Source organism: Pseudomonas fluorescens group sp. PF-1, assembly GCF_054481335.1.
In genome coordinates, this window is the sequence record NZ_JBTMNG010000001.1 from 2,071,325 (window position 1) to 2,298,386 (window position 227,062).

The 227,062-nt window shown below is 60.1% G+C and carries 210 protein-coding genes and 9 pseudogenes (2 of these 219 cut by a window edge); 120 read left to right on the forward strand and 99 right to left on the reverse strand.

All coding sequences use genetic code 11. From position 1 onward, the window contains the following. Positions 1-557, forward strand: partial view of a LysR substrate-binding domain-containing protein gene (locus ACX3YD_RS09900; RefSeq protein ID WP_458959821.1) — the 3' portion only. It extends 322 nt beyond the left edge of the window; only the last 557 of its 879 coding nucleotides appear in the window; the start codon falls outside the window, past its left edge; its stop codon occupies positions 555-557. 191 nt (positions 558-748) lie between these two features. Here the strand turns inward: ACX3YD_RS09900 and gloA are convergent, their stop codons facing one another. Continuing rightward, positions 749-1,171: a lactoylglutathione lyase gene (gene gloA, locus ACX3YD_RS09905; protein ID WP_458959822.1), complete on the reverse strand. Its 423-nt coding sequence runs from the start codon at positions 1,169-1,171 to the stop codon at positions 749-751. Positions 1,172-1,663: 492 nt separating this feature from the next. Between gloA and ACX3YD_RS09910 the strand changes: the two genes are divergently transcribed. The 6 genes from ACX3YD_RS09910 (at position 1,664) to ACX3YD_RS09935 (ending at position 8,093) form a co-directional block, all read left to right on the forward strand. Beyond that, positions 1,664-2,854 carry an aromatic ring-hydroxylating oxygenase subunit alpha gene (locus ACX3YD_RS09910; RefSeq protein WP_458959823.1) on the forward strand — a complete coding sequence of 397 codons (1,191 nt, stop codon included), beginning with the start codon at positions 1,664-1,666 and terminating at the stop codon, positions 2,852-2,854. Positions 2,855-2,962: 108 nt separating this feature from the next. Beyond that, entirely contained in the window at positions 2,963-3,949 is a 987-nt protein-coding gene (locus ACX3YD_RS09915; RefSeq protein WP_458959824.1) for a PDR/VanB family oxidoreductase, read from the forward strand. A gap of 25 nt (positions 3,950-3,974) precedes the next feature. Beyond that, positions 3,975-4,850 (forward strand): NAD-dependent epimerase/dehydratase family protein, encoded by an 876-nt coding sequence (locus ACX3YD_RS09920; RefSeq protein ID WP_458959825.1) that lies wholly within the window; start codon positions 3,975-3,977, stop codon positions 4,848-4,850. Positions 4,851-4,866: 16 nt separating this feature from the next. Next, complete coding sequence (locus ACX3YD_RS09925; RefSeq protein WP_458959826.1) at positions 4,867-5,478, forward strand: hypothetical protein; 612 nt, start codon at positions 4,867-4,869, stop codon at positions 5,476-5,478. Positions 5,479-5,619: 141 nt separating this feature from the next. Continuing rightward, positions 5,620-6,804, forward strand: a complete 1,185-nt coding sequence (locus ACX3YD_RS09930; protein ID WP_458959827.1) for an oxamate carbamoyltransferase subunit AllG family protein — start codon at positions 5,620-5,622, stop codon at positions 6,802-6,804. Continuing rightward, on the forward strand, positions 6,801-8,093 hold the full coding sequence (locus tag ACX3YD_RS09935; RefSeq protein WP_458959828.1) for an amidase: 1,293 nt from the start codon (positions 6,801-6,803) through the stop codon (positions 8,091-8,093). Before ACX3YD_RS09930 ends, ACX3YD_RS09935 begins: the two co-directional genes overlap by 4 nt. 167 nt (positions 8,094-8,260) lie before the next feature. On the opposite strand, the pseudogene ACX3YD_RS09940 reads toward ACX3YD_RS09935, so the two are convergent. Then, a pseudogene (locus tag ACX3YD_RS09940) lies at positions 8,261-8,739 on the reverse strand (IS5 family transposase); the annotation flags it as partial. Between the two features lie 83 nt (positions 8,740-8,822). Between ACX3YD_RS09940 and ACX3YD_RS09945 the strand changes: the two are divergent. After that, entirely contained in the window at positions 8,823-9,839 is a 1,017-nt protein-coding gene (locus ACX3YD_RS09945) for an IS110 family RNA-guided transposase (RefSeq protein WP_458959829.1), read from the forward strand. 251 nt (positions 9,840-10,090) lie between these two features. Here the strand turns inward: ACX3YD_RS09945 and ACX3YD_RS09950 are convergent. After that, positions 10,091-10,588: pseudogene (locus ACX3YD_RS09950) on the reverse strand (IS5 family transposase); the annotation flags it as partial. 970 nt (positions 10,589-11,558) lie between these two features. On the opposite strand from ACX3YD_RS09950, the gene ACX3YD_RS09955 reads away from it, so the two are divergent. Beyond that, the gene (locus tag ACX3YD_RS09955; protein ID WP_458959830.1) at positions 11,559-11,753 is read left to right on the forward strand and encodes a hypothetical protein; all 195 of its coding nucleotides are present in this window, start codon (positions 11,559-11,561) and stop codon (positions 11,751-11,753) included. 64 nt (positions 11,754-11,817) lie between these two features. Next, entirely contained in the window at positions 11,818-12,303 is a 486-nt protein-coding gene (locus ACX3YD_RS09960; RefSeq protein ID WP_458959831.1) for a hypothetical protein, read from the forward strand. A 550-nt stretch (positions 12,304-12,853) separates the two neighbouring features. Here ACX3YD_RS09960 and ACX3YD_RS09965 read toward each other — a convergent pair. The 3 genes and pseudogenes from ACX3YD_RS09965 to ACX3YD_RS09975 form a co-directional block, all read right to left on the reverse strand. Beyond that, a pseudogene (locus ACX3YD_RS09965) lies at positions 12,854-14,211 on the reverse strand (transposase). A 218-nt stretch (positions 14,212-14,429) separates the two neighbouring features. After that, positions 14,430-15,875, reverse strand: a complete 1,446-nt coding sequence (locus ACX3YD_RS09970) for a tyrosine-type recombinase/integrase (RefSeq protein ID WP_458959832.1) — start codon at positions 15,873-15,875, stop codon at positions 14,430-14,432. A gap of 286 nt (positions 15,876-16,161) precedes the next feature. After that, a pseudogene (locus ACX3YD_RS09975) lies at positions 16,162-16,368 on the reverse strand (integrase); the annotation flags it as partial. 96 nt (positions 16,369-16,464) lie between these two features. Here ACX3YD_RS09975 and ACX3YD_RS09980 point away from each other — a divergent pair. Further along, positions 16,465-16,629 (forward strand): annotated as a pseudogene (locus tag ACX3YD_RS09980) (transposase); the annotation flags it as partial. Positions 16,630-17,813: 1,184 nt separating this feature from the next. Here ACX3YD_RS09980 and alr read toward each other — a convergent pair. Then, the gene (gene alr / locus ACX3YD_RS09985; RefSeq protein WP_458959833.1) at positions 17,814-19,043 is read right to left on the reverse strand and encodes an alanine racemase; all 1,230 of its coding nucleotides are present in this window, start codon (positions 19,041-19,043) and stop codon (positions 17,814-17,816) included. A gap of 262 nt (positions 19,044-19,305) precedes the next feature. On the opposite strand from alr, the gene ACX3YD_RS09990 reads away from it, so the two are divergent. After that, positions 19,306-19,491 carry a phage tail assembly chaperone gene (locus tag ACX3YD_RS09990; protein WP_458959834.1) on the forward strand — a complete coding sequence of 62 codons (186 nt, stop codon included), beginning with the start codon at positions 19,306-19,308 and terminating at the stop codon, positions 19,489-19,491. Positions 19,492-19,795: 304 nt separating this feature from the next. Continuing rightward, a pseudogene (locus tag ACX3YD_RS09995) lies at positions 19,796-19,981 on the forward strand (transposase domain-containing protein); the annotation flags it as partial. Here ACX3YD_RS09995 and ACX3YD_RS10000 read toward each other — a convergent pair. The 3 genes from ACX3YD_RS10000 to ACX3YD_RS10010 form a co-directional block, all read right to left on the reverse strand. Further along, a complete protein-coding gene (locus tag ACX3YD_RS10000; RefSeq protein ID WP_458959835.1) occupies positions 19,919-20,323 on the reverse strand; it encodes a hypothetical protein in 405 nt (134 codons plus the stop codon). The pseudogene ACX3YD_RS09995 and the gene ACX3YD_RS10000 sit on opposite strands and share 63 nt — an antisense overlap. A gap of 106 nt (positions 20,324-20,429) precedes the next feature. Beyond that, a complete protein-coding gene (locus tag ACX3YD_RS10005; protein ID WP_458960402.1) occupies positions 20,430-20,987 on the reverse strand; it encodes a histidine phosphatase family protein in 558 nt (185 codons plus the stop codon). Between the two features lie 17 nt (positions 20,988-21,004). Next, complete coding sequence (locus ACX3YD_RS10010) at positions 21,005-22,057, reverse strand: SDR family oxidoreductase (RefSeq protein WP_458959836.1); 1,053 nt, start codon at positions 22,055-22,057, stop codon at positions 21,005-21,007. A 116-nt stretch (positions 22,058-22,173) separates the two neighbouring features. On the opposite strand from ACX3YD_RS10010, the gene ACX3YD_RS10015 reads away from it, so the two are divergent. From ACX3YD_RS10015 to ACX3YD_RS10030, 4 genes are all read left to right on the forward strand, one after another. Continuing rightward, the gene (locus ACX3YD_RS10015) at positions 22,174-23,055 is read left to right on the forward strand and encodes a LysR family transcriptional regulator (protein ID WP_103405591.1); all 882 of its coding nucleotides are present in this window, start codon (positions 22,174-22,176) and stop codon (positions 23,053-23,055) included. A 170-nt stretch (positions 23,056-23,225) separates the two neighbouring features. Beyond that, the gene (locus ACX3YD_RS10020; protein WP_458959837.1) at positions 23,226-23,618 is read left to right on the forward strand and encodes a LysR substrate-binding domain-containing protein; all 393 of its coding nucleotides are present in this window, start codon (positions 23,226-23,228) and stop codon (positions 23,616-23,618) included. A gap of 79 nt (positions 23,619-23,697) precedes the next feature. Further along, complete coding sequence (locus tag ACX3YD_RS10025; RefSeq protein ID WP_458959838.1) at positions 23,698-23,979, forward strand: hypothetical protein; 282 nt, start codon at positions 23,698-23,700, stop codon at positions 23,977-23,979. Next, entirely contained in the window at positions 23,980-24,129 is a 150-nt protein-coding gene (locus ACX3YD_RS10030; RefSeq protein ID WP_458959839.1) for a hypothetical protein, read from the forward strand. Between the two features lie 525 nt (positions 24,130-24,654). Here the strand turns inward: ACX3YD_RS10030 and ACX3YD_RS10035 are convergent. The 7 genes from ACX3YD_RS10035 to ACX3YD_RS10065 form a co-directional block, all read right to left on the reverse strand. Next, entirely contained in the window at positions 24,655-25,251 is a 597-nt protein-coding gene (locus ACX3YD_RS10035; RefSeq protein ID WP_458959840.1) for a sarcosine oxidase subunit gamma, read from the reverse strand. A gap of 3 nt (positions 25,252-25,254) precedes the next feature. After that, a complete protein-coding gene (locus ACX3YD_RS10040; RefSeq protein ID WP_103405588.1) occupies positions 25,255-28,152 on the reverse strand; it encodes a 2Fe-2S iron-sulfur cluster-binding protein in 2,898 nt (965 codons plus the stop codon). Next, complete coding sequence (locus tag ACX3YD_RS10045) at positions 28,149-28,448, reverse strand: sarcosine oxidase subunit delta (protein WP_047530859.1); 300 nt, start codon at positions 28,446-28,448, stop codon at positions 28,149-28,151. Before ACX3YD_RS10045 ends, ACX3YD_RS10040 begins: the two co-directional genes overlap by 4 nt. Before the next feature lie 13 nt (positions 28,449-28,461). After that, entirely contained in the window at positions 28,462-29,703 is a 1,242-nt protein-coding gene (locus ACX3YD_RS10050; protein WP_103405587.1) for an FAD-dependent oxidoreductase, read from the reverse strand. Continuing rightward, entirely contained in the window at positions 29,685-30,590 is a 906-nt protein-coding gene (gene folD, locus ACX3YD_RS10055; RefSeq protein ID WP_130207761.1) for a bifunctional methylenetetrahydrofolate dehydrogenase/methenyltetrahydrofolate cyclohydrolase FolD, read from the reverse strand. Before folD ends, ACX3YD_RS10050 begins: the two co-directional genes overlap by 19 nt. Continuing rightward, positions 30,587-31,453, reverse strand: a complete 867-nt coding sequence (purU, locus tag ACX3YD_RS10060; protein WP_458959841.1) for a formyltetrahydrofolate deformylase — start codon at positions 31,451-31,453, stop codon at positions 30,587-30,589. The genes folD and purU (ACX3YD_RS10060) overlap by 4 nt, the downstream gene beginning before the upstream one ends. Before the next feature lie 240 nt (positions 31,454-31,693). Further along, positions 31,694-32,293, reverse strand: a complete 600-nt coding sequence (locus ACX3YD_RS10065; RefSeq protein ID WP_103405585.1) for a helix-turn-helix domain-containing protein — start codon at positions 32,291-32,293, stop codon at positions 31,694-31,696. Between the two features lie 285 nt (positions 32,294-32,578). Here ACX3YD_RS10065 and glnT point away from each other — a divergent pair, with 285 nt between their 5' ends. The 5 genes from glnT to ACX3YD_RS10090 all read left to right on the forward strand — a co-directional run bounded on the left by glnT (position 32,579) and on the right by ACX3YD_RS10090 (position 38,519). Further along, positions 32,579-33,913, forward strand: coding sequence for a type III glutamate--ammonia ligase (glnT, locus tag ACX3YD_RS10070; RefSeq protein ID WP_047530849.1), 1,335 nt, complete (start codon positions 32,579-32,581; stop codon positions 33,911-33,913). A 134-nt stretch (positions 33,914-34,047) separates the two neighbouring features. Next, complete coding sequence (locus ACX3YD_RS10075) at positions 34,048-34,953, forward strand: class II glutamine amidotransferase (protein ID WP_103405583.1); 906 nt, start codon at positions 34,048-34,050, stop codon at positions 34,951-34,953. 11 nt (positions 34,954-34,964) lie between these two features. Further along, positions 34,965-35,648: a GltB/FmdC/FwdC-like GXGXG domain-containing protein gene (locus tag ACX3YD_RS10080; protein WP_103405582.1), complete on the forward strand. Its 684-nt coding sequence runs from the start codon at positions 34,965-34,967 to the stop codon at positions 35,646-35,648. Positions 35,649-35,668: 20 nt separating this feature from the next. Next, positions 35,669-36,991 carry an FMN-binding glutamate synthase family protein gene (locus ACX3YD_RS10085; RefSeq protein ID WP_047530843.1) on the forward strand — a complete coding sequence of 441 codons (1,323 nt, stop codon included), beginning with the start codon at positions 35,669-35,671 and terminating at the stop codon, positions 36,989-36,991. A 202-nt stretch (positions 36,992-37,193) separates the two neighbouring features. Next, a complete protein-coding gene (locus tag ACX3YD_RS10090; protein WP_103405581.1) occupies positions 37,194-38,519 on the forward strand; it encodes an ammonium transporter in 1,326 nt (441 codons plus the stop codon). Between the two features lie 86 nt (positions 38,520-38,605). Here ACX3YD_RS10090 and ACX3YD_RS10095 read toward each other — a convergent pair whose 3' ends face one another. From ACX3YD_RS10095 to ACX3YD_RS10135, 9 genes are all read right to left on the reverse strand, one after another. Then, complete coding sequence (locus ACX3YD_RS10095) at positions 38,606-39,541, reverse strand: bifunctional 5,10-methylenetetrahydrofolate dehydrogenase/5,10-methenyltetrahydrofolate cyclohydrolase (RefSeq protein ID WP_458959842.1); 936 nt, start codon at positions 39,539-39,541, stop codon at positions 38,606-38,608. Between the two features lie 52 nt (positions 39,542-39,593). After that, a complete protein-coding gene (locus tag ACX3YD_RS10100; protein WP_198131726.1) occupies positions 39,594-41,273 on the reverse strand; it encodes an APC family permease in 1,680 nt (559 codons plus the stop codon). Between the two features lie 162 nt (positions 41,274-41,435). Continuing rightward, positions 41,436-43,778: a DUF1989 domain-containing protein gene (locus ACX3YD_RS10105; protein WP_458959843.1), complete on the reverse strand. Its 2,343-nt coding sequence runs from the start codon at positions 43,776-43,778 to the stop codon at positions 41,436-41,438. A 15-nt stretch (positions 43,779-43,793) separates the two neighbouring features. Next, positions 43,794-45,161 carry an NAD(P)-binding domain-containing protein gene (locus ACX3YD_RS10110; RefSeq protein ID WP_458959844.1) on the reverse strand — a complete coding sequence of 456 codons (1,368 nt, stop codon included), beginning with the start codon at positions 45,159-45,161 and terminating at the stop codon, positions 43,794-43,796. Between the two features lie 39 nt (positions 45,162-45,200). Continuing rightward, entirely contained in the window at positions 45,201-46,067 is an 867-nt protein-coding gene (gene purU / locus ACX3YD_RS10115) for a formyltetrahydrofolate deformylase (RefSeq protein ID WP_458959845.1), read from the reverse strand. A 31-nt stretch (positions 46,068-46,098) separates the two neighbouring features. Further along, positions 46,099-47,229, reverse strand: a complete 1,131-nt coding sequence (locus ACX3YD_RS10120) for an aminomethyltransferase family protein (protein WP_103405575.1) — start codon at positions 47,227-47,229, stop codon at positions 46,099-46,101. Positions 47,230-47,263: 34 nt separating this feature from the next. Beyond that, positions 47,264-48,277, reverse strand: a complete 1,014-nt coding sequence (locus ACX3YD_RS10125) for a heme-dependent oxidative N-demethylase family protein (RefSeq protein ID WP_458959846.1) — start codon at positions 48,275-48,277, stop codon at positions 47,264-47,266. Between the two features lie 9 nt (positions 48,278-48,286). After that, positions 48,287-49,213, reverse strand: coding sequence for a PDR/VanB family oxidoreductase (locus tag ACX3YD_RS10130; RefSeq protein WP_458959847.1), 927 nt, complete (start codon positions 49,211-49,213; stop codon positions 48,287-48,289). Next, positions 49,210-49,722 carry a dimethylamine monooxygenase subunit DmmA family protein gene (locus ACX3YD_RS10135; RefSeq protein ID WP_103405572.1) on the reverse strand — a complete coding sequence of 171 codons (513 nt, stop codon included), beginning with the start codon at positions 49,720-49,722 and terminating at the stop codon, positions 49,210-49,212. The genes ACX3YD_RS10130 and ACX3YD_RS10135 overlap by 4 nt, the downstream gene beginning before the upstream one ends. A gap of 220 nt (positions 49,723-49,942) precedes the next feature. Between ACX3YD_RS10135 and ACX3YD_RS10140 the strand changes: the two genes are divergently transcribed. From ACX3YD_RS10140 to ACX3YD_RS10155, 4 genes are all read left to right on the forward strand, one after another. Further along, positions 49,943-51,091 carry an ATP-binding protein gene (locus ACX3YD_RS10140; RefSeq protein ID WP_458959848.1) on the forward strand — a complete coding sequence of 383 codons (1,149 nt, stop codon included), beginning with the start codon at positions 49,943-49,945 and terminating at the stop codon, positions 51,089-51,091. After that, positions 51,060-51,731 carry a response regulator gene (locus ACX3YD_RS10145; protein ID WP_047530823.1) on the forward strand — a complete coding sequence of 224 codons (672 nt, stop codon included), beginning with the start codon at positions 51,060-51,062 and terminating at the stop codon, positions 51,729-51,731. Before ACX3YD_RS10140 ends, ACX3YD_RS10145 begins: the two co-directional genes overlap by 32 nt. After that, positions 51,732-52,493, forward strand: coding sequence for a PAS domain-containing protein (locus ACX3YD_RS10150; RefSeq protein WP_458959849.1), 762 nt, complete (start codon positions 51,732-51,734; stop codon positions 52,491-52,493). It begins immediately after the preceding gene. An 88-nt stretch (positions 52,494-52,581) separates the two neighbouring features. Next, the gene (locus ACX3YD_RS10155) at positions 52,582-53,022 is read left to right on the forward strand and encodes a GNAT family N-acetyltransferase (protein WP_103405571.1); all 441 of its coding nucleotides are present in this window, start codon (positions 52,582-52,584) and stop codon (positions 53,020-53,022) included. 389 nt (positions 53,023-53,411) lie between these two features. Here ACX3YD_RS10155 and ACX3YD_RS10160 read toward each other — a convergent pair. Together ACX3YD_RS10160 and ACX3YD_RS10165 are read right to left on the reverse strand one after the other, a co-directional pair. Beyond that, positions 53,412-54,401, reverse strand: a pseudogene (locus ACX3YD_RS10160) (methyl-accepting chemotaxis protein); the annotation flags it as partial. Between the two features lie 300 nt (positions 54,402-54,701). After that, positions 54,702-54,977: pseudogene (locus ACX3YD_RS10165) on the reverse strand (PAS domain-containing protein); the annotation flags it as partial. Positions 54,978-55,358: 381 nt separating this feature from the next. Here ACX3YD_RS10165 and ACX3YD_RS10170 point away from each other — a divergent pair. Then, positions 55,359-55,655, forward strand: coding sequence for a DUF2513 domain-containing protein (locus ACX3YD_RS10170; RefSeq protein WP_103405569.1), 297 nt, complete (start codon positions 55,359-55,361; stop codon positions 55,653-55,655). A gap of 24 nt (positions 55,656-55,679) precedes the next feature. Here the strand turns inward: ACX3YD_RS10170 and ACX3YD_RS10175 are convergent, their stop codons facing one another. Then, positions 55,680-56,009, reverse strand: a complete 330-nt coding sequence (locus ACX3YD_RS10175) for a hypothetical protein (RefSeq protein WP_458959850.1) — start codon at positions 56,007-56,009, stop codon at positions 55,680-55,682. Positions 56,010-56,206: 197 nt separating this feature from the next. On the opposite strand from ACX3YD_RS10175, the gene ACX3YD_RS10180 reads away from it, so the two are divergent. Beyond that, on the forward strand, positions 56,207-56,437 hold the full coding sequence (locus tag ACX3YD_RS10180; RefSeq protein ID WP_458959851.1) for a hypothetical protein: 231 nt from the start codon (positions 56,207-56,209) through the stop codon (positions 56,435-56,437). 200 nt (positions 56,438-56,637) lie between these two features. Here ACX3YD_RS10180 and ACX3YD_RS10185 read toward each other — a convergent pair whose 3' ends face one another. Genes ACX3YD_RS10185 through pchA form a run of 5 tightly spaced genes read right to left on the reverse strand, consistent with a single transcriptional unit; the run spans position 56,638 to position 61,219 of the window. Continuing rightward, positions 56,638-57,009 carry a c-type cytochrome gene (locus tag ACX3YD_RS10185; RefSeq protein ID WP_458959852.1) on the reverse strand — a complete coding sequence of 124 codons (372 nt, stop codon included), beginning with the start codon at positions 57,007-57,009 and terminating at the stop codon, positions 56,638-56,640. A 60-nt stretch (positions 57,010-57,069) separates the two neighbouring features. Beyond that, positions 57,070-58,638, reverse strand: a complete 1,569-nt coding sequence (locus ACX3YD_RS10190) for an FAD-binding oxidoreductase (protein WP_090463253.1) — start codon at positions 58,636-58,638, stop codon at positions 57,070-57,072. 13 nt (positions 58,639-58,651) lie between these two features. Further along, positions 58,652-59,344: a hypothetical protein gene (locus tag ACX3YD_RS10195; RefSeq protein WP_458959853.1), complete on the reverse strand. Its 693-nt coding sequence runs from the start codon at positions 59,342-59,344 to the stop codon at positions 58,652-58,654. Positions 59,345-59,354: 10 nt separating this feature from the next. Continuing rightward, positions 59,355-59,690, reverse strand: coding sequence for a c-type cytochrome (locus ACX3YD_RS10200; protein WP_047530808.1), 336 nt, complete (start codon positions 59,688-59,690; stop codon positions 59,355-59,357). Between the two features lie 53 nt (positions 59,691-59,743). Continuing rightward, positions 59,744-61,219: a 4-hydroxybenzaldehyde dehydrogenase gene (pchA, locus tag ACX3YD_RS10205; protein WP_458959854.1), complete on the reverse strand. Its 1,476-nt coding sequence runs from the start codon at positions 61,217-61,219 to the stop codon at positions 59,744-59,746. Between the two features lie 51 nt (positions 61,220-61,270). On the opposite strand from pchA, the gene ACX3YD_RS10210 reads away from it, so the two are divergent. Beyond that, on the forward strand, positions 61,271-61,420 hold the full coding sequence (locus ACX3YD_RS10210; RefSeq protein ID WP_458959855.1) for a hypothetical protein: 150 nt from the start codon (positions 61,271-61,273) through the stop codon (positions 61,418-61,420). A 253-nt stretch (positions 61,421-61,673) separates the two neighbouring features. Further along, a complete protein-coding gene (locus ACX3YD_RS10215) occupies positions 61,674-63,515 on the forward strand; it encodes a sigma-54-dependent Fis family transcriptional regulator (protein WP_103405563.1) in 1,842 nt (613 codons plus the stop codon). Between the two features lie 82 nt (positions 63,516-63,597). Here ACX3YD_RS10215 and ACX3YD_RS10220 read toward each other — a convergent pair whose 3' ends face one another. After that, the gene (locus ACX3YD_RS10220) at positions 63,598-64,533 is read right to left on the reverse strand and encodes a SphA family protein (RefSeq protein ID WP_458959856.1); all 936 of its coding nucleotides are present in this window, start codon (positions 64,531-64,533) and stop codon (positions 63,598-63,600) included. A gap of 209 nt (positions 64,534-64,742) precedes the next feature. Continuing rightward, entirely contained in the window at positions 64,743-65,633 is an 891-nt protein-coding gene (locus ACX3YD_RS10225) for a helix-turn-helix domain-containing protein (protein ID WP_103405561.1), read from the reverse strand. A 202-nt stretch (positions 65,634-65,835) separates the two neighbouring features. Here ACX3YD_RS10225 and pobA point away from each other — a divergent pair, with 202 nt between their 5' ends. From pobA to ACX3YD_RS10315, 18 genes and pseudogenes are all read left to right on the forward strand, one after another. Then, positions 65,836-67,023: a 4-hydroxybenzoate 3-monooxygenase gene (gene pobA / locus ACX3YD_RS10230; RefSeq protein ID WP_458959857.1), complete on the forward strand. Its 1,188-nt coding sequence runs from the start codon at positions 65,836-65,838 to the stop codon at positions 67,021-67,023. Between the two features lie 61 nt (positions 67,024-67,084). After that, on the forward strand, positions 67,085-67,321 hold the full coding sequence (gene tatA, locus ACX3YD_RS10235) for a twin-arginine translocase TatA/TatE family subunit (protein WP_458959858.1): 237 nt from the start codon (positions 67,085-67,087) through the stop codon (positions 67,319-67,321). 631 nt (positions 67,322-67,952) lie between these two features. Further along, a complete protein-coding gene (locus ACX3YD_RS10240; RefSeq protein ID WP_458960403.1) occupies positions 67,953-68,540 on the forward strand; it encodes a methyl-accepting chemotaxis protein in 588 nt (195 codons plus the stop codon). 521 nt (positions 68,541-69,061) lie between these two features. Then, complete coding sequence (locus ACX3YD_RS10245; RefSeq protein ID WP_090463227.1) at positions 69,062-70,054, forward strand: SphA family protein; 993 nt, start codon at positions 69,062-69,064, stop codon at positions 70,052-70,054. A 116-nt stretch (positions 70,055-70,170) separates the two neighbouring features. Continuing rightward, on the forward strand, positions 70,171-71,145 hold the full coding sequence (locus ACX3YD_RS10250; protein WP_090463224.1) for a helix-turn-helix domain-containing protein: 975 nt from the start codon (positions 70,171-70,173) through the stop codon (positions 71,143-71,145). A 140-nt stretch (positions 71,146-71,285) separates the two neighbouring features. Then, positions 71,286-71,645, forward strand: coding sequence for a c-type cytochrome (locus ACX3YD_RS10255; RefSeq protein WP_458959859.1), 360 nt, complete (start codon positions 71,286-71,288; stop codon positions 71,643-71,645). A 608-nt stretch (positions 71,646-72,253) separates the two neighbouring features. Beyond that, positions 72,254-73,807, forward strand: a complete 1,554-nt coding sequence (locus ACX3YD_RS10260) for an FAD-binding oxidoreductase (RefSeq protein WP_458959860.1) — start codon at positions 72,254-72,256, stop codon at positions 73,805-73,807. Positions 73,808-74,994: 1,187 nt separating this feature from the next. Beyond that, positions 74,995-75,606, forward strand: coding sequence for a methyl-accepting chemotaxis protein (locus ACX3YD_RS10265; protein ID WP_458960404.1), 612 nt, complete (start codon positions 74,995-74,997; stop codon positions 75,604-75,606). Positions 75,607-75,823: 217 nt separating this feature from the next. Beyond that, entirely contained in the window at positions 75,824-77,266 is a 1,443-nt protein-coding gene (locus ACX3YD_RS10270) for a carotenoid oxygenase family protein (protein ID WP_458959861.1), read from the forward strand. Positions 77,267-77,439: 173 nt separating this feature from the next. Beyond that, entirely contained in the window at positions 77,440-78,918 is a 1,479-nt protein-coding gene (locus tag ACX3YD_RS10275) for an aldehyde dehydrogenase family protein (RefSeq protein WP_458959862.1), read from the forward strand. 95 nt (positions 78,919-79,013) lie between these two features. Continuing rightward, positions 79,014-80,909 carry an FAD-dependent monooxygenase gene (locus ACX3YD_RS10280; protein ID WP_458959863.1) on the forward strand — a complete coding sequence of 632 codons (1,896 nt, stop codon included), beginning with the start codon at positions 79,014-79,016 and terminating at the stop codon, positions 80,907-80,909. Between the two features lie 523 nt (positions 80,910-81,432). Further along, positions 81,433-81,804 (forward strand): metalloregulator ArsR/SmtB family transcription factor, encoded by a 372-nt coding sequence (locus ACX3YD_RS10285; protein ID WP_047530794.1) that lies wholly within the window; start codon positions 81,433-81,435, stop codon positions 81,802-81,804. Positions 81,805-81,850: 46 nt separating this feature from the next. Beyond that, positions 81,851-81,985, forward strand: a pseudogene (locus ACX3YD_RS10290) (arsenical-resistance protein); the annotation flags it as partial. Further along, a complete protein-coding gene (arsH, locus tag ACX3YD_RS10295) occupies positions 81,978-82,694 on the forward strand; it encodes an arsenical resistance protein ArsH (protein WP_103405556.1) in 717 nt (238 codons plus the stop codon). The pseudogene ACX3YD_RS10290 and the gene arsH, both read left to right, overlap by 8 nt. A 182-nt stretch (positions 82,695-82,876) precedes the next feature. Continuing rightward, positions 82,877-83,881 (forward strand): ArsJ-associated glyceraldehyde-3-phosphate dehydrogenase, encoded by a 1,005-nt coding sequence (locus ACX3YD_RS10300; RefSeq protein WP_458959864.1) that lies wholly within the window; start codon positions 82,877-82,879, stop codon positions 83,879-83,881. Positions 83,882-83,890: 9 nt separating this feature from the next. Next, positions 83,891-85,111, forward strand: a complete 1,221-nt coding sequence (arsJ, locus tag ACX3YD_RS10305; RefSeq protein WP_103405554.1) for an organoarsenical effux MFS transporter ArsJ — start codon at positions 83,891-83,893, stop codon at positions 85,109-85,111. A 373-nt stretch (positions 85,112-85,484) separates the two neighbouring features. Beyond that, positions 85,485-86,369 (forward strand): transcriptional regulator CynR, encoded by an 885-nt coding sequence (gene cynR, locus ACX3YD_RS10310; RefSeq protein WP_090463194.1) that lies wholly within the window; start codon positions 85,485-85,487, stop codon positions 86,367-86,369. 69 nt (positions 86,370-86,438) lie between these two features. Continuing rightward, entirely contained in the window at positions 86,439-86,603 is a 165-nt protein-coding gene (locus tag ACX3YD_RS10315) for a glutathione S-transferase C-terminal domain-containing protein (protein WP_458959865.1), read from the forward strand. Here ACX3YD_RS10315 and ACX3YD_RS10320 read toward each other — a convergent pair whose 3' ends face one another. From ACX3YD_RS10320 to cynS, 3 genes are all read right to left on the reverse strand, one after another. After that, positions 86,604-87,266 carry a carbonic anhydrase gene (locus ACX3YD_RS10320; RefSeq protein WP_103405552.1) on the reverse strand — a complete coding sequence of 221 codons (663 nt, stop codon included), beginning with the start codon at positions 87,264-87,266 and terminating at the stop codon, positions 86,604-86,606. A 41-nt stretch (positions 87,267-87,307) separates the two neighbouring features. Continuing rightward, complete coding sequence (locus tag ACX3YD_RS10325) at positions 87,308-87,556, reverse strand: DUF2790 domain-containing protein (RefSeq protein ID WP_047530776.1); 249 nt, start codon at positions 87,554-87,556, stop codon at positions 87,308-87,310. Positions 87,557-87,660: 104 nt separating this feature from the next. Further along, complete coding sequence (gene cynS / locus ACX3YD_RS10330; protein WP_047530774.1) at positions 87,661-88,128, reverse strand: cyanase; 468 nt, start codon at positions 88,126-88,128, stop codon at positions 87,661-87,663. Positions 88,129-88,503: 375 nt separating this feature from the next. On the opposite strand from cynS, the gene ACX3YD_RS10335 reads away from it, so the two are divergent. Together ACX3YD_RS10335 and ACX3YD_RS10340 are read left to right on the forward strand one after the other, a co-directional pair. Next, positions 88,504-88,959: a cupin domain-containing protein gene (locus ACX3YD_RS10335; protein WP_103405551.1), complete on the forward strand. Its 456-nt coding sequence runs from the start codon at positions 88,504-88,506 to the stop codon at positions 88,957-88,959. A gap of 185 nt (positions 88,960-89,144) precedes the next feature. Then, positions 89,145-90,071: a Gfo/Idh/MocA family protein gene (locus tag ACX3YD_RS10340; RefSeq protein ID WP_458959866.1), complete on the forward strand. Its 927-nt coding sequence runs from the start codon at positions 89,145-89,147 to the stop codon at positions 90,069-90,071. A gap of 180 nt (positions 90,072-90,251) precedes the next feature. Here the strand turns inward: ACX3YD_RS10340 and ACX3YD_RS10345 are convergent, their stop codons facing one another. The 5 genes from ACX3YD_RS10345 to ACX3YD_RS10365 all read right to left on the reverse strand — a co-directional run bounded on the left by ACX3YD_RS10345 (position 90,252) and on the right by ACX3YD_RS10365 (position 93,221). Next, entirely contained in the window at positions 90,252-90,458 is a 207-nt protein-coding gene (locus ACX3YD_RS10345) for a hypothetical protein (RefSeq protein ID WP_047530768.1), read from the reverse strand. Between the two features lie 196 nt (positions 90,459-90,654). Next, positions 90,655-91,083: a hypothetical protein gene (locus ACX3YD_RS10350; protein WP_458959867.1), complete on the reverse strand. Its 429-nt coding sequence runs from the start codon at positions 91,081-91,083 to the stop codon at positions 90,655-90,657. A 135-nt stretch (positions 91,084-91,218) separates the two neighbouring features. Further along, positions 91,219-91,632, reverse strand: coding sequence for a VOC family protein (locus ACX3YD_RS10355; RefSeq protein WP_103405548.1), 414 nt, complete (start codon positions 91,630-91,632; stop codon positions 91,219-91,221). A 91-nt stretch (positions 91,633-91,723) separates the two neighbouring features. Then, positions 91,724-92,383 (reverse strand): TetR/AcrR family transcriptional regulator, encoded by a 660-nt coding sequence (locus ACX3YD_RS10360; protein WP_458959868.1) that lies wholly within the window; start codon positions 92,381-92,383, stop codon positions 91,724-91,726. Continuing rightward, positions 92,370-93,221, reverse strand: coding sequence for a 3-hydroxybutyryl-CoA dehydrogenase (locus ACX3YD_RS10365; RefSeq protein ID WP_103405546.1), 852 nt, complete (start codon positions 93,219-93,221; stop codon positions 92,370-92,372). Before ACX3YD_RS10365 ends, ACX3YD_RS10360 begins: the two co-directional genes overlap by 14 nt. A gap of 167 nt (positions 93,222-93,388) precedes the next feature. On the opposite strand from ACX3YD_RS10365, the gene ACX3YD_RS10370 reads away from it, so the two are divergent. Together ACX3YD_RS10370 and ACX3YD_RS10375 are read left to right on the forward strand one after the other, a co-directional pair. Continuing rightward, a complete protein-coding gene (locus tag ACX3YD_RS10370) occupies positions 93,389-94,429 on the forward strand; it encodes an AraC family transcriptional regulator (protein ID WP_103405545.1) in 1,041 nt (346 codons plus the stop codon). Next, entirely contained in the window at positions 94,426-96,240 is a 1,815-nt protein-coding gene (locus ACX3YD_RS10375) for an ABC transporter ATP-binding protein (protein ID WP_458959869.1), read from the forward strand. Before ACX3YD_RS10370 ends, ACX3YD_RS10375 begins: the two co-directional genes overlap by 4 nt. A gap of 3 nt (positions 96,241-96,243) precedes the next feature. Here ACX3YD_RS10375 and ACX3YD_RS10380 read toward each other — a convergent pair whose 3' ends face one another. From ACX3YD_RS10380 to ACX3YD_RS10390, 3 genes are all read right to left on the reverse strand, one after another. Beyond that, entirely contained in the window at positions 96,244-97,197 is a 954-nt protein-coding gene (locus ACX3YD_RS10380; RefSeq protein WP_458960405.1) for an alpha/beta hydrolase, read from the reverse strand. 180 nt (positions 97,198-97,377) lie between these two features. Next, the gene (locus ACX3YD_RS10385; protein WP_458959870.1) at positions 97,378-98,376 is read right to left on the reverse strand and encodes an NAD(P)H-quinone oxidoreductase; all 999 of its coding nucleotides are present in this window, start codon (positions 98,374-98,376) and stop codon (positions 97,378-97,380) included. Positions 98,377-98,518: 142 nt separating this feature from the next. After that, entirely contained in the window at positions 98,519-99,748 is a 1,230-nt protein-coding gene (locus tag ACX3YD_RS10390) for a YbfB/YjiJ family MFS transporter (protein WP_458959871.1), read from the reverse strand. Between the two features lie 115 nt (positions 99,749-99,863). Here ACX3YD_RS10390 and ACX3YD_RS10395 point away from each other — a divergent pair, with 115 nt between their 5' ends. Continuing rightward, positions 99,864-100,739 carry a LysR family transcriptional regulator gene (locus tag ACX3YD_RS10395; protein WP_458959872.1) on the forward strand — a complete coding sequence of 292 codons (876 nt, stop codon included), beginning with the start codon at positions 99,864-99,866 and terminating at the stop codon, positions 100,737-100,739. A gap of 42 nt (positions 100,740-100,781) precedes the next feature. Here ACX3YD_RS10395 and ACX3YD_RS10400 read toward each other — a convergent pair whose 3' ends face one another. Further along, positions 100,782-101,504, reverse strand: coding sequence for a pirin family protein (locus tag ACX3YD_RS10400; protein WP_458959873.1), 723 nt, complete (start codon positions 101,502-101,504; stop codon positions 100,782-100,784). A gap of 257 nt (positions 101,505-101,761) precedes the next feature. On the opposite strand from ACX3YD_RS10400, the gene ACX3YD_RS10405 reads away from it, so the two are divergent. Next, on the forward strand, positions 101,762-102,712 hold the full coding sequence (locus ACX3YD_RS10405) for a GlxA family transcriptional regulator (RefSeq protein ID WP_449105880.1): 951 nt from the start codon (positions 101,762-101,764) through the stop codon (positions 102,710-102,712). Between the two features lie 157 nt (positions 102,713-102,869). Further along, positions 102,870-104,354, forward strand: coding sequence for an ATP-binding protein (locus ACX3YD_RS10410; protein WP_458959874.1), 1,485 nt, complete (start codon positions 102,870-102,872; stop codon positions 104,352-104,354). Here ACX3YD_RS10410 and ACX3YD_RS10415 read toward each other — a convergent pair. Then, the gene (locus ACX3YD_RS10415) at positions 104,319-107,123 is read right to left on the reverse strand and encodes an ATP-binding protein (RefSeq protein WP_458959875.1); all 2,805 of its coding nucleotides are present in this window, start codon (positions 107,121-107,123) and stop codon (positions 104,319-104,321) included. The two genes, ACX3YD_RS10410 and ACX3YD_RS10415, sit on opposite strands and share 36 nt — an antisense overlap. Positions 107,124-107,481: 358 nt before the next feature. On the opposite strand from ACX3YD_RS10415, the gene ACX3YD_RS10420 reads away from it, so the two are divergent. After that, entirely contained in the window at positions 107,482-108,078 is a 597-nt protein-coding gene (locus ACX3YD_RS10420; RefSeq protein ID WP_103406807.1) for a flavodoxin family protein, read from the forward strand. Between the two features lie 13 nt (positions 108,079-108,091). Continuing rightward, a complete protein-coding gene (locus tag ACX3YD_RS10425) occupies positions 108,092-108,916 on the forward strand; it encodes an alpha/beta fold hydrolase (protein WP_047530737.1) in 825 nt (274 codons plus the stop codon). Positions 108,917-109,023: 107 nt separating this feature from the next. Here the strand turns inward: ACX3YD_RS10425 and ACX3YD_RS10430 are convergent, their stop codons facing one another. Next, positions 109,024-109,440: a helix-turn-helix domain-containing protein gene (locus ACX3YD_RS10430; RefSeq protein WP_103406809.1), complete on the reverse strand. Its 417-nt coding sequence runs from the start codon at positions 109,438-109,440 to the stop codon at positions 109,024-109,026. 227 nt (positions 109,441-109,667) lie between these two features. On the opposite strand from ACX3YD_RS10430, the gene ACX3YD_RS10435 reads away from it, so the two are divergent. The 5 genes from ACX3YD_RS10435 to ycaC all read left to right on the forward strand — a co-directional run bounded on the left by ACX3YD_RS10435 (position 109,668) and on the right by ycaC (position 114,940). Further along, entirely contained in the window at positions 109,668-110,588 is a 921-nt protein-coding gene (locus ACX3YD_RS10435) for a LysR family transcriptional regulator (protein ID WP_103406810.1), read from the forward strand. Positions 110,589-111,388: 800 nt separating this feature from the next. Next, the gene (locus ACX3YD_RS10440; protein WP_130207898.1) at positions 111,389-111,805 is read left to right on the forward strand and encodes a DoxX family protein; all 417 of its coding nucleotides are present in this window, start codon (positions 111,389-111,391) and stop codon (positions 111,803-111,805) included. Next, positions 111,798-112,409: an antibiotic biosynthesis monooxygenase gene (locus tag ACX3YD_RS10445; protein ID WP_103406812.1), complete on the forward strand. Its 612-nt coding sequence runs from the start codon at positions 111,798-111,800 to the stop codon at positions 112,407-112,409. The genes ACX3YD_RS10440 and ACX3YD_RS10445 overlap by 8 nt, the downstream gene beginning before the upstream one ends. Next, positions 112,406-114,244: an amidohydrolase gene (locus ACX3YD_RS10450; RefSeq protein ID WP_458959876.1), complete on the forward strand. Its 1,839-nt coding sequence runs from the start codon at positions 112,406-112,408 to the stop codon at positions 114,242-114,244. The genes ACX3YD_RS10445 and ACX3YD_RS10450 overlap by 4 nt, the downstream gene beginning before the upstream one ends. 69 nt (positions 114,245-114,313) lie before the next feature. Beyond that, positions 114,314-114,940, forward strand: coding sequence for an isochorismate family cysteine hydrolase YcaC (gene ycaC / locus ACX3YD_RS10455; protein WP_047530725.1), 627 nt, complete (start codon positions 114,314-114,316; stop codon positions 114,938-114,940). A 221-nt stretch (positions 114,941-115,161) separates the two neighbouring features. Here ycaC and ACX3YD_RS10460 read toward each other — a convergent pair whose 3' ends face one another. Together ACX3YD_RS10460 and ACX3YD_RS10465 are read right to left on the reverse strand one after the other, a co-directional pair. Beyond that, entirely contained in the window at positions 115,162-116,589 is a 1,428-nt protein-coding gene (locus ACX3YD_RS10460) for a mechanosensitive ion channel domain-containing protein (protein WP_458959877.1), read from the reverse strand. Between the two features lie 66 nt (positions 116,590-116,655). Continuing rightward, the gene (locus ACX3YD_RS10465) at positions 116,656-117,675 is read right to left on the reverse strand and encodes an alpha/beta hydrolase (RefSeq protein WP_103406815.1); all 1,020 of its coding nucleotides are present in this window, start codon (positions 117,673-117,675) and stop codon (positions 116,656-116,658) included. Positions 117,676-117,835: 160 nt separating this feature from the next. On the opposite strand from ACX3YD_RS10465, the gene ACX3YD_RS10470 reads away from it, so the two are divergent. Beyond that, positions 117,836-118,753, forward strand: a complete 918-nt coding sequence (locus ACX3YD_RS10470) for a LysR family transcriptional regulator (RefSeq protein WP_458959878.1) — start codon at positions 117,836-117,838, stop codon at positions 118,751-118,753. Between the two features lie 116 nt (positions 118,754-118,869). Here the strand turns inward: ACX3YD_RS10470 and ACX3YD_RS10475 are convergent, their stop codons facing one another. From ACX3YD_RS10475 to gspG, 3 genes are all read right to left on the reverse strand, one after another. After that, positions 118,870-119,496: a hypothetical protein gene (locus ACX3YD_RS10475; RefSeq protein ID WP_458959879.1), complete on the reverse strand. Its 627-nt coding sequence runs from the start codon at positions 119,494-119,496 to the stop codon at positions 118,870-118,872. 160 nt (positions 119,497-119,656) lie between these two features. After that, positions 119,657-120,844 carry a type II secretion system F family protein gene (locus ACX3YD_RS10480; RefSeq protein ID WP_103406644.1) on the reverse strand — a complete coding sequence of 396 codons (1,188 nt, stop codon included), beginning with the start codon at positions 120,842-120,844 and terminating at the stop codon, positions 119,657-119,659. A gap of 14 nt (positions 120,845-120,858) precedes the next feature. Beyond that, positions 120,859-121,293 carry a type II secretion system major pseudopilin GspG gene (gspG, locus tag ACX3YD_RS10485; RefSeq protein ID WP_047530712.1) on the reverse strand — a complete coding sequence of 145 codons (435 nt, stop codon included), beginning with the start codon at positions 121,291-121,293 and terminating at the stop codon, positions 120,859-120,861. Positions 121,294-121,499: 206 nt separating this feature from the next. Between gspG and ACX3YD_RS10490 the strand changes: the two genes are divergently transcribed. The 22 genes from ACX3YD_RS10490 to ACX3YD_RS10595 all read left to right on the forward strand — a co-directional run bounded on the left by ACX3YD_RS10490 (position 121,500) and on the right by ACX3YD_RS10595 (position 146,912). Beyond that, a complete protein-coding gene (locus tag ACX3YD_RS10490) occupies positions 121,500-122,108 on the forward strand; it encodes a lytic transglycosylase domain-containing protein (RefSeq protein ID WP_458959880.1) in 609 nt (202 codons plus the stop codon). A 206-nt stretch (positions 122,109-122,314) separates the two neighbouring features. Further along, positions 122,315-128,122 carry a manganese-oxidizing multicopper oxidase MnxG gene (gene mnxG, locus ACX3YD_RS10495; protein WP_458959881.1) on the forward strand — a complete coding sequence of 1,936 codons (5,808 nt, stop codon included), beginning with the start codon at positions 122,315-122,317 and terminating at the stop codon, positions 128,120-128,122. Positions 128,123-128,274: 152 nt separating this feature from the next. Next, positions 128,275-130,227, forward strand: coding sequence for a YncE family protein (locus tag ACX3YD_RS10500; protein ID WP_458959882.1), 1,953 nt, complete (start codon positions 128,275-128,277; stop codon positions 130,225-130,227). 13 nt (positions 130,228-130,240) lie between these two features. Then, entirely contained in the window at positions 130,241-130,897 is a 657-nt protein-coding gene (locus tag ACX3YD_RS10505) for an SCO family protein (RefSeq protein WP_458959883.1), read from the forward strand. Next, on the forward strand, positions 130,894-131,520 hold the full coding sequence (locus ACX3YD_RS10510) for an SCO family protein (RefSeq protein WP_103406639.1): 627 nt from the start codon (positions 130,894-130,896) through the stop codon (positions 131,518-131,520). Before ACX3YD_RS10505 ends, ACX3YD_RS10510 begins: the two co-directional genes overlap by 4 nt. 9 nt (positions 131,521-131,529) lie before the next feature. Continuing rightward, a complete protein-coding gene (locus ACX3YD_RS10515; RefSeq protein WP_458959884.1) occupies positions 131,530-133,080 on the forward strand; it encodes an ABC transporter substrate-binding protein in 1,551 nt (516 codons plus the stop codon). Positions 133,081-133,093: 13 nt separating this feature from the next. After that, positions 133,094-134,047, forward strand: coding sequence for a peptidylprolyl isomerase (locus ACX3YD_RS10520; RefSeq protein ID WP_458959885.1), 954 nt, complete (start codon positions 133,094-133,096; stop codon positions 134,045-134,047). 223 nt (positions 134,048-134,270) lie between these two features. Continuing rightward, a complete protein-coding gene (locus ACX3YD_RS10525) occupies positions 134,271-134,804 on the forward strand; it encodes a response regulator (RefSeq protein ID WP_103406636.1) in 534 nt (177 codons plus the stop codon). Positions 134,805-134,888: 84 nt separating this feature from the next. After that, the gene (locus ACX3YD_RS10530; protein ID WP_458959886.1) at positions 134,889-136,595 is read left to right on the forward strand and encodes a GspE/PulE family protein; all 1,707 of its coding nucleotides are present in this window, start codon (positions 134,889-134,891) and stop codon (positions 136,593-136,595) included. Next, positions 136,576-137,379, forward strand: coding sequence for a hypothetical protein (locus ACX3YD_RS10535; protein ID WP_103406634.1), 804 nt, complete (start codon positions 136,576-136,578; stop codon positions 137,377-137,379). The genes ACX3YD_RS10530 and ACX3YD_RS10535 overlap by 20 nt, the downstream gene beginning before the upstream one ends. A 1-nt stretch (position 137,380) precedes the next feature. Next, positions 137,381-137,926: a PilN domain-containing protein gene (locus ACX3YD_RS10540; protein WP_103406633.1), complete on the forward strand. Its 546-nt coding sequence runs from the start codon at positions 137,381-137,383 to the stop codon at positions 137,924-137,926. After that, positions 137,913-138,461: a pilus assembly protein PilO gene (locus ACX3YD_RS10545; RefSeq protein WP_458959887.1), complete on the forward strand. Its 549-nt coding sequence runs from the start codon at positions 137,913-137,915 to the stop codon at positions 138,459-138,461. Before ACX3YD_RS10540 ends, ACX3YD_RS10545 begins: the two co-directional genes overlap by 14 nt. After that, positions 138,461-138,979 (forward strand): hypothetical protein, encoded by a 519-nt coding sequence (locus ACX3YD_RS10550; protein WP_130211337.1) that lies wholly within the window; start codon positions 138,461-138,463, stop codon positions 138,977-138,979. The genes ACX3YD_RS10545 and ACX3YD_RS10550 overlap by 1 nt, the downstream gene beginning before the upstream one ends. After that, positions 138,976-140,811 carry a secretin N-terminal domain-containing protein gene (locus tag ACX3YD_RS10555; protein WP_458959888.1) on the forward strand — a complete coding sequence of 612 codons (1,836 nt, stop codon included), beginning with the start codon at positions 138,976-138,978 and terminating at the stop codon, positions 140,809-140,811. Before ACX3YD_RS10550 ends, ACX3YD_RS10555 begins: the two co-directional genes overlap by 4 nt. Positions 140,812-140,813: 2 nt before the next feature. Further along, positions 140,814-141,287, forward strand: coding sequence for a type II secretion system protein (locus ACX3YD_RS10560; protein WP_047530670.1), 474 nt, complete (start codon positions 140,814-140,816; stop codon positions 141,285-141,287). A 4-nt stretch (positions 141,288-141,291) separates the two neighbouring features. Further along, complete coding sequence (locus ACX3YD_RS10565; RefSeq protein WP_047530667.1) at positions 141,292-141,666, forward strand: type II secretion system protein; 375 nt, start codon at positions 141,292-141,294, stop codon at positions 141,664-141,666. Continuing rightward, complete coding sequence (locus ACX3YD_RS10570) at positions 141,641-142,180, forward strand: type II secretion system protein (protein WP_458959889.1); 540 nt, start codon at positions 141,641-141,643, stop codon at positions 142,178-142,180. The genes ACX3YD_RS10565 and ACX3YD_RS10570 overlap by 26 nt, the downstream gene beginning before the upstream one ends. Then, entirely contained in the window at positions 142,177-142,566 is a 390-nt protein-coding gene (gene csgE, locus ACX3YD_RS10575; protein ID WP_047530662.1) for a curli production assembly/transport protein CsgE, read from the forward strand. Before ACX3YD_RS10570 ends, csgE begins: the two co-directional genes overlap by 4 nt. Continuing rightward, positions 142,563-142,982 carry a curli assembly protein CsgF gene (locus ACX3YD_RS10580; RefSeq protein WP_103406629.1) on the forward strand — a complete coding sequence of 140 codons (420 nt, stop codon included), beginning with the start codon at positions 142,563-142,565 and terminating at the stop codon, positions 142,980-142,982. The genes csgE and ACX3YD_RS10580 overlap by 4 nt, the downstream gene beginning before the upstream one ends. Positions 142,983-143,013: 31 nt before the next feature. Continuing rightward, positions 143,014-143,877: a CsgG/HfaB family protein gene (locus ACX3YD_RS10585; RefSeq protein ID WP_458959890.1), complete on the forward strand. Its 864-nt coding sequence runs from the start codon at positions 143,014-143,016 to the stop codon at positions 143,875-143,877. A 1,379-nt stretch (positions 143,878-145,256) separates the two neighbouring features. Beyond that, positions 145,257-145,574, forward strand: a complete 318-nt coding sequence (locus ACX3YD_RS10590; protein WP_458959891.1) for a DUF6124 family protein — start codon at positions 145,257-145,259, stop codon at positions 145,572-145,574. 243 nt (positions 145,575-145,817) lie between these two features. Next, complete coding sequence (locus tag ACX3YD_RS10595) at positions 145,818-146,912, forward strand: RHS repeat-associated core domain-containing protein (protein ID WP_458959892.1); 1,095 nt, start codon at positions 145,818-145,820, stop codon at positions 146,910-146,912. A 111-nt stretch (positions 146,913-147,023) separates the two neighbouring features. Here the strand turns inward: ACX3YD_RS10595 and ACX3YD_RS10600 are convergent, their stop codons facing one another. Genes ACX3YD_RS10600 through ACX3YD_RS10615 form a run of 4 tightly spaced genes read right to left on the reverse strand, consistent with a single transcriptional unit; the run spans position 147,024 to position 152,649 of the window. Beyond that, positions 147,024-148,472 carry a curlin gene (locus tag ACX3YD_RS10600; protein ID WP_103406627.1) on the reverse strand — a complete coding sequence of 483 codons (1,449 nt, stop codon included), beginning with the start codon at positions 148,470-148,472 and terminating at the stop codon, positions 147,024-147,026. A gap of 27 nt (positions 148,473-148,499) precedes the next feature. Next, a complete protein-coding gene (locus ACX3YD_RS10605; RefSeq protein WP_458959893.1) occupies positions 148,500-148,961 on the reverse strand; it encodes a curlin in 462 nt (153 codons plus the stop codon). Positions 148,962-149,020: 59 nt separating this feature from the next. Next, positions 149,021-151,267 (reverse strand): Ig-like domain-containing protein, encoded by a 2,247-nt coding sequence (locus ACX3YD_RS10610; protein ID WP_458959894.1) that lies wholly within the window; start codon positions 151,265-151,267, stop codon positions 149,021-149,023. A gap of 35 nt (positions 151,268-151,302) precedes the next feature. Next, positions 151,303-152,649, reverse strand: a complete 1,347-nt coding sequence (locus ACX3YD_RS10615; RefSeq protein WP_458959895.1) for a hypothetical protein — start codon at positions 152,647-152,649, stop codon at positions 151,303-151,305. A 290-nt stretch (positions 152,650-152,939) separates the two neighbouring features. On the opposite strand from ACX3YD_RS10615, the gene ACX3YD_RS10620 reads away from it, so the two are divergent. From ACX3YD_RS10620 to ACX3YD_RS10640, 5 genes are all read left to right on the forward strand, one after another. After that, complete coding sequence (locus ACX3YD_RS10620) at positions 152,940-154,388, forward strand: ATP-binding protein (protein WP_458959896.1); 1,449 nt, start codon at positions 152,940-152,942, stop codon at positions 154,386-154,388. 185 nt (positions 154,389-154,573) lie between these two features. Then, positions 154,574-157,378: a multicopper oxidase domain-containing protein gene (locus ACX3YD_RS10625; RefSeq protein ID WP_103405476.1), complete on the forward strand. Its 2,805-nt coding sequence runs from the start codon at positions 154,574-154,576 to the stop codon at positions 157,376-157,378. A 17-nt stretch (positions 157,379-157,395) separates the two neighbouring features. Then, positions 157,396-158,511, forward strand: a complete 1,116-nt coding sequence (locus ACX3YD_RS10630) for an SCO family protein (RefSeq protein ID WP_256590342.1) — start codon at positions 157,396-157,398, stop codon at positions 158,509-158,511. 101 nt (positions 158,512-158,612) lie between these two features. Next, complete coding sequence (locus ACX3YD_RS10635; protein WP_458959897.1) at positions 158,613-160,106, forward strand: sensor histidine kinase; 1,494 nt, start codon at positions 158,613-158,615, stop codon at positions 160,104-160,106. After that, on the forward strand, positions 160,075-161,505 hold the full coding sequence (locus ACX3YD_RS10640; RefSeq protein ID WP_103405473.1) for a sigma-54-dependent transcriptional regulator: 1,431 nt from the start codon (positions 160,075-160,077) through the stop codon (positions 161,503-161,505). The genes ACX3YD_RS10635 and ACX3YD_RS10640 overlap by 32 nt, the downstream gene beginning before the upstream one ends. Positions 161,506-161,608: 103 nt before the next feature. On the opposite strand, the gene ACX3YD_RS10645 is transcribed toward ACX3YD_RS10640, so the two are convergent. After that, on the reverse strand, positions 161,609-161,992 hold the full coding sequence (locus ACX3YD_RS10645) for a hypothetical protein (protein ID WP_458959898.1): 384 nt from the start codon (positions 161,990-161,992) through the stop codon (positions 161,609-161,611). Between the two features lie 178 nt (positions 161,993-162,170). Here ACX3YD_RS10645 and ACX3YD_RS10650 point away from each other — a divergent pair, with 178 nt between their 5' ends. Then, on the forward strand, positions 162,171-162,974 hold the full coding sequence (locus ACX3YD_RS10650; RefSeq protein ID WP_458959899.1) for a class I SAM-dependent methyltransferase: 804 nt from the start codon (positions 162,171-162,173) through the stop codon (positions 162,972-162,974). Between the two features lie 32 nt (positions 162,975-163,006). On the opposite strand, the gene ACX3YD_RS10655 is transcribed toward ACX3YD_RS10650, so the two are convergent. The 3 genes from ACX3YD_RS10655 to ACX3YD_RS10665 form a co-directional block, all read right to left on the reverse strand. Beyond that, positions 163,007-163,306 (reverse strand): addiction module antidote protein, encoded by a 300-nt coding sequence (locus tag ACX3YD_RS10655; RefSeq protein WP_090319312.1) that lies wholly within the window; start codon positions 163,304-163,306, stop codon positions 163,007-163,009. A gap of 2 nt (positions 163,307-163,308) precedes the next feature. Beyond that, entirely contained in the window at positions 163,309-163,602 is a 294-nt protein-coding gene (locus ACX3YD_RS10660) for a type II toxin-antitoxin system RelE/ParE family toxin (protein WP_458959900.1), read from the reverse strand. Between the two features lie 123 nt (positions 163,603-163,725). Next, positions 163,726-164,517 (reverse strand): ChbG/HpnK family deacetylase, encoded by a 792-nt coding sequence (locus ACX3YD_RS10665; RefSeq protein ID WP_458959901.1) that lies wholly within the window; start codon positions 164,515-164,517, stop codon positions 163,726-163,728. Positions 164,518-164,828: 311 nt separating this feature from the next. Between ACX3YD_RS10665 and ACX3YD_RS10670 the strand changes: the two genes are divergently transcribed. The 5 genes from ACX3YD_RS10670 (at position 164,829) to ACX3YD_RS10690 (ending at position 171,119) form a co-directional block, all read left to right on the forward strand. Further along, positions 164,829-165,497, forward strand: a complete 669-nt coding sequence (locus tag ACX3YD_RS10670) for an ABC transporter ATP-binding protein (protein ID WP_458959902.1) — start codon at positions 164,829-164,831, stop codon at positions 165,495-165,497. 1 nt (position 165,498) lies between these two features. After that, entirely contained in the window at positions 165,499-167,970 is a 2,472-nt protein-coding gene (locus ACX3YD_RS10675) for an ABC transporter permease (RefSeq protein ID WP_458959903.1), read from the forward strand. Then, complete coding sequence (locus ACX3YD_RS10680) at positions 167,960-169,033, forward strand: lipocalin-like domain-containing protein (protein ID WP_458959904.1); 1,074 nt, start codon at positions 167,960-167,962, stop codon at positions 169,031-169,033. Before ACX3YD_RS10675 ends, ACX3YD_RS10680 begins: the two co-directional genes overlap by 11 nt. 163 nt (positions 169,034-169,196) lie before the next feature. Further along, the gene (locus tag ACX3YD_RS10685; protein ID WP_103405465.1) at positions 169,197-169,790 is read left to right on the forward strand and encodes a hypothetical protein; all 594 of its coding nucleotides are present in this window, start codon (positions 169,197-169,199) and stop codon (positions 169,788-169,790) included. 651 nt (positions 169,791-170,441) lie between these two features. Then, positions 170,442-171,119, forward strand: coding sequence for a type 1 glutamine amidotransferase domain-containing protein (locus ACX3YD_RS10690; RefSeq protein WP_458959905.1), 678 nt, complete (start codon positions 170,442-170,444; stop codon positions 171,117-171,119). Positions 171,120-171,207: 88 nt separating this feature from the next. Here the strand turns inward: ACX3YD_RS10690 and hglS are convergent, their stop codons facing one another. The 3 genes from hglS to ACX3YD_RS10705 form a co-directional block, all read right to left on the reverse strand. Further along, positions 171,208-172,590, reverse strand: a complete 1,383-nt coding sequence (gene hglS, locus ACX3YD_RS10695; RefSeq protein ID WP_458959906.1) for a 2-oxoadipate dioxygenase/decarboxylase HglS — start codon at positions 172,588-172,590, stop codon at positions 171,208-171,210. A 104-nt stretch (positions 172,591-172,694) separates the two neighbouring features. Continuing rightward, positions 172,695-173,651, reverse strand: coding sequence for an alpha/beta fold hydrolase (locus ACX3YD_RS10700; protein ID WP_047530608.1), 957 nt, complete (start codon positions 173,649-173,651; stop codon positions 172,695-172,697). Positions 173,652-173,673: 22 nt separating this feature from the next. After that, complete coding sequence (locus tag ACX3YD_RS10705; RefSeq protein ID WP_458959907.1) at positions 173,674-175,128, reverse strand: flavin-containing monooxygenase; 1,455 nt, start codon at positions 175,126-175,128, stop codon at positions 173,674-173,676. A 190-nt stretch (positions 175,129-175,318) separates the two neighbouring features. Between ACX3YD_RS10705 and ACX3YD_RS10710 the strand changes: the two genes are divergently transcribed. Then, the gene (locus ACX3YD_RS10710; protein ID WP_458959908.1) at positions 175,319-176,392 is read left to right on the forward strand and encodes a diguanylate cyclase; all 1,074 of its coding nucleotides are present in this window, start codon (positions 175,319-175,321) and stop codon (positions 176,390-176,392) included. 253 nt (positions 176,393-176,645) lie between these two features. On the opposite strand, the gene ACX3YD_RS10715 is transcribed toward ACX3YD_RS10710, so the two are convergent. The 4 genes from ACX3YD_RS10715 to ACX3YD_RS10730 all read right to left on the reverse strand — a co-directional run bounded on the left by ACX3YD_RS10715 (position 176,646) and on the right by ACX3YD_RS10730 (position 180,009). Then, positions 176,646-177,515, reverse strand: coding sequence for an isocitrate lyase/PEP mutase family protein (locus ACX3YD_RS10715; RefSeq protein ID WP_047530601.1), 870 nt, complete (start codon positions 177,513-177,515; stop codon positions 176,646-176,648). Positions 177,516-177,651: 136 nt separating this feature from the next. Then, positions 177,652-178,686, reverse strand: a complete 1,035-nt coding sequence (astA, locus tag ACX3YD_RS10720) for an arginine N-succinyltransferase (protein WP_458959909.1) — start codon at positions 178,684-178,686, stop codon at positions 177,652-177,654. Between the two features lie 61 nt (positions 178,687-178,747). Further along, positions 178,748-179,764: an arginine N-succinyltransferase gene (locus ACX3YD_RS10725; RefSeq protein ID WP_458959910.1), complete on the reverse strand. Its 1,017-nt coding sequence runs from the start codon at positions 179,762-179,764 to the stop codon at positions 178,748-178,750. A 113-nt stretch (positions 179,765-179,877) separates the two neighbouring features. Continuing rightward, positions 179,878-180,009, reverse strand: coding sequence for a hypothetical protein (locus ACX3YD_RS10730; protein ID WP_458959911.1), 132 nt, complete (start codon positions 180,007-180,009; stop codon positions 179,878-179,880). 293 nt (positions 180,010-180,302) lie between these two features. Between ACX3YD_RS10730 and ACX3YD_RS10735 the strand changes: the two genes are divergently transcribed. Beyond that, positions 180,303-180,878, forward strand: a complete 576-nt coding sequence (locus ACX3YD_RS10735; protein WP_103405457.1) for a histidine phosphatase family protein — start codon at positions 180,303-180,305, stop codon at positions 180,876-180,878. Next, the gene (cobF, locus tag ACX3YD_RS10740) at positions 180,875-181,630 is read left to right on the forward strand and encodes a precorrin-6A synthase (deacetylating) (RefSeq protein WP_458959912.1); all 756 of its coding nucleotides are present in this window, start codon (positions 180,875-180,877) and stop codon (positions 181,628-181,630) included. The genes ACX3YD_RS10735 and cobF overlap by 4 nt, the downstream gene beginning before the upstream one ends. A gap of 54 nt (positions 181,631-181,684) precedes the next feature. Here cobF and ftrA read toward each other — a convergent pair whose 3' ends face one another. Continuing rightward, on the reverse strand, positions 181,685-182,659 hold the full coding sequence (gene ftrA, locus ACX3YD_RS10745) for a transcriptional regulator FtrA (RefSeq protein WP_103405455.1): 975 nt from the start codon (positions 182,657-182,659) through the stop codon (positions 181,685-181,687). Positions 182,660-182,760: 101 nt separating this feature from the next. On the opposite strand from ftrA, the gene ACX3YD_RS10750 reads away from it, so the two are divergent. Then, on the forward strand, positions 182,761-183,195 hold the full coding sequence (locus tag ACX3YD_RS10750; protein ID WP_047530586.1) for a rhodanese-like domain-containing protein: 435 nt from the start codon (positions 182,761-182,763) through the stop codon (positions 183,193-183,195). A gap of 98 nt (positions 183,196-183,293) precedes the next feature. On the opposite strand, the gene ACX3YD_RS10755 is transcribed toward ACX3YD_RS10750, so the two are convergent. Next, entirely contained in the window at positions 183,294-183,938 is a 645-nt protein-coding gene (locus ACX3YD_RS10755) for a type 1 glutamine amidotransferase (protein WP_103405481.1), read from the reverse strand. A gap of 320 nt (positions 183,939-184,258) precedes the next feature. Between ACX3YD_RS10755 and ACX3YD_RS10760 the strand changes: the two genes are divergently transcribed. From ACX3YD_RS10760 to ACX3YD_RS10770, 3 genes are all read left to right on the forward strand, one after another. Further along, complete coding sequence (locus ACX3YD_RS10760; protein WP_047530580.1) at positions 184,259-185,038, forward strand: ABC transporter substrate-binding protein; 780 nt, start codon at positions 184,259-184,261, stop codon at positions 185,036-185,038. Between the two features lie 137 nt (positions 185,039-185,175). Then, a complete protein-coding gene (locus tag ACX3YD_RS10765) occupies positions 185,176-186,288 on the forward strand; it encodes a succinylglutamate desuccinylase/aspartoacylase family protein (RefSeq protein WP_458959913.1) in 1,113 nt (370 codons plus the stop codon). A 147-nt stretch (positions 186,289-186,435) separates the two neighbouring features. Then, a complete protein-coding gene (locus tag ACX3YD_RS10770) occupies positions 186,436-187,152 on the forward strand; it encodes an alpha/beta hydrolase (RefSeq protein ID WP_103405453.1) in 717 nt (238 codons plus the stop codon). Positions 187,153-187,155: 3 nt separating this feature from the next. Here ACX3YD_RS10770 and ACX3YD_RS10775 read toward each other — a convergent pair whose 3' ends face one another. The 4 genes from ACX3YD_RS10775 to ACX3YD_RS10790 all read right to left on the reverse strand — a co-directional run bounded on the left by ACX3YD_RS10775 (position 187,156) and on the right by ACX3YD_RS10790 (position 189,917). Next, a complete protein-coding gene (locus ACX3YD_RS10775) occupies positions 187,156-187,728 on the reverse strand; it encodes a DcrB/PsbP domain-containing protein (protein WP_103405452.1) in 573 nt (190 codons plus the stop codon). 233 nt (positions 187,729-187,961) lie between these two features. After that, the gene (locus tag ACX3YD_RS10780) at positions 187,962-188,288 is read right to left on the reverse strand and encodes a putative quinol monooxygenase (RefSeq protein ID WP_458959914.1); all 327 of its coding nucleotides are present in this window, start codon (positions 188,286-188,288) and stop codon (positions 187,962-187,964) included. A 27-nt stretch (positions 188,289-188,315) separates the two neighbouring features. Continuing rightward, the gene (locus tag ACX3YD_RS10785) at positions 188,316-188,990 is read right to left on the reverse strand and encodes a glutathione S-transferase family protein (protein ID WP_458959915.1); all 675 of its coding nucleotides are present in this window, start codon (positions 188,988-188,990) and stop codon (positions 188,316-188,318) included. Positions 188,991-189,122: 132 nt separating this feature from the next. Then, on the reverse strand, positions 189,123-189,917 hold the full coding sequence (locus ACX3YD_RS10790; RefSeq protein ID WP_458959916.1) for a hypothetical protein: 795 nt from the start codon (positions 189,915-189,917) through the stop codon (positions 189,123-189,125). Positions 189,918-190,171: 254 nt separating this feature from the next. Here ACX3YD_RS10790 and ACX3YD_RS10795 point away from each other — a divergent pair, with 254 nt between their 5' ends. Continuing rightward, on the forward strand, positions 190,172-191,491 hold the full coding sequence (locus ACX3YD_RS10795; protein ID WP_103405447.1) for an Nramp family divalent metal transporter: 1,320 nt from the start codon (positions 190,172-190,174) through the stop codon (positions 191,489-191,491). A 58-nt stretch (positions 191,492-191,549) separates the two neighbouring features. On the opposite strand, the gene ACX3YD_RS10800 is transcribed toward ACX3YD_RS10795, so the two are convergent. Further along, positions 191,550-192,452, reverse strand: a complete 903-nt coding sequence (locus tag ACX3YD_RS10800; protein ID WP_458959917.1) for a LysR substrate-binding domain-containing protein — start codon at positions 192,450-192,452, stop codon at positions 191,550-191,552. A 114-nt stretch (positions 192,453-192,566) separates the two neighbouring features. On the opposite strand from ACX3YD_RS10800, the gene ACX3YD_RS10805 reads away from it, so the two are divergent. Continuing rightward, entirely contained in the window at positions 192,567-193,169 is a 603-nt protein-coding gene (locus tag ACX3YD_RS10805; protein WP_103405445.1) for an NADPH-dependent F420 reductase, read from the forward strand. Between the two features lie 99 nt (positions 193,170-193,268). Here the strand turns inward: ACX3YD_RS10805 and ACX3YD_RS10810 are convergent, their stop codons facing one another. Genes ACX3YD_RS10810 through ACX3YD_RS10820 form a run of 3 tightly spaced genes read right to left on the reverse strand, consistent with a single transcriptional unit; the run spans position 193,269 to position 195,862 of the window. Then, positions 193,269-194,450: an acetyl-CoA C-acetyltransferase gene (locus ACX3YD_RS10810; RefSeq protein WP_458959918.1), complete on the reverse strand. Its 1,182-nt coding sequence runs from the start codon at positions 194,448-194,450 to the stop codon at positions 193,269-193,271. A gap of 11 nt (positions 194,451-194,461) precedes the next feature. Continuing rightward, positions 194,462-195,127 (reverse strand): CoA transferase subunit B, encoded by a 666-nt coding sequence (locus ACX3YD_RS10815; RefSeq protein WP_047530552.1) that lies wholly within the window; start codon positions 195,125-195,127, stop codon positions 194,462-194,464. Between the two features lie 36 nt (positions 195,128-195,163). Further along, positions 195,164-195,862 carry a CoA transferase subunit A gene (locus tag ACX3YD_RS10820; protein ID WP_090462978.1) on the reverse strand — a complete coding sequence of 233 codons (699 nt, stop codon included), beginning with the start codon at positions 195,860-195,862 and terminating at the stop codon, positions 195,164-195,166. A gap of 175 nt (positions 195,863-196,037) precedes the next feature. On the opposite strand from ACX3YD_RS10820, the gene ACX3YD_RS10825 reads away from it, so the two are divergent. Continuing rightward, positions 196,038-196,940 carry a LysR family transcriptional regulator gene (locus tag ACX3YD_RS10825; RefSeq protein WP_047530549.1) on the forward strand — a complete coding sequence of 301 codons (903 nt, stop codon included), beginning with the start codon at positions 196,038-196,040 and terminating at the stop codon, positions 196,938-196,940. A gap of 124 nt (positions 196,941-197,064) precedes the next feature. Here ACX3YD_RS10825 and ACX3YD_RS10830 read toward each other — a convergent pair whose 3' ends face one another. Beyond that, the gene (locus tag ACX3YD_RS10830) at positions 197,065-197,910 is read right to left on the reverse strand and encodes an NAD-dependent protein deacetylase (RefSeq protein ID WP_458959919.1); all 846 of its coding nucleotides are present in this window, start codon (positions 197,908-197,910) and stop codon (positions 197,065-197,067) included. Positions 197,911-198,018: 108 nt separating this feature from the next. Then, complete coding sequence (locus ACX3YD_RS10835; protein ID WP_103405441.1) at positions 198,019-199,065, reverse strand: class I SAM-dependent methyltransferase; 1,047 nt, start codon at positions 199,063-199,065, stop codon at positions 198,019-198,021. A gap of 426 nt (positions 199,066-199,491) precedes the next feature. Here ACX3YD_RS10835 and ACX3YD_RS10840 point away from each other — a divergent pair, with 426 nt between their 5' ends. From ACX3YD_RS10840 to ACX3YD_RS10850, 3 genes are all read left to right on the forward strand, one after another. Beyond that, a complete protein-coding gene (locus ACX3YD_RS10840) occupies positions 199,492-200,346 on the forward strand; it encodes an HvfB family MNIO-type RiPP peptide maturase (protein WP_458959920.1) in 855 nt (284 codons plus the stop codon). Further along, the gene (locus ACX3YD_RS10845) at positions 200,324-201,082 is read left to right on the forward strand and encodes an HvfC family RiPP maturation protein (protein ID WP_458959921.1); all 759 of its coding nucleotides are present in this window, start codon (positions 200,324-200,326) and stop codon (positions 201,080-201,082) included. Before ACX3YD_RS10840 ends, ACX3YD_RS10845 begins: the two co-directional genes overlap by 23 nt. 364 nt (positions 201,083-201,446) lie before the next feature. Next, positions 201,447-203,072: a methyl-accepting chemotaxis protein gene (locus ACX3YD_RS10850; RefSeq protein ID WP_103405438.1), complete on the forward strand. Its 1,626-nt coding sequence runs from the start codon at positions 201,447-201,449 to the stop codon at positions 203,070-203,072. A gap of 48 nt (positions 203,073-203,120) precedes the next feature. Here the strand turns inward: ACX3YD_RS10850 and ACX3YD_RS10855 are convergent, their stop codons facing one another. Then, positions 203,121-204,440: an ATP-binding protein gene (locus tag ACX3YD_RS10855; RefSeq protein WP_458959922.1), complete on the reverse strand. Its 1,320-nt coding sequence runs from the start codon at positions 204,438-204,440 to the stop codon at positions 203,121-203,123. Then, positions 204,437-205,177, reverse strand: coding sequence for a response regulator (locus tag ACX3YD_RS10860; protein WP_047530534.1), 741 nt, complete (start codon positions 205,175-205,177; stop codon positions 204,437-204,439). Before ACX3YD_RS10860 ends, ACX3YD_RS10855 begins: the two co-directional genes overlap by 4 nt. 305 nt (positions 205,178-205,482) lie before the next feature. Between ACX3YD_RS10860 and ACX3YD_RS10865 the strand changes: the two genes are divergently transcribed. The 3 genes from ACX3YD_RS10865 to ACX3YD_RS10875 all read left to right on the forward strand — a co-directional run bounded on the left by ACX3YD_RS10865 (position 205,483) and on the right by ACX3YD_RS10875 (position 207,355). Further along, positions 205,483-205,746 carry a DUF2790 domain-containing protein gene (locus tag ACX3YD_RS10865; RefSeq protein ID WP_103405436.1) on the forward strand — a complete coding sequence of 88 codons (264 nt, stop codon included), beginning with the start codon at positions 205,483-205,485 and terminating at the stop codon, positions 205,744-205,746. Positions 205,747-205,793: 47 nt separating this feature from the next. Then, positions 205,794-206,048 (forward strand): hypothetical protein, encoded by a 255-nt coding sequence (locus tag ACX3YD_RS10870; RefSeq protein WP_458959923.1) that lies wholly within the window; start codon positions 205,794-205,796, stop codon positions 206,046-206,048. A gap of 89 nt (positions 206,049-206,137) precedes the next feature. Beyond that, on the forward strand, positions 206,138-207,355 hold the full coding sequence (locus ACX3YD_RS10875) for a cytochrome c biogenesis protein DipZ (protein ID WP_458959924.1): 1,218 nt from the start codon (positions 206,138-206,140) through the stop codon (positions 207,353-207,355). Between the two features lie 6 nt (positions 207,356-207,361). Here ACX3YD_RS10875 and ACX3YD_RS10880 read toward each other — a convergent pair whose 3' ends face one another. Next, positions 207,362-208,330: an AraC family transcriptional regulator gene (locus ACX3YD_RS10880; protein ID WP_207291546.1), complete on the reverse strand. Its 969-nt coding sequence runs from the start codon at positions 208,328-208,330 to the stop codon at positions 207,362-207,364. Positions 208,331-208,517: 187 nt separating this feature from the next. Between ACX3YD_RS10880 and ACX3YD_RS10885 the strand changes: the two genes are divergently transcribed. Both ACX3YD_RS10885 and ACX3YD_RS10890 read left to right on the forward strand, forming a co-directional pair. Beyond that, positions 208,518-208,787, forward strand: a complete 270-nt coding sequence (locus ACX3YD_RS10885; RefSeq protein ID WP_103405433.1) for a DUF4242 domain-containing protein — start codon at positions 208,518-208,520, stop codon at positions 208,785-208,787. A 37-nt stretch (positions 208,788-208,824) separates the two neighbouring features. Beyond that, positions 208,825-209,643 carry a class I SAM-dependent methyltransferase gene (locus ACX3YD_RS10890; RefSeq protein WP_458959925.1) on the forward strand — a complete coding sequence of 273 codons (819 nt, stop codon included), beginning with the start codon at positions 208,825-208,827 and terminating at the stop codon, positions 209,641-209,643. 70 nt (positions 209,644-209,713) lie between these two features. Here the strand turns inward: ACX3YD_RS10890 and ACX3YD_RS10895 are convergent, their stop codons facing one another. Next, on the reverse strand, positions 209,714-210,100 hold the full coding sequence (locus ACX3YD_RS10895) for a DUF488 domain-containing protein (protein ID WP_103405431.1): 387 nt from the start codon (positions 210,098-210,100) through the stop codon (positions 209,714-209,716). Positions 210,101-210,104: 4 nt separating this feature from the next. Then, positions 210,105-210,827, reverse strand: a complete 723-nt coding sequence (pcsA, locus tag ACX3YD_RS10900) for a phosphatidylcholine synthase (RefSeq protein ID WP_103405479.1) — start codon at positions 210,825-210,827, stop codon at positions 210,105-210,107. 261 nt (positions 210,828-211,088) lie between these two features. On the opposite strand from pcsA, the gene ACX3YD_RS10905 reads away from it, so the two are divergent. Beyond that, complete coding sequence (locus tag ACX3YD_RS10905; protein ID WP_458959926.1) at positions 211,089-211,826, forward strand: tellurite resistance TerB family protein; 738 nt, start codon at positions 211,089-211,091, stop codon at positions 211,824-211,826. A 104-nt stretch (positions 211,827-211,930) separates the two neighbouring features. On the opposite strand, the gene ACX3YD_RS10910 is transcribed toward ACX3YD_RS10905, so the two are convergent. Then, the gene (locus tag ACX3YD_RS10910) at positions 211,931-212,389 is read right to left on the reverse strand and encodes a cupin domain-containing protein (RefSeq protein ID WP_103405429.1); all 459 of its coding nucleotides are present in this window, start codon (positions 212,387-212,389) and stop codon (positions 211,931-211,933) included. A 181-nt stretch (positions 212,390-212,570) separates the two neighbouring features. On the opposite strand from ACX3YD_RS10910, the gene ligD reads away from it, so the two are divergent. Further along, on the forward strand, positions 212,571-214,661 hold the full coding sequence (ligD, locus tag ACX3YD_RS10915; protein WP_458959927.1) for a DNA ligase D: 2,091 nt from the start codon (positions 212,571-212,573) through the stop codon (positions 214,659-214,661). Here the strand turns inward: ligD and ACX3YD_RS10920 are convergent, their stop codons facing one another. The 6 genes from ACX3YD_RS10920 to ACX3YD_RS10945 all read right to left on the reverse strand — a co-directional run bounded on the left by ACX3YD_RS10920 (position 214,662) and on the right by ACX3YD_RS10945 (position 220,046). Then, complete coding sequence (locus ACX3YD_RS10920) at positions 214,662-215,351, reverse strand: DUF3313 family protein (protein ID WP_458959928.1); 690 nt, start codon at positions 215,349-215,351, stop codon at positions 214,662-214,664. It abuts the gene before it with no gap. A 48-nt stretch (positions 215,352-215,399) separates the two neighbouring features. Beyond that, positions 215,400-216,668 carry an OmpP1/FadL family transporter gene (locus ACX3YD_RS10925; protein WP_103405426.1) on the reverse strand — a complete coding sequence of 423 codons (1,269 nt, stop codon included), beginning with the start codon at positions 216,666-216,668 and terminating at the stop codon, positions 215,400-215,402. A gap of 76 nt (positions 216,669-216,744) precedes the next feature. Continuing rightward, complete coding sequence (locus tag ACX3YD_RS10930) at positions 216,745-218,361, reverse strand: arylsulfatase (RefSeq protein WP_458959929.1); 1,617 nt, start codon at positions 218,359-218,361, stop codon at positions 216,745-216,747. A 258-nt stretch (positions 218,362-218,619) separates the two neighbouring features. Next, positions 218,620-218,898, reverse strand: coding sequence for a DUF3303 domain-containing protein (locus tag ACX3YD_RS10935; RefSeq protein WP_458959930.1), 279 nt, complete (start codon positions 218,896-218,898; stop codon positions 218,620-218,622). Positions 218,899-219,105: 207 nt separating this feature from the next. Further along, entirely contained in the window at positions 219,106-219,645 is a 540-nt protein-coding gene (locus tag ACX3YD_RS10940; protein WP_103405423.1) for a phosphohydrolase, read from the reverse strand. Beyond that, positions 219,645-220,046 carry a hypothetical protein gene (locus ACX3YD_RS10945; protein WP_103405422.1) on the reverse strand — a complete coding sequence of 134 codons (402 nt, stop codon included), beginning with the start codon at positions 220,044-220,046 and terminating at the stop codon, positions 219,645-219,647. Before ACX3YD_RS10945 ends, ACX3YD_RS10940 begins: the two co-directional genes overlap by 1 nt. A 143-nt stretch (positions 220,047-220,189) precedes the next feature. Between ACX3YD_RS10945 and ACX3YD_RS10950 the strand changes: the two genes are divergently transcribed. Continuing rightward, positions 220,190-220,519, forward strand: coding sequence for a hypothetical protein (locus tag ACX3YD_RS10950; protein WP_103405421.1), 330 nt, complete (start codon positions 220,190-220,192; stop codon positions 220,517-220,519). 136 nt (positions 220,520-220,655) lie between these two features. Further along, positions 220,656-221,072: an organic hydroperoxide resistance protein gene (locus tag ACX3YD_RS10955; protein ID WP_103405420.1), complete on the forward strand. Its 417-nt coding sequence runs from the start codon at positions 220,656-220,658 to the stop codon at positions 221,070-221,072. A gap of 76 nt (positions 221,073-221,148) precedes the next feature. Here ACX3YD_RS10955 and ACX3YD_RS10960 read toward each other — a convergent pair whose 3' ends face one another. The 5 genes from ACX3YD_RS10960 to ACX3YD_RS10980 form a co-directional block, all read right to left on the reverse strand. Then, the gene (locus ACX3YD_RS10960) at positions 221,149-221,850 is read right to left on the reverse strand and encodes a VIT1/CCC1 transporter family protein (protein ID WP_103405419.1); all 702 of its coding nucleotides are present in this window, start codon (positions 221,848-221,850) and stop codon (positions 221,149-221,151) included. Positions 221,851-221,913: 63 nt separating this feature from the next. Further along, the gene (locus ACX3YD_RS10965) at positions 221,914-222,879 is read right to left on the reverse strand and encodes an FAD:protein FMN transferase (RefSeq protein WP_458960406.1); all 966 of its coding nucleotides are present in this window, start codon (positions 222,877-222,879) and stop codon (positions 221,914-221,916) included. Further along, entirely contained in the window at positions 222,869-225,049 is a 2,181-nt protein-coding gene (locus ACX3YD_RS10970; protein ID WP_103405417.1) for a PepSY domain-containing protein, read from the reverse strand. Before ACX3YD_RS10970 ends, ACX3YD_RS10965 begins: the two co-directional genes overlap by 11 nt. A gap of 25 nt (positions 225,050-225,074) precedes the next feature. Next, complete coding sequence (locus ACX3YD_RS10975) at positions 225,075-225,545, reverse strand: DUF2271 domain-containing protein (RefSeq protein WP_047530486.1); 471 nt, start codon at positions 225,543-225,545, stop codon at positions 225,075-225,077. 88 nt (positions 225,546-225,633) lie between these two features. After that, positions 225,634-225,957 (reverse strand): PepSY domain-containing protein, encoded by a 324-nt coding sequence (locus ACX3YD_RS10980; protein ID WP_458959931.1) that lies wholly within the window; start codon positions 225,955-225,957, stop codon positions 225,634-225,636. Between the two features lie 132 nt (positions 225,958-226,089). Here ACX3YD_RS10980 and ACX3YD_RS10985 point away from each other — a divergent pair, with 132 nt between their 5' ends. Together ACX3YD_RS10985 and ACX3YD_RS10990 are read left to right on the forward strand one after the other, a co-directional pair. Beyond that, positions 226,090-226,749: a response regulator transcription factor gene (locus tag ACX3YD_RS10985; RefSeq protein WP_103405414.1), complete on the forward strand. Its 660-nt coding sequence runs from the start codon at positions 226,090-226,092 to the stop codon at positions 226,747-226,749. Then, a protein-coding gene (locus ACX3YD_RS10990; RefSeq protein ID WP_103405413.1) for an ATP-binding protein crosses the window boundary here: on the forward strand, positions 226,746-227,062 show its 5' end (the start). 1,024 nt of this gene lie beyond the right edge of the window; 317 of the gene's 1,341 nt are visible here — the first part of the coding sequence; its start codon is at positions 226,746-226,748; the stop codon falls past the right edge of the window. The genes ACX3YD_RS10985 and ACX3YD_RS10990 overlap by 4 nt, the downstream gene beginning before the upstream one ends.

The following is a 227,062-nucleotide window of genomic DNA, read 5'->3' on the forward strand; positions in this document are numbered from 1 at the left end:
TGGCTCCACGACTAAATGCATTTTGGAGCATCCATCCGCAAATTGAGATTGATCTGATTCATAGCATAAAAATGCCGAATTTTATGATCGACAATATCGACTTGGCGATTGTCTGGGGCAAGGGCAATTGGCCGGATATGGTGTCACAGCGCATATTGCCCGGTAATTTGACAGCGATTTGCAGCGCTAGTTTACTGCAGGAGAAAGGCCGGCCAGAAGCACCGACGGATTTAGAGTGCTTCACATTGATTCACGATGAAGATAGAACAGCATGGGGTGATTGGCTGAGAATGTCGGGTGCTTCTCATGCTAAGTTTCATAGTAATCTTAGCATTGATGATACTAACGTTAGAGTGCAATCGACTCTGAATGGCCAAGGGGTGATGTTGGGTTGTCCTGCATTGCTTAAGCGAGAGCTGGAGCAGGGTGAGTTGGTGCAGTTATTTGATATGTGTCTGGATACATATGGGTATTATCTTGTGTATCCGAAGAAGTTACAGTTAACAAAGCAAATGGAGATATTCGTGAACTGGATCCTGCTACAGGCTGGTGGTTAAGGTTAATAGTCGTTTTTGACTATGTTCACAGTTTCGTGCTAATTGTCAGGTAGATTAGTAGTGCGCACAAGTAGATGGGGGTGAATAGACTCATGGCGACAGCGCTTCCTGCTCTGCAGCTTTAGGTTTTATATATAAATTTCAGGCTGTTGAATGGGCTGAGCGCTTTATTTAGAGTTCAGTGCGTATTTTTAGCACGAATCGGTTTTAATGATAGGTTCGTTTAGCTCAATAATGTATCCGTCCGGGTCCAAGACAAAGCCAAGCATCCGGGTTCCGTGATTCATCGCTTTAGCCGGACTTTTAATGGTGACGCCTTGATGTTCAAGATATTCCATTGCAATAGTGACATTTTCAACATTAAATGCCAAATGACCGTATCCAGAACCTTTTTCATAAGGGACGGCGGTATCCCAGTTATAAGTCAGTTCCAGCGTTGTGGTTTCGTTTTCCGGACCAAAACCAACGAATACATTAGTGAATCTCCCGTCCGGGTAATCATTCCTTCTCAGCAGGCTCATGCCCAGGATGCGCACATAGAAATCTAACGATTGCTCAAGATCTGCAACCCTGATCATGGTGTGATCTAAGCGAAACTTTATTGGCCGCTTCATTGTTAATCTCATTTATATAGAGTGTATTTTTAAATCAGGGTAGAACCACTGAAGAGCACTTGGTTGATGGGTTTGCCTTTTATTCAACTATCAGCGCGAAATATTCTGGTTCGATACAACTGAATTGTTCCAAATAAATACCCCTCCATCATCGACGCTATAACCAAACCTGCTCTGATCGGATGAATCCAGAATCATCGCCGACACCCGGACGTCCCTCCTCACTTTGCGGATGATGCCGCTCGAGGAAACCCACCCAGGCCCCGATTTGATCCAATCCCCAAGTCAATTCACCTCGATTCGTATTTTATCGAATTTCCATCTGATTGAATGTTTAGTTTTTCTCATCGATACCTGAAATTTGCTTTGTTACGGTCCGGATTTTTTTTTGAGAGTATTTAGCTCGAAATCATAGTTAATTTGATTGCTGTGAAAAAACAATAAAGACAGTGCGAATTTTATACATTTAGCCGTATGAGAGGATCCAGCCAGATGACTAAAAAACTAACAAAAAGCCCGATTGCGATTTCTGAGTTCGACGCCAGTTATGATACAGGTGGGGTCGTTTATTCTCTCCCGCCTCAGTGCTATTCATCAGAAGAATTTTATCAATTTGAGCTGAATGCGGTTTGGGGGCATGAATGGTTTTGCGTCGGTAGGGCTAATGATATTCCAAATGCAGGCGATTATTACACGATCAATATGAGTAATGATCCGCTGATTGTAATCCGCGATCGTAGCGGTTCAGTAAATGTGGTGTCTAATGTTTGCCAACATCGTGGTATGCGTATTGTCGAGGGGCGGGGAAATGCTCGACGGCTCCGTTGCCCGTTACATGCATGGGTTTACAGCACCGGCGGTGAGCTTATTTCTGCACCGGGCTTGAGCGATAATGATGATGAACAGTTCAATGTTAAAGATGTCTGCCTGCCTAAGATTCGTACAGAGCTCTGGGAAGGCTTCATCTTTATCACCCTTGATAAAGATTTACCGCCGTTGAGTGATCGCCTCGCCCACCTGGGAGAACAGCTGAGTAACTATAAGATGGCTGATCTGCGGGCGTGTGAACCGTTGCAAATGGAAGAGTTTGACTGGAACTGGAAAATCTTTAACGACGAATGTTATCACTGCTCTGTTCTGCACAGCAGTTCTTGGGGTGAGATGTATCCTCTGCCAGCGGGTTCTGTCGATGAAAGTGTCAAGTTTAATAATGTCGGTAAAGGTCTGGTTTCTTATAATCTTATCAGCCCTCATAAAGACGCTGCTCCGACCCATACCGGTACGATTCTCTTTCCTGCACTGGAAGGTTTGACTGATGAAGAGCGTAGTCAATTGACTTACGTGACGATTGCACCGAATCTGCTAATTGTCGCGATGCCTGACAAAGTTAAGTATTTCCTCTGGTTGCCCAAGGGGGTGAATAAATCTTATTACGGTGTGTCATGGATGTATCCGGAATCGACGTTGAAAATGGATGATTTTCATAAGCACTTTCAACAGGAACATGATGATTTGTGGCCTGTAATGCAAGAGGATTTGTTTGCATGGAAGGGCTGTCAAGAGGGTTACAACTCTCAGTTTGCAGCGCGTGGCCGCTTGACACCAGAGGAGCAGGTTATTAAGCGGTTGCAGAACTGGTTGATCGAGAAGTATCGCGCAGAACACCAAGCAGCTGCTTCATAAAATAAATCTAACTGATGGGTTGGGTCGATTATTTTTCACTGAGTCAGCTCTACCTAGATTTTACTATTTGTCTGGTTACAAATCAGAGCGTTATACACGGGTGATCTCATGGCCAAAAGCAATGAACTGATGCTCAAAGTCGCTGCGAAGGTAAAACTGACACACGATATTGTTGGTCTGACATTGGTCTCTGTCGCGGGTGAGGCACTGCCGCAATGGCGGCCGGGTAGTCATATTGATTTGACGTTGAACGCTGCCGCTGACAATGAGGATGATTTTGCCAACGAAAAAATAATGCTGCGGCAGTATTCCTTATGTGGAGACTATCACGACAGTAGTCGTTGGCAGATCGCTGTATTGCGTGAGGAAAATGGACGCGGAGGTTCGCAATTCATTCACGAACATCTCCGCGAGGGTGACACTCTAAAAGTATCTGTACCCCGCAATCACTTCGCGTTCGAACCACGTGAAAAATGTTTGTTTATTGCCGGAGGTATCGGTATTACGCCAATTTTGCCGATGATTCGTCAAGCCGATGCAGAGGGTATGGAGTGGCGGTTGGTGTATCTGGCACGCGATCGCACCCGCATGTCTTTCCTCGATCAATTAAAACTCTACGACCAGTCTCGGATTTACCTCAACTGTGATAAAGAAGATGGTCTTATCGATCTGCCGGCATTAATGGCGACCTGTGATGAATATACTTCAGTGTATTCCTGTGGCCCGAAACCTTTACTTGATGCTTTAGACGCTCTGCACGATAAACAGTCGACCTGGACGTTGACTATTGAACGTTTCGCCGCCAGTGGCCCGGTGGATGTCACTGGAAAAGCGTTTGATGTCGTCATCAATAGTACCGGTCAACGAATTCGTATTCCGGCCAATATATCAATCCTGGCTAAGTTGCGGGAACACGGGTTTAAAGTTAAAAGTTCCTGTTGTGACGGCGTTTGTGGAACGTGTGAGACGGCTGTGCTTTCCGGAATTCCAGATCATAGAGACTCAATACTCTCTGAAGATGAAAGGGCGGATAATGATCATATAATGGTCTGCGTCTCTCGCGCCCTGTCCAGTGAACTGGTTTTGGATTTGTGATTTCAATAATAACTTAGGTAATGCTATGTCTATTAAGTACGTTGTTGTTACAGGTGGTTCCGGACGTGTCGGTGGCTACGTGGTTCGTCAGCTGTTGAATAACTATGAAGTCATTGTTGCAGATTTGGTGCCAGGTGATATTAATGCTGGCTATGTAGAAACCAATGTATTGGAGTTGGATCAGCTACGTGCTGCCTTTAAGGGGGCTGATGCAGTGGTGCATCTGGCAGCGTTGGATTATGACTTGAACTGTGCTCCAGAGCACTACGTTGATGTCAATGTCCGAGGTACCTGGCATGTGTTACAGGCGGCCTCTGAAATGGGCGTAAAAAAAGTCGTGCTGTGCTCCAGTGTGTCCACCTGTGGTTTGTCTGAGATGCGTGCCGACTGGAAGCCAGAATTTTTGCCAGTGGATGAAAGTCACGAAAACAAACCGGTTCAGGCCTATAGCGTCAGTAAGCTCGTCATGGAGCAGATGGCAAAGAGTTTTGTCGACGGCACAGATATGGATGTGATTTGTCTGCGTCCGCTGGCAGTAGTGTTGAATGAAACATTGGACAAATATATTGAATTTGTCGATACGCCAGGACGCAATTGGTTATTCTATTACGTGACCGCTGAAGATGTGGCTACTGCTTTTGAGGCGGCTTTGAAAGTAGAAGGATTGCGTTTTGGTACCTTCTTCCTCAGCGCGGATGATACTTCTCATCCGCAACCTACGCTGAAATGGTATCAGCACGTTATTGGCGACCTGCCGATTATTAAAGCACCACGACGCTATCAAGAGAATCCTCGGGCATCAATCTTCAGCAGTGCTAAAGCGAAGGAGATTCTCGGCTGGCAGCCTACTTCAAACTTCGATGAACTGCGTGCCCACGCCAATCGTCAGTCGCAAACATAATAAAAGGAAATAAATCATGAGCTCTACTCGTGCTGGTACAGTCGATTGGACCGGTGATAATCCATTCATCTATCTTAAGACAGATCCGGAGGGTAATTGGTCATCACTCTCTCTTTATTTTCGAATTGCGGCATCTTATTATGGTCGTGGTCAGGCTATTTTGGTGCTTGAAAATCCGTATCAGCTAGAAGATGACAGCGCGGTTCGTCTGTGTCTGACTGATAACCTGAAATTGGCGCGTTATCTTATAGAGCACTTCGTTCGTCGCTTTGGTCTATTCCGCGCTGCTGTAGCTCTCGATAGACTGGAGTATATTGCCGATGCACAGTTTAATACAGAGGCGGATTATCCAAGGCATGTAACTGAAACTGCTTATTCTCCGAGTAAGGAAACGACGTTGAGCATGGTCTGGAATAATCTGCAAGATACGTTTGCTGTAGTGCTACCGCCAGAAGAAACCCAAACAGGCGAACATGAAATGTTTTGTGTATTCCAACCGGCCAGTAGTGCTGTGGTTGAAGTCAATGGCCTACCCATCGCCGGTAATACTGTCGAGCGTGATTTCTTCGGCCGTCGGGCACACTCAGCGTCTATGGCTAATAGCGAAAGTTGGGTTAGCGTAGGCTGAAACGTTGAAATTTGTTAATAAAATTTTCTGTATTAATCTGGTGCTCAACAGCTTCAATAGGGCAATTTGCCTGCCGGATTAATGTTATCAATGTCAAGAGCCTCTGATGCTTGATAGGCATTCTGATACTGGAGAACGATGATGATGAATATTATTGCCGATCAGAAAGCATTTTCCAAAGTGAACCGATGTGATCCTCAGTGGAGCGGAATGTGTCGGGTCAACGAAATATTGAGTGATGATCGAAAATTATTATTGCACGCCGGACCACCGTTTCCATCGATAGATAAAATCCCTGTGCCGGTCATGAATTCACTGTGTATCGGTGCGATTTATGAAGGTTGGGCAGAAGACTACATTCAGGCACGTGAGAAGATCTTCAATGGTGAAATCATCGCCGAACCAGCTCAGGATCATGACATTGTAGTGCCGTTGGCAGGTGTCGTCTCACCCTCAATGATGCTGATGATTATTACGGACAGTCATAATCCACATGCCCGCAAATATTCGGTGCTAAATGAAGGGATGGTGCATTGCACCCGACTCGGTAAACTCGATCCGGCTTTGCAAAACCATCTTACCTGGCTTAATGGGCCACTCTCTGAGTGGCTGAGTAAGCGCCTTGTTCAGCCGATTAATTTATTGCCGATTATCTCAGCGGCTTTAGCACTGGGTGATGATTGTCATGGTCGTACTATTGCAGGATCGGCACTGGTAGTTGAACAGTTGGTGCACGTAAGTGGTGATGAAATATCGGAAGAAATCAAAGTGTTTTTTCAGGCTTCGCCAGCATTTTCCCTGAATATCTGGATGGCTGCCAGTAGCCTGATGTTGGCTGCAGCGGAAGGAGTAGAAAACTCGTCTCTTATTACCCGCGCCGGTGGTAATGGGTATGAGTTTGGTGTGCAGTTTGCATCAAAACCAGGTCGTTGGATAACGATGCTAGCGCCGCAAGTGAAGGGTGATATTGAGTTGGCCCATGCTGCTCGAACGGCCGTCGGAGCTATCGGAGACAGCGCGGTGGTCGATTTTATGGGGCTGGGTGGTCAGGTTTTGAATACGGCTACAGCTTCTTATGACAATCTGCGTGCTTACCTGCCGGCAGATGCGCTGACTCGTCCTGATAAAGCACTGGTCGGCCCCATTGACGGTTTCGGCGGTCGTCGAGGCGTGACGAGTGCGCGTCAGGTTGTGGGCAATGAAGGTGGTCCGATGGTGCTGCTCGGAATGATCGATGATCGCGGCGACGTAGGTCGGATCGGTGGTGGGGTTGTCGATGTGCCGGTCGCATTCTTCCATTCTGCAATGCGAGAGGTGGGTTTATGAGTTTTTATAATAGAAGACTGCATACGCTAAGTTTATGCCAAGCTCTGGCCGGCATTCAGCGAGGAGATATTTCCACAGTCGATTTGATTCATGCTTGCTACGATCAAATTGAGGCCAGGGAAGGGCAGGTGGGAGCCTGGCATTTTTTATTGGCGCGTGAACATTACCTTGAGATGTACGAGGCAAAGCGTGACTTTTATGACTCGAGTAGGCTTAAAGGTTTGCCCATTGGTATCAAGGATATTATCGATACGGCCACTATGCCCACAGAGATGGGATCACAAATCCATGTTGGACGCCGTCCTCTGGCCGATGCCTCCTGTGTCACTCTTTTACAAAATGCCGGGGCTATCGTGCCCGGAAAGACGGTGACGACTGAATTTGCTTATTTCAAGGCGGGTAAAACAGTAAACCCCCAAGATTTTCTCCGTACGCCGGGCGGTTCCTCAAGTGGTTCGGCCGCCGCTGTAGCAGATTTTATGGTTCCAGCTGCGCTTGGGTCGCAGACAGCAGCTTCTGTGATCAGGCCTGCTGCCTATTGCGGCGTGGTGGGTTATGTCGGCACTTGCGGCGAATATTCTCTTCGTGGCGTACAGCCCTTGGCGCAATCTTTGGATTCGTTAGGTTTATTGGCTCGTTCGGTTGAAGATATCGGACTGTTGCGATCGGTGCTGCTGAATCGTGCTCAGATAGCACCAACATTGCATAAGCCACGCCGTATCCTGATCTGCCCAGGAGCGAATGTAGGTGATACCGATCCGGCAATGGTAGATGCGATGATTCGCATGACTCAGGCTATTCAAGATCAAGGTGTTGAAACCGAAGAGCTGGATAGCTGTGATCTGCTGAAGCAGCTTGTAATTTATCACCATAAGATTTTGGCTTATGAGGCGTTTCGTAATCTGAATGAGGAAGCGCAGCAGCTGGATAAAGTCAGCCCTCAGTTCCGTGATTTGATGTTGTTGGGGCAGACGCTCAACCATGCCGAATATTTGAGTGCACTGGAATCCGTCCATAAGATTGGTCATTGGTTGTGGACACATCATTCTGGCTTCGATGCCATTCTGGCGCCCGCAGCGCCGGGTGTAGCCCCCAAAGGTCTTGAAAGCACAGGGCAGCCCCATATGAGCAGACCATGGCAGGCACTGGGCTTGCCGGTTATTACGCTGCCAGGGCAGGTAGATGACGACGGTATGCCGTTGGGCGTTCAGCTAGTTGGTAAAGCTCGTCAGGATGACATATTGATTGATCTGGCCTGCTGGGCTGAAGGAATTCTTAAACTTGGGTGAGTCCAACTACGGCACTGCTTGGGATGGTCTGAAGTAGCCATGTGTTTCTGGCTGACTTCGGTCACCGCCGATTTTGAACGTGGCGAGTCGATCCAAAACGCTCAGATCACTCACTCATTCCTGTTTTTTTAGCCGCTGCGAGCACCTCGCGGCGGCTATTCCCCACATTACAGGCGCACCTCTACTGCATTGCTCAGTAAATGTCGACGGGCTATCCACAGATTCGACAGCGCAAACAGCGTCACCAGCTGTGCCGTGTTCTTGGCCAGGCCACGGAAGCGCGTCTTCACATAAACGAACTGGTGCTTGATCACCCGGAACAATGGGATGGACTCCCCCTTACCTGCGCCTTGGCTTTTTCGATCTTGCGCTTGATTTTGTACAGGACGCTGCGCTTGCCCAATTTCTGGTAGGTGCTGCGCCGGGCGGCAATCTGCCAGATGACCTGGCGACCTTCATGCTCGGGGCGTTTCTCCACTCCGGTATAACCGGCATCGGCACAGACCACGTTTTCGTCGCCGTGCAGCAGCTTATCGACCTGCGTGACATCGGCCACATTGGCCGCCGTGCCCACCACGCTATGCACCAGGCCCGACTCGTCATCCACACCGATATGGGCCTTCATGCCGAAGTACCATTGATTGCCTTAATGAGATGGTCAGCCCGGTTCGAGAAATCCGGTGAGTCTAGACTTACCGTGTTTCTCTCTTTACCGAAGGAGGATCTCTCATGAGTACCGTGACGCTTCTGGGTATCGACATCGGCAAGAACACCTTTCACCTGCATGGCCAGGACGGCAGAGGAAATCAGCTCTTGCGCAAGAAACTAAATCGCAGCCAGTTATTGCCGTATCTGGCGCAGTTGCCGAACTGCAAAATTGCCATGGAGTCCTGCGGAGGTTCGCAGTGGCTGGCTAGGCAGATCGAAGGCTTAGGCCATCGCGTGCAGTTAATTGCAGCGCAGCATGTGAAAGCCTACGTCACCGGTAACAAGAATGACTTTATCGATGCAGAGGCCATCTGCGAAGCCGCGTCGCGCCCCAGAACCCGCTCGGTTGCGGTAAAGACCCTTGAGCAGCAGATCCTGTCGACTGAGCACAAGCTGCGAAAGTCTTGGGTAGATAATCGCACGCGAATCATCAACCAGATGCACGGCTTTCTGCTGGAGTTCGGCATCATTTTCCCCATTGGGAATGCTGCTCTGGAACAGGTGCCGGCGTTAATGGAGCGCCATGAGCTGCCGATTCGACTGTGTAATGCAGTTGAGCGAATGCTGCTCGATATTCAACGCCTGACGAGAGATATCAAGGCGATTGATGTCGAGATCAAGCAGCAATTGTCTGAGGACGCCGCAGGCATGCGCTTGTTGAGCATCCCCGGCATCGGCCCTCTCACCGCGAGCGCGCTGGTGGCCGACGTCGGCGACGCTTCGACGTACAAAAGCTCACGCGACTTTGCCGCCTCACTCGGGTTGGTACCTCGACAGTATTCAACCGGCGGCAAGACGAGCTTGCTCGGTATCAGCAAGCGCGGCGACAAGTATCTGCGCTGCCTTCTGGTGCAAGGCGCTCACGCCTTGATGATCCGAATTGACAAGCGAAACGATGCCCTCGGGGCTTGGGTGAGAAACCTTTTGGCGCGCAAGCCCCCAAACAAGGTCGCCTGTGCGCTGGCCAACAAAATGGCAAGAATCGTCTGGGCTGTATTAGCCCGAGGCGGGAGCTACAACGCTCAACAAATGGCTTGATCCAACCGAGTGACTACCGGCTTTTGCGACGACAGTGATGATGACGATAAACGGCAGACATCCCGACTGAAATCCTGAAGACCAAGATAGCTTTTTTGCAGCTGGTGCCTTTATCAAGGACAGTGGGGAGCGACTTCTCATCAAGGGCCGAGCAATAATCACTGTGCTCACCATGAGCCCGGATACATTAGCGCAAGCATGCTTTACCGTTTATCAAAGCTGGGTTGCAGGAGGCGGGCTGACCATACATTCTTGGCCTGGTGCATTTCCGGGTCGCGCTTGCCGTCCTGGTTCTTGGTCGAACTCGGCGCATGAATCAGCGTGGCATCGACGATGGTGCCCTGGCGCAGCGACAGGCCGCGATCACCCAGGTAGCCATTGATCACGCCCAGAATTCCTGCCGCCAGCTCGTGCTTTTCCAGCAGGCGACGGAAGTTGAGGATGGTGGTTTCGTCGGGAATGCGCTCCAGGCTTAGCCCAGCAAACTGGCGCATAATAGTGGTCTCGTACAGTGCCTCTTCCATCGTTGGAACGCTGTAGCCGAACCAGTTTTGCATCAGATGGACACGTAGCATCGCCATCAGCGGATAGGCCGGACGACCACCATCACCCTTCGGGTAGTGCCGCTCGATCAGAGTAATCAAACCCTTCCACGGCACCACCCGATCCATCTCGATCAGGAACAACTCTTTACGGGTCTGCTTGCGTTTGCCGGAGTACTCGACATCAGCGAAAGTCATTTGCTTCATCGGAAAACTCGGCGGGTGGAGTCTGGGTATTTTGCCAAAGTCAGGAAGTCTTCTTCAGATGTTTCCCTAGGGAAACCTTCAGCTCTATCGAATGCTCTGCCCGCAATGCCGAGCTCGGCAGATTCGCAGCCGAAGCGACGCTTGAGTCTGATCCCGGTGGCAGGGGGCAAGAGTATTGATCCAGTTTCTCGGCGAGATAGTTTTAGTCTTCACATAATCCCAAACGTTGACGTTTACATCTGCTCTTTGATTACGGCCCTGGGTAATTCTGACGAGGATGAGTAGCTAAGCTGCTTTCTGGGGGCATAGGATCGACGGAAGGATGGGAAACGCCGAAGTAGAAACCATCGAGGAACCGAAACCTGACCAACATCGTTTCAACGCAGCTGAAAAAATTTCAGAAGATGTTGAAAAACTACGTCGACACAATTCAGCAGTACGAGCTTTTCAGGCTTGCGCACATTGGGATTACTCGCGCCAGGGCTAAATGTCGGTGGCTGATTCGTCCGGAGCAGGAAGGTGAGGCAACACTGATTCGGGCCTCGATCAGGATCAAAGCCGCTGGCGGCTTCCTCAAAGACATGCGGACCTGAAGGAAGGGAAGAATATGCGGACAATCAGCCACGAAGAGCACGTCCTAGAACAATATGGTCCTCGCGACATTAGCTGGCGCCGGGCTACAGACGACTGCCTGGCTGAAGCTGGTCATCACGCATACGTTGGTCGGCATCAAGAAGCACTTCATTTGGCTCAGGATGCTTGGGTGAGCACACATGGAAATATGCTCGGCATTCGGTTCAGGGTGCGGAGTGTGAAGATCAGTATTTATGGGCTGCATCCGATAGCTGAGCTGGAATACTGGGAGAGACATTGGTCACGGGTACTAGTTATGCCCAGTGGTATTTCGGCTGGTGGCACGGATATGGTTGGGTGAGAATCTGCACTCCCCCAAGTGAATAGGAGTTGATTGATGGCCAAGGCTTCAGAGGCGCCAATCGATGCGCCGAAAAAAGGCGAGCAATGGGTAAGGCTGGATAGTGATTCCACCTGCCGGGTGATGTGTGACCCTGTTGAGGGTTATGTGATGGCCCGATACAAGGGCGCGATTCCGTGGGTCATGCATGTGAACGACTGGGCCAAGACCTTCAAGCGCACTGAAAAGTAGATATCTGGGTTACTGCCCGCACCCAGAAGCTTCTGGCGTGGCGCCGGCACAGGATAGAGAGGAGTTGAAAGTGGACGAGTTATTAAGCCGCGTTCAAGAATTGCACGGGCAGAAGATCTCCCGGAGCAGGGCAGCGAAAGCGTTGAGTATTCCGGTGTGGAAACTCGATATCCTGATCAGCCACTTGGGCCTCAATTGGCAGCGTCGAATCCAGGGCGGCACCGTGGAAATCAACGGTATCGTCGATTCGTGGGCCGGGCACAGTGAGCGATTGGGCATACCGGTTGGTGCGCTTCGGTGGCGCGTGAAAAATCGCGGCACCATTGAAAAGGAAGAGGTGGCGCCAGTGACCGAACAAGAGGCCAGACAGTTCACTGATCTACGCAAGGCTGGCCTTCCGGCGTGGGCAGCCGCAGCACGGGTAGGGCGCCCCTACGCGAATCTGCGTGCGGCGGCGATCAAGTACTGCGAGGATTATGCGGTAGCGGTCATCGACGCGCCCCGGATCAGACGATCGCTTGAAGAAATTCAGGCGACCAAGGCCGCCTGATTCTGTTGGTTTTTATACGGAGGTCACAAGAGCTGGTAGCACGCGGATTTGATTGCCGAAGTAATGCATATCGACGCTCGTTCACCCCCGGCCGACGCTTTTTCCTTCTTTAAGGCCACTGGGTTACCTATCGCCGCTGACACGGCGCCGCGCACCTGGAAGTTGCCTTCGGCTGTTACGACTGTGGTGGTAGTGAGCCGGTGCGACGGCGAACCCTGAGTATTCGTTATCGAGCGCAAGCGCACCTGTAGACTCGAAACTAAAGCAGCAAACGTCATGCGTTTGGGTCGATTTATTCGTAGTTTACAGGTGCATGTTCCACCCTCGCTGACAGCTACCTGCCAACCGTTACCAGTATCGGTGAAGGTGGGACGGACTATCTATATTGGGTCGATTCTGTTGAAAAAGTCGGATTTTCCGCTCGCCTGAACTCAGGCACGGCTACCACTGGAGAACCTACTCGCCACATTGAGTGGTTTCTCGGCCCTTCGTTGACCGTTGCTGCTCTGTTATTGGGTTAATTTGAGGTTTTTGCTTCGCGCAGGCGCACCTATCCTGTGACCGGTGGACCTTGAGAAGTAAATTTGGCCAGCCGTCGCAGGTTCTGCACCGCAGCGCCCAGCGTGAATTCATCGGTCGCGCCACTCATGCCACGTAGTCTCAGGCGATCCAATATCAGGATGCGTTTGAGGTGGGCAAACAACATTTCGACTTTTTTACGCTCGTGACGGGAGCGCACGTACGCAGGTGTCGCTGCGATTCGCCGAGCCACATCACGCGCGGCTTCATGGACGCTGCGAGCGATCTTGCGGAGCGCAGTATTCGGGCAGTATTTGGCTTTCATCGGACAGGCAACACAGTCGGTCTGCCGGTATCGGAAGATGATGGTGTTGGCTTTGGTGACGTGCGAACGCTCGTTCTTCAAGGCTCGCAATTCGCTACGTAGCGCATTGCCGGCCGAACAGCGGTATTCCTCAGCCTCTTCATTCCAGTGGAAATCGTTGCTCGAAAAACTGTCGTTCTTGCGCTCGGTTTTGTCCCACACTGGCACATGCGGCTCGATGTCCTTTTCCTCCACCATCCAGGCCAGCATCGGCGCGGTTCCATAAGCGGTGTCGCCAATGAGGCGCTCCGGCTAGATGTGGAACTGCGCTTCAACGCGATCGATCATCGTCTTGGTGCTCTCGATTTCTGCGGTTCGATGAGCCGGTGTGGGTTCCACATCCATGATCACGCCGTGCTCGGTATCGATCAGATAATTCGTGGAGTAATCGTAGAACGCTGGGCCGCCTGGAGCAGCGGTCCAGCGGGCCTGAGGATCCGTCAGCGACAGGCGCTTCGGTAGCGTTTCGGCCAAAGCCTCTTCATCGAGGACTTCAAGGTACTCACGAACGGGCGGCTGCTCAGGGCCGGATCGCTCCAGTTGACCGGTTCATCACCCGGTACGCCGCGCTGCCGACTCGCATCCGCGTCCACGGCAAAGCCTTCGCCTTTGACCTGGCCTGCGTCTATGCAGTGACGCAGCACTTCATTGAACAACCAGCGAAAGAGATCACTGTCCCGAAAACGGCCGTGTCGGTTCTTGGAAAAGGTCGAGTGATTAGGACTTCATCTTCAAGGCTCAACCGGCAGAACCAGCGATAAGCCAGGTTCAAATGGGTCTCTTCGCACAACGCCGCTCGGAGCGAATGCCCGAGCAATAGCCCACGATCAGCATGCGAATCATCAGTTCCGGATCAACCGATGGACGCCCGATCGGGCTATAAAAATCGGCGAGGTAAGGGCGCGCAGGTCGCTCAGATCGAGACACCGATCAATGCGGCGCAGAAGGTGATTGGCTGGGATGTGATCTTCGAGGTTGAACGAGTAAAAAAGTCGCTCGTGCCCACTCGATAACTGTTCCATCATGCTGTGCGATCCCCGCCGGCCAATGCAGAGATTTTGCCGCAGGCCAGACTGGGGAACAACTTTTTCAACAGAATCGGCTATTGGATGCTGACTGAGAGTGCTATTGATTCCAAGTTGTTGATCGATATGGGGCTCTGCGGCTCACAGTACCAGAATAATCCGACCTTTCATTCGAATTAGATTGGCCTTCTCAAGGCTGACTTGTGCCAAATATTCGGTCAAACGTGTTTAATTGGCACCACTTCCTCGGCATCGGGATTGGTCAACTTTTCCAAGCGTTCCCCTAGTAAGCGCCAGGCGTTACGCTTTTCGTTGGCGTAGTCATGGTGCAAGTAATGGCGGCGTACTTTGGATCCGCCTAATAGATGATTTTGGCAGCGGTCGATAATTTCCAAGGTGACGCCAAGTTCCTGCATCATCGTCGCGCCCGTGCGGCGCAAGTCGTGTGGTGTCCATCCACCTTTGGTACCATGGTTCAACACCAGCGTGTTGTCATGGCGGCGGCCAGATAGGGGCTTACTACGGTTCTTGAATTTCTCTTGCCGGTCGCCCACACGTTTGGATATGCTTTTGAGATCAACATGGCCGATGTTTTTGGTGGCGGGGAACAGGTACGGGGACTCGCCTGTCAGGGTATTCAGTTCCTTGAACTGACGCAGGGCGAACGCAGAAAGAAAGACATGATGGTCTTGCCGCTTGCCTCGGTGACCTTTGGTGTTTTCGGCTGGGAGAAGCCACGTTCCATTTTCTAGATCGACGTGTTGCCACTCACTTTTTAGCAATTCACCGATGCGGCAGAGGGTACTCAGGCATATCCACAATGCGAGCTGGGCTTTTCGTTCCAAGGGACGCACGCCGGAATATTTTTGGCCGGCTGGCAGGACGGCATAGTCGCGCTCCATGCTCTCGAAAATGTCGCGCAACTCCCTGATTTCATCCGCAGACAGAACCCGATCACGCTGTTCCTGGTAGGCGTAGTCGAGCAGCTTTTCGACTTCCACCAGTTCGGCTGGGTTTCCGTCAATCATTAAGACGCGCCAGGGCTTTCGCTTTTCCGCCCAGCGCAGCATTTGACCCATATCATTGTTCAGGATGACCACGCCCCGGTTCAGGCCGCGTGCTCGTAATGTTCGTAGCACTGCGAGCAAATCCTTCTCGGTCAAATCTCGCAGAGCTTTCTTGCCGATGAAGGGCAGCACGTTCTTACCAAAGCTGCGCCTCAACTCTGCATTGCCGTCCTGACGGGCTACACCATCCTTTAGCCACTCGTCGAAGAGGTCGGCTACTGTCAAATTTTCGGTGGCCTTGCGTTCAGCTTCGGCAATGATGGCCTTGTTGGTTGCCTGCTCTTTAATCCGGTTAGCCTTCTTCTCGTCGCTGGGATTGATGCCTGCGGCCACCCTCTGGCGTGCCCAGTCACGTTCGCTGCGGATGCTGGCTATCCCGGAGCTAGGGAATGTTCCGCATTGATGCCACGCTACCTTGCCGTTCCAGCGAAATGCGTATTTAAAGCGGATGCTGATTGAGCCGTCCGCATTGATGCGAATCTCTCCAGATAGTCCGCCCCCGTCGCTAATAGTGTCGCCTTTCCAATCAGCAGGGATGACTTGCAGTTCTTTTACTTTCCACTCTCCACCTTTGCCTGCTTTGGGGTATCTGGTCATATCGATCTCAGGGGTAAACAAAGGGGTAAACAGAAATGGTAGCTAATGCTGGGCGTTTATGAGGGTTGATAGACAAAGTTTCTAGTATTTAACCTTTAAATAGCTGGCTTTAAGCGGTCTGTCGGTGTTTCTGGACGTCCAGTGAGAACCATAAGTTAATGGCATGGGGTGCTAGGGGTCGAGTGTTCGAATCACTCCGTCCCGACCATATTTACTGATTAAAATCAGGCACTTAAGCCGATCACTTAGATCGGCTTTTTTGTGTCCGCGCAAAACTGGCGCAAAACTATCCGGTGATTTCGCTGATATTCAGGTCCGGAATCGCCTCTGACCAGATGATTTCTTCGTGGTCGCGCTGGTAGTTTTTGGTCATGCCCTCGCTCGCATGACCTGCGATTTTCTGACCGTCCTTTCCGGCTTTCTTGTATAGGTGCAGTGATAACGCTCGCACTTCGTGGAAGCCAGGCATCTCTTCTTCCTTCCATCCTGTGAATCGCCCCGGGTTTTCTAGGCATATCGGTCTTCCCTGTGGACTGCCCCCGGCACCGTAGACATCTCCAGCCTATGATTTGAGCATAGGAGGAAGTTTATGAGCACCCAACGATTCACGCCGGAATTCAAGGCAGAGGCCGTCAGGCAAGTCATTGAGCGCGGATACTCCGTTGCGGAAACAGCCGAGCGCCTCGGCGTTTCAACCCACAGCCTATACAAATGGGTCAAAGCCGTGACGCCTGACAAAACCGAGAAACAGGCCATCAAGTCGCCGGCCCCGGTGAGGTTCCTTCATGCGGCTGTAGTCACGCGGGCTATGCCGAAGCTGCCGTGCCAGGAAGGAAAGTGCTCGACGAACACATTGCCTGCCGGGTGGTACTTTTTGCGTGATGGAGCTGTGGCCAAGTTGCCGAACCCCTAATCCGAAGCTTGACGATATAAAATGCCCGGCACATGTCCGGGCCTTTTTTGGGGCGAGCAGTACCGACTGGCCTGCAATTGCAAACTTGCGCGTATCAAGAATCAGCATTCAATCCATTTGAATTCGTGACTAATGATCTCCTTGATTTTTTCACTTGAGCCGTATTCGTTGTAGTCAGCTTTTGAATTGTGAATCAAGCCAGTGGTCTAGCTCAGACACTGAATGGCGTTCGCGCATAGGCACGTGACTGAGGCTGTCTGCGATCTTGAGTCTATTTTGGTGCGTCGTCTCATAACCTCTTGTTATTAAAAACGTTTCAATATACTCAGATACACTGATGATCTTATTGTCAGAGGTGAACACTGCATTGAAACCTGGTTTGTCTCGCGAATCGTTTTGATCTTTATATTCCAATTTGCTCACCTTTTTAAAAAGGGAATTTGGTTTCCCTATTTAAAATATGATCCTGTTTCTCTGAGTTGACTCAAAAGTCAGTTATTTTATTTTTTAATGGGTGTCAGGCAGCGTGTCAAAAATGTAACGTTCTTTATATGACTCTTTCGAACAACGAAAAGCCAAGAGGGTCCTGCTGGAAGGCCTTTGGCTTCGTTGCGGTATCGGCGGCTGTCGTGGTCATGGTGATGACGCTGCCCAATGAACCAACACGGCCTCGAGCATCTGCGGCGGCGCCTTCGTCGTGTGCTGGCTGGGGATACGACGCGTAGGCCTGATCGCCATCAGTGGGCTGATCTTTCTGGCGCGCGCCTGGTTCAAGTGGGCCGAGATGCGCCGGAACCTGAATGAGGCGAATCAGTAATCCGCGGCAGGTCGCAAGAATGCGGGCAACGTGGTTTATCCGTTGCCGGTGTCGCGTTGAGTCAGCGGGGGAAAAGGCATGATGGTTACCCTCCGACAAGAGAAAAGCGAGTTTTCTCCTGTCGGACCCTGTTGGGCATTGGAGCTGTCAGCGCTCTTCAAAGCTGTACGCTAATGAGCGCGCCCTCTGCTTTACGATATTGGCGGGATTACTTCTCGACCAGGATTTTCGGGTTGGCACTGCCCCAGACGGTGTAGAGGTCGGCCAGTAGCGCACCGTTGATCTCTTCGACTTCAGCCTGGCTGACTTCGCTTGCGCCTTGTTTGCCAAATAACACCACTTCATCACCCGCCTTGACGTCGGGTGCCTCCGTGACATCAACCATCACTGTGTTCATCGAAACCTTGCCCACCACTGGCACACGATGACCATTGATCAACACCACGCCTTTATTGGTGAACACACGGCGATATCCATCGGAGTAACCGACCGTGATGTTGGCCAGCTTTGAATCACGACTCAGGGTGAACGTGCGGTCGTAACCCACTGTGTTCCCGGCAGGGTAGCTATTGACCGAGGCCACATGCGACTTGAACTGCATCACGCGTTGATACTCAGTACGCGAGAGGACGGTATCGCCAAACAACGCGCCGCCCGTGCGCACCATGTCCAGGCGCGACTCGGGTACTTCCAGGGTGGCGAAGGAGTTAGCTGCGTGCAGGGTTATCTTGCTGCGGTCGAGTTGCGCGACATCCATCAGCCAGGCGGCTTGCTCATTGAAGGTAGCCAGCCCTTTACGCACATCGTCCTTATCCTCCACGGCGAAGTGGGTCATGATCGCTACCACTTCGATATTTGGCAGTTTGGTGATCGCTAGCGCGTCTTGTTTACCCAGCTGGGTGGCCATTTCAATGCCGTTACGGCTCATGCCGCTTGAGTTGAGGCCGATGTGCACCTGCAATTTTCGACCATGTTTATGTGCAAGATCGGCCGCTTGGCGGGCGAAATCGAGATTGCCAACCAGTTCTTCGACGTTGTACTGCAGAGCATTTTCGAGCTCCCCCAGGGAGGCGGTGCGAACACGGATCAACTGACCTTTAAATCCGCTTTCTCGAACCACTCGCGCCTCTTCATTACTGGCGACCGCCACACAGGGTACACCCAGCGCAATCACCGACGGCATCACCAACCCTATGCCATGACCATAAGCGTCGGCCTTCAGTACCGCGCAGAGTTTCGACTTGCCAGCCAGTTCGGCTTGCAGGGTTTGGATGTTGTGCTCGAGCGCGGCCTTGTTGATTTCAATCCAGGCATTACTGATTTGAGCCGTCAGCTCGGTATTGCCGTTTGTGAGTGACAGTGGTGGCGCCGCTTGGACCTGGCTCTGCAAAAAGATCAGGCCGAGAGACAACGCTAGAGCAGTACGGGTAAAGGGCATTTGAAACTCTCCATGTAATCGGTGTTTTTTTTATTATTCCGGTACCGATTATTGGAAGGCTGTGTAAGTTACCGTTGTACGCTGGGTTCAAAGATGTAAAAACATGTAAGGAATTTGTTCGCGCTCACCTGGGCCCTATGCGATGGCATCAGGCGATTTGCCGCCAAGACCATTTTGAGTGTAGATCAGATGTCTGAAACCAAAATCAACGGCGCATTGATGGCTGACCAAGCACAAACTTCGGGAGCTGGATATTCCGGCCATGCCCGAGGACATGGGCTATCTGGCCGGCTTGTACTGGGAGCTCAAACGCACCAGCGATCCGCTGACCTGGCAGGAAATGGACGCCTGGACGCGGATGATGCATCGGCAGATCGAGCCGGAAGAGGTCCGGGCATTGATGAAGATGGACGGTATTCACTGCCAAGTGATGAATGAGCCCGAATAGTTATTGCGATATCGAGCCTGCCGCTTTTAGGTAATGTTTCAACATCACGTGGATCTGTTCTTCATAACCCGGCTCAGGTTCAGTGCTTAAATCAGGGCCAATCTCTTGCATAACCTGCGCGAACAGCGAAGCGTCGAGCGCATTGGAGCGTCGAAGCGTTTCAATGAGAGCGAAAATCGCATAGGTGGCAGCAACTCCATTGGCCTTGGCGTACAGGGGATTGTCTGCATACTCGAGGGCATTTTTGACTATCTCTCAGCAACGGGAGCCACCAAGCTACTACGGGGTAGTAGCGCGCTGCCGCCTGATCCAGTCGGCGCGCATCAATGGGCACGATCCATATACTTATCTGAAGGATGTGCTGACGCGGCTGCCGACGCAGCGAGCAAGTGAAGTCGGGGAGCTTCGGTCCCATCATTGGAGTGCTTCACCATCGAACCGGATTAGCGAGTGCTACGCAGCGAATGGTGCGTCTCCAGGCAATAGGTGAGAGTAGAAGCACCGCAATAAGAAACGCCACTTGCGACAGATAGAAAGGCTCCAGCCACTGCTGTTTCAGTGCGACGTAATAGGTGTTATGGGCCACGTCAGCCAAAATAATTGCTGCGGTGAGGATTATTCCTATCCGTGGTTTTTTGAAAAGGAGCAGTACCGCCAGCGGGTCAAAAAAAGTCAGTGCCCCCCAGAAAACACGGCTAGCCCAGTACGCGCTGTTCCCATAGCCGTAGTCCCAGAACAACCCATGCTGAAAATCTGCTCGGATGTGATTGGCGGTTGCGATCAAAAGGCAACAGGCGAACAAAGCTCGGATAGCGAATGACAACCTTGGCATAGCTTGGTCTGCTCTGGTGAAGTGATCCTATGATAGGGGGATCAACCAACGTCGACAGCAATGCCTTGCGTCAGTACGCCTGGGTGAATGCGTCGGGGGCGTACGATCAGCCGATCTCCGTTTGTACATCATCATATTGATATACCGAAGCACTCCAATATCGGCTGCCGTTACGTCGTTGGCGAGTCCACCCGTTTGCCAGCAGTCGTTGGGAAATCATTCGATTCATAACGCCATGACCGACTAGCAGAACCGGCCCTTCACAGGCAAGGGACTGCAGTCGTTGAGTTGCCGCGCTGGCGCGCCGCCTCGCGGCGCCGAAGGATTCGACGCCGCTCGAATAACCGCACAGCCATAAGACTCGAAAGATAAATGCCCAAGAAAACGGCGATAGTCGGGGAAATCTCCAACGACCATTAGGCAGTTGTGCTTCGCAGAAAAGCGCGTCGACGACAGCAGGCTTCAGCCCGAGCACCTCGACAGAGGTCAGCGCACGAGGCGCGCTGCTTGAAACAATCATGGTGGCGGCTGCGGCGAGTCGCAGGCTGGCGTCCGGAGCGGAATGGCGGATGATTTCGGATCGGTTGTATTGCTCGATCCAGTCTCTCATCTCGCGCATTGAGATTTTTTCGGTCGTAGCCATATTTGGCTGGCCGTGACGCATCAGGATTATTGTCTTGCTCACAGTTTGTTTTTGTCCTCGTTATTCTTAAACCAGCCATGTAGCCGATACCACGCCACAGTGTCAAAAATGGTCTGCTCCAGCACTCGAAAACTCAGGCCGAGATCTTGTTCACTCTTATGGTGGTTAAAACAGGTACGGTGCTCCTCTCGTATCAATAGGCGCAATGTCGCCATGCTCAGCAAAACAGGCTTGCCGGTAAGGCGCGCGTAGACTTCCTGCACCGCCGCCAAGAGGTATAGTGCGGGCCGTGGCAGTTGCCTGATAGGGGTTTTGACGCCCGCTATACGGCCCAGGACCGGTACCAACTGGCGCATGGTTAAGTTCCGACCTGCCGCGAGATAGCGTTCTCCTCGTCGTCCATGTTTGGCCGCGGCAATCTGAGCCCATGCCACATCACGGGCATCGACCACCGAGAAGGTGCCGGGAATCAGCCCGGGCAACTTGCCGTTGACGACATCCTTGACCAATTGTCCCGAAGAGGTCGGGCCCATATCGCCAGGTCCCCACATCCAGCCGGGCAGAACCATGCAGGCATGCATTTGAGGATGGGTTTCAAGAAACGTCAAGACAACACGGTCAGCGAGGATCTTGCTGCGGTAGTAGTCATCCGCATCGGCTTCGGACCGCAGACATGTCTCATCGATAGAGGTGCCGGGTTCCCCGTCGAGCACGGCAATCGAAGAGGTATGGATAAAACGGCGTATCCCCGCGCGGTAGGCCTGGTGAAGCAACTCTCGCGTACCGGCGACATTGATCTTTTCGAGTTCTTCCCAGTGGCGACCACCCTTGTAGTTATCGCGAAAGAACGCCGCCGTATGAAACACGGTATCGCAGCCTTGCAGCGCCGATGCGAACGCGTCGATATCGGCCATGTCACCCACGACCAGTTCCACACTCGGGAGGTCGTTGAACTGCTGCTCGCCTTTGTCTCTTGAACGGACGAGAGCTTTGACGGCGTAGCCACGTGCGTCCAGTTCCCGCACCAGGTTGTTTCCCAGCAAGCCGGTTGCGCCAGTGACGAATGCGTTGCGCGTGGGACCCGTAGTCATACATTCCATTCCAGTCGTTTCGAAGGCCTGTAGATATACCGTTGAGGCCGGTCCTGAAAAACAGCGACTACTGCATAATGGTTTTGCATATATGCAGACCAAGGAGGGTGGGAGGTATGGCGTTGCAGGCAAATTGGGATGATCTTCGTCTGCTGTTGGCAGTCTCGCGGCGTGGCAGTTTTCTTCAAGCTGGCCAACTGCTAGGTATCGCGGCGTCCACCGTGTCCCGTCGCCTGACCCAACTGGAAGCTGCCCTGGGTGAGCCGCTCGTTGAGCGAGGCGTTGAAGGCTGCTGGTTGACCTCGCGGGGCCAATCCCTGGTGGAAGTCGCACTGGCTGCGGAAGCGGGCTTGAGGCGTCAAACAACGGCGGACCTGTCCGGGGAGCGCGCAGAGCTATATGGCAGTGTCCTGGTCAGTGCCGGTGAGGGGTTTTCTTCTTGTGTGTTGGAGGCCGCTAGTCGTTTTACTTCCCTGCATCCGCGCTGCTCCGTGGAGTTACTGGTCACCGCCGACTTTCACAAGATCGTTCGCGGTGTGGCGGATATCGCTATACGCACAGCGCATCTGGGCGAGCCATCGCTGATTTATCGACCCATAGGCAAGCTCGCCTACGGCGTCTTCGCTGATGCAGGGTACCTGAAGCGATCTCCAGAGGTGACCCCGGCAACAGCGGTCAACATCGCCTTGCTTCCTCCGCTGGATATGTTGCCTCAAATGCGTGCCGCAAAGGCTGCGGGTCTGGACCGTGCACACATCCGCGTGAACTCGTTCGCCGTACAACTGGAGTCGGTGAGGCAAGGTATGGGCGTGGCTGTATTGCCGCGTATTCTGGCGAAGGACCTGACTGAGTTGTTCCCTGAGCTTGAACTCCCAGAGATGGAGGTCTATCTGGTAACCCGGCCTCAGGCGTTGAAACAGGCGCACATCAGATGCTTCTTTGACATCCTGGAGCAGGTATTGCTCGAAGGCCTCTGCGTTGAAAACGTCGAAAATTAAAGGTGGCGCGCATGCGCCCCTAAGCTATGTCGGTCGCAATCGGCGTTAAGCGAGCCATTGCGCAAGCTCCAGGCCTTCACCGGGGTTACGTTGCTGGAACGGGGTAAAAAAGCGTAAGGCCGACACCGGCTGGCGAACGCTTATTGGTCCATACACGAGACATGCTTGCCTTGAGTGATCGTGCCCTTGAAAGCGTGCGTGGCGTGGCCTTTGTCGGCGAGTTGCGGCTCGCCATCACCGACTACTTTCTGCCCAGCTCGATCGCCGACCTCTTGAAGAAACTGCGAGTACGCTATCCGCACCTTCGCTGGCATGTTTCGGTACGCAACAGCATGCAAATCGAGAGCGGGGCGGATTCAGGTGAATTCGACATCGGCCTTTCAATGCGAATTCTCGACGGGCGGAGGTCTGCCGGTCGGCGCAACATTTGCCGGTATTGCCGGAAGTTGAGTTCAGTCTGTTGCCACTCGTCCTGGCGAGTCGCACTTGGTCGGTGCCGTAAGGGAAAGGTTGAATCGCGCGATGACGCTCTGTTGATTCTTCGGACCCTTGGCTTCAACTGATCTTCGCCGCTGGCGTGATTCGTTGAAGTGGGGTATTTGCGTTCGGCCGGCTCAAGGTGATCCGGGTATAGGAGGCAGAGTGACGATTTCCAGCGATACGCTATCCAGGCTTTCCAGTGCAGTAGAGGTGTTGGCAACTGCGGAGGGCAGCAGAGAGCATCGCGCTAAAGTGGCATTGAGCTTTTTGTCAGCGATCGACGGGGCGGAGTTTGTCGGTGATCCCGCCGAGGTTCACTGGAACTACATTGAGTCAGTCGCTGAAGCGATCGCTAACGGAACTGCCGAAAAGGGCCTGGTTGGAAGGTATATCAGTGCGATTTGGCTGGCGTTCAGTGCGCATTGTCCTATCCAGGTTCGATAGGTGAGTGTGGGTCAGTCAACGCTCAACGGCGTGGCCTCGACGGTGCGTGCCTTTGTGCTGGTCAGCTTTGATCGGGAGGCTGTGCTTCTCGGTGCAGTGGCCGGCGGTTCGATCACCGCCGAAAAGCCCGAACAGGGGTGGCCCCTATGAGCCGCTTTGTCACCACGGCCAGGCACCAGCGCGCCAACGAATACCAAGACCCCGACCCGTTCGGGGTTTTATTCGTCTGGAGATGGAAAAAACGAAGCCCCGGCGATTCGTGGTCGCCAGGGCTTCTCATCCCTTCAAGCATCTCAACATGGCGGAATGTGAAAACAAGATAGCAGGCTAACTAATAAGAGTCACGATCAGTCCATTGATTTCAGTATTTTTGGATAGCTTCAATCTTTGAAGAAAGCCCGCCAAGTGCGGTTTTTTTCGCCTGAAGAAAAGAATGCGCGCGTCACCCAAGGCCATTGGGACGCCCTGATGAGCTTCACCTGCAAACTGGGCGCGGCAGACCTTGGGTCGTCCAATCTATTGCATCGACCGGTTGAGTCGACAGCTTAGCGTTTCACGTTGAGCGGATGTCACTGCCACCTGATGCAAATGGCACGCTATGACAGTGCATCCGTTTTTGGACGAGACGTTAAATGATGAAGTCCCAGTTCGCCGCCAGAACGTTGTGCTAAAGCGTCAGACGGTCGTCCCATCCATTGCCAGCCCGGAAAACTCCTGCATGGCATCCAGCAACGCCTCTCGGAAATACACCTTTGACGCCCGATCGCAGAGGATGTGCAAGCTTGCCAGCTGCGCCGTACTTGAGTTGATCACGATCACGTTGATCCGTGCCGCAGAGGTTTGCGCCACTGTACCCGGGCCGAACGCCTGCGGGCTCAAGTCGACGCCGCAGAGTTTGGCCATCACCTCGCTCAGGTGTTCGCCCGTCAGTTGAAAGCAGGCGTGGCTGTCCTGACGCGGCAGCAGATAGTTGGCCTGGTGGTCCAGTTCCCACCGGGCTTCTTCGTCGGCGATGCGTTGGCCCTGATCCTCGGGACTGCCCAGCAGTAGGTACTCGGTCTGGGACAGGCGCGCTACCTGACTGCCATCGGCTTGAATCACCGCGCGGTTGGGCGCATCGGGCAGGACGAAGCGGCGGCTGCGCAGGTACTCGGCACTGTGGGCGCCGCGGAAACCGACCCGGGGCAGGTCGGTCAAGTCGGCCAGGCGGCACCCCGGCAACGGCGTCAGGGCTTGCCGGGTGATGCTGTGTTGTTCTCTCAGACTGGTCATGACTCAAAGCTCCTGGCGTTGGTTGTCGGGATCGAAGAAGGGTAACTGCACCACCTCGGCCTGGACCACGATGCCACCCTCGACGCGGATTGGAATGCGCTGCCCCGGCGTGCTTTGGTCGATGCCGGCGTAAGCCAGGCCGATGATCTTGCCCAGGCTTGCGGAATATTCGCAGGAGGTGACGTTGCCGCTGATCTCCGGGCCGTTAAGCACCAGATGGCCTTCCAGCGGTTGCAGGCTGTCTTTGGGCAGGCTGAAACCCACCAGTTTGCGTTTCAGTGGTTGGGCTTCGAGGATATCCACCGAGCGCCGGCCGACGAAAAATGGCTTGTTGCGACTGACCGCCCAGCCCATGTCGATTTCTGCCGGATGGGTCATGCCATCGGTGTCCTGGCTGATGATCACATGGCCTTTTTCCAGGCGCAGCAGACGTTGGGTTTCGACGCCGAAGGGACGGATGTCGTGTGCTTTTCCAGCCTCGATCAGCGCGTCCCAGAGTTTAAGCCCGTGGCGCGCGGGTACATGGATTTCATAACCCAGTTCACCGACGAACCCGACCCGCAATAACCTGGCCTTGATACCGGCAACCGTACCCTGGCGGACGCCCAGATAAGGGAACGCTTCGGCGCTCAGATCCAGATCGGTACAGACTTTCTCCAGCACCCGGCGTGAATCCGGACCGGCAACATTGACCGCGCAAATGGCCGCGGTGACGTTGGCGACGTCCACGTCCAGGCGCCATTGTGCGTTCCACTTGAGCATTTGCTGATAGATGCGGTCGACGCCGCTGGTGGTGGCGGTGACGTAGAAATGGTTCTCGGCGAAACGAGCGCACACACCGTCATCGATCACGACCCCATGCTCATTGGTCATCAGCGCATAGCGCGAGCGGCCGACCGGCTGCTTGAGGAAGGCAAAGGTGTACATGCGGTTGAGCAGTTCGGCGGCGTCCGGGCCTCGCACGTCGAGACCGCCCAGCGTCGACACATCGATAATCCCGACCTTGTTGCGCACATGCAGTGCTTCGGCCTGCATACAGGCGTCGCGATCCCTGGCAGTGCCATAGTAGGCCGGCCGCTGCCAGATCCCGGCGGGCATCATCTTCGCCCCGGCTTGTACATGCCGGGCGTGCATCGGTGTTTGCCGGTACGGATCGAACGCTCGACCGGCTACGTGCGCCAGCTTTTCCGCCACAAACGGTGGGCGTGCCGTGGTGACTCCGGTTTCGCTGATGTTGCGTTGGGTTGCCCAGGCGACCAACCGCGCGGTTGGCAGCGCCGAGTGACGTCCCTGGGAGGGGCCCATGCCCACGGTGGAGTAACGCTTGACCAGTTGCACATCGCGATAGCCAATCCGCGTGGCATTGACGATGTCCGCCACTTGCAGGTCCTCGTCGAAGTCGACGAAGTCCTTGCCCTTGGGGTGAGGGAAGATCGGCCAGTTGAAGTTGACCCGAACCTCGCTGCCCAAGGGTGCACGTTGTGCGCTGACTGCCAGCCCTAGCGCGAGCGCGGCATCAGCGCCGGCATTCACGCCATCGGCGATCACGTTGTCCAGGCGGTGGCGACCATTGACCGAGCCTGCAACCGCGAGGTTTTGCGGCAGGCCACTGAGGGTGAATTCGGCGCGCTGATCGTCGTAGGCGAGTTTGCCGCCCGCCTGACAGAGCAATTGATAGACCGGCATGTAACCGGCGGACATGCACAGCAAGTCGCAATCCAGGCGTTGTCCGCTTTCTGCGACCTGACCCTGGGCGGTGATCTTGCGCACCACGACGCCGTTGATATGACGCATGCCTTTCTCGTGCAGCGCTTCATACACGGTGCTGTTGCGCTGGCAAGGGATCTTGCGCTGGGCCAGTGCCTGCAGCATGGACTCATCGCCGGGACCATGACGCAAGTCCACCACGGCAGCGACTTCCACGCCCTGATCGTATAGATCCAAAGCGGCGAGGTAACCGTCATCATTACCCGTCAGCACCACCGCGCGCTTGCCCGGCTTGACCGCATACAACTTCATCAAGCGTTGCGCAGCGCTGGTCAGCATCACGCCCGGCAAATCGTTGTTGCGAAACACCACCGGCTGGTCGAACGCGCCGCTGCACACCAGGCATTGGCGGGCACGCACCTTGTACATGCGCTTGCCCTGGATGACCGGCAGGTAGTTGTCGGTGAACCAGGCATTGCAGGTCGCGTCGGTCAGGATCCGGATATTGGCGTGTTGCTCCACCGCAGACAGTAGCTCGCGACGCAGGTCTGTGGCTCTTTTGCCTTCGATATCGAAACGGGCATAGGTCAACGACCCTCCGAGAATCGGTTGTTGTTCGATGAGCAACACCTTCGCCCCGGCATTGGCCGCTGTCAGCGCCGCCTGCAGCCCGGCTGGCCCGGCACCGATTACGGCAATGTCGGTGAACAGGTACGCCTTGTCGTAGTACTCGGGCTGGAACTTCAGGTCGAGTACACCGAGGCCGGCCTTTTTGCGAATGATCGGCTCCCAGACTTTCCACATGCCCTTGGGCTTGTAGAAGGAGCGGTAGTAGAAGCCCACCGGCATGAATTTGGAAAACTTGCCCAGGTAGGCGTCACGGTCGTTGTCCAGCGAGCCGTTGACGTTCTGCGCCGTGACCTGCAAGCCGGCCGACAGCGCGTATGCATCGGCCAGCACATTAGGCTCCTGGGGCAATTGCACCAGGCTGTTGGCGTCTTGTCCGGCCATGGTCAGCGGGCCGCGCGGCCGGTGGTATTTGAACGAGCGCGAGATCAGGAAGCGACCATTGGCCAACAGGGCGCTGGCGATGCTGTCACCTTGCAGGCCTTGATAGCGATGACCGTCGAAACTGAAATCCAGCGGCTGATCACGGTCGATCAGCAGGCCCATCGGGGCGGGTAGGCGGTTCATCCTGCGATCTCCTTGGCGGCGCTGAAGTCGACGCGGGCGGTGAAAAGTTCTTTGGGGTCGAAGGTACGAAGAATTTCATCGCTGACGGTGTGACGCTCCGCCAGAAACCAGTAGCTCGACGGCGTATGCATCCACCATTCGCGTACCACTCCAGCGAGGTTGTCGGTGTTGAACACGTAGTCCGCCCATTCGGCATCGGTGCAGCGGACGGGATCGGGCATGGGCTTGAACTCGCCGCCATAAGTGAATTCGCTGATGTTGCGTGGCCCGTTGAGCGGGCAATTGATGATTTTCATGGTCCGCTCTCCGTCAGTGGCTGGCCGCCGTAGCGCCCATTTCGTTGACTTGCTGGAAGGTCGAAAAGCGCTCGAGGCCGAAAGGCTTGATCAGATCCGGCACCTTGCCGCCGCTGGCCACCAGTTCTGCCATGGTCTTGCCGCAGATCGGTGTCGCCTTGAAACCCCAGGTGCCCCAACCGGCGTCGAGGTAGTAATTTTTTACCGGTGAAAGCCCCATGATCGGGCTGTAATCCGGGGTCATGTCGGTGATCCCGGCCCATTGGCGCATCAGCTTGGCGTTGGCCAGAAACGGGAACATTTCGATGGCGTGTGCCAGCAGGCTTTCCTTCAGATCGAGCGTGGAGCGGGTGTTGAACAGCGGATAGGGATCGGAGCCGCCGCCGAACACCACCTCGCCACGGCTGGTCTGCTGCACGTAGCAATGCAGCGCCGAAGAGCTCACCAGCGGATCAAGGAACGGTTTGAATGGCTGAGTGACCATCGCTTGCAGCGGAAAGGTCTGGATCGGCGAACGAATCCCGGCCTTGGCCATCAGCAGCGAACTGTGCCCGGCGATGGCCTGCACGGCGCAGCCGCACTTGATGGTGCCTCGATTGGTCTTGACCGCCGTGATCGCACCGTTCTCGATGATCAGGTCCTGAACTTCGGTGAGTTGATGGATCTCCACGCCGCGTTTGGCCGCCTGCTTGGCGTAACCCCAGGCGACAGCGTCGTGGCGCGCGGTGGCGCCGTCGATATGCCAGAGGCCCGCGATAACCGGCAGGTGACCGGGGTCGAGGTTGAGGCTGGGCACCAGTTCGCGAATCTGCTGGCGGTCGATCATTTCGGTGCGGCCACCGAAGTGCTTGTTGACCTCGGCCCGTTGACGGAACGAACGCACGGTGGCATCGGTGTGGGCCAGGGTCAGTTGGCCACGCTCGGAGTACATGATGTTGAAATCGAATTCGTTGGACAGGGACTGGAACATCCGCACCGATTCGGCATAGAAACGCACGCCTTCGCTGGTCAGGTAGTTGGAGCGGATCACCGCCGTGTTACGTGCGGTATTGCCACCGCCCAGATAGGACTTCTCCAAGACCGCGATATTGGTAATGCCGTGGTACTTGGCCAGGTAATAGGCGGTGGCCAGGCCGTGGCCGCCGGCACCGATGATCACCACGTCATAGCTCGGTCTGAGTTCCCGGGGCGGCGGTAGGTCGACTTCCACCGGGTACTCCGAACTCAGCCCGTACTTCAATAGATTGAACGGCATAGGGCCTCCGATTGGCTGCGTTGCGCCTGATGTTGCATCCGGGCTGCGGTTACGGTGTTTTTCATCAAAAAGGCAATAGTCATCGGGCCGACGCCACCGGGAACCGGGGTGATCGCCGCGACGTGGGGCAGGGCGCTGTCGAAATCGACGTCGCCCACCAGGCGGCTGCGGCCCTGGTCGTCGATGCGGTTGATGCCGACATCAATGACCACGGCGCCGGGTTTCAGCCAGCTGGCGTCGATCAGTTTCGGCCGCCCTGCGGCGGCGATGACGATGTCGGCCTGACGGCACAAGGCCTGTGGGTCCGGGCTGCGCGAATGCAGCACGGTCACTGAGCAATCGGCCTTGAGCAGCAGGGCGGCCATGGGTTTGCCGACAATATTCGAGCGGCCGATCACCACGGCGTGTTTACCGCGCAGATCGCCGCAGGTTTGCTCCAGCAGGTACAGGCAGCCGCTGGGTGTGCAGGGGGCGAGCACCGTGCGGCCCTGGCTGAGGCCACCGACGTTTTCACTGTGAAAACCATCGACGTCCTTGGCCGGGGCGATGGCTTCCAGGGCGCGCAATTCGTCGATGTGAGCCGGCAACGGCAATTGCAGCAAAATGCCGTTGATCGAACGGTCGGCATTGAGCGTGGCAATCAGGTTCAGCAGTTGTTCGGTGCTGGTGTCGCTGGACAGTCGATGCTCCACGGAGCGAATGCCCACCTCTTCGGCACGCAGGATTTTGTTGCGCACGTAAACCTGGCTGGCCGGGTCGCTGCCCACCAGAATCACCGCCAGGGCCGGTTGAATGTCCCGCTCGCGCAGGCCGTCCACGTCCTGGCGGACCTGAAGCAGAACACGGGCGGCGGCGGCTTTGCCGTCAATCAATCTGGGCGTGTTCATCGAAAGATCACCGTTCTGTCCTGGTTGAGGAAAACCCGGTGTTCCAGGTGGTACTTGACCGCCTTGGACAGGGCCACGGTTTCGGTGTCACGGCCGGTGGCGACCAGGTCGTCCGGCAGATAGACGTGATCGACGCGCTGCACTTCCTGTTCAATGATTGGCCCTTCGTCGAGGTCGCTGGTGACGTAGTGCGCCGTAGCGCCGATCAGTTTCACCCCGCGCTGGTAGGCCTGGTGATAAGGCTTGGCACCTTTGAACCCCGGCAGGAACGAGTGATGGATGTTGATCGCCCGGCCCGAGAGTTGCTTGCACAAGTCATCGGAAAGGATCTGCATGTAGCGCGCCAACACCACCAGTTCGGTGCCGGTGTCGTCGACAACTTTCATCAGCTCGGCCTCCTGCCGGGCCTTGGTGTCTTTGGTCACCGGCAGATAGATGAAGCGGATGCCCTCGCGCTCGGCCATGGGCCGCAGGTCCAGGTGGTTGGAGACGATGGCGGTGATGGTCATGTCCATCTCGCCCTTGTGGTAGCGGTAGAGCAGATCGGTCAGGCAATGGTCGAACTTGCTGACCATCAGCAGTACACGCATCGGTTCGCGGGTGTCGTGCAGTTCCCAGGTCATGTCGAATGCCTTGGCGACGTCACTGAAGCCTTCCTTGATCTGCTGGATATCACCCAAGTGGCCGTCGTTGAAACGGAACACGGCGCGCATGAAAAAACGGCCGCTGAAGTCGTCGTCGAATTGCGCCATCTCCCCGATGTAGCAACCGTTTTCTGCCAGGTAGGTGGTGACGGCCGCGACGATACCGGACACTGCGGGACAGGTGATCTTGATGATGAAATGGTTTTTTTCGTGTTGCATGACACGTCCTCGGGAAGATGGCGGCAGCTCATCGCATAGCGAAAAAAACAGGGCAAACAGCAATCTCGTCCATGAGTGAGTTTTCTTATGGGGAATAAAATATTCCTGAAGTTGGCTTTATAGGGGAATGCCCGCGCCGCGTCCAGAATTTTTTGTGAAAGTTTTTTAACTGGCAGGAAAACGCCTGAGGCCGACACAGGTCGGCCTCAGGGTTGGAATCGAAGGGGAGTGGGGCGGGGATTATTCTTTGTCGTTGCCGTAATTCATGATCGACAGCAGGCGGATCGGTACTTTCACCAGTTGTTCCGGGCCATGGGGGATTTCCCCTTCGAAAGTCAGGCTGTCACCGGCTTCCATGCGGTACAGCTGATTGCCATGGCGATAGATCAGTTCGCCTTCGAGCAGGTGGAGAAACTCGGTGCCCGGATGGGAGAAGGTCGGAAACTCCTCGCTGGCGTCATCCATGCTCACCATGTAGGCCTCGAAACTCTTCTTCGGCCCGCGCGTGTGATTGAGCAGATGGTAGGTATGACCCTTCTCGGTTCCGCGGCGAACCACTTCCATCCCTTGATCGGCCTTGACCAGTTGCGCGCTGCCGTCTTGCTGGTCGTATTCACTGAACAGCTTCGACAGCGGCAGGCCGAGCACATCGCACAATCGGCTCAGGGTATCGAGGCTGGTGGAGACCTGGGCGTTTTCAATTTTGCTCAACATGCCCTGGCTGATGTCGGCAATTTTCGCCACATCGGACAATTTCAGATCCTGCGCCTGGCGCTGGCGTTTGATTTGCAAACCCAGGTATTGCTCAAGCTTGAGGCGCGGGGCAGTTTCGGTCGGCATAGTCTTTAGATCCTGCACACTTTCTGTTCAGTAATATTAGTTTCGCACTGAGAAAGTGCAAATCACGGCGTTCCTTTCCATCCCAGTGGGCGATATTCCCTCCGGGAAAAGAATATTCCCATATATACAGCACAAAAGCGCTGGTTACGGCACTTCGGCTTTTCATTCGCGATTCTGGCAAGGGCCTTGCATTCCTGTTGGGAAACTTACTTTCTTTTCAGGAATATCAAAGGAAAGTGACGCCCATCCCCAATGATTTGCCCTTTTCGCCAGGAGTGACGAGCAATGTTGCCAGCAGAAACCCAGCGCATCATCGACAAGCACGGGATCAAGTATGTGCTTGCGCAGTTTGTCGATATCCATGGTTCGGCCAAAACCAAATCGGTGCCGATCTGTGGACTCAAGGCCGTGGCCGAGGACGGCGCAGGTTTTGCCGGTTTCGCCATCAGTGGCATGGGCATGGAACCCCATGGCCCGGACTTCATGGCCCGTGGCGATTTGTCCACGCTGATGCCTGTGCCCTGGCAACCGGGTTATGGCCGGATCGTGTGCATCGGTCATGTCGACGGCAAGCCGCATCCTTATGACAGCCGTTACGTGCTGCAACAGCAGGTTCGTCGCCTGGAAGACAAGGGCTGGACGCTCAACACCGGCCTGGAGCCCGAGTTCAACCTGATGCGCCGTGACGAGCAGGGCAAACTGCAGCTGGTCGATGCCAGCGACAACCTGGACAAGCCTTGCTACGACTACAAAGGCCTGTCGCGCTCCCGGGTATTTCTCGAACGCCTGACCGAGGCGTTGCAGGCGGTGGATTTCGAGGTTTATCAAATCGACCACGAAGACGCCAATGGCCAGTTCGAGATCAATTACACCTACAGCGACGCCATGACCTCGGCCGATCGATTCACGTTCTTTCGCATGGCCGCCGGCGAGATCGCCAATGACCTGGGCATGATCTGCTCGTTCATGCCCAAGCCTGACCCGAAACGCGCCGGCAACGGCATGCACTTTCACCTGTCGATCAGCAGCGCCGAGAACAAGAACCTGTTCTTTGATGCCAGCGATCCGAGCGGCATGGGGCTGTCGAAAATGGCCTATCACTTCGCCGCTGGTCTGCTTGCCCATGGCCCGGCGCTCTGCGCTTTCGCCGCACCGACGGTCAACTCCTACAAGCGTCTGGTGGTGGGCCACTCGTTGTCCGGCGCGACCTGGGCGCCAGCCTTTATAGCCTTCGGCGCCAACAACCGTTCGGCGATGGTGCGGGTGCCCTACGGCCGCCTGGAGTTTCGCCTGCCGGACGCCGGTTGCAATCCTTATCTGGTCAGCGCGGCGATTATCGCCGCGGGCCTCGACGGTATCGACCGCCAGCTGGAAATCGACCACGTCTGCAATGAAAACCTCTACAGCCTGAGCCTTGAGCAGATCGCTGCAAAGGGCATCAAGACCCTGCCGCAATCGCTCAAGGAAGCCTGCGACGCGCTGGAAGCCGACCCGCTGTTTGCCGAAGTGATGGGGCCGCAGATCGTTGGCGAATTCATCAAGCTCAAGCGCATGGAGTGGGTGGAATACAGCCGCCATGTGAGTGATTGGGAAATCGCACGCTACACCGAGTTTTTCTGAGTCTGTTGGGCGGCAGCTACAAGCTGCAAGCGTCAAGCCGCAAGTAAAAACGAGTGGGCGGCGTTTCGAAAATTTTCATGTCCATGCGGTCAGCTTGCAGCTTGCCGCTCCCGAACGAAGTGAGGACTGTTTTTATGTGTGGAATCGTAGGCCTTTACCTGAAAAACCCGCAGCTGGAATCCCGGCTCGGCCAGCTCTTCGAACCGATGCTGCAGGCCATGACCGATCGTGGCCCGGACAGCGCAGGCTTCGCCATTTATGGCGATGAAGTGGCTGATGGCTGGGTCAAGCTGACCTTGCAGGCGACCACCGAAGCCTTCGACTGGAAAACCCTGATGGGCGCGCTCGAAGGCCGTCTGGGCTGTTCGCTGGACTGGTTTCAGAACGCCAGCGCCGCCGTATTGAAGATCCATTCGGAAGAAGCGCCAGTCCGTCTGGCCCTTGCCGAACTGGCCCCGAGCGTTCGCATCATGAGCGCCGGGCAGAGCATCGAAATCCTCAAGGGCATGGGCTTGCCCCAGGAAATTTCCCAACGATTCGGCCTGGCCAGCATGAAAGGCAGCCACATCATCGGCCACACCCGCATGGCCACCGAAAGCGCGGTGACCATGGAAGGCAGCCACCCGTTTTCCACCGGCGCCGACCTGTGCCTGGTGCACAACGGTTCGCTGTCCAATCACTTTCGCCTGCGCCAGGAACTCAAGCGCGAAGGCATCCATTTCGAAACCGACAACGACACGGAAGTGGCCGCCGGCTACCTGACCTGGCGCCTGCAACAAGGCGACTCGCTCAAAGAGGCGCTGGATCATTCGCTGGAGGACCTGGACGGCTTCTTCACGTTCGCCATTGGCACCCGCAATGGCTTTGCGGTGATCCGCGACCCGATTGCCTGCAAACCGGCGATTCTCGCCGAGACCGACGATTACGTCGCCATGGCCTCCGAATATCAGGCGCTGTCGAGCCTGCCGGGTATCGAACACGCCAGGATCTGGGAGCCGGCACCGGCCACCCTGTACATCTGGGAACGCGAGTCAGCTTAAGGAGCGCACACATGAAAACCATCGATCTTTCCACTGCCACCGTGCGTGACCTCAATCAGGCGCTGCATGACCAGGCCAACAACGTCGAAGACCGCGAGTGGGTAGTGACTCATTCCAACGGCAAGCACAACCTCGCGGTAGGGGTGAACCAGGCCGTGTCCATCGATATCCAGGGGCACGCCGGCTACTACTGCGCGGGCATGAACCAGAAAGCGTGCATCACTGTGCATGGCAATGCCGGTGTCGGCGTCGCGGAAAACATGATGTCGGGCATGGTGCGGATCAAGGGCAGTGCGTCCCAGGCCGCAGGCGCCACCGCCCATGGCGGGTTATTGGTGATCGAAGGCGATGCCGGTGCCCGATGTGGCATTTCCATGAAAGGCATCGACATTGTGGTCGGCGGCAGCATCGGCCACATGAGCTGCTTCATGGGCCAGGCCGGACGCCTGGTGGTGTGTGGCGATGCCGGCGATGCCCTGGGCGATTCGCTGTACGAAACCCACATCTATGTGCGGGGCACCGTCGCTTCCCTGGGCTCGGACTGCATCGAAAAAGAGATGCGCGCCGAACATCTGGAGGAGCTGCAAGTTTTGCTCAACCGCGCCGGTTTCGAGCACAAACCGTCTGAGTTCAAGCGCTACGGCTCGGCCCGTCAGTTGTACAACTTCAAAGTCGATAACGCGTCCGCGTACTGATCCACGCGAGGAGAACAGATATGAGCGACAAGACCACTCCGGTGCTGCGCGAGTCAGCCACTTTCGACCGCCTGACCATCCAGGAAATCCAGCGCGCCGCGGAAACCGGCATCTACGACATTCGCGGCGGCGGCACCAAGCGCAAATTGCCGCACTTCGACGACTTGCTGCTGCTCGGCGCCAGCGTCTCGCGCTACCCGCTGGAAGGCTATCGGGAGAAGTGTGGCACCGATGTGATCCTCGGCAACCGGTTCGCCAAGAAGCCGATTCACCTGAAGATTCCGGTGACCATCGCCGGCATGAGCTTCGGTGCTTTGTCGGCCAATGCCAAGGAAGCCTTGGGCCGTGGCGCGACCATCGCGGGCACCAGCACCACCACCGGTGACGGCGGCATGACCCCGGAAGAACGCGGCCAGTCGCAGCATTTGGTCTATCAGTATTTGCCATCGCGCTATGGCATGAACCCGGACGATCTGCGCAAGGCCGACGCCATTGAAATCGTCCTGGGGCAGGGCGCCAAACCCGGTGGCGGCGGTATGTTGCTGGGCATGAAAGTCACCGAACGCGTGGCCGGCATGCGCACCTTGCCGATCGGTGTCGACCAGCGCAGCGCCTGCCGTCACCCGGACTGGACCGGGCCGGATGACCTGGCGATCAAGATCGCCGAGATCCGGGAAATCACCGATTGGGAAAAACCGATCTACGTGAAGATCGGCGCGAGCCGACCGTACTACGACGTCAAGTTGGCGGTAAAAGCAGGGGCTGACGTGATTGTGCTCGACGGCATGCAAGGCGGCACTGCAGCCACTCAGGAAGTGTTCATCGAACACGTCGGGATCCCGATTTTGTCGGCCATTCCGCAAGCGGTACAGGCTTTGCAGGAGATGGGCATGCATCGCAAGGTTCAGCTGATCGTTTCCGGAGGGATTCGCAACGGTGCCGACGTCGCCAAGGCGATGGCGCTCGGTGCGGATGCGGTGGCCATCGGGACGGCGGCGCTGATTGCCTTGGGCGATAACCATCCACGCCTGGACGAGGAACTGAAGAAAATCGGCTCGGCCGCCGGTTTCTACGATGACTGGCAGAACGGCCGCGACCCGGCCGGTATTACCACGCAGGACCCGGAACTGTCCAAGCGTCTGGACCCGGTGGAAGGTGGTCGCCGTCTGGCCAACTACCTGCGCGTCATGGTGCTGGAGGCACAGACCATGGCACGGGCCTGCGGCAAGTCGCACCTGCACAACCTCGATCCCGAGGATCTAGTGGCGTTGACGGTGGAGTCGGCGGCCATGGCGCGGGTGCCGCTGGCGGGGACCAACTGGGTTCCGGGCTCTGGGTACTGAGACGAAGCCTGTGGGAGCGAGCCTGCTCGCGATAGCGGTGTATCAGTCAGCTAAAAGGCTGCTGAACCAACCCCATCGCGAGCAGGCTCGCTCCCACAAGTCCTGTTCATTGCACTTATATTCGAGAGGCCGAAAAGGCCCGTGTCTCATTCTTTATTGCTCGCTGCCAGACACTTTCCATTCTTTTGCAGGAGCTTTGAACATGATCAATCGTCTTCTCGGCAAAACCCTTCTCGGCGTACTGGCGGCCGGTGCACTCGCGCCGCTCGCCCAGGCGGCCGACGCACCCACCTTGAACACCGGCAGCACCGCCTGGATGGTGACCGCCACGGTGCTGGTGCTGTTCATGTGTCTGCCGGGCCTCGCATTGTTTTATGGCGGTCTGGTGCGGGCGAAAAACATGCTCTCGCTGTTTACCCAGTGCTTCGGCATCGCCGGCCTGGTCGGCGTGCTGTGGGTGATCTATGGCTACAGCATGGTGGTCGACAGTACCGGCATGGTCGAGGGGCAGGTGACGTTCAACAGTTTTGTCGGTGGCTTGAGCCGGGCCTTTCTGGCCGGCATGACCCCGAATAGCCTGGTCGGTGACATCCCGGAAGGTGTGTTTGTCACCTTCCAGATGACCTTCGCGATCATTACCCCGGCGCTGATTGCCGGTGCATTCGCCGAGCGCATGAAGTTCTCGGCAGCGCTGTGGTTCATGGCGCTGTGGTTCACCCTGGTTTATGCGCCCGTCGCCCACATGGTCTGGGGTGGTTCGGGCGCCTTGATGCATAACTGGGGCGTTCTCGATTTTGCCGGCGGCACGGCGGTGCATATCAATGCCGGCGTTGCGGCTTTGGCCGCGTGCCTCATTCTCGGCAAGCGCAAGGGCTACCAGAATGCGCCGATGCCGGCCCACAACCTGAGCCTGACCATGACCGGTGCGGCGATGCTCTGGGTGGGCTGGTTCGGCTTCAATATCGGTTCCGGCGGCGGTCTCAATGGCACTTCGGGCATTGTCATGCTCAACACCCAACTGGGCGCCTGCGCGGGGATTCTCGGCTGGATGTTCACGGAGTGGTTCAAGGTCGGCAAGCCGAGTGCCTTGGGCCTGGCCAGCGGTGCCTTGGCCGGTTTGGTCGGCATTACTCCGGCGTGTGCGTATGTGGGCGTAGGCGGCGCATTGGCCATCGGTCTGTTGTGTGGGGTGTTCTGCTACCTGAGCGTCACTGTGCTGAAACGCCGCTTCGGTTATGACGACAGCCTCGACGTGTTTGGCTTGCACGGCATCGGCGGCATGATTGGCGCGGTATTGACCGGCGTGTTCTGCGTGCCGTCCCTGGGCGGGTTGGTGGAAGGCGTGAGCATGGGCGCTCAGGTCGTGGCGCAGATCAAGGGCGTGTTGCTGACGACGGTGTACTGCTTCGCCATCAGCTGGATCATTCTCAAGGTGATCAACGCCGTCATCGGCTTGCGTGCCGATGAATCGGTGGAAGACATGGGGCTGGATCTGGCTGAACACAACGAGAGTGCCTACAACCACTGATCGTTGCGATTGAACGACACGGCCCACCTTCGAGTGGGCCGTTTTCGTGGTGCTCAGCTCAACGCTGCATCACTGATCGACTTTTGCTAGCGCGCTTGGGCGGCACGCTGCAATTGACTGGCGATCAGGGTGTTCTTCAGCAGATACGCAATGGTCATCGGCCCCACACCTCCCGGAACCGGCGTGATCGCACTGGCAACAGTGCGCGCGCTGGCGTAGTCGACATCGCCCACCAAATGATTGCCGCGTTCGTCGGTGATGCGATTGATGCCGACATCGATCACCACCGCTCCGGGTTTGAGCCAGCTCGCATCGATCAGCTGTGGCCGACCCACCGCTGCAACGACGATGTCCGCCAGTCGACACAGCGCCGGGGCATCGACGCTGCGCGAGTGGACCACGCTGACCGAGCAGTTGGCCTGCAACAGCAAGGTCGCCATGGGTTTACCGACAATGTTCGAGCGGCCGATGACTACCGCGTGCAAGCCGCTCAAGTCACCACAGGTTTCGTGCAGCAGGCGCATGCAGCCGCTGGGTGTGCAGGGTGTCAGTACTTCGATGCCTTGCACCAGGCCGCCGACGTTTTCCCGATGGAAGCCGTCCACGTCCTTGATCGGATCAATGGCATGAATCACCGCTCCTTCGTCGATATGGACCGGCAATGGCAGCTGCACCAGGATGCCGTTCACCGTGGCATCGGCATTCAGTTGCGCAATCAGTTCCAGTACTTGCGCCTGGCTGGCGGTTTCCGGCAGACGGTATTCAAGAGAGCGGATCCCTACGTCCTTGGCCCGCAGCAGTTTGTTGCGCACGTAGACCTCGCTGGCCGGGTCTTCACCGACCAGCAGCACGGCCAGGGCGGGGTAAATCTGCTGTCCGGCCAGGATCAGAACCTCTTCTCGAACTTCGTCGAGAACCTGGGCAGAGATGGCTTTGCCGTCGATAACGCGGGCAAGAGCGGGGGTGGTGCTGAGCAAAATAGTCACCGTCGTCTTGATTGATAGGGGGGGCGAAATGATCATCGAGGCGTCGTTGCGCCCCGATGATCCATCAGAGACCTGCAGGCAAGGGCGCTCAGGCTACCAGTTGATGGCAACCGTACACCACCAGTACACCCGCGATCAGCGTGGCATAAGGCAACCAGCCGGCGCGTTTTTGACCGGCATCGGCCTGAATGTACAGGTCGCTGAGCATCGCTTCCGGGAAGCGCCCTTTGTCCTGCACGTAGTGGCGGTAGCAGAACACCGGAAGAATCAACAGCGCCAGCAACAGGCCGGTCACCAGGGTGCCGGCGCCCCAGATATCGGCTCCCAGCCCCATGCACGCCAGGTTGACGAAGCTCAGTACGCCACCCGCGGCCAAGAGCACGGTCGGGGCCTTGTACGGGCGTATCCAGTCGGGACGGTCCAGGCGATGAATCCAGCCGGCATTGAGGTTGAGGAAGTTGAAGATGATGTAGCTGACGTTGGACGCGGCCAGCACGAACACATAATCGGACATCAGCAACAGCAGCAGGTTGAACGACAAGTCGGTCCACATTGCTGCGGTAGGCGCGCCGTGTTCGTTGGTGCGGCCCAGGTATTTCGGCAGCCAGCCATCGACTGACGCCTGATACAGGGTACGCGAGGAGCCGGACATCGAGGTCATGATTGCCAGCAGCGTGGCCAGGACCAACATGATCAGCACGATGTTGGCCACCAGCTTGCCGCCGCCGATGCTGTCCGCCATGACCTGCCCGACGCCCATGCCGCTGTAGATCGCGGGTGACAGCAGACCGCTATAGACCGCCGGTGTGACCACCGCGCCGCTGGCATCGAGCACCGCCGGGGTCACCAGTTGCCCGAGACCGAGGCTGCCCTGGAATGCCAGGGGCACCAGGGTGAACACCAGAATGCACAGCAGGCCGGCGTAGAAGATCGCCTTGAAGGTGTCACGCTTGGGGTCCTTGAATTCCCGGGTGTAGCACACGGCGGTTTCGAAGCCGTAAGTGGACCATGCGGCCATGAACAGGCCGCCGGCCATTAACGACCAACCGGACATGTCCCAAGGCCCGTCGATCACTTGCCCGGCCGCGTCATGGGCCAGCGGGTACAGGGGCAGGAAGTTGGCCTGGGCCGCGTCCCCGGTGAACAACGGCACCACACCCACCAGCAACAGAGGAATCAGCGAGGTCACCCCAAGCACCAGCGTCAGGCGTGCCGAGCGCAAGATGCCGCCATGCTGCACGGCGAACACCGTCAGTAAAATCAACAGGCCGATGGCGAATGTCGCGTTGATCCGTAGCGACAGGCCGCTCTTGACCCAACCCAGGTCAAGCAGGGTCAGTTGCCAGGTATTGATCAGCGCATCAGCGGGGAACAAGGCGGTGAGGATGTAACCGGCTGCCAGCCCAGAGCCAATGGACAAAACCGGAGACCAGGCCAGCCAGTTGCACCACACCGAGACCGGTGCGATCAGTTTGCTGTAGCGCACCCAGGCCACCGCGCCGTAGACGGAGGCACCGCCGGACTTGTGCGGGAACAATCCGGCAATTTCGGCATAGGTAAAGGCCTGGATAAACCCGAACAGGATCGACACGATCCAGACGATCCAGGCCGGTTTGCCGACCGTGGCGGCGATCGCGCCGATAGAGAACAGCACCAGGGCGGGCACGCCACTGGCAACCCAGAACGCCCCGCGCCAATCGATCTTGCGCTGCAGGCTGCCCACTGAACCGGCGGCCTGCGGTACGGCCTCGAACGTAGTCGCTTCCATCTTCGTATTCCCATGTCTGAAAAAAAGCAGGACCCTGTAGGAGCGAGCCTGCTCGCGATGGACAACCGGGCACCGCGAACAGTCAGGCAACCCGCGTTATCGTTGACGTTCATCGCGAGCAGGCTCGCTCCTACAGGTGTGTATGGGCAGTCAAAAGGTCGATCAATTGCGCACCCGGCTCTTGTCCGGGTCGTAGAAAATCGCGGCGGTGACCGTGGCGCTGATGCGCTTCTGCAGGCCATCGACTTTGCCGATCTCCAACGCTGTGCCGACATCGGCGCAGGCCACGTCGACCCGGCACAGCGCGATGTTGCTGCCCAGCAGCGGTGAGCGGCAGGCACTGGTGACTACGCCGACCTGGGCCCGGCCGCGGTACACCGGGTCGCCGTGGTGGGCGCCTTCGTTACCGCTCAGTTGCAGGCCCACCAGTTTGTGAGCGGGATAGGTACTGCGCCGTAACAGGGCGTCGCGACCGATGAAGTCATCGGTTTTGCTTTTTAACGGCACACTAAAACCGATGCCCGCTTCAAAGGGGTCGGTCTGGTCGCTGAACTCGTAGCCGGCAAAAATCAGCCCGGCTTCGATGCGCAGCATGTCCAGGGCCTCCAGACCCAGTGGCACCAGGCCCAAGGGCTGGCCCAGAGCCCAGATCCGGTCCCAGACCCGTTCGGCATCCTCGGGTTGGCACCAGACTTCGTAGCCCAGTTCGCCGGTGTAGCCGGTGCGCGAGACCATCAGCGGGCAACCGTCGTAACCGTCCAGGCGGCCTACAAGAAAACGGAACCAGCCCAGTGTCTCCAGACTCGGCTGATTGGGCGCGGTCCAGACCATCTGTTTGAGCAACTCGCGGCTCATCGGGCCTTGTACCGCCAGGTTATGGATCTGCTCGCTGGCGGACTTGATCCAGACCTTCATGCCGAGTTTTTGCGCCTGCTCGCGCAGCCACACCCCGGCGTAGTCTTCGCCGCAGATCCAGCGGAAATTGTCCGGGCCCAGGCGCAGCAGGGTACCGTCGTCGAGCATGCCGCCGTGTTCGTGGCACATCGCCGAGTACACCACTTGACCCACCGCCAGACGCCGCACGTCGCGGGTCAGGCAGTACTGCAACAAGGCTTCGGCGTCGGGGCCGATGATTTCGAATTTGCGCAGGGCGGTCAGGTCCATCACCGCCACTCGCTCGCGGCAACCGAGGTATTCCTCGATCGCGCCATAGCCGTCATAGCGCAGCGGCAGCCACCAGTTGCGGTAGTCGACGAAGCTTCCGGTCAAGGCGCTGGTGCGTGAGTGGAACGCGGACTCACGGGTAAGAATCGGGTCGGCATCAGCCGTGGGTCGAGTGCTCATGGCGATGGAAAAACGCTCCTTTTCGCTGTAGAGGCGGACATGGATATCGGTTGGGTTCCAGCCATTGGCCGGGTCGATGTCATCCGGGCACGAAGTACTGCCGCACACCAAGTCGGTCATGGCGCGCAGCAGCACGTAGTCGCCGGGACGCGACCAGGGTTCATCCAGGGTCATCTGCTGGTGTGCGTCGATCCCGGTATTGAAGAAAAAATTGATCGCTGGCCAGCCATTGCGGGCCTTGACCCCATGGGACGCGAGCACGCGGCTGAGGTTGTCGCTGCAGTTGTCGTGCCCAAAATACCCATGGCTCTCGTAATAGCGCGCGGCACAGGCCAGGGCGAAGGCGTCGTGGCGGCCGACGGTGTCGCGCACCACCTCCAGCATCGGTTGCATCTGCCGGTCGAAAAACTTTGAGAACAGTCCCGGTGCCGGGTAGGCGCTGCCGTTCAGGGTGCGGGTCACGGTCTGGTCCAGGTCCAGTTCCAGACCGCGATCCAGTGCCCGTCGATCCAGAGCGACGAAGTCCGAGCACTGGCGACCGGCGACATCCAGCACCTGCACATACTGACCTTTGCCAACGGTGTAACTGTGGGCGGTGCCGGCGCCGAGGGTGAACTCGTCGAGCAACTCGCCCAAGGGTTCGGGCAACACGGGGAGCAGCAGCGGCGAGGGATTGGCCCGAGTCACCAGCAGCCGCAGCTCGCTGGGCCGGTATTGTCGGTCAACGGCGGTCGGTCCGTCGGGGGCCGCGACGATCACCAGTAGCTCATCGCTGGCGACGAAGCGGCGGCTGAAGTCGGCAGGGCTGTCCTCGTCCCAGAGTGAGGCGGCGCTGGGTAGCAGTTGGGGATCCATCGCGCGCCGGATCAGCGCCTGGCCAATGCGACGCGACTGCAAGGTCTGTTTGGCGAGCTGCGCGCTGATGAACCCGCAGGTCGTCGAACCGCTCAGTGCCCAGGCTGCCAGGGCGCTGCGACCGAGCCTATCCACGGCCAGCAATTGGCAAGGTTGCCGGCCTTCGAGGTCGATCACTTGCAGGCTGTCGCCAGGCTGCAACGCGACAAGGGTCAGGCCACCGGCAGCCACCCGATAGCGCTCCAGGGCCGGGGCCCGGGCAAAGAGTCCGGGTTCCCGCGGGCGGGAAACACGAGGTGCGTTCATGGTGAGGCTCCCGGGTCAACCGATCGACTTGACGGACATCGGCGGTTCAGCGAGGTACGCCGCCATGGAGTCGTCAAGGGCATGCAGCCAGGGCGTGTGGTGGGGGGGCGATTGGGTGCCGGTCATCAGCGATCGGTAGGACTTGTCACGGTAACCCATGATGTCGTGGGCCTTGTCGTGCTTCCAGTGCATGAAGGTGTCGTTGACGGCGGCGATATCGAAGTTCGGGTAGTCGGTGGCGTCCACCAGGTGCTGGATATAGGCCCCCTGGTATTCGAACATCTGCTGGTTGGTTTCAAGCTGCTGTTCACGGGCATGCCATTGCTGGCTATCGGCGGCTCTTTGTGCCTGGTCGGGTAGGGCGATGCGTTGCAGGATCACGTCGCGGGCGTACCAGGCCTGGGCGTCGAACATGTTGAACGAGTACCACTGGTCCTGCATGCCGAGGTAGATCAGTTGCGGGTTGGGTTCCCAGAAAATGCCTTTGTAGAGGTTCATCGGCCATAGCCGATTGTCGGTCTTGAGGCGCAGTTCGTCCGGCAGGAAGGGGAAGTGATGTTGGTAGCCGGTGCAGAGGATCACCGCATCGATGTGTTTGTGGGTGCCGTCGATAAAGTACGCGCGGTTTTTTTCCAGGCGCTGCAACAGCGGTTTTTCTTCCCAGTTGGCGGGCCAGTCATAGCCCATGGGCGCGGTGCGATAGCAGCTGGTGATGCTGCGGGCGCCGTACTTGTAGCACTGTGAACCGATGTCTTCGGCGGAATAGCTGCTGCCGATGATCAACAGATCCTTGCCCTTGAACTCCAGCGCCTCGCGGAAATCATGGGCGTGCAGGATGCGCCCGCCGAACTGCTCGAATCCGGGGAAATACGGCATCTTCGGCGTCGAAAAGTGCCCGCAGGCGTTGATCACGTAATCGAACTGTTCCGAGGTCCGGGTATCGTTGCCGTGGTCGTGGGCGACCACCGTGAATCGGCGAGTCTCTTCGTCAAAAGTGACCTGGCGCACCACATGGTTGAAACGGATGTAGTCGCGAACCCCGGCTTTTTCGACGCGGCCCTTGATGTAGTCCCACAGCACTTCCCGTGGTGGGTAGGAGCCGATGGGGCGGCCAAAATGTTCTTCGAAGGTGTAGTCGGCGAACTCCAGGCATTCCTTCGGGCCGTTCGACCACAGGTAGCGGTACATGCTGCCATGCACCGGTTCGCCGTTCTCGTCCAGGCCGGTGCGCCAGGTGTAATTCCACATGCCACCCCAGTCTTGCTGTTTTTCATAACAGACCAGTTCCGGGATGGGCGTTCCCTGGTCCCTGGCCGATTGAAATGCCCGCAGTTGAGCCATGCCGCAAGGGCCGGCGCCGATGATTGCAACGCGTGTGGTCATGGTCGTATCTCCTGGCTGTTGATCGGGAAAAGGGCTCGCTCAGCGAAAAATCACCGTCTTGTCCTGGTTGATGAACACCCGGTGTTCCAGGTGGTATTTCAGGGCTTTGGAAAGCGCTACGGTTTCGGTGTCGCGGCCGATGGCGACCAGCGCATCGGGCAGGTAGGTATGATCGACCCGCTGGATTTCCTGCTCGATGATTGGCCCCTCGTCGAGGTCGCTGGTGACGTAGTGGGCGGTGGCGCCGATCAGCTTCACGCCACGGTCGTAGGCCTGGTGATAGGGCTTGGCACCCTTGAAACCGGGCAGGAACGAGTGATGGATGTTGATAGCCCGGCCGGACAGCTGCTGGCACAGGCCGTCGGACAGAATCTGCATGTAGCGGGCGAGCACCACCAGGTCGGTCTGAGTGTCCTCGACGATGCGCATCAACTCGGCTTCCTGGCTGGCCTTGCTGTCCTTGGTGATTGGCAGGTAGATGAAGCGAATGCCTTCGCGTTCGGCCATGGCTCGCAGGTCCAGGTGGTTGGAGACCACAGCGGTGATGTGCATGTCCATCTCGCCTTTGCGGTGGCGGTACAGCAGGTCAGTCAGGCAGTGGTCGAACTTGCTGACCATCAGCAGCACCCGGGTCGGCTGACTGCTGCAGAACAGCTGCCACCGCATGTCGAAGCCGCAGGCCAGGTCGCCCAGATCCTCGCGCAGGGCACCGATATCGCCCTTCACACCGGTGTTGAAGCGGAACACCGCGCGCATGAAAAATTGCCCGGTGAACTCGTCGTCGAATTGCGCCAGCTCGCTGATGTAGCACTGCTGTCCGGCCAGGCAGGTGGTGATCGCGGCTACGATGCCGGACGCTGCCGGGCAATTGATCTTGAGAATGTAATGTTCGTTGGTAGTGTCCATCGAGAGTCCCCTGGAGACAGTGGTTGGAGGCTCAGCCCTTGGCTGTGCGCTTGGTTTTTTCCGGGTCGTCGAAGGGCAGGGCGTGGGTCACGGCGGCGCTTTCCTGGCTGCCGCGCACCTGCAGGGCAATGCCTGGATTCGAGCAGGCCACGCTCATGCGGGCGATGGCCATGGAGCGTTTGCTCAGGCGCGAATACATGCCGCAAGTGATCACCCCGACTTGCTGGTTGCCTTGCCAAAGGGTGTCGCCGGCTTCAGCGGGGCGGACGCCTTCGAGTAACACGCCGGTGATCTTGAAGCGCTCCTGACCGCGCAACCGGAAGTGCTCGTCGGCACCACGGAATTCGCGTTTGTCCGGGGAAACGGTGAAATCCAGGCCCATTTCCCACAGCGTGTCGCCCGCCTTCTGATCGGCGAAGGGGTACATCTGCGAGTTGTCGTAGGGGAAAAACATCAGCGAGCTTTCCACCCGCAACCAGTCCAGGGCGGTAAAGGCGCAAGGGATGATGCCCAGGCCCGCGCCCTGTTCGAGGATCGTGTCCCACAGCGCCGGGGCATCGGCGGCCTTGCAGAAAATCTCGTAGCCGCGTTCGCCGGTATAGCCGGTGCGGGAGATCATCACCGGGCGATCGAACAGGCGGGTTTGCAGGTGATGGAAGTAAGGCAGCTGACGGATCCCGGGGACGTGCTCGGCGAGAAAGTCCACCGCCAGCGGCCCTTGCAGCGACAGATCGTGCAGGTCGTCATCGAACAGCACCGCCACTTGCCGGCCCTGGGACGAGCGCACCAGCATTTCGTGGCCGTTGCCGGCACCGTGCACCACCATGAACGCGTTGGGTCCGGTGCGGTAGACGATGCAGTCATCGACGAACTTGCCGTCCTCGTCGAGCATCGAGGCGTACACCGACTTGCCGGGGTAGAGCTTGGCGATGTCGCGGGTGGTGGCCCATTGCAGCAGGCTCTCGGCGTGGGGGCCGACGTAATGGACTTTTTTCAGCCCGGACACATCCATCAGTCCGGCCCGGGTGCGGATCGCCTGATGGTGATCGGCCAGGTCGCTGTCGTAGGTCCAGGCAGTGCCCATGCCGTTCCAGTCTTCGAGGTTCGAGCCGAGTGCGCGGTGCCGTTCGGCCAGTGCAGAAATACGCCATGAATGCGTCATGTGAAGATCCTTGTCGGTGAATGTGGGTCAGGGTTCAGGCCTGGTCGAAGCGGCTCAGCCACTCGACCAGGGTCTGTCGGTAGCGGCTCATGCCCTTGTACTCGGCGATCGGCTCGGGCAGGTCGCGCAGCACACGGTGCAGGCGGCAGCCCCAGCCGGGCTGGGTGACCAGCTCCTGCAGGCTGATCAGGTAGGTGCGGATGCTGAACATCACCGCGTTGCTGCGTGGCAGACGGGCCATCACTTGCAGCTCGACACGCAGGTGAACCTGTTGCCCGACGTTCTCGGCGGTGATGCGACCGCGGTCGGCGCCCCATTCATGGAACGTCTCGGGGGAGGAATCCAGGCGCGGATTGATGGTCAGCGTCCAGTTCAGACGCCGCACCGGCTGCCCGGTTTGCAGGTTGAGCAGGTATTTCAGCGCGCGGTTGAAGATGCCCATTTGGTGGGCCATGGGTACCGGGGAATGCCACTGCTTGAAACTCATGCCGGCGTCGAAGGCCAGGGACCAGTCGGCCGGGCTGGTGACCAGGCCGGCGTCCATGTACAGATCGCCGTCGCGTTGATCGAGCAAGGCAAAATCCCCCTGCACCTGTCGGCCGATGAACTCCAGCGGTTCGCAGGGCAGGCTGCTGGCATCACCGAACACAAAGTGCTGATCGATGTTCAGCAGCGTGTTGCGCCAATGCCAGTGATCACCTTCACGCTCCAGCGAGAACCACTGCGGATAATCCGCAGCCAGATGCTCCATGAGCATCTGCAGCGCATCCCAGGCCGCCACTTGCATGTGCGGCAGCACCAGGTAGCGGCGCGGATCCTTGTCCAGCACCAGGGCGCGTTCGGCCATTTCCGAGCGGTAGTGTTCGTCAATGTCGAACCCGTGCTGGTAAACCGAGCCGGGATCCCGGGAGGTCGCCGGTTCGATGTTCACCGAATACAGGTAGCTGTCCTCGGTGAAGGGAAAAGGAAAACGCCGGATGGCGGCAGGGCTGTTGCGAAAGCTGAAATCGTCTCGATAGCTCTGCACGGGGCTTGATTGAATGGTCATGGTCGACTCCTAAAGATCCAGCGAAACGCAAGGGCCGCCGCGGGAGACACAGGGCATGAGGAAGTCAGCCTGCTCGGCGGGGCTCAGGAAACTGTCGCGGTGTTCGATGTCGCCGCCCACGTGGCGGGTCATGCACTGGCCACAGACCCCGCCGCGGCACAGGTTGGGGATCTGCAGCCCGGCCGATTCCAGCGCTTCAAGCAGGCTTTGTTCGGCGCCGACCCGCAGGCGCCGGCCGCTGCGCAGCAGTTCCAGTTCGAAGGGTTGGCCCGGTTGTGCGGCATTGAAGGCTTCCCAGTGCACCCGGCCGGGCGGCCAGCCGAGTGCCTTGGCCTGTTGCCGAACCGCGTCGAGCAACGGTTGCGGGCCGCAGGTGTAAAGGTGGCTGCCCAGCGGTCGATCACGCAGGATCCGGCGCAGGTCCGGGCGGCTGGCGTAGGTGTGCAGGCGCGATCCCAGCCGCTGTTGCAATGCCTCGACATAGGCATCGCTCAGGCCCGGACGACAGAGGTAGTGCAATTCGAAGTCGGCCTTGCGTTGTTCCAGGGCCGCGATGTAGGCCATGAACGGCGTGATGCCGATGCCACCGGCGATCAGGATGTGCAGGCTGGCGGTCGAGTGCAGGGCGAACAGATTGGCCGGTGGCGAAATCTGCAGCGTGTCCCCGACCCGGACCTGCCGATGCAGGTACCGCGAGCCGCCGCGGGAGGTCTCCTGCAGGCGTACGGCGATGCGGTAAGACTGGTTGTCCGCCGGGTCGCTGGTGAGTGAATAGGCATTGCGCAGATTGCCTTCGGCCAGTGGCAGGTGAACCTGCACATGACTGCCGGGGGAGAACGCCGGCAGGGGCCCAGAGCACGCTTGCAGGGTGAATTCGCGCACCACTGGGGTCAGCATTCTCGCCGCGCTGACCCGCACTTCGATGACGGCGCTCATGACCGGGCTCCGGCATAAGGCTGGTCGGGGTTGGTGCAAACGCCGAGGTACGCCCCCAGGCGGCGGGAAAAGTGCTCCCGGACTTCCAGCCCGACATCGCAACCGATGCAGATCAGCAGCGACTCCGGCCCGGTGGCCTGGGTCAGGCCGCAGTGCACGCAATACACCAGGCGCGCACCGGTAATCGTGCGGGTGATGTCGATCTCGTCATTTTCCATTCCGGCGCTGCGGGCCTCGCCGTGGATGCGCCAGATAAAGGCCTCGTCGCCCATGATGTAGAGATGGCTGCCGACCGTGGCGCTGACCAGCACCTGTTGCAGGCGCCGGGAAAAGTCGGCGTTCTCGCCATTCAGCACCAAGGGCTGTTCCAGTTCCCCGACAACGGACGAACAGGCGGCCGCCGATTGCATCACCACGATGTGTCGGGTGACGCTTGAACGAGGCAGCGGCGGGCGATAGCGCGGGAGGCTGTGAAGTCGGTCCGGGGCGGCGCTGTGTCTATCCGTCATGTGGGCTTTCCTGGCTGTTCCGCGCCTGTCGAAGGGCGAGAAAGGTGGCGTTGGACCGGGAATTTGTTTCCTGGTGGGGAAGATACTTTCCTATGGGGAAAATCTTCTCAATCCGGAAAAAGGGCTATGCCTTTGGAGATAAGCCTTGCGCAACGCCCGTTCGGGGCATGGAAGTTGCTGGTCTTCGCTCAGGGCTGAGTAACCGGACGGGGAGTTATCAATGGTGCGAACACGACCGCAGTGGTGGCCGCTCTGGCTGGGGCGTATTCGCCCCGAACAGGCACGCAGCGTGCGCAAACTGCTGGCCGGATTGCCCTTGTGCCAGGTGCACGGTGACGGTGCCTTGTCGGGTTTTCTGGATCGTTTCGAAGCATTGTTGCCGACCTGCAAACTGAATCTGATCCTGGGCGGCGAAGACCTGGGGCCGGCACGGCGCGGATTGCTCGAGGGCTGTCAGGACGTTGCGCGTTGCCCTTGGCGTGACTCGGCACTGCCTGATGTGGCTCAGGCCTGTGGCCCTTGCCGGCAACGGGGCGTACATCGCCTGCTGTGTGCCTTGCCGCACAGCGACGATTCGAGCAAAGGGGTGTTGTTGCTCGATACCCCACAACCGGTCCACGCAAGCTGGCGCCAATTGCTGGAAGAGGCGGCGCAGGCGGTCGGCGTCACCGTACGCTTGCGCTGCTACACCCGTGAGCAACAGCGCAAACAGGCTACGTCCCGGCACGGCGCCTTGGCCCGTGAGCTGCACGATTCGGTGGCTCAGCAGTTGGGTTACCTGTCGTATCAGGCGCGTTGGTTGCAATCGAAGTTGGGCGAGCCTGCGCAGGCCCTCGCCGCGTTGCAGGAACTGTGCGGCGGCTTGAGTCAGCTGCAGCGCCAGGTGCGCGAGCTGATCACCAGCGCTCGTCTGACCATGGATGGGCGATCGCTGCGCCAGGCATTGGCCGACTCTGTCGCCGAGTTCTCGCGGCGCTGCATCATCGTTTTCGAACTGGACAATCGCCTGACCGATGACGCTTTGGGCCCGGAAACCGAATTGCAGATTCTGCAGATCATTCGCGAGGCACTGGCCAACGCGGTGCGCCATTCCCATGCGCGGCATGTGCGCATCGAGTTGCGGCAAAACCAGGACGGCGATGTCTCGGTGACGGTGGAGGACGACGGCATCGGCCTGAGCCCTGCATCGGGGGAGGACAACCATTTCGGCCTGGCGATTATTCGTGAACGCGCCGCGAGCATCGGCGCCCGGCTGAGCATTGAGGCGATCCGCCCGCACGGGGTCCGCGTACACCTGGGCCTTTGCCATCATCAAGACCTGCCACAGGGGAGTTTCGATGGACTGCACGACCTTATTACTGATCGATGATCACCCGCTGTTTCGCAAGGGCCTGGCGCAGCTGTTCGGCGCCAGTGACGACTTCGAGGTGGTGGGGCAGGCCGCCAGCGGCCGCGAAGGCATCAACCTGGCGGTGAGCCTGGCACCGCAGCAGGTCTTGCTGGATCTGCACATGCCTGGCTTGAGCGGTTTGCAGGTGCTCGATGAACTGCGTCAGTTGCGCCTCGATTGCCAGGTGGTGGTGCTCACTGCGTCGATGGATCGCGCCGAGTTGTTGACTGCCCTGCGCCTGGGGGCCAGCGGTTATGTGCTCAAGGAAACCGAGCCCGATGCCTTGCTGGCCTACATGCGCAATTGTCACAAGGGCGCGATTGTCCTGGATTCGACCCTGATTGCCCTGTTGGCCGATCAGGACGAATCGTTGCACCGCCCCGCGCAGGATGCCGATCCTCTGGACACCGGCAACCTTACCGAACGCGAGGGCCAGACCCTGGCCCTGATTGTCGCCGGCATGAGCAACAAACAGATCGGTCGGGAACTGGGGATCAGCGATGGCACGGTCAAGATCTATGTGCGCAATCTGTTGCAGAAGCTCGGCCAGCACTCGCGTCTGGAGCTGGCGGCGTGGGTACACAACGGCGCGTCGGTGAGACACGAGGAGCGGCATTAGATGATGGAACGGCCAGAGGCATTTGTGCAGGCACCGTCCTTGCACCTGATGGATCGCTTTCCGGCGGCGTTGCTTGAACTGCGCGACAACGGGCAGATCGCCCACTTCAACCTGGCGTGGGTCGAGCTGATGGACAGGCCGGGCCCGGAGCGCAACCTCATCGACTATGTGCACCATGAGGACCGTTCGTTGTGGCGTCAGGCCTTGCATGAACTGCGTCGGCGTCCCGAGACGTCCTTCAGCCAGCGGTTGCGCTTTGTTCACCCCTCGGGGGAGCTGCGTTGGTTTGACGTCAGCCTCAAGCGCGAGACTCAGGGTTTTTATCTTGTGGCCGGGGACATTACCGCGCACAAACGCCGCGAAGTTGCCTTGCAGGCCAGTCAGCGCAGCAGTATGAGTTTGCTGGACAGCATGCCGGGGCTGATCTATCGCGGCCGCAACAATCGCGATTGGACCATGGAATTCGTCAGTGCCGGTTGCTTGCAACTGACCGGGTATCCACCGGAGCGGCTGGTGGACAACCATGAGTTCACCTACAACAGCCTGATCCTGGCGCAGGATGCCGATTACGTCTGGCGTGAGGTGCAATATGCCCTGTCGCGGCAAGAACCATTCGAACTCAACTACCGGATTCGTTGCGCCGATCAGTCGATCAAGCACGTCTGGGAAAAGGGCGTGGGGATCTATGCCGACACGCGTGAAGTGCTGGGTATCGAGGGGGCGATTTTCGAGCGTAATACCGGCCAGGACCCGGGGCGTTGAACGCAGGTTTGCGGTGTGGCCCTGGGCATTTGGGCGACGCTGTTTCGGGGTAACATGTGGCCCAACGCAAATTGCCAGAGGGAACGGTATGTCTTCGATCATCAAGCCGGTGGGTGCTGCTGACACCCATCAGGCAGCTGCAGCGTTGTGTGAGTTGTGGCCGAAATACTCACCGGCGGAGATTACCTCCAGGATCGACGAGATGCTTCGCCCCAATGGCTACCATCTGATCGGCTTGTGGGAAGAAGGCCAGGCGTCGGCAGTTTGCGTATTGGGCTACAGGATTCAATATTCACTGTGGCTGGGGAAGTCGCTCTACATCGTGGACATTGCAACCCTGCCTCAAAGTCGCGGCAAGGGTTACGCCTCGCGATTGGTGGCTTGGGCTGAAGAGGAGGCTGCGCGTCAGGGTTGCGCGGCAGTGCATCTTGACTCCGGGGTCGGTATGGACAGAGCGGCTGCTCATCGTCTCTACATGCAACGCCACTACCAGATTTCCTGCCATCACTTCCTGAAACGCCTGGATTGATGCGCAGGAACCTATGACAGATGACTTGAGGGAGCAGGGTCAGGATCGTCTGGCAGAGGCATGGCTTTGCTCCACAGCGAGTGAAACCACAGTCCAGGAGGCGGGTGCTTGAGTGGATCGCAGGCAAAGAAAAGCCCGGCACGAGGTCGGGCTTTACTGTTTGGGGTCAAATCCTTTTGTATGCTCAATCTGCGCTCCATTCTGTGAGCGTTTCGTGAAAAGCACGTTGCCGAAATGAAAAAAGCCCGACACTTGGTCGGGCTCTTTGTAGATGGGCCAAATCCCTTTGGCTGCCTGCATTGTGCGGGGTCGATGTGACGAAGGCGTGACAGGGCGGATGTGAGAAGCCCGCCGCCGGTACGGGCTTTTTGATGACGGGGTCGGGTTGGTTATCGATTGAAGCGCTCGACCAATGAGTGCTGGGTGGACGCAGTTCTGGTCAGTTCTTTGCTCAAGTCCGCTGACTGGTGCGCTTGTTCCGAGGTTTGATCGGCCAGGTGGGCGATGGTTGTGATATTGCGGCTGATTTCCTCGGCAACGGCGGTTTGCTCTTCAGTGGCGCCGGCAATCTGCGTGGTCATCTCGGTGATGTGAGCAACCGCTTCACTGATACCCACCAAGGCCTTGTCTGCCTCAAGCACCCACGTCACGCCTTCTTCGGCCTGACGCTGACCACGCTCCATGGATTGCACAGCGTTATTGGACGACGTCTGGAGCTTGGTAATCAGGTCATGGATCTGGGTGGTGGATTGCGAGGTGCGCTGTGCCAGCTGACGAACTTCATCGGCCACTACGGCGAATCCCCGGCCCATGTCGCCGGCACGTGCCGCCTCGATGGCGGCATTGAGTGCCAACAGGTTGGTCTGATCGGCGATGCCTTTGATCACGTCAACGACGGTCCCGATTTCATTGCTGTCCTTGGCCAATTGCGCAACCGTCAGCCCGGTTTCACCGACGACAGTGGAGAGGCGTTCGATGGCCTCGCGGGTGTCTCGGGCCACATCGCGGCCGCGACCCGTGAGCAAATTGGCTTGTTGGGTGGCATCCGCCGTGCGCTGGACGTGGCTGGCGACTTCCTGGGTGGTCGCTGCCATCTGGTTGACGGCGGCAGATACTTGCTCGGTTTCGACGCGCTGGCGATCAAGGCCGGTTGAGCTGTCAGTGGCCAGCAGGTCAGATTGTCCAGCCAGCGCACTGAGTTGCTCGGCGGTGTCTTGCAGGCGCGTCAGGCAAGTCTTCAGTCGCGCGGCCTGACTGACGAAGGCCGTCTCCAGACGGGCTTGTGGTCCGCGCGCATCGCTGTACATCCGAGCGATCAGTGCGTCGGAGGTCGAGGGCTCGGCCATCTGTAACAGGCGCAGAGTTCCCCGAGTATGCCAGCGCGAAGCGAGCAAACCGATCGGCACGGCAATGCCTGTGGCCACGGCTATTGCCACGGGAGCGCTGAAGAACAAACCGCTCAAGGAACCCACCAAACCCATGGCGACATAGGGCAAAGAGCCCGATAGAGCGGGCAGCCAGCTGTCTTGCCGAGGGATGGCCGGCTTTCCCTGACTGATGCGCTTATAGAGGGATTCAGCACGGCGGACCTGATCAGCCGTCGGCTTGACCCTGACCGATTCAAAGCCGACGACCTGGCTGCCTTCAAATACTGGAGTGACGTAGGCGTTGACCCAGTAGTGATCGCCATTTCTGGAGCGATTTTTGACGATACCCATCCACGGGCGGCCTTGCTTGAGCGCACCCCACATATGGGCAAATACGGCAGGGGGGACGTCAGGATGACGGACGATATTTTGCGGGGCACCAATCAGATCGGCTTTATCAAAACCACTGATCTCTACGAAAGCGTCATTGCAGTACGTAATGACACCTCGAACATCTGTCGTCGAAATAAGCTTCTGCTGAGGTGCGAGTGAAATCTCACGCTGTGTGACAGGCTGATTATTTCTCATTCCGACTTGCTCCTTGGTTCCTTTGAGAGGCCATCGACTAGTACGAGAACAAGGTTAGTGTCTTTTTCTAAAAAAAAATTTATAAAAATGAGTTTTATTCGTGTTGCTAGCTGTTTTTGGATCTGTATTGCCCGTATGGATAGGCTATTGATTTTGATAGGAAAAAGTCACTCCCTCAGCCTCTCTTCAGCCTGGTGTTTTCAGTGGAGTGGTCGGCACATTAATGGCTTTGACTTTGTTGAAAATTTGGCGAGTTGTGGCCAGAAAGTGCAAATAGATAGTCATGCGTGAAAGAAGCCCGGCCACTGCGTCGGGTTTTTTATGGAGGCTCCATTCCCTGACTATTCTCATTTGACCTGAAATGGCAGAGTGAATTTACATATGAAGCGCAATTGGAATTACATCAAGGCACTTCTTGAGCAAGTCGAACAGGCCAATAGAAAGGGAATTCTTCAAGAGCATGCTCTGAACGTAGCGCTTGGTCACGACATTCATGACCCAGCCAAAAAGGAGCAGGCGACCCATGCACTCCAGCTCATCGTCAAGGAAGCATTCGTGGAGAGCACCGTGGACGCCTCAGGCGTCGAGACTTTGATCTCGCTGACGTGGCGAGGCCATGACCTGCTGGATGATATGAGAGCGAACGTCGCCAGGTACGAGTTCAAGCACTTTCATTAAGTCTTTTCTTGCCAAGCCCCGCCATCACGCGGGGTTCTTTGTGCCTGCGATTTCCCAAATCCCTCTAAGCCTCTGGTTGACCCACTCGTCAATGGCGCGCGCGCATTGCGGGTGGAAGGCCCTCAATTGGAGGCGGTTATCCAGCCACGCATTCAATTCGTAAAGGGCCACACGCACCGCGCGAGGGTAGTCCTCCAGAGTGGCAAGCAAGCGCTGCCTGGCGCCTTCAGTTGGCTCAATATCTCTGGTCTGAATGTATTGAGTGATGAAGCGCTCGATGCAGCAGAACTCTGATGATGACAGATGGATCATGCTGAGATTTGTTGAGCGTGTGCCGTTAGCTGGAGCGAACATCCATGATTCCTTGCTTGTGCATGCGGAGACTTAAAGCTCGTTATTCGGGGTGTTTGTAGTGGGGTGGAAGAAAAGGCGGGGCGGATGATACTTATTTCCATGCGTCGTGTACGTATATCAACACGCCATCATCGACGAACGGCGTAAGACTTTAGTCTTATTATTCGAGGTGAGTTGCCGCAGTTAACGAACAGGTATTGGCTGCGGTTTTCCATCGGCTTCTGCCCGACCGGGAAGGCCTGGCACCGCGCTCCCTACCCAAAGTCGGACGGCTGGCGTTTTCTGGCCCCGTCGAATATCTGGGTAAGGTCGGCGAAAAAGCGGAAGGCTTGACGGTGAGCGCCGCGATTGACCACGGTGCGGAACGGTGCCCGAACATCATGCTCGGGCACACACCATTGACTGACGTGTTGTCGAGTGCCGGGTAAAGGCCCTTGGTAAAAGGGCGTTGTAGTTCGGCATTGCCATCCCGACAGGCAAGCCTTGGCCAGAGGACGATCAGCGTTTGCGGCTTCGCCGTTTTTAGGTGTCCGGCCAAACTATCGACAGGTCTGGCCGAGAGGCTCTTCCGCTGACTTGTGGTGCTGGCAGGCGGTGTCGGTGGCCAAAGGCCGGTTCAATAATGTGCTTACTTCAAACTCTTGAGATAAGCGATGAGGTGCTGACGACTCTGCGCATCGGGCTGCCCCGGGAACATCATCATGTTGCCAGGCAGCAAGCTGGCGGGGCTTGTCAGCCACTTGTCCAGGTTGGCGTCATTCCACTGCAGCTTGGCGCCTTGCAGGGCGGCGGAATAGGTAAAAGCCGGTGCCTGGGCGCTGGCGCGATTGAACACGCCGTGCAGGCTCGGCCCCATCAGGTTCTTACCCGCTTCGGGGCTGTGACAGAAACCGCATTGCGTACTGAAAAGGGCCTGGCCCTGAGCGACGTCGCCCTGGGCTTGCGTCAGAGGGGCTGCCAGCAACAGGGCGCTGGCAACGAGCAGTTGTACGTGGGTCATTTCGTTTCCTACAAATAGCAAAGCCCCGCCAAGACAGACCTGGCGGGGCCTCAAGAGCAATCAGAATGAGTTGGCGAGGTCGATGCCCGACTTGCCTGGTGCCAGAATGTTGTTCGGGTCCAGCGCACGTTTGATGGCATGTTCAAGTTTGCGTTTCACAGGGCCGTAGCTCTGCGCAACCCGATCCTGGAATGCTGTGTTGACGCGGTAGACGGCGTAGCCTTCCTTCTCGAATACATCGAGCAGTTCGGCAAAGCAGGCGTTAGCGCGTTTGGTCTCTTCTGGGTTGGAGCGGTCATACAACACGTCGATGACGTGGTGCATGTCGCGCCAGCCGACGATGAACTCGCCGACATAGTCCAGACCGTGCTTGTTGAGGGTCTTCTTGGCCAGCGCCTGCTGCTTGTCGCACTCGCTGCCTCGGGCCTGGCTCACCGGTGCGAACCACATCGAGCCGCCGCCGCCACGCCAGTTGTACAGGCCAAATTCCTGCAGGTTAGGCACCCCGGACATCAACTGGGCCCGGTACTTGAACGGCTGAGTGTCGCCGGCCTCTTCCTGGGTGACGATGCGCCCCTTGCCCAGTTGCTTCAGGGCTCCAGTGACAATATTCCAGTTGACGTCGACCTGCTCCTGGGTGCCGTACAGCGCGGCATAGACGTTCCAGGCGCCGAGATTCTTGTCTTTCTGAATTTGCTTGAGGATCGCGTCAGAGGTCGCGCCCGGCTCGGTGGTGTAGTCGGAGCGGCGGGTGTTGCAGGTGGATGCCTCCCAGAGTACGCCTGCAATGACGACCGAGTTCGGAATGACCTGGGCGATGCGCAGCGGGCGGATGAATTCGACGATTTCGGCGATGTCCGACTCGTTCTCGAACTTGATCTCGAACGGTTTGAATACCGGCGGTTTCGGCATCAGCCAGAAACCCATTTTCGTGCAGATACCATAGTTGGCTTGGGTGAACATTCCGTCCAGCGTCGGGCCATAGCCCCACTTGAATACCTGCCAGGCATTGTCACCTTTCACTCCGCCCATGCCGGTTCGGTACACATCGCCGTTAGCCAGTACCACTTCCATGCCGCACTGCATCAGAAAGTGTTCGCCATAGGGTGTGTAACCCACGCCACGATCCATGGTGTTGCCCAGTGGTCCGGCGATAGCCGACGGTGCAGAGAACGACAGCATCAACGGCAGCTGGTGTTCCTGGATGTAGTCGTATAGCTGCTGATAGGTCACCCCCGGCTCTACCAGGGCGGTACACAGTTCCGGGTCGACGTGGAGGATTTTGTTCATTTTCTTCAGGTCAAGTATGACTTGACCTCGCTGGCCTGGCGCGGCCGAGCCGTAACCGAAGTTACGACCCGTGGAGATGGTCCACACCGGGATTTTGTGTTCGTTGCAGATCTTCACCACCCCTTGCACCTGTTCGACGGTGGTGGCGGTGACGGCGGCAGACGGCGTGTGCTCGGCATTGTCCACGGCGATCATGATCTTGCTGTACGGGATCAGTTGATCATCTTTGGTCAGGACGTTTTCATCGCCCAGCAATTTGCGAAACTTGGCGATTGCTTGCTCGAAGTTTGCGCTGTTGACGCCGCGCGGGAGCAGGGGCTTGTTGTTTTTCTCAGTCATTTGGTTAGCTCCTTCAAGCCTCGATCGAAAACGAAACGAAATTACCGGTCAGCGGCGATGGGCGGCTGGCGATCAGTGGCGCTTGGCCTGTGTTGGCGGTGCCCAGGGCGGCAAGGGTGTAGCCCAGCGTGGCTGCCCATTGCTCGGAACCGGCAGTGCTGCGTGCGGCCGCGGACACTTGCAGCGGGGCCTGTTGGCCATGCAGGCGGTATTCGCTGAGGCTGAAGCCCGTGCCGCAGGCGTTCAAATTCAGGCCCAGTTGCGGGGCGCAGCCACTGGCGACCTCGGCGCTGAGCAGGTGGTGCTGCGAGGCATGGGTCGTGGCGCGGTGCTGGCCGATCCACTGCACGCGAGCGCCAGCGCTGCGCGCCAGGTCAATGATCAGTGCGGCACTGGCATCGTCGACCAGGCCGATGATGCGTTGTGGTTGACCACTGCGCAGGCGTTTATCCAGGCCGAGCATGAAGCTCAGACCGAGGTCGGTACGCTGAACCTTGACTTGCCCGCCTGCCGGGCTGGCGCTAATTCCCTGAAGGAAGGCCGACTCGGCGACTTCGCCGCTGACCAGGGCCAGGGTCGGCAGAACCGGATGGGCCTGACTGCCCATGACACGATTGGCCATGGTCAGACCCGAGCTGCTCATGGCCACGCCGGCCAGGCCGCCCAAGGCCATGCCCTTGAGCAGTACACGACGTTCTATGTTCATGCCTGACTCCTCAAGGTTTGGCCGCGGGGGCGGAGGTTTTGGAAATGTATTCGGCCACTTGTTGCAGCGAGTTGTCGTCGATGAACGAGGCGGGGAAGGCCGGCATGGCACGGAAGCCGTGGCGTACGATCGCAGTGATGTATTGCGGTGGCAGTTGGCGACCGGTGATTTGTGGGCCGACCTTGTTTTCGTGGCAGTGGCCACACACCTTGGCATAGACGTTTTCGCCGCCTTTCCAGACGCCGTCGCCATCGGCAGCGGCATGACCAGCCAGCACGATAAACGGCAGGGTAAAGCAGGCAACAAGGGTCCGTTTCACAGCAGGGCTGTTGAGGAGTGAGTGCATTTCGTACTCCATATTCTTATTGGTAGGTTGGTTCATGGAAGGCCGGATTCGGGTCAGAACGGATACGGCCTTGGGGCGTGTTGCAGGGTGATCCAGTGGTCGGTGGTGAACTCGTCAATGGCCCAGTCGCCGTTGAAGCGGCCAAGGCCGGAATTCTTCTCACCGCCGAAAGGTGCGTTGGGTTCGTCGTTGACCGGGATGTCGTTGACGTGGGTCATGCCGGCGTGAATGCGTTGGGCGAATTGCACGCCGCGCTCCAGGCTGGAGGTGAACACAGCGCTCGACAGTCCATATTCGCTGCGATTGGCCAGTTCCAGGGCATGCTCGGAATCGCGGGCGGATTGAATCCCGACCAGAGGGCCAAAGATTTCTTCACGGGCGATCTCCATGTCGGCAGTGACCTGGCCGAACACGTGAGGCGGCAAGACGTTGCCCTGGGCTTCCCCGCCAACCAGCAACGTGGCGCCTTCGGCCTTGGCGGTGGCGATCTTTTCTTGGAGGCCAGCCAGTTGCTTGCTGTTGATCACCGGGCCGATCACGGTCTCGGCTTTGCTCGGGTCGCCGTAAGGCAGGGCTTTGACGCGTTCGACAAAGCGCTGGGTGAAGGTTTCCAGCAGCGGCTGCTCAACGATGATGCGGTTGATCGCCATGCAGATCTGGCCCTGGTGAAGGAACTTGCCGACCACGGCGGCGTTAACGGCTTGCTCGATGTCGGCATCGGCCAGGACCACGAACGGGCTGTTGCCACCCAACTCGAGGGCGACATGCTTGAGGTGTTCGCCGCCGCTGGCGATTCGGCCGATATTGCGTCCGACCTGGGTCGAGCCGGTGAAGGAAATGAACGCCGGTACCGGGTGCTCGACGAAGGCGTCGCCGATTTCCGCGCCGGAACCGACCACCACGCTGAGTACGCCTGCTGGCAGGCCGGCTTCCTCGAAGATACGCGCGAGCAACAGGCCGCCGGTGACGGGGGTGTCACTGGCCGGCTTGACCACCACGGCATTACCCAGCGCCAGGGCGGGTGCCAGGGAGCGGGCGGTCAGGTGCAGGGGGAAGTTCCACGGGCTGATCACGCCGATCACGCCCAGCGGCTTACGGTAAACGCGGCTTTCCTTGCCCGGGATGTTGGACGCAATAATACGGCCATGCACGCGGCTTGGCAGGCTGGCCGACTCCAGGGTGATGGCGCGGGCGGCGCCCCATTCGATTTGCGCCTTGATGCGCGTACTGCCGGACTCGCGGATGATCCAGTCGATGATTTCTTCACGACGCTCGTCGAAGATCTTCACCGCGTTGAGCAGCACCTGGCCACGCTCGGCCGGCCCCTTGGCAGCCCAATGGGCCTGGGTCTCGCGTGCCTTGCGATAGGCTTCGTCGAGGTCATCGCGATTGGCCAGTGTGATCTGCAACAAGCTTTTCTGGGTGAAGGGGTCGAATACGTCCAGCGGACGACCGGCGCTGCCGGCGCGCCATTGTCCGGCGAGGGGTTGCAGTTCAAGGTTTTGATAGGCAAGACGAGTAACGTTCATGGAGTTTTCTCTCTTATTGGTGCGAAAGGGCATCGATCAGGGGCGCCACCGATGATCGAAGACTTTTTGCGGTTTATCGTGGCAGGAACCCGGGGATGCTCCGGCTCAGCCATGGGGCTGGAGCGAGCAGGCGGCCTGGCTCATCACCTGCGGATAACAACTATCGTGCCAAGCCTCGGCGCGATGGAAAATACTCAATAAAAACAAGTAGTTAGTCGTATTTGTGATGACCGTGGCACGTTCATGGGGCGACGTTATAGTCGCCAGCGCGGAATTTTATGAAGAGGATGCTGCAGGCCGCTGAAAGCTCAACGCCCGGTTTTTTTTCGGTTTTATCTGTGCGGTTATCGGACAAATGTGGGGGCGCATGGCAGGTGGTCAGTCACTGACGGATTGACCGTGCGGGTTGTCCGGGCATACTTGAAACTTTACTTCCCTGCCGCCTGTTGACCCTATGACTCCTAATAACAATAGCCGTCCTGCCGATGAGGAATTCCTCAAGCAGATGCTCGGCAGACAAAAGCGCTATATCGTTGACCGGGCCAGCCAGTTTGGTGCCAGCGGCCTGCCTTCGGCCGAGCAATTGGCTGAAACGGTGGCTTTCGCCCCCCAGGACGGAAGCATCTGGTTATGTGGCCAGCGGGTGATGCTGCTGCAGGGCTCTGCCTTTGGCGCCATTCGCCGCGAACTGATTGATGCGCTGGGCTTCGACAAGGCACGCGGCCAGTTGACCCGCATTGGTTGGCAGGCTGGAGCACGCGACGCCGCCCAGGTCAGCGAACAATGGCCGGAAGGTGATCACGCCAGTCTGTACAGCGCCGGCCCACGACTGCACATGCTCGAAGGCATGGTCAATGTCGAGGTGGTGCGCTTCGAGATCGACTCGGGTATCGGGCACTTCTATTCCGAATTTCTTTGGCACAACTCGCTCGAAGACGACGAACACATTGCCGCCTACGGCCTGGGGGGCGAACCGGCTTGCTGGATGGAGATCGGTTATGCGAGTGGTTATGCGTCGTCACTGCTCGGTCGACTGGTGGTGTTTCGCGAGCTGGAATGCCGTTCGATGGGGCATAAAGCCTGTCGCATCGTCGGCAAGCCGGCCGAACAGTGGGACGATATCGACGTTGACCTGGCGTATCTGGATCCGAGTGACTTTCTCAGTCGCAGCACTTACACCTCGGGCGTTGAGACCACCGTTGCCAAACTGGAAGAGCCTGTAGACGGCAAACCGTTGGTGGGTATTTCGGCTGCGTTTGTCGCGGCAAGCCAATTGCTGCAACGTGTCGCGCCGACGCAGGCGACGGTGTTGTTGATCGGGGAGTCGGGCGTCGGAAAAGAGCTATTCGCCCGAACGCTGTACCAATCGAGTTCCCGGCAGCACATGCCGCTTGTGGCGCTCAACTGCGCGGCCCTGCCGGAGAATCTGGTGGAGGCCGAATTGTTCGGTGTCGAGCGGGGGGGCTTCACTGGCGCCGAGCGTTCGCGGCCCGGGCGTTTCGAGCGAGCCCATGGCGGGACGTTGTTCCTCGACGAAATTGCGACCTTGAGCCTCAGTGCGCAGAGCAAGATTTTGCGAGCCCTGCAGGAAGGTGAGATCGAGCGAGTCGGTGGTACGGCGCCGATCCGCGTGGATGTACGGATTATCGCGGCGACTAACCTGGATCTGCGTCGCGAGGTTGAGGCCGGGCGTTTTCGTGAAGACCTGTTCTACCGACTGAATGTTTTTCCCATTCATCTGCCACCGTTGCGGGAACGTCGCGAAGATATCCCATTGCTGATGAGTTATTTTCTGCGCCATTTCAGCTTGCGCCATGGGCGTAAGCTGGCGGGGTTCAGCACGCGGCTGGTCAACGCGCTGCTCACTTATCGGTTTCCCGGCAATATTCGTGAGCTGCAGAACCTGATCGAACGCGGTGTGATTGCCGCCGGTGACGGTGAGGTGATCGACATGGTGCATCTGGCCGAAGCTGGAGCGCCGTTGATGGCGACGGCCATTGGCCTGACCCCTCAAGGGCGTTTGTCTGCCGTTCAGCATGAGGCGGCGGATAAGGTGCCGACACCTGCGCAATCAACGGAAGAAGAGGGAGGTGCAGACGCACTTCGCGAGCCCGTTCTGGAGAGTTTGCAGGCCTTCGTTTCCGGGCGCCAACGGGTGTTGAATATGTCCCTGGAAGAAATCGAGCTGCGCCTGGTGCGCCTGGCGCTCGAGCGCTCGGGGGGAAACATCACTGCGGCGGCACAAATGCTCGGCATGAGTCGCGCGCAGGTCAGTTATCGCCTCAAGGGGAGCTAGGGTCGAAACCGGCAAGCGGGCCATGCAACGCCCCATGATCTGATGGTCATGGGGCGTTGTCATGGGTGGCGTCGGGGTAGGCTCAGAGCGGGATCGTGAATTTCAGCCAGTAGGTCTGGCCATCGGCACGGTTGCGGACGCCGGATTCATCTTGCCATTTGGCGCTGAGAAACCAGCCATCCTTGCTGGCGTATTGAATGGCCGGGCCGACGGAGAAGGAGCTGCCGCGGTTGCCGTCAGCGGCCTCGACAGCGGCTGCGGCGGCGCAATGAGCGGCGCTGCACTGGTCATCGCTCACTTGTTTATAGGCGTGGCCACCGATGCCCAGTACCCAGCCATTGCCCAGGCCCCAACCAAGGGTGTAGTCGGCATGAAGCTCGCGGCCGGACTGGTAGTGGGTGTCCTGGTTTTCGAAGTTGTAATCGTACATCAGGCGCATATCGGCGTTGAAACCCGTGGGGTCCATGTAGGTCATGGCATATACCGCTTGTACGGTGTAGTAGTTAGTGCCGAGGTTGACCAAGTCGTTCTTGTCATACTCGCCGCCGGTAGGCACCACGAAGTCGACACCCATGGCGGTGTGGAACTTGTCGCTGTGGTGGAACCCGATCACCGGACCCAGGTGAGCGTCGCCCAGGCCGCGCTTGTGTTCGTGCGGACCGTTCTTGATGTTCAGCCGTATGTCATTGAGCGGTAGCAGTGCGTGGAAGCCGAGGTTGCCACCGAGTACTTGCTGCTCGGTGACCCAGACAAACCGTGGCACGAGCGTCGTGACGCGCAGGTCGATGTCGGCCACTTTGTCGCCCGCGTTATCGCGCAAGGTGTCGGCCATATAGTTGCCGACGAACAGCTGCCCGTAGGTGCCCGGTGGCGGCAGAACCCCCATGCCGTAGATTTCGATACCCATTGGCCAGGAGGAGACACCGCCTTCGGTAGCCTGAACCAGTGATGTGCTGTCGGCCAGGAGCAGGCCAGCGCTGAGGGCAAGGGAAGTGCAGTGAGTGAGAGTTTGACGCATGAGAAGTCCAGCCTTTTTATTGTTGTGAACGATGCGGGATATGAATTCCCGCAAGGTCGCTTCTCAACTATCGTGCCAACTCAAATGATTAATTAATTCGTTTAAAATCAATGACTTGATAATTAATTAGGGCAATTGAAATCTCTTCTTGCGGCGCTATCGGCGGTTTTTGTTAAGAGAATTCGGCTGGCCGCGGAAAGTTCGAATGTTCAGGTCTCGCTGTCGCCATGCCTGGCCGCATGGCGGAAGGCATTCGGAGTCTGGCCACTGAGGCGGCGAAAAAAGCGCGAGAAGTAGGTGGGGTCGCTGAAGCCGAGATGATCGGACAGATGGCTGATACTCATGTTGGTATAAATCAAGCTTCGTTTGGCTTCCAGCATCACACGCTGGTGAATCATTTGCAGCGCCGTTTGCCCTGTCAGTTCCCGGCACAAGGTATTGAGATGCACATTGGAGAGCCCGATGCGATGAGCAAAGGTATCGACGCAAAGGTGCTCGCGGTAATGCTGCTCTATCAACCTGATGAAGTGGCCAAGCATGTGTTGATTGCGCTCGCCAAGGTTGCGTGGTGAGGTCTTCATTTGTCGTTGTCGACTGATCCAGACCATCAGTACGCTGACCAACGAGTGCAGTTGCAGGTCACGGGACGGCGCGCTGTTCAGGTATTCGTGGTGGAGTGCGGTGAACAGGGGCGTCAGATAGCGGCGCTCGCGTCCGACCGGGTAACAACCCGTTGAGGCTAAAACAGTCAGGGGGGCGCCCATTTGCTCCTCCAGCCGGGCGACCAGGGGAGCACTCAGGGTCAGGACGTAGCCTTCGATGTTTTCCGAGAAATGAAAGCCATGCACCGTCATGGGCGGGACGACCTGAATGGCCGCTTCCAGCACATCACTGCGCTTGCCCTCGATCTCGACCACGGCCTGGCCGCGCTGGACATATAGAAGCTGAAACAGGTCGGCATGGCGGTGTGGCTTGATCTCCCAATGATGCAGGCTGCTACGTTTGGGAATGGACTCACAGTGCAGCAAGTCAGACGTTGGCCACGTCTGGCTTTCTCCGTACAACTTAAATACAGGGATGTTAGTGAGACCTGTTTTCATTGTTCAACCGACCTGCCGGGAGCTAATAAGAGGAGGTAGTGCGTTAACCGATAATCGAACCAAATTACTAAAAGTGCAATTTCTCGTGGGTTTTATCCCCTGTTTTTCGAAAATTTGTCAGTAAAAATGCAAGGGAAGAATAAATCTAAAACATCCGGCCGCTGTTCCGCATCGGCTGGAGTGCTTACGAGAAGCCAAAATAATGAAAACTCAGATCGCTATCATTGGTGCGGGTCCTTCCGGTCTTCTGTTGGGCCAATTGCTGCACAAGGCCGGTATCGACAATGTCATTGTCGAACGTCAAACGCCTGAATACATCCTCAACCGTATTCGTGCCGGGGTGCTGGAGCAAGGCACTGTCGACATGCTGCGCGAAGCCGGTGTCCACGAACGCATGGATGCCGAAGGCCTGGTCCACGACGGCGTTGAGTTGCTGGTTTCCGGCAAGCGCGTGCGTGTTGACCTGAAGGGGCTGACTGGCGGCAAGACGGTAATGGTCTATGGCCAGACCGAGGTGACTCGGGATTTGATGGACGCCCGCACCGCCAGTGGCGCTCCAGTCATCTACTCAGCCGCGAATGTGCAACCGCACGAAATGAAGGGCGAAAGTCCCTACGTCACCTACGAAAAGGATGGCCAGACTCATCGGATCGATTGCGACTACATTGCCGGTTGCGACGGATTCCACGGGGTTGCCCGACAGAGCATTCCCGCAGAGGTGCTCACCCACTACGAGCGCGTGTATCCATTCGGCTGGCTGGGACTGCTGTCCGACACCCCGCCGGTCAACCACGAGTTGATCTATGCCCACCACGACCGTGGCTTCGTGTTGTGCAGTCAGCGCTCGCTGACCCGCAGCCGTTACTACCTGCAAGTACCGCTGACCGACAAGGTCGAGGAGTGGTCCGACGAACGCTTCTGGGATGAGCTCAAGGCACGTCTGCCACAGGACGTTGCGCAAAAGCTGGAGACCGGTCCTTCGCTGGAAAAGAGCATCGCGCCGTTGCGCAGCTACGTCGTCGAGCCGATGCAGTACGGCAAGTTGTTCCTGCTCGGCGACGCCGCCCATATCGTGCCGCCAACCGGTGCCAAGGGCTTGAACCTGGCCGCCTCGGACGTGTGCTACCTGTATCGCATCCTGGTCAAGGTCTACAAGGAAGGGCGTACGGACTTGTTGGAGAAATACTCCGAATTGGCACTGCGCCGTGTCTGGAAGGGGGAGCGTTTCAGCTGGTTCATGACCAACCTGCTGCACGACTTCGGCGATCACAAGGACGCGTGGGACCAGAAGATGCAGCAAGCCGACCGTGAATATTATTTCAACTCACACGCCGGTCTGGTCAACATCGCAGAGAACTACGTGGGCCTGCCCTACGAAGACATCGAGTAATCCACTTCTACCGCGCCCATCGTCAAGTGGTGGGCGTTAAATCATAAATAAGGAGGTGGAGATGGGCCTGTTCGATTGGAAACACTGGCTGGTGCTCTTGCTCGTAGTGGCGGTGCTGTTCGGTGGTAAACGCCTGAAGAGCCTGGGATCCGACTTGGGCGAGACGATCAAGGGTTTTCGCCGCTCGATAAGCAGCGACGACGAGGCGCAGCCTCAGGTTGAAACGTCGGCGCGGGTGCAGAGCGATACCGCACAAACTCCGCTGACACAAAGTGGACAGGCACCATTGGGCCATTAATCGCTTCTCGATTTACACCCTTCGTTTACCGAGGACCGCGTTCATGTTGTTTAAGCGTTCGATACGCACACAGGTGCTGACGTCGATAGGGGCCAGCCTGTTGTGGGTCATGCTATCGGTGCCGCTCTGTGTCTACTTTTTCACTAACGTCCTGTCTGAACCGACATGGTTCACGGGAGCCCTGGCACTTCTGGCCGTTGGTGGGCTGGCGTGGTTACTGGCTCTGAGGTTGTTCAACCGTGTGTTATTCGCGCCACTGGGGCATTTGCTCGAATGCATTGAGCGGTTGGATAGAAGCCATGGCGCTGAACGGGCAAACAATGCCCGGATAGACCAGGCGGGTAGCCTGCAATGGGCCGCGGATACCTTGCGTGATGTGCGCCTGGAAACTTCCATGCGCCTGGAACAAAGCACCCGCCAGCTGGATGCGGCCAGTGGCGAGCTGAATTCGATCGCAATCGAGTTGGGACAAGGCATACAAGACCAGAGTCTGCGCCTGGATCAGGTCGCTACTGCAATGGAAGAAATGGCCAGCACCGCGCAAGAAGTTGCAAGCCATGCCACGCGAGCTGCACGCGCCGCCGACGATGCCGAAAACGCGACCCAGCAAGGCGAAAAAGCAATGGTGGGTATGGTCAACGGCATCAACGACATCCGCGATGAAATCACCAACACGGCTAAAGTCATCCATCGCCTGGCAGATGACAGTGGGCGAATCGGTGAGGTGCTTGCGGTCATCCACAGCATTGCAGAACAAACCAATCTGCTTGCGCTGAACGCCGCCATTGAAGCTGCCAGGGCCGGCGAGCAGGGGCGAGGCTTTGCCGTCGTGGCCGATGAAGTACGCAACCTGGCACAACGTACTGCCCAGTCCACGGCTGAAATCAACACCATCATCGCCACCGTGCAAAAGGGCGCAGAAAGTGCGGTACAAGCCATCGAGAGTGGGAAACGCAGCATCGAGAGCGGCATTGATCAGGTCCAGCTTGCCGGCAAGATTCTGGGCGGCGTCACCGACGCGGTGCAGACCATCTGCGACATGAACCAGCAGATCGCCGTTGCGGCCGAAGAGCAGACGCTGGTCACCGAAGATATTACACGCAACCTCAGCGAATTGGTGGTGATTTCTGCGAGCAATCAGGAAAACGTGCGACGCACCGAGAGTGCGGGTAAAAGCCTGCACCTGGTGGTCGCCGTACTCACCGAGCTGGAAAAATGAATACCTTCGCTGCGTAGCCTGACACCCGCCACCCGGAGGCGTCGACCAACCGCGGGTTTCAGGTCCGATACCCTGATCGAGGCGTACCTTGGGTGAGCCCTTGCGCAGCGTTCCCCCCCCGGTTTCCCCAGCGGTCGTCGAGGTCCGTGACACTCGACGGCCGTCGCGTTTTTTCCAGGGTCAGAGGCAATCTTTTTTCGCAAGGCGGGGTTACTGCCGAAGTCTTGGCCTCTGCGTTACCCGGTAGCCACTGCCGTCGAGTTCTTGAAAACGATGTTTAACCGTCTGAACCCTTGGGGATGGTCAGCTTGCGCGTATCGGCCACTCTTGTCTGGGAGTGCCATTGTTTGGGCGTATGAGGCCGGCAGGGCGCTTATCGAACGAGGGATAAGGCCTGTCGGATACTCTGGCGCTCTTGAGCAACTATTGGCGGGTGAGGGGAAGTCACGCACTCGGCTCAAAACTAGATTGGCGGCACGGCCTTTCGGCCGCGTACAAAAACAAAAAAATGAGAGCCGACAATGAAATCTCTTACACAGCGTGCCTGGTTATCACTGGGTGTGATGATCGCTGCTTCCACTGCTAATGCCGCAGAAGCTCCGCCACCTTCCGTCAGTCAGCCATCCGGAATCAACCTCGGGGTCACCAGTTTCTTCGACGGGTTTGCCGGGCCGCCCGGCTGGACTCATCTTGTATACCTGCGACAAAGTCGGGCGACGTCGATTCGTAATAATCAGGGTAAGGATGTGGCTGTCTTTGACGATCCCAGTATCGAGGCCACGGTCCTGCTGAATCAGATCAGTTACATCTCGCCATCCACGATCGGTATGGGCGCTCACCTTGGCTGGAATGCGATTATTCCGCTGACGACGGTCGATGCCTCCTTCGGTGCTGCCGGTCCTGCGCTGGCTGACAACGCGACGGGTCTGGGTGATCTCACTACCGGCCCGCAGATTCAGTTCGACCCTGTCTTCAACGCGCAAGGGAGACCTGTCTTCTCCCAGCGTTTTGCATTTGACGTCATCGTTCCCGTGGGCAAGTACGACCCTCACAAAGACATCAACCAAGGTGCAAACCATTTCTCACTGAACCCTTACTGGGCCGCGACCTGGCTCCCCTCTCCGGGGTTCGAGGTGAGCTGGCGTCTTCAGTATCTGTACAACTTCAAAAACGACGACCCTGCCAGTAGCACGCCTCAGTTCTTCAACGGTCAGTCCTTGCGAGACGTCCAGGCCGGCCAGGCTGCCTGGGCCAACTTCACCACCTCGTACGAAGTCGCTCCAGGGCTGCATTTGGGACTCAATGGCTATTACTTCAAGCAGGTGACCGATGATCGAGCGAACGGCCACCGTCTGGAGGATTCGCGTGAGAAGGTGCTGGGGATCGGTCCGGGCCTGTTCTGGGCCATCAACAAGTCGGACGGGTTCTGGTTGAATACTTACCGCGAGTCTCAAGTGGAAAATCGCGCGCGCAACGATTACGTCGTGCAGGTTCGGTTGGCCCACGCCTTCTGACATTATCCGAACCAGTCGATCAGTGGTGTAGGCTGGCTCGCGCGCTTCGGACATACTCGTGTCCGGTGCGCCGTGCCACCTCTACCATTGAACGATGAGCAGAAGAGGGCCCTCCAATGAATCAACTATCGATCCTGTCAACTGAGCAGCTCCCGGCGGGAGAGCGCATGGCTCAGTGGGCCCAATGTATAAGCCTGTACGCAGGCCAGACATCCGCAGTGGTCAGGCAGAACGAGGAGAGCTCTGTCGAACCCTACAGTCCAAGGGGGTTCAGAGGGCGACTGGAGTTCGGTGACCTGGGTGATCTCCACATTTGTCGAATGATGGCGAGTCCGCATCGGTATCGCAGGAAGTTCCGTGCCGCGCAGGCTCATGAAGGGACCAACTGGACGCTCGTGCTTCAGGAGGGCGGCGTCAGCCATTTCGAGCAAGGCGGGAACACCCTGATGCTGGTGCCCAACCAATTCGCGCTTATCGACGTGAATCAATCGCTGGAGGTGACCAGTTCAAAGGGGTGCGAGCAAATCATCATTCCTTTGGCAGGCCAGCGGTTCAGCCTTGGCGGCAGCGGGCGTCTGTACCACCTTCAGACCGAAGTAGGACTGCCCAGGATGCTGCGCAGCATGCTGCACGATGCACTGGCGCAGTATTCAAGCCTTTCCTACAGGGCCTCCAGATCTGTCGGGGACGCACTTCTTGGTGTGTTGGAAAGTGCCATCGAGCAGTCCTGTTCCGGTGAAGAGGAAGAAAAAACCAAGCCTTCTCTCATTGCCATGATCCAGGGGTGTATCGAGGAGAATTTGCATGATCCAAGTCTGAATGCGGAAGTCATCGCGCGTAACTTGAATTGGTCATCACGATCGCTGCATCGCCATTTTCAGAACTGCTTTGGGTGCACCTTCAGCGATTATGTCTGGCAGAGAAGGCTGAGTCGCTGTGCCGAGCAAATGCTGGACGTCTCGCAGTTCAATCGTTCCATCACTGAAATTGCATTTAGCGTGGGGTTCAGCAGCAGCTCCCACTTCAGTCGCAGTTTCAAGGAGGCTTTTGGTATGACACCTCGCGCGTATCGCAAGTCCCTCATACGCTGAGTGTTCGGCTGAGGTGTCTCGACGGATCAAAACCAGGCTGATCCAGGCAAGTCGAAGGAGGTATCGGGCTCTTAAGGTTTCACTGCACTTTCTACCGCTGATTGAGCGGCCATCAACAACAAGAAAGCCAGGTGAAACTCATGTCCTTGCCAAGCCAATGCCGCATGCCGCGGCCAGTGTCCACACCTCGAAAGAGTCGAAATCTCTCTGCCATAGTCCTGCTCTTTCTATCGAGCCTGCCGCTATCAGTGACTGCCTTAGCCGAGGACCGTTCCCCTCAAAAAGTTTACCAGGCCGTTTGTGCGCGCTGTCACGAGGAAGGCATTGCGCTGTCGATTCGAGGCTTCCCTGCGGCAGTGGTGCAGTGGAAGGTACGTAACAGTGCAGGTGCCATGCCTAGATTCCCTGCCACGGACATCGACGATCAGTCGCTTTCTGAGCTTGGCGCATACATCCAGCAATTGAAGCCCGTTGCCGCCGATCAAGGTGAGCGGCAATGAACCGTCGGCAGTTTCTCAATCGAAGTGGAGTGGCGATAGCGGTTGGAGGGCTCTCTTTTGCCCTGCCCACCCGCTTGATGGCCTCTCCAGATCTCGATCCAGTCGAGCGGCCTGTCCTCTTGGTTGGCAACCAGTCACGTCCATCGCGAGCTTTCGACGTGGCCTTCGCCCATTCACTGCATCTCCCTTCTTCCAGGATTCGGCGCGTGGCGTGGAGGGATGGCGTTACGCCCCGTACCTTGGCCGAGTTCATTCAGGAGGTTGCCGCAAGCGGGCTAATGGTTGCGGGGCTGGTCCAATGGGGGGACTGGGAAATCCTTCAATCGCAGATGCCTCCACATGTGGTTCTGCACCATCTGCGGCATACGCAAGCGGCTTGCGGTACTCAAGGCATCCGATTGCATTCTCCAGGCGTCACGCAAGAGGGCGTCGTCTCGAGTTCGACGCGTGTTGGACGCAAGAGTTGGGCGGCAATGAGCGGTGTCTTCGCTGCTTCGGCTGTGCAAAGAAGAGAACCGCCAGGGGGATGGCAGTCCGAAAGCCCCGTCTCCTCAACCCCCTACGTCTCTTTCGTCCTTCTGACTTGATTGTTTCCCTGGAGCTGTGACATGACCACTTCAACCAATCTGCCTGCTGGCGTAAGCCAAAATACCTTCAACCAAGCCGTCTCCGAGTACGCCGCGATTGTCGGCAAAGACAACGTTTTTGTAGCCGATGAATCAATGTCGCCTTACATGAAGGCCTACATTCCTGTTGACGAGAAACTCTATGCACCCTCCGGTGCGGTCTCCGTGTCGAGTGTGGAGCAGATTCAGGAGGTCCTGAAAGTCAGTCATAAGTATGGGATCCCGCTGTGGCCTATCTCGACAGGCAGGAACTTTGGCTACGGGGAGGCCTTGCCTGCCGTACCAGGGCAGCTCCTTCTGGACCTGCGCAAGATGAACAAAATCATTGAGGTGGACCCTGTGTTGGGCACTGCCCTGGTCGAGCCTGGCGTCACCTATGCCCAGCTTCACGCCTATATCAAGGAGCACAACATTCCGCTTTGGTTGAGCGTGCCTGGTCCTGGACCGCTGGTGGGGCCGCTCGGACAAACCCTCATTCGCGGCGAGGGGTACACCGCCTACGCAGAACAGTTCTCGGCCTGTTGCGGGATGGAAGTGGTTCTCGCCGATGGTCAAGTGGTCAGGACGGGACTCGGCGGTATAGAAGGTACCAGCGCCTGGCAGACCAACAAATATGGGTATGGTCCTTATCTGGATGGCATTTTCAGTCAGTCCAACTTCGGCATCGTCACAAAGCTCGGGCTGTGGCTGATGCCCGCCCCGGAAAGCTACGAGATTTTCACGATCAGCTTCCCGCTTTACGCAGATGTCGAAAAAGCTGTCGACTTGGGGCGCCGGCTGAAGCTGTCCGAGACCGTCCGGTCCCCCCTGTTGATCGCGTCGACCGCTACGGGCATGGCGCTTGCTGGTGTTCCCCGCTCGGTGATCAAGCCTGGACCTGGCGCTCTCACTGCTGACGAAATCCAGGCGTTTGCTCAGAAAAACCATCAGCCAACGATCTCCATGACCGCCGCTCTATACGGCACCAGGGATCAGATCGCTGCCCACCTCAAATTCGTTGAAAAGGAAGCCAAGGCCGCCGGTGGGATGTTGCTGCATGGCGAGCAACTGAACGTGCTGCCGGAAAAACTGGTGCATCACTTCCATGACATGTTTACGGGAACGCCTGACCTTCAGGAGTTTGCACTGCTCAACTGGATTGGTGGTGGCGGTCTGATCTGGTTTGCTCCGATCTGCCCGACCCGAGGCAGTGAGGCGATCAAACAGCTCGACATGATGAAATCGCTTGCCGCCGAATTCGAGTTCGATTTCATCGATGCGTTCTTCCTGAACGGCCGCAGCATGGTGCATCTGTTCAACCTGTTCTATGACCGCAGCAATGAGGATCAGAAGAAGAGGGCGTATGCCTTCTTCGAAAAGGCACAAGCGACGTTCGCGAAGGCGGGGTATGGGGTGTATCGCAGTAATCCCGCGTTCATGAAGAAAACGGCGCAAGTCTATGGCTCGGCGCAAATGGACCTCAATCGGCGCATCAAGAAAGCCCTGGATCCGAAGGGCCTGATTGCTCCCGGGATGTCAGGCATCACCATAGCCTGACCGGCTGAAGGCAGTATTCCACCGAAGGATAAAAACTCGGTGGAATACCTGCTGTTCTCCTGTCTGCGCATCGCCGTATCAATTTCTCCATCCAGTTGACTGACAGCCTTGGTCAACGCTGGCGCAGCCAGAATAAATAACAAGAAACCCTGGAGCCTGAAGTCCCGGTCAATCCTGAGGGTCCTTCCACTTCTCGGTGCCGATCAGGTCTCCACAATAAAAGGGGTACCCGTATGGGGTATGTGTTGAGCAATCTCTCGATTGGTCGCAAGTTGCTTCTAGGCTTTGGATTGGTTGTCGTGGTGGCGTTGGGCGTAGCCAGTGTGGGCTTCATCAACATCTTCGCATTGTTAGAACGTGGCGACCTGATGACGGGTATTGCTGAAAGCCAGGTCCACTTGCTTCGCGCGAAAGTGGCTCAGCAGGAATACGTCCGCTCTGGATCTCTGGACTCCGCGCAGCGCGCCCAGGCGTCGCTCACGGCTATGCAGTCTCGGTTGGACGCGCTTCTGGGGTCCCGCTTGAACAGTGAACAACGGGCGTTCCTGGTGGAAATGAAGTCCGCTACGAAAGCCTGTCAGGCGTCTTTTGATCGCTTGGGGGGGATTGCGGATGGGGCTTCCCATGGAGGGACGGCGTATGAAGACCTGGAACAACAATTTGCCAAATTGATGGGTCTTGCAGAGGCCGCTTATGTGGCGCCTGGCAAAGAAATGGCGGCTCTCGATAGACGAATCCCACGCCTTATGGGTTTCAGCTGTTTCGCTCTCCTCCTGGTGGCCGGTGCCGTTGCTTTGTTTTTGCACCGTCAGATCGTCTTGCCTCTGCGTCATGCCGTCTCGGTGTTGCGTACCGTAGCAGCAGGCGACCTTTGCATTGCGATCGAGGTTCGCCAACAGGATGAGTTGGGGCAGTTGCTGCTTGCGACTCGCCGCATGGTCTGTGATGTACGTGGGGTGGTTGAACGGATTGGCGGCGGCGTTGAAACGCTATCGGCGATGGCGGCCGGCTGCGCTGTTATCAGTGCAGGCGCCGGCGAGATTACGCGCAGGCAAAGCCAGGAAGCAGAGCAGAGCGCGTCGGCACTCGTGCAGATGGCTGCAAGTGTGCATGAAGTGGCGAGCCATACGCAGCAAGCGTCTGTGGCGGCGCGCGATGCGCAACAGCAGGCGCGATCCGGCGCCATGATGGTGGCCGACGCCGTGGGCAGGATCGATGGTTTGGCAGAAGGCGTGCTGGCAACTAAAGCCAGTATGGTTTCCTTGTCCGCAGAGAGCGAGCGAATCGGCGGCATACTCGATGTGATCAAGTCTGTTGCCGAGCAGACGAACCTCCTGGCGCTCAATGCCGCGATCGAGGCTGCTCGCGCGGGAGATCAAGGGCGCGGATTTGCGGTTGTTGCAGACGAAGTCAGGGCGCTTGCAAGACGAACCCAGGACGCCACGATGGATATCGCCACGACTATCGAGTCCCTGCAAGAACTGACGCGGCAAGCCATGTATCGCAGCGAGGATTGCCTGGTGCAGGCGAGCAGGGCCGTTGAGCAAGTCCGTCTGGCCGATCACAGTTTGATATCGATCACACAGTCGGTTTCTCTGATCGAGCAAATGAACCAGCAAATCGCTGCGGCGCTCACGCAGCAGAGTGCCGTAGCCGAGCAAGTGAGTCGGAGCGTCGTCAAGGTGCGAGACGATGCGCAGGCAAGTGCTGCCAAAGCCAGCGAGAGCACTGGCTTCAGCGACGCGTTGCAGCACCTCAGCGTTGAGCTGAGCCAGTGCATCACGCTGTTCCGGTACTGATATGCCGCGGTTCTGAGGAAACTGGAGTCGCGTGCGGCAGCATTCAGCAAACGCTGTCCTTGACAGTCAAGTTGTCGCACCGCTCAGGCAAGTCGTGTCGCCTTTCCAAGTCTAAATTCGTGCTCGGATGCTGCGCTCAGCTCCAGGGTTTCGCCCATTGCGGCGAGCATGAAAACAAGAATCCGGTCGAACCGGTTCTACGATTTAGGTGATGCACATGACTCTGCAATTTCCGGCTCTGCCTAATTTCACTGGCTACAATGCCCCGATGCGCACTGACTGCGAGATCCTGGATCTCGAGGTGACGGGAGAGATTCCGGCCGAGATCGAGGGTACCTGGTATCGATGTGGTCCCGATCCACGCTTTGCGCCCAAGCTTGGCGACGATATCTACGTGAACGGTGATGGCGTTGTGAGTCTGTTTCGCTTTCACCGTGGGCGAGTTGAATTCCGTATGCGTCACGTCCGCACCGAGCGCTTCCTCGCCGAGCGCGAAGCGGGTCGCGCCCTGTTCGGTGCCTATCGCAATCCCTTCACCGACGATCCTCTTGTGGCCACTGTCAGTGGTAGCTCCGCCAACACAACCGCTTTCTTCCACGCTGGCCGTCTGTTCGCCCTGAAAGAGGATGGGCTGCCCTACGAGCTGGACCCTGACACCCTTGAAACACGCGGAACCTGGGACTTCAAAGGCAGGCTGACGAGCAAGACCGTGACGGCCCATCCCAAAATCGACCCTGCCACAGGGGAATGGTTGCTGTTTGGTTATGAGGCTGGCGGACTCGGTTCAAGGGACATGGTCTTCGGTGTGGTCGACAAGCACGGAAACCTGATCCGCGAAGACTGGTTTGAAGCGCCGTATACCGCAATGCAACACGATTTCGCGGTCACTCAGGACTACGTCATTTTCATGGTCTTCCCGACGACCGCCGACGTTGAACGCATGCGCGAGGGTGGGGATCACTGGGTGTGGGAGCGTGACAAGGAGAGCTGGATCGGCATCTTGCCGCGTCATGGCTCGGTGGATCAGCTGCGCTGGTTCAAACGACCTGCGGCTTATTCGTTTCACGTGGGTAATGCCTATAACGAAGGCAGCATGGTTCACATGGACCTGTGTCTGTCCCAACGCAATGCCTTCCCGGGCATTCCCGATGCAGACGGTGCACCTTACAACCCCGAGGAGGCGGCGCCATTCCTGACCCGCTGGAGCTTTGATGTGCAGGATCCCGAGCAGAGCTTCAGCTCGCGACAGCTCAGCCCCATCCCCGGGGAGCTTCCTCGGGTAGACGGGCGAGTGGTTGCGGCTAAGCACCGGGTCATCTACTACGGTGGCATCAACCCGGAACTTCCCCTGAACATCTCCGGCCCCATCGGGCCAGGTTCCAACTTGTTGGTTCGTGTCGACGTCGAAAGCGGTGCTGTCAGCGCATTGCATCTTCGCGATGCCGATTCGTTCCAGGAACCACAGCTGGTTCCCGCCGCCGACCACGAGGGCTATCTGCTGGTGGTAGTGGATCATCACGACCGGATGCTCGCCTCGGTGGCGATCCTTGAGGCGGCCCACCCGGAAAAAGGGCCTGTCGCCACGATCAAGCTGCCCATCCGATTGCGTGACGCTTTCCATGGTTGCTGGGTTGCAAGTGGCGCGTCGAACGGAGCCTGAGCCCCCCTGCCAGGCGACCACCACTTTCAGCGACGACTCAAGGCACGGGAAGGGCTTTTAGATCCCTTCCGTGCCGTTGCGTCTTTCTCGTTTGTTCATCAACTGTCGATGGTGCTTTGAGCGCGAATCTTGCGCAGCTCGTTGGCACATCACGAAGATCAAGGATTTGCACCATGGAACACACTCAAGTACCGCGCTATCTCATTGAAGGTCATCAGTACATCAACGGTGCCTGGCGCACAGGTCGCTCTGCCAAGCGCCTGGACGATAACAATCCGTACACCGGCGAAAAGCTTCTGGAGATGCCGCTGGCCTCTATCGGCGATCTCGATGACGCCTACCAATCTGCCAGGACGGCTCAGGGTGCATGGGGGAAAACATTTCCCGGGCAACGCCGCGAGTTGCTGGAAAAACTGGCCCGAGTAATGGAGGCGCGAGCCGAAGAAATTGTCGAATGGCTGATCCGGGAGTCGGGCAGTACCCGGCTCAAGGCGGGGTTCGAATGGCATAACACGCTGCAACTGGTGAGGGAGTGCTCGGGGCTCCCATTCCAGGTCGAGGGGCGCATCCTCAGCAGCCACAAACCGGGTGAGCAGAGTTTTGTGTTCCGCGAAGCACTGGGGGTCGTGGGGGTTATCAGTCCCTGGAATTTCCCTCTTTACTTGAGTATGCGTTCGGTCGTTCCGGCCATTGCGCTGGGCAACACCGTTGTACTCAAACCGGCCAGTGACACGGCTGTCAGCGGTGGGTTGCTGATAGCGCACATGTTTGAGGAGGCGGGATTTCCTGCCGGAGTGATCAACGTCCTGGTCGGTGCCGGCTCTGAAATCGGTGATGCGTTCGTCGAGCACCCGGTGCCGAGTCTGGTTTCCTTCACGGGTTCGACTGAAGTCGGGCGAAATGTCGGACGGATTGCTACTGGCGGCGCCCACCTCAAGAGGGTTGCCCTGGAACTGGGCGGCAATTGCCCTCTGGTTGTCCTGAAGGACGCTGACGTCGAACTGGCGGCTCATGCCGCTGTCGTTGGGCGTTTTCTCCACCAGGGTCAAATATGCATGAGTGCCAATCGGGTCATTGTCGAACGTTCGCTCTACGCGGATTTCGCCGCACTGGTCGTCGAGCGTGTCAGGAAACTCAAGGTGGGTGACCCCATGGCAGCCGATACGGTCATCGGTCCGCTGACCAATCAAGCGCAGATGCAGTCGTTGCAGGCCAAGCTCGCCAACGCAAGGAACTCCGGCCTTGAGGAGCTTCATGGCGGCGCGCCGAATGGCCTCGTGTTGCCGCCTCATGTTTTCGGCAAGGTTCCCGCGAACCACGAACTGGCACTGGAGGAAACCTTCGGCCCGGTACTTCCTCTGCTTGTCGCCGATAACGAGGCCCATGCGCTAGACCTCGCGAATGCAAGTGAGTACGGACTTTCCAGTGCGGTTTTCACTCGCGACATGCAACGGGGTATCGAGTTCTCGCGAGGGATTGTGGCCGGCATGACCCACATCAACGACATCACTGTGGACGACCAGCCGAATGCGCCTTTCGGTGGTGAGAAGAACTCCGGGTTGGGGAGGTTCAATGGCCATTACGCCATTGACGAGTTCACCCGGGCTCACTGGATCACTTGGAGACAAAACGGCGCGAACTATCCGTTCTGAGAACACCTTGCCCCCTGATGGGGGCGAGTCGCCGCCGCACCGAAAGGCACAGGCCAAACGGTCACCATCGTTCACGTAGAGTGAGGACAACATTCATGCAGTTTCATCTCAACGGCTTCCACGCGGGTGATCCCTGCCTGCAACCCGCAAAGGAGGGTGTGCACAATCACGAATTGCCTGAAGCAGTTGATGTACTTATTGCTGGCAGCGGTCCCGCGGGTTTGGTATTGGCAACCCAGCTCTCGACATTTCCAAACATCGTGACGCGCATCCTCGAGAGGCGCTCCGGGCCTCTGCTGATGGGACAGGCCGATGGAGTCGCCTGCCGAACAGTCGAGATGTTCAATGCTTTTGGCCTGGCCGACCGACTGCTGCGTGAGGCCTACTGGGTCAACGAAACGGTGTTCTGGCGACCTGACGCCAGTCATCGAGGTTCGATCACCCGTACGGGCCGAGTCCAGGACACCGAGGACGGTCTGTCGGAATTCCCGCACTTGATCGTCAATCAGGCGCGAATCCAGGATTACCTGCTTGAGTCCATGGAGAAGTCCAGCCGCCGGCTGGTCCCTGACTACAACTGGGAAATCGTCGATCTTGCGCGTGACGACACAAATCCCTATCCCGTTCAGGTGACCCTGCGCCGTACAGATCCCGGTCACGAGGAGCAGGAGCGCCAGGTTCGAGCCAAGTATGTGGTCGGTTGCGATGGTGCCCGCAGTGTGGTGCGTGGCGCTATCGGGCAACAACTGCGCGGCGATGCTGCCAACCATGCCTGGGGAGTGATGGACGTATTGGCTGTAACCGACTTCCCCGACATTCGTCTCAAGGCGGCTGTTCAGTCCGCGACGGGTGGAAATCTGCTGATCATTCCTCGCGAAGGAGGTCATCTCGTTCGTTTCTATGTCGACCTTGGCATTGTCGATCAGGACAATCGTCAGTCAATTCGGCAGACCAGCATCGAGCAGATGGTCTCGATTGCCCGGAGTGTTCTTCATCCTTACACGTTGGATGTGAAGGAAGTCGCCTGGTCCTCGGTCTACGAAGTCGGGCAACGTCTGACCGATCGCTTTGACGACTCCCTGGATCAACAGGGTGATGAGCGCGAACCCAGAGTTTTCATTGCCGGTGACGCTTGCCATACGCACAGTGCCAAGGCTGGCCAGGGCATGAACGTTTCAATGCAAGACACGTACAACCTCGGTTGGAAGATTGCAGCAGTGCTCGAGGGGCGCAGTGATGCCACTCTGCTGAAAACCTACAGCCAAGAACGTCAGCCTGTCGCTCAGGAACTGATCGACTTCGACAAACACTGGGCCGCACTGATGGGAGGACGGCCAAAGGACCCTCATAACCCTGACTCTAGCGGAATCGACCCCGCCGAAGTGCAAGAGTATTTTGTCCGCGCCGGGCGTTATACGGCAGGTGTGGCAACACGCTACAAGCCTGGAATGCTGACGGGGGAGGGGCATTGGCAGCATCTGGCCGAGGGGTTGCACATTGGAAGCCGATTCCACTCGGCCCCCGTGATTCGCCTGGCAGACGCCAAGCCTGTCCATTTGGGGCACACGGCTTGTGCTGATGGCCGCTGGACGCTCTACGCCTTTTCTGACAAGGAGCAGACAGGTCTGCGCGGTCTGTGCAGTTTTTTGAGCGAAGCCGCGTCCCCCTCGTTGCGCCGCATCGCGGCGCTGAGCGCTGACGTGGACGACATCCTGGATGTACGGGCGATTTTCCAACAACCTCACCGTACGTTGCGCCTGGAAGATCTGCCTCCGCTTTTGCTTCCACGAAAAGGACGATACGGGTTGATTGACTATGAAAAGGTCTTCACCGCAGACAGTCGTCTGGATGTATTCGCGTTGCGCGGCATTGATCGTGAGCGGGGCGCAATGGTACTGGTGCGACCGGATCAGTTCATCGCCCATGTTCTGCCCCTGGATGGATACGAGGCGTTGGAGGCGTTCTTGCGTCCGGTCTTCAATTGCGAGTGAAGGGGGGCTTGAATTTCCCCAAGTCCAGTCACCTGGGGCAGCCGTGTTGATCGATCCTTCCCGATCTTGATGGCTTTGTTTTGCCACTATCGGTCGCTCAATCTTGTTCGTGTCGATCGGATCTGTACCCACCTGCCGTGTTCGGCCGGTGGGTACATTGGGCGCACTCGCGCAGGCATCATTGGCCGATGCGAACAGGCGTGAGACTGTTTCTGTGTGAGCGCCTGACTCATTACAGCGTTCTAATATTCAATTTCCCCCATATATCCAAAGCATTTTGCCAGGTGCCAGCCTGCTGCTCGCCTTAAGATCAGGGCTTTGAGCTGACTGTGATCCTCAGGAACAGGCGCCTTGAGGAAATATTTCGTTTCTTTTCATTTACCTTATATGCGTAAAAACATATATTCGTTAAATCGTATATGAATCGAGATTTCGCAGTGACCCGCAAGCACCGGCACCCTTCACGACATTCATGAGCGCATCAAGATATTCATCCTGGTGAAACCAAACGCTGAGCATCGATATGGCCGACCATCTGACACCGACCACTGTTTTCAAATGCCTGGCTGACGACACCCGTGTCCGCACCATGCTGCTCATTACCCGTGAAGGAGAGCTTTGTGTGTGCGAGCTGACCTGCGCCTTGAACGAGAGCCAGCCAAAAATCTCCAGGCACCTGGCGCAATTGCGTACGTGTGGCTTGTTGTCGGACCGTCGCCAAGGTCAATGGGTGTATTACCGCCTGCACCCGAACCTCCCTGACTGGGTTCATCAAGTGCTGACCACCGTGCTGGAAAGCAACAAGCATTGGCTGAGCCCTGACGCCAAACGCCTTGATGAAATGGGTGACCGTCCTGAACGTGCAGCCGTGTGCTGTGCAAGCAAAATCGCCTGATTGCGCCTTCGACTGCGAGACTGCTCGATGAAAATCCTGTTCCTCTGCGTTTGCCACGGTGATTGGCCCATTGGTGGAAGTGCCGGTACTGATATCTCTGGTCGGTGTGGCCCTTTGGCTGAAACGCCGCTGGTTCGATGAATCCAAGAGCGCCATTGCGCAGGACAAAGACTATGTTTGATGACCAAATCCCCCAACTCGATACCGAACTGGTTGATTTCCCATCGACTGACAAGCTGGGCATCGAGAAGACCTCTATCCATAAGCCACGCATATTGCTGCTCTACGGATCGACCCGTGAGCGCTCCTTCAGTCGCTTGTTGGTCGAGGAGGCCGCTCGACTGCTGGAGCACTTCGGCGCCGAGGCGCGGATTTTCAATCCGTCAGGTTTGCCGCTGCCCGATGACGCACCGGACGATCACCCACGTGTGAAGGAGCTGCGCGAGCTGATGCTGTGGTCCGAGGGGCAGGTTTGGTGCTCTCCAGAACGTCACGGTTCCATGAGCGCGGTTTTCAAGGCGCAGATCGATTGGGTGCCACTGGCGATGGGCGCGGTACGCCCGACCCAGGGTAAAACCCTCGCCGTCATGCAGGTGTGCGGTGGCTCGCAGTCGTTCAACGTGGTCAATCAGCTGCGAGTGCTGGGACGTTGGATGCGCATGTTCACCATCCCTAACCAATCCTCCGTGCCGAAGGCCTATATGGAATTCGACGATAACGGCCGGATGAAACCTTCTCCGTTCTACGACCGTGTCGTTGATGTGATGGAAGAGTTGGTGAAATTCACGCTGCTGCTTCGCGACCGTCAGGACTATCTGGTTGATCGTTATTCCGAACGCAAGGAGTCGGCGGAAGAACTCATGAAGCGTGTTAATCAGCGCTCCATCTGAGGCTTTTTCACCGTGCCACAACACCCATATTCCGTACTGCCCCGTGCCCAGGGAAGAAGGGCGCCCGTACCGGATTGGTCGTTGCGTCCACAAGCGATTCAGCATCCTGCCCCTATTGAAAACATCGCCCGGTTCGATATCCCGTCGAACGCCCACTGACAGCAGATACGGAGCACCACAACATGACGATCAAAGTTGGCATCAATGGTTTCGGCCGGATCGGTCGCCTCGCGCTGCGAGCCGCCTGGAGCTGGCCAGAGTTTGAGTTCGTGCAGATCAACGATCCAGCAGGGGACGCGGCGACTCATGCGCACCTGCTTAATTTCGACTCGGTGCATGGTCGTTGGCATTTCCAGGCTGATTCCGAAGGCGACAGCATCGTCATCGACGGCAAACGAATCAAGGTATCGGCCAATAAGACGATTGCCGACACCGATTGGTCGGGCTGTGATCTGGTGATCGAAGCCAGCGGCAAAATGAAGACGGTTGCGGTGCTCCAGGCTTACCTGGACCAAGGCGTGAAGCGCGTGGTGGTCAGTGCGCCAGTGAAAGAGAAGGGCGCGTTGAACATTGTCATGGGCGTCAACCATCAGCTATTCAAACCGGCGGAACATCGCATCGTCACCGCCGCTTCATGCACGACCAACTGCCTGGCGCCGGTGGTGAAAGTCATCCACGAGAAACTGGGCATTCGCCACGGTTCGATCACCACCATCCACGACCTGACCAACACCCAGAGCATACTCGATCAGCCGCACAAGGACCTGCGCCGAGCGCGTGCCTCGGGGATGAGTTTGATTCCGACCAGCACCGGCTCGGCCACCGCGATTGCGGAAATTTTCCCGGAGCTGCGTGGGCGCCTGAATGGGCACGCCGTACGTGTGCCATTGGCCAACGCTTCGCTGACGGACTGTGTCTTTGAGGTCGAGCGGGCCACCACGGTCGAAGAGGTGAATAAACTTCTCAAGGACGCCTCCGAGAACGAGCTCAAAGACATCCTCGGTTTTGAGGAGCGCCCACTGGTGTCCATCGATTACCGTACCGACCCGCGCTCGTCGATCATCGATGCGCTGTCGACCATGGTCATCAATGGCACCCAGGTCAAACTCTATGCCTGGTACGACAACGAATGGGGCTATGCCAATCGCACCGTCGAACTGGCCAGAATGGTCGCAATGGCAGTCTGAGGAGCGGTCATGAAAGCGTTGTCAGCCCTCGCTCCGGAAGTGCGGCAGTACTTGCTGGTCACGGGCAATTACTGGGCCTTCACCCTCACCGACGGTGCCTTGCGCATGTTGGTGGTGCTGCACTTCCACGCGTTGGGCTACAGCCCCCTTCAAATCGCGGCCCTGTTTTTGTTCTACGAACTGTTTGGCGTGATTACCAACCTGGTGGGGGGCTACCTCGGCGCCCGGTTGGGTCTTAACCGGACCATGAACATCGGGCTGGGCCTTCAGGTCGCGGCGCTGCTGATGCTGACGGTGCCTGGCGCCTGGCTGACCATCCCGTGGGTGATGGGGGCTCAGGCGCTGTCGGGGATTGCCAAAGACCTGAACAAGATGAGCGCCAAAAGCTCTATCAAGCTTCTGGTTCCGGATGGGCGGCAGGGCAAGCTCTACCAGTGGGTGGCGATCCTCACCGGCTCGAAGAACGCACTCAAGGGTGTCGGCTTCTTTCTGGGCGGGGCCTTGCTGGCATCGATCGGCTTCAAAGGTGCCTTGCTGGCCATGGCGGGTGTCCTGGCGCTGATCTGGATCGGCAGCTTGATCCTGTTGAAGAAGGACCTGGGCAAGGCCAAAGCCAAGCCCAGGTTTCGCGACATCCTGTCCAAGAGCCGGGCAATCAACATCCTCTCGGCGGCACGGATGTTCCTGTTCGGCGCCCGCGATGTCTGGTTCGTGGTGGCCTTGCCGGTGTACCTGAGCAGCGTGTTCGGCTGGGACTTCTGGGCGGTCGGGGGCTTCCTGGCGGCCTGGGTGATTGGCTACGGCATCGTCCAGTCCCTTGCGCCCGCCATCACCGGCAAGAAACGTGGGCACGTACCCGATGGTCGTGCGGCGTTTCTATGGGCGCTGGCGCTGGCGGGCCTGCCTGCGGCCATTGCTCTGGGGCTCGATACCGGGCTGTCGCAACAGGGGGTGTTGCTCGGCGGATTGATGGTCTTTGGTGCGCTGTTCGCGGTGAACTCTTCGCTGCACAGCTACCTGATCGTGTCATACGCCAAGGAAGACGGCGTGTCGCTGGATGTGGGGTTTTACTACATGTCCAACGCCATGGGACGGTTGGCAGGCACGGTGCTCTCCGGCTGGGTTTATCAGGTATATGGACTGGGTGCGTGCTTGTGGATATCGAGCGCATTCGTGTTGCTCGCAGCCCTGATCTCCATAGGGTTACCGAGGCATGCCGAGGCGATGTGAAGGTCAGTTCCGTGACGCTATGACGAATGATGTCGCCAGCGTCGGGGCCGCCGGAACCTGTACCGATTACAAATAAATCAAAGTCGTAAGTCATTTCGTTTCCCTGCAAGGACAGCACAGCGCGTGTGCGTCAAAAGTGGCAATGGCTTCTGTGTCCAGTCTCGCTATCCCGGCGCAATCAGAGAACCAGCAGGGTTGTCATGACTCAATTGTGCTGGGTGAAACAATCCAGGCCGCGATCTGGCATGAACGATCAGGCGATGCCCGCCAAGCCGTGCCCCTGGGGTTGTAGCCTGCTGCTGTCGACTGACCGATAGCGTCCAGGAACGAATACAATGCAGCGCATAAGCTGAGCCTATCGAGGGGAACCCGCATGCTGCTACGACATTTGCGCTATTTACTGGCCGTCGCGGACAACGGCGGCTTTACCCGCGCTGCCGAGGCGTTGCATGTTTCCCAGCCGACCTTGTCCCAACAGATCCGGCAACTGGAAGAGTCGCTCGGCGTTGTGCTGTTCGACCGAACATCGCGGACAGTGAAACCGACCGACGCGGGGCAGGCCTACATCGAATGCGCGCGTCGCGTGCTGGTGGAGTTGGCCGCTGGCAAGCGCGCACTGCACGATGTGAAGGACTTGTCCCGGGGCACCTTGCGCCTGGCCATGACGCCGACGTTCATGGCGTATCTCGTCGGGCCACTGGTACGCGACTACAAAAACCGCTATCCCAACATCCATCTGGAAATCTTTGAATTGTCGATGGACGATATCGAAACCGGGTTGGCGGAGGATTCGCTGGATATCGCGATCGCATTTGACCAAGTGAGAAACGCGGACATCGAATCGATTCCGGCTTTTATCGAAACCCTGGGGCTGATGGTCGGGCGCGATCACCCGCTGTACGACTGCAAGACGCCATTGACGGCCCAGCAGGTTGCTCAACTGGAGTTTGCCCTGTTGACGCCGGACTTCGTCACTCGCGTCTGTATCGATGAGTACTTTGCAAGCGCGCGGATCACGCCGAAGGTGGCGATCGAGGTCAACTCGGTCAACACACTGCTGGAAGTCATCCGGCACACGGCGATCGCCACCATTCTTCCCGAGCCGATCGCTACCCAGGACCGCGCCCTGCGCAAGCTCGCGTTGATGGACAACGGACCTCGACGCGGAGCGGCGTTACTGCGGCGCAAAAACAACTACCACAGCGCAGCATCCGTCGCCTTCATGGAGTTGGTGTCAGGAACCACGGTGGGCGATTAGAGCCGTGCACATCATCGAGATATCGACAGCGATCATTACGCTGGGTGAACTCGGCCTGCCACCGCGCGGTTGATCACCATATTGGGCGCCGGTTATGACACCGAAGACGCCATCAAACGCTCCCATGGCTTGCTTGAAGTCATGGAAGACGAGCTGGGCCAACGTCCATTCCTGGCCGGTGACAAGCCGACGGTCGCCGACATTGCCGCCTATACGGCTGGAGTCAGTGCCTGATCAGGCAACGGCTTTTTCGGCACGGGCCCGCACGGCGCAGGTCGTTGGGTGCTTGACCAGGGACTTGAACGTCTTGTTGTCGGCGTCCAGGGCGTCGATCGAACCGGCCCCGATGTCGTAGACCCAGCCATGCAGATTCAGCCGGCCTTTTTCCTGGGCCAGGCGCACGCTCGGGTGGGTCTGGATGTTGGCCAGTTGAGCGATGACATTTTCACGCACCATCGAACTCACTTTGGCGGCTTCATCTGCGTGAGGGCGCGACTCGTTGATGACTTTGGCCGACTCGGAATGTTGCAACCAGCCGGCCACGGCAGGCAGGTGATCCATGCATGTGCACTTGGCGACGGCGGTCATGGCACCGCAATCGGAATGGCCGCAGATCACGATATCGGTCACGCCCAGCACGGCCACGGCGTATTCGACAGTGGCCGACACACCACCCGGGTGCGGGCTGTAGGACGGCACAATGTTGCCGGCGTTACGAATCACGAACAGCTCACCGGGTTCTTGTTGGGTCAGCAGCTCCGGTACCACGCGGCTGTCGGAACATGTGATGAACAACGTGCCTGGGTGTTGCGTGGTGGCCAGGTGTTTGAACAGGTCCGTCCGTTGTGGAAACGCTTCCTTTTGGAACTTCAAAAAACCTTCGATGAGCGCTTTCATGATGCGTACCTTTCATTGATTGCTTGATGGTTGAGTGACGATCAGTTGGTACAGCCGGCACCGATCACGTTGTATTCCAGCGTTCGGGTATCGCCGTGGGAGTCCTTGTAAGTCATCTGCACGGGCGTCGGACCGCAGACATCCGCGGCCGGGGTGATGTTGATCACCTTGGCGATATCCAGATGCATGCCGTATGCATAGGGAACGGCTTCTGGTGCGACCACCGGTCCCTGTGCGTAGGCTGACAGCGAGGCCGTCAGGGACAGGGCGAGAAACAGAATTTTTTGCATGACGAGTCCTCCATTCCAATGGGCTGATTGATAGAAGCGGGTTCGGTCGGTTTTGAAGCGGGCCCACAAAGGCTGCGGGCCGAATGACAGGTCCGGTTAGGTCCTTAGAAAGGACGCAGTGGCAGGAACTTGCCGTCGAGGGTGATCACCGCACGGTGGCCGCCTTCCGGGTCTTCGACTTTCTTCATGTCCAGTTTGAAGTTGATGGCGCTGATGATGCCGTCGCCGAACTGTTCGTGAACCAGGGCTTTCAAGGTGGTGCCGTAGATCTGGATCATCTCGTAGAAGCGGTAGATGGTCGGGTCGGTCGGCACACCCGACAGGCTGCCGCGCAGCGGGATGATTTGCAGGCGGGCTACCGAATCGGCGTCCAGGTCCAGTTTCTTGCCGATCACGTTCGCTGCGTTTTCTGGCAGCGGGTGCTGACCGAGCAGAGCGGCGGTGACGTAAGCCAGACCAAGGCCGGTGCCTTCAACCAGGTCCTCGAAGGAGAGGTTTTTGCGAGCCTTGGCGTCCAGGATTTTGGCGGTCAGTTCGAGGCTGGTGTCGTTGTAAGCGTGAGACTGTTGCATGGTGAATCTCCTGTCGGGGTTGCTGGTTGGGTGTTGCTTGGGTGTGAAGCAATCCTCTGCCGTTTGTTCGATAGCGTCCAAGACCGATATGCAATCCTTTGCATAGGTCTTGCCTATAGATGCCGATCGGAGTGCGCGCAGCTGTTGGCCCCGCACCGAGGCGAATGCGTGAAGGTGTGGATCGCGGGGAAAAAGCCGGAAAACGTATGCGCCCAGTGGGTTTGTATTGCTGTGTATCTCCAGTGTCGCCAGCGACCTCGGCATACAAAAACCGGTCAGTCGGACATGTGGGAGATACACCGTTGACTCGAAATGGACTCACTGCATGAGCGAAACCCGACTCGGCGTTTACCGTGCACTGACCGGAGAAATTCAATGCCTCGTTTCAACACCCATAAGATTCTCGGCAGGTTTGCTGCCGCCCTGGCCGCCGCCGTGTCCCTTTGTGCATTCGCGGGGATGGCACAGGCTGAAGCGGCTCACGAGACGTCTGCGGCGAAAAGCTGGCAGACAGGCCTGCATCGCACGGATCTGGTGAAACGTGATCTGGGCGTTTCCGACCGCGAAGTGATCCAGGTCCGCGTTGACTTCGAGCCGGGGGTCGCAGCCCCCAGGCACTCGCACCCCGGTGTGGAAGTGGCTTACGTCATCAGTGGCACCTTTCAGTATCAGCTCGAGGGGCAGCCAGCGGTGACGCTCAACGCCGGTGACTCGCTGTACATTCCGGAAGGAACCGCCCACACCGCGACGAACATCGGCACGACCGCCGGTTCGGAACTGGCGACCTACATCGTCAAGAAGGACACTCCGCTGGTTGTTTTGCAAAAATAAGCCGTCTGCGCCGATTGCCTGGCGGGCACGACCTCCAGGCAACCGTCACGGGCCAATTTGAGCGCTGGCGAAGGGAGCGTCAGGAAGAAAAAGCCGGCCTTCAAGGCCGCCGAAAATTACCCGGCCGAGACAAACAGTGGTTCAATCCCGGTCAATCCATAAGTACAAAAAAACAGGAGTCATTGATGCAACCGATCCGTCTCGGTCTGGTGGGCTACGGCAAGATTGCCCAGGATCAACACGTTCCAGCCATCAACGCCAACCCCGCGTTCCAGTTAGTGTCGGTCGCCACGCAAGGGCGGCCCTGCGCCGGGGTTGAGAATTTTCAGTCCCTGAGCGAGTTGCTCGAACGCGGCCCCCATGTCGATGCGATAGCGTTTTGCACGCCACCCCAGGGGCGATTCGCCCTGGTCCGACAGGCGCTGGCCGCTGGCAAGCACGTGCTGGTGGAAAAACCGCCGTGCGCCACGTTGGGCGAGGCGATGGCACTGGTGGATCAGGCCGGGGAGCAAGGGGTCAGCGGATTGTTCGCCTGGCATTCACGCTATGCGCCCGGCATCGAAGCCGCCCGTGACTGGCTGGCCACCCGCACCCTGCAAAGCGTGCAGATCGACTGGAAGGAAGACGTTCGCAAATGGCACCCCGGCCAGGCATGGATCTGGCAACCTGGTGGCCTGGGCGTCTTCGATCCGGGCATCAACGCCTTGTCGATTGCCACCCATCTGCTGCCGCTGCCGCTGTTCGTTGAGTCAGCCGAACTGCGAGTCCCCGCAAACTGCCAGTCGCCCATCGCCGCTTCCATCAAAATGTCTGACGCGCGCCACCTCGATGTTCGCGCGGAGTTCGATTTCGACCACGGACATGACGAACTCTGGAGCATCGAGATTCGTTGCTCCGAAGGTATCCTGCGACTGGACAACGGGGGGGCGCGCTTGAGTATTGATGGCGTGCGCCAGGCCGTGTCGGAGGAGGGCGAGTACGCGGCGGTGTATCGACATTTTCAGCAGTTGATTGCCGACAAAGCCAGTGACCTGGACCTCCAGCCGCTGCGACTGGTGGCCGACACCTTCTTTGTCGGCAGCCGGACGGAGGTTGAGCCGTTCTTTGACTAGCGGCCGCCAGCCGTTACCGTGATAAAGCTTTCACGCCGGACGGTTTGCGACTGGCGTTTGCCTCGGGCAAGTCAGGTATGTCCGTTGCCGGGCGATGGGCTGATTTCCTCGCGCTGAATGTCTGGCATCGTCGCATGCCCCGGTGTGAACACTGTCGGGCATGCGCAACGTTCACCGCAGTCAGAGCGAGTAGCTGATCGCCTGTCCAAGGTTATTGTCCTGCGTGCCAGCGATCAGGTGCAGTGGCACATGCTGCTGCGCATCCACGGACTGGATTTCGATACTGCCCACCACATGGAGCTGTCGCTCACTCAGTCCGGTCGACTCTTCTTCCTTTGCCTTGGCCATTCTCGCGTGGTTCGCTGCGATTTCATTGAGAGTTGACACGTTACATCTCCGGTGACTGACCAAGCGTATCGCTGGCGTCCTTAAGCGTTGAATTGAGGCGCAGCCGCGTCAGAATTATGTCGTTCTGGGGTGCTACGTCGGGCCTTTGCAAACCCTAAGCCAGACAGGGGCCCAGTTGTCGTTCCGTTTTCATTTACGACGAAAGGTTGCCTTGGCCACGCGGCGCAGGACCACACTATCGGTACTTGATGACGATCCCTTTAAGCTTGCGCCCCTCAATGGTCTGTACATCGCGAGCCCATAGTGGCCCGTTGACATAAGCGCCCACCGGTTGAATATGGTCATAGACCACCACCACCGCATCGCCCCCGAGCTTGGCCGCCTCATCCCGCAGTTTTTCTTCTACCTGGGTGATGGGTGGCGCGGGATCGACGCTGGCGTCAATCAATATTTCACCCAATCGAACATGCGGGCGCAGCGGTTCGGTACGCAGTACGACCACTTCACTGGGCAGTGTTGGCGCGGGATGCTCGACGCCGACATAAGCGGTCGTTCGGGCGTCGACGGTTGCGCACCCGCCGAGAGCCATCAGGGTGGCGATGAGCCCGCCAGCCAGAAGCGACAGTTTCAACCGGGCGGACCATGACAGGTCATGGACTGGCATAGGGGATCCTCCGAAAGGTCGCTGCTATGCGGGTGACTATTTGACGGTAGCAGACGGCCCGAGAGTTGCCAGCAAGCCCAACCTCTGCCGGTCGGGCTTTTTCATGCCTTGAGCATCGCGATCAGCAAGGCGTGCTCACTGATCCTTTTCGCAGTTGACCATCCATGACACGCCAAAACGGTCCACCAGCATGCCAAAACGGGCCGCCCAAAACGTGGCATCCAGGGGCATTTGCACACTGCCGCCCTCCGACAGTGCGGCGAAGACCCGCTCGGCCTCGGCGATGCTGTCGACGTTGAGGGAAATCGAGCAACCGCTCATGTCGTCCACCGGGCGATCGGGCGTGGTGTCCGAGCCCATGAGCACTTGATCGCCCACCAGCAGGCGGGTGTGAATGATCAGGTTGTGCAGGTCTTTGGGCATGTGTTCGCCGGCAGGGGTTTCACCGAAAGTCATCATGGCTTCGATCTGGCCTTGCAGGCTTTGGGCGTAGAAGGTGAACGCGGCTTTACAGTCGCCATTGAAGATGAGGTAGGGATTGATTTTCATGGTTCGGCTCCCGGTCATTGAAGGTGCACATCGGATTGGACGTTGCGTTCGACGGCAAAATTCCGATGGCATTGACCCGGCAAGCAAAGCGCTAAATCGTGGCGGGAACCTGGGTTTTTTTAGATGTTTTCTCGATAGACGAGGCCAGGCTTATTGCCTCGCTCGCGCGGCGTGGCGCCAGCAGGCGTTCGATGGCGCCGCTCACCATGCTTTCCAGAAGCTCGTCGTGCTCGCGTTCATCGAGTGTGTGCGAGGTCAACCAGGTGGGCGCACTGTTGAGCAGCGCGGCAATGGCGTGCCCGGCCGCCAACTGGCCCGCCTCACTGAACCGCGAACGCGCGCCGAGCATCAGCAGCAACTTGCGCTCGTATTGCTCGCGCAGATGCTGAACCCGTACCTGTTGCTCTTCATTCAGGCAGCCGCCGTCGCGCTCTGCCAGACGAAAATGCCATGGCATGTCGCGATGCAGGTTCAAGTGCGCGCGGATCACATTGTTGAGTCGATCACGCCTGGCCGGGGCTTTTTTCTCGATACGGCCGAGGGTGGCCAACAGCTCTTCGTAGAACTCCTCGATCAGATCGAGCAGCAAGTGCTGTTTGCTCGGGTAATGGTGATACAACGAGCCTGGGGAAAGCCCCAGGCACGTGGCGAGCTCACGCATGCCGACCTGACCGAAACCTTTGCTGGCAAAGAGCTCCAGCACCTTGTCCCGGTATTCGGCGAAACGCGAGCAACGCTCAGGCATAGGCATGGAAGCCGCGCCCCGTTTTGCGTCCCAGATAACCGGCGGCGACCATTTCCTTGAGCAGCGGCGCCGGACGGTATTTGCTGTCGTTGAAGCCTTCGTAAAAGGCTTCCATGATCGCCAGCAGGGTGTCCAGGCCGATCAGGTCCGCCAGCGCCAGTGGGCCGATCGGCTGGTTGCAGCCCAGGCGCATGCCGGCGTCGATGTCCTCGGCGCTGGCCAGGCCTTCCTGCAATACCAGGATGGCTTCGTTGATCATCGGCACCAGAATCCGGTTCACCACAAAACCCGGACGGTTGCCGGCGGTGATCGCGGTTTTGCCGAGTCTGGTCGCCATTTCCAGTGCCAGGGCATGGGTGGTGTCGCTGGTCTGCAGGCCGCGGATGACTTCGATCAGGCCCATCACGGGCACCGGATTGAAGAAGTGCAGGCCGATGAAACGCTCAGGCTGGCTGACGCTGGCGGCGAGTTGGGTGATCGACAGCGACGAGGTGTTGGAGGCGATCGCACAGTCGGTGCTGACCTGGGCTGCGATCTGTTGCAGCACTCGCAGTTTCAGATCGAGGTTCTCGGTCGCCGCTTCGATCACCAGTTGCGCGCCTTTCAGGCTGGCGTAATCGGTGCTGGTGCGGATCTTGTCGAGGGCGGCGAGTTTTTGCTCCGGCGTCAGGGTTTCCTTGGCGACCTGCCGATCGAGATTTTTGCCGACAGTGGCGAGGGCTTTTTGCAGCGCGCTCTCGGAGATATCGATCAAGGTCACGTTGAAACCGGCCAGGGCGCAGACTTGCGCAATACCGTTACCCATGGTGCCGGCGCCGATCACGCCAATGTTTTGCAGATTCATCTTGCCGTCCTTCGAGTCAAACCTTGCGATACCTTGGCCGCCGTGATGGCCGAAGGCGTACTATTGGCCCGGAGTCTAGAGCTGGCGGGGCGGTTGTCCTATGCCGAAACTGTTCAACGGCACTGATGTTTTTTGCCATTTCGGGTGATGGGGAGTGAAGCGTTCACATGCGGGAAAAGGACTCAGTGGCCGCCTACTTCGTACAGGCAATGCTCCACGGGACAGGGGACGACCCGCAGCGTGTGCGGGCCGTGCTTGAGCAGGCCGGCATCGATCCGGCGGTGATCCGGCAGCCCATGGCGCGGGTGCCGGCCAATGCGTTTGCGGCTTTGTGGCTGATCCAGATCCGCGAATTGAACGACGAGTTTTTCGGGCTCGACTCCCATGGCATGCCACCGGGCGCTTTCGCCCTGATTTGCCGGGCATTGATTCAGGAGCCCGACCTGCACAAGGCCATGCGCCAGTGCCTGGTCAATTTCGGCCTGTTCCTGCGCGACTTTCGCGGCACCCTGACCGTGCGCGGCAAACGCGCGGTCATCAGCCTTGACAGCCATTCGGCCACCCAAGACGCCAGCCGCTTCGGCGAAGAAACGTACCTGGTGCTGATGATCAGTCTGCTGTGCTGGCTCGGTGGCCGGCGCATTCCGATCGACCGTGCCGATTTTCGCCACAAGCGTCTGCCGCTGAGCGATGACCGACTGCTCTGGGGGCCGAATCTGACCTTTGGCGCCGAGCGCACCGAAATCGAGTTCGCCAGTCACTATCTGCGTCTGCCGGTGGTTCAGGACCTGGCTTCGCTCAAAGTGTTCCTGCGCACCGCGCCGCAATGGCTGGTGATCCGCTTCCGCAACCAGCATGGCCTGGCGTCCCAGGTGCATCAGCGTTTGCGCAGCAGCCATTACAGTGATTGGCCGACCCTGCAGGCCTTCGCCCTTGAACAGCATTTGAGCCCCAGCACCTTCCGCCGAAAACTCGAGCGTGAAGGGTGTTCCTATCAAGAGATCAAAGACGAAGTACGGCGTGCCGTGGCGTTCGAGCAATTGCGTGAAAGTCGGGCAAGCATCAGCGACATCGCCGAACAGCTGGGTTTTCAGGAACCGAGTGCGTTCCACCGCGCGTTCAAGAAGTGGACGGGGGAGAGCCCGGGGCGCTATCGGGCCCGGTATCAGGGGGAGCGGGCCGGCACTTCAGTGGAATCCGAGGCGTGAGCGCCTTACTGATTCGCCTCACCTCACTGCTCGACCAGGCCCGACGAGCCCTGCTGCTGGTCTGGGGTACCTCGCGCGGGTTGTTTCTCGGCCTGGTGCTGGCGACGCTGATTGCCGGCGTTCTTCCCGCGCTCGCGGCCTGGTTGGGGCAGCGCATCGTCGACGCCGTGGTGTTCGCCATGCAGTTGCATGCGCAACAGGGCAGTGCGCCGTTGTGGCCGGTGGTGCGTTATGTGCTGATGGAGGCTGGTGTTTTGGCATTATTGTCCGCCACCCAGCGCGCGCTGTCGGTCCAGCAGTCGCTGCTGCGCGTGCAGTTGGGGCAGAAGGTCAACACGATGATTCTGGAAAAGGCCCAGACATTGTCGCTGGTGCAGTTCGAGAATTCCGAGTTCTACGACAAGCTGGTACGGGTACGCCGCGAAGCCTCGACCCGACCGTTGGCCCTGGTGATGAAGTCGTTGGGGCTGATCCAGAACCTGATCGTATTGATCAGTTTTGGCGTGCTGCTGGTGCATTTTTCGCCGTGGGCGCTGGTGCTGTTGGTGGTCGGTGCGCTGCCGGTGTTCTTTGCCGAGGCGCATTTTTCCGGAGACGCCTTTCGCCTGTTTACCCGCCGTGCGCCAGAGAGCCGGCAACAGACCTACATCGAGACGCTGCTTTCCCACGAGGGCTACATCAAGGAGGTCAAACTGTTCGGTTTCGCGCCGCTGTTGTTGCAGCGCTATCGCGATACGTTTGCCCGTCTCTACGCCGAAGACCGGCGCCTGACCCTGCGCCGCGATGGCTGGGGATTCGTTCTCGGCTTGCTGGGCACCGGGGCGTTTTATCTGGCGTATGCCTGGGTGGTGGTCGATGCCGTGCACGGCAGCATCAGCCTCGGACAGATGACCATGTACCTGGTGTTGTTCAAACAGGGTCAGACGGCGGTGAGCAGCAGCCTGAGCGCCATCAGCGGTCTGTACGAAGATGGCCTCTACCTCTCGAGCCTCTACGAATATCTGGCCGAACCCGTGGTGGTCGACACGGGCCACCTCACCGTCGGTGCGGTGCCCGGCGATGGCTTGCGTTTCGAGAATGTCGGTTTTCGTTACCCGGGCGCCAGTCGTGCGGCGCTGGAAGGCATCGATCTGCACCTTGTCCCCGGCCACAGCCTGGCGCTGGTGGGGGAGAACGGTTCGGGCAAGACCACCCTGATTAAACTGTTGACCCGCTTATACCGGCCCGATCAGGGGCGCATCCTGCTTGATGGCAGCGACCTGCAGGCCTGGGAGGAAGACGCATTGCGTCGGCGTATCGGCGTGATTTTCCAGGATTACATTCGCTACCAGTTCTCCGTCGGCGAGAACATTGGCGTGGGCGACACCCTGGCGTTCGACGATCAACAGCGCTGGCAGGAGGCCGCTGCCGAGGGCATGGCCGCGCCCTTTATCGAGCGCCTGGATCGCGGCTATGCCACGCAACTGGGGCGCTGGTTTGCCGGTGGCCAGGAGTTGTCCGGCGGGCAGTGGCAGAAGATCGCGTTGTCCCGCGCGTACATGCGTCGCGATGCCGATATCCTGATTCTGGACGAGCCGACCTCGGCGCTCGATCCGGCGGCGGAAGCCGCGGTGTTCGAGCATTTCAGCCAGCACACCCTGGACCGCATGACCTTGCTGATTTCCCACCGTTTTTCCAGCGTGCGCAACGCCGACCACATCATCGTCCTTGATCAGGGGAAGGTGCTCGAGCGCGGCGATCATGAGCATCTGCTGGCCCAGGGCGGGCGCTATGCGCAGTTGTTCGATCTGCAGGCAAGGGGTTATCGGTAACCCTCAGGAATCCTGCGCGCCTCGCGAAGTTGCCGGCCCGGCGATTTGTGGTTTTGCTTTCATCAAACTGTCGAGTGCCTGGCGATACTGGTTGCCGCCCAGGCTCATGCTGTTGTTGTGCGTACCGCCGGGGATCAGCAACAAGCGCTTGGGTTCGTTGGCCGCATTAAACAACTGCTGGCTGAATCGCGACGGCATGAACGGGTCGGCCAGGCCATGGACCACCAACAACGGCATGTCGATGTCGACGATCTTGTCGATGGAGTCGAACTTCTGCGACAGCAGCCAGCGCACCGGCAGCCAGTTGACCGGCAGGTTGTTGTCGGCGACTTCCGCCACCGCATCGCCCAGCGAGGTGAAGGTGGATTCGATCACCAGGCCGCGCACCGGCACCGCAACATGATCCTTTTTCGCCTGCGCGGCCAGGTCGGCGGCGAGGTCGATGGCCACCGCACCGCCCAGTGAGTGACCGTAGATCAGACGCTTGCCGGCATCCGGCTGCATGGCCGTGAAACGCTCCCACGCGGCCCGGGCGTCTTCGTAAACGCTGGCTTCCGATGGCAGGTCACCGTGGCTCTGGCCGAACCCGCGGTAATCGATGGCCAACACCGAATACCCCATGGCGCGCAATTGCTCGATGCGAAACGCCTGGCCGGTCAGGTTCCAGCGCACGCCATGCAGATAGAGGATCGCCGGCGCATCGCGGCGCGCCGCCGGCCACCACCAGGCATGCAGGTTCTGCCCGGCCTTGAAGCTCGCGGACTTGATATCGAACTCCTGAACGTCCCCCGGCAAGCCGCGATACCAGCCGGCCGTGCCCGGTTCGATGCGAAACAGCAGCTCGCGCTCTTTGTACTTGAGTGCGCCACAACTCACCGGCAGGCCGACAAGCAGCGCGGCCATGCACAGCAGCGGCAGCCAGCGTGGGCGCAATCGGGTGAGAAAAGCGGAGGGCATCGGGTGGTCTACCGGCTCAGACATGAAGTGCGCGTTTTAACAGATGTGTGCCGGCAACAGGAATAATTTCGACTTGTGGGGTCGAGCTTGCTCGCGATGAGGCTGTGACATTCCACATTCATGTCAATTGCCAGGCCGCTTTCGGGAGCAGGCATGCGCCCACAGGGATTTGCGCGGGTATCAATCCACACGCAGCACGATCTTGCCAATGTGATCGCCACCTTCCATGCGCGTATGGGCTTGGGCCGCATCGTTGAGCGCATAGACCTGGTCGATCATCGGCCGGCACCGCCCGGCGGCGAGCACGGGCCAGACGTACTCATGCAATTGTTCGGCGATCGAGGCTTTTTCTTCCCGGGTGCGTGCGCGCAACAGCGAGCCGGTGATCACCGCGCGCTTGCCCATGATCGCCAGCAGATCGACGTCCCTGGCATGAGCGCCACCGAGAAAGCCGAGCATCACCACTCGGCCGTCCATGCCCAATGCCGCGATGTTCTGGTTCAGGTACGAACCGCCCATGATGTCGAGGACGACATTAACCCCCTGGCCGGCGGTTTTTTCCTGAATGACCTGGACGAAGTCCTGATCGCGGTAGTTGATCGCTTCGGCCCCCAATTGACGGATCGCCGCACACTTTTCCTCGCTGCCCGCGGTGGCGAATGCCTTGATGCCGAACTCGCGGCACAACATGAGTGCAGTGGTGCCGATGCCGCTGGTGCCACCCTGAATCAGCGCTCGCTGGCCTTTGCTGGCGCCGCCCATGTCGAACAGATTGGCCCATACCGTGAAGTAGGTTTCCGGGATCGCTGCCGCTTGCACCCAGTCCATGCCCTCGGGGATCGGTAGCGTCTGGCTGGCCGGGACCGCGCAATACTGGGCATACCCGCCACCGTTGGTCAGTGCGCAGACCTTGTCGCCGACCATGAAGTCACTGACGCCTGAACCGATGGCCACCACTTCGCCGGCCACCTCCAGCCCCGGAATCGGGTTCATGCCGGGTTTCATCGGGTACTTGCCGGCGCGTTGAAGCACGTCAGGACGATTGACCCCGGCGGCGTGCACGTGGATCAGTACTTCGCCGGGGCCCGCCACAGGCAAGGGCACCTGGCGCGGTTGCAGGACTTCGGGTGCACCGGGCTGGGTGATTTCAATCTGGGTCATGGTTTGGGGGAGGGTCATGTTTGTTGCCTCTCAGGAATTGAAACATTTGAATAACTGTAGGCGCGAGCTTGCTCGCGATGGCAATTTGGCAGGCACGATCAATGCTGAAGGTGCCGACCTCATCGCGGGCAAGCCCGGCCCCGCATGGGGGCAGTCGGGTTCATGCAACGGTCGGTTTGATGCAGGCGCCATCATTCGGTTGACCCAGTAAACGCACCGCCAGCTCCAACAGCAATGCGACAACGATGGCCCCGGCCGCGATCACGAACATCAGGGCGTGATGGCCGCCACTGGCGTTGAACAGCGCCGAGTAGGCAAAACCGGCGATGGCCTGGAAGGAGGCAAAGGACACGGTGGCGCGACTCCAGGCGATCTGCTGCTGGTGATGTCCGGGAATCAGTTCGTGAACCCGCGCCAGAGCCAGTGGCACGATGCCGGGCGGGAACGAACCGAGGATCACCGCCAGCAAGGCCAGTGCCCAAAAAGCGCTGGAGATTGACAGCAGACCCACGGCAATCGCTTGCACCACCAACACCAGTCGAATGCCCGACTTCGCCCCCAGTTGGTCGGCCAGAAAGCCGTAGCTCACCGGCCCGACAATCGCCCCGAGGCCGTACATCACCCAAATCAGCGCGCCGACATGTTGCCCGGCCCCCAGCCCGCGGGCCACGTAGTCCACCAGGAACACCATGGCCGGCACCAGCCCGGCCGCCATGAACGCATACTGGGCAAACAACAGGTAGACACTCGGGTTTGTCGTCGTTGACGTGCTATCGGTCGGCGTGGTCGCCAGCGCATGGGGCGTGGCCGATGGCCAGCCGAACCAACTGACTGCAGTCAGGACCAGCGCCAGCAAGCCAAGACCGAGCCAGGTCTGTTGCAGACCCAGGCTCAGCAGGGGTGGAACGATCGTCCCTGACCCGGCGATGCCCAGGCCGATCCCGAGAAAGATCGCGCCACTGGCCAGGCCTTTGCGCGAAGCCGGCACATGCGGCAACACCGTTGCCGCCACCAGCACCATGATCGCGCCACCGGCAATGCCCGACAGCAAGCGCCAAGCGAAAAACCAGCTCACCGACAACGGAAAGGCACAGGCGAAAAACGCCAGGGTCACCGCCAGCATCATCAGGCGCAGTGCAGTATTGTTGGAGGTGCGTCGAGCCAGCGGGTGACCGATCAGCGCGCCGATCAGATAGCCCACCAGATTGGCGGCGCCGAGAAATACCACGTCACTGGCGCTGAACCAGTGGGCCTGGATCAGCGAGGGAATCAACGGCGTGTAGGCAAAACGCGCCAGACCGATGCTGACCAGGCTGGCGCAAAGGCCGGCGAAGATCGGCATCCAGATTGCGCTGCGCGGGGCAGGGGTGGGAGATGAGGCGTTGAGCATGAGCTTTGTCCTGTGGGTTTACTCTGGAGGCCAGCATATCGGGGATTTATGATGCAATAATGCTGCGATTTCACGTTGCAGTGATGCGAATGTGCATCAGTCGGGGAGAGGCCTTATGAACTGGGATGACGCACGGGTATTTCTCGCGGTCTGCCGCGAATCAACGCTGCGCGGAGCCGCGCGGGTGCTGGGGGTGGATCAGGCCACCGTAGGGCGGCGGATCACGGCGCTGGAGAAGTCCTTGAGCGCAACGTTGTTTCTGCGTACCTCCGAAGGCTATGCCCTGACGGCGGTAGGTGAGGCGGCCATGCGCGCGGTGGAGAAAATGGAGCTTTCGGCGCTGGAACTGGAGCGCCGAATCCAGGGGCTCGATGACCGGCTCACCGGCACCGTGCGCGTCACCACCACCGACTCCCTGGCCATCGACTTCCTGATTCCGGCGGTCGCCCGCCTGCATCAATTGCATCCCGATGTGCGGGTGCAACTGGACGCCTCGACACAAATCCTCAGCCTGGCCAAACGCGAAGCCGACATCGCCGTGCGCAATACCCGGCCGGATAACCCCGACCTGATCGCCCGGCGAATCGCCCGCTGGCCCGTGGGCCTGTTCGCCTCACAGGATTATGTGGACACCCGCGGCGTGCCGGAGCCGGGAGCGGCCTTCGAGGGGCATGATCTGGTGGTGTATCAGCCTTATTTGCAGGGCGGCAAAGACATGAGCCTGGTCAACGAGCCCTTGGGGCGCGGGCGGATCGTCGCCAGCCTGAGTTCCAGTCTGTTGGTGCGCCGCTCCATCGCGGCGGGCGTCGGGCTGGGGGAAGTTCCGGTGTACTTGGGGGAGAGGGACGGGCTGGTCAGGTTATGGCCGGAGCGGACACGACCGCTGCCCTATGACGTCTGGCTGGTGACCCACGCGGACTTGCGGCATACCGCCCGGGTGCGGGCGGTGATCGATGAGATTGTCGCGGGGTTTGCGGGGACGGGGGAATAAAGGGAGGCCAGGGAGCAAGCTCCCTGGCCTTACAGTTGGTGTTCAAGGCATTTCTGGCAACTCCTGCGGACGCAGATCGAACACCAGGACTTCGGCATCCACGCCGTTGCTCAAGGTCAACAGCTGTTCCTCGCGAACCCGTACGCCATCGCCTTCCTGCAACGACAAACCGTTAAGTTCGACACGGCCCCGAGCCACATGCACGTAGGCATAGCGGTTGGCGGCCAGTTCCAGGGTCGCACTTTCCTTGCCGTCGATCAGTCCTGCGTACACCCGCGCATCCTGACGCACCTTCAATGAACCCTGTGCGCCGTCGGGGGAGATGATCAGCTGCAGGCGACCGCGTTTTTTCTGCGTGCTGAAGTGCTCCTGTTGGTAGCGTGGCTTGGCGCCGCTGACGTCCGGCACGATCCAGATCTGCAGAAAGTGCACCGGCCGGCTGTCCGAGTGATTGAATTCACTGTGCGCCACGCCGCTGCCGGCACTCATCAGCTGCACGTCGCCGGGGCGGATCACCGAACCGGTGCCCAGGGTGTCCTTGTGTTCCAGCGCGCCTTCGAGCACATAGGAGAAAATCTCCATGTCGCGGTGCGGGTGCTGGCCGAAGCCTTTGCCGGCCGCCACGCGGTCGTCGTTGATCACCAGCAGGTCGGAGAAGCCTTGCTCCCGTGGGTTGCGGTAGTTGGCGAAAGAAAAGGTATGGAACGACTTCAACCAACCGTGATTGGCGGCGCCGCGATCCGAGGCTTTGCGAAGGGTCAGCATGATGAAATCTCCTGTGGGGACGTTGATTCGTCCGAGTGAGGAGAAGGTTAATATTTACTCGCTGATGCAATAAGTAGATGAAAATTGAAATACTGTCTCTCTCAGGTTGACAGTTTTGCGAAATGAATCACCGACGTTCGCCGGGAATTTGGCCATAATGCTCAGCACACATATTTAATGCCGGGCGCGACCTTGTGGACTTGCTCCTGCGGGTTCGATGCGCTGGCCTTCTTTGATTTCAATGATGATTCAAACCCATGAAAACCGTGGCAATGGTGCTGTTCCCCGACTTTCTCCTGCTCGATATGGCCGGGCCGATGGAGGTATTTTCCATTGCCAACCGCTATCTCAAACCCGCCGACCACTATGTGCTGACGACCATTGGCACTGAACCCGGTGCACTGCGGGCGTCCAATGGCGTCAAGGTGCAGGCCGACCAGCCTATCGACCAGGCCTGTGACGGCTTTGATTTGCTGCTGGTGCCCGGCGGCCCCGGTGCCTACAACGAAAAACATCCACCCTTGCTCGAGTGGCTCAAGCACAACGTCAGTCGATCCCGAACCTATGGCTCGATCTGCACCGGGGCGTTTGTGCTGGGCCATGCCGGTCTGCTCGACGGCTTTCGCGTGACCACCCACTGGCACTACACCGAGCGCCTGATCAAGGGCTTCCCCAGGGCCACCGTCGAGACTGACCAGATTTACGTCCAGGACCGCAACCTCATCACCTCTGGAGGCGTGACCGCGGGCATCGACCTGGCGCTGGCGGTGGTCGCTGAAGACCATGGCAAGAAAGTCGCCCAGGACGTCGCCAAGGTGCTGCTGGTGGTGATGAAGCGCCAGGGCGGTCAGGCACAGTTCAGCCCGTTGATGGCGGCGGTGGCCCCCCATGAAACGGCCATCACCCGGGTGCAGAACCATGTGCTCGAACACCTCGACGAAGCCTTCAGCATCGAGCGCATGGCCAGTCTGGCCAGCATGAGCCCACGGCACTTCGCCAGGGTATTTGCCCGGGAAGTCAACATGACGCCCATGGAGTTTCTGCAAGGCGCACGCATCGACTGTGCCCGCAACCTCCTGGAAACCGGTGATTTGCCGCTCAAGACCGTGGCGTTCAAGAGTGGCTTTGGCAGCGTGCGACACATGCGTTTTCTGTTCAGTGAAAAGCTTGGCCTGACCCCGACCCAGTACCGAGAGCAGTTCAGCTAGCCCGTGTCCGTCGCGCGCACCGTAATGACCGTGACGCTCCCCCTGTGGCAGTTGTACCGTCACCCAGGCCTGCCAAGATACCCCTGAACTCATTGCAAGGAAGGTACGGAGCCTGGATGGACTCGCGTGCCGGGCAGGTTCCAGCAGGTGACGATGCATGAATAGCCTCAGAGATATCAACGGCGACACGGTGCTGCACTTCGGCCCCTTCGCGTTCCATCTGAATCAACGCCTGGTCGTGGAAGGCGATCAGCCGCTGCGCCTGGGCGGACGGGCCCTGGATATTTTGCAGGTGCTGGTCGAGCACGCCGGCTCGGTGGTCAGCAAAGACGAACTGATCGCTCAGGTCTGGCCAAGGTCGGTGGTTGAGGAAATCAACCTGCGCGTGCACATCGCCGCACTGCGCCGGGCCTTTCGTGACGGGCAGAACGGTCACTGTTACATCGTCAACATTCCCCAGCGTGGTTACAGCTTCGTCGCACCGGTGCGCCAGGTCGCGGCGGCCGCGTCCGTCGCCTTCGAAAACCTGCAAAAACCACAGCACAATCTGCCTGCGCGCCTGACACCGGTCACCGGTCGCGATGCGGTGGTCGGCAGCCTGGTGCGGCAACTCCCGGTACGGCGTTTCATGACCCTGGTCGGGCCGTGCGGCATCGGCAAGACCACCGTGGCCGTGCGAGTCGCCGAGCTGCTGCTGCAGCATTACCGTGACGGGGTGTGGCGGGTGGATCTGGCGATGATCGATGACCCGGCGCACGTGGTCGATCATCTGACCCGCACCCTGGATCTGGAGGTGGGCGCCGACCTCGATGCGCTGGGGCAATGGCACGCGTTGCTGGTTCTCGACAATTGCGAGCACCTGCTCGAACGTTGCCGGACACTGGTCGAGGCGCTGCTGATGACGGCACCCCGATTGTCGATTCTCGCCACCAGCCGCGAACCGCTGTTGGCCAAGGGCGAATCGGTCCATTTGCTGCCACCGCTTCTGGTCCCGAAAGCGTCGGCCCTGGGCAGTGTCGCCGAGGTCATGGGCTATTCGGCGGTGCAGCTGTTTGTCAGCTGTGCCCGAGCCCGCCAACAAAGCTTTGCCTTGCGCGAACAGGACCTCAAGGCCATACGCGAAATCTGTCAGCACCTCGACGGCTTGCCCCTGGCGATAGAGCTGGCGGCGGCGCAGATCGATGCGTTGGCGTTGGTGGGGCTGCAAGCCCAGCTGGGTAACTGTTTTCAACTGCTGACCCGGGGGCGACGCACCGCCGTGCCGCGCCACCAGACGCTCAAGGCCGCCCTGGACTGGAGCTATGAGCGGCTGAGCCCGGTGGAACAAATCGTGCTGCAGCGTCTGGCGGTATTCAAATCGGCGTTTACCCTGGACGCGGCGATGGGGGTGATCAGTTGCGCAACCTTGTTGCCCGCCACCCTGCGCCACGTGATGGAGGGCCTGGCGCTCAAATCGCTGCTGTCGCGCGAACAGGTCGATGGGCTGACGCGCTACCGTTTTCTCAACACCACCCGCCGTTACGCCCTGGAAAAACTCGAACACAGTGGCGCCTTATGCACCTTCGAAATGCGTTACGCCGCCCACATCGCTCGGGCCCCCAAGCCATCAGGCCGGCAAGTGCTCCTGCAACTCGCCGAGTAGGCGTCGCACGGCGATCAGGTCCGGGGTGGCATAGCCTTCGGTAAAGCGCTGGTAGATCGGCGCCAGCAGCTCATGGGCTTGCCGATAGCGTCCCTGATGCTGCCACAGCCGCGCCAGCGAAGTGGCGCTGCGCAACTCCCAGGCCCGGGCTCCCTGGTGCTGCGCTACGTTGAGCGCCCTGATGAGTACGCTCTCGGCAGCGTCGTTGCTCGCCGGGCTACCGGCTGCCAGCAGTGCGTCGGCCCGGGCCCGCAGAATCTCCGCCGTGCACCAGCCCGCCGCGCCGGTGTCGGCGCGTTGCAGCAAATCGTCATCAATGTATGTGCTGTCCAGCGTGACCATGATTTCCTTGATCAAACCTGCGCCCGGGCCTGGCAATGCCGGCGCGTCGGCACGGTGGATGACCTGCGCATAGTGCTGTGCCCAGGAATAGAACAGCTGTACCGAGTGTTTTTGCGCCTGTTCCTGCAGCAGGCACAAGAGCTCGCGGGCGGTGCGGGTGTCGCCGTTGTAGTGGGCGATCAGGCAGCCCGACAGTGCCAGGGTGTAGCAGATGGACGTGCCGTGATTGATCTGCAGCGCAATGTCCAGCGCCTGTCGGGCCGTGCGCCAGGCCTGTTCCGGTTGGCCCTGGATCCAGAGGATGCGCGCGAGGATGGTCAGGGCGGCAACGCTCTGGTCATATTGCACACCAAAACCATGGGTGAAGCGGTTGAGATGGCCGCTGTGGGCCATGCGCTGGATGACTTCCTCTGCATTCACCCGCGCCCGATGCTGATCCCCGGCGAAGTGCAGGGCCAGCACCCGCAGGCGGTGGGTGCTGAGGTCCAGTAGCGCATCGCCGTTGAGCCCCAGGCGGTCGAATTGCTGGCTCTGTTCCAGGGCCATTTGATAGTTGCCGCAGCTGAGGTTGACCGCCAGATGCCCGGACACCGCACGCAATTGCCCGGCCACATCGTCACAGTGCCTGGCCAGGGCGCGGGCGCTGACGAAGGCTTCGACGGTTTCCGCCGTGCCGCCCTGAGCGTGATAACAGGCGCTGCCCAAGGCCAGTTTCAGGGACATTTTCAAGCGCGGGCAGGGCTCGGGCGCGGCATCGAGCAAGGCCAGCGCGCGGCGCACATACCCGCCGTGTTCCTTGAGCAGCGACAGTTCCTGCCACAGGGGCGTCGAGGTCGCCGTCAGACGGATCGCCAGGGTATGCGGCCCCGTTACGGACAATCCCCAATCGAGCGCCGAACGGACGTCTTCCAGGCTACGGGCATAGCGCTCGATCCACAGGCGGGTCGGAATGTGCTCCCAGTCGTTCTGCGCCTGATGCATCAAGGCCAGGCAGCGTTCGGCATGGCGTTCACGGGTGGCGGGCAACTCGCCGGCCTGTTCGAGTTTTTCCAGGGCATAGCTGCGCGTGGTGTCGAGCAGGCGGTAGAACACCTCTTCGTCACCGACGTCCACGTTAAGCAGGGATTTGGCCACCAGTTGCGTGATCGAGCCAAATACCTCGCGCGTTTCCACCTGTTCGCCGACGATCACCGCCGCCGCCGACGTCAGGGTAAAGCCGCCACGGAACAACCCGAGTCGGCGCAGGCAAGTTTGTTCGCAGACACTGAGCAGATCGAAGCTCCAGTCCAGGGTGGCGCGCAGGGTCTGATGCCGGCCCAGGGCTGACTGGTTGTTCGGGGTGAGCTGGCGAAAGCTGCCTTGCAGTTGCCTGAGCAAACCCTCGAGGCCAAGGCTGGCGACTTGCCCGGCCGCCAGCTCCAGCGCCAGCGGGATGCCATCGAGGCGACGGCAGATATCGATGACCCGCGGCAGATCGGCATCAGTCAATTCGAAGCTGTCGTGGCTGGCCATGGCCCGTTCGACGAAGAGTTGCAGCGCGGAAAAATTCAGGGCCTGGGCGCGGTCCAGCACGGCGATGGGCGGGGGGCAGTCCAGGGACTCCAGGCGTTGAACGAATTCGCCTTCAGCCCGCAGGCACTCGCGGCTGGTGGCCAGGATGTGCAGATGCGGCGCGCCACGCAGCAGGCTTTCACACAGCAGCGCCACGCTGTCGATCAGGTGCTCGCAATTGTCGATGACCAGCAGCATCTGGCGTTCACGCAGGAACATGGCGAGGTTGTTCAAGGGTTCTGCATCATGCAGGGACAGCTCGAGCAGCGTCGCCAGATGACCGGTGATCATCGACGGATCGTTGATCGGCGCCAGGTCCAGCAGGCGAATCCCGTCCCGATAGCGACCGATCAGCTGTTCGGCGACCCGCAGCGCCACGGTGGTCTTGCCGATCCCGCCGGGGCCGACCAGGGTGATGAAACGCTGGCGCGGCAGGTGCGTCATCAGGCTGTCGACCAGCGCTTGCCGGCCGATCATGCGGGTGCGGCGCAGGGGCAGGTTATGGCTGCTCGATTCGACCGGCTCGCTTGGCCGGTCGACTTCGATGTGCTCCAGCGAGTACGGCGCGACAAAACTGTAGCCACGCTGGGCCACGGTGACGATATAGCGCTGACCGGCCTGACCGTCCCCCAGCGCCTTGCGCAGGGCGGCCATGTGCACCCGCAGGTTGATTTCTTCCACCACGCTGTTGGGCCAGATTTCGGTCATCAGGTGTTGCTTGCTGACCACATTCCCGGCGTGCTCCAGCAGGATCAACAGGATATCCATGGCCCGCCGGCCCAGGCGCAGGGGGCGGTCGGCCTCCATCACCAGGTGTTGTCCGGGGTAGATCCTGTAGGGTCCGAAATGGACAGCCTGCTCGGGGGAAAAGGTCAACGGTTCACTCCTGGTTGCATACGTCTAGTTCGCGGCTTTCGAACATGTTTATCAGGTTATTACCCGAACGCAATGCATGGCTCGGGTGACTGCATGGTGCCAGTATCGACCGCTGCGTTTGCCAGCCTATTGCCCGGTCCCGTGTTAATTGGGCTCGAAGCTGACAAAGGTGCGGTCGAGGCTTTTGGTGCGCCAGGAAAAATTAACAACGTTTAACTCGTCCTGCGTCCGCTCTACACCCAAAACTCCAATCCTGTAAGCGTTGCCATCGCCTGCGAGTCGTTGATTTTAGCTTCTAAAATCACGCGCAGCCTGCGGCGGCATCTACATGGATTTTGCCTGTCTGGAGGACACCGCAATGAGCAAGGTGGTCGTGGTCTATCACAGCGGCTACGGCCACACCCGGGTCATGGCCGAAGCCGTGGCTCAAGGGGTGGAGCGGCACCTGGGCAGCACCTGCCGGCTGATCGCGGTAGAAGAGGTGGACGAGCACTGGGAGCACTTGCACCAGGCCGACGCGATCATTTTCGGCGCCCCGACCTACATGGGCAGCGCCTCCGCCGCCTTCAAGGGCTTCATGGAAGCCACGGCCGCGTTTTACCTGGCGCAGCCGTGGCGCGACAAGCTGGCAGCCGGCTTCACCAATTCCGGCTGCCTGTGCGGCGACAAACTCAATACCTTGCTGCAAATGGCCGTGTTCGCCGCCCAGCATTCGATGATCTGGGTCGGCCTCGACCTGTTGCCCGCGCGCTCTGGCACCGGCGTGTTCGACGGGCAATTGAACCGGCTGGGCAGTTCGCTGGGCGCCATGGCCCAGTCGAATGTCGAACAGTCCCCCGACCTGGCGCCGCCCCCTGAAGACCGCTGCACCGCCGCCCATTTGGGTGAACGGGTGGCGCGGCTGGCCGAGCGCATGGGGCCCGTATCCCATTGCATCACCCCAACCCTCACGTAAAGGAGCACGCCTCATGAGCACGTTCACCACCCGCGACGGCACCGAGATCTACTACAAGGACTGGGGCACCGGTCAGCCGATTGTCTTCAGCCACGGTTGGCCGCTCAACGCCGACAGCTGGGAGTCGCAAATGATCTTCCTGGCGTCCGAGGGCTACCGCGTCATCGCCCACGATCGCCGAGGGCATGGCCGTTCCAGCCAGCCGTGGTTCGGCAATGACATGGACACCTACGCCGATGACCTGGCGCAACTGATCGAACACCTGGATTTGCGCGACGCCGTGCTGTTCGGTTTCTCCACCGGAGGCGGCGAAGTGGCGCGCTACATCGGTCGCCATGGCACCGGTCGGGTGGCCAAGGCCGGGCTGATTTCCTCGGTGCCGCCGCTGATGCTCAAGACGGCGGCCAACCCCGGCGGGCTGCCGATCGAGGTGTTCGACGGCATTCGTCAGGCCTCACTGGCGAACCGTTCGCAACTCTATAAAGACCTCGCCAGCGGCCCGTTCTTCGGCTTCAACAAACCTGACGCCAAGCCGTCCCAAGGCATGATCGACTGGTTCTGGATGCAGGGCATGACCTCCGGCCACAAGAACGCCTACGACTGCATCAAGGCGTTTTCGGAAACCGACTTCACTGAGGACCTGAAGAAGTTCGACGTGCCGACCCTGGTGGTGCACGGCGACGCCGATCAGGTGGTGCCGATCGAAGCGGCGGGCATCGCTTCGGCGGGGCTGGTCAAGGGTTCTACGCTGAAGGTCTACCCTGGCGCGCCCCATGGCTTGACGGACACCCACAAGGATCAACTCAACAGCGATTTGCTGGCGTTTCTGAAGGGTTAAGTCCTGGAGAACCACCGCAGGGTTGCATCGCGATAACGCAACCCTGCAGCAGCACGGCTTGCCGGCGAAGGTGATCGTGAAATCGCCAGCGCCGGCAAACCGTGGGCTTACAGGGACAATTGACGGACGGAGCGCACCGCCCGGCAGCGCCAGGCAAACGGATTGATGCCTTCGCTGCGGGTGAACATGTGACAGAAGTGCGCCTGATCGCAAAAGCCGCATTCGAGGCTGATTTGCGTGAGGCTCAGGTCAGTGTGTTGAATCAACAGCTTGGCCCGGGCGATGCGCTGTTGGCGAATCCATTCCTGGGGCGAATAGCCGGTGCTGCATTTGAACGCACGGGAGAAATGACTGCGCGAGAGGGCGCAGGCCCGGGCCAGTTCGGTGACTTCCAGGCTGTCGCCCAGGCGATCCAGGATCAGTTGCTTCACCAGCCGTTCGCGCTGTGGGCTGAGGCCGCCACTGCCGGTGTTGCACGGTTCGCTGACCGGGGCGCGGGCGAGGGTTTGCTGTGAGTGAGCCATGTCCAATGTCCGTGTCGGTGGGAACGCAACGGCGTACGGCCTGTTGGCCAGTGCCTTCCCTCTGGAAGAAAAACAGCTCTGCGCAGAGGTTTTCATTCTTGGGCGCGGCCCTGTGCCTGACGAGTTAAACGTTGTTAATTCCTCCCGGGTGAAGCGGGCAGTTTTGAGTAAAGTCAGAGACAATCAACGCCTTCGCGCCTGGTTAATCACACAAGGGAACCGTGCCCATGAACCGTAACGATCTGCGCCGTGTAGACATGAATCTGCTAGTGATTTTCGAAGCCTTGATGTTCGAAAAAAACCTGACCCGCGTGGCGGAAAAGCTGTTCATGGGCCAACCGGCGGTCAGTGCTGCCCTGGGGCGGTTGCGCGACCTGTTCGATGACCCGCTGCTGTTGCGCAATGGCCGTGGCATGGAGCCGACCGCGCGGGCGCTGGCGATTCTCAAGGAGCTGCAACCGGCGATGGACACCATCTCCGGGGCGGTCAGCCGGGCCAAGGAATTTGACCCGACGACCAGCTGCGATGTGTTTCGTATCGGCCTGTCGGACGATGCCGAGTTCGGCTTGTTTCCGCCGCTGTTGCGTCAGCTGCAAGAAGAGGCGCCAGGCATTGTCGTGGTCGTGCGCCGGGCCAATTACCTGTTGATGCCGGCGTTGCTGGCATCGGGGGAAATCTCCGTGGGCGTGAGCTACACCACGGACCTGCCGGCCAATGCCAAGCGCAAGAAACTGCGCGACATTCCCTGCAAAGTGCTGCGTGGCGACAAGCGGCCGGGGACCCTGACCCTGGACGAATATTGTGAACGGCCCCATGCCATGGTGTCGTTTTCCGGGGACCTGAGCGGCAACATTGATCTGGACCTGGCCAAGCTCGGTCGCACCCGCCGGGTGGTGTTGGGTGTGCCGCAGTTCAGTGGCTTGCGCGCGTTGCTCGCCGGCACCGAAATGATCGCCACGGTGCCGGACTATGCGGCCTGTGCGTTGGTGGAAGGGTGTGGCTTGCGTGCCGAAGACCCGCCGTTCGCCATCGACGCGGCGCAATTGTCGATGGCTTGGAGCGGGGTGCATGACAATGATCCGGCGGAGCGTTGGTTGCGTTCGCGGATCAGTCAGTTCATGTCGGTGTCGTTGCCGATTCCGGCTTGATCGTGGTCGCCTTCGATCTACTGCAGGAGCTGGCTTGTCGGGGCGCCGCATCGCAGCGATGGCGGCCTCATAGCCGACCTGTGTGTTGTTGACCGCGTACATATCCGTTTCCGCGGTAACGGCGACTTATGGTTTCGCCCTTACGGCGACTTACTTTTTTTTCAAACGCCAAAAAAAAGATAAGCAAAAAAAGGCTCGCCCCGAGCGTCCGGCCCCTCGCTGAGGCTCGGCGTTCCTTCGCTGCGGTATCCATCCGGGAACACTGCCCTCCGGTCTGCTTCGCGACGACCTACATGCAGCGTGTTCGACTGCGTCGAACGGCGCTGCGCGCCACTCCCCGGATGAACACCTCCACTCAGCCTACCGAAGGGGCGGGTGGATCAAGATCAAAAGCTGCAGGCGAGCTAACGCTCGGCCTGATGAGTGGTGAGGAGCGGGTGGGTGTACGCCGACTTGCTTTTCTGTGGGAGCTGGCTTGTCGGGGCGCCGCATCGCAGCGATGGCGGCCTGACAGCCGACCAATCATCTGCTGGTGCACCTTATCCAATGTAGGAGCGAGCCCGCTCGCGATGAACGTCCGGGCAACGCGGGCATTCAGACAGCCTGCGTCATCATTGACGACCATCGTCGGAGCGCTGCCCGGAGCAGACTTGCTCCTACAGGCACCTATGTCGCCCCGTGGCCACGAGCCCCGCGCAAAAAGAGCACGTACATCCAATTTTTCCCGCCCTGGCCCCGTCACTATCGAATCAAGTTCCGGCGCCTCGTCGCCGGTAGTTTTTCAACTGAGCGGGGCGGTCATGATTGTTTCGCGTTGGGATGAACGGGCCAGGGACGTCGGGCTGCTTTTCTTGCGGGTCAGCGCGGCGTTGTTTCTGTTGTGGGTGCATGGTTTGCCGAAGCTGCTCAACTACGCTGTCGAGTTGCAGCGCATTGAAGACCCGTTCCACCTGGGGGCGAATCTCACGCTGATGCTGGCGATTTTTGCCGAAGTGCTGTGCCCGTTGCTGATCGTCGCCGGGGTGCTGGTGCGCCTGGCCTGCCTGCCTATTCTATTTGTGCTGCTGGTGGCGTTGCTGATCGTGCATCCGCAATGGAGCTTGGCCGAAGGCCAGTTCGGCTGGCTGCTGTTGATTCTGTTCACCAGCATCCTCATCGCCGGGCCGGGGCCGCTGGCGTTCAATCACCGATTTTCCGGAGCCTTTCGTTATGCCTGAATCCAATTTGCTCGACACACCTGTGCGCGGTTTCGAAGAGGTCGTGACACTGATCATCAAGCACCGGGTCAAGGCCGGGTTTGAAGCGCCTTACGAAGCCTGGCTGCGCAACATTGTCCGAGTGGCCGGGCAATGGGACGGGCACTTGGGGGTGGACGTGGTTCGTGGCAAGCACGCCGGCCTCGACACCTACACCTGCGTCCTGCGGTTTTGCTCCACCGAGGCGATGCAACGCTGGCTCGACTCGGAGCAGCGTCAGGCGCTGATCAGCGAAGCCACACCCATGCTGGCCGACGGCGACCAGACCGAAGTCAACCCGGTGAACGAGTTCTGGTTTGCTCCAGCGGCCGAGGCGGGCTCGCCACCGCCACGCTGGAAGCAGGCTGTGGTGACGCTGTTGGTGATTCTGCCGCACACCTTGCTGGTGCCGCTGCTCTGGGGGCCGCTGTTGAAGCTCAATGCCTGGCTCTCCAACTACCTCGTCGCGACCTTCCTGATCACCCTGACCATCGTGTTGTCGGTGGTGTACCTGTTCATGCCAATGGCAACGCGTTTGTTCGCGCCTTGGCTATCCTCATCCACCCAGACCAAGGAAACGCGATGAACGCCGATCTGATTCTGTTCAATGGCCAATTCCATACCGTTGACCGTGAGAAGCCCCTCGCCAGCGCGGTGGCCATCAGCGACGGCCGCTTCGTCGCCGTGGGCAGCGATGCCGAAGCGATGGCCCTGCGCGGTTCGGCCACGCAAGTGATCGACCTCAAGGGGCGCTGCGTCATTCCGGGCCTCAACGACTCGCACTTGCACCTGATCCGTGGCGGCCTGAACTACAACCTCGAACTGCGCTGGGAAGGCGTGCCGTCCCTGGCCGATGCCTTGCGCATGCTCAAGGACCAGGCCGATCGTACGCCGACGCCGCAATGGGTGCGGGTGGTGGGGGGCTGGAACGAATTCCAGTTCGCCGAAAAACGCATGCCGACCCTCGAAGAACTGAACCAGGCCGCGCCCGATACCCCGGTGTTCGTCCTGCACTTGTATGACCGCGCCTTGCTCAACCGCGCGGCGCTGCGGGTGGCCGGTTATACCCGCAACACCCCGAACCCGCCGGGCGGGGAGATTGTCCGGGATGCCAATGGCGAGCCGACCGGCATGCTGGTGGCGCGACCCAACGCGATGATTCTGTACTCGACGCTGGCCAAGGGGCCGAAGTTGCCACTGGAGTATCAGGTCAACTCGACTCGCCAGTTCATGCGTGAACTCAACCGCCTGGGCCTGACCAGTGCCATCGATGCCGGTGGTGGTTTCCAGAACTACCCGGACGACTACCAGGTCATCGAGCAGTTGGCCAAGGACCAGCAACTGACCGTGCGCATCGCCTACAACCTGTTCACCCAGAAGCCCAAGGAAGAACTGACCGACTTCAAGAACTGGACCAGCAGCGTGACCCTGCACCAGGGCGACGATTACCTGCGGCACAACGGCGCCGGGGAAATGCTGGTGTTCTCGGCGGCGGATTTCGAGGACTTCCTCGAGCCGCGCCCGGACCTGCCGCAAACCATGGAAGACGAACTGGAACCGGTGGTGCGTCATTTGGTCGAGCAGCGCTGGCCGTTCCGTTTGCACGCCACCTATAACGAATCCATCAGCCGCATGCTCGACGTGTTCGAGAAGGTCAACCGTGACATCCCGTTCAACGGTTTGCCCTGGTTTTTCGATCACGCCGAAACCATCACCCCGCAAAACATCGAACGGGTGAGGGCGCTGGGGGGCGGCATCGCGATTCAGGATCGCATGGCGTTCCAGGGCGAATATTTCGTCGAGCGTTACGGCGCCAAAGCCGCCGAAGCCACGCCGCCGATCAAACGCATGCTGGCCGAAGGCGTGCCGGTGGGTGCCGGCACCGACGCGACGCGGGTGTCGAGCTACAACCCGTGGACTTCGCTGTACTGGATGGTCAGCGGCCGCACCGTCGGCGGCATGGAATTGCATGCCGAAGGCCTGTCGCGCCAGACCGCTCTGGAACTGTTCACCCACGGCAGCGCCTGGTTCTCGTCCGAGCAGGGCAAGAAGGGCCAGATCAAGGTTGGGCAATTGGCGGACGTGGCGGCATTGAGCGCGGACTTTTTCAGCGTCGATGAAGAAGCGATCAAGTGGATCGAGTCGGTGTTGACCGTGGTCGGCGGCAAGGTGGTGTACGCCGCCGGCGATTTCGAAAAACTCGGGCCGGCCAGTGTGCCGGTGCTGCCGGACTGGTCGCCGGTGGTCAAAGTGCCGGGGCACTGGCGGCCGAACTCGCCGCTGCAGGCGCAGGTTCACCAGTGCAGCGGGCCTTGCAAGGTGCACTCCCACAGCCATGAGCGGGCGCGACTGTCAAACGCACCGGTCAGTGATTTCGCCGGTTTCTGGGGCGCTTTCGGCTGCTCGTGCTTTGCTTTCTGACGAATACAAAAAAGCGCCGGCCCGATGGCCCGGCGCTACCTGCAATATCCATCCACCAAGGAGTTTCTTATGAGCAATGTTCCGTACAAACGCCTGAACAAAGACGATGCCGTTGTACTGCTGGTTGACCACCAGACCGGCCTGATCTCGCTGGTGCAGGATTTCTCGCCCAACGAGTTCAAGAACAACGTGCTGGCCCTGGGTGACATCGCCAAGTTCTTCAACCTGCCGACCATCCTCACCACCAGTTTCGACAGCGGCCCCAACGGCCCGATCGTGCCTGAACTGAAAGAGCAATTCCCGGATGCGCCCTTCATTGCCCGTCCTGGCCAGATCAACGCCTGGGACAACGAGGATTTTGTCAAAGCGGTGAAGGCCACCGGTCGCAAGCAACTGATCATTGCCGGTGTGGTGACGGATGTTTGCGTGGCGTTCCCGACCCTGTCGGCCATCGCCGAAGGCTATGAAGTGTTCGTCGTCACCGACTCCTCCGGTACCTTCAACACCACCGTGCAACAAGCCGCCTGGGCGCGCATGTCGGCTGCCGGTGCGCACCTGCTGAACTGGTTCGCCGTGGCGTGCGAGCTGCAGGGCGACTGGCGCAACGACATGGAAGGCCTGGCGAATCTGCTGTCGAACCGCCTGCCGAACTACCGCAACCTGATCAACAGCTATACCAAGTTCACTGCCAAATAAGCCGTTTCACTGACACCGCGAAATGCCCGCGCGTTGCGGGTAATGCTGTCCTGTAGGAGCGAGCCTGCTCGCGATGGTCGTTAACGATGACGCGTGTTTACTGGCTAAACGCGGTGTTCTCGAGTCCATCGTCGGAACGCCGCCCGGAGCAAGCTCGCTCCTACAGTGGTTCACTTTCTCCTGGCTGAACAACATCGCACCAACCCGCGGGCATTTTGGCCTCAGCGTTTTTGCAACCAGCCGAGAAAACCGCCTTTCTTGATCGGTACCGGTTTGCTCATCAGCGCCAGCCGGCTGTTCTGCTCCCGCACGGCTTGCAGTTTGTTCAAGGCCTGGCCGACTTCGCTGCGCTGTTCCATGCAGTGGCGGGTGAGGGATTTGTCGAGGCGGTAAATGATGCACGAAGTCAGGGTGGTGAACGTGGCTTGCGAGGGGGTGTCGGCGAGGATGCTTTGTTCGCCCATGACCTCGCTCGGCCCCATCCGGCCGGCTTCGGTTTGTCCGGCGCCGTCAGGCACCGAAGCACTGACGACGCCAGTGGCAATCACGAACAGGCTGTCGGGCACTTCGCCCAGTCCCAACACCACCTGGCCCGCTGCGTACTGTTGCGCGGTCATGGACTGCGCCAATTGATCGCGTTCGTCTTCGCTCAGCGAACGGAAAATCTTCACCTCGTCGAGCAAGGCGCGCGCCCGCGTCGATGGCTCGATCACCCCATCGAGCTGCCGGGAAATACCGGCCGCTTCCAGGTGCCGATGGGCCAGGTCGAACAACTGATTGCGCACTTCGCTTTTTTTGCCGAGCTCGGCGATGAAACCGCTGGCCACGTACTCGGACAGGGTTTCGCCGGCCTCTTTCAAAACCGCTTTGGGCGCCGGGTTCAAAAGCAGGCTGCTGCTGCCTTGGAGCGTGCGGTCCAACGCGTCGAGGACTCGACGCGGACGAATGTGGTTAGGCACTTGAATGCTGATCGACACCCCGTGCATGTTGTTGGGGCGACTGAGATTGACGATCTTCGCCTTGGCCGCCACCGAGTTCGGCACCACGGCGGTACTGCCGGCGCTGGTGAGCAGGTGGGTGGCGCGCCAGTCGATGTCCAGCACCTTGCCTTCGACGCCGTCGATCGAGATCCAGTCATCGACCTGATACGGCTTGGTGGTGTTGAGCACGATGCCGGAAAACACATCGCTCAGGGTGCTCTGCAACGCCAGGCCGACCACGATGGCCACCACCCCGGAGGTCGCCAGCAGCCCTTTTACCGGCAACTCCAGCACATAGCCCGCCGCCGCGACGATCGCGGCCAGAAACACCAGCGCGCCGATGACATCCTGCAACAGTCGGCCGCTGTGACCGATGCGACGCATCAGCACCAGGCCAATGACTTCGGTGAGCACCCGCGCCGCGTACAGCCACCAGAGAATCCCCAGGGCCGTGGCCCCCAATTGCGCCACGCGATCATCGGCGAACAACGGTGCCTGCAACGGGCTGACGCCTGCATTGATGATGAGCGTGCTGAAGACCAGGAACAGGCCGGTGCGCCAGCCGATTTGAGTGACGCGGTGCTTGAACGGTGCGAGGTGCCAGAGCAGTGCATCGATCACCAGCAACAGGGCGCTCCAGGACAGCAGGTGAGCCAGGAGAAAGGACATGGGCAAACTCCATTTAGTAAAGGCGGACCAAAAAAAGTCTGCCCGAAGGCAGACTTTTTACAGGACTCAGTTCAAGTGTGTCTTGAGCTCCAGTGCTGCCTGACGCATCGCGGCCTGGACTTCCGGAATCTGGCTCAGCGGGTTCAACAGGCCAAAGTCATGAATCATGCCGTTGTAGCGCACCGCCGTGACCGGCACGCCCGCCGCGTCGAGGTGACGGGCATAGGCTTCGCCTTCGTCGCGCAAGACGTCGAATTCGGCTGTCTGCACCAGGGCGGCCGGCAAGCCTTTGAGCTGTTCGGCGCCGGCCTTGAGTGGCGAGGCATGGATCTGCGCACGTTCGGCCTTGTCAGTGGTGTAGTTGTCCCAGAACCACTGCATCATGCCCTTGGTCAGGAAGTGGCCCTCGGCAAATTGCCGATACGAGCCAGTGTCGAACTGCGCGTTGGTCACCGGCCACATCAACAGCTGGAAGCGCAGTGCCGGGGTTTTCTGTTCCTTGGCCATCAGGGCAACGACCGCCGCCATGTTGCCGCCGACGCTGTTGCCGGCCACGCCCAGGCGCTGGCCATCGACGCCGATTTCCTTGCCGTGCTCGGCCACCCAGCGGGTCGCGGCGTAAGCCTGGTTGATCGCGGTCGGGTAATGCGCTTCGGGCGATGGTGTGTAGTCGACATACACCGCGACGGCGCCGGAACCCACCACCAGGTCGCGAATCAGCCGCTGGTGCGTCGGGAAGTCGCCCAGTACCCAGCCGCCACCGTGGAAGAACATGAACACGGGCAATTCACCGTTGACCTTGGCCGGGCGCACGACCTTGAGGTTGAGGGTCTGGCCATCGACCTTGATCGCGCGGTCGCTCACCTCGACACCGGACAGGTCAACTTTCACCGAGGCCTGGGCGCCGGTCAGCACCGCACGGGCCTCTTTCGGGCTCAGTTGCTCCAGCGGTTTGCCACCACCGGCAGCGAGGGCTTCGAGGAAGGCCTGGGTGTTGTGTTCGACGCCGGGGCTGCCTGCGGCGAATGCGTTGCCGATGGACAGGGCGAGGAGGGAAGCGGTCAGGGTTTTCTTGACGATGTTCATGGCAAATCCTTTTTGAATTCTTGGACGTTAAGTACCTGGGTTTCAGGCTGCTGGCGGCAGGGTGATTCAGGCCTCAGCAACACCGTGAGCACAGATTAATAGGGTGCCTGAACGGGAAAAAGCCGCTATAAAGTGTTTTACTGTCAACTGGAGCGTGACAATGAACCCCTTTGAAGACATGCGTATTTTTTGCCAGGTGATGGACTCCGGCAGCTTCACGGCCGCTGCCGATCAATTGGGGCTGTCCAAACAATTTGTCAGTCGGCGCTTGATGCAACTCGAAGAGCGCCTCGGCGTGCGATTGCTCAACCGTTCGACCCGGCGCCTGGACGTCACGCCCCTGGGGCAGAGTTACTACGAATCGGCCCTGCGCTTGCTGAGCGAGGTCGAGCAGGTGGAGCAGGGCATCGCCGGCCAGACCACCGAGCCGCGCGGCACCCTTCGCGTCAGTGCGCCGCTGTCCTTTGCCCTGGCCCATCTGGGGTGCTTGCTGCCAGCGTTTTTGCAGCGCTACCGCGAGGTCACGGTGGAAGTGGACTTGAGTGACCGGCCGGTGGACCTGCTGGGCGAGGGCTACGACCTGGCGCTGCGCATTGGCATTCTCGAAGACTCGACGCTGATCGCCCGTCGCATCGCCTCCATCCAGCGAGTGTATTGCGCCAGCCCGGCTTACCTGAGCGAGCGCGGCACGCCGCTCAAGCCTGAAGACTTGCACAACCATGACTGCCTGCCTTACGGCCACAGCCGTCAGGTGCAGTGGCGTTTCGCAGGGCAGGGCAAGCCGCTGGCCGTCAACGTCACCGGGCGCATGCGGGTCAACAATGGCGAGTTGCTCAAGGACGCAGCGATTGCGGGGATGGGCATTACCTACCTGCCGACCTTCATTGTCGGTTCGGCATTGAACGACGGGCGATTGGTGCCGGTGCTGGACGAGTTCCGACCCGAGCCGTTGACCCTGTCGGCGGTGTACCCGCAACACCGCCAGTCATCGCGACCGGTGCAGGCGTTGATCGAGTTTTTGCGCGAGCGACTGGATCAGAGTGAGACGGGCAGTCCATTCAATAGGGATGGTGCCTGACACTCCGCCTTTGCTGGCAAGCCAACTCCAGGGGATTTGTGTCGGGCGCAGATGTTGTGGGTGCCTGGATATCTGTGGGAGCGAGCTCCCACAGATCGTGTGTTGATGAGTGAATGTCAGGTCCGTTTGTCATCGCCTGCTTCGCCACCCACATGCACGCCGCGATCATCACCGACTTCGCCGGCACGATGGACTCCGTTGTCGTCGCCCGCCTGTTGTCCGGCATGGTGAGCGCCGTTGTCGTCGCCCGCCTGTTGTCCGGCGTGGTGAGCGCCGTGGTCGTCACCTACCTCGCCGCCACGATGAACCCCGTGATCATCACCCGGTTCTGCGTGGCTGCTGTTGCGTCCCGAACCGGAGGAGGCTGTGCTGCCGCTGTGCCCCGAAGCATGGTCGCTGCCGCTGTTGCCGCTGCTGCCACTTCCACCGTGACCACTGCCGCTTCCACCACCATTACCGCCGCCGCCACTTCCGCCACCACCACCACCACCACCGTGGCCGCCACCGTTACCGCCACCGCCACCGCCACCGCCACTACCGCCACCGCCGCCACCACCGCCACCGCCACCGCCACCGCCACTACCGCCTCCGCCACCACCACCGTGGCCGCCGCCACCTCCACCACTACCCCCTTCTTTTGCGTGAGCGCTCGAAACCCCGGACAGGTTGTCCGGAATCAGTACGGTAGATGCCGACAGAACTGCGCCAATTGCAACAGCCAGCATAAGCTTGTTCATGTGCATATCGATCTCCGTCTTTTTCTTCAGGTGGAACGTTGATAAACAATGCAGTGCATTGCTTTTATTCAGCAGGAACCGTCGATAAACACCTCAACGTCCCGCTTTATTCATTTGCGACGTCGATAAATCGTCCGTCGTGGTCCCAGGCCCCGTTCCAGAGCGGTCAGTGAATGCTCGAGGCCAGTTCGAAAATGGGGATGTACATCAGGATCACGATCACCCCGATCAACAGGCCGATGAAGGTCATCAGCAAGGGTTCGAACAGGCGCACGAACCATTCGATCCAGCGGCTGATTTCTTCGTCGTAGAAGTCGGCGCTGCGCTCCATCATTTGCCCGAGGTTGCCGGACTGCTCACCCGCGCGCAGCAGGCGCAGGGACACCGGGGTCACCAGATGATTGAGCTCCAGCGCCGTCGACAGCGATTGCCCTTCGCGTACCCGTTCGCACGCCTGGTCCAAGCGTGTGCGCGAGGCCACCGTGAGCAGGCCACGGACCATGCCCATGGCGGTGACCAGGGGAATGCCGCCTTGCAAGAGGATCCCCAGGGAGCGATAAAAACGCGCCAGTTCGTACATGAAAATGCGCTGGTGTACCGCCGGGAGTTTTTCGATCAGGTGGTCCACGCCCCGGCGAAAGGCCGGTTGGCGCTTGAGCAGCACCAGGACGACGATGATGGCCAGCAAGGCGCCGAAGAACTCGCCCTGGTGGGCGTGCAGGAACATGCCGCTGCTCATCAGGATCTGCGACAGCCACGGCAGGTTTGACCCCAGTCCTTCGAACACCAGACTGAAGCGCGGGACCACATAGCCCATCAGGAACAGCACTACGCCACCCCCGACCACCAACAACAGCATGGGGTAGATCGAGGCGCTGATGATCTTCTGGCGGACCTCGTCCATGCGCTGGCGATAGCTGACATAGCGGCCCAGTGCTTCGCCGACGGCGCCGGTCTTCTCGCTGGACTGCACCAGGGCCACGTACAACGGCGGGAACACCGCCGACAACTGGGCCAACGCCTGGGAAAACGACTTGCCTTCATAAAGCAGGCGCACCAGCTCGCTCAAGGTCTTGCGGGCCTGGGGCGCGGTTTCTTTTTCCGCCAGGCTTTCGAGCGCATCGATCAACGGCAGGCCGGCATTGAGCAACGTGGTCAATTCCTGGCTGAACAACACCAGGTTGAACGTCTCGCGCTGCTTCAGGCGCAACGCCCGCCAATGACGTTCGGCGTGCAGGCTGACCACCCGCAGGCCCTGGTCTTCGGCGATGCGCCGCGCCTCGCTGTGACCCGGTGCCTCGACGGTCATGGAAACCACGCCGGCCTTGCCGACGGCTTTGAGATGAAATCGCATGGTGGCCATGTCCGTCACTGCCAACTGGTGACTTCAGCGTTCTCGCCTTCGCCGCCGGGTTGCCCGTCCTTGCCCATGGACAGCAGGTCGTACTCGCCGTTTTCGCCAGGGTAGCGGTAGGTGTAGTTACGGCCCCAAGGGTCCTGAGGCAGCTTTTTCTGCAAGTACGGACCGGTCCAGTGGGGTTCGTCACTGGGCGCGGTGACCAGCGCCTGCAAACCCTGTTCGGTCGACGGGTAATGGCCGACCTCCAGGCGGTAAAGGTCCAGGGCCTTGCCCAGTCCTTCAATTTGCGCCTTGGCCACCTTCACTTCGGAACGGCCCAACTGAGCGAAATATTTCGGCGCGACGATGCCGGCCAACAACCCCAGCACCACCAGCACCACCAGCAGTTCGAGCAGAGTGAAGCCGCGTTGGGCACGCGGGGCGAAACACAGTCGCTGATTCATGATGACCTCACACAGTCGGCAGAAGGGTCGCAACAGGGCCCTATGCAATTGCCATGCAAAGGATTGCTCAAGGCTTGGGCATCTCCCTGTAACCCGCGTGCCATGGGCTTCTGCGCTTTCGGCACAGTGCTTGCGTATGGCTGATTCACGACTGGCCATTGGGGCATAACCCCCAATTTTCGGGGCCGGGCAGGGGAGGCATAACAATGAAAGCACTCACCACGGGAATGCTCGGCTGCCTGCTGCTGGCGGGCGTCGCTCAAGCCGATGTGTTCGTGTCCACCGATGCCAGGGGCAACTTCGTCCTGTCCAACGTCCACCGCCCCGGTCGGCACTATGATCGGGTCATCCATGAGCCCGCGGCGGCGGTGGTCAGCCTTGATCAACAGCCGCAGATGATTGCCGCGCAACCCTACGCCGAGCTGGTGTCGGCGGCGGCCACGGCCAACCAGTTGCCGGCCGCCCTGTTGCACGCGGTGATCAAGACCGAGTCGGCCTACAACCCCAGTGCGGTGTCCGCCAAGGGGGCCGGTGGCTTGATGCAGTTGATGCCCGACACGGCCCGCGAGATGGGCGTGACCGATGTCTACGACCCCAAGGCCAACATCCAGGGCGGCGCCCGTTATCTCAAGCGGCTGATGACCCTGTTCGACAACGACATCGCCCTCGCCGTGGCCGCCTACAACGCCGGGCCGCAAGCGGTGCTCAGCCGTGGCGGCGTGATCCCGCCGTTCGCCGAAACCCAGCGTTATGTGCCCAGCGTGCTGCGCCAGTACCGGCGTTTGCAGGGCTTGTCGGCCGACGCCCCGCTGTGACCGAAAGCCGTGGGGTGGTTTTCCCCAACATTGGGGCATGGTGGCCCCGGCGAAAAAGTGGGGAATAAGTGGGGAATTATCCCCCGATGTATCAAGTGCCAATCGTAACTGTATGAAAAATAAACGTAATTTTTATGGCATGCAGATTGCTCAACGGAGTTGTCGAGAATTATTCCCTGTGAGCACCCACAGCGAGGCCCGTGATCATGACCGGCATTTTCCACGTTCCATCCGTCTTTCATTTGTTGCTGCTGGCGGCCTCGATGTTCGGCGTCGAGTTGGCCGAAGCGGCTGCGCGCTGTGAGCGCAATCTGGTGGCCAACGTCGTGGCGCTGGATCAGCCGCTGATGTTCAACCGCCTCGGTGCGCAAAACGTTAACGGCATGATCTTCGCCCTGCGTCGCGATGTGGTCGATGATCATGAGATCTCCCTGGCTCAGGGCGGCGCCGCGGTGCCGGGCAAGGTGTCGCTGCGCCCCGACAAGCGTCCGCGTCCGCTGGTATTGCGGGTCGCCGCCGGCGACTGCCTGACCATCAACCTGCAGAACCTCCTGGCCTATCAGGCCAACCCCGGTTCGCACGAAAATGGCGGCGTGGAGGGTGAAGTCGAAGTCGGCAACGAGAATGCCTTCAAGGTCGATGAGCAGGTCACTGACCGCCATGTCGGTTTCCAGGTCAACGGCATGCAAGCGGTCAACAGCATCGACGACATCGCTTCGTTTACCGGACGCAACGCCAATACCTTGATCCCGCCGGGTGCCACGCGCAGCTACACCTTGTACGCCGAGCGTGAAGGCGCATTCGCCGCCAGCAGCCGTGGCGCGACCTTCGGTGGCGAAGGGGCGGCCGGCAACGTGGCCAACGGGCTGTTCGGCGAAGTGGTGGTGGTGCCCAAGGGCGGTCGCACCTACCGCAACACCGTGACCGAAGAAGAGATGCGCCTGGCCACCACCGGGCGCACCCCGGCCGGCCAGCCGATCGTCGATTACCAGGCGCGCTACCCGCAGCGCCAGCCCTGGATACGTGAAGGCAAGGCCGGCACGCCGATCATCAACATGGTCGACGGCAACGAAATCATTTCCAGCGAAAGCGACGCCATTGTCATGGGCAGCAACGCCGACGGCAGCTTTCCACCCTCGACCTATCCGCTGGAATCGGTGGGCAAACGCAACCCGGCGCTGCCCAATCGTCTAGAGCCCTTCCGCGACTTCGCTTCGCAGTTCCAGGATGAAACCGCCGCGACCCAGGCGTTTCCAGGCTACTGGGCCGACCCGGTCATGGCCCACGTGCTGGAGCCGACCCGCGATGGCTTCATGATCAACTACGGTTCCGGCGGCATGGGCGCCGAGGTCGTGGCCAACCGACTGGGCGTGGGGCCGATGCACGATTGCCTGTCGTGTGCCTATGAAGAATTCTTCCTCAGCTCCCATACCGTCGGCGACGTGGCGATGTTGGTGGACGTACCGGCCAACGCCGGGCTGGAAAACATCCGTCCCGGTGAAGTGCCCAGGGCGGATCAGGTCGGGGTCAAGGCGACCATGGCGCTGTATCCGTCCGAGCCGTCCAACGTCAACCACAGCTACATCGGCGACTTCGTCAAATTCCGCAACACCCACAACGGCCATGAGCAGCACATCTTCCACCTGCACGGGCATCAGTGGCTGTTCAACCCCAACGACGACAACTCCGACTACGTGGACGCCCAGGGCATCGGGCCGGGCGCCGGCTACACCTATGAAATCGCCAATGGCGGTTCGGGCAACCGTAACCGGGTAGCGGGCGATGCGATTTATCACTGCCACTTCTACCCGCACTTTGCCCAAGGCATGTGGAGCATGTGGCGGGTCCATGACGTCTTTGAAGAAGGCACCAAACTCGAAGTCTCGCAACAGGGCGCCGACGGTTACCACAGCGAACCCTATGCCCTGCGCAGCGGCAAACCGGCGGCGGGTGCACGGGCCTTGCCCGATGGTGAGATTGTGGCCGGCACGCCGATTCCGGCGGTGGTACCGCTGCCTGGCAAAGCCATGGCGCCGATGCCGGGCAAAGTCGCGGTCGTACCGAAAATCAGCGAGTCCCTGGTGGCCGCCAATGACGACGATGAAGAGGGCGACGATGACAGCGGGCATCATGGCGGTAGCGCCCAGGCGATTGGCTCGCTGGCGCTGGTGGACCGCAGCGAAGCCAATCGCAATGCCGACGGCAGCCTGAAGAACCCGGGCTATCCCTTCTGGATCGGCGGCATGGAAAGTTCGGTCGGCCAACGCCCGCCGACCCCACCGCTGGACATGCTCGACGCCGCCAAGGCCCAGGCCTTGAAATCGAGTGGCAATGCTTTGTGGGCCAACCTCGATCCGGCGCAGTCCGGTGGCTGGGATGGTGGCCTGGGGCGTCACTCGCTGGACGGTTTCGCCTCTGGCGGCGAGGCGCACACGGTGACCACATCCCTGGATTTCTCCAAGGAAGTGACCCGCGCCAAGCCGCTGTACCTGCCCGAAGAAGGCACCGAAGTCGAACAGGCGGCCATGGCGTTCCACGCCAAAAAAGAACACCCCAGTTTCGCCGTGCTGCCGGGCAACCAGGTGGTGGCGCGCAACTTCCGCACCAACGGCGCGCTGCCGATGGCGGGCGCACCGTACTATGAACCGTGCATGGATGACCGGGCCAAGCGCCTGACCAGCAGCGCCGGCAGCGGTGAGTTCAACAGCGGTGAGCGGATCGACGGCATGTCGTTCAGCGGTGCCTCGACCTTCACCGCCGACCGCCCGCGCATCTACAAGGCGGCGAACATTCAGTTCGACGCGGTGTACAACAAAGTCGGCTACCACTTCCCGCAGGCGCGCATTCTCGCGCTGTGGGAAGACGCCTGGCCGGTGATCACCAAGCAGCGTCCGCCAGAGCCGCTGGTGATGCGCATGAACACCTTCGATTGCGTGCAGTACCAGCAAACCAACCTGGTACCGGCCATCTATGAGATGGACGACTATCAGGTGCGCACACCGACCGACGTGATCGGCCAGCACATCCACCTGCCGAAATGGGACCTGACGGCGGCCGACGGTTCGGCCAACGGCTGGAACTACGAAGATGGCATCCTTTCCCCGGGTGCCGTGCAAGAGCGCATCCGTGCCATTCGCCAGTTCAACCAGTGCGAAGGCACCGACCCGCGCGACGGCACGGCCGCGTGCCCGAAAGCCAAGGCGCACCCGTTCTTCGGCCAATACGGCCGGGCCGACTGGGTTGGCGCGCGCACGGCGATGCAACGCTGGTTCGTCGATCCGGTGGTGAACACCAAGGGCGTCGACCGTGGCCTGGGCACCATCTTCACCCACGACCACCTCGGCCCATCGACGCACCAGCAGATTGGCCTGTACGCCACCGTGCTCGCCGAACCGGCCGGTTCCACCTGGTTCCATGCCGAAACCGGCGAGCCGTTGTACAGCGGCGCGCGGCAGGACGGCGGGCCGACGTCGTGGCAAGCAGTGATCTCTACCGGCGACCTGGACGGTGACGGCAAGAACGACAGCTTCCGTGAGTTCTTCCTCGAATACAGCGACTTCCAGCACGCCTATGAAGCCGGGGTGTACGTGGGCGCCGGTCCCAATGGCATACCTGACGCGCAAAGCTTCCCGGCCACCGCCGACAGCTTCCGCTACGCGATCAATCCGCCGGTGCGCAAGGAAGCCGAGACCCTGCTTGAGCAAGTGGTCGAAGCCCGTGGCGGTCTGATGCCGGGCTGCCCAAGCCGGCCTTGCCCGCAAGCGATTTCGGTCGATGACCCCGGCATGTTCGTGGTCAATTACCGCAACGAACCGCTGGCCCTGCGGGTGTACGACCCGAACAAGGTCGGCCCGGACGGCAAGCGCGGCATGCAGGCCGATGGCCTGGGCGGCGATCTGGCGTACGCCATGCAAAGCCGTACCGACCGTGCGATCCCGGCGATGAACCTGGCGCCGAACCTGATTACCGCGGCCACCGGTCCCACCGGCGGCACCACCCTGTTCCCGCCGCACATCAACAAGGGCGGCGCCGAACCGGGTGACCCGTTCACCCCGATGCTGCGCACCTACACGGGCGACAACGTGCGGCTGCGGGTGCATGCCGGCGGTCACGAAGAGGAGCACAACGTCACCCTGCACGGTGTGAAGTGGCTGCAAAGCGGTTCCGGTTTCGGCAACAGCTCCAACTCCGGCTGGCGCGCGTCGCAGATGATCGGGATTTCCGAGCAGATGGGCTTCATCGCGCCGGTCTCGATGCTCTCCAGTTCGGCGGCCACCACCGGTGACTACCTGTACTCCATGGACGCCTCGCTTGAAGGGTACTGGAGTGGCATCTGGGGCGTGATGCGCAACTACACGGCCCAGCGCAACGATCTGTTCGCGCTGCCGAACAACCCGAAACCGGCCGGCATGCGCAACACCGTGGCCTTCGATGGCACCTGCCCGCGGATCGGCGCCAACCCCAACGGCATCGGCACCCGGCCGACCCCGCAACGCAACTATGAAGTGGTCGCGGCCCTGGCCAACGATATCCTCGGCAACCCCCTGGGGCTGGCCATCGGTGACTCGGCGGGGCTTGGACAGCACGTCGGCGGGCCGTTGAATCCGGCCGGTGGCACCCTGGTCTTCAACTCGCGGGCGGTGAGCATCCCGCAAGTCACCGTGACCGACCCTCAAGACGGTGTGACCTTCACCATCGGCGGGCAAAGCGGGCCGTTGCATGACCCGACCGCGATCCTCTACGTGCGCAAGGCCGACCTCGATCCGGTCACCGGCAAACTCAAACCCGGCGTGCCGGTGGAACCGCTGGTGCTGCGTGCGGCGGCCGGTGACTGCATCAACATCACCCTGGAAAATCGCCTGCCCAGCGTGATGCCGGACCTGCCCCAGACGGCCACGGTGATGGGCATGGTCAAGCGTGACCGCAACGGCGGCGAGGGCTCGACCACCTTCAGCAATAACCTGCTGCGGCCATCGAGCACCGTGGGCCTGCACGCGCAATTGCTGGCTTACGACATCACCAAATCCGACGGCACCAACGTCGGCACCAACCCGATCCAGACCGTGCCGCCTCGGGTGGGCAACACCGGACCGTACCCGACCCGTACCTATCAGTACTACGCCGGGCACCTGGAGCGTGAAGGCAAACCGATTACCCAACTGGGCCGCAATGTCGACAACATCAACGCCACGGCGGTGGAGTTCGGCGGGCTGAACATCACGCCGGCCGACGTGATCAAGCAGCCGCAAAAAGGCCTGGGCGCAGCGATGAGCATCCTGCCGGTGGGCGCCACCTGGACGGAAGACGCCCGCAAGGTCAATGCGACCGTCACCGCGCCGGGGCAAACCCCTTATCGCGACTTTGCCATGGTCTGGCAGAAGGCCTTGAACATGCGCTGGGCCAATGGTCGTCCAGTGGAAGGCATAGCCTCGGAGGCGGGCGTGCCGACCGATCCACAGGACAACTCCAGCATGGCCATCAACTTCAAGACAGAGCCGATGTGGTACCGCTTCGGTCTGGCCCCGGATGCGCCGTTTGGCCACGCCGACGGTCATGGCTACGGCGATGTGCAGAACGCGCACATGGCTTTCAGCAACGCGTTGGTGGGCGGCGATCCGCAGACGCCGGTGCTGTACGTCAAACCGGGGCAACCGTTCCGCACGCACATCCTGATGCCGACCGGCGGCAGTCGCGGCACCACCTTCCAGCTCGACGGACACGTCTGGTCGGTCAACCCGTTCCAGCCCGAGAAGAGCGACACCGGTGGCTACCCGATGGGAACGCCTGGCGTGGGTTCGGTGCGGTTTGGCTACAACCCGATGTCGATGTACGTCGGCGCCCACGAAAGCATCCTGCCGGCCGCGCATTTCAGCTTCATGCACCCGAGTGCCGGGGGCAGCAACGCGATACCGGGTGATTACCTGTTCCGCGATTACGGCGCCTATGGCAACACCGCCGGGCTGTGGGGATTGCTGCGGGTGACCAACGAACCGGAGCCGGCACCGGCGCCGTAGGCCGGGAGACAACGCAACACCTGTGGGAGCGAGCCTGCTCGCGATGGCGGAGTGTCAGACACATGAATGTTGGATGTGCTGGCCTCTTCGCGAGCAGGCTCGCTCCCTCAGGGGGCGATGAGTCAGACACAGATCTGAAGGGGAGTGTTGGCATGAACAGGACCATCAAAATCGCCAGCGGCGCGTTGATTGTCGGCGTGGCGCTGATCGGCCTCGGGGTATGGCGCACGTCACCTGCGGCCCTGCTCAGCGACGTTGCGTTGCCCGATACCCGCAGCGGACAGTCGCTGGAGCGTGACGGCGTGTCGGTGGCGCTCGACGTCAAGCCGCTGGGCGCGGACGGCGTATTGCGCGAAGGGCAGTTCGCCGACGTGCAGTTCCGCATTACCGACAAGGCTTCCGGCCAGCCCTTGGCGGGCGTTGCACCGGGCGCCTGGCTGGACCCGGAGACCGTCGCCGCCGACCAGGCCCAGGGCCGCGAACAGAGCTGCAAGGCGCGGGTCGGGGTGTTCCTCAAGTCGAGCATCGGCGCACGCCCCTTGCTCGATCTCAACAGCTACTTCCTCATGGTGATGAACCGTGATGCCAGTGTCTCGGTGGTCGATCCGTCGGTGTCGGTGGGCGGCATTACCAGCACCCTGGCGCGGATCGACATCAAGCAACCGCCGATGGACTGGGTCACCCCCAGGGACAACAAGCGGGTGTTCGTGTCGATGCCGACGGCGGGTGAAGTCGCGGTGATCGACAGCGAGCAATTCAAATTGGTGGATTCGGTGGCGGCCGGCACAAACCCGGTACGTGTCGCGCTGCAACCGGACGAACGCCTGCTGTGGGTCGGCAACAACGCACAGGCAGCGCAGCAGTCCGGGGTCACGGTGATCGACACTCACAGCCTGAAAACCCTCAAGCACCTGGCCACGGGGGGCGGCCATCACGAAATCGCCTTCAGCAAGGACAGCCGTTTCGCCTTCGTCACCAATCGCGACGACGGCACCCTGAGCATCATCGATATCGCCAGCCTGACCATCATCAAACAACTCAAGACCGGCTCGCACCCGTTGTCGGTGGTGTACTCGCCACTGTCCGGCGCGGCCTATGTGGCCGACGGCAAGGACGGCACGGTTACGGTGGTGGACGCGGCGAGCCAGTCGGTGCGGCGGGTGATCAAGGTCAAGCAGGGCCTCGGCCCGATGGGTTTCAGCGCCGACGGACGTTTCGGCATCGTGCTCAATACCCTGGAGAACCAGGCGGCGGTCATCGACGCCGCCACCGACTCGTTGATCCATGAACTGGACGTGTCCGCCGAGCCCTATCAGGTGGTGTTCACCAAGGCCTACGCCTATATCCGCGGACTGGCCTCGCCCAAGGTGACGATGATCAACCTGGCGTCGCTGGGTGAAGGCCGCACGCCCATCAGCCAGGGCTTCGAAGCCGGGCCCCAGGCACCGCGCCTGGCCGGTGATCTGCCATTGGCCGCGAGCCTGGCGGTGTCGCGGGACGACAACGCGGTGTTCGTGGTCAACCCGGTGGACAACACCACCTACTTCTACGCCGAAGGCATGAACGCCCCGATGTCCGGTTACCCCAATCGCGGGCAAGTGGCACGGGCGGCGCTGGTGATCGACCGCAGCCTGCGCGAAGTCGAGCCGGGGCTGTACAGCGCACGGATCAAGCTGCCGCCGGCCGGGCGTTTCGACGTGGCGTTCCTGCTCAATCAGCCGAACATCATTCATTGCTTCACCGCCGTGGTCGAGGCCGACAAGAACCTCGATCACCTCGCTGGCGTGCCAAGCGTGGAGTTCATGCTCGACACCTCCACCGCTGCTTTGGGCAACCCCTATGTCGTGCGTTTTCGCATCGTCCAGGGCAAGCAGAAAACCGAGCGCAGCGGGGTGAAGGACGTTCAGGTGCGTTACTTCCTGGCCCCGACTTCGCGGCCTCGGGAGGTCGCGGCCGTGGAAGTCGGCAACGGGGTGTATGAAGCCCCGGTCAACCTCAACCAACAAGGCGCCTGGTACCTGCACGTGCGTGCGGCGTCACTGGGGGCGAATTTCGGCGACCAGACCTTTGCCAGTGTTCGGGTGACCCCCGGCCAGACTCATTGAAGAGGACATCGACATGAACCGATTTGCACACCGTGGCCTGCTGACCTTCTGCCTCTTGGCTGTCGGCATCGGCCAGGCACTGGCCCACTCGGCAGATGAACATGCCGGTCACGACATGCAGGCCAGGAGCGCCACCCCCGAGAGCACCCAGGTCAAATTCGCCGACGTGGCGCTGGTGGACCAGAACGGCAAAACCGTGCGCCTGGAAAAAGACCTGGTCAGCAACAAGATCGTGGTCATGAGCTTCATCTACACCAGCTGCACCACGGTCTGCCCGGTGGTGTCTTCGATCATGGGCAAGGTGCAGAAACAGCTCGGCGCACGGGTCGGTACCGAGGTGCAACTGGTGTCGATCAGCATCGACCCGCAGCGCGATGACGCCAAGCGCCTGAACGACTATGCCCGGACCTTCCAGAACGGCCCGGGCTGGAGCTGGCTGACCGGCACCACGCAGTCGGTCAACGAAACCCTCAAGGGCCTTGGCTCCTTCAGCGGCGACTTCAAGAACCATGCTCCGCTGATTCTGGTCGGCGATGGCAACAGCCGTCACTGGACGCGTTTTTACGGTTTCACCGACCCGGCGGTGCTGAGCCGTGAAGTCGAGAAACTCAGCGGTCAGCGCAATGCCCACGCCAAGCACACGGCCGTCGCCATGGAGAATCAGCCATGAGAACCCTTGACCGCATGGTCCTGAGTGCCTGCCTTTGCCTGTTCAGTGCGCTGGCCTTCGCCCACGAAGGCCATCAAGAACCGGCACCGGCGTCTGCTGCAACCATGGCACAACCGGCGGGCGGCACCCGCGACGCAAAAACCTGGTTCACCGACACCCCGTTGCAGGACCAGAACGGCAACACCCTGCGGTTCTACAGCGACGCGCTGCAGAACCGGGTGGTGCTGCTCAACGTGATTTTCACCAGTTGCACCGACGCCTGCCCGCTGATCACCCAGAAGCTCAAGGCAGTACGCGAAGTGCTGGGCGACCAGGCGGAGGGCATCACCTTTATTTCCCTTACCAGTGATCCGCTGCGGGACACCCCGGCGGTACTCAAGGCTTACACCTTGAAGCAGGGCGTCGATGGCCCCCACTGGCTTTTCCTTACCGGCGACAAGGCGCAGATGGACCTTGTCCTGGGGCGCATCGGCCAGATCGTGCCGACCCCCGAGCAGCACTCCACGCAGTTGATCGTCGGCGACGTGGCCAATAAGCGCTGGAGCAAAATCCGGCCCGATGCCCCCGCCGCCGCCATTGCCCAGCGCTTGCAGTTGCTGACAATGCCTGTGGTCGGTCGCTGAGTCCGGGCCATGAAAAAAGCCCTCATCCTCGGCCTGCTCATGGTGTCTGGCATCAGCCTGAGCGCCCAGGCGTTGACGCTGACCCCCGGCGAAAGCGCCGGAAAACGCTTGTACCGCGAGGGGGTGTCGGCCAGTGGCGAGCCGATCATGGCCCGGGTCGGAGCGGCCGGCATGTTGCTGCCGGCCACCAGCCTGCCGTGTGTCAATTGCCATGGCCGCGATGGCATCGGCCGTCCCGAAGGCGGCGTGCGGCCGCCGGACCTGACCTGGACGCGGCTCTCCAGCACCTATGGCCAGCAGCAAATCAACGGGCGCAGTTACCCGGCCTACACCGAGGGCACGCTGGCCAGGGCGATTCAGGAGGGGCGCGATCCCGGCAACAATCGACTCGACCCGGCGATGCCCAGGTTCGTGTTGTCGATGAAGGATCAGCACAACCTCACGGCGTACCTCAAGCGCCTGGCCGATGACCGTGATCCGGGCCTCGACGCTGACAGTCTGCACCTGGGCACCTTGTTACCGGGCTCGGGCGCGCTGAGCGAGGAGGGCGCCACGGTGGCGGCGGTGCTCAACGGTTGCGTGGCGCGCATCAATGAGGCGGGCGGGATTCATGGTCGGCAGTTGCGCCTGACCATTCTCGATCCCGGCCCCGACCGCGCCAGCGCCATGCGCGCGCTGGACCAGTTGATCGACAAGGAGCAGGTGTTCGCGCTGATCGCACCGCTGGCGCCAGCGCTGGAAGCGGACATGGCAGCACGCCTGGAGCAGGCCGGTGTGCCCCTGATCGGGCCGCTGTCGTTGCAAGGCGCGACCCAGGCCAGTCGAGAGATCTTCGAGCCGCTGCCGGGGCTGCGCGAACAAATGATTGCCCTGGCCAACTACGCCACTGCCACCTTGCGGGTGTTGCAGGGACCGACGCTGATCGCCTACCCGGACGAGCCCGGTCAACGGCTGGCCGCAGAGAAACTCGCCCGGTACCTGCAAGACAACGCCTGGGAGAAAGTGCGCCTGCAAGCCTATGGGGCGACCCAGGATGACTTGCCGTTGGGTTCGCGTTCGGTGTTTTACATGGGCAGCAGCGGCGGTTTCAGTCTGCTCGCCGAGCGCTTGCAGACGGCGGGCCAGGTGCCTTACCTGTTCGCTGCTTCGAATCAGGTGGCGGGTGATTTGCTGCAAGTGCCCAGCGGCTTTTCCCGTCGGGTATTCCTGGCCTATCCGTTTGTGCCCAGCGACTGGACGCGGGCCGGGCGCCTGGCCCTGACCCAGGTGCGCGAGCGACAGAAACTGGGCGGCGAGCATGCGGTTCTGCAAGTCGGTGCGTTCAGCTCGATGATGCTCTTGAGCGAAGGCATGAAGCAGGCCGGGCGTGATGCCAGTCGTGAAAAACTGATCGAGGCCCTGGAAGGCCTGCATGACTTCGATACCGGACTGACCCCGCTGATCAGTTTCGGGCCGGGTCGGCGCCAGGGCCTCAGTGGCGCGCACATCGTCACCGTGGACTTGCCTGACCAGCGTTTTTTCCTGGTTGCCCCTTACAAACCCATTGCCGCGATGCCTTGACCGGAGGCCGTAGATGAAACTCAACACTTTGCTGGTTCTGTGGGCGCTGTGGGTGCCAGCGGCATACTGCAGCAACGGTCCGGCCGTGGCGCGGGTCAATGGCGAGGAAATTTCCCAGCTGCGCCTGGAGCGTTATTTCGCCGAGTACCTGGAGGATCAGGGGCGCTCGGTGGGCAATATTCGCAATCCCAAGGCTTACAAGCAGCTGCGCAAGGCGGCGCTGGATGCCTTGATTGACAAGGAACTGCTCTGGCAGGAGGCGCTCAAGCGCGGGGTGGTGATCAGCGATGCCACGGTGCAAAGCCAGGTCGAGAAGACCCGCCAGGCCTTCGGTGGTGCCGAGGTGTTCGCCCGGCGCCTGGAAGACGCCGGTTTCGATGAGGCCAGCTATGCCGAATACACCCGCCGTGAACTGGCGGCCCAGCAAGTGTTCGCCGACCTCACCCAAGTCGGCGAGCTTGATGAAAAACAGGTACGGGCATTTTTCGAGGAGCACCGCGCTGAGATGAACCGGCCCGAGGAAGTACAGGTCAGGCATATCCTGGTCAAGGTGCCTCAGGGAGCGGATGCTTCCACTGTTGAAGCCGCAAGACTACGCTTGGAAGGTATGCGTACCCGAATCACGCATGGTGCCGATTTTGCCAGTGTCGCCAGGGAGGGGTCTGAAGACGCCTCGGCCAGCGAGGGCGGCGAACTGGGCTACTTTCCCCGGGGGCGCATGCTGCCAGCGTTTGAAGCGACAGCTTTTGCCCTGGCGCCGGGTGCGCTCAGCGAGCCGGTGCGCACGGACGTGGGATGGCATTTGATTTATCTGGAGAACCGAGTGGAGGCCGCCGATGTCACAGAGGAGCAAGGACTTGACATGGTCCGGGCGTACCTTGCCCGGCAGAAACAGGTTCAGGCTCGTCTACAGGCACTGGCGCAGCTGCGATCCAGTAATCGGATCGAACGGGTTGACGATGATTGAGCTTTTCCCCAAAAGTGGGGAATCGATTCAATGCAAATCCGTTCGGGTTCCCCCGTTTTTGGGGGGAACGGTAAGTGGACGAAAAGGCATTGTTTTTAAATTCAAGGACATGAAGCGATAAAACGACCGGCGCCCGGCCTGGCATGAAGTGTGCGTTAGACCTGTTGAAGGCGCGCACTCCACCAGGTTCGGTAATCGGCCCTGCGGTTTCAAGGAGTCCACCTTGTTAAACAAAGTACTGGTTGTTGAAGACGAACAGCTGCTGGCGGAAAACCTCCAGGGGTACCTGCAGGCGCAAGCGCTGGAAGTCCGGATAGCGCACACCGGTGAAGCGGCGATTGGCGAAGCCGAACGCTTTTCACCCGATGTGATGGTGTTCGATTACCGCTTGCCCGATATGGAAGGTTTTGAGGTGCTCGATGCCGTCCGCCAGAACAGGAAGTGTCATTTTGTGCTGATCACAGGCCACCCCACCGCAGAAGTTTGCGAGCGGGCCCGGCAACTGGGCGTCAGCCACATCCTGTTCAAACCCTTTCCTTTGGCGGAATTGGCCCGTGCAGTTTGTGATCTTCTGGGGATGAAGCGCGAACCCAAAGCAGGTGTGAAGGATTCCGAAGGATTCGTCGAACGACGCCAGAGCAGGACCGAAAGTTTCCCGCTGCAGTTGTACGACGGTAGCTGGGTGCTTGCCGATCGCCGACGAAGTTCATCGGCCTCCATGGCGCCAGACGACGAACAATTGCTCACCGGGGAGTAGTGGCGCGACAAGAGGTTCCGGCCCCCGCCGAACCAGCTCGCCGCGCCGACAGGGCTCAAAGCCCCGGGCGTTGGAGAGCAAGCCATGGACCGTCTATCCCTTGTTGTCGAGCCGTCGCCGTCGGCGTGTCTACCCAGCCGTTTTTCCAGTGAGCAATTAGCCCAGGCGCGAGCGCTGGCCGCCAGTTCCGGTGAACGGATGCTGGATGCCCTCGGGGAGCTTTGCGAACTGGCCCCCATGCCCTTCATCCAGTGCCTCGGTGCGACCCTGCATTACCCGGTGCTCGATACCGACAGCCTGTTTCAAGCCACCCCGGTATTCGACCGGGTCACCCTGGCCCAATGCCTCAAGCGCGAATTCACCCTGCTGCGTCACGACGATGCGGTCATCGGTGTGTTTGCCGACCCCTTCGACACCGCCCGTCTGGCCTGGATCGATGATTGCCTGCACGGCGCGCCGCTGTACCTGGTGCACGCCGACGACCTGAAAGCCTACCTGGCACGCCACGAAGAGAGCTTCCACGCCGTGGAGTCACTCAACGCCCAGAGCGACGCCGGCGGCGAAATCGATAACCTGCAAAGCCTGTCCCTGACCAGCATCAGCGAAGACTCCAGCGTGGTGGTCAAACTGGTCAACTCGACCCTGTACGACGCGCTGAAAATGCACGCCAGCGACATCCACCTGGGCACCACCGGCAGCGGCCTGGTGATCAAGTACCGGATCGATGGCGTGCTGAACAACATCAGCAAGATCCAGGGCAACGAGTTCGCCGAACAGGTGATTTCCCGGGTCAAGGTCATGGCCGAACTGGACATCGGCGAAAAGCGCGTGCCCCAGGACGGTCGCTTCAAGATCGGTATCAGCGGCCGGCAGATCGACTTTCGGGTGTCGATCATGCCGAGCATTTTTGGCGAGGACGCCGTGCTGCGGGTGCTCGACAAACAGGACCTGGCGGACAAGGTCTGCGGCGTGCAGTTGCAAGCCCTGGGCTTCGAAGACGAAACCCTGCGCCAACTGCGCCGGCTGGCGGCCGAACCCTACGGCATGGTGCTGGTCACCGGCCCCACCGGCAGCGGCAAGACCACCACGCTGTACGCGATGATCACCGAGATCAACCACGGTGTGGACAAGATCATCACCATTGAAGACCCGGTGGAATATCAACTGCCGGGCGTGCTGCAAATCCCGGTCAACGAGAAAAAAGGCCTGACCTTCGCCCGGGGCCTGCGCTCGATCCTGCGCCACGACCCGGACAAAATCATGGTCGGGGAAATCCGCGACCCCGACACCGCGCAGATCGCCGTGCAATCGGCACTCACCGGGCACCTGGTGTTCACCACCATTCACGCCAACAACGTGTTCGACGTGATCGGCCGCTTCACCCAGATGGAAATCGACCCCTACAGCCTGGTCAGCGCCCTCAACGCAGTACTGGCCCAGCGACTGATTCGCCTGGTCTGCAGCAGCTGCAGCACGACGTACACCCCGACTGAAGAAGAACTGCAAACCTCGGGGCTCGACCCGCAGCAGGTCGCTCACTACCACTTCGTGCACGGCAAGGGCTGTGGCCATTGCCGTGGCACCGGCTACCGCGGACGCAGCGCGATTGCCGAGCTGCTGCACCTGGACGACGAACTGCGGCAAATGATCGTCGAGCGCCAACCCATTTCGAAAATCAAGGCCCACGCCTGCAAACGTGGCTTGCGCCTGCTGCGCGAGTCGGCGCTGGAACTGGTGCAACACGGCCGGACCACTCTCGAGGAGATCAATCGTGTCACTTTTATCTCGTGAGCGTTATATCGCCGTCCTCGGCGCCAGTGGTGTCGGCCTGGGTCGGCGTCAGGGCAGCGAAACCCTGTGGCTGGGCAGCGTCGGCTTCATCGATGAAGGTTTCCATGCCTGGGCCGTGGCCCTGGAAACCCTCGACCGGCTGCTGGGCGAGCATGCCCGCGCCGGTGCGGAGTTGACGGTGGTGGTCTCCGGGCATTTCAGCCGTTTCTGCCTGGTGCCCTGGAGCGATCAGATCAGCAGCCCCGAAGAACTGCGCGGGTTTGCCCAACTGTGCTTCGAAGACCTTTACGGCGTACCGAGCCAACCCTGGAGCCTGGTGCTCTCGGCCGAACCGGCCGGCTACGACCGCGTCGCCAGTGCGCTGCCGCAGGACTTGCTCGAGCGCCTGCGCACGCTGGTGAGCGGTCGCGGCCTGAAACTGCGTTCAGTGCAGCCGTACCTGATGGCTGCGTTCAACCATTTCGACAAGAGCTTCGACGCCGCAGACTTCCTGTTCGTGGTCGCCGAACCGGTGCGCAGTGTGTTGTTGCTGGCGCGCGAAGGGCGCTGGGCGGCGGTGCGTTCGGTGGGCAGCAGTGACAGCGATGCCGCCCTGGCGGCCCTGATCGGTCGCGAAAGCCAGTTGCAGGCCTCCACCAGCGAACGGCCCCTGAGCGTTTACCTGCATGCGCCGGCCCGCATCGACTCGCACCCCGACGTACCCGGTGTGCACCTGCGCACCCTCGAAGAGGACCGGACATCCGTACACGATTGCCTGTACGTCATGTCCCGGGCGGTGGCCTGACATGCGCGCCCTGATGCTCGACTTTCAACCGCGTCGTCGCGCCAGCCCGCTGGGCTGGAGCCTGTTGGCCAGTGGTGTGGTGCTGGTGCTGACCTGCATCGTGATCCAGCAACACCTCAGCGCGGAGGCCGAACAACAGCAAGGCCACCTGCAAACCGCCCAGCGCGTGCTCACCGGCGACACGGGCAGCAAGGTCAACCTGACCCCGGCGCAAATCCGCGAACAGGCACAGAACCTGGCGGAGATGCGCAAGGTGTCCCAGCAATTGCGCCGCCCCTGGGAGCAGTTATTCGCCACCCTCGAAGCCATGCCCCGCGACAACATTGCTTTGCTGACCCTGACCCCGGACGCCCGCAAGGGCCAGCTGCGGATCAGCGCCGAGGCACGGGACCTGGACGCCATGCTCGACTTCCACCGGCGCCTCGAAGCCAGCGACGAGCTGTCCGATGTGTCGCTGCTCAGCCATGAAATCGTCGCCAACGTGCCGGAGCACCCGGTGCAATTCAACTTGTCGGCTACCTGGGAGATTGGCGATGCAAATCCCTAGATTGATCGTCCATGAGTACCTGCAAAGCCTGGGCGTGCCCGGTCTGGCGGGGTTGGCGATGCTGGTGCTGGCGCTCACCTATGGCCTGGCCGGTTTGCTGCCGGACTGGCAGTCCGTGCAACAGCTCAGCCAGCAGACCCGCGACGCCCGCGCATACCTGGTCAAAGTCGAGGACGGCACCGTGGCCGCGCCGGTGGTGCCGCAACGGCAACTGGATGATTTCCGCAGCAAGTTGCCGACCCAGCCGCAGGCCACCGTGGCCATCGACAAGATCTATGCGTTGGCCGCCCAGGAACGCATCACCCTGGCTCGTGGTGAGTATTCCCTGGGCATCGATCCGAAAACCCACCTGGCGCGCTACCAGATCCTGCTGCCGGTGCGGGGCAGCTACCCGCAACTGCGGCGCTTCCTGCACGCCTTGCTCGGTCAGTTGCCGGCGGTGGTGCTGGAGGACGTGGAGTTGCAGCGAAAGAAGATCGCCGACACCGACCTGACCGGGCGGATCCGCATGACCCTTTACCTGTCGAGGTCATGATGAACAGCAAACGCGCAATGGGCTGGGTAGCGTTCTTCGGTGTGGCGGCGGCGCTGGCCTGGTTGCCCGACTACTTGAAACCGGCCGGCGACGGCGAGGCCGATGTCGCGGCAGTGGCCACGCCCGCCAAAGGCAAAACCCGTGGCGAGCTGGCGGCCGCGTCAGCCTCGGGCGCGCCGGCGGCGATCAAGGACCTGAGCCCGGCCGGCGACCTGTTCGCCCCCCGCAGCTGGAAGGTTGCGCCGACCCTGGCCAGCGTCACCGAACAAGCCGTCAACGTCGCACCGGTGGTGCAGGTCCCCACTGCACCGCCGATGCCTTTCCAGTTCATTGGCCGCATGGATGACCGTACCGATCTGCAGGTGTTCTTGCAGAGCGGCGAGAAAATCTACGTCGTGCGCAAAGGGGATGTGATCGACGCAACATGGAAGATCGAGGGGATTTCCGACATGGAACTGAGCCTGGTCTATCTGCCTCTGCATTTGTCCCAGACTCTGTCTGTGGGGAGCGCGCAATGAACACATTCCGATTGCTGATGAGCATGGGTTTCTGTGCGGCGCTGGCCGCATGCAGTTCGGCGCAACTGGCCAGGGACGAGGGAGCCGACCTGATGGCGTCGGGTCAGTACGAAGCCGGCCTGGCACGGATCCAGGAAGGCCTGCGCGAAAATCCCCGCGATACCGAATTGCACCTGGCGCTGACCAGCGGGCGGGCCCGTGCGGTGACAGCGCTGCTGAGCCAGGCCGACATGAGCCGCACCCAGCGCGACTTCGCCTCGGCCCGTCTGACCTACGGCCGGGTGTTGTCCATCGAGCCGAACAACCGCCGGGCCCAGGACGCCATACGCCAGCTCGATCACCTGCGCAGCCTCGATGAAAAACTCGAGCTGGCCCGTGGGGATCTGCGTCGCGGCGACATCTACGCCGCCGACCGTCAGGTCAAACAGATCCTCGAACTGGACCCGAACAATGAGGGCGCCCTGGAACTGCAAAGCAATGTGCGGCTGGTGCAGAGCCGCAATGTGATTCCCTATCCGCAACTGCGCACGCGCCTGGACAAGCCCGTCACCCTGGAGTTTCGCGACGCCAACCTCAAGACCATCTTCGAGGTGCTGTCCCAGGTCGCCGGTCTGAATTTCATTTTCGACAAAGACCTGCGCCCGGACATGAAAGCCACCATCTTCGTGCGTGACGTGCGCATCGAAGACGCGGTGGAGCTGCTGCTGCAACAGAACCAGTTGCATCAGAAAGTGGTGAACGAAAACACCCTGCTGATCTACCCGGATTCGCCGCAGAAGCTCAAGGATTATCAGGAGCTGGTGATGCGCACCTTTTACCTGACCAGCATCGATGCCAACACGGCCTTGAACATGGTCAAGACCATGCTCAAGACCCGCGACGTATTCGTCGATGAACGGCTCAACACCCTGACCATGCGCGACACCGGCGATGCCATCCGCATGGCGGAAAAACTCCTGCAATCCCAAGACCAGTCCAACCCTGAAGTGGTGCTGGAAGTGGAAGTCATGGAAGTCGCCACCCAGCGCATTCTCGACCTCGGCCTGCAATGGCCGAACACCTTCGGCGTGGTCAACAGCGACGGTTCGGCGGTCACGCTGCTCGATCAGCTCAAGGGCATCGATTCCAGCCGGATCAGCATCTCGCCGTCGCCGCAGGCCAAGATCAACGCCCAGGACAACGACATCAATACCCTGGCGAGCCCGGTGATCCGCGTCAGCAACCGCGAACAGGCGCGTATCCACATCGGTCAGCGCGTACCGATCATCAGCGCCACTTCGGTGCCGTCGACCCAGGGGCCGGTGATCACCGAAAGCGTGACGTACCTGGATGTCGGTCTGAAGCTGGAAGTGCAGCCTACCGTGCACCTGAACAACGAAGTGGCGATCAAAATCGCCCTGGAAGTCAGTAACGCCACGCCACTGGAACCGACCCGCCAGGGCACGATTCCGGTGCAGGTCGATACCCGAAACGCCCAGACCACCCTGCGCCTGCATGATGGTGAAACCCAGATCCTCGCCGGCCTGATGCGCAACGACCATGGCGCCACTGGCAACAAAATCCCGGGGCTTGGCGATATCCCCGGTCTGGGTCGTCTGTTCGGCAGTAACAAGGACACCGTCGGCAAATCCGAACTGGTGCTGTCGATCACCCCGCGGGTGGTGCGCAACCTGCCGTACCAGAGCCCGTCGGACATGGAATTCACCACCGGCACCGAAACCAGCATGCACATCCAGGCGCCGAATCGTGAGCTGGAATCGTCGGTCCAGCCTCAGCGCCTCGATCGGCCGGTGGCCTCCACCAACGTCGAAGTCAGCGTCGGGAAGCCTTGATCATGAACGCCTCGCAACGCGGTTTTACCCTGATCGAAGTCGTGGTGACGCTCGCCCTGGTCGGCCTCCTGGCCGGCCTGGCTGCGCCGCTGACCGAGACCGTGGTGCGCCGGGGCAAGGAGCAGGAACTGCGCACCGCGCTGTACCAGATCCGCGATGCCATCGACGCCTACAAACGGGCTTTCGACGCCGGTTACATCGAAAAATCCCTCGACAGCAGCGGCTACCCGCCGAACTTGAAAGTGCTGGTGGAGGGTGTGCGGGATGTGCGCAGCGCCAAAGGGGCCAAGTTCTATTTTCTGCGGCGCGTGCCCCACGATCCGCTGGCACCGGCCAAGCGTGACGACGACGGTGGCTGGGGGTTGCGCGCCTATGACAGCACGGCTCAAAACCCACGGGAGGGCGCGGACGTCTTTGACGTTTACTCCAGGGCCCGGGGCAAGGGTCTCAACGGCATCGCCTACCGGGAGTGGTGAATCTATGCGCCGGGAAAAGGGTTTCACCCTGCTCGAATTGATGGTGGTCATGGCAATTATCGCGACCCTGATGACCATCGCCTTGCCGCGTTATTTCAACAGCCTCGAAGCCTCGAAAGAGACCACCTTGCGCCAAAGCCTGTCGGCCATGCGTGAAGCCCTCGATCACTACTATGGCGACACCGGGCGTTATCCCGATTCCATCGAGCAAATGGTCGAGCAGCGCTACTTGCGCAACCAGCCAATGGACCCGATCGCCGAGCGCAAGGACGCCTGGGTCCTGGTGGCGCCGCCGGATGGCGTACAGGGCGGGGTGGCTGATATCAAGAGCGGAGCCACCGGGAGGGCGCGTGATGGCAGCCTCTATTCCGAGTGGTAAGCCTGCTGCGCAGGGCGGTTTCACCTACCTGGGTGTGCTGCTGCTGATCATGGTGATGGGCATGGGCCTGGCCAGTGCCGGCGAGTTGTGGGCCACCGCCTCGCGCCGCGATCGCGAACGCCAACTGTTGTGGGTCGGCACCCAGTACGCCCAGGCACTGCGCAGCTACTACCGCAGTTCGCCAGGCCTGGCCCAGTACCCGAAAGAACTCGCCGACCTGCTGCAGGACGAGCGGTTTCCCAACGCCAAACATCATCTGCGCCAGCTCTATCCGGACCCGATTGGCGGTGGCGACTGGTTCCTGATGCGCGGCTTCGACGGCCGTATCACCGGTATCGCCAGTTCTTCCACGGACAAACCGCTCAAACAGGCGGACTTTCCCAGCCAGTGGTCGGACTTCAACGGCATGGCCAGCTACAAGGACTGGCAGTTCGTGGCCGAGAGCGCCTTTCTCGATGGTGCGTCCGGCCCGGCCAAGGGCCAGAGCAAAACCCCTCAGGCGTTGCAGCCATGAAGCGTTTCTGCCTGGCCTTGATCCTGGTGCTGAGCAGCTGTGTCGCCTCGGCCGGCGAAGAGGACGAAATGCTCGGCTTCATCATCGACGACACGATCTCGCACATCGGCCACGAGTTTTACTACGCGTTCAGTGAACGCCTGCGCGCCACCAGCCCGATGGATTTCAACCTGGTGGTACGCGAACGGCCATCGGCTCGCTGGGGCAGCCTGGTGACCGTGGAATATCAACAGCGTTTGGTTTATCGGCGCTTCCTGCCGCCGAACACCGTGGAGCTCAAGGACGAGGCCTATGACGCCGCCGACTGGGTACGCGGGCAGGTTGTCCAGCGCAAGCTGGAAGCCTTGTTGCAGGACACCACGGACCTTGAGAGGGACGAACTATGAAATCGAAAACGGTCTCGCGGCACCTGGGGCTCTGGCTGCTCGGGTTGGGAAGTTGTGGGCTGGTCCAGGCCACCGAACTGGTCTACACGCCGATCAACCCGTCGTTTGGCGGCAACCCGTTGAACGGCACCTGGCTGCTCAACAATGCCCAGGCGCAAAACGATTTTGACGACCCGGACTTGAAGAATCGCACCAGCGTGGCGGGGACATCGGCCCTGGAGCGGTTCAGCAGTCAATTGCAATCGAGGCTGCTGGGGCAGTTGCTGGACAACATCTCCGCCGGCAATACGGGAAGCCTGTCCACCGATGCCTTCATCGTCAATGTCGTCGACGACTCAGGGCAGCTGACGATTGAAGTGACGGACCGCGCGACGGGCGAACTGTCGGAAATCAAGGTCAATGGCCTGGCCCCTTGATGGGGATTCGGGACGACGGGGAGTAATGGACATGAAAAAAATAATTGTGCTGGGGATGCTGTTGGCGGCGCTTCAAGGCTGCGGTCTGCGCGAGCCGATCGGCGCCGAGCAGGACACCGAAACCCCGACCCTGACCCCCAGGGCCTCGACCTACTACGATTTGTTGAACATGCCACGGCCCAAGGGCCGCTTGATGGCGGTCGTCTATGGCTTCCGCGATCAGACCGGGCAGTACAAACCGACGCCCGCCAGTTCCTTCTCCACCAGCGTGACCCAGGGCGCGGCGAGCATGCTGATGGACGCCCTGCAGGCCAGCGGCTGGTTCGTGGTGCTGGAGCGTGAAGGGCTGCAGAACCTGTTGACCGAGCGCAAGATCATCCGTGCCTCGCAGAAGAAACCCAATACCCCGGTGAACATCCAGGGTGAACTGCCGCCGCTGCAAGCGGCGAACATGATGCTCGAGGGCGGCATCATCGCCTATGACACCAACGTGAAGAGCGGCGGGGAAGGGGCGCGCTACCTGGGCATCGACATTTCCCGGGAATATCGCGTGGATCAGGTCACGGTCAACCTGCGGGCGGTGGACGTGCGCAGCGGTCAGGTGCTGGCCAACGTGATGACCAGCAAGACCATCTACTCCGTGGGCCGCAGCGCCGGGGTGTTCAAGTTCATCGAATTCAAGAAATTGCTTGAGGCTGAAGTCGGTTACACCACCAACGAACCGGCGCAGTTGTGTGTGTTGTCGGCGATTGAGGCGGCGGTGGGGCATTTGTTGGCCCAGGGCATCGAACGACGTTTGTGGCAGGTGGCCGGGGATAATTCGCCGGACACTAATGCGACGCTGGATCGCTATCTGACGCAAAACAAGGTGGGTACTGAGGGGCAGGGGGAGTGAGGTTGGGTGGTACTTGGGCAACTGATGTGTCCTCCTGTAGGAGCTGGCTTGTCGGGGCGCCGCATCGCCCCGAAGGCGGCCTGACAGCCGATCAATCACCCGCAGGTGCACCCGATCTACTGTGGGAGCTGGCCTGCCAGCGATGGCGGCCTCATAGCCGATCAGTTGCTCGATGGTGTACCCGGTCTATTGTGGGAGCTGGCTTGCCAGCGATGGCGGCCTGACAGCCGACCTGTGTGTTGTTGACTGAGTACATATCCGTTGCTGCGGTAACGGCGGCTGGCGGTTTCGCCCTTACGGCGAGTCCCTTTTGTCAAACGCCACAAAAGGAACCAAAAGGTCTCGCCCCGGCGTCCGGCCCCTCGCTTGGGCTCGGCGTTCCTTCGCTACGGTATCCATCCGGGGACACTGCCCTCCGGTTGGCTTCGCTTCAACCTACATGCAGCGTGTTCGACTGCGTCGAACGGCGCTGCGCGCCACTCCCCGGATGCACACCTCCACTCAGACTACCGAAGGGGCGGGTGGATCAAGATCAAGAGCTGCAGGCGAGCTAACGCTCGGCCTGATGAGTGGTGAAGAGCAGGGTGGCGCGCCTTGCTTTTCTGTGGGAACTGGCCTGTCGGGGCGCCGCATCGCAGCGATGGCGGCCTTATAGCCGACCAATCACCCGCAGGTGCACCCGATCCCCTGTAGGAGCGAGCCTGCTCGCGATGAACGTCCGGGCAACGCGGGCATTCAGACAGCCCGCGTCATCGTTGGCGTCCATCGCGAGCAGGCTCGCTCCTACAGGGGCTCTAGCTGCCGGTATCGTCGTTGCCCCTGGCCGGCCACACTTCGATATAGCGCGAAAGCGGCCTGACAGCCAACCAATCACCCGCAGGTGCACCCAATCCAATGTGTGCGAGCCTGCTCGCGATGGCGGCGGGTCAGGCACTTCGAGGCTGGATGTGCCACCGTCATCGCGAGCAGGCTCGCTCCCACAGAAGTTCTGCGACGGTCAATATCCTGCCGGCCTACCTGGCCCGGATGGAGAAGCAACCTTCCGCAGTTCCTACAAAAAGCGCCGACATGCTCGGCATTCAGCGGGTGTTTTCCCACAGGATTTTAGGGTTGCCGGTCGGAAGTGGCTTTTTTAATCTGCCGGCCGTCGCTGCCAATTCAGCGGCCGGGCTTGGAACCCCGATGTGTAAGCGGCGCAAATGTGCCCTTCATAACGTATGCTTGTGCGCCTTTGATGTGTGCATCCGTTATGGCGGCTGTGCGCGGGAGACCTCTTGGTCTGCCGGGTTCCGTTTACCCCGGGTTCCAACCTGCGTACAGCTGCCACCCTTCGCCTGGAACCGAATGGAGCAGCTTTAACCCGTAGACGGAGCTCCACCATGCCCAAACCCACCCCCAATCCCCCCGAATCAAATCACGAGAACATTGCCTCCAGCCTCCACCTCAAACCCACCCTCCTGAAATCCAGCGCTCCCCACACCCCCAGCAAGATGTTCCTCATCGCCCCCGACATCGACACCGAAAGCCTGTTGGCCCACGCCTGTGAATCACTGGCGTCCGCGAGCGTCATGGCCACGGATTTCGCGACTTTCGTGGACGGGCCGCAGCGCAGCATGTTGCTGGGTATCCAGCAGGTGATCATGCTGGCCGAGCTGGCGGTGAATCGCGCATTGGATAACCTCGCTCCGCCAGGTTAATACCGGTCCATTGTGGCTCGCTCGCCACAGATGTGTTGCGATCCATAAAAAACGCGACCCCACAAAGGGCCGCGTTTTTTTCACATCATTCAACTTCCGCAAAAACAGTCGCCGAGATAGCCGGATCAACTAAACGCCTGATTACCAGTGCCAAACAATACACACCTATCAGTTCTGCTAGGTCACAACCAAAGCGACGTCACAGATACTCACGCTCTCGGACATTGAAAACCGGAGCACTCCATGACTTCCCCACAGCAGAACCCGCTCTGCGCCTATCGCTACGATCCTCTGGATCGCCTGGTCAGCCAGGCCAAACCGCAAGCGTCCACGCTTCAACGCTTTTACTGTAAAAGCCGCGTGACCACTGAAGTTCAAGGCACATTGCACCACTCCATCGTCCAACACGATGAGCAGCTATTGGCACAACAACAACAACGCCTGGACGATGAAAGCGACACCACGTTGCTTGCCACGGATCAACAACGTTCGATACTCCATGCGCTCAAACCAAATCATGAGCGACAACCCATCACGTATTCACCCTTTGGTTATCGCCAACCTGAAAATGGACTGCTCAGTTTGTTGGGCTTCAACGGCGAACGTCCCGATCCGGTGACCGGGCATTATCTATTGGGCAATGGCTATCGAGCATTTAACCCTGTGCTTATGCGGTTTAACAGTCCGGACAGTTTGAGTCCATTTGGAAAGGGAGGGATAAATTCGTATACGTATTGTTTGGGGGATCCGGTTAATCTGTATGATCCTGACGGGCATTCAGTGTTTTCGGTGTTTAAAGTTGTGCAAGCTCACGTGAAATTCCGAAGGTTCTTGAAAGCAAATATGGCAAAAAAAATTGAACTCGCTGAAGTTAAAAGAACAGGGGTAATTAATATAAATTCTGGCCCGCGTCAGGCCCGTTTGAAGCCATCGATAACTCCAGAAAAAGCCATTGAGGTGCGTGATAAAGTAAATCGGTTAGCATCTTTGGCAACTGGTGATCGACTTCAAAATCACCATTTTTTAAGCCAGTTAAATTTGGCCAAAAGAGAAGCTGCGTTTTTGAATAAAGAGCTTGGATTACCTATTGCTGAAAATTCGCGACTTAAATTGCTGAACTATATTAAAGGCAATCCTGATGAGCGTTTGGTGTTTTCTTTCAAGAGATTGCATCAGGCAGAAAGAGGGGTGTTCGATCCCTCTGTGCCATTGCGTAATCGTCCTGATATCCAGGAAGCTTCCATGTTTATGCGAGAACTAAGTGGAGCAAGCTCAAGCTATCGCTCCTTACCTTTTTTGGAGGAGGCTTACCGAATCAGGTCGATTTACTTCGATTGACAGAGCTTAAAAAGTGCGGTTGCTGACGAAGGCGGGCCGCAACCAATAGCGCAGATAGTACTGAAAAATCGCGGCCCTCCCTCAAGGGCCGCGGTTTTTCACACCACACAACTACTTCTGCAAAACAGTCGCCGAGTTGGCCGTACCGAACTGCTGCACGTTGGCGGTCTGTGCCACGCCGCTCTGATTGACGCTGGCAATGTTGGCGGTGCCGCCCTGGGTGACGTAGGCGACGTTCATGGTGTCAGCCTGCTTGATGGTGATGACGTTGTCTTCGCCATACAGCTGCGTGGTGAACGCCTGGTTGCCGGTGCCTTCCTGGTTGAACTCGGTGCTGTTGCCGCTGCCGTTGCTGCTGCCCTGGGCCAGGTTGGTGGTGCCGCGCTGGTCGGCGATGAGGATGTTGTCGCTGCCGTTCTGGTCGAAGTACAGCTCGTTGTAGGAATCGGCCTGGGTCACGGTGGTTTTGTTGCCGGTGCCGGTCTGGTTGGTGGTCATGATGTGGCCGGCGCCTTTCTGGGTGAAGTTGGCGACGTTGTTGGTGCCGTTCTGATTGAGGGTCGCGCGCTGGTTGCTACCGAACTGACCACCTTTTTCCGGGCCTTTCCAGTTGCTGGCGTAGACCTTGTTGCCGGTACCCACCGACGTGGCGTTGAGCGTATGGTTATCACCGCTCTGGTAGGTGAAATGCACGTTGCTCGAGCCGGTTTGATAGAGCGCCAGGGTCGAGCCCATGGACTCGAACTGGTCGGCGTAGATCGCGTTGAGGTCGCCGACTTGCACCACCTGGGCCACGTTGTTTTCGCCGAAGCTCTGGTCGACCACGGTTTCGTTGGTCTGCCCGTATTGGGAGACGGTGGCCTTGGCGCCGATCTGGGTGTCTTGCCAGATTTCGGTGCCGTTGGCGTCGCCGGACTGGTTGATGCTCAGGTTGCCGCCAGTGCCGTTGCGCTGGTCGCCATAGGCGTAGTTGGTGCTGCCGGCCTGGTTGATGTCGATCTGGCCGCCCATGTGGCCGATCTGTTCGGCCGTCGCGTAGTTGGTGGTGCCGTACTGGATGATCACAGCGTTGTTGCCCGCGCCCAGTTGAATCTGTTCGATGTTGGCTTCGTTGCCGTCGCCGTACTGGTAGGTCTTGGCGGTCGTGCCTTCCTGGCTGTCCTGGTAGATGAACGAGAAGTTGCCGGTGCCTTCCTGTTGTTGCAGGGCTTCGCCGCCGCCGATACCGATTGACTGGCTGGCATGGCTGATGTTGGAGCTGCCGGCCTGGTTCTGGGTGATGGTGCTGTTGTCCTCGAACAATTGCTCGGCGTAGCCGGCGTTGTAGTCGCCGCTTTGGGTTTGGCTGATGGTTCCGGTGGCCGTGTCTTGCACGGCGGCTGCATCGTTGCCCTGGCCCGTTTGCAGTTGGGTGGCGGTGCTGAGCGGAGCCGCGGTCTGCTTCACATCGGCGATGTTGGCGGTACCGTACTGGGTTTGCGTGGACAGGCTGTCGTCGGCCAAGGCCTGGGCACTGACAATGACCAGGATGGCGGCGGTGAGGGGCGTCAGTTTGAACATGGTGAAACCTCCAAGTGGTACAGTGCTTTAGCGATATTGTTTGACCGATACGCTCATGCCGTTGCCGGCCTGGGTGACGGCGCTTTGCTGTCCCGAGCCGGCCTGTTCGATGCTGGCGTCGTTGTTGTTGCCGTTCTGGGCGATCTGCGCGCGGTTGTGGCTGCCGCTCTGGATGATCGAAGCGGCGTTGCCAGAACCTTGCTGGGTGATCAAGGCCATCAGGTCGCTGCCTTGTTGAAGGATCCAGGCTTCCTGATTGCTGCCCGACTGCACGATCTGGCCGAGCAGCGACTGACCGTTCTGCTGCAACAGCGCGATGTTGGCCTGGCCGTTCTGGTCGATCAGTGCGTGCTGGCCAATTAGCGGTGGCAGCTCGCCGAGATCGGCGGCAGGGGCGAGGTCCTCGTTCTCCATCAAGTCGTCGGCGCGCACGCCTGCGCTGCCGCAAAGCAGAAGCAGGCAGAGCAGGGCGGCGGTCGACGCATTCATGGCGTTGTCCTGTGGGAGGAGGCCAGCCCCATCGACTCGGGAGTCGATGGGGCGAGGGCTCAGTTCGAGATCACCGACACGGTGCGCACGGTGCCTTGGGACGAGGTGATGGTGGCTGTCGGGTTCGCCGACGGAATCACCGTGGTGGTGTTGTTCACCGTCAGCCTCCAGCGACCGGTCACCGGCACAGTGGTCGTGCCCAGGGTTTGCAGCCCGGTCGGGGTGCTGACCTGGACGGTGATGGTGTTGCCGGTGGTCACCGATGAGGTGCCTGCGAAGTCCCAGGTGAAGCGGTTATTGGAACGGGCGGACACCGTGGCCGTGGTCACCGTGAAGGTTTCCGCGGCAGGCCGTGGCGAGACTTGCACCGTGACCGTGGCCGGCGTCGTCGACACAGCACCGAAGCTGTCCCGGGCGAAGTAGCTGAAGGTCGTGGTGAAGGCCGTGGTGACTGTGGCCGGTGGGGTGTAGGTCAGGACCGTGCCATTACTGGTGACGGTGCCGCGACCGGTCGGTGGTTGGGTGAAGCTGGCGACGGCGAGCGGCACGTTGCCTTCCGGATCGGTGTCGTTGGCCAGCACGCTGATCGGGATCGCCACACCCAGGGTCGCGACGCTGTCGGCGACGGCTACCGGAGGCTGGTTGGGCGCCACGGTAATGGTCACCGTCGCGGGATTGGCCGAGGCCAGGCCTTTGACATCTTGCGCCTTGTAGGTGAAGGTCGTGGTCAGTGGCGCATTGACCACCGCGGGTGGGGTGTAGACCACGGCGGTCGATCCGCTCAACGCCACCGTGCCCTGGCCGGCGGCCGGTTGAGTGAGCGCGGTGATGCTCAGCGGCACGTTGCCATCCGGGTCGTTGTCGTTGGCCAGCAGGTTGAGGGTGATCGGCACGCCGAAGCTGGTGCTCGCGCTGTCGGCCACGGCGATCGGCGCCTGGTTCTCGCCAGTGTCTGGTGCGGTGCCGACCACCACCACAGGTTCGGTGTCGCTGCCGCCGGCGGCGGATTTGACGGTGACCCTGGCGGGTGGTTGCGGCAGGTCCGCCACCGTCAGGCGTTGCAGGGTGCCGGACTTCGACAGGCGGCCATAGCCTTGAGCGACCATGTCCGGAACCGCCACTTCGTCAGAGGATGTCGCCTCGATCAGCAGGCTGTGATTGCTCCAGTTGTAGCGAGCGGTCTGGATTTTCACCAGGTCATTGAGCTTGCTCGAAACGGCAGTCGGGCGAGTGGTGCCGGTGGGATCGGTGGCGGTCAGCACCACCACCGTAGGCACGGGGCCGTTGAACAGACGATGGCCGAAGAACAGACCCGTACCGTCGCCGGTGAGGTTGGTCAGGCAGGGGGTTGGCGGTGGGCCAGGTACCAGGGCGACGGTTTCGCGGAAGCACAGCGTGGAGCTGTTGTCGGCCTTGCCGAAGACTTCGACCCGGGTGCTGGTGCCGGTGCCCGACGAGGTTCGGCGGTAAGTGGCGCGGTTGAGTTCCACCGCTGTTTGCGCCCGGTTATCGAGGACCTTGCCGGACACGGTGAAGAGGTTGGTCTCGATGGTCCCGGCGGGGCCCTGGATGCGCACGAAGTTGGTGTTGTTGGGGCTGCCGGTGACTTGTTCGGTGAGGTTAGGGTCGCCGACGAAGGTCTCGACGGTCCCGGTGTCCGGGTTCACTTCGGTGTAAGGGCCGTTGATGCTGCGCAGGAAGGGTCCGATCGCGCCGTTCAACGCCCCGCTGAAAACCCCCGGTGCCCCGACGCCGATGTCCCGGGTGATGTTGATGGCGCGCCGACCGGGCGTGGTGACATTGACCGTTTCGACACCATAGGGATGGGTGATGGTGTAGGTGCCGGCCACAGGCACGCTAATGCGCATGCGAATCCGCGCAAAGCTGATTTGATCGCCATCGAGCGGGATGCCCCCGGCGAATGCCGCTTCTATGCCCGCCACGTACGCATCCATCCCATAGCCTGCGGCGTTGTTGGGAATGGTGGCGCCGGCGAGGAACCAGAACGCTTCGTCTGGCCAATTGTCCGGGAACACCATCGGCAGGGTGTCGTCGAAAATGCCCGGGTTTGGCAGCAGGGTGCACATGTAGGCCGCTGGTGTGGCGGCCGCCACTCGCGAGCTCACGGCCCGGGACTGGCACAGTTCCATCGACAGCAGGTTGTTGTCCTGATACCAGATCGGGAATTTCCCCGTGGCAAAGGTATAAGGGCCGGGGTCAACGGCGGCGAGTTGCGCGAAAGCGCTGCCGGACAGCGATAGAGTCAGTCCCAGGGCATTGAGCGCCAGGCGTGGCAATTTGTTCATGATGCCTCCTGATGAGGATCTGGCCATGTGAGCGTTCATTGCACGATGACCACTTCTTCGGTATCGCTGCCGCCATTGGATGACGTCACCTGAACCTTGGCTGGCGGAATCGGTGAGATCCCGGTGGACAGGGTTTTCACTGCACCGTCGCCGCTCAAGGCCCCGATGGTTGCACCGCCTGCGGAAGTGGCGGTGAGCACGGGCGGCGATGTTTCGTCGCTGGTGGAGGCGACCACGGTGATTTGCCCGGTGCTCAGGCTGTACTCGGCGCGTGAAATCACCACCAGGTCAGTCAGGGGGATGGGCAAGGTGGTCGGTGTACTGCTGGGGATGGCCAGGTGATTGTCGGCGGTCACCTGCAGGGTGCTCGGCAACGTCGGGTTGGTTGCGGACTGGGCGTACCAACTGCCGGTGGTGTCGGCCTCGGTCAGGTTGAGCACCGGGTTGTTGCTGTCCAGGGTCACCTTGGCGGGCGGCGGCGGGGCCAGCACGAAAACGTCCTGCTGGGCCACGGGCGCGCTGGCGCCGGCCGTGCGCGAGTAGGTGCTGCGCTGGGCGATCATCGGGGTCGGCCGGACCACCGTCGACAACTTGCCGGAGATGGCCATCACTGTCGTGCGCAGATCCAGCCCGTTGGGGCCTTCAATGCGGATGTAGTTGGTATTGAACGGGCTGCCGGTGAAGGCTTCCACCAGGTTCGGGTCGCCGACGAATTGCTCGGCGGAACCGGTGACCGGGTTGGTTTCGGTGTAGGGACCATTGACGCTGCGCAGGAACGGCCCGACGTCACCTTTGAGCGCGCCGTCGTAGGTCTTCGGCGCGCCGATCCCGATGTCCCGGGTCATGTTGATCGCCCGGCGGCCGGGGGTGTCGACGTTGAAGACTTCGACGCCATAGGGGTGGGTGATGACGTAGGTGCCCGCGGTGGGCACGTCGACGCGAATGCGGATGCGGGCAAAGCTGATCTGGTCCCCTTCGACCGGGTCGCCACCACTGAAGGCAGCTTCGACGGCACTGACGTACGTCAGGTTGACACCGCGAGCGGCATCGACGATGGAGCCGTCACCGGTGAACCAGAACGCTTCATCGGGGAAGTTGCTCGGGAAGACCACCGGTTGCGCATCGTCGAAGATCCCGGGAGCCGGCAGCAGACTGCACATGTAGGTGGGAGCTCCGGGCGCACTCGGTACTCGCGAACTGACAGCCTTGGACAGGCACAAATCGAGCGTCCGGCCATGGGTGTCCTGGTACCAGGAGGCGAAGGAGCCGATGGCCGGTGAGTAGGGCCCGGGGTCTACGGCAAACAGCGCTGCCTGGGCGATGCCCTGGGCCAGGGCGGTCACAACCAGGGCGGTCGCGGTTTTGGACAGTAAAGGGTGCATGTGTATTCCCTCTATCAGAGTACCTGCCCCTTGGGGATGGGTCAGTTGACAGGGCTTCGGCAACTTCCATACCAACCGCTGTAAATGCCCCTCAGAAGCCCGAGCCAAAGGCTTGCGCGGTGCAAGCGAGGGCGCTGACCCGATCTTGGGAACGGGCCTCTTTCCCCAGCATTGGGGGGAGGTGGGGATAGCGGCATGGGTGGGGAAGGGGCGGGGGAATCAAGCCCAATGTCGGGCAAACTGCCATTAGTGGGCTATAAATCCTGTAGGGGTTTTGTCGGAAAACGTCCATGACCACGCAGGCAAAAACACTGGCGTCCGAGAAGGGCGACATCCGCTTGAGCAGGCGCAAGCAGCCGTTCAATTTGCTGCGCTGGTTTTCGCTCATCAGCATGGCGGTGATCGGCACCGTGGCAGTGGCGCTGGGTTCGGTATCGACCAAGTTCGTGATTACCGAAAGCGTGCAGCGCGATGCGTTATTGACCTCGCAGTTCCTGACCGCGATTGCCTCGGCCGAGGTGCGCCATGTGTCGATCCCCAACGTGCGGACCATGGGCGAATTGCTCGACCCGCGCAAAGACCGCGACTTTCCCGACGTCGACCCGATGGCCCGGGCCAATGCCCGCGGTGAATTCCTCGACCACATCTCGCACTTGCCCGACGTGATCCTGGCCAACGTCTATGCCCCCGACCGCATGGTGATCTGGTCGACCAACCCGGCGTTGATGGGCACCACCATTCATGCCGATGAAGACCTGGATCGGGCCTTCGACTCAATGATTCCGGTATCGGCCAGCTATCACGATGTGGACAAGACCCGCATGGAGCAGAAATTCGTGACGCCTCCGGAATACATCTTCATCGAGAACTACATTCCGCTGTTCGATGCCGATGGCGACAAGGTCACCGCGATGGTCGAGATCTATAAAGAGCCCCAGGACCTGATCAATCGCATGATGCGCGGCCTGGTGCTGATCTGGCTGGCCACGGCCCTGGGCGGCGGCATCATTTACCTGGGGTTGTACTGGATTGTGCGGCGTGCGGCGATTTTGCTGGCGCAGCAGCAAAAGCAGTTGATCACCAACGAAACCTTTGTCGCCTTGGGCGAGATGTCGTCGGCGGTCGCCCACAGTTTGCGCAACCCGCTGGCGACCATTCGCTCAAGCGCTGAATTGGCCCTGGAGTTCGACAGTGGGCCTGCGCACAAGAACATCAATGACATCATCGGTCAGGTCGACCGGATGTCGAAGTGGGTGCGCGAGTTGCTGCAATCGTTGCGACCGTCGAGTGACGTGGCCGAGCCGGTGAACCTGGTGGCCACGCTGCATGATGCGCTCGGCGCTTATGAACAGCAGATCGCCAAGGCCCGGATCAATGTCGTGTTCGAGCCCAAGGACACGCCGATGGTGTTGAGCCAACCGATACAGCTGACGCAGATCCTCAACAGTTTGCTGGCCAATGCCCTGGAAGCCATGGACGAGGGCGGTACTCTGACCATCACCCTGGAGCCGACCGACTCCCGTAGCGTTTGTGTGGTGATCAGCGATACCGGCAAAGGCATGAACGAAGAACAGCGCGCCATGGCCTTCCGACCGTTCTTCACCACCAAGCGCGGCGGGCTTGGCGTCGGGCTGGTGTTGGTCAAGCGCATCATGGAGCGTTTTGGCGGGGCTGTGGCGCTGGACAGTCGCGAAGGCGAGGGTACGCGTGTCCGTCTGTCGTTCAAATTGATTCCCTGAAAATGGGGGCGAACTTTCCCCGCTAGCGGGTGTCATTCCCCAGTCATTTTTCAAGTCATGGCGCATTGATGTTGATAAGCCATTGTTTCACTGAGTATTAATTCTTTTGTATAACGCTGTTACAAATTTGGCGAGCTAATTGCAAAACCCCCATCACCCCCTTCACGCATACGAGGCGGCTGGTGATGGACAGAAAAGCGCGGTATCCCTTCAAGTGGTTTGGCCTGGCGCCCTTGAGCGTCCTCCTATCAATGACACTCAGCACAGGGACGCTGCGCGCTGGCCCCATAGACGACGAGCGACAGCCCGAACCGACTGATCCTTCTGCGTATTACGACGAACCGGCGGACGAGCCGGCCGCCTTGAATGCCATCCTGACCATGCCTGAGGCCAACGAAGATTCCTTCGATTTGCCCGACGGGGTCAAAGGCACGCGTGACTCCACGCGGGTAGAGAACGTTCTGCCGCCCACGGTGCAGACCAGTTTCAACTACCCCACCAATGGCAAGCCGAGCCCGTTGTTTGGTGCCCAACCGTTCACGCAGCAACTGGTGCTGTTCGAGGAATTCGGTCCGGAAAAACTCGACCCCACCACGCCTGCGGCGCCCTTGCCGTTTCCACCGGCGGCCATTGGCCCGTTACCGCAACAAGACCCCAACAGTGCGGCCCGCAGTGCGCCACCCAGTGCCGCACTCGATGCGTTCATGCGCCAACCGGGGCTGACGCCATTCCCCAGTCAGTACGCCAACGTGGTGGACCGCAACCCATGGCAGGCGCAGATCGAGTATTTCCTCAACCGTCGCATCGGTTCGTCGGCTGAAGGTCGGCCGCCAGGAAAGGGCTGGTCGCATCAGCGCTGGAACGAGTTCTACCCGCAGATGGCCTACAAGACCGTGCAGACCGGTGCGCGGGTCAACAGCGGCTGGCGTGACAGTCATCAGATGCACGGCTATGCCGTCGGTGAGTTCGGCCCCGGTGGCCTCTATCACAACGTCGCCGGTGTGCCGGCCACGGATGGCACCGCCAAGGGCGTCGATGCGCGCTTTCACCCGGCCATGCCCGTGCAGAACCACAACTCGGTGTGGACCTTCGACGGCACCCTGCCGCCCAAATTGTTGATGGTGCGTTACGGCCAACCGGTGCTGATGCGCCACTACAACGGCTTGCCCATCGACCCGTCGGCGAACATGGGGTTTGGCCTGCACACCATCAGCACCCACGAACACAACGGTCACGCGCCGGCGGAAAGCGACGGCTATGCCAATGCGTTTTTCTTCCCGGGTCAGTACTACGACTATCGCTGGCCGATCCAGTTGGCAGGCTATGACAGCATTAACACCGACGCCCATGACCCACGCGCGGCATTCCCCTGCGCACCCGGTGAAACCCTGTGGACCAACGACGTCAATCCCAGCCGCAAGACTTGCGAAAACGGCACGATCAAGATCCGTGGCGACTGGCGCGAAACCATGAGCACCCACTGGTTCCACGACCACATGCTCGATTTCACCGCGCAGAACGTCTACAAGGGCAACGCGGCGATGATGAACTACTACAGCGCCCTGGACCGTGGCAACGAGTCGGTGAACGACGGCGTCAACCTGCGTTTCCCCAGCGGCAGCGCCTTGCCGTGGGGTAACCGCGACTACGACGTCAACCTGGTGTTCGCCGACAAGGCCTGGGATCAGAACGGTCAGCTGTGGTTCAACCCGTTCAACACCGATGGCTTCATCGGTGACCAGGTGCTGGTCAACTGGCAATGGAAACCGAGCCTGGATGTGCGTGCCCGCAGCTACCGCTTCCGCATGCTCAACGGCTCGGTATCGCGTTACTACAAGTTTGCGCTGGTGCGTGAAATCAAGGGCACCAGCGGCGAGTTCCAGGGACCCAAGGGCTCGGGTGTGTCCTATGCCCGCGTGCCGTTCCACATGATTGCCAACGACGGCAACATCATGGAGCACAGCGTGCCTTTCGACGGCACCATGGACCTCGACGCTGACGGCGATAAACAGAACCACAACGCAATCCTGCCTACCCAGGGGATTGCCGAGCGCTTCGACATCATCGTCAACTTCGCGAAAAACGGCATCAAGCCGGGCGACAAGATTTTCTTCGTCAACCTGCTGGTGCACGACGATGGCAAAGGCCCGAAAGAGCCGGTCTCCCTGGCCGACGTGCTGTCCGAGAAATACCTGGCGGTGATCAAGCAAACCAGCAAGGGACCGCAGTGGGACAAGGGCGATCCGGCGGTGGGCAAGGTGTTGCAACTCAACGTCAAGCCCTACACCGGTCAGGACCTGGCCATGGACCCGGCGCTGTACGAGCCGGCCAAACCGGGCAAGGCTGAAGGCCTGGTGATGATCCCGCTGAAGATCCACCGCGACAACGCTGCCGACAAGGCGCTGCTGGCCAAGGCCCGTCACCGCACCTTCGTCTTCGGTCGCTCCGATGGCACTGATGAAGCACCGTGGACGGTCAAGACCGATGGCGGCTTCGGCTTCCACATGGACCCTCGTCGCTTGAACGCATCGACCCAGTTGGCCAGCGGCCCCACCGATGCCGGGGCCGCCGGTTTCGGCACCCTGGAAGTGTGGAACATCAAGGCCGGTGGTACAGGCTGGAGTCACCCGGTGCATGTGCATTTCGAGGAAGGGATCATCCTCAGTCGCGGCGGCAAGGCGCCACCGGAATGGGAGAAATGGGCACGCAAGGACGTGTACCGCATCGGCTCGGAAAAGGATGGCCTGGACAGCGTGGAAATGGCGATCAACTTCCGCGAATTTGCCGGGACCTACATGGAGCACTGTCACAACACCCAGCATGAGGACAACTCGATGCTGCTGCGTTGGGACATCGAGAAGCCCGGGCAATTCCAGTTGATGCCGACACCGCTGCCCAGTTGGGACGGTGTGCGCTACGTGAACTCCGCCGCGTTGCCAACTTTCCGCACGGGCGATGGCTTGGGCCCACAAGTGACCGTTAAACCATGAACCGGGAGGGTGTCGACATGAAGTGGCAAACACCACGCTCACGAGACTGGGGCATGCACCTGGTGCTGGTATTGGCGACCTGCGTGCTGGCCAGCCAGTTGCTGGTCGCCGGCCAGTCGCCGTCGACACCCGCCCCCCTGCCGACAGCCGCTGATACGGCGGTCGCCGACTCCGCCACCCCGTGGGGTGGCGACTATTTCCCCAACACCCTGCTGACCAACCAGGACGGTCGGCAGGTGCGTTTTTTCGATGACCTGATCAAGGGCAAAGTGGTGGTGATCAACTTCATCTTCACCTCCTGCAGCGACTCGTGTCCGCTGGAAACCGCGCGTTTGCGCCAGGTGCAGAAATTGCTCGGCGACCGGGTCGGCAAGGACGTTTTTTTCTATTCCATCAGCATTGATCCCCTGAGCGATACACCCGCCGTGCTCAAGGCTTATGCGCGACGCTTCCAGGTCGGGCCTGGGTGGCAGTTCCTCACCGGGGAATTCGCCGATGTCACCGAGTTGCGGCAGAAACTGGGCTTGTTCATCGAAGGTGTCGATAACGGGCGCAGCAAGGATCACAACCTGAGCCTGATTGTCGGCAACCAGCAAACCGGGCGCTGGATGAAAGCGTCGCCGTTCGAAAACCCATGGATTCTGGCCGATCAACTGGCCAACACCTTGCAGAACTGGAAGCAACCGAGCATTGAGCAGAGCTACGCCGACGCCCCGCCCATCCGGCCGCCGAGCAATGGCGAAGAACTGTTTCGCACCCGCTGTGCGTCGTGTCACAGCCTTGGCCCGCTGGACGGGCAGGGCATCGGCATGCGCAGCATTGGCCCCGATCTGGTCGGCGTGACCCGACAACGTGATCCGGCCTGGCTCAACCGCTGGATTCGCGAGCCGGACCGCATGCTCGCGGAAAAAGACCCCATCGCCATGGAGCTGTTCGAACGCTTCGACAAGATACCGATGCCCAACCTGCGCATGGACGAGCATTCGGCGCAGTCCATCATCGACTTCCTCCAGGAAGAGACCGACCGTCAGCATCCGGTCGCGACGTCGTTGGCTACCCGCGCAGAAGAGCCGGAACATCGTCACGCCATCGCGCTGCCCGGCCAGGCAGCCGATAAGACCCTGGCGCAATAGTGGCGAAATACTTTCATTGGGCAGCCTATCCCGATCATTGCCACCTACACTGATTCGGAACATGGCTAAGAAGACTGGTTTCAAGTATCCAGGACGGTTCCATGCAGATACTAGAACAACAAAAAACACCTGCGCCTGATACTCCGGCCGCACCCGGCAAGGGCTGGCGTCCGGCCTTCAATCTGGTGCGCTGGTTTTCCCTGGCCAGCTTTTTCATCATTGCTGCGGTGGCCCTGGGGCTGGGTTATGTCTCCACGCGCTTCGTGGTTGAAGAGAGCATCGAGCGCGATTCGATGCTCACCGCCCAATTCATTCAGGCCATTGGTGACGCAGAAATTCGCCATGCCGGGATCACCACGACCAGGACCATGGGCGAAATGCTCGACCCGCGGCTGGACAACGCCTACCCCGACGTCAATCCCGGTTCTCGGGCCGCTGCCCGCATAGAGTTTCTCGACCATGTCGAGCACCTGCCGGACTGTCTGTTGGCGGTGGTGTATGCACTGGATCGCACCGTGGTCTGGTCGACCAACCCGGAAATGATCGGCATGCGCGTCGAAGGCGACGAGGAGCTGGACGAGTCCTTCGAAATGAAGGAGACGGTGTCCACCAGCTACCACGAAATCGATGAGGAGCGTCCCGAGCAAAAACTGCTGCGCGAACCCGAATATTTGTTCGTCGAGAACTACATCCCGATGTTCAACGCCGACAAAAGCAAAGTGATTGCCATGGTGGAAATCTACAAGGAGCCGGTCGATCTGGTGGCGCGCATCCAGCGTGGATTCAAGGCGATCTGGCTGGCGACCCTGCTCGGTGGCGCGGCCATTTACCTGGGGCTGTTCTGGATCGTGCGGCGGGCGGCCATGCTGCTGCAGAGCCAGCAGAAACAACTGATCGCCAACGAGACGTTTGTCGCCCTGGGGGAAATGTCCTCGGCGGTCGCCCACAGTCTGCGTAACCCGCTGGCGAACATCCGCTCCAGCGCCGAACTGGCTCAGGAAATCGCCAGCCAGACCGCGCAGAAAAACATCGGCGACATCATCAGCCAGGTCGATCGCATGTCACGCTGGGTCCGCGAGTTGCTGGTGTCGTTGCGCCCGGTGAATGACGACGATGAAAACGTCGATCTGGTGTTGGCCGTCGACGACGCCCTGAGCGCCTTCGACCCCTTGATCAAACGCTCGAATGTCGAAGTGCGCTTTACGCCCAAGAGTGTTTCACCGGTCGTCAGCCAACAGGTGCTGTTGACGCAAATTCTCAATAGCCTGTTCGCCAATGCGCTGGAAGCCATGCCCAAGGGCGGCGTGTTGAGCATCGATGTCGAATCGACGTCGCCCGGGCAGGTGAGTCTGATGATCAATGACACCGGCAAGGGCATGACCCGACAACAACAACAATTGGTCTTCAAGCCGTTCTTCACGACCAAACAAGGGGGACTTGGCGTTGGCCTTGCCCTGGTCAAAAGAATCATGGAGCGCTTTGAAGGCTCGGTCGAACTGACCAGCCAGGAGCAGGAAGGAACCTGCGTCCGTCTCAATTTTAAAGTGGCAACGGGAGGGGAATATGGAGCACAGCATATTGCTGGTCGAGGATGATGAACTGCTCGCCGAGAATATTCAGACCTACCTGGAGCGCAAGGACTTCGAGGTGACCGTCTGCCACTCGGCGGAAGACGCGCTGGAGCAACTGGGAACCTTCGTTCCCGACGTCGTGCTGACCGACAACTCCTTGCCGGGCATGAGCGGTCACGACCTGATCCAGCGATTGCGCATCAGCGCGCCGGATCTGAAAGTGATCATGATGACGGGCTACGGCAATGTCGAAGACGCCGTGGTGGCGATGAAAGAAGGCGCATTCCATTACGTGACCAAACCGGTGGCCTTGCCAGAGCTCAAGCTGCTGCTGGACAAGGCCCTGGCCACTGATCGGATGGAGCGCACGCTGTCGTTCTACCAGGAACGCGAAGCCCAGAAATCCGGGGTGCAGGCACTGATCGGTGAGTCGGCACCGATGGCTTACCTCAAGGGCACCATCAGCCAGTTGCTCGACGCCGAACGCCGCATGGCCAACTCCGATCTGCCACCGGTACTGGTGGAAGGCGAAACCGGCACCGGCAAGGAGCTGGTGGCTAGGGCCCTGCATTTCGACGGTCCACGCGCCAAAGGGCCGTTCATCGAATTCAACTGCGCCTCGATTCCGTCCAACCTGGTGGAGTCGGAGTTGTTCGGCCACGAGAAGGGCGCGTTCACCGACGCCAAGGACCGTCGCCTCGGTCTGGTCGAAGCGGCCGATGGCGGCACGCTGTTTCTCGATGAGATCGGTGAAATGGACCTGTTGCTGCAGGCCAAGTTGCTGAAGCTGCTGGAGGACCGGACGATTCGCCGGGTCGGTTCGGTCAAGGAGCGTAAAGTCGATCTGCGGGTGATCAGCGCCACCAACTGCAACCTTGAACAAATGGTCCAGCAGGGCAAGTTCCGCCGCGACCTGTTTTTCCGTCTGCGTATCATCTCGATCAAGGTGCCGCGCCTGTACGCGAGGGGGGAAGACATTCTGTTGCTGGCCCGCCACTTTCTGGCGACTCATGGCAAACGCTATGGCAAGCCACACCTGCATTTCAGTGATCAGGCCGAAGAGTTGATGCTCAATTACAGCTGGCCCGGCAACGTGCGCGAGTTGCGCAACATGCTCGAGCAAACCGTGTTGCTGGCCCAGAGCGACACCATCGCCGCCCATCAGCTGAATGTCTGCCTGAGCCTGATGGACGAGCCGCCGATGTTTCAGCACGAGCCGCCCCCCAGCGAGCCACGTCCGTCCTATAACGGCACCGAATCGATGAACCTGCCGGAAGTGGAGCGTGACATGGTGCGCAAAATGCTCGACAAGACCGACTGGAACGTCACCAAGTCCGCGCGCCTGTTGGGCCTGAGCCGCGACATGCTGCGTTACCGGATCGAAAAACTCGGCCTCGCTCGCCCGGACAAGCGGCAGTGGTAGTAGGGGGGGCAGCTTCAAGCTCCAAGCTTGAGGCTTGGAGCTTGGAGCTTGGAGCTTGGAGCTTGGAGCTTGGAGCTTGGAGCTTGAAGCTTGAAACTGCCCGTTACAGGGCCGGGTCCGGTGCGCTGCGACAGGCCATCATGCACGAGGGATCGAGGACTTCCTGGTTCACGTAGACACCGCGTTCCGGATCGTAGGAGCGGATGAACACGCGAACGGTAGTATCCGCCACCGTCGGCAGGCGTGAGTCGGAGAACACGTGCTCGCTGGAAACCGGAATGAAATCACCGGGCGCTGTGGGGATGTACGACCCTGGCGGCACGGTGTTTATGGACGGTGGCGAGGGGTGGGCGAAGGGCTGGTCTGCCCCGTAATAATGGAATTCGGTATTGGCCTGGTCGGTTTGCATCAGGCTGTCATCCGCGAACACCGTCGTGGCGGCAGTCAGGCAGAGGACAAGCAACAGCGTCTGTTCGGTCTTGTTCATGGCAGCACCTGCGAAATCGGCTTTCGCGCATTTCCCCAAGGCCTTTAACTATAGCGCTCCCGTGGCCAGGCGTCGGTGCGGCCGGGTTTACAAGATCACAACAAAGCCCGGATGGGGCGAATGCCAGGCATGAACTAGAATCGGCGCGGTCAATCAAGACCCGATTCTGGAGTGTGCAATGGAAATGCCGATAAAAGATAAAGCCATCGCCAGCAACCGCGATGCCTGGAATGACTCCGCCCGACACCACAAGGACAGCGCCGAATGGCAGGCGCTGCTGAGCGCGGTGACTCATGCCGATTTCTCTTGCCTGGATGACACCCTGACCGGGTTGCTGACGCAGGTCGGGGTCGACGGCAAGGCGGTGGTGCAACTGGGTTGCAACAACGGTCGCGAAAGCCTGTCGCTGTATGCCCTGGGTGCCAGGCATGTGGTGGGTGTCGATCAGTCGGCGGCGTTTCTCGATCAGGCGCGGGAGCTGGCGTCGCGCTCACCCCGTGATCCCGAATTCATCGAGGCGGACATTCACCACTTGCCGCTTCAGTTGCAGGGTCGCTTCGACCTGGCGCTGATCACCATCGGCGTATTGAACTGGATGCCGGACATCGGCGAGTTCTTCCGCCACGTGGCACAGACCCTGAAGCCGGGCGGCGCGCTGGTGGTGTACGAAACCCACCCGTTCCTGGAAATGTTCGATCCCGAGTCCGCCGACCCTTTCGGCCTGGACAGCTCGTACTTTCGTGCCGAGCCCTTTGTCCAGAACCAACCGATCGTCTACGAAGGCAAAGTCGAGCAACCGGCGGCTGCGTCCTACTGGTTCGTCCACACCCTGGGCGCCATCTTCACCGGCGCCATTGCGGCCGGATTGCAGATCAGCCACTTCAAGGAGTACCCGCATTCCAACCGCGAGGAGCTCTATGATCGCTACCAGCAGCAAGCGGCGCAGTTGCCGTTGTGTTTTACCTTGGTGGCGGTGAAGTAAGTGGCCAGGCGAAGGGCATCCAATCAGACATTTCAGTGATTGATGACATGCCCAGGTTGTGCGCAAAGATCAATGCCGAGGGCATGAATGACTTTCAATACCGTGTCGAATCGCGGTTTCGCTCCTGGGGCGAAGGCCTTGTACAGGCTTTCGCGACCCATGCCTGAATCCTTGGCTATCTGGGTCATTCCACGGGCCTTTATCACGTAGCCGACAGCGCGAAGAAACTCCTCGTTGTCACCGTCTGCCAGTACTTGGGAGAGGTACTCGCTGATAGCTTCTTCACTGTCGAGCAGTGTTGCCATGTCGAAAGTCGTCAAAGTCTGGCTCAAGGTTAAACCTCCTTTGCCAATTTTTTTGCACGTTTGATATCAGTGCTTTGTGAGGATTTATCGCCACCGGCCAGCAGGACGATGACAACACCGTTTCGCATCGTGAAATAAACTCGATAGCCCGCGCCAGTGTCCACGCGCATTTCGGAAACGCCGTCACCTACTGCCTTGACATCGCCAAGGTTGCCCGCACAAGCGCGCTCAATGCGGCGAGCTATGGCAATCCTGGCTCGCACATCGCGAACGGAAGCGTGCCATTGCACGAAAATGCTGGTTTGCTGAACAAGATAATTCATTACCCAGCTGTATCCAAGTAGATACGATTGGGCAGTCAGACATTTCCTTGCGTACTCGTGCTTTTTCCCAAGGGTGTGTAGGGCGATGTGGCTCCGACATCCTGTTGCAAAAGTTGCGAAGGTTTACTCTGCCGACTCCGCAGGGTTGTCCAGGGTAAAGCCAGCCACGCCATAGGCCACCCTCGGCACTCCCGGCAGTCGCTGTTCCAGCAGTTCGCTCAGCGACTCGCCCTGATCCAGACAAGCATCGCCAAAGTCGGCACCCAGTTGACTGGGGTGGGCGACGATCTCCAGCAGGCCGTCGTCCGGTGGGGTGGTGTTGCGCAAATCCTGGGGAGTGCCCACGTAGTCGGCGGTGGCGCCGGCCAGGCTGTTCAAGCGGTGATTGAGCAGTTGCTTGAACATGCGTTTGGGCAGGCTCTGCGTGGGCCCCAGATTACGCGCCAGGCGTACGGGAACCCCTTGGTGGGCGGCGAAACGCGCGACGATTTCGCCGATCGGCCAGATGGTGTGCACGTTTTGGTGGGAGTCCAGATGGCTGGGCCTGATACCGTTGTCCAGGCAGCGTTGCCATTGCGCCTCGAGTTCTTCGTGTACGGCGCGGCGATCCTGATGGCCGAGCCAGAGACGGGCGCGGGACAGGTTGAGGTCGAACAGGCCGGCGCTGTCGCAGAAGGTCCGGCGCGTCAGAATGCGCCGGCTCAACGGGCGGCCGGCGGTGAGGTTGAAGTGCAGGCCGACGCGTCCTTCCAGCAACGGATGCCGGGCCATTGAACACGCCGCTTCAAAGGCCGGCATATTGGCCATGGCGGTGGTGGAACTGATGACTCCAGCCTGGAAGGCTCCCAGGATCACCGCGTTGTCGCAGGCACTGAGGCCGAAATCGTCAGCATTGACTATGACTCGGTGCGGCATGTTCGTCCTCCATGGAAGGTCGGTGGATTCCAACACTCAAAAATCAATCCAAGGGGTATAGACCAGCCTCCAACATCCATCACCGCCAACGGTCAGACGGGTATTTTCCGGTTCCGCGGCCAATTGCGATCAAGCGCTTGCCCCTGCTGGATTTGCTTCACACAGGAAGGGCTGCAAAAGGCGCCGTGCAAATCGATAAACGGTCGTCAGTCTTGTAATTCGCCGCAGACCGGGCGCGGCCGCCATCGTCGACGGACAAAAAGCATTCAGTCCCGCTATTCTTGGCCCACGCTCATCCAACAGGTTCTTCCATGCTTGAAGTCCGCGGTGTCTTCAAAAGCTACGCCACTCCCCAAGGGCCATTGCCGGTGTTGCAAGGGGTCGATCTGACCCTGAAACCCGGTAGCAGCCTGGCACTGATGGGCGAGTCGGGCAGTGGCAAGAGCACCTTGCTGCACTTGATCGCCGGTCTGGACAAAGTGGATCGCGGCAGTATCCGCAGTGGCGACCATCGCCTGGAACAGATGAACGAAAGCCAACTGGCGCACTGGCGGCGTACCGAGATCGGTTTGGTGTTCCAGCAGTTCAACCTGATCGGCAGCCTGCGGGTGGAGGACAATCTGGCGTTTCAGGCGCGAATGGCGGGGCGGCATGATCCGCGTTGGCAGGCGCATCTGGTGCAGCGCCTGGGGTTGAGCGAGTTGCTGCGGCGATATCCGGAGCAGTTGTCCGGAGGGCAGCAGCAACGGGTGGCGTTGGGGCGTGCCCTGGCGTCGCGGCCACCGTTGCTGTTGGCCGACGAGCCCACCGGCAGCCTCGATGAAGCCACCAGCGATGACGTGCTCAAGCTGTTGCTGGAACTGCTCGAAGACAGCCCGACGACCCTGCTGATGGTCACCCACAGCCCCCACGTCGCGGCGCGGCTGGCCGATAAAGTGGTGCTGCACGGCGGGCGCCTGGCCGGCGCAGGCGCGCGCTGAGATGCGTATTTTCGGCCAGACCCTGCACGCGTTGCTCAGCCATTGGCGGCTGCATCCGGTGCAGTTTTTCAGTGTGCTGACCGGGTTGTGGCTGGCCACCAGTCTGCTGACCGGCGTGCAAGCGTTGAACAGCCAGGCGCGTGACAGCTACGCCCGCGCCAGTCAGTTGATTGGCGGCGAACCTCAGGCCAGTCTCAGCGCGCCCGGGGGCGGGACCTTCTCACAGCAGCTGTTTGTCGACCTGCGCCGCGCGGGCTGGCCAGTGTCGCCGGTGTTGCAGGGCCGGCTGATACTTCAGGGTCATGAGGAGCAGCGGCTGCAACTGATGGGCATCGAGCCGGTGTCACTGCCGGCCGGTTCGGCGGTGGCCGGGCAGGCCCTGGCCATCGAACAAATTGTCGGATTTTTCACGGCACCTGGCAGCACCTGGATTTCGCCGCAGACTTTGCAGGCCCTGGGGTTGAGCGAAGGGGCGCGCCCGCTCGCGGCAAATGGTCAGATACTGCCGCCCTTGCACGCGCAAGGCGACATGGCCCCCGGGGTGTTGCTGGTGGACATCGGGTTCGCCCAACAGATTCTTGGATTGCCGGATCAGTTGTCGCGTCTGCTGCTGCCCAAGGGCTTCACCGCGACGCTGCCGGAGGCGCTCAAGGGGCAACTTCAGCTCAAGACCGCTGGCGAAGAAAACAATCTGGCGCGCCTGACCGACAGCTTTCACCTGAACCTCGATGCCTTGGGTTTTTTGTCATTCGTGGTCGGCCTGTTCATCGTTCACGCCGCCATCGGACTGGCGCTGGAGCAGCGTCGAGGTTTGCTCAGAACCCTGCGTGCCTGTGGGGTGAGTGCGCGGATGCTGATCACCTGTCTGGCCGTCGAGCTGGGCGTGCTGGCGCTGATGGGCGGGGTGGCCGGCGTGGTGAGCGGCTATTGGCTGGCCGGCGTATTGCTCCCGGATGTCGCCGCCAGCCTGCGCGGGTTGTATGGCGCCGAAGTGGCGGGGCAGTTGAGCCTGAGTCCGCTGTGGTGGCTCAGCGGGATCGGCCTCAGCCTGCTCGGTGCCTTGCTGGCCGGCGCCAACAGTTTGTGGCGGGCGGCGCGTTTGCCGTTGCTGGCGCTGGCCAATCCGCAGGCCTGGCATCAGGCCCATGCGCGCTGGCTGCGGCGCCAGGGCTGGGTGGCGGCGATGGCCTTGGTTGTCGCATGGCTGGCGTTGCTGCGCGGTGACAGCCTGGCCAGCGGTTTCGTCCTGATGGCGACGCTGCTGCTGGGGGCCGCGCTGGCCTTGCCGGTGTTGCTCAATACGTTGCTCAATGGCTTGCTCCGAGGCAGTCGATCCGTGCTCGGCCAATGGTTTCTGGCCGATTGCCGTCAGCAATTGCCCGCCCTGAGTCTGGCACTGATGGCCTTGCTCCTGGCGCTGGCGGCGAACATCGGGGCCGGCAGCATGACCGCCGGTTTTCGCCAGACCTTCAGCAACTGGCTCGAGCAACGGCTCACCGCCGAGCTGTACCTCAATCCGCAAAACCCGGCCCAGTCCCGTGAACTGCACACCTGGCTCAAACAACAGCCGCAGCTCACGGCGGTGCTGCCGACCTGGCAAGTGGCGATCCAGTTGCAAGGCTGGCCGGTGGATGTCTTCGGCGTGATCGATCACCCGACTTACCGCGAGCATTGGCCACTGCTCGAAGCCTTGGGCGACAACCCCTGGGATCGTCTGGCCAAGGACGACGCGTTGATGCTCAGCGAGCAACTGGCCCGGCGTTTGAAAGTGCGACTGGGCGATCACCTGACGATTCCCACGCCCACGGGCCGGTGGTCACCGCGCATCGTCGGGATCTACGCCGACTACGGCAATCCGAAGGGCCACGTGCTGGTTAACGTCAACCACCTGCTGCGCGGCTGGCCGCAATTGACGCCGAACCGTTTCAACCTGCGCATCGAGCCGGCATTGATCACACCGTTCGTCACGGCGCTGCAAGCGCGTTTCGCGCTCGATGACAGCCGCATCGTCGATCAGTCCCGGCTCAAGGGCTGGTCCTCGCAAGTGTTCGAACGCACCTTTGCCGCCACCGCCGCGCTCAATAGCCTGACGCTGTGCGTAGCGGGTGTGGCGCTGTTCATCAGCTTGTTGACCCAAAGCCAAAGCCGCCTCGGACAACTGGCGCCACTGTGGGCGCTGGGCGTGACGCGCCGGCAACTGATGCTGCTCAACCTCGGGCAAACCTGGTTGCTGGCGCTGCTGACGCTGGTGCTGGCGTTGCCGCTGGGCATTGCCCTGGCCTGGTGCCTGGACGCGGTGATCAACGTCCAGGCCTTCGGTTGGCGCCTGCCGTTGCGGGTGTTCCCGCTGCAATTGCTGCAACTGATGGGGCTGGCGTTGCTGGCAACGTTGTTGGCCTCGGCATGGCCGCTGTATTCGCTGTACCGCACACAACCGGCTGACCTGCTGAGGACTTTTGCCCATGAGGATTAGGCTGGGCGTATGGCTGATCGCGGCCTTGCTTGGCGGTTGCGATCAGCCGGTGCCGGCAGACAAAGGCTTTGCCGGCCTCGGCAATCAAGCGGCCGCATTCACCCCGGTGGTCCCGGGTCGCGTGTTTGGTTTTCCGGCGGATCATGGCCCCCACGATGGCTTTCGCATTGAGTGGTGGTACGTCACCGCCAACCTCAAGGACGAGCAGGGCCGTGAATTCGGCGTGCAATGGACGCTGTTTCGCAGTGCCCTGACAGCCACGCCCGAGCAGGCAGGTTGGGGTAATCAGACGCTGTGGCTCGGCCACGCGGCCGTGACTTCGGCCTCGGTGCATCACGCTGCCGAACGCTACGCCCGTGGCGGCGTTGGCCAGGCCGGAGTGAGCCTGACGCCGTTCAATGCGTGGATCGACGACTGGCATTTGATCAGTCAGGCAACGGGTGCCGATCCACTGACAGAGTTGCAACTCAGCGCCCGCGACAAGGGGTTCGGCTATCAACTGCGGCTGACATCGACAAAGCCATCGGTGCTGCAAGGGGATAAGGGGTTCAGCCAGAAATCCGAACAGGGCCAGGCGTCGTATTACTACAGCCAGCCGTTTTTCCAGGCCAGCGGCAGCCTGGAAATCGATGGTCAGCGCTATCAAGTCAGCGGTCCCGCGTGGCTCGACCGTGAATGGAGCAGCCAGCCCCTGACCGCCAACCAGACGGGATGGGACTGGTTTTCCCTGCACCTGGACAGCGGCGAACAGGTGATGCTCTATCGCATGCGGCAAAAGGACGGCGCTCCTTACCTGACCGGTACGTGGATCGACGCCCAGGGGCAGACGCAGCTGTTGAAGGCCGGCGACATCCGCCTCACGGTGAAGGACAGCGCCAGGGTGGCCGGGCGTTCGATGCCGGTCAGCTGGTCGATCCAGATTCCCGGCAAGCACCTGGACATCGTCATCAGCGCCCTCAACCCAAACGCCTGGATGAATTTGCGCATTCCGTACTGGGAAGGGCCGGTACGCTTGAGTGGCAGCCATGGCGGACAGGGCTATCTGGAAATGACCGGGTATTGAGCCGGAACACCGAACGCCCCCGACGAGGCGCGACCATCCAGCGAATCTACAGTGCAAGAAACCGCGAGCACTCCCTGATCTGCGTCTATGCTCATCGGCACGGTCGGCGCTTGATCAAGGTGGAGCGCCTTTCGCTGCCATTCTTCACAGGGAAAGTACCGCTATGAAACGTCACACACGCAAGCTCTCCACATTGACCCAGGCGATCAGCCTGGCTGCTGTGCTGTCCACTGCCAGCCTCAGCGCTTTCGCTGCGGACATCCCGCTGGCGGAGTCCGTGATTTCCGATCATGTCACCACCAAAGTCGTGTCGGTCGATGTCCCTAACCGTCAGGTGGTGCTGGAAGGCCCTGAAGGCAATCAGGTGTCGTTGCAACTCACTGAAAAGGCCAAGAACCTGGACAAGCTGAAGCCCGGTGATCAGGTCAAGGTCGATGTTCTGCACTCGGTCGCGGTCTCCCTCGACACCAGCGTCGACAAAGGCCTGCCTGGCACTACCGAATACACAGGCGAAGTACGCAATGCACCAGGCTCGACCAAGCCCGGTGGAGAAGCCTACCGTCAGGTGAAGGTGGAGTTGCAGATCACGGATATCGATCTCAAGCACCATCGTGTGACGTTTAAAAACCCTGCCGGCCAGTCGAAGACGGTCGACGTCCAACGACCTGAAGTTCAGGCCAAACTCAAGGACCTGAAAAAAGGCCAGAGTGTGGTGGTGACTTATACCGATGTATTAAAAGTAACCACTCTGAAATAAATGGATATTTGGTTTACAGGGTGATTGTTCTTGTATAAGCGTTGTACAAGAACAATCTGCTATTCAGAAATGAGCGGGTGAGTTTGAGTTTATTTGTTTGAATAAATTGTCCGCTGATATTTCAGTAATAGATGTAACTGCAAATTTCATGTTGTAAGCGCGGACTTTCCCGGCGACATCAATTAAAATGCGTTTCGTTCGCCCAGCGCAGGGGCTCTTTACCAGTGCAAGGATTGCCGAGGCCAATGCACTGGGCGAACACTTTGATCAGCCGCCAGTCCTGTCTGTTTTCTTTATGCCCCCCAAGAAATAAATTGATCGCCCGCGCAGCTCGGTATTGATTGCGCTTGTGCCGACTTTCCCGATTGGCAATGAACGCCACTTATCGAACGCTGAAGTTCCGGATGTTTCATCAGATCCAGGCCATGTTGCGGTCGCTGAAACGCAGCGCTTGCAGCTGTTTGAAGCGCGACTTGTTTTGAGTTCAATGTGGCTATCGACAGGTGATTTCGCTTATCACGCAGTATGCTTGGCACCCGGCAGGCCGAACGATCAGCACCTTACGAAGGTCATACGGCAGGATCGATGTGCAACATTGTGCGCATCACGGCTAATGCCCCCACTGCAGTCCCGAGACGGAGTGAAGACGACATGAAAATCCTGATGGTTTTAACGTCCCACGATCAATTGGGTAACACCGGCAAGAAAACCGGGTTCTGGCTGGAAGAATTCGCCGCCCCGTATTTCGCCTTCAAGGACGCCGGGGTTCAGTTGACCCTGGCCTCGCCCAAGGGCGGCCAGCCACCGCTGGACCCGAAAAGCGATGAGCCGGACGCGCAAACCGAAGCCACCGAGCGCTTTCGCAAGGACTCCGCAGCACAGTCGGCGTTGGCGTCGACGGTCGTACTCAGCTCGGTGAAGGCCGACGATTACGACGCAATCTTTTACCCTGGCGGTCATGGGCCGTTGTGGGACCTGGCTGAAGACAAACATTCGATCGCCCTGATCGAAGCGTTTTACAAGGCAGGTAAACCGGTCGCGGCGGTGTGCCATGCGCCGGGCGTGTTGCGTCATGCCAAGGGCGCCGATGGTCAGCCACTGGTCAAGGGCAAGAAGGTGACGGGATTTACCAACAGCGAAGAAGAAGCGGTGCAATTGAGCCACGTCGTGCCGTTTCTGGTGGAGGACGAACTCAAGGCCAAGGGCGGGATTTATTCCAAGGGGCCTGACTGGGCCAGCTATGTGCTGACCGATGGTTTGTTGCTGACCGGTCAGAATCCAGCGTCGTCGCAAGCGGCTGCAGAAGCCTTGTTGGCGAAACTGAAGTAGATACTGCTTTTGTCGGAGCATGGCTTGCCAGTGATGGCGCAGGCGAAATCGCTATCGCTGGCAAGCCAGGCTCCCACAGTTCCGTGTGTTAGAGAGTGCTTAATTCGGCGAAACACTGCTCGATCGAACGTCGCTGTGTCTCGGCATACAACCCCAGTTCATCAATCGTCGGACGGCCCAGGGCCTGCTCGAACGCTTGCTGGTTGGAATGCACTCCGTAGTGGGTTTGTGCCGCATCCCCCAGGTTTGACTGGAATATCCCCGCCGCACTGACCGGCAGAAAATCTTCGTACACCAAGGGTTCGACCCGCAGATAGCCACCGCTGACCAGGTCTTCCAGCGTCAAGGTGTTCAGCGCCTTTGCGGCCTGGCCTTTTTCCGTCACGAAATAGCGAAAGTACGCCAGGTCCTGTTGGCGCATGCCTTCATAGGTGTCGGGAAACTCGCTGAAATGTTGCACCATCAGCGCGTTATAGCGTGCGGCGTTGGCTTCGTTGGGGAAATCCTTGAGCTCATCGCGCGCCGCATTGAGCAAGCGGTCGTACAGCGCCCGTCCTTTAGGGGTGAGGGCTGCGCCGCGTTGTTCGATTTCACCGAAGCGGGCGCTGTGGCTGCCCCGGGCCTCGGCCTGATCGGTGAACGCGATCGGCTCGTCGAGTGCCTTGAAACTGGTCTGGCGCAACAGGATCGGGCACTGGCGGCGGGGCGGGCCTTCGATCACGGCTTTAGGGGTGATGCCGCGCGCCGGCATTTGCGCCTGGACGATATCGATGTCCAGGGTGCGTGGCGTCAGGTGATTGATGTGCGGCCCCTTGAAGGCCACCACATCGGCAATCAGGCGATGCTGGGCGCTGAGTTGGCGATACTGCTCGGCGGTGACGGTAGCGCTGTGATGCCAGCGGAAGGTTTCCAGCGCGTGCTCGACGAAATCCCGGGCTTGCACTTCGGTGAGTCCACCCTGGGTTTCGGCGCAGTCGATCAGGGTCAGCGCGGTGTGGGTGAAGATCGAGCGCTTGTCGAGGGTCGATTGGGCGAATGCCCGCAGCTCCAGGTCCTCGATCAGTTCCAGGCGCAACAGCGAGGTGAATACCCGGAACGGGCTGACTTGCAGCGCCTCTTCATGCACGGCACGAAACGCGGTGGAGTGCACCGGCACCCCGGCCGGCGTCAGGTCGTAATAACCCACCGGCTGCATGCCCATCACCGCGAACAGACGGGCGAGGGTCGCCAGTTCTGCCGCCGTGCCGACACGGATCGCGCCATGGCGCTCCAGGTCCAGGCGCTCGATTTCGCCGGTGCTGTTCAACTGCCGGGCCACTTGCGGATCGCTGTCCAGCACATGACGGTTGGTCTGCTCCACCAGTTCCATCAGCGCGCCGTATAGAGGCACCTCTTCGCGGTACATGTCGGACATCGCTTTGGAGAAGCGTTGGCGGATCAGGTCGGGGCTGACGAAGTTCGGATGATTCATGAACACAATTCCTGGCGCGGTGACGTTGAGCAAAAGATCGCAGCCTTCCGCGTCGCCGACAAACGAAGTTTCTGACGAACTTCATTCTGCAAAGGACTGCATCCTCAGTGCAGGCGTTGATCCTGAGGGCTTTCCGAGCGCAGGGATGCCAAAAACTCCCGATACAGGCGCGCCGAACCGGCTGGCGCTTCGACCATGGGCATGTGCCCGATGCCCTCCCAGACTTCCACGCGCAGGTTGGCCAGGCCTTTGCTCCAAATGGCCACGCTGCTGACGTCGATCAAGCGATCCTTGCGTCCCCACAGCAACAGCGCCGGCGCCTGTATGCCTGGAAGCTTCGGCTCCATCGGTGGGCTGGCGCGAAAGTCGCGGAAAATTTCTTCCAGTTCGTCGCGTGCCTGTTCATAACGATGGGCCATGGCGTCCAGCACCACGCGCGGCACCCAGGGAGGGGCGGCCATGGTCATGCCATAGAAGTATTTGAATTCTTCCCGGGAGTTGATCAGGAACGGGTTGTGGCCCTTGGCCAAGTGCCGTTCCAGGTCACTGGGTTCGGGCGCGGTGACACCCGCCGGGTCGAACAGGGCGACCGAGGCAATGCGGTCCGGATAGGTGGCCGCCAACCATGCAGCGATGTAGCCGCCCATCGAGTTGCCGATCACATGGACCTTGTCGACCCCACAGACATCGAGCAGCTGGATCATGCGCTTGGCCTGCAGCGGGATGTCATAGCCGCCGCCTTCCTTGAAGCCGGTTTCGCCATGGCCGGCGATGTCGGGGATGATCACCCGGTAGCTGCCGACAAAGTGCCGGGCAAAACGCAGCCAGAGATTTTTGTCGGCACTGAAGCCGTGCAGCATCAAGACGTTGCTGGACGCCTCATAAGGGCCGCCTTGCCAGGTCGAGACGGTCATTTCTGAAATGGGCACGACGATCTTGTGCAACTTGTACAGTTTGGCCTCGGTGGCCACGCTCAAGTCATAAAGCCAGTAGCCGACGGCCGGGTAACTCAACCAGCTCCAGGCGGCAAAGACCGCGATAGCGACAACCAGTAAAAGCATCAGGCGCCTTCCTTCTAACGGTTCAGGACAAGATGTGATCGGCGGGTTTCAGGGCTCGGGTCAAGCGATGGAAGCTGAAACTGAACCCCGGAAACATGGCAATCACATGACCGCTCTTGCTTTGATACCAACTGTGGCAGCCTCCTGACTTCCACACGGTGCGTTCCATTTCTCTATGGATCATTTCAGTGTAGGTACGTTCTGCCTCGGGGCGAACTTCGATGCTGCGTAAACCTCGCGATTCAAGGGTGCGAATGCAATCGAGGATGTAATTCATCTGCGATTCGATGATAAACAGCGCCGACGTGTGGCCGATGCCGGTGTTCGGACCGGTGACGATAAACAGGTTGGGAAAGTCCGGCAGGCTGGTGCCGAGGTAGGCACGGGGGAACGGGGCCCAGACATCTTTCAGGCGAGTGCCATGCTTGCCGGTGACCGGGTAGGAGATCACCCCGTCGGTGGCGTCGTAGCCGGTGGACCAGACGATCAGGTCCACATCGATGTGTTGCCCGTCCTGCATGATGATGCCGGTTTCATCGAGGGCGGCAATGCCTTGTTCACGGCAGTGCAGCGTCACATTGCTGCGACCCAGTGCCGGGTACAGCGTGCTCGACAGAATCACCCGTTTGCAGCCGATGGTGTAGTCCGGCGTGAGTTTTCGCCGAAGTTCGGCGTCCGGTACCTGGCGTTTGATAAAGCGCAAGGCCTGGTGCTGGACCATGCGTATCGCCGGTTTCGAGTATTTGAAGGCAATCACCCGGGTTTCGAATTGCCAGTAAATCAGCCAGCGCAGCAATGTGTAGGCTGGTTTCAGCCCGAGCAACCAGCGCTGGAAACGGCCAAACGAGCGGTCAGCCCGGGGCAATACCCAATGCGCCGTGCGCTGGAATACGTGCAGGTGCTCGACATCCGGGGCAATCGCCGGAATCACCTGGGCCGCACTGGCGCCACTGCCGACGATGGCCACGCGTTTTTGGCGGTAGTCGTAGGTGTGATCCCAGTTGTTGGTGTGAAAAGTCTTGCCCCGAAAGCGTTCCTGGCCCTCGAAGCGTGGCACCACAGGCTGGCTCAGGGGCCCGGTGGCATTGATCAGGAACTGCGCATAAAAGGTGCCCTTGCCGGCCGTGTGGACCGCCCAGCGTTTGCTTTCGTCGTCCCATTCGACGTGTTCGACATTGGCCTGCAGTTCCACCCGGTCGCGCAGTCCGAAGTGCTCCACGACATAGCGGGTGTAGCGATGCAGTTCGGCCTGTTCGGCGAACATCTGTGTCCAGCGGTAGGGCGCGAAAGACAGCGAGTAAAGGGGCGAGGGCACGTCGACCGCAGCGCCCGGATAGGTGTTCTGGCACCAGGTGCCCCCGAAGAAGTCACGCCGCTCGAGCAGGCGGAAGTCGGTGATGCCAGCCTTGAGCAAGTTGACCGCCGCACACTGACCACCAAAGCCGCTACCTATGATCAACACCTGAAAGGTCTGCATGGGCCTCCTCTTTCTCGTTTTTGCGGCAAGCCTGTCTTCATGTATAGCCAAACATTGAGCGTACGCTTGACGGCTATGCCACGGTATTCATCCCGCCCACCGGTGATGGCTATTTGACGTTACCCTGTTAGACTCCGAGAAATACGCGCAACCCTGGAATCATCAGGTACCGCTCTGTGGAGGGGGCCCAATGGGAAAGACGGGAGTGAAAGGACTTTCACTGGCCAGGAGGCTCTACACGTCGCGCATGCTCGGCCTGGTGCTGGGGCTGTTGTGCGTAAGTGTGGCGATGTACCCCCTGAACCCGGCACCCTGGGTCTGGGCACTGATGCTGTTCAACGGTCTGATCTGGCCGCACCTGGCCTATCAATGGGCGCGTCGGGCCAAGGCTCCCTATCATGCCGAACACCGTAACCTGCTGGTTGACGCCTTTCTGGGTGGCTTCTGGGTCGCAGCCATGCAGTTCAATCCGCTGCCCAGCGCGACCACCATTTCCATGATGGCGATGAACAACGTGGCGATCGGCGGCTTGCGTTTTTTGTTGGCGGGCAGCGTCACGCAGATCCTGGGGATCGGCATCGGGTGGCTGATTTTCAAGCCGCTGTTCATTCCAGAAACCAGTCAGTTACAACTCTACGCCTGCTTGCCCTTGATGTGTTTTTACCCGCTGGCGCTGGGCTGGCTCTGCTTTCGCCAGGCCCATACCCTCGGCCGGCAAAAAAGTGAATTACTGGCCCTGAGCCGAACCGACAGCCTGACCGGTCTGCTCAACCACGGCGCCTGGAAGGATCAACTGGAAGTCGAGTTTCAGCGCTGCCAGCGCCAGCACCAGGGAGGGGCGATTGCGCTGATCGACATCGATCATTTCAAAAACATCAATGACACTTACGGTCACGTCGCCGGCGACATCGTGTTGCGACAGCTGAGCAAGATGCTCAAGCAGAACCTGCGTGCCACCGACGTCGCCGGGCGTTATGGCGGTGATGAGTTTTGCGTGATTCTTCCGGATTTGCCCTTGAACAACGCGGCGGCGGTCATGGAGGCGCTGCGTGATCGCTTTGCCACGTTGGGCTACGAGCAAAACCCGGCGCTGAAAGTCAGCCTTAGCATCGGTTTGGCTGCGTTCAACCCTGGCCACAGTGACGCGACCTCGTGGCTCGGCGATGCCGACCAGGCATTGTACGAGGCCAAGACGACGGGGCGTAACCGGGTCATTTGCTGCAGCGATGGTCGCTCTCAGTATGAGCTGCTCGATTCGGTTTGATGTTTATTGAGGCGGCCTGACAGCCGACCTTGTCGGTCTGGTCCTTGCCACACCCCGGCCTGCCGCACTTGGATATCGCACTTCGGCGGCCTGATAGCCGACCAGTTACCTGCAGGTGTACCGGGTTCACTGTAGGAGCGAGCCTGCTCGCGATGAACGTCCAGGCAACGCGGGCATTCAGACAGCCCGCGTCATCGTTGACGTCCATCGCGAGCAGGGGATGGGGTTTCACGCAATTAACGTTTGCTCGCCATCACTCTTTAACGTGCATGAACTCTTCCGCCCAACGAATGTATTCCGCCGGCTGTGTATAGGTATGTGTCAGTTCCGTCGCGCTCAGGTCGGCGGCCTGGGTGAAGATTTGTCGTTGTTCGCGCAGGCTGTCGTAGGTGGCCTTGATCGCGGCGAAGTAGGCGCCGTGGCCGTCGATGACGATGCGCACGCCCAGTTCGGCCAGGCGTTTGTCATCACGCAACAACGGATTTCCGTAGGTCACGAGCATCAGCGGCACACTCAGGTGCTCGGCGATTTGTTCCAGATGGTCGAAATCCTTCACCCCAACCATGCAGATGCCATCCGCCCCGGCGGCCTGGTATTGCTTGGTGCGGCTGATGATTTCCTGCACCGGAAGAATCCCTGCGTGGGTGCGGGCGATGATTGCCAATTCCGAGTCACACCGGGCTTCCAGGGCCGCGCGGATCTTGCCGACGCCTTCGGCAACGGTGATCAGGTCCGTGGATTTGCGGCCGAATTGCGCCGGCAGCAAGGTGTCTTCGATGGTCAGGGCGGCCACGCCGGCACGTTCGAGCTCGACGATGGTGCGCATGACGTTGAGGGCGTTGCCATAGCCATGGTCGGCGTCGGCGATCACCGGCAGTTGGGCGACGCGGCCGATGCGGGTGGCCTGCTCGGCGAACTCGCTGAGGGTGATCAAGGCGAAGTCTGGGGCACCCAGTACCTGCAGCGATGCGACCGACCCGCCGAGAATACCCACTTCAAACCCCAGGTCCGCCGCAATGCGCGCCGACATCGGGTCGAAGACCGACGCCGTGTGGTAGCAGGTGTTGGATGCGAGTAATTGACGAAAACTGCGGCGCAAATCTTGATGAGAAAGCCTGGACATATGAGTTCCACCAATGGGAATGGAAGGGCTTGAGCAAAAGTGTCAACGCCGAAGACGTAAAAGGCTATCACGGGGGGCGGTCGAGAATGATGACGAATTTGCAGATGATGGCCAACAGTGGGCGACTCGGGAGCGATTACGCCGCCACCGCCTGCGGCTGTTGTGGGCGCAGCGGTACGGCGCGGACCGAATCGCCGGGTTGCAGTTGCAGGCGTTTGACGGTGAGACGGTCGACGATCAGGCGGTCGCCCACTTGGCGGGCCGGGGTGGCGGTGATGCGGCAGTTTTCCAGGCGACGGTTGTGGATCAGCCACACGGGAGCCTGATCGTCCGGGGGGGCGATGGTCAGCTCCAGTAACTGACTGTCGCGCACGCTGCGGATGTTCGAAACGGGGGACTCGATCACCGGGCCGGCGTCGAAGATGTCGATGTAACCCTTGTGGGCAAAACCTTCGGCGGTGAGGATCTTCAGGGCCGGCTCGGCCTTTGCGTGAGGCTTGCCGATCACCGCCTGGGCCTGTTCGGTCAGCAGGCAGGCGTACAGCGGTTGGCGCGGCAACAGTTCCGCGATGAACGCTTTGTTGCCCAGCCACGACAAGTGATCGGCGTGCTTGAAGTCCATTTTGAAGAAGTGGCGACCGACGCTGTCCCAGAAGGGAGAGCAGCCTTTTTCGTCGGCGCTGCCGCGCAGTTCGGCGATTATCTTGTCCCCGAACAGGTGCGCAAACTCGGCCACGACCAACAAACGCCCCAGGGACAGCAACCGGCCGTGATGGCTCTGACGTCGATCGGGCCGCAGGAACAGCGAGCGCAGATCCGATTGACCGGTCATTTCATTGTTCATGAACAAGGTCGGGATGTGCCGCTCGATGCCCAGGTCCGGTGATGAGCTGACCGTCTGCCCGACCCGGTAGCTGTACCAGGGTTCGCGCAGGCCCACGGCCCCGGTCAGGGCGCTGACGCCCACCACTTGCTGGTCGTCGTCTTCAAGGACGAACAGGTAATCGGCGTCGGCGCGCTCGACTTGTTCGGCGAAGGTTCTTTGTGCCCAGCGCAATCGGTGAAGCAGGCGCTCTTCGTTGGCCGGCAGCGACGTCAATCCGCAACCAGCCTGCCGGGCCAGTGCGAGCAGGGCGGGCAGATCGGTCACCTGGACCGGACGAACTATCATGCTGCAACTCCTTGCGCGAGCCTGCACGGGGACGGTCGTTGTGCGCCGTGAGGGAAGCGGATCACAAGGCAATCAGCCGGATCGGGCTGCCTTCGCTCACCTTCAGGGCCGCGCACATCTCGGTGTCCAGGGTCAGGGGCTGCCCGGCGCGGTAGTCCAGGTCGGCGACGATGGCGCGGTAATTCTCCAGCGCGTCATTGCAAAGCAGGTAACGGCCACGGGCGTCGATGGATGAGCCGGGTTTCACCGTGGCGGTCACGCTTTGCGCGATGGAACGAATGCCACCGGTGCGCGCATACAGCGTTGGGCCGCCGTCAAAGAGATCGACATAACTGTTGGTTTGGAAACCCTCGCGCTCGAGGATATCGAAGGCCTCCTGGCCATCGGGGTGAACCCGGCCGATGCAGTCTTGCGCGGCCTGGGGCAGCATTGGCACGTAGATCGGGTATTGCGGCATCAGTTCGGCAAGAAACGCTCGACTCTCAAGCCCGCAGAGCCGCTCGGCCTCGACATAGGGCAGGTCGATGAAGTGCTTGCCCAGCGCATCCCAGAACGGCGAATGCCCGTCATTGCTGCTGAAACCAACGATTTCGCTGATGACCCCGTCGGCAAAGCGCGGCGCGTGGGCGGCGATGAACAGCAGTCGCGCCCGTGACAACAGTTCGGAATACGCCGTGCGCACCAGCGTCGGATCGATATGAAAACCGCGCAGCAAGGTATGGCTGCCGAGGTCGTGGCACAGCGACAGAGCCGGCACGCCATGCTCGATGTTCAGCTCCCGCGAGGCACTGTTGAAGTTGCGGTTGCGCAGGCTGTAGTACGGCTCGCTGAAACCCGCCATGGCGAGAATTTCCGAGCAGCCCGCCAGTCGCCGCGTCGCCGAATCTTCCAGCACGAAGAAGTAACTTTCCGGGCCCGGGCTCTGGACGGATTGCTCGAACGAGGTGCATGAGTCGAGAATTTTATCGTGCAAGCATTCGCGGTCGTCTGGCAGCGACGTAATGCCCACCAGGCTTTCGCGGGCCAGCCGCTGCAATTGGGGCAGGTCGGTTAACACCACTGGACGCAACACCAGCATGGATGCACTCCTGTATCAAAGCGTTCGGTGGCTGGCACCGAACCTGACGATCACTGTCGGTTTCCACGGATTGATCGGCGGTTGTCTTGTCGGACGCCGCTCTTTTTCAGGTGCTATTGCGGATTGACCGCGCGCGGTATCAGGTCTGCGTCATTGCAGAGGCCGGGACTGATCGGGTGGCGCGTGGCTGTGGACGGTGAACTGTCCAGACGGGAGTCAATGATCGGGTCGTTAAATGAGGGCATCCGGGCTCCTGCTGGATGGGGGCGATAATCCGTTGAAACCAGTATTTAATTAAGGCGCACGGCCTGTCTAGTTAATTTTGCTGCGGTTTTTCAACGCCGAAAATTGAGCGAAATGCCTGTACGCCGATGGCGACGGGGATGACGGCCAGGCGTGTAGGGCATTGCCTATAAACAGATCGAAGACAGCTTTTGTTGTCAGACGAAAGGCCCCTTCGACCACCTTTCTTGCGTCACAATTGCGCGACCACCGGCAAGTCGCCGTACCTCACTTTCTATCGACAGAGTAATCCTTCGTGCAGGCGACCCGTTTGACCCTGATATGCCACGCTCGAACCGTCGCACAAAAATTGGCGAGGTTTCCTACGGATGAACCTCTGGAGATGGATTGGCAATCGGCGCGGGGTTCCCGTCGTGCTCAATTCAAAAATGCTCCACGGCTGTTGTGCGGCCCGGAACTGCGTACACGGCAGACCGCCGAACTGTTCGGCAGCCACGCTGAGGTGGTCGCGGCATTGCGCGATTGCGATGTCGGGCGCTGGAGCGGTCAGCGCATCAATGACCTGCAAAAATCCGAAGCGCAATGGCTACAGTCCTGGCTCGCCGACCCGGCTTCGGCGCCCCACGGTGGCGAGTCGGTGATCCAGGTGACTGAGCGGGTGGGCGCCTGGCTGACGACATTGCAGGCGACACCGGGACATGTGGTGGCGGTGACGCATCCGTTTGTCATCCGCGCCGCGCTGACGTACGTGCTGCACGGTTCGGCATTCAATCTGATTGATGTCGAGCCGCTGTCGAGCGTCGAACTCCGGTTCCAGGGTTGCTGGCGATTGCGCTTGGCGGGCGCTGAGCCCGAGGAACGATGCGGATGAAAAAATTACTGGTCATCGGCATCGGTGCCGGCAACCCCGACTACATTACGATTCAGGCAGTGAAGGCGCTGAACAAGGTCGACGTGTTTTTCCTGATGGACAAGGGCCAGAGCAAGGACACGCTGATCGACCTGCGCCGTGACATCTGCGAACGCTACATCACCGATCGCCAATATCGCTTCGTCGAAGCCCGCAGCCCTGAGCGCGAGCGCGGGGATGTGGACTACAAGATCAGTGTCGACGACCTGAACCTGGCCAGGCAGCGGACCTTCGAGAGGCTGATCAATGAGGAAATGTCCGACGACCAGTGCGGTGGTTTCCTGGTTTGGGGTGACCCGGCGCTGTATGACAGCACCCTGCGCATCTTGCAGGCGATTCTGGCGTCAGGCGCCTGTGCCTTCGAATTCGAGGTGATCCCGGGCATCACCAGCGTTCAGGCGTTGGCGGCGCAGCACAAGGTGACGCTCAATCAAATTGGCGGCTCGATTGAAATCACCACCGGCCGGCGCCTCGCCGCCGGTCAGGTGAGCGATGCCGACAGCCTGGTGGTGATGCTCGATGCCCAGGATGCCTATCATCAGGTAGCGGATCGGGAGACCGACATTTACTGGGGGGCCTACCTGGGGACGCCGGATGAAATCCTGATCAGCGGCAAGCTCAAGGATGTGGCGGATGAGATCGAGCGGGTGCGCAAGGCGGCCCGACTGGCCCATGGCTGGATCATGGACACCTATCTTTTGCGCAAGCCTTGAGGATTTTCCTGTCTGTTCGGGCGGCGTTCTGACGATGGAGCCCACAAGGCCACCTCAAGAAAGGGCCTTGACCCCACGCCCAAACCGCTCCCGATACACCGACGGCGGTACACCGACCACGCTGCGAAACGCCACCCGGAAGCTCTCCACCGAACGATAACCACAGCGCAGGGCAACCTGCTCGGTGTTTTGATCGGTGCTTTCCAGCAGTTCGCGGGCGCGGCCCAGGCGTTCATGTTGCAGCCAGGCCTTGGGTGACTGGCCGCTGGCTTCGCTGAAGCGGCGCAGGAAGGTCCGCTCGCTCATGGCCGCTTCGCTGGCCAGGTCACGTACTTCCAGCGGCTCATGCAAACGCTCCCGTGCCCACTGCATGACGCGGGAAAGATCACTGCGCGGCGCGGGACTGACCGGTGTCGGAATGAATTGCGCCTGGCCACCGGTGCGTTGCGGCGACATCACCAGCCGCCGTGCCACCGAATTGGCCACTTGTGTGCCGAAATCCCGAGCCACCAGATGCAGGCACGCGTCGATGCCGGCAGCGCTGCCCGCCGAGGTAATCAACTGGCCTGAATCGACATACAACACATCGGGGTCCACCAGAATGTTCGGAAAGCGTTGCGCCAGCTCCGTGGTGTAGCGCCAGTGTGTGGTCGCACGGTGACCATCGAGCAACCCGGTGGCGGCCAGCACGAACACCCCGGAACAGATCGACAGCAACCGTGCGCCCCGGGCATGGGCCTGGCGCAGCGCGGCGAGCAGTGCCTCGGGCACCGCTGCCTGGCGATCGCGCCAGCCGGGAATGATGATGGTCCGGGCCTGTTCGAGCAGTTCCAGGCCGCCATCGGCCAGCACCTGGATGCCACCCATGGCGCGCATCGGTCCTTGATCGACAGCGGCGACGCAGTGCTCGTACCAAGGGAAATCGAACTCCGGCCGCGCCAGGCCGAAGATCTCGACGGCGATGCCGAACTCGAACGTACAGAGGCCGTCGTAGGCCAGAATGGCGACCGATCCTGGGGTAGGCTGCATTTGGCGTAAAATTCCCGGTGAGTGTCTTGTGCGCCACTTTAGCCGCAATGGGCAGGCGGATAAAGTGTGTTCACACCCAACGACATTTAGGAGTACTGCCCATGACCAGCCTGGTTCGCGAAATTCCCGCCGCCCCCTCGGCCATTGCCCTGATGCACTTCAGCAATCGCCTGACGTTCGAAACCGATTGCTCCGACGTCCATGGCAGTCAGGCCGCTGGCGAAGTTGATTTCATTCTGTTGGACGTGCGCGGCCCGCTGGCCTTCGAACGTGGGCATGTACCGGGGGCGATCAATGTTCCGCGGCGATTGCTCAGCGCTGAAGGCCTGGCGGCTTACCCGAAAAACACCCTGTTCGTGGTCTATTGCGCCGGCCCTCACTGCAATGGCGCGAACAAGGCAGCGGTGAAACTGGCGGCGCTGGGTTATCCGGTCAAAGAGATGATCGGTGGCGTGACAGGGTGGCTGGATGAAGGATTTAAATTGAGCGTCGCGGTGCAACCTCCAGCCACAGCGCCCATTGGATGTGAATGCTGAACAACGGTGGCGAGGGAGCTTGTTCCCGCTGGGCCGCGAAACGGCCCCACATCAGTCGACTCAATGCTCTTGACGATCGCGTACCCAGGTTTACAGGTTCAGCGTGTGCCTGACGACGCGTCCCGCCACCCATCCAGCGTCGCCTGCAACCACTCGAACACGGTTGCATGGGCGGCGCTGTCCTGCTGACCCCGCGGCAATGGCGATTCATCCGCAAAATGCTCATTCAGAACAGCCACCGATTCGGCGTTCCACTCCGGATGAAACTGCAGGCCCACCCGAGTCGGCCCGGCGCGGTACATCTGTTGTTCGCACTGCATGCTGCTGGCCAGCAGTTGCGCATTCGGTGGCAGGTCGATGGCGTCTTCGTGCCACTCCAGCACCTGCAGCGACTGGCCATCGACAAAAGTCACGGGCGTCCATCCGGTTTCCATTCTGTCCATCCGCCGCACATTCCCGCCCAGACTCAGTGCCAGTAACTGCGCCCCCAGGCAAATCGCAAACACCGCTGCGCCTTGATCCAGGCTGGCCGCCAGCCACTGACGTTCGGTTTCCAGCCATTCTGGCCCGGCGTTGGCCTCATGAGGCCCACCCAACAGAATCACGGGGGCTGCACTCACGGGCGGCAACTGGCCGAGGTCGGCGCGAAATACGTTCAGGGTCAAACCACGGGATTCGGCCCACAGGGCAATAGCGCCGGGACCTTCAGCAGGATGGTGCTGGATCAGATTCAAGGACGGCATCACGCATCTCTTCAGGGGCAGGTAGGCGGTCAATGTGCCGCAAAAAGTGCCCGGTCGCCAGCGCGATTCTTGGGTCGGAAAATAGCTGAATTCTTGTAAGTTTTTTTTCGATTGGGCGGATTGTCTGACAGCCTTTGCACCGCGATGGCGCACACCCCATTGGCCTTTATTCCTGCGGCCACTTTTATGTAAGTATTTGTCGCTTAAACACCATTTGCCCTCCTGAAGCCACTCTAGACTGCCGACCACTTCGGTCTTTACCAGCCACAAGCTACCGACCGAAAGCTGCCAATAAAAGCCTCCGCACACAGGAGTTATAAATGAAGAAGCTAGTGATGTTCGGTGCCCTGGCACTGTCGATGCTGTCCCTGACCGCCGTGGCCGAAGACGCCAAGCCGATCCGTATCGGTATCGAAGCCGGTTACCCACCGTTCTCGATGAAAACCCCTGACGGCAAACTGACCGGTTTTGACGTGGACATCGGCGACGCCCTGTGCGAGCAGATGAAAGTGAAGTGCACGTGGGTCGAGCAAGAGTTCGACGGCCTGATCCCGGCACTGAAGGTCAAGAAAATCGACGCCATCCTGTCGTCCATGACCATCACCGACGACCGCAAGAAGAACGTCGATTTCACCATCAAGTACTACCACACCCCGGCGCGCTTCGTGATGAAGGAAGGCTCCGATGTGAAGGACCCGCTGACCGAACTCAAAGGCAAGAAAGTCGGTGTGCTGCGCGCCAGTACCCATGACCGCTTCGCCACTGAAGTGCTGCAACCGGCCGGCATTGTCCTGGTGCGTTACGGCTCCCAGCAGGAAGCCAACCTAGACATGGTCTCGGGACGCGTTGATGCGCTGCTGGCCGACTCGGTCAACCTGGACGACGGTTTCCTGAAAACCGACGCCGGTAAAGGTTTCGCGTTCGTAGGCCCTGAGTACAACGATCCGAAATATTTCGGTGGCGGCGCTGGCATTGCCGTGCGCAAAGGCGATAAGGAACTGGCGGACAAGTTCAACACCGCTATCACCGAAATCCGCGCCAACGGCAAGTACAAGCAAGTGCAGGACAAGTACTTCAAGTTTGACGTTTACGGCGAGTAATCGAACCGTGCAAAAAGGTGGCAACCGTTGACGCGGTTGCCATTTTTTATGATTTGCAATCAGGCCGCGATCCCTTGTGGGAGCGAGCTTGCTCGCTCCCACAAGGGATCTTGGTGCCGCTGACATCGGAGCGCCCCATGCAACGCATCAATCACACTCTGCCCTGGAGCCATCTGGGAACCGAACGCACCCTCAGCGTGTTCCGTTATGGCGCGGGCACTCGCAAGGTCTACATCCAGGCCAGCCTGCACGCCGACGAGTTACCCGGCATGCGTACCGCCTGGGAACTGAAAAAGCGCCTGGCCGAGCTGGAAAACCAGGGCCGGTTGCAGGGTGTGATCGAACTGGTACCGGTGGCCAACCCCATTGGGCTGGATCAGCATCTGCAAGGCAGCCACATGGGCCGCTTCGAACTGGGCAGCGGCAAGAACTTCAACCGCTCGTTCGTCGAACTCAGCGCACCGGTGGCGCAGTTGATCGGTGATCGCCTGGGCAGCGATGCCGAGGCCAATATCGCGCTGATTCGCCAAACCATGGGCCAAGTGCTCGACGGTCTGCCGAGCCCGGCTTCGCAGCTGGAAGCCATGCATCGCCTGTTGCTGCGCCACGCTTGCGACGCGGATATCACCCTCGACCTGCATTGCGACTTCGAGGCGGCAATCCACATTTACGCCCTGCCGCAACACTGGCCGCAGTGGCGATCCCTGGCTGCGCGCCTGAAGGCCGGTGTCGCGTTGCTGTGCGAAGATTCTGGCGGTAGCTCGTTCGACGAGTCTTGTTCCTCGCCATGGTTGCGTCTGGCCAGGGCGTTCCCCGAGGCGGCCATCCCACCGGCCAACCTGGCGACCACCCTGGAGCTGGGCAGCATGGGCGACACCCGCGTTGATCAGGCCCAGGCCAATTGCGAAGCCATTCTCGGCTTCCTCGCCGAACAGGGTTTCATCCAGGGCACCTGGCCAGAGGCGCCTGTCGAATGCTGCGAAGGCATGCCGTTCGAAGGCACCGAATACCTGTTCGCACCCCATCACGGCGTGGTCAGCTTCCTGCGCGATGCCGGTGAGTGGGTGGAGAAGGGCGATGCGCTGTTTGAAGTGGTCGACCCGTTGAACGACAAGGTCACCACGGTTTGTGCCGGCACCAGCGGCGTGTTGTTCGCCATCGACCGCGGCCGTTACACGCAGCCAGGCACCTGGCAGGCGAAGGTCGCCGGACGAGATCCGATCCGGGTCGGCAAGCTGATCAACGACTGAGCCGATTCGCCTGCAGGCGCTGGCTTGCCCGCAATGGGGTTGCTGAGATCGCCATCGCTGGCAAGCTAACGCCTTCGCAGGGGAGTGCGTAGCCGGGAAGAGATGTTAGGCTCTGTCCCGAATCCTGCGCACTGTGAAGGAAGGTCCATGTTGAAATTTCTTGCTCTGCTCACGTTGCTGGCGTCCGCCGCTGTCCACGCTCAAGCCCCGTTGCAAACCGATCTGCCGCTCAAGTACCTGGAGCAGGCCAACGTCGATTCCCGCGATCAACCCCTGGTAATTTTTCTCCACGGTTACGGCAGTAACGAGCAGGATCTGTTCGGCATCAAGGATGACTTGCCCGCGCAATACACCTACCTGTCGGTCCGTGCGCCGATGGTGATGGAAGAGGGCAGTTACCAGTGGTTTCGCAAGAAGGGGGAAGGTGCCTACAACGGCGAGACAGATGATCTGAAGACCAGCGCCCAATTGCTGCTGGATTTCGTCGCCCAGGCGGCGAAGAAATATCACACCGAGGCGGACAAGGTGTTTCTGGTGGGATTCAGCCAGGGCGCGATCATGTCTTACGAGGTCGCCCTGCGCCACCCCGAAGCGGTGGGCGGGATCGCGGCGTTGAGCGGACGGATTCTGCCGGTGCTCAAATCGGAGCTGCAACCGGATGAAAAACGCCAGTCGCTGGCGATTTTCATCGGGCATGGCACGGCGGATAAACGCCTGCCGTTCAGTGACGGCACCGACGCCGACAGCCTGCTCAAGAGCGCGTCACTCGAACCTGAGTTTCACGCCTACCAAGGGGTTGGCCACAACATCAGCGCCGACGAGGTGAAGGATTTGAGTGCCTGGTTGCAGCGCCTCAATCCTTGATGTTCATTTGCCGCTGACGATCTGCTTGATCAGGGTTTCGTGGGCAGCCATGTCGCCGGGACGGGAAATCACCCGGACCACGGTCATGTGACTGCCGGACGCCGCCATCAACGTCGTATTGAGGGTCTGACCACCGCCCTGGGTGGCGGTGCTGTCGACCTGGCGCAGGCCCAGTCCGGTTTTTTTCAGGGTCAGGCTTTTTTCGCTGAGTTTGTTGTAATCCGGCAGGGCCTTGCGTTGCGCGGCGTCGAAGTCGGCTGCGGTGCCGTCTAGAAACTCGCCGTCGTTGTCCTTGACCTTGACCCCTTCCGGCAGGCTGTTTTCAGCGGCGATCACCACGGTCTTGGTGGTCTCGTTGCTGTACATGGTGCCGCTCGCACCGGTGGGGCTGGTCGGCAGCGGGCTGGCGACGAAGCCTTTGGGCAGGGTGAAGGTGAACTTGCCGTCGAGCAGGGAGACTTTTTGCGCCGTCGCGGTGTCCTTGGCCGTTGCCTTGGCGGCGTACGCATTCAAGGCCCCAAGACTGGTCGCCGCTGCCAGCAACAGAACAACGGCTTTTTTACTCAACAGTGACATTCGAAATCTCCAGGGATGGACGCGCGATGGGGCGGCGATCATCCCATGGAGGTTATGGTGGGTTCCAGTACGGACTAACGGACGGTGACTGATGTACCTGTGGCGAGGGAACTTGCTTGCGTTGGTGTGGAAAGTGGTCCCTGTATTTTTCCAGCTGCAGCGCACTGGCAAGTTTTTCGACGGCTGTGCCGCCAAACGGGGGCAAAGCCCCCTCGCCATAAGGACTGATGCAGTCAATCCTCCCGACGCACCGGATAGCTTTTGATCACCTCCAGAAACTCGATCCGACGCTCCCGGGCCAGCAACTCCGGCAGCCGTTGTTCATACGCCTGACGGTAGGGCTTGTTCAGGTGGCGAGTGATGAAGTCTTCCTTGCTGCAGTTCCAGGTTTCGTAGAGCACCAGGGTGTTCGGGTCGTCCTGGAGTTGGTGCACCCAGGTGTTGACGAAATCCGGCTCGGCCGACATCTGGTGCACGACGTCCAGCAGCCGTTCTCGGGTTTCGTCGAAACGTTCCGGTTTGGCGGGCAGGTAAACGATAAACGCGACTTGATCACTCATTTCATCACCTTTGATCGTCGGAAACGGTTATTGAGCCTGGTTCTGCGGGAACAGGTTACGGCGGGTTTCTTCGTCGAATTCGGCTTTCAGCACCAGTTGCCCTTTCAGGCCGTGAGCGCGCTGGGCCGCGGGGCGGGCGCTGATTTCATCGAACAGGCGCTTGACGTTCGGGTAGGCCGCCAGGCCGTTTTCGCCAAGGATGTAAGGCGCGTAATTGGCCCAGCCCCAGAGGGCCATGTCGGCGATGCTGTAGGAGTCGCCGGCCAGGTACGGGTGATCGGCCAGACGCTGGTCGAGCACGCGGTAGTGGCGCTCGACTTCCTTGAGGTAGCGGTTTTTCGCGTAGGGCAGGTCCTCCGGTGCGTGGTGCAGGAAGTGCACGGCCTGGCCCGAGAACGGCGAGAGGCCGGTGGCGATTAACATCAGCCACGACAGCAGCTCGGCATTGCCGGCAGCGGTGGCCGGCAGGAAGCGCTGATGTTTGTGTGCCAGGTGCAGCAGGATCGCTTGCGAGTCGAATACCGTGGCGTCGCCATCGATCAGGGCCGGCACCTTGGCGTTCGGGTTGATCGCCAGGAAAGCCGGCAGGTGTTGTTCGCCCTTGAAGGTATCGACGCCGATCAATTCATAAGGCGTTTGCAGTTCTTCGAGCAGCAGGGCGACTTTCATCGGATTAGGCGAAGGGTGGAAAAAGAATTTCATGGTGTAGGCCTCAGTCAGTCGTGGGTGGTGAACTGAGGTTGATGTTGAGCGAAACCCGTTCGATTGACGTACGGGTTTTTTGCTCTACTCGTGCGAAACCATCGAACGTATCCGCTCGTTGACCTGAAGCAACTAGCGCTTGATGGCGGTACGTCCAGCGTCCGCCACCGGGTCGACGGGCCGCGCCAGCAAGCGTTTGGTCACCCCCAGCATCGCCACGGACACCGCCACTCCCAGGACGAATGCGTTCATCCCGAGTGCTGGCAATGCCAGCGTCAGGACCAGGCAAAAGGCCGAGAACGAATACATCCCGGTCGCCGTCGCGCGCAGCAGGGCAGCGGTAAACGCCGGCCCCCGGGTTTGCTGGGAAAACACCGCCATGACGCTGCCCAGCACCGGGAACACGGCGAGCAGGCCGCTCCAGCGATCACCCACGGTGCTGGCAAGCAAGGTGACCGCGAGGGTCAGCAGGGCGCCGGCGATCATGCGCAGCAGCAGTTTGTCGGACTTGGGTGCCGGGCCTGACAGGATCGGCTGTACCGACGGGAACAGGTGGGGCGCGGCCAACAGTGCCGTTGCGGCGGCGATCACCGACAGTGGCAGCGACGGCGGGATCAACGACAGCAGCACCGCCGCCGTGGCCCACACCAGCAGTGAAGTCGTTAGCGCCAGTGGCCATCCCGTGCGTTGGGCGACCTGCGCATAGGTCACACAGTAGGCGATCATCGCGAACATCGCCGACAGTGCCGCCATGGCCGATTGCGCGGCGAAGGCTTCACCTTGTTCGATGGCGAGGAAAAACAGAATCGGCCCGACCACCACCGGCAATCCCGACAACCAACCGGCCACGCTCGGCCCCCAGCGTTTACCGGCCAGGGAAATGAGCAGCAGGAATCCTGGAATGACCAGCAGTTTGAGCATCAGCACACGCACATCTCCAATTTGTTTCAGGCGGCAACGTTAGCATTGCGAACAGTGGATTGCTCTATAGCGGTTGATTTTTTGTATACAACATTTCCCTCCCTTACTGCACATCTCTGTAGAGCTGGCTTTCCAGCGAAAGCGGCAACTCCACAATCGGAAGCGAAACGCTGATCACCGCCAACCCGGCTCCCCCAGGGTTTTGCGTATACGCTGAAACGTCTAAGCTGGGCGTCTCCCACCTGTAGATGGACCCACGCGTGAAATTCAGCCTGCCCAAAGTCGGCACCGCACCGTTTTGCCCTCCGGAAGTGGCGGGCAGCGTTGCCGTCGATCCCAACGCCTCCTTTTTCAAACGTGTGCTGCGCTTTGCCGGCCCCGGTTTGCTGGTGTCCATCGGCTACATGGACCCGGGCAACTGGGCGACCGCCATCGAGGCCGGCTCGCGGTTTGGCTACAGCTTGCTGTTCGTGGTGCTGCTGGCGAGTCTGGCGGGGATGGTGGTGCAATGTTTGTGTTCGCGCCTGGGCATCGCCACCGGGCGTGATCTGGCGCAGTTGTCCCGGGAGCGCTACGGCACGCGGACGGCGCGCACGCAGTGGCTGCTGGCGGAAGTTTCGATCATCGCCACGGATCTGGCCGAAGTGCTGGGCTGTGCGTTGGCGTTCCATTTGCTGCTGGGGTGTTCGCTGACCTTCGGCATTGCCCTGACGGCGTTCGATACCTTGCTGGTACTGGCCCTGCAAAACCGCGGCTTCCGTCGTCTGGAAGCGATCATGCTGGTGCTGGTGGCCACCATCGGCGCGTGTTTCTTCGTCGAGCTGCTGTTGATCAAGCCTTACTGGCCCGACGTTGCCCGAGGTTTCACGCCTTCACTCTCCGCCATCGGCGAGGCCGCGCCGCTGTATTTGGCCATCGGTATTCTCGGGGCCACGGTGATGCCGCATAACCTCTACCTGCACACGTCGATCGTACAGACCCGGCTCATCGGCAAGGATCTGGCGAGCAAGCAGGACGCCGTGCAACTGGCGCGCATCGACACCATCGGCTCCCTGGCCCTGGCGCTGTTGGTCAACGCGGCCATCCTGATTCTCGCTGCCGCGGCGTTTCACCAGACTGGGCATACCGATGTCGTGGATATCCAGGACGCCTATCACCTGCTCGACCCTCTGGTGGGCGGGGCGTTGGCCAGCGTGCTGTTCGGCGTTGCGCTGCTGGCTTCGGGGCAGAGTTCGACCTTTACCGGCACCATTGCCGGCCAAGTGATCATGGAAGGCTTCCTCGACCTGCGGATTCCTTGCTGGCAGCGGCGTTTGATCACCCGTGGGCTGGCATTGATCCCCGCGTTCATTGGCGTGTGGCTGATGGGCGACGATGCCATCGGCAAGTTACTGGTGCTCAGTCAGGTGGTGCTGAGTCTGCAATTGCCGTTTGCCTTGTACCCGCTGATCCGGATGACCAACGATCACAGGCTCATGGGACCGTTCGTGAACCGGTTACCGACGCGGGTGCTGGCGTGGGGGTTGTTCGTGCTGATCAGCGGGGCGAACAGCTGGTTGATCCTGCAGTTTCTGGGTTGAGTGACAGCAAGCTTGTACCGCCAGTGAGCAATGGTTCTCTGGTACTGGCGATGAACCCTCACGCGCTGTCGCGGTGAAACGCCTCGACCATGAAGTCAATGAACACCCGGGTCTTGGCCGGCATCAGCGTACGGCTCGGGTAATACAGCGAAATCGCCCCCGCATCGGCATGCCAGTGCGGCAGCAAGCGCACGAGCTCGCCGCGCTGGATATGCCCCTGGACATCAGGCAGTACCAGCAGGGTGACGCCCAAGCCAAGAAGCGCCGCCTCTCGCATGGCCGCCGGGTCATTGAGCACGATGTTCTCGTTCAGGCTGGCCGTGGCTTCATGGCCGGCGTCATCTTGCATGAGCCATTGGCGAATGCGCCCGGTGCGGCTGCCGCGCATCACGATGCCATTGAGTCGAGACAACTCTGAAGGGTGGGCAGGCAAGTGCTTTCCTGCCAGGTACGCAGGGGAGGCCACGGCCACAATATCGGCTGCCACGAGTTTCCTTGAAACCACCCCCGGCGTCAGCTCGAACGCCCCGCCGATGGCCGCGTCATAGCCTTCGGCGATCAAGTCCACCTGGCGATTTTCGAAGTGCCATTCGGGGCGGATCAACGGGTAACGCGCGAGAAAGGCCGGCAGCAATGGCAACACATGACTGATGCCAAACGTCGGTGGCAGGCTCACCTTGAGCACGCCGGCGGGTTCGCCACGGTCGGTGCTCACGGCGCTGATCGCCGTTTGCAATGCCTCCAGATTGCCGCCGATGCTGGCCAGAAAGCTTTCCCCGGCTTCCGTCAGGGACAATTTGCGTGTCGAGCGCTGGAACAGGCGCACACCAATGTTGCGTTCGAGTATTGCCACATTGCGGCTGACCGCAGCAGGCGTCAGTGCGAGCAACCGCGCGGCCGCGGAAAAACTCCCCGTTTCGGCGCTGCGCACAAAGGATTCAAGGTTGGCGAGGGTTTCCATGGATCGACACCTGATAACAAAGCTTGAAGATCATTCAAGTTATTACCGGCTAATCAAGCGCTAATGGCAAGCGCAGTATTCACTCCAACCACAACCCCCTCGGAGTGAAAAACCATGAGCACCATCGGAATCATCGGCGCCGGCGCAATCGGCGCAGCGTTTGCCAGGGCACTGTCGCGTCAAGGCATCGAACTGGTCATCGCCAACAGTCGCGGTCCTGAAAGCCTGGCGTCACTGGTGGCAGAACTCGGGCCGACCGCTCGCGCCGGCACCCGTGAAGAGGCGGCCGCACAGCCTGTCGTGCTGGTGGCGGTGAACTGGTCGAAGTTGCCGACCGCTCTGGCGGGTCTGCCGGCGTTTGATGGGCGGATCGTGATCGATGCCAACAACTCGATTGAGGCGCCATCGTTTAAGGCGGTGGATCTGCAAGGCCGTATGTCCAGCGAAGTGTTCGCCGAGTGGGTGCCCGGTGCGCGGGTGGTCAAGGCCTTCAACCACCTGGCGGCGGGGTTGCTCGAGCGTGATCCGGCAGCGGAGGGTGGACGGCGCGTGCTGTTTGTCTCGGGTGACGATGCCGACGCCAAGGCGCAGGTGGTGGACTTGATCGAGCGAGTGGGGTTCTTCGGGATCGATCTGGGGACGCTGAGTGTCGGGGCCAGGCTGGCACAGTTTCCGGGCGGACCTTTGCCGATTTTGAACCTGGTCAGATTTGCCTGAAACCCAGGCAAAAAGAACCCGGTGTGACCTGCGTCACACCGGGCGTTTTACCAGGCTACGGCGGTTCTTCGTGGGTCCCCGTGCAGCCTGTTGAACGCGTTAGGCGCGCTCGAGCGCCAGTGCCACGCCCTGACCACCACCGATGCACAGGGTGGCGAGGCCTTTCTTGGCGTCACGCTTGATCATTTCATGCAACAGCGTCACCAGTACCCGGCAACCCGACGCACCGATCGGGTGGCCCAGGGCGATGGCACCGCCGTTGACGTTGACCTTGTTCAAGTCCCATTCCAGGTCCTTGGCCACAGCCAGCGATTGTGCGGCGAAGGCTTCGTTGGCTTCGATCAGGTCCAGTTGATCGATGGACCAACCGGCCTTGTCCAGGCAACGACGGGTGGCCGACACCGGGCCGATGCCCATGATCGCCGGGTCCACGCCAGCGTTGGCGTAGGCCGCGATTTTCGCCAGTACCGGCAGGCCCAAGGCCTTGGCCTTCTCGGCGCTCATCAGGATCACCGCGGCGGCGCCGTCGTTGAGCGACGAAGCGTTACCGGCAGTCACCGAGCCGTCCTTTTTGAAGGCTGGCTTGAGTTTGCCCAGGGATTCGGCGGTGGTGCCGGCCCGTGGTTGCTCATCGGTGGCGAAGGACAGGGGATCGCCCTTGCGCTGGGGAATCAGGATCGGCGTGATCTCATCGACAAAACGCCCGCCTTCGATGGCGGCGGTGGCTTTTTGCTGCGAGGCGGCGGCGAATGCATCCTGCTGCTCGCGGGTCAGGCTGTACTTCTCGGCCAGGTTTTCGGCGGTGATGCCCATGTGGTAATCGTTGAACGCGTCCCACAGGCCGTCGCTGATCATGGTGTCGACGAGTTGCGCGTTACCCATACGCAGACCGGTGCGGGCGCCGGGCATGACGTAGTTGGACAGGCTCATGTTTTCCTGGCCGCCAGCGATGATCACGTCGGCGTCGCCGCAACGGATGGCCTGGGCGCCCAGGTGCAGGGCCTTGAGGCCGGATCCGCAGACCTTGTTCAGGGTCATGGCAGGCACGGCGAAGGGCAGGCCGGCCTTGATCGACGCCTGGCGCGCAGGGTTTTGCCCGGCACCGGCGGTCAGCACCTGGCCCATGATCACTTCATCGACTTGGGCAGGGTCCAGGCCGGTTTGCGCCAGCAACTGACGGATGACCGCCGCGCCCAGGTCAACGGCGGATACGTTCGCCAGGGAGCCCTGGAAACTGCCGATGGCGGTGCGTGTGGCGGCAACAATGACGACTTCTTGCATGGAATGATTCCTCACTGGTCAGCGAACTGCATTTCCGGAACGTGGTCCGGCACGATCAGTTTGCCGGCGGTTTTGGCAACGATCTCTTCAACGCTGACGCCGGGTGCGCGTTCCTTGAGATGGAAGGCGCCGTCCTGGATTTCCAGGTAGGCCAGGTCGGTCAGCACGCGCTTGATGCAGCCCGCGCCGGTCAGCGGCAGGCTGCATTGGGACAACAGCTTGGACTCACCGTCCTTGGACGCGTGAGTCATGATAACGATGATGTTTTCCGCGCCCGCCACCAGGTCCATGGCGCCGCCCATGCCCTTGACCAGCTTGCCGGGAATCATCCAGGAGGCGATGTTGCCTTGTACGTCGACTTCGAAGGCGCCCAGCACGGTCAGGTCGACATGGCCACCGCGGATCATCGCGAAGGACTCGGCCGAGGAAAAGATCGAAGCGCCGATACGGGCGGTCACGGTTTGTTTGCCGGCATTGATCATGTCGGCGTCGATGGTTTCTTCAGTAGGAAAAGGACCCATGCCGAGCAGGCCGTTTTCCGACTGCAGCATGACTTCCATGCCTTCGGGGATGTAGTTGGCGACCAGGGTCGGAATGCCGATGCCCAGGTTCACGTAGAAGCCGTCCTGCATTTCGCGGGCGACGCGTTGAGCCATTTGTTCGCGGGAAAGTGCCATTGTTGTTATTCCTTCATTCGGTCCGGGGGCAGGGGATCACTTACGCACGGTGCGCTGTTCGATGCGCTTCTCGAACGTGCCGCAAATGATCCGGTCGACGTAGATGCCAGGGGTGTGGATCTGCGACGGCTCCAGTTCGCCGGGTTCGACGATTTCCTCGACTTCGACCACGGTGATCTTGCCGGCGGTGGCGGCCAGCGGGTTGAAGTTCTGGGCGGTGTGGCGGTAGACCACGTTACCGAAATGGTCGGCTTTCCAGCCTTTGACGATGGCGAAGTCGCCGGTGATGGATTCTTCCATCAGGTACTTGCGGCCATGGAATTCGCGCACTTCCTTGCCTTCGGCAACCGGGGTGCCGACGCCGGTGGCGGTGAAGAACGCCGGGATGCCGGCGCCGCCTGCGCGCATTTTTTCGGCGAGGGTGCCTTGGGGGGTCAGGATGACTTCGATTTCGCCTTTGAGCAGTTGCTCTTCGAACAGCTTGTTTTCGCCGACGTAGGAGGCCACGACTTTGCTGATCTGGCGGTCGGTCAACAATACGCCGAGCCCGAAGCCGTCGACGCCGCAGTTGTTGGAGACCACGGTGAGGTCGCGTGTGCCCTTGCGTTTGATCTCGGCGATCAGGTTTTCCGGGATCCCGCACAGGCCGAAGCCGCCGGCGATCACCGTCATGCCGTCTTCAAGACCTGCCAGAGCTTCCTCGTAGGAACTCACGCGCTTGTCGAAACCTGCCATATGCACCTCTTTTATTCTTTATGGGCGGCTGGCTAGCCGTATGGGGTTGAGTGTCACGCTGCAAGATTGATTTGTTAAGTTGTTTTTTTGGCTGTATTAATTGATAAAACTCATCAAATTGCTGCTTTCGATCTTGCAGCTTAGAGCTCGTAGCTTACAACTGGAGCAACGAACATTGACCATCAAGCAGATCCGCGCCTTCCTGGCGGTGGCCCAGAGTCTGAGTTTCGCCGTGGCCTGCGAGCGCTTGCACCTGTCTCAGTCGGCCCTGAGCCTGACCATCAAGGCGCTGGAGGAGAGCCTGGGCGGGCGATTGTTCACCCGCAATACGCGCAATGTCGCATTGACCGCCGAGGGTGAATCGCTGGTGCCGCTGGCGCGCCGCCTGATTGCCGATTGGGACAATGCCGAAGATGAATTGCGCCAGCGCTTCACCCTCCAGCGCGGGCGCGTGACCCTCGCGGCCATGCCGTCGTTCGCCGGCAACCTGCTGCCACCGATCCTCAAGACCTTTCGCGCGCGCTACCCGAAAGTCAACGTCACGGTGAACGACGTGATCAACGAGCAAGTGCTGGAAATGGTCCGTGACCGCCAGGTGGAGCTGGGGGTGGCGTTCGAACCGACCCAGAATTCGTCGCTGCATTTCACGCCGTTGTACGTTGACCGCTTTGTGGCGGTCGTGCCCCTTGACTCGCCGCTGGCCACGCGGGATGACATCGACTGGCAGACCTTGCTCAAGGAACCGTTCATTACCTTGCAGCGCCCCTCGACGGTGCGGGTAATGCTGGAGGAACACTTGCAGGCGCGGGGCATGAAATTGCCGGTGGAGTTTGAAAGCCATCAGTTGTCCACGGTCGGACGGATGGTCGCCAGCGGACTGGGCGTGAGCGCGGTGCCGGCCTTGTGCGCCGGGCAGATGCGCGAACTGGGCGCGCGGTGCATCACCTTGCGCGACCCGGTGGTTGAGCGGGCGCTAGGGGTATTGACGTTGCCGGGGGGAGAGCTGTCGGCGGCGGCGCAGGCGTTGTTTGATGTGCTTAAAGAAGAAAGTCTGAGTCGGCAGGCAGTAGGACATTGATCACCCATCTTGTAGGAGCGAGCCTGCTCGCGATGGCCGTCAACGATGACGCGGGCTATCTGGATGCCCGCGGTGTCCTGGCGTCCATCGCGAGCAGGCTCGCTCCTACAGGGATTGGGTGGCATCAGTGGTGGGTGAGGCGCTGTGCCAATAAGGGCAACAACTGCTCGCAGGACATCTCTATCTTCAAGTCCAGCAGGTCGTCGGCCCGCGTCTTGCCCAGGTTGATCGCCAGCAATGGCTTGCCCTGATCCACCACCGCGCGGCACAGGCGAAATGCCGAATAGGCCATCAACGACGAGCCGACGACCAATAGCCCGGCCGCCTTTTCCACCGCAGCCATCGCTTTGGCGGCGGTTTCCTGCGCGACGTTTTCGCCAAAGAACACCACGTCCGGTTTCATCCGTTCACCGGCGCAATAGGGGCAACGGGGTACTTGAAAGCGGGATTCGAAGGCGGCGTCCAGCAAGGTGTCGCCGTCCGGCGCCTGCACCGCATCAACGCCTGCCAGATAGGGGTTCTGTGATTCCATCTGTTGCTGGATCGAATCCCGTTCGCTGCGTTTGGCGCAGTCCAGGCACAGCACCCGGTGCAGGCTGCCGTGCAGTTCGATCACATCATGACTGCCGGCCTGGTCGTGCAGGGTATCGACATTCTGGGTGATCAGGCCGCTGATCTGCCGGGTACTCTGCAAGCGCGCCAGGGTGTCGTGAGCCACGTTCGGCCGGGCCTGGCGCACCCGTGGCCAGCCGAGCATCGCCCGCGCCCAGTAACGTCGGCGGGACTCGGGCGCGGAGAGAAATTCCTGATACATCATCGGCTGCCGGCCACGCCGGACGCCTTGATTGTCGCGATAGTCCGGAATGCCCGACGGGGTGCTGATCCCGGCACCGGTCAGAACCACGTACGGTTGATCGTCCATGAGCTGCTGGAGCCGGTCGAGTTGTTCGAGGGTCAGGCTGTCGAGCATGTCGGGAAACCTGTAGGAGCGAGCTTGCTCGCGATGGTGTGTCAGTCGACATCAATGTACCTGACCCATCTTCGCTGGCAAGCCAGCTCCTACAAAAGGCAACCGGGCTTACTTGCGTGCTTCAAGAATCAGGTTGAACGGCGTTTCCGTCGCCCGGCGGAAACTGGAGAATCCGGCTTCGGTGAACACCTTGCGCAACCGTGCTTCGCCCGCCTGGGCGCCGAGGCCAAGACCAACCTCCTGGGACAGCGAGTTGGGCGTGCAGATGAAGGTCGAGGCGGCATAGAACAAACGACCGACCGGATTGATGTTTTCATCGAGCGAGTCGTTGGCGAAGGGTTCCACCAGCAGCACCGTGCCGTCCGGTTTCAGTGACTCGTAGGCATGTCTGGCCGCGCCGACCGGGTCGCCCATGTCGTGCAGGCAGTCGAAATAGCAGACCAGATCATAGTCGTTGCCGGGGTAGCTCTTTGCCGTGCCCTGGAAGAATCGCGCCCGACCGGCCACGCCACCTTCTTCGGCGCGCTGGGTGGCGACGGTGACGGAGGGCGCGTGGTAGTCGAAGCCGACAAATCGCGACTCGGGAAAGGCCTGGGCCATGATCACGGTGGAGGCGCCATGCCCGCAGCCGATGTCTGCCACTTTCGCCCCGGCTTCCAGCTTGGCCACCACGCCATCGAGGGCCGGTAGCCATTCGGCGATCAGGTGGGCCTTGTAGCCTGGACGGAAGAACCGCTCCGTGCCGCTGAACATGCACGGATGGTGATCGCCCCAGGGCAGGGCGCCGTCGCCGCGCATGGCGTTGATCAGTTTGTCCTTGTCATGGAAAAACGATGCGACCACCCCGATTCCACCGGCGATGTAGACCGGCGAGTCCTCGATGGCCAGCGCCAGGGCTTGTTCTTCGGGCAGGCGGAACTGTCCGTCGGTGTGTTCCATATAGCCGGAGGCGGCGTGAGCGCTGAGCCACTCGCGCACCAGGCGTGGGTTGCAGCCGGTCTTGCCGGCGAGTGTTTCAGGGGTGACGGGCTGACTGTCGGCCATGGCTCGGTACAGCCCGAGTTCTTCGCCGAGGATGACGTTGGCGAGCATCGCCGCGCCGCCCATGTCACTCACCAGTTTGCCCATGAAGTCATTGAGTCTGGCCTCGTCCATCACGTGTGCTCCTTCAAGAGGATCACAGTCCAGAGGCATTGTTTGCCTGGGCAAGCCGCCGCTGGGCGGTGGTCGTGGGGGATGTTCAGGACGATTTGCATGTCCTGGGTGCATTAAGTTTAGTTCGCTGATCGAATGGCGTTTTTTCCAGGCGACGAAGGTCCCCTGTGGGAGCGGGTTTGCCCGCGATAGCGCAGTGTCAGTCAACAAATAGGCCAGATCCGCCAGCCAGGTCGCGGGCAAGTCGAATCGTTGGACCGCCGTTCCCACGGGGATTTGGCCAGCAGTGCCTGCGTATGTATCCCACTGTATCTAACTGCCTTCCCGATACAGTCCCCCTCAATTCAAGGCCACCGCTGAACACAGAGCAGATACACCGCTGCGATTAACTGTCATTGCGTACTGACCACCCTTGAGATCGACACCATGCAAACCCCCATCATTTCAGCGAAGGCCAGCGCCGGGCTCGGCTTGCGTCGCGGTTTAATCAAAGACCTCCAGGCCGCCCCGGCCGGCCATTTCGATTTCCTCGAAGTCGCGCCGGAAAACTGGATCGGCATCGGCGGTGCCCATGGGGCGGCACTGCGGACACTGGCCGAACGCTATCCGCTGTCCTGCCACGGGTTGTCACTGTCCCTGGGCGGGCCATCACCGCTGGATGTCGGGTTCTTGCAAGAGGTGCGGCTGTTTCTCGATCACTACAACGTGCCGCTGTACAGCGAGCACCTGAGTTACTGCAGCGATGACGGTCACCTCTACGACCTGTTGCCGTTGCCGTTTACCGAAGAAGCGGTGCACCACGTCGCCGCACGCATTCGTCAGTCCCAGGACATTCTCGGCCGGCGCCTGGCGGTGGAAAATGTTTCCTATTACGCCGCGCCACAGCAGGACATGGACGAGGTGGCATTCACCAACGCGGTATTGCGCGAAGCCGACTGCGACTTGCTGCTGGACGTCAACAACGTTTACGTCAACGCGATCAACCACGGGTTCGATCCGCACGAATTCCTCGCCGGCATCGATTCGAACCGGGTGGTGGCCATGCACATCGCCGGGCATTTCGATGAGTCCGACACCTTGAAAATCGACACCCACGGGGCGTCGGTCAAGCCGGCGGTGTGGTCATTGCTGGCCGAGGCCTATGCCCGGTTCGGCGCTCGACCGACGTTGCTGGAGCGCGATTTCAACTTTCCGGTGTTTTCCGAACTGGTCGCCGAGTTGCAGACCATTCGCCGCTTGCAGGCGGAGGAGGCAAGCCGTGGCCAAGCGCTCGTTGCATGAACAACAAAACAGCATGGGCCTGTACCTGCGCGACCCTGAACGCTGTGCGCCACCCGCCGAGATGGACCCGGCGCGGGCACAGGTTTATCGCGACCTGGTGTTCGCCAACCTGTCGTCGTTGATCAGCGGCACCTTCCCGGTGCTGGTGAACATCCTGGGTGATGACCAGTGGCGTGCGCTGGTGCGGGCTTTTCTGCGCGATTACCGCGCCCACACACCGAAGTTCGGCGAGATCGCCGAGGAATTCGTCGAGTTCCTGGCATCCGGGCCGCAAGCGTTGGCCGAGGGTTCCTGGCCGCCATTCATGGTGGAGCTGGCGCATTACGAATGGGTCGAAATGGCGCTGCAACAATCCGAGGCCGAGCCTTTGCCGGCCAGCGATGCAGAAGGGTTGCCGAGCCGCCCGTTGCACGTCTCGCCACTGGCCTGGCCGTTGGCCTATAGCTGGCCGGTGCAGCGGGTCGGACCGGATTATCAGCCCGATACCGCACCCGATCAGCCGACCTTGTTGCTGGTGCGGCGGGCTGAAGACTGGAGCGTAAAGTTTTCCGAACTGAGCCCGCTGGCGTGGCGCCTGTTGCAGCGCCTGAATGAGTTTCCCGGGCTGGACGGCCGTGCGCAGTTGCAGGGGTTGGCGGAGGAGGCGGGGATGACCGGTTCGCAGACGTTCTTCGAAAACGGTTTGGCATTGATCCAACAGCTGCATGGGGAAGGGGTGGTGGGCGTCATCAACTGACGTTTTGCGGATGGACCCGATCCTGTGGGAGCTGGCTTGCCAGCGATGGATTCACAACCACTTCTGTTATCCATCGAGTCCGCGCCATCGTTAAGGACCATCGCTGGCAGGCCAGCTCCTACAGGGCTCGTATACATCTGGATGTTGCACATTCGTTCCATGTGTTTCACCGTTGAAGCACTCGTAACCCTTTCAAATTTATTTGCTCGATTCCCCCAATAAATCTCAAGCCTGGCCGATACAACTAACAGGCGCACACAAACCCACTACAACAAGGGCGCCCATCTGAAACGTGCGAGCCGACGCCTGCCGTTCAGTGATCACGCAAGGATGCTCGTAGCCACCAACACCCGAGAATCATCCTATGTCACTGCGTAATCTGAGTATCGCGCCTCGAGCTTTCCTGGGGTTTGCCTTCATTGCCCTGCTGGTCATTGTGCTGGGGGTGTTTGCGGTGAATCGCATGAGTATCATCCGCCAGGCCTCCCTGGACATGGAAACGAACCAACTGCCCAGCGTCGGTTTTCTTGGCAACATTACCGAAAACGTGTTGCGCATGCGCATTCTGTCGTTCCGGGTATTGGTCAACCGTGATCCGGCAGCGCTGCAGGATGCCCAGACGCGCATCGGCGCGCTGATCGACAAGGTGCACAGCGCTCAGGCCAGTTATGCCGCGTTGCCATCCCAGCCGGAAGAAGCGCAGCTGTACAAGACCTTCACCGTTACCCTGGACAGCTACATGCAAGCCCAGGAGCAGATGCTGGAATTGTCGCGCCAGAACAGACTCGATGAAATGCGTACGCTGATCAACACGCGGATCAAGGACGGCACCGATCAGATGGGTGAGCAGCTCAACAAGTTGGTGGCACTCAATACCGGCTATGCCAAAACCGCCTCGGCCGAAGCGGGCGCCAACTACAGCGGCGCCATTATCGGCATCGTGGTCGCCGCTGTGATGGCCGCGCTGATGACCATCCTGTTGGCCTGGTTGCTGACCCGCAGCATCGTCACGCCGCTGAACCGCGCTTTGCTGGCGGCGCAGACCATCGCCGATGGCAATCTGAGCAAAACCATCGAGGCCGACGGTCAGGATGAGCCGGGGCGTTTGCTCGGTGCTTTATCGACCATGCAAGCCAATTTGCGCAAAACCATCGAGCAGATCTCCGGTTCCGCCACGCAACTGGGGGCCGCCGCTGAAGAGCTCAGCGCCGTGACCCAAGATGCCTCTCGTGGTCTGCAACAGCAGAACAACGAAATCGAACAGGCGGCCACCGCCGTCAACGAAATGACCGCTGCCGTGGAAGAAGTGGCACGCAACGCGGTATCGACCTCCGAAGCCTCGAGCCAGTCGACCCAGGCCGCCCGGGAAGGCCGCGACCGCGTGGTGGAGACCGTCGACGCGATCCAGACCATGACCCAGGACGTGCACACCACCTCGTTGATGATCGAAGGCCTGGCCGCCCAGGGACGCGACATCGGCAAGGTGCTGGATGTGATTCGCGCCATCGCCGAGCAAACCAACCTGCTGGCGTTGAACGCGGCGATCGAAGCCGCCCGTGCCGGTGAGGCCGGGCGCGGTTTTGCCGTGGTTGCGGACGAGGTGCGGGCGCTGGCCCATCGCACGGCGCAATCGACCCAGGAAATCGAGAAGATGGTCGCCGGCATCCAGAACGGTACCGGTGAAGCCGTGGCGTCGATGCAGCAAAGCAATCACCGTACCCAAAGCACCCTGGAAATGGCGCGTGCGGCCGGTGTCGCGCTGGAGCAGATCACCCAGTCGATCCATTTGATCAACGAGCGCAACCTGGTCATCGCCAGTGCGTCCGAAGAGCAGGCCCAAGTGTCACGCGAAGTCGACCGCAACCTGGTGAATATTCGCGATCTCGCCACGCAGTCCGCCACAGGCGCCAACCAGACCAGCGCCGCCTCCCATGAACTGTCACGCCTGGCGGTGAATTTGAACGCGCTGGTGTCGAAGTTTGTCATTTAACGCGGTGCCCATGGCCGGGGTTGCGGATTGACCCGAAACCCCGGTCTTTCAAGCCGAGCGAGCCGGCAACTTGAGCTGCGCGCACAAGCCACCGCCCTCACGATTACTCAACGTCAGCGATCCCCCGATCGCCAACGCCAGTTGCTGTGCAATCGCCAGGCCCAGGCCGGTACCGCCGGTGCTGCGGTTGCGGGAGTTTTCCACGCGGTAGAACGGCTGCATGACCTGGGCCAGTTCCTCTTCGGCGATGCCCGGACCACGGTCCATGACGTTCACCGACACGCTGCCGTCGGCCTGTTTCTCCACCAGTAATTCGGCAGAACCCGCGAACTTGAGGGCGTTGTCCGTGAGGTTGACCAGCACCCGGCGCAAGGCATGGGGGCGGGTGTCGATGACGGCGGCGCTCTTGCCGTTCAACTGGACCTCTTTGCCCATGTCCTGGTAGTCGAAGACCAGGCTGTCGAGAAACGAGTCCAGATCCGTGCGGCGGCTTTCTTCGGTGGAGCCATGGATGCTGCGCGCGTAGGCCACACCTTCGCGCACCAGGTGTTCCATTTCACCGAGGTCGTTCCAGAGTTTGTCCTTTTCGGCGGAATCGTCCATGAATTCGGCGCGCAGTTTCATCCGGGTAATCGGCGTTTGCAGGTCATGGGAGATCGCCGCCAACAATTGCATGCGCTCCTTCAGGTAGGCGGCGATACGCGCCTGCATGGCGTTGAATGCCTTGGCCGCGTGCGCTACTTCAGTCGGGCCTTTTTCGTCGAGCAGCACCGGGTGGGTGTTGGGGTCGAGGGTGTCCACGGCTTCGGCGAGACGGCTCAGGGGGCGGATGGCGATGCGCACGGCCAGCCAGGTGCAGGCGAGCATCAGCGCCAGTTGTCCGAGCAGGACGATGGGCAGCCAGGGTGACAACGGCACCATCGAAGGCCGTACGTCGATGGTCAGCGGGCTGCCGTCCGAGAGTTTCAGGTGCACCTGAAAGTGTTTTTTCGGCCCGGGAATGTCGGTGAAGGTCATCGGGTAATCCTGGCCGATGGCGTCCTTGATCGAGGCCATCGCCATCGGCGCCTCGGGCATGTCCATGTCCATCGGCGTGCCTTTTTCGCCGTCACTGAGCAGATAACCGTAATTGGCCCGTTGCAGTTGCTGCAGCCAGTCCGCGCGCTCGTTGGCTGGCAAGCGGTCGAGGATGGCGATGGAGGTCGAGACGTCGGTTTCCAGGTTGCCGAGCATGGTGTTTTTCGAGCTTTCATAGCGCTCGTAGTACTGCGCACCGAATGACAGGGCCTGGACGAGGATCAGGCCGATCAGGAAAATCAGCGACAGCCGCGACGCCAGGGTGCGAGGCCAATGCATCGATAGACTCACGAGGGGGCACCGACGATTTCCACGGGCAGGGAAAACACGTAGCCCTCGCTGCGCACGGTCTTGATGTAGGCCGGTTCGCGGGCATCGTCCAGCAGGCGCTGGCGCAAGCGGCTCACCAACAGGTCGATGGAACGATCGAACAGGTCGGCGTCGCGACCCTGGGTCAGGTTGAGCAATTGGTCGCGGTTGAGCACCCGCTGCGGATGGTCGAGGAATACCCGCAGCAAGCGATATTCCGCACCGCTGAGCGCGACCATGGTGCCGTCCTCATCGAGCAGGTGGCGGGCCGAGGTGTCCAGGCGCCAGCGCCCGAAAGCCAGCAGGCGGCTGGTTTCGGTGACCACCAGGTTCGGTGGCAGCATGCGTGTGCGTCGCAGCACGGCGTTGATTCGCGCCAGCAGTTCACGGGCGACGAACGGCTTGACCAGGTAATCGTCGGCACCCATTTCCAGGCCGATGATGCGATCGGTTTCATCGTTGCGCGCGGTGAGCATCAAGACCGGGGTGGCCTTGTGTTTGCCGGCGCGCAGCTCGCGGCAGAGCATCAGGCCATCATCGCCCGGCATCATGATGTCCAGCACGATCAGGTCTACCGGCGTGGATTCGAGGAAGCTGCGCATCTGCCGGCCATCCGCCACGACCGTGGTGCGCAGGCCGTTCTTCTTGAGGTAGTTGCCCACCAGTTCGCGGATCTCGCGGTCATCGTCAACGATGAGGATGTGATCGACGTGTTCCATGGGTGCCTGCCTCTGTCAGTGGGGGATGTCGCACAGTTTATCGAGCCTTGGCCCGCTCGCCCGTAGCCCTTTGTATTGCAGTGTATCTGGCCAGTCGGTGGATACACACAGACGCAAAAACGCGAATTTTCAGGGGGTTTGTATCCCTGTGTATCCCGGCCCGGCTTTGATACTTGCCGATTTACCCGCGCCTGTTCCCGACACATACGGGATACCTCAGAGGCTTCTAATAGGTTCCATCGAGGCACGCCCAACCGCCTCTAGCCAACAAACGACCTATCCGTTGAAACCTTGAGGAAAACGCCATGAACACCAAAGCCGTCTATGCCGCTTGCCTGTTTGCCGCCCTGAACATCTGCACCTTGTCGGCCCGTGCCGAAGCGGATGTCAGCTCTAAAACCTACACCTACGGCACGCAACTGGACATCAAGAAAGTGGTGTCGTCGAAACAGGACGCCACGCCTTCCTGCGGGGTCGTGAATGCACAACTGACCTACCTGGACTCCCAGAACAAAACCCGCGTCCTGGACTATCGCAAGATTTCTGACAGCTGCAACTCGGACAACTGAGTCCCACGATTCGCCATAACCATCCTTTTGAATCCAGGAACAACACCATGAACCACATCAGCCGCTACTTGACCGCCATTGCCTTTTCCGTCGCCGGTGTCGCTGCCCACGCCAACGCCGCTGTGGAACAAAGCGCCTGTGGCAGCAGCACCTGCTTTCAGCTGACGCCCGTGGCGCAGAAGGGCGGCGACGCCTTTCTCGCCGAGGACGGCTACAACCGCACGCCACAGGGACAAGTCGTTGCCGAAAACGGTTACAGCCGCACGCCGCAGGGGAAGCAGCAGGATAGCCAGACAGTTTGATGAATAACGCGGTCCCCTGCAGGCGCTGGCAAGCCAGCTCCTGCAGGGGCACGTGCGTGCATTGCCACCCTCTTTTTCAAGGTGATCCCATGTTACTCATCGCTTTCCTGGGCGGCATATTGACCGTCCTCAGCCCCTGCATCCTGCCGGTCGTGCCGTTCCTGTTCGCCGGCGCCCATCGCACGCGCTCATCGATCCTGCTGACCCTGGGCGGCATGGTGCTGACGTTCGCCCTGATTTCCAGCCTGGCCGTGGTCAGCAGTGAATGGGTGATCAAGGCCAGCAGCAGCGGGCGCCAAGTGGCCCTGATCGTGATGGTGCTGTTCGCCCTGTCGCTGATTTCCGCACGGGTTGGCGATTGGCTGGCACGGCCTTTCGTTCTGCTGGGTAACCGCATCGACCCGGACAGCCGCAAAATGTCCGGCCCGTTGAGTTCGATCATGATCGGTGTCGCCACCGGCCTGCTATGGGCGCCGTGCGCCGGGCCGATCCTCGGGGTAATCCTCACCAGCGCCATGCTGCAAGGCGCGAATGCCGGGACCAGTCTGTTGCTGCTGGCCTATGGCGCCGGCAGTGCGTTGTCCCTCGGCACCTTGATCTTCGCCGGTCGTGGTCTGGTCAATCGTCTTAAACCCTCGATACCCGTAACCGGTTGGTTGCGTCGTGGCGCGGGGGTGGCGGTGTTGGCCGGTGCCGTGATGATTTCCACTGGAGCCGATGACGTTCTTTTGGCCAATACCTCCTCGGAAGGGGTCAGCCGTGTCGAGAAGGGCTTGCTGGAAACCGTGCCAAAGGTCGTCGATTATCTGGTTAGCAAGGTCAAGGCCGATTCGTCCATGGACAACGCCAAAGGCGCCATGCCTTCGCTGACGGGGGCCGTGGAATGGATCAACTCGCCCGCACTGAGCAACGAATCGCTCAAGGGCAAAGTGGTGCTGGTCGACTTCTGGACCTTCGACTGCATCAACTGCAAGCACACCCTGCCGTACGTGAAGGACTGGGCGAAGAAATACGGGAAGGACGGCCTGGTGGTGATTGGCGTGCACACGCCCGAGTACGGGTTCGAACGCATCATCGACAACGTCAGGGACAAGGTGAAGGAGTACGGCATCACCTACCCGGTGGCCATCGACAACAACTACGCGATCTGGCGCAACTTCGACAACCAGTACTGGCCGGCGCACTACCTGATCGATGCCAAGGGGCAGGTGCGGTACACGCACTTTGGTGAGGGCAGTTATGAGACCCAGGAGAAGATGATCCAGCAGTTGCTGGAGGAGGCGAAGGCAGTCGCTCCAGCGGCGTAAAAAAGATCAATGAGCCGTCCGGTTTTCCTGACTGCGCCGCCACGCCGCTGGCGGCGACCCGAACTCTCGCCTGAATGCCCGACTGAACGCCGTATCCGTCTGGTACCCCACTTCTTCGGCAATGCGCAGCAGCGAACTGTTGCTGCTGCGCAACAGATTGGCCGCCAGCAACATCCGCCATTGCGTGAGGTACTGCATCGGCGAGATCCCGACCAGTTGCTGGAAGCGTTCGGCGAGTACCGATCTGGAGGTGCCGGCAGTGCGAGCCAGCTCTTCCAGGGTCCAGCAGTGGCAGGGCTTGTCGTGCAGCGCGTTGAGGGCGGCGCCGACGATCCGGTCGCTTACGCCGGCCAGCCAACCGGTTCGGCCCTTGCCCTGTTCGTGCATGTACAGACGCAGTACCTCGATGAATAACACCTCGGCCAGTTTCGCCAGCACACCTTCGCCGCCCGGCCTGGGGGAGCGGGCTTCGGCCAGGGCGTAATGCACCGAAGACTCCAGCCAGACACCGGCCGCCGAGCCGCGTACATTGACTCGCACCACGGGCGGCAACCCCGTCAGCAACATCCTCGCCAACCGCGTGTCGCATGCCAGATAGCCGCACACCAGACGCGTGGTCGCGCCGCCTCCGCCGTAGCTCAACTGCCGGGGCCGGCGCGACAGGACCGCATCCAGACGCGCGCCGCTGGCCGGAATCAGGCCAGGTGCGGAGCACATGCGATGGGCGTCGCCTTGCGGGAACACGACGACATCGCCAGCCGTCAGCAGCAGCGGCGGGTCATTGCCCAGTTCGACGTAACACTCGCCTTCGGTGATCAAGTGAAAGATCACCACCCGTTCGGCGTTTGGCTCCAGGAACGGCGCGGCGCTGTCGGCGCTCGGTGACTGATAGCACCAGGGCGCGGTGAACCGGGCGTTGATGAAAATCGCGCCGACCAGGCGCACGACACGCAGGGTCTGTGACAGGGCATCCATGAGGGTTTTCCCATGCCGATCGTGGGTCAGAAAGCTGATTGTGAGCCTGTAGCGGCCCCGCATGAAACCTCCGGACGATCGGACAGTCTTGGCCGACGATCGGGCAGGACGCCGACTTTGCCCGGCGCGATAGTGGTCACGCAGGGCCCGCCGGCCCTGTCATCCATAACAAGAATGAGAGGTTGCCATGCCTAAGTTCGTCATAGAACGCGAGATTCAAGGCGCTGGGACACTGTCACAAAGGGATTTGAAAGCCGCTTCGCAAAAGTCCTGCCGGGCGTTGCGCGAGTTGCCGCAGGTGCAGTGGCTCCAGAGCTATGTCACCGGTGACAAGCTCTATTGCGTGTACATCTCGCCGAGCGAAGAGCTGATCAGGGAGCACGCCAGGCTGAGCGGTTTCCCGGCCAATCGCATCTCCGAAGTCGCCCACATCATCGATCCCACCACGGCCGAATAAGCCGGGTTGCGTTCCAAACCGCAACGGAGCGGAATTCATGAGTACACCCATTGATCTTGTTGCCCTGAAAAACCGTCAAATGGCTGCCTGGGCCAGTGGCGACTACGCCGTGATCGGCACCACCCTGCAAATCGTCGGCGAACAACTGGCCGAAGCCTGTGACCTGCTGTGCGATGAACGAGTGCTCGACGTGGCGGCCGGCAACGGTAACGCCACGCTGGCGGCGGCGCGTCGAGGTTGCATCGTCCGCTCGACGGACTATGTCGCCGCATTGCTTGAACGCGGTGAGGACCGGGTCAGGGCAGAGCGCCTGAATGGCAATGTCGTCTTTCAGGTGGCGGATGCCGAAGCATTGCCCTTTGAAGACGCCAGTTTTGACGCGGTGCTTTCGACCTTTGGCGTGATGTTTGCGCCGGACCAGCCCAAGGCTGCCGCGGAACTGGCGCGGGTCTGCCGGCCGGGAGGCCGGATCGGCCTCGCCAACTGGACACCGGAGGGCTTCGTCGGCCAAATGTTCAAAACGCTGGGTAAACACCTGCCTCCACCGCCCGGCGCGTTGCCGCCGTCGCAGTGGGGCACCGAAGCCTGGCTGCGCACGCACTTCGACGAGCACGACTTCCTTGTCCAGGTCACGCGCCGGATCTACAACTTCCGCTATCGCTCGGCGGCGCATTTCATCGACACCTTCCGGGCGTGGTATGGGCCGATGCACAAGGCCTTTGCCGCGCTGCCACCCGACGGCGCCCAGGCCCTGGAACATGACCTGATCGAACTGATCAACCGGTCGAACCGGGCAGGGGAAAAGTCGCTGGTGGTGCCGGGTGAGTATCTGGAGGTGGTGATGACAAGGCGTTAAGTCGACAAGGCATCATCCCCTGTGGGAGCAAGCTCGCTCCCACAGGCAATTTGCACTGATGTCGGGCGGGTTAAACCACCTCCGCTCCCCGTGCCACCAGCAACTCGCGCAACACTGAGCGATGACAATGGGCTTCGTCCTCGCAGTAACAGCCAACGGCCAGCGAGGTGTGATGGGAGAGGGCAGCCAGCAGATCGAGCAACTGGCTGGGCACCGGATGGTTCATCTCGGCCTTGAACTTGCGTTTGAAGGCGTGCCAGGCCTTTTCGTCTTCGGCGGACTTGGCTTCGTGCACCAGTTCCTGGCTCGGAGACAGCAACGGCTGCCAGACATCATAGAAATCCCGACTGGCGAACTCGGCCTTGGGTACGCCCCGGGGTGGGCGGCGCACGGTGCCCAGGCGCAGGCCTTCTTCGGGTTGGCGCGGGGAGCCGAGTCGCACGATGTGGATGGGCATGGCGCTACTTGAGCCGTGAGCCTTCGAACCACTCCAGCGCCGTGCGCCACAAGCAGATCCCCAGAAAATACGCCGACATCAGCAGCCAAAGCCCCATGACCATCGGATTGATCAACGGATGGTTGATCACCAGCGACAAACTGCACAGCAACCAGATGGCCGTCACGGCGATATTGACCGGCATGAAGCGGCGCACGCGGAACGGATGCAGGAACTTCATACGGGTTAGGGTCAGCAGCGCCAGGCCGATCACGGTGAGGAAGGTCACCCACGGCGACGGCGCGATGATGTACAGGCACAGGGCAACCACGTTCCAGGCGGCAGGGAAGCCCTGGAAGTAGTTGTCCTTGCTTTTCATGTTGACGTTGCAGAAGCAGAACAGCGATGAAACCAGGATCAGCGACACGGTCAGCAGCAGGGTGTAGTCCGGCAGTGGAATGTAGCGGTAGATGAACAGCGCCGGGATGAAGACATAAGTCAGGTAGTCGATCACCAGGTCGAGGATCGAGCCGTCGAAACTGGGCAGCACCGACTGCACATTGACCTTGCGTGCCAGCGCACCGTCGAGGCCGTCGACGATCAGGGCCACGCCCAGCCACAGCAAGCAACTGGTCGGCTGGTTATCGAGCAGGGCGAGGGTCGCGAGGAAGGCAGTGACGACGCCGGTGGCGGTAAAACCATGGGCACCCCATGCTTTGAGCCTGGCGATGTGTAGTGTCGATATCACGGGGGCGTTCTCCAGAAAGTGAAGCAAGCCAGTCATCACCCTCATCTGGCGGGCGGCGGCAAACCGGGTCGGGTTGCAGGTATCGACCGGGTATCCGGGAATAAGGTTCACCACTCATGAATCTTAGCTGCGCCGTAAAAAATACTGCAGATAAATCTACGGCCGCGAGTGGGGGACGTGTCAGCCAAACGGTGGTGGCGCAATCGGGTGCGAGGGCTATCGTTGCCTGACTGGATCACTCTCATCGATGAGGACGCCGTCATGAACACCAGCGATCTGCTCGAACAATTATTGCGGGCCGGCCAGGGCTCGATGTCGCAACGGGGCGCGGGCGGGGCGTCGGCCCAAGGTGGGCTCGGTGACCTTGGCGGGTTGCTCGGCGGCCTGCTGGGGGGCGGTGGCGGCGCTGCCAGTGCAGGCGGCGGTGGCCTGGGTGGTTTGGGTGGTTTGCTGGGCGGCCTGCTCGGCGGTGGTTCGCCAATGGGCGGCGCGGCCCCCTCGCGTTCCGGTGGCGGCACCCACTATGCCGCCCTCGCTTCGTTGGGAATGATGGCATTTCAGGCCTATCAAGCCTGGCAACGCAGCCAGGCCGCCGCGCCGCAACAGGCACCCCGCACCGTGGACCTGTTGGCCGGCCCGGAAGTCGAGGCGCACAGTCACGCCATTCTTCGAGCATTAATCGCGGCAGCCAAGGCTGACGGTCGGATCGACGATGCCGAAAAACAGATGATCAGCACTGAAATCGGCCGACACACCGGCGACCCGCAACTGCAGCAGTGGCTTGATGCCGAAGTCGCCAAACCGCTCGACGCCAGCGAAGTGGCCCAGTGGGCCACCGACCCCGGCATGGCCGCGGAAATGTACCTGGCCAGCGTGATGCTGGTGGACGATCAACAGGATGCCGAGCGCAATTACCTGGACGAACTGGCGGCGGCGCTGAACATCGACCCGGATTTGCAGGTGCATCTGGAACAGCAGGCCAAGGGCGGGGCGGCCTGAAAATCAGGTCGTCTGTTCGGACGCCATCGCGGGCAAGCCACAGTGTGGTGTGCGGTCTCAAATCCCTGTGGGAGCGGGCTCGTCCGCGAAGAACGATAACGCGGTCAGCCCGCTGAAGTGGCATCCGGCTTGGGTAGCAGAAAGGTAACGTCATAGCGCTTGGCGACTTCAAGGATCCGTGGCAGGTCCTCGGGCACCTTGAAGCGGTCCATTGCGGCAAAGAACTGCCCGCCACGCGGGTCGGACACCACGCCGATCATTTTCGCGGTAGGGCTGATGTTCTTGTACGCATGGACCGAGCCGCCGGGGATGTGCACATAACCACCGGGCGAGATAGTCGTGGCCTTGCCCTCCACCGTCACTTCAACCTGGCCATCGATGACCAGGAATGCTTCATCCCACGGATGAAAGTGCGGGGGCGGGCCGCCACCTTTCACCCCCTCCTGGATATGCACTTCAAAGGGTTTACTCAGGTCCCCGCCAGCGAGAATGGTGATTGTCTCGCCAACGACATTGACCGGCGCAGGAACATTCCCGGCGTCGATGACGTGAACCGTGCGCATGATTGCTCTCCCAGAGTGAGTCAACACCGGTTGAGTATAAGCACTGGATCGCGGCGACCGCCCTGGCTGTGCGGGCCGTCTGTCCGGGCGTTTTCAATGTCGATGGAATTTTCGTTCGCATGGCTCGCTCTGCTGAGGGAGGGACGAGCAATCGCGTCCTGTAGCGAGCAGCAGGTGAGCCATGAACAAGGACCTGGATGACGACAACCGCAGGTGCGATATATCGGCAACGTCGGAGCCAGTCGCGGTCAACCGTTCGGGCGGAAAAAACGCCAAGGCCAACGCGATCAAGAAACCGGCCACCCCGGCACGCAAGGAAAACCCCGGGCCACTGACCGGCGCGCGCAAAGCCAGATTGCCGGAGTTGATCAAGCCGGAACTGGCGACGCTGGTGGAGAAGGCCCCGGATGGCCAGTGGCGTTATGAGGTCAAGTTCGACGGTTACCGGATCATGGCCCGCATCGACCACGACGAGGTCAAACTCTTCACGCGCAACGGCCACGACTGGACCCACAAGCTGCCCGGACAGGCCGAGGCATTGGCCGCCCTGCACCTGGAATCGGCCTGGCTCGACGGCGAGATGGTGGTCGTGGACGAGGAGGGCGTACCAGACTTCCAGGCCCTGCAAAATGCCTTCGAGGCCGGTCGCAGCGGCCACATCGTCTACTACCTGTTCGACCTGCCGTACCTCAACGGCGTGGACCTGCGCGAAGTGCCAGTGGAAGAACGCCGGGCTGCGCTGGCGACAGTGCTCAAGGCCGGTGATCACCCCTTGCTGCGTTTCTCCGACGGCTTTGAAGAAGAACCGCAGGCGTTGCTCAACAGCGCCTGTCAGATGCGCATGGAAGGTTTGATCGGCAAGCGGCTGGGGTCGCCTTACGTGTCCCGGCGCAGCAGCGACTGGATCAAGCTCAAGTGCAAGCATCGGCAGGAGTTCGTCATCGTCGGCTTTACTGATCCCAAGGGTTCGCGCAGTGCATTTGGCGCATTGCTGCTGGGCTTGCATGACCGTGCCAGCGGTGAGCTGCGCTACGCCGGCAAGGTCGGCACCGGGTTCACCGAGGCGACCCTGGCCAGCGTCCACGACCAGCTCAAACCCTTGCAGACGAAAAAACCGGCGGTGGTCAATCCACCCGAAGGTGCCGAGTTCAAGACGGTGCACTGGCTCAAACCGCGGCTGCTGGCGGAAGTGGCCTTTGCCGAAATCACCAAGGACGGCTCGGTGCGCCATGCCGTGTTCCATGGCCTGCGTGACGACAAGCCCGCCAAAGACATCACCGAGGAGCGTGCGACGACCGTGAAAACTGCCCCTGGAAAAACAAGCAGCACTGCCAAATCCACCGTCGCGCCAAAGAACGCCGACCCCGCGCCCTCAGACATCGGCCTGGACAAGGGCAAGGTCCGTATCACTCACCCGGACCGGATCATCGATGCCAGCAGTGGCACCACCAAGATGCAACTGGCGCAATATTACGCCACCGTTGCCGAGTGGATTTTGCCCGAGCTCAAGGACCGCCCGGTGGCACTGGTGCGGGCGCCGGACGGGATTGCCGGCGAATTGTTCTTCCAGAAAAACGCCGAGCACCTGGCCATTCCCGGCATCACTACCCTGGACCAGAAACTCACCGGCCAGCCGATGATGGTCATCAACAGCGCCGAAGCTCTGATTGGCGCGGTGCAGATGAGTACCGTGGAACTGCACACCTGGAACGCCACATCAGACAATCTCGACAAGCCCGACCGCTTCGTCCTCGACCTCGACCCGGATCCGGCATTGCCATGGAAGCGCATGGTCGAGGCGACCCAGTTGACCCTTTCGGTGCTCGATGAACTGGGGCTCAAGGCGTTTCTCAAGACCAGCGGAGGCAAGGGCATTCACCTGGTGGTGCCACTGACCCGCAAGTTGGGCTGGGATGAGGTCAAGGACTTCAGCCACGCGATTGTCAGCCACATGGCCAAACTGCTGCCGGAGCGCTTTTCCGCCGTGTCGGGGCCGAAGAATCGGGTCGGGCGGATTTTCATCGATTACCTGCGCAATGGTCTGGGCGCGACCACCATCTGCGCCTATGCCGCGCGTACCCGCGAAGGCTTGCCGGTGTCGGTGCCGATCTTTCGTGAAGAGGCCGAGTCGCTCAAGGGCGGCAACCAGTGGAACATTCATAACCTGCATGAACGCCTGGCGGAGGTCGGCAATGAGCCTTGGGCGGATCTGAAGAAAACCCGGCAGTCGATCACCGCCGACATGCGTCGGCGGGTCGGCATGAAGCAGTAATCAGTACGCTTGAGGTTTGTTGATGAAGGCCTGGAAGTCGGCACCCAGCTTGTCGATGGCCGCTTTGAAATCCTTGGAGGTGATCTTCTGGCTATCATTTTCCAGGGTGCTGCCGAACACTTTGCGCACAACCCGGCCCACGGTCTGGTTGCTTTTCGCGTCGATGAACTCGGCTTCAATAAACAGGGTGGTGTCCTGGTCCCGATGGCCGGTCGCGGCGCTGACACCACCGACGACGGCGGCAACCGGAACGATTTCATACCACTTCATGCCTTCGTTTTCAGCGGTCACCCCGGTGATCGCCGCGCGCATGATCAACAGTTTCGAGCCCTTGGGTGCGGAGGCCGGCGTGGTGACCACGCGGTATTTCTGCCCCAGCGTGCTCTTGGCCGTGTTGGTCATGTAGTTCTGGATATCGTTGAGCGTCTGCTGGTTCACCCGCTCGTTGGGCTTGGGCGTCGGATAAAGCTCCAGCTTGTTGAACGCTACCGTGTCGTAGGCATTGGGGTTCCACGACGGGCTCACCCAACGCATCGCCGTACCACCGCTGGGCGTTTGTACTTCTTGCAAGTTGTCGTAACTGGACAGGTAACCGGAGTACTGTGTTTTCTCGGTGACTTTCGAGGTGCAACCGCTGAGTAGCAGGCCGGTCAGTGCGGCGCCGATAAGCAAGTTTCGGGACAGGTTCATAATGCTGTGTGCTCCTTGGATAAAGTCGTTTTTCTTCGTCAGCAGAAATCAGAAACGCCAGGTCATGTTTCCGGTCACCGCTTGAATCCAGGCATTGTCGAATTGACCGGAAATTCGATCGCCTGACAGGGTTTTGCTCTGATCCACCGGCATGTCACCCAGCCAGACCATCGCCCAACTCACGTTAACGTCGGTGTCCTTGTTAAGAGCATAGGTGGCTCCTGTCGCAATGCGCCAGGATTCGGCCATCGGCACGGTGACCGTGCGATTGCTGTCCGAAACGGCACTGCTGTCGTACGCCACGCCGACGTTCCACAACAGCTGTTGGGTGGCCTGGTACTGCGCGCCGAGGGAGAGGTGCCAGGTGTCCTTGTAGTTGGCGTCGATCGTGGTTGATTGCGCGTTGTTCGCCGTAGTGTCGACCTGTACCCCGACCTGGCCGAACTCCGACCAGTCCTGCCAGTTGACCGAGGCCAGCAAGGCCCACTGCCGGTCCAGTTGCTGGAACAGGCTCAGGGTGACGGTTTGTGGCACCGTCATGTCGAGTTGGGTATTGGCGTTATCCAGCCGTCGCAGTAACGGACCGTCGCCCTTGACGTCCAGCTTGTCTTCGAAATTCAGATCAACCTTGCTGGTGTAGGTCAGGCCCAGACGGGTGCCGGGTTGCGGGGCGTAGATCACCCCGACGTTGGCGCCAAAGCCCCAATCGTTGTCTCTGTACTTGAACTGGCCGTCGCTGCGGTCGGTCAGGCCGAAGGGCGAGCGGTCGATGGCGGTGTCGGCTTTGAGCATGCCGTACATGGCTTTCACGCCGATGCCGACTGACCATTGGTCGTTGAAGCGGTAGGCCACGCTCGGCACCATCGACACACCGAGCACGCTGGCGTTTTGCGCGAAGTAGCGCCCGGACCAGTTGTTGTCGTAATTTTCCGCCAGCCCGAAGTCGCCGTACTGACCGAAGCCGACGCTCCAGTGATCATCGAGTTGATGGGTGACGAAAAAGCTGCCGCCGGGGATTGGGTCGAGGGCATTGCCGCTGCCGCTGCCCGGGACATTGGTGTTGGAATCGCGATCGAAGCTCAGGTCGCCATAGAGCACCTGCAGGCCGGCGGTGATTTGCGTGCCAGGCAGGTAGCTCATGCCCGCCGGGTTGCTGGCAATCGTCGAGGGGCCCTGGGCCCTGGCGGCGGCGCCGGCATTGGCCAGGCCGGTGTTATCGGTGCCGATTTCGTAGAGCATGATGCCGCCGGCCCAGGCTTGCTGGCAGCACAGGGCGAGCAGAGTGGCGGCAGGCAGGGCGGAGGTCTTTATCTGCATACGGATTCCTTATTGCGTCGATAAACATCCGTCGAAGACGCGGGTGACCAGCCTCGGCCACCCGTGAGTTCACTCGTTACTTGGCCATCTCCGCCCGAGCGGCTGCGATCTTGGCCTTGACCGAATCGAGGTTGAAGCTCGCGCCTTTTTGCATCGGCGGGAACTCGATTGCGGTTTCAGCTAGTTTGGCCACCTGTTGTTGCACGAACACGAAACGCCAGAACTGGAACTTGAACCAGTCGAAGTACTGTTGCGAGCCCTGTGCCGACTGGTTTTCCGGCCAACCCATGCGCTCGAACGGGTCGAGTCGCAGGTTGGTCAGGAACGGTACATCGACTGGAACTTTAGCGCCCATCCAGCCACCTGGCTGGTCGATGAAGCGATATTTGTAGTCATCAATGCGCACCGCGCCCAGCGAACTTTCGCCGAAATAGAAGATTTCGTGACGGTTCGACGGACCCTTGCCGGTGATCATTGGTGTCTGATCGTAGCCGTCCAGGTGCACTTTGTAGGTGGTATTGCCCAGTTGTTTGCCCTTGAGCAGTTCAGCCGTGATGTTCGGGTTGCCTGCCGCCGCGACCAGGGTCGGGAACCAGTCCATCCCCGACATGATGCCGTTGGCAATCTGATTGGCCGGCACTTTGCCCGGCCAGCGAATGATGGCCGGCACCCGGAACCCGCCTTCCATGACGGTACCCTTGCCCATCGCAAACGGGGTCGTGCCGCCATCCGGCCAGGTGAAGTTTTCCGCGCCGTTGTCCGTGGTGAAAATCACGATGGTGTTGTCATCCATGCCGTCTTTTTTCAGCTTGGCCATGACGTCGCCGACGATGTCGTCGAGCTGCGCCATGCCAGCCTCCTGTTCTGACCAGCCGTTTTGCGCGTTACGCATGGCTTCGTATTTGTCGGACAGGTGCGTGACGATGTGCATGCGGGTCGGGTTGAGCCAGACGAAGAACGGTTTGTTGTCCTGTTTTGCCTTGTCGATGAAGGAAAAGGCCTTGTCGCGAATCTCCTCGTCGATGGTTTTCATGCGTTCCGGATAAAGCGTGCCGGCGTCTTCGATTTTCTGTTTGCCGACCTTGCCCCAGCGCGGCATGACGGTCGTATCGTCGGTGGTGGTGGCCCAGCTGTGGACCATGTTGCGTGGGCCCACTGTGGCGAGTAGTTCCTGCGGATAGTTGGGGTGCGCCGGGTCTTCCATGGCGTCGAGGTGGTAGAGGTAGCCGAAGAACTCGTCAAAACCGTGCACGGTGGGCAGGAACTCGTTCAAGTCGCCCAGGTGGTTCTTGCCAAACTGGCCGGTGGAATAACCCATGGCCTTGAGCGTGGTGGCGATGGTCACGGCTTCAGCGGGAATGCCGATGGGCGATCCGGCCTGGCCCACGGTGGTCATGCCGGTGCGGATTGGCAGTTCGCCGGTGATGAAGTTGGCGCGCCCGGCCGTACAACTGGCTTCGGCGTAGTAGTCGGTAAAACGCATACCCTCATTGGCGAGTTGGTCGAGGTTAGGTGTGCGCCCGGCCATCATGCCCTGGTTATAGACACCGATATTGGACCAGCCAATATCGTCACCCATGATGACCACAATGTTGGGCGCCGATTTATCGGCGGCTTGTGCCATGACGGGTAGAGCCATAGCAGTCAGCAGTATCGGCAGAGCAAACAACGAGGAAAATGGTGTCCGGTTCATGTCGAGATCCTGTGTACTGGTTTGAGTACCTTTGAGCGGTCCCCCGACCACTCTGAAATGGGATCCCCCGCGGATGAGCGTAGGTATGAATTGCGAAATATCCAGTAATAAAAAGTGGTTGTTTCAGGAGGCTTACACCGAATTGAAATCGAGTACGTCAGGTCTCCGGGCATTGCAAACGAAGATTTTTTTCATTTGAGTTCTCTGTCTCGCGCACCGGCGTGGCGGCGAGCAGGGCCCGCCGCCCGGATGGCGCTACTATTTGCCGACAGTGGCGGCCAGCAGCGGCGCCATCTGTTCATCGGTCAATGCCGCGTGGACTTCCATGCTCATGAGGTCGTTCCAGTCCAGCACCCATTGCTGAATTGGCACCACGTCACTGGCTTCGGCAATGCCAAAACCGGCCGAACCGCCCACCGCATGCCAGCGTCCCTTCATGGTGACGCCTGCGGGTGGAGCGCCGCCGGTCTTGAGAAAGCGCTCGATTGCGGCATTGCGGTTGTCCGGGCTGATCGACCAACTGACTATGAATAACATCGGCCACCTCCTGTTGCGCATGGGCACCGGTTTGCCGGAGTGGACCTGGTTGGCGCCGGAACCGGGGTCGCACTGATGGTTTGCAGTTCCGTCCTGGCTGGTGTGCAGCAAGATCTCCCATGTGAAGGCATAGCAGCGGGCAGCGTTGCGCGTACGACCGCTGATCCTGTTCCGGGGATTATTCAAGGGCAGGGCTGAACGCCTGTATCACCAGCGAAACATGGGCAGCGGACGCAGCGGAGAACGGAGGAATTGGCGGGCAGAGCGCTTGATCAGCATCCCGTGAAAGCCGTGATCGGGAAAGGTCGATTGCACGGTCTTGATGAACGCGCGTGGCAGGCCGAAACGGACCCGGCCGAGGGATACATCGATCAGGTCGGCCTGGCGGAAAGGCTCGACCGTTGTCGCATGCGTTGCCCGATAGGGGCGCACTTTGTGGTGTTCGAGAATCAGTGCACTCACCTGTTCTTTCAGGTCTGAACGTTGCGTGGTGTCCAGGTATTCACTGGCGAGGCGAATCGAGGGCGGCAGGTAATCGAGGGTGTTATCGGTCCAGAGGCCCAGGTCGTGAAACGCCGCCGCGATCTGCACCGCGTCGCACGGCAGGCCTTGAATGCCGCTGACCGCGCAATAGAAATTCAACACCCGATAGACGTGATTGCGATAGCCCTGCAGGTCGGTGCCGATTGCCAGCGCGAAGTCGGTGAGTATTTCGTCGGTGATGGGAAATTTAAGAACGGGGTTCATCATGCGTCCCGCAACAGGTCGTTGGCGTTGAGCAGCTCGTAGGCGATTTGCGGGCGTTTTTCCATGGCGCGACGAATCGCCGCCGGGATCGAGGCGCGGGTCTTGCGACACAGTCCCGGCAGTTCGCCCACCTGGATGCCGATACCGCGCATGGTCCGTACCTCGTTGAAACCCGGGGCGATGTCCACGCGAATGCCCAGTTGCTCGAACATTCGCCTTTTCACGTGCTCCAGGTCGGTCAGGCTCTGCAGGTTTTCCAGGCGGTCGATCAGGCGTTTTTCTTCGGCTCGGGTCAGAAACAGGATGCGCACGTCCGCTCCCGGTGTTTCCAGCAACGGGTCGCGCCCGCAGTCACAGACACCGGGTGGGCAGGGTTGGCGGATTGGAGCAGAGGTCGTCATGGGGCTCAATCATAGAGCGACGGGGTCGGATTTGCCCATAGGGTGCCAGCGCGGTGCATCGCAGAAAAGGCATTATGCTGGCCCCCAAGTGCTTCGCCTGTCGCCAGAATCGCCGGATTTTCAGGCGGTTAGGTGGAGTGTAAATGCGCAATATTCGGATCGCGCTGATTTCGTTCGGCGTTGCAGGTCTTGCAATGTCTGCCCAGGCCAGGGAATTGATGCCCAATGATCGCTACATGTGCAGTTGGGGGGCGGGGACGGCGGCAAGAGCCCAGGAGCTCAAGTTGGCGGGGGTTTCACTGTATGCGGCGCGGCAGAAAATCCACTCGTACAAGTTTTCCAAGTCATGGATGCGCATGATGGCCATGGGCATTACCGAGCAAACCTACGACAGTCCTACCCGGTTCAAACCCGAGGCGGTGCGCCAGAGTTTTTACAACGACTGCGTGAAGTACAAGCTGGCGCGTAAATGACGGGGGAGGTGGCTTCTGTCGGATCGGGCGCCCGGTTTTCCATTGACGTCTATATTGAACGCCTGGCATCAGGCCTCACGGCCGTTTTCTGATTCATCTGAACGTACATCAACGACATTCAAATCAGGAGATCATCATGACCCGGCTCGACAAAGTTCTATACACCGCCAAAACCCACACGATCGGTGGCCGCGACGGCGCCTCCCGCAGCTCCGACGGCATTCTGGATATCAAGCTGTCGTCTCCGGGCGCGGCGGGCGGTGGCACCAACCCCGAGCAATTGTTTGCCGCCGGCTGGTCAGCCTGTTTCATTGGTGCGATGGGCGTGGCGGCCAAGGAGCTGAAAGTTGTACTGCCCAAGGATGTGGCCGTCGATACCGAAGTCGACCTGGGCACCAATGAAGGTGGCTACCTGCTTCAGGCGCGGCTGAATGTCAGCCTGCCGGGGCTGGATCGCGAGACCGCGCAGAAACTCGTGGACACCGGGCACAAGTACTGCCCGTATTCAAAAGCCACGCGCAATAACATCAATGTCACGGTCAAGCTTGTCTGAGGTGAATAAGAGCCCCACTAACAACGGCGCCCCCTTTGGCTGAGGGGGCGCCGTTGTTTGATGCGCGTATGGCGAGCTAGACCACCGCGCCGAACAAACGCCCCACCAGTGCGGTCACCCCCATGGCCAGAGCGCCCCAAAAGGTCACTCGCCAGGCGCCGATCATGACCCTGGCACCGCCCGCCCTGGCGGCAATGGCCCCCAGCGCGGCGAGAAACACCAGCGACATGAGCGCTATCCATAAGCCCACGCTGTGCTCCGGCGCGACAAAGGTCACGGCCAGCGGCAAGGCGGCACCCGAGACGAAGCTGGCGGCCGAGGCCAGGGCTGCCTGCACGGGTTTGGCGGTCAGGGTCTCGCTGATGCCCAGTTCGTCTCGGGCGTGAGAGCCCAGCGCGTCATGGGCCATCAATTGGTCGGCGACTTGATGGGCCAATTCCGGTGAAACGCCCCGATGCATGTAGATATTGGCAAGTTCGATGTGCTCGGCTTTCGGGTCGCTGGCCAGTTCTGCCCGTTCGCGCGACAGGTCTGCCTGTTCGGTGTCGGCCTGGGAGTGCACGGAGATGTATTCACCGGCAGCCATGGACATGGCACCGGCCATCAATCCCGCCATCCCGGTCACCAGCAGGGTGGAATGGCTGGCGCTGGCGGCCGCGACGCCGATCAGCAGGCTGGCGGTGGAGACAATCCCGTCGTTGGCCCCCAGCACGGCGGCGCGCAGCCAGCCAATTCGATCACTTCGGTGAGACTCGGTATGCCGGTGCATGAATTTCATCGTTGGGGGGACTCACTGTCAGGAGATGGATCAATACAGGGGGCAGGGCTGCAAATGGCCGCTTCAGCGCGTTTCAATCTGCGCCTGCCGTTTGCCGCCGACAATCGATATTTCCTTGAACTGCTCACCGTCGCGCAACACGAACAAGGCATCCATCCCGCGTTCTTGAGCGAGTCGCGGGCCTTCGATTTCACCCAGCACCATCAGCGCCGTGGCCCAGGCATCGGCAAGCATGCAGTTGGTGGCGATCACGGTGACGGCGGCGAGCGGGTTGCTCAGCGGGGCTCCGGTTGCTGGATTCATGGTATGCGCATAAGACTGACCTGCCACATCGACCCAGTGCCGATAGTCGCCCGAGGTGGCGATGGCCGCGTCGCCAAGCTCCATCACCCCCATCACTTCGCGCACGCCACGGTTGGGTTTTTCAAGCGCCACGACCCATGGCTGGCCACCGGGTTTGACGCCCCGGGCGCGCATCTCGCCATCGATGCCCACCAGGTAGTTCGTGATACCCCAGCCCTCCAGGCAACGGGCCAGCTCATCGACGCCGAAGCCTTTGGCGATGCCGTTCAGATCAAGGGTCAGCGGTGCGCGTTTGCGCACTTGATTGCGTTGCGGGTCCACCTCCAGCGCGGCACTGGCCGAGGTGCGGGTACGCGGCTCCGGCGTTTCGAGGGGCTGTTGCGTGACGATCGGTTCACCGGGACCGAATCCCCAGGCGTGCACCAGATCACCGACGGCGATATCGAAGGCTCCTCCCGATTGCCGGGCAATTCGCAGTGCCGTGGACAGCACCGTGATTAGCTCCTTGGGGACGGCGACCCATTGCTGTTCGGGCGCGGCATTGAGGCGATTGAGGTCGGAGTCCGGCTTCCAGGTGGACATTTGCTGGTCCACCCGGCTGACGGCACGCGCCAGGCTGTGATGGATGGCCTCGGTCGACAAATCCGGCTCGGCATAGAACAGGGCGGTGTAGCGGCTGCCCATGGTCTCGCCGTTGAGGCTGTAGCGTTGCAGCTCAGTAGACATCTTCAAGGTAGCGTCCTTGTGCCTTGAGCGTCAGCACGCTCAGGTTGAGGGGGGCCAATACTTCATCGAGGGCGTGCATCACGCCTTTGGCCATCTCGCGACTGCCACACACCAATACCTGGGCGCCTTTTTCAATCAGGCGACGCAAGGCCAGCGCATCGCTGATCAGCCGGTCTTGCACGTAGCTGCGATCCTGCACCTGGGAGAACGCTGCCTGCAACCGGGTCAGACGTTGGTCCGCCAGGTAGCGGTTGAGCTCGGGCTCGTAGAGAAAGTCCGAGGCCGGGTGGCGTCCACCCCAGTACAGATGCATCGGATGGCGGGCCTTGTTGTTGCGGATAAAACCGGCCAATGGCCCGATACCGGTGCCGGCACCGATCAGGATCACCGGTTGTTTGCCCGAGGCTGGCCGGAAATGCGGATTGGGCTGGATGAAGGCCTGGATCGGTGCGCCTTCGGGCAGCTCATGGAGGAAGCCGGAACACACACCGCCTTCATGTTTGCGTACGCAGATTTCCAGTGTGCCGTCGTCCGAGTTGCTGGCCAGGGAATAGAACCGTGGCTCGGCACTGCCCGGCGGCACGATGCCCACCAGGTCGCCGGCCTCGAAGCACGGCAGGTCGCCCACGGCCTTGAAGCGCAGGACGTGGGTCGGTGCGTTGACCTGTTGCCCGTAGGCGATGCGTTCCACCAGTTGCAATTGATGGGTGCGCGGCCGGTCGGGGATGTGGTTGAGCGACAGCTCCTGGCCCATGGCAGCCCCCAGTTTCTGGCCCCAACGGCTGAACTCCTGGGAGGACTGACGGTTGATGGTCTCCAGCGCCAGCAACGGTGTGCCGCCGGCCTGCAGCATCGCCGCTTCAACCTGATGAGCGAACTGACAGAACCGGGCAAATTGGCGATCACCGAAACCCAGTACCGCAAACGGCTGGCCAGGCTTGAGGCCGTTCTTGGCCAGGCGCGCCAAGAACTGCGAGGCCGAAGACGGTGCGTCGCCGTCGCCGTGGGTGGCGGTCAGGATGAACACTTGTCGGGCATGCTCCAGGTTGTTCGCATAACTGTTCAGCGGTGCGCTGTGCACTCTGTGTCCGGCGGCGTGCAAGGTGTCGTGCAGGGTCTTGGCAAAGCCCCAAGTGCTGTTGCTTTCGCTGCCGACCAGAATCACGCTGTCGGCCGAATGGGCGGGGCTGTTGTGGCGGATGTTCGGGCCGGCCTTGCGGCGGCGCCACCACAATAGAATCCCGGTAACGCTCATTAAAGGCACGCTCAGGGCGCAAACCCCGAGTAACAGGCCCAGCCACCAGAGACCCTGCCCGGTGTGCAATTGGTAAATCAATTCGTAGAGCGCACGCGTCGAGTCATGGGCTTGATAGGACAGCAGAGCGCCGTTGCCTTGATCGACATAACCGTCGCCCTGGGCCGTACGCAGGGAATACACATCCTGCGGGTTGCCAGGGCTGGGGTAGACGAGTTCGCGCAGGTCATTGAAGTCGACGTTGCGCAAGGCCGGCAGGTTGGCCACCGGCATGGCCGGCCCGGCGCTGACATGGGCGGGGAACGCCGGTTCAATGGCGCTGCCATCCGGAATCAATTCGAAGGTGGTGGCGCACAGAAACGTCCCGCTCAGCGCCGAGAGCATCAGGCCCACGAGCACCAGACGCCCGACTTCGGCATGCCAGCGCTGACTGAAGTTGCCACGAATGGGCCGCAACAGGTTACGCCAGCCGCCCAGGCGTCGGGCCAGCAACAGCGCCCCGGACACCGACAGCATCAACATGAATAATGCGCCCGCACCGGCCACGCCGTGCCCCGGCGTACCGAGGAATAGCGAGCGGTGCAGGTCTTTCATCCAGCGTGAAAAGGCGGAAGGCTGGTAGGGCGCAAGGCCCTGGCCGGTCAGGGGATCGACCGTTTCGGCACCGGCCTGACCGTTCTGGTTGTAGTAGACGATCACGGTCCCGGACGCGCTGCGTTGAATCTGCTCCACGCCGGAGAAGTGGCTGGCAACGCGTCCGGCCAGTTGGCCGACGTTGAGTTGGCCGCTGGCGACCGGCGCCTGATGCAGGCGTTCCAGGGCCGGGTCGACCGACAGCATGGCGCCGCTCAAGGCCAGAATCATGACCAACAGGGCGGCGATCAGGCCGGGTAGCGAATGGAGCTGGCGAAGCATGTTCAGCCTCCGGATCGGGCAGGTGCTACAGATCGTAGGTAAAGGACTCGACGTAGGTGCTGCCGGCTGCCGGCTTGCCGGCGCCTTTGGAGGTCAGCGGGACACTGACATCGGCGCGAACGTCACGTTTGTCTTCGACGGCACTGTCAATTCGGATCTGGTAACCGGCATCGATCAAGGTATCCGCCAGTTCAACGCTGACTTTGAGCGTGCGTCCGCTGCCGACGCTGGCACCGCTGACGCCGTCAAACTCGCTCGGGTTCATCCCGCTACCGCGGGCCCAATCACCCAAGTGCTTGTAGTACTTGGCCTTTTTGCCGGCGACCCAGAGGGTTTTCTGGTACTGGCCATTGCCGTCGGTGACATAAATCGCCAGGTAGGCGCCATTACCGCTGTAGTCCTTGAGTTGAGTCGTCAGTGTGACTTCCCGTGCCTGAGCGAGGCCCGGCAGGGCAATGGCGCCGGCGAGGCATGTAGCTGCAATGATCTTTTTCATGGGAATGTCCTTTTGATCGTCTGGTCGAGAGCCTGAACCTGCTTGCTGACAGCAACCTGAAACCCGGGAATAAATGCTCGGCCGGTCGTCATTCGGTCATGGGGCGAGTGAGGTAATCCCCGGCATCGCCATCGTCCTTGAAGCGGATCTCCAGCTTGCGCAGGTGCAGGGAGGCCGGTGAGTAACTGGCTTCGATCGCGTTGCCCTTGCGATCCAGGCCCCGGATTTCGTAACAGCCGTCGTCGACCTTGATGCGCTGCACGCTCCAGCCATATTGCTGCTGAACCTGCTGGCGCAACGTTTCGCGCGGCTGCCAGTCGGCGACCGGGTCGCTGCAGTCTTCGTCGGCCACCGCATAACCACTGAGCGAAAGACTCAGCAGCACGGCACTGGCAATAAAACCTGATTTCATGATCTGTCTCCTGCCGTTGGCGGCGTCTGTGGCATACCCTAAAGCACAATCCTGACAACCAGCTGAATCTTCAGATTCGCGTCAGGTGCGGCGATTAAGGTGCAATACGTCAACCATCACAGGAGGTGCCAGATGCGGGTTTTATTGGTCGAGGATGCACAGGGGCTGGGGGATGCGGTGCGTGAGCAGATCGCCGACGATGGCCATGCCGTGGATTGGGTGCAGCGCCTTGAGCACGCGCGCAACAGTGTGCGCACCACGCCTTATGACTTGATCCTGCTGGACCTGATGCTGCCCGACGGCCGTGGGCTGGATTTTTTGCGCCAGCAGCGCGCGGCCGGGGATGTGACTCCCGTGATCATCCTGACCGCCCAGGATCAGATCTCCGACCGCATCGCCGGCCTCAATGCCGGCGCCGATGACTATCTGGTCAAGCCGTTCGACCTGTTCGAACTGTCCGCCCGCGTGGCGGCGGTGGCCCGGCGCTACAGCGGCAACCCCAACCCGCAAATCAAACTGGGCGAGCTGCAGGTCGACATCAGTGCGCGCACGGTGCAGCGAGCAGGCGTGACCGTGGACCTGACGGCGCGGGAATGGGCGTTGTTCGAGGCCTTCGTCCAGCGGCCCAGCGCGTTGTTGTCCAAGTCGCAACTCGAAGAGCGGCTCTATGCCTTTGGCGCTGAAATCGAGAGCAATACCATCGAGGTCTATATCAGCCGGCTGCGCAAGAAACTTGGGCGTGACCTGATTGAAACCGTGCGCGGCATGGGTTATCGGCTGATGTCCGCATGAAGTCTTCAAGCCTGCAGAAGCGCCTGGGCATCGGCCTGACACTGGGCATGACCCTGCTCTGGCTGGGGGCGACGGTGGGCACCTGGCTGGTGGTGCAGCATGAGTTGAACGAGGCGTTCGACAGCGCGCTGGAAGAAACCGCGCAGCGCATCCTGCCGTTGGCCGTGCTGGAAATCAGCAACCGTGAAGAGCCCCGCGATGCACAGCATGTCGCCCCGCTGAAAACCCACAAGGAATACCTGACGTACCTGGTCCGTGATGGCAAGGGGCAGATCCTGATGCAGTCCCACGACGCCAACCCGGACATCTTCAG

Bases quoted from the DNA above. Each gene is read 5' to 3' on its own strand.
- ACX3YD_RS10660 (WP_458959900.1), bottom strand. From the start codon at position 163,602: ATGAATTATCTTGTTCAGCAAACCAGCATTTTCGTGCAATGGCACGCT.
- ACX3YD_RS10450 (WP_458959876.1), top strand. From the start codon at position 112,406: ATGAACGCCGATCTGATTCTGTTCAATGGCCAATTCCATACCGTTGAC.
- ACX3YD_RS10840 (WP_458959920.1), top strand. From the start codon at position 199,492: ATGCAAACCCCCATCATTTCAGCGAAGGCCAGCGCCGGGCTCGGCTTG.
- ACX3YD_RS10885 (WP_103405433.1), top strand. From the start codon at position 208,518: ATGCCTAAGTTCGTCATAGAACGCGAGATTCAAGGCGCTGGGACACTG.
- ACX3YD_RS10005 (WP_458960402.1), bottom strand. From the start codon at position 20,987: ATGCGTCACGGCCAGCCAAATATGGCTACGACCGAAAAAATCTCAATG.
- ACX3YD_RS10050 (WP_103405587.1), bottom strand. From the start codon at position 29,703: ATGCCGTTCAATCTATTGAAGTACGGGCTGAGTTCGGAGTACCCGGTG.
- ACX3YD_RS10725 (WP_458959910.1), bottom strand. From the start codon at position 179,764: ATGCTGGTGTTGCGTCCAGTGGTGTTAACCGACCTGCCCCAATTGCAG.
- ACX3YD_RS10950 (WP_103405421.1), top strand. From the start codon at position 220,190: ATGCGCAATATTCGGATCGCGCTGATTTCGTTCGGCGTTGCAGGTCTT.
- ACX3YD_RS10545 (WP_458959887.1), top strand. From the start codon at position 137,913: ATGCAAATCCCTAGATTGATCGTCCATGAGTACCTGCAAAGCCTGGGC.
- ACX3YD_RS10410 (WP_458959874.1), top strand. From the start codon at position 102,870: ATGAATAGCCTCAGAGATATCAACGGCGACACGGTGCTGCACTTCGGC.
- gloA (WP_458959822.1), bottom strand. From the start codon at position 1,171: ATGAAGCGGCCAATAAAGTTTCGCTTAGATCACACCATGATCAGGGTT.
- ACX3YD_RS10185 (WP_458959852.1), bottom strand. From the start codon at position 57,009: ATGACCCACGTACAACTGCTCGTTGCCAGCGCCCTGTTGCTGGCAGCC.
- ACX3YD_RS10920 (WP_458959928.1), bottom strand. From the start codon at position 215,351: ATGAACCTGTCCCGAAACTTGCTTATCGGCGCCGCACTGACCGGCCTG.
- tatA (WP_458959858.1), top strand. From the start codon at position 67,085: ATGGGCCTGTTCGATTGGAAACACTGGCTGGTGCTCTTGCTCGTAGTG.
- ACX3YD_RS10975 (WP_047530486.1), bottom strand. From the start codon at position 225,545: ATGAAAAAGATCATTGCAGCTACATGCCTCGCCGGCGCCATTGCCCTG.
- ACX3YD_RS10440 (WP_130207898.1), top strand. From the start codon at position 111,389: ATGATTGTTTCGCGTTGGGATGAACGGGCCAGGGACGTCGGGCTGCTT.
- ACX3YD_RS10260 (WP_458959860.1), top strand. From the start codon at position 72,254: ATGACCACTTCAACCAATCTGCCTGCTGGCGTAAGCCAAAATACCTTC.
- ACX3YD_RS10690 (WP_458959905.1), top strand. From the start codon at position 170,442: ATGAAAATCCTGATGGTTTTAACGTCCCACGATCAATTGGGTAACACC.
- ACX3YD_RS10830 (WP_458959919.1), bottom strand. From the start codon at position 197,910: ATGCTCGACAGCCTGACCCTCGAACAACTCGACCGGCTCCAGCAGCTC.
- purU (WP_458959845.1), bottom strand. From the start codon at position 46,067: ATGGACACTACCAACGAACATTACATTCTCAAGATCAATTGCCCGGCA.
- ACX3YD_RS10835 (WP_103405441.1), bottom strand. From the start codon at position 199,065: ATGGACGAGGCCAGACTCAATGACTTCATGGGCAAACTGGTGAGTGAC.
- ACX3YD_RS10220 (WP_458959856.1), bottom strand. From the start codon at position 64,533: ATGCGTCAAACTCTCACTCACTGCACTTCCCTTGCCCTCAGCGCTGGC.
- ACX3YD_RS10805 (WP_103405445.1), top strand. From the start codon at position 192,567: ATGAGCACCATCGGAATCATCGGCGCCGGCGCAATCGGCGCAGCGTTT.
- ACX3YD_RS10940 (WP_103405423.1), bottom strand. From the start codon at position 219,645: ATGAACCCCGTTCTTAAATTTCCCATCACCGACGAAATACTCACCGAC.
- ACX3YD_RS10675 (WP_458959903.1), top strand. From the start codon at position 165,499: ATGCGTATTTTCGGCCAGACCCTGCACGCGTTGCTCAGCCATTGGCGG.
- arsH (WP_103405556.1), top strand. From the start codon at position 81,978: ATGTTTGATGACCAAATCCCCCAACTCGATACCGAACTGGTTGATTTC.
- ACX3YD_RS09970 (WP_458959832.1), bottom strand. From the start codon at position 15,875: ATGACCAGATACCCCAAAGCAGGCAAAGGTGGAGAGTGGAAAGTAAAA.
- ACX3YD_RS10945 (WP_103405422.1), bottom strand. From the start codon at position 220,046: ATGACGACCTCTGCTCCAATCCGCCAACCCTGCCCACCCGGTGTCTGT.
- ACX3YD_RS10765 (WP_458959913.1), top strand. From the start codon at position 185,176: ATGCAACGCATCAATCACACTCTGCCCTGGAGCCATCTGGGAACCGAA.
- ACX3YD_RS10510 (WP_103406639.1), top strand. From the start codon at position 130,894: ATGAGAACCCTTGACCGCATGGTCCTGAGTGCCTGCCTTTGCCTGTTC.
- ACX3YD_RS10815 (WP_047530552.1), bottom strand. From the start codon at position 195,127: ATGGCACTTTCCCGCGAACAAATGGCTCAACGCGTCGCCCGCGAAATG.
- ACX3YD_RS10665 (WP_458959901.1), bottom strand. From the start codon at position 164,517: ATGCCGCACCGAGTCATAGTCAATGCTGACGATTTCGGCCTCAGTGCC.
- ACX3YD_RS10645 (WP_458959898.1), bottom strand. From the start codon at position 161,992: ATGAACAAGACCGAACAGACGCTGTTGCTTGTCCTCTGCCTGACTGCC.
- ACX3YD_RS10700 (WP_047530608.1), bottom strand. From the start codon at position 173,651: ATGCTTTTACTGGTTGTCGCTATCGCGGTCTTTGCCGCCTGGAGCTGG.
- astA (WP_458959909.1), bottom strand. From the start codon at position 178,686: ATGATAGTTCGTCCGGTCCAGGTGACCGATCTGCCCGCCCTGCTCGCA.
- ACX3YD_RS10800 (WP_458959917.1), bottom strand. From the start codon at position 192,452: ATGGAAACCCTCGCCAACCTTGAATCCTTTGTGCGCAGCGCCGAAACG.
- ACX3YD_RS10265 (WP_458960404.1), top strand. From the start codon at position 74,995: ATGGTGGCCGACGCCGTGGGCAGGATCGATGGTTTGGCAGAAGGCGTG.
- ACX3YD_RS10200 (WP_047530808.1), bottom strand. From the start codon at position 59,690: ATGCACTCACTCCTCAACAGCCCTGCTGTGAAACGGACCCTTGTTGCC.
- ACX3YD_RS10275 (WP_458959862.1), top strand. From the start codon at position 77,440: ATGGAACACACTCAAGTACCGCGCTATCTCATTGAAGGTCATCAGTAC.
- ACX3YD_RS10080 (WP_103405582.1), top strand. From the start codon at position 34,965: ATGAAAACCATCGATCTTTCCACTGCCACCGTGCGTGACCTCAATCAG.
- ACX3YD_RS10285 (WP_047530794.1), top strand. From the start codon at position 81,433: ATGGCCGACCATCTGACACCGACCACTGTTTTCAAATGCCTGGCTGAC.
- ACX3YD_RS10820 (WP_090462978.1), bottom strand. From the start codon at position 195,862: ATGGCAGGTTTCGACAAGCGCGTGAGTTCCTACGAGGAAGCTCTGGCA.
- ACX3YD_RS10000 (WP_458959835.1), bottom strand. From the start codon at position 20,323: ATGCCAAGGTTGTCATTCGCTATCCGAGCTTTGTTCGCCTGTTGCCTT.
- ACX3YD_RS10770 (WP_103405453.1), top strand. From the start codon at position 186,436: ATGTTGAAATTTCTTGCTCTGCTCACGTTGCTGGCGTCCGCCGCTGTC.
- ACX3YD_RS10130 (WP_458959847.1), bottom strand. From the start codon at position 49,213: ATGAGCGCCGTCATCGAAGTGCGGGTCAGCGCGGCGAGAATGCTGACC.
- ACX3YD_RS10400 (WP_458959873.1), bottom strand. From the start codon at position 101,504: ATGCTGACCCTTCGCAAAGCCTCGGATCGCGGCGCCGCCAATCACGGT.
- ACX3YD_RS10225 (WP_103405561.1), bottom strand. From the start codon at position 65,633: ATGAAAACAGGTCTCACTAACATCCCTGTATTTAAGTTGTACGGAGAA.
- ACX3YD_RS10580 (WP_103406629.1), top strand. From the start codon at position 142,563: ATGAAATCGAAAACGGTCTCGCGGCACCTGGGGCTCTGGCTGCTCGGG.
- ACX3YD_RS10395 (WP_458959872.1), top strand. From the start codon at position 99,864: ATGAACTGGGATGACGCACGGGTATTTCTCGCGGTCTGCCGCGAATCA.
- ACX3YD_RS10640 (WP_103405473.1), top strand. From the start codon at position 160,075: ATGGAGCACAGCATATTGCTGGTCGAGGATGATGAACTGCTCGCCGAG.
- ACX3YD_RS10210 (WP_458959855.1), top strand. From the start codon at position 61,271: ATGATCGAAGACTTTTTGCGGTTTATCGTGGCAGGAACCCGGGGATGC.
- ACX3YD_RS10420 (WP_103406807.1), top strand. From the start codon at position 107,482: ATGAGCAAGGTGGTCGTGGTCTATCACAGCGGCTACGGCCACACCCGG.
- ACX3YD_RS10650 (WP_458959899.1), top strand. From the start codon at position 162,171: ATGGAAATGCCGATAAAAGATAAAGCCATCGCCAGCAACCGCGATGCC.
- csgE (WP_047530662.1), top strand. From the start codon at position 142,177: ATGAAGCGTTTCTGCCTGGCCTTGATCCTGGTGCTGAGCAGCTGTGTC.
- ACX3YD_RS10385 (WP_458959870.1), bottom strand. From the start codon at position 98,376: ATGACCCTCCCCCAAACCATGACCCAGATTGAAATCACCCAGCCCGGT.
- ACX3YD_RS10110 (WP_458959844.1), bottom strand. From the start codon at position 45,161: ATGACCACACGCGTTGCAATCATCGGCGCCGGCCCTTGCGGCATGGCT.
- ACX3YD_RS10755 (WP_103405481.1), bottom strand. From the start codon at position 183,938: ATGCCGTCCTTGAATCTGATCCAGCACCATCCTGCTGAAGGTCCCGGC.
- ACX3YD_RS09930 (WP_458959827.1), top strand. From the start codon at position 5,620: ATGATGAATATTATTGCCGATCAGAAAGCATTTTCCAAAGTGAACCGA.
- ACX3YD_RS09990 (WP_458959834.1), top strand. From the start codon at position 19,306: ATGCCCGAGGACATGGGCTATCTGGCCGGCTTGTACTGGGAGCTCAAA.
- ycaC (WP_047530725.1), top strand. From the start codon at position 114,314: ATGAGCAATGTTCCGTACAAACGCCTGAACAAAGACGATGCCGTTGTA.
- ACX3YD_RS10625 (WP_103405476.1), top strand. From the start codon at position 154,574: ATGGACAGAAAAGCGCGGTATCCCTTCAAGTGGTTTGGCCTGGCGCCC.
- gspG (WP_047530712.1), bottom strand. From the start codon at position 121,293: ATGAATCAGCGACTGTGTTTCGCCCCGCGTGCCCAACGCGGCTTCACT.
- ftrA (WP_103405455.1), bottom strand. From the start codon at position 182,659: ATGCAGCCTACCCCAGGATCGGTCGCCATTCTGGCCTACGACGGCCTC.
- pobA (WP_458959857.1), top strand. From the start codon at position 65,836: ATGAAAACTCAGATCGCTATCATTGGTGCGGGTCCTTCCGGTCTTCTG.
- cobF (WP_458959912.1), top strand. From the start codon at position 180,875: ATGAAAAAATTACTGGTCATCGGCATCGGTGCCGGCAACCCCGACTAC.
- ACX3YD_RS10590 (WP_458959891.1), top strand. From the start codon at position 145,257: ATGCCCAAACCCACCCCCAATCCCCCCGAATCAAATCACGAGAACATT.
- ACX3YD_RS10760 (WP_047530580.1), top strand. From the start codon at position 184,259: ATGAAGAAGCTAGTGATGTTCGGTGCCCTGGCACTGTCGATGCTGTCC.
- ACX3YD_RS10705 (WP_458959907.1), bottom strand. From the start codon at position 175,128: ATGCAGACCTTTCAGGTGTTGATCATAGGTAGCGGCTTTGGTGGTCAG.
- ACX3YD_RS10605 (WP_458959893.1), bottom strand. From the start codon at position 148,961: ATGAATGCGTCGACCGCCGCCCTGCTCTGCCTGCTTCTGCTTTGCGGC.
- ACX3YD_RS10930 (WP_458959929.1), bottom strand. From the start codon at position 218,361: ATGAACCGGACACCATTTTCCTCGTTGTTTGCTCTGCCGATACTGCTG.
- ACX3YD_RS10430 (WP_103406809.1), bottom strand. From the start codon at position 109,440: ATGGCTCACTCACAGCAAACCCTCGCCCGCGCCCCGGTCAGCGAACCG.
- ACX3YD_RS10620 (WP_458959896.1), top strand. From the start codon at position 152,940: ATGACCACGCAGGCAAAAACACTGGCGTCCGAGAAGGGCGACATCCGC.
- ACX3YD_RS10135 (WP_103405572.1), bottom strand. From the start codon at position 49,722: ATGACGGATAGACACAGCGCCGCCCCGGACCGACTTCACAGCCTCCCG.
- ligD (WP_458959927.1), top strand. From the start codon at position 212,571: ATGAACAAGGACCTGGATGACGACAACCGCAGGTGCGATATATCGGCA.
- ACX3YD_RS10540 (WP_103406633.1), top strand. From the start codon at position 137,381: ATGCGCGCCCTGATGCTCGACTTTCAACCGCGTCGTCGCGCCAGCCCG.
- ACX3YD_RS10065 (WP_103405585.1), bottom strand. From the start codon at position 32,293: ATGCCGACCGAAACTGCCCCGCGCCTCAAGCTTGAGCAATACCTGGGT.
- ACX3YD_RS10715 (WP_047530601.1), bottom strand. From the start codon at position 177,515: ATGTCCAGGCTTTCTCATCAAGATTTGCGCCGCAGTTTTCGTCAATTA.
- ACX3YD_RS10350 (WP_458959867.1), bottom strand. From the start codon at position 91,083: ATGCCAGTCCATGACCTGTCATGGTCCGCCCGGTTGAAACTGTCGCTT.
- ACX3YD_RS10560 (WP_047530670.1), top strand. From the start codon at position 140,814: ATGAACGCCTCGCAACGCGGTTTTACCCTGATCGAAGTCGTGGTGACG.
- ACX3YD_RS10780 (WP_458959914.1), bottom strand. From the start codon at position 188,288: ATGAGTGATCAAGTCGCGTTTATCGTTTACCTGCCCGCCAAACCGGAA.
- ACX3YD_RS10490 (WP_458959880.1), top strand. From the start codon at position 121,500: ATGAAAGCACTCACCACGGGAATGCTCGGCTGCCTGCTGCTGGCGGGC.
- ACX3YD_RS10085 (WP_047530843.1), top strand. From the start codon at position 35,669: ATGAGCGACAAGACCACTCCGGTGCTGCGCGAGTCAGCCACTTTCGAC.
- ACX3YD_RS10890 (WP_458959925.1), top strand. From the start codon at position 208,825: ATGAGTACACCCATTGATCTTGTTGCCCTGAAAAACCGTCAAATGGCT.
- ACX3YD_RS10405 (WP_449105880.1), top strand. From the start codon at position 101,762: ATGAAAACCGTGGCAATGGTGCTGTTCCCCGACTTTCTCCTGCTCGAT.
- ACX3YD_RS10970 (WP_103405417.1), bottom strand. From the start codon at position 225,049: ATGCTTCGCCAGCTCCATTCGCTACCCGGCCTGATCGCCGCCCTGTTG.
- ACX3YD_RS10710 (WP_458959908.1), top strand. From the start codon at position 175,319: ATGGGAAAGACGGGAGTGAAAGGACTTTCACTGGCCAGGAGGCTCTAC.
- ACX3YD_RS10515 (WP_458959884.1), top strand. From the start codon at position 131,530: ATGAAAAAAGCCCTCATCCTCGGCCTGCTCATGGTGTCTGGCATCAGC.
- arsJ (WP_103405554.1), top strand. From the start codon at position 83,891: ATGAAAGCGTTGTCAGCCCTCGCTCCGGAAGTGCGGCAGTACTTGCTG.
- ACX3YD_RS10370 (WP_103405545.1), top strand. From the start codon at position 93,389: ATGCGGGAAAAGGACTCAGTGGCCGCCTACTTCGTACAGGCAATGCTC.
- ACX3YD_RS10075 (WP_103405583.1), top strand. From the start codon at position 34,048: ATGTGTGGAATCGTAGGCCTTTACCTGAAAAACCCGCAGCTGGAATCC.
- ACX3YD_RS10730 (WP_458959911.1), bottom strand. From the start codon at position 180,009: ATGCCCTCATTTAACGACCCGATCATTGACTCCCGTCTGGACAGTTCA.
- ACX3YD_RS10355 (WP_103405548.1), bottom strand. From the start codon at position 91,632: ATGAAAATCAATCCCTACCTCATCTTCAATGGCGACTGTAAAGCCGCG.
- ACX3YD_RS10175 (WP_458959850.1), bottom strand. From the start codon at position 56,009: ATGTTCGCTCCAGCTAACGGCACACGCTCAACAAATCTCAGCATGATC.
- ACX3YD_RS10120 (WP_103405575.1), bottom strand. From the start codon at position 47,229: ATGACGCATTCATGGCGTATTTCTGCACTGGCCGAACGGCACCGCGCA.
- ACX3YD_RS10785 (WP_458959915.1), bottom strand. From the start codon at position 188,990: ATGAAATTCTTTTTCCACCCTTCGCCTAATCCGATGAAAGTCGCCCTG.
- ACX3YD_RS09935 (WP_458959828.1), top strand. From the start codon at position 6,801: ATGAGTTTTTATAATAGAAGACTGCATACGCTAAGTTTATGCCAAGCT.
- ACX3YD_RS10875 (WP_458959924.1), top strand. From the start codon at position 206,138: ATGTTACTCATCGCTTTCCTGGGCGGCATATTGACCGTCCTCAGCCCC.
- ACX3YD_RS10750 (WP_047530586.1), top strand. From the start codon at position 182,761: ATGACCAGCCTGGTTCGCGAAATTCCCGCCGCCCCCTCGGCCATTGCC.
- ACX3YD_RS10870 (WP_458959923.1), top strand. From the start codon at position 205,794: ATGAACCACATCAGCCGCTACTTGACCGCCATTGCCTTTTCCGTCGCC.
- ACX3YD_RS10475 (WP_458959879.1), bottom strand. From the start codon at position 119,496: ATGCACATGAACAAGCTTATGCTGGCTGTTGCAATTGGCGCAGTTCTG.
- ACX3YD_RS10865 (WP_103405436.1), top strand. From the start codon at position 205,483: ATGAACACCAAAGCCGTCTATGCCGCTTGCCTGTTTGCCGCCCTGAAC.
- ACX3YD_RS10425 (WP_047530737.1), top strand. From the start codon at position 108,092: ATGAGCACGTTCACCACCCGCGACGGCACCGAGATCTACTACAAGGAC.
- ACX3YD_RS10150 (WP_458959849.1), top strand. From the start codon at position 51,732: ATGATGGAACGGCCAGAGGCATTTGTGCAGGCACCGTCCTTGCACCTG.
- ACX3YD_RS10555 (WP_458959888.1), top strand. From the start codon at position 138,976: ATGAACACATTCCGATTGCTGATGAGCATGGGTTTCTGTGCGGCGCTG.
- ACX3YD_RS10145 (WP_047530823.1), top strand. From the start codon at position 51,060: ATGGACTGCACGACCTTATTACTGATCGATGATCACCCGCTGTTTCGC.
- ACX3YD_RS10340 (WP_458959866.1), top strand. From the start codon at position 89,145: ATGCAACCGATCCGTCTCGGTCTGGTGGGCTACGGCAAGATTGCCCAG.
- ACX3YD_RS10035 (WP_458959840.1), bottom strand. From the start codon at position 25,251: ATGACCAGTCTGAGAGAACAACACAGCATCACCCGGCAAGCCCTGACG.
- ACX3YD_RS10630 (WP_256590342.1), top strand. From the start codon at position 157,396: ATGAAGTGGCAAACACCACGCTCACGAGACTGGGGCATGCACCTGGTG.
- ACX3YD_RS10905 (WP_458959926.1), top strand. From the start codon at position 211,089: ATGAACACCAGCGATCTGCTCGAACAATTATTGCGGGCCGGCCAGGGC.
- ACX3YD_RS10300 (WP_458959864.1), top strand. From the start codon at position 82,877: ATGACGATCAAAGTTGGCATCAATGGTTTCGGCCGGATCGGTCGCCTC.
- ACX3YD_RS10445 (WP_103406812.1), top strand. From the start codon at position 111,798: ATGCCTGAATCCAATTTGCTCGACACACCTGTGCGCGGTTTCGAAGAG.
- ACX3YD_RS10045 (WP_047530859.1), bottom strand. From the start codon at position 28,448: ATGAAAATCATCAATTGCCCGCTCAACGGGCCACGCAACATCAGCGAA.
- ACX3YD_RS10670 (WP_458959902.1), top strand. From the start codon at position 164,829: ATGCTTGAAGTCCGCGGTGTCTTCAAAAGCTACGCCACTCCCCAAGGG.
- ACX3YD_RS10615 (WP_458959895.1), bottom strand. From the start codon at position 152,649: ATGCACCCTTTACTGTCCAAAACCGCGACCGCCCTGGTTGTGACCGCC.
- ACX3YD_RS10595 (WP_458959892.1), top strand. From the start codon at position 145,818: ATGACTTCCCCACAGCAGAACCCGCTCTGCGCCTATCGCTACGATCCT.
- ACX3YD_RS10570 (WP_458959889.1), top strand. From the start codon at position 141,641: ATGGCAGCCTCTATTCCGAGTGGTAAGCCTGCTGCGCAGGGCGGTTTC.
- ACX3YD_RS10195 (WP_458959853.1), bottom strand. From the start codon at position 59,344: ATGAACATAGAACGTCGTGTACTGCTCAAGGGCATGGCCTTGGGCGGC.
- ACX3YD_RS10980 (WP_458959931.1), bottom strand. From the start codon at position 225,957: ATGAAATCAGGTTTTATTGCCAGTGCCGTGCTGCTGAGTCTTTCGCTC.
- ACX3YD_RS09910 (WP_458959823.1), top strand. From the start codon at position 1,664: ATGACTAAAAAACTAACAAAAAGCCCGATTGCGATTTCTGAGTTCGAC.
- ACX3YD_RS10850 (WP_103405438.1), top strand. From the start codon at position 201,447: ATGTCACTGCGTAATCTGAGTATCGCGCCTCGAGCTTTCCTGGGGTTT.
- ACX3YD_RS10190 (WP_090463253.1), bottom strand. From the start codon at position 58,638: ATGACTGAGAAAAACAACAAGCCCCTGCTCCCGCGCGGCGTCAACAGC.
- hglS (WP_458959906.1), bottom strand. From the start codon at position 172,590: ATGAATCATCCGAACTTCGTCAGCCCCGACCTGATCCGCCAACGCTTC.
- ACX3YD_RS10910 (WP_103405429.1), bottom strand. From the start codon at position 212,389: ATGCGCACGGTTCACGTCATCGACGCCGGGAATGTTCCTGCGCCGGTC.
- ACX3YD_RS09915 (WP_458959824.1), top strand. From the start codon at position 2,963: ATGGCCAAAAGCAATGAACTGATGCTCAAAGTCGCTGCGAAGGTAAAA.
- ACX3YD_RS10565 (WP_047530667.1), top strand. From the start codon at position 141,292: ATGCGCCGGGAAAAGGGTTTCACCCTGCTCGAATTGATGGTGGTCATG.
- cynR (WP_090463194.1), top strand. From the start codon at position 85,485: ATGCTGCTACGACATTTGCGCTATTTACTGGCCGTCGCGGACAACGGC.
- ACX3YD_RS10550 (WP_130211337.1), top strand. From the start codon at position 138,461: ATGAACAGCAAACGCGCAATGGGCTGGGTAGCGTTCTTCGGTGTGGCG.
- ACX3YD_RS10155 (WP_103405571.1), top strand. From the start codon at position 52,582: ATGTCTTCGATCATCAAGCCGGTGGGTGCTGCTGACACCCATCAGGCA.
- ACX3YD_RS10880 (WP_207291546.1), bottom strand. From the start codon at position 208,330: ATGGATGCCCTGTCACAGACCCTGCGTGTCGTGCGCCTGGTCGGCGCG.
- ACX3YD_RS10015 (WP_103405591.1), top strand. From the start codon at position 22,174: ATGGCGTTGCAGGCAAATTGGGATGATCTTCGTCTGCTGTTGGCAGTC.
- ACX3YD_RS10380 (WP_458960405.1), bottom strand. From the start codon at position 97,197: ATGCCCTCCGCTTTTCTCACCCGATTGCGCCCACGCTGGCTGCCGCTG.
- ACX3YD_RS09945 (WP_458959829.1), top strand. From the start codon at position 8,823: ATGAGTACCGTGACGCTTCTGGGTATCGACATCGGCAAGAACACCTTT.
- ACX3YD_RS10325 (WP_047530776.1), bottom strand. From the start codon at position 87,556: ATGCAAAAAATTCTGTTTCTCGCCCTGTCCCTGACGGCCTCGCTGTCA.
- ACX3YD_RS09955 (WP_458959830.1), top strand. From the start codon at position 11,559: ATGGCCAAGGCTTCAGAGGCGCCAATCGATGCGCCGAAAAAAGGCGAG.
- ACX3YD_RS10960 (WP_103405419.1), bottom strand. From the start codon at position 221,850: ATGAAATTCATGCACCGGCATACCGAGTCTCACCGAAGTGATCGAATT.
- ACX3YD_RS10040 (WP_103405588.1), bottom strand. From the start codon at position 28,152: ATGAACCGCCTACCCGCCCCGATGGGCCTGCTGATCGACCGTGATCAG.
- ACX3YD_RS10775 (WP_103405452.1), bottom strand. From the start codon at position 187,728: ATGTCACTGTTGAGTAAAAAAGCCGTTGTTCTGTTGCTGGCAGCGGCG.
- ACX3YD_RS10250 (WP_090463224.1), top strand. From the start codon at position 70,171: ATGAATCAACTATCGATCCTGTCAACTGAGCAGCTCCCGGCGGGAGAG.
- ACX3YD_RS10435 (WP_103406810.1), top strand. From the start codon at position 109,668: ATGAACCGTAACGATCTGCGCCGTGTAGACATGAATCTGCTAGTGATT.
- ACX3YD_RS09925 (WP_458959826.1), top strand. From the start codon at position 4,867: ATGAGCTCTACTCGTGCTGGTACAGTCGATTGGACCGGTGATAATCCA.
- ACX3YD_RS10955 (WP_103405420.1), top strand. From the start codon at position 220,656: ATGACCCGGCTCGACAAAGTTCTATACACCGCCAAAACCCACACGATC.
- ACX3YD_RS10255 (WP_458959859.1), top strand. From the start codon at position 71,286: ATGTCCTTGCCAAGCCAATGCCGCATGCCGCGGCCAGTGTCCACACCT.
- ACX3YD_RS10125 (WP_458959846.1), bottom strand. From the start codon at position 48,277: ATGACCATTCAATCAAGCCCCGTGCAGAGCTATCGAGACGATTTCAGC.
- ACX3YD_RS10140 (WP_458959848.1), top strand. From the start codon at position 49,943: ATGGTGCGAACACGACCGCAGTGGTGGCCGCTCTGGCTGGGGCGTATT.
- ACX3YD_RS10810 (WP_458959918.1), bottom strand. From the start codon at position 194,450: ATGCAAGAAGTCGTCATTGTTGCCGCCACACGCACCGCCATCGGCAGT.
- ACX3YD_RS10965 (WP_458960406.1), bottom strand. From the start codon at position 222,879: ATGTCTACTGAGCTGCAACGCTACAGCCTCAACGGCGAGACCATGGGC.
- ACX3YD_RS10280 (WP_458959863.1), top strand. From the start codon at position 79,014: ATGCAGTTTCATCTCAACGGCTTCCACGCGGGTGATCCCTGCCTGCAA.
- ACX3YD_RS10925 (WP_103405426.1), bottom strand. From the start codon at position 216,668: ATGCAGATAAAGACCTCCGCCCTGCCTGCCGCCACTCTGCTCGCCCTG.
- ACX3YD_RS10090 (WP_103405581.1), top strand. From the start codon at position 37,194: ATGATCAATCGTCTTCTCGGCAAAACCCTTCTCGGCGTACTGGCGGCC.
- ACX3YD_RS10215 (WP_103405563.1), top strand. From the start codon at position 61,674: ATGACTCCTAATAACAATAGCCGTCCTGCCGATGAGGAATTCCTCAAG.
- ACX3YD_RS10895 (WP_103405431.1), bottom strand. From the start codon at position 210,100: ATGCCCATCCACATCGTGCGACTCGGCTCCCCGCGCCAACCCGAAGAA.
- ACX3YD_RS10465 (WP_103406815.1), bottom strand. From the start codon at position 117,675: ATGAACATCGTCAAGAAAACCCTGACCGCTTCCCTCCTCGCCCTGTCC.
- ACX3YD_RS10365 (WP_103405546.1), bottom strand. From the start codon at position 93,221: ATGAATCTGCAAAACATTGGCGTGATCGGCGCCGGCACCATGGGTAAC.
- ACX3YD_RS10100 (WP_198131726.1), bottom strand. From the start codon at position 41,273: ATGGAAGCGACTACGTTCGAGGCCGTACCGCAGGCCGCCGGTTCAGTG.
- ACX3YD_RS10470 (WP_458959878.1), top strand. From the start codon at position 117,836: ATGAACCCCTTTGAAGACATGCGTATTTTTTGCCAGGTGATGGACTCC.
- ACX3YD_RS10010 (WP_458959836.1), bottom strand. From the start codon at position 22,057: ATGACTACGGGTCCCACGCGCAACGCATTCGTCACTGGCGCAACCGGC.
- ACX3YD_RS10105 (WP_458959843.1), bottom strand. From the start codon at position 43,778: ATGAACGCACCTCGTGTTTCCCGCCCGCGGGAACCCGGACTCTTTGCC.
- mnxG (WP_458959881.1), top strand. From the start codon at position 122,315: ATGACCGGCATTTTCCACGTTCCATCCGTCTTTCATTTGTTGCTGCTG.
- ACX3YD_RS10095 (WP_458959842.1), bottom strand. From the start codon at position 39,541: ATGATCATTTCGCCCCCCCTATCAATCAAGACGACGGTGACTATTTTG.
- glnT (WP_047530849.1), top strand. From the start codon at position 32,579: ATGTTGCCAGCAGAAACCCAGCGCATCATCGACAAGCACGGGATCAAG.
- ACX3YD_RS10320 (WP_103405552.1), bottom strand. From the start codon at position 87,266: ATGAAAGCGCTCATCGAAGGTTTTTTGAAGTTCCAAAAGGAAGCGTTT.
- ACX3YD_RS10480 (WP_103406644.1), bottom strand. From the start codon at position 120,844: ATGCGATTTCATCTCAAAGCCGTCGGCAAGGCCGGCGTGGTTTCCATG.
- ACX3YD_RS10530 (WP_458959886.1), top strand. From the start codon at position 134,889: ATGGACCGTCTATCCCTTGTTGTCGAGCCGTCGCCGTCGGCGTGTCTA.
- cynS (WP_047530774.1), bottom strand. From the start codon at position 88,128: ATGCAACAGTCTCACGCTTACAACGACACCAGCCTCGAACTGACCGCC.
- folD (WP_130207761.1), bottom strand. From the start codon at position 30,590: ATGAACACGCCCAGATTGATTGACGGCAAAGCCGCCGCCGCCCGTGTT.
- ACX3YD_RS10460 (WP_458959877.1), bottom strand. From the start codon at position 116,589: ATGTCCTTTCTCCTGGCTCACCTGCTGTCCTGGAGCGCCCTGTTGCTG.
- ACX3YD_RS10600 (WP_103406627.1), bottom strand. From the start codon at position 148,472: ATGTTCAAACTGACGCCCCTCACCGCCGCCATCCTGGTCATTGTCAGT.
- ACX3YD_RS10390 (WP_458959871.1), bottom strand. From the start codon at position 99,748: ATGCTCAACGCCTCATCTCCCACCCCTGCCCCGCGCAGCGCAATCTGG.
- pchA (WP_458959854.1), bottom strand. From the start codon at position 61,219: ATGAACGTTACTCGTCTTGCCTATCAAAACCTTGAACTGCAACCCCTC.
- ACX3YD_RS10360 (WP_458959868.1), bottom strand. From the start codon at position 92,383: ATGCCTATGCCTGAGCGTTGCTCGCGTTTCGCCGAATACCGGGACAAG.
- ACX3YD_RS10635 (WP_458959897.1), top strand. From the start codon at position 158,613: ATGCAGATACTAGAACAACAAAAAACACCTGCGCCTGATACTCCGGCC.
- ACX3YD_RS10680 (WP_458959904.1), top strand. From the start codon at position 167,960: ATGAGGATTAGGCTGGGCGTATGGCTGATCGCGGCCTTGCTTGGCGGT.
- ACX3YD_RS10935 (WP_458959930.1), bottom strand. From the start codon at position 218,898: ATGTTATTCATAGTCAGTTGGTCGATCAGCCCGGACAACCGCAATGCC.
- ACX3YD_RS10335 (WP_103405551.1), top strand. From the start codon at position 88,504: ATGCCTCGTTTCAACACCCATAAGATTCTCGGCAGGTTTGCTGCCGCC.
- ACX3YD_RS10505 (WP_458959883.1), top strand. From the start codon at position 130,241: ATGAACCGATTTGCACACCGTGGCCTGCTGACCTTCTGCCTCTTGGCT.
- ACX3YD_RS10245 (WP_090463227.1), top strand. From the start codon at position 69,062: ATGAAATCTCTTACACAGCGTGCCTGGTTATCACTGGGTGTGATGATC.
- ACX3YD_RS10985 (WP_103405414.1), top strand. From the start codon at position 226,090: ATGCGGGTTTTATTGGTCGAGGATGCACAGGGGCTGGGGGATGCGGTG.
- ACX3YD_RS10585 (WP_458959890.1), top strand. From the start codon at position 143,014: ATGAAAAAAATAATTGTGCTGGGGATGCTGTTGGCGGCGCTTCAAGGC.
- ACX3YD_RS10240 (WP_458960403.1), top strand. From the start codon at position 67,953: ATGGTCAACGGCATCAACGACATCCGCGATGAAATCACCAACACGGCT.
- ACX3YD_RS09920 (WP_458959825.1), top strand. From the start codon at position 3,975: ATGTCTATTAAGTACGTTGTTGTTACAGGTGGTTCCGGACGTGTCGGT.
- ACX3YD_RS10170 (WP_103405569.1), top strand. From the start codon at position 55,359: ATGAAGCGCAATTGGAATTACATCAAGGCACTTCTTGAGCAAGTCGAA.
- alr (WP_458959833.1), bottom strand. From the start codon at position 19,043: ATGCCCTTTACCCGTACTGCTCTAGCGTTGTCTCTCGGCCTGATCTTT.
- ACX3YD_RS10860 (WP_047530534.1), bottom strand. From the start codon at position 205,177: ATGGAACACGTCGATCACATCCTCATCGTTGACGATGACCGCGAGATC.
- ACX3YD_RS10610 (WP_458959894.1), bottom strand. From the start codon at position 151,267: ATGAACAAATTGCCACGCCTGGCGCTCAATGCCCTGGGACTGACTCTA.
- purU (WP_458959841.1), bottom strand. From the start codon at position 31,453: ATGCAACACGAAAAAAACCATTTCATCATCAAGATCACCTGTCCCGCA.
- ACX3YD_RS10500 (WP_458959882.1), top strand. From the start codon at position 128,275: ATGAACAGGACCATCAAAATCGCCAGCGGCGCGTTGATTGTCGGCGTG.
- ACX3YD_RS10685 (WP_103405465.1), top strand. From the start codon at position 169,197: ATGAAACGTCACACACGCAAGCTCTCCACATTGACCCAGGCGATCAGC.
- ACX3YD_RS10520 (WP_458959885.1), top strand. From the start codon at position 133,094: ATGAAACTCAACACTTTGCTGGTTCTGTGGGCGCTGTGGGTGCCAGCG.
- ACX3YD_RS10270 (WP_458959861.1), top strand. From the start codon at position 75,824: ATGACTCTGCAATTTCCGGCTCTGCCTAATTTCACTGGCTACAATGCC.